Consider the following 222,168-nt stretch of genomic DNA (forward strand, 5'->3'; position numbering starts at 1 on the left):
CGGCAAAACGCTCCGGCCACCCGTCCCATAATCGCCCTCAGCGAAGGCAACGACCCCCGCATCACCAAAGGAGCCCTCAACGCGCAGAGGGCCAATCTGGCCGATATCATTCTGGTTGGCCCGTACGCCGAGGTCGAAGCAGCCCTGAAAGATCAGGGGGCTGCTGCCTCTCACGGAGTTGAGATCCATGACCCTGTGACTTCGGACCTGACCGAAGAATTTGCCCAGACCTTTTTCGAACTGCGCCAGCATAAAGGCGTCGACCGGGCCAAAGCCCGTGCTGCCGTTGAAACACCCCCCGTCTATGCCGCCATGCTGGTGCGCAGCGGACGCGCCACCGGCACCGTAGGAGGGGCCGTTCACACGACCGGCGAAATCGTCCGTGCAGCCATCCAAGTGATTGGCATGGCCCCCGATGCAGGAATGGTGTCATCCTTTTTCCTGATGTACCCGCCGGAAAACGCTCAGCCCGGGGCGCGGGCGATGCTCTATTCCGATTGCGGGCTGGTCATCAATCCGACCGCGGGCGAGCTGAGCAAGATTGCCATGGCATCCGCCACATCGGCCCGGACGCTGCTGCAGGTCGATCCAAAGATCGCGATGCTCAGCTTTTCCACGAAGGGCAGCGCCAAGCATCCGGACGCGGAAAAGGTGATCGAGGCTACAGAAATGCTGCGCCAGGCCGCGCCAGACCTGAACGTCGACGGTGAACTGCAATTCGACGCCGCCTTTGTACCTTCGGTTGGTGAGCGTAAATCACCGGGTTCGTCTGTCGCCGGGCAGGCCAACGTGATGATCTTTCCCAATCTTGATGCTGGCAATATCGGCTACAAAATCACCCAAAGACTGGGGGGCTACACCGCCATCGGACCGGTCTTACAGGGGCTGGCCAAACCCGCCAACGACCTGTCCCGCGGATGCAGCGCCGAGGATGTGACCCAGATGATCGCCGTGACCGCATTACAGGCAAATAGACTGTAACACTTAATTTTCGCACCGCTCCCGGAACGATGTTCTAAAATACCGAGGAAACTGACAAAATCCTCCTGACATAACCAACTGGACCCGCAAATGACCCATCAGCAGCCGATCCTTGATACGTCACCGAAAGTCTCGGACGAAATCCGCATGACCACCTGCTACATGTGCGCCTGCCGATGCGGCATCAACGTTCACATGAAAGACGGCAAGGTTGCTTATATCGAAGGCAATCGCGACCACCCGGTGAACAAGGGCGTCTTGTGTGCCAAGGGGTCCGCCGGGATCATGCAGGTCAACGCCCCTTCGCGCCTGCGCAAGCCACTGAAACGGGTCGGCCCGCGTGGCTCGGGTGAATTTGAGGAGATCAGCTGGGACGAAGCGCTGGAACTGGCTGTCAGCTGGCTGGAGCCAATCCGTAAAGACAACCCGGAAAAGCTGGCCTTTTTCACCGGCCGGGACCAAAGTCAGAGTTTTACCAGCTTCTGGGCGCAAAATTTCGGAACCTGCAACTATGCGGCGCATGGCGGCTTCTGTTCGGTCAACATGGCCGCGGGCGGCATCTATACGATGGGCGGCGCGTTCTGGGAATTCGGCCAGCCTGATTGGGACCATACCAAGCTGTTCATGTTGTTTGGCGTGGCCGAAGACCACGACTCCAACCCGATCAAAATGGGTATTGGCAAGATCAAAGCGCGCGGCGCACGTGTAATCGGCGTCAACCCCATCCGCAGCGGATACAATGCCGTCGCCGATGATTGGGTCGGCATCACACCGGGAACTGACGGGCTGTTCATCCTGTCATTGATCCATGTACTGATGAAAGCCGGAAAGATCGATCTCGACTATCTGAGCCGCTACACCAATGCCCCGGTTTTGGTGGACGCGTCCGAAGGCGCCGGAAACGGCCTGTTCCTGCGCGACGATGACGGAAAGCCCCTGGTCATCGACCGGAATACAGGCAAGCTGACGGCCTTCGACACGCCTGGCGTTCGCCCGGATTTGTCAGCGATCTACGAAAACGACGGTGTCGTTCATCGCCCTGTGTTTCACTTGATGGCGGAAAAATACCTGTCTGAGGAACACGCGCCCGAAGCTGTTGCCGAAAAATGCGGTATTCCCGCCAAGCGCATTCGCGCGATTGCTGCGGAACTGGCGCGCGTCGCCTTTGACGAGGCGTTCGAGCTGGATCACGAATGGACCGATTTCCGGGGCGAGAAACACACCAAGATGATTGGCCGCCCTGTTGCGATGCACTCGATGCGCGGCGTTTCGGCTCATGCCAATGGTTTCCAGACCTGCCGCGCGCTGCATGTGCTGCAGATCATCCTTGGCACGGTCGAGGTTCCCGGCGGCTTCCGCTTCAAGCCCCCCTACCCCAAACCGATCGAGGCGCACCCGACACCGCATTGCAAGGTGACGCCCAACTCGCCCCTGGATGGCCCGCATCTGGGTTTCGTCCGCGGCCCGGAACACCTTGCGCTGAAGAAAGATGGCAGCCCCGCACGGATCGACAAGGCTTTCACCTGGGAAAACCCGATGTCCAGCCACGGGCTGATGCATATGGTGATCTCGAACGCACATGCGGGCGACCCGTACAAGATCGATACGCTGTTCATGTACATGGCAAACATGTCGTGGAACTCGACCATGAACACCAAGGGTGTCATCGAGATGCTGACGGACAAGGGTGAAAACGGCGATTACGTGATCCCGCGCATCATCTATTCGGACGCCTATTCTTCCGAGATGGTGGCCTACGCGGACCTCGTCCTTCCGGATACAACCTACCTCGAACGCCACGACTGTATCTCGCTGCTGGATCGCCCGATTTGCGAGGCGGATGCGGCCGCTGACGCAATCCGCTGGCCTGTGATCGAACCGGACCGTGACGTGCGCGGGTTTCAGTCAGTATTGATCGATCTCGCAAACCGTATGAAACTTCCGGGCTTCACCCATGAAGACGGCAGCGCAAAATGGGTCGATTACGCCGACTATATCGTCAATCACGAACGCAAGCCGGGTATTGGCCCACTAGCCGGGTTCCGTGGCGAAAATGCCGACAAGGAAGGGCGCGGAGAAGTCAACCCGGATCAGTTGAACCGCTATATAGAGAACGGCGGCTTCTACGTGGCGCATATCCCGCAAGGCGCGGATTACTACAAACCATGGAATGCGGCCTATCAGGAATGGGCCGTGGGCATGGGGCTCTATGACAGCCCGCAGCCATACCTATTCCAACTCTACTCCGAGCCGATGCGCAAGTTTCAGCTGGCAGCCGAAGGCCATGGCGACCGACAGCCGCCTGATCATCTGCGCCAGCGGATCAAAGACACGATGGACCCACTTCCAATCTGGTACGAAACAGACCAGCAGGGCAACGACGGCTTCACTGTCAACGCGCTGACCCAGCGCCCGATGGCGATGTATCACAGCTGGGGCACGCAAAACGCCTGGCTGCGGCAGTTGCACGGGCGAAACCCGCTCTATGTTCCGACCAAGCTGATGCACAAGCACGGCCTGAGCGACGGAGATTGGGCCAAAATCACATCCCCTCATGGTGAGATTACCGTCCCTGTGATGGAAATGGCCGCCCTGAACGAAAACACCGTCTGGACATGGAACGCCATCGGCAAACGCAAAGGCGCCTGGGCCCTGCAGCATGACGCGCCCGAGGCCACTAAGGGCTTTTTGCTCAACCACCTGATCCACGAATTATTGCCGCCAAAAGGCGACGGGCTACGCTGGGCCAACTCCGACCCCATTACTGGTCAGGCCGCATGGTTTGACCTGAAAGTCAAAATCGAAAAGGCCGATGCGCCCGCCGATGCTCAGAGCCAGCCTCATTTTGACCCGATCAAATCACCGGTAGGAACTGGCCCTGCGAATTTGGCGTGGAAGGTGGGCGAATGACCTGGACCCGCTCTTCATCTGGCCACAAATATCCCGGGGGTGAATTGAGCCGCAGGCTCAAGAGGGGGCTGGCCCCCTCACCCGTCCTCAACAGCACAGGTATCCTGACATGACCCAGCTACCGAACTCCACCGAGCGCAAGATGGGTCTGGTGATCGACCTGGACACCTGCGTTGGGTGCCATGCCTGCGTGATTTCCTGCAAGGGCTGGAACACGGAGAATTATGGCGCGCCGCTGTCCGATCAGGATGCCTATGGCGCCAACCCGTCGGGCACTTTCCTGAACCGCGTGCATTCCTACGAGGTGCAACCGGCGGAAGGGCACGCGCAACTGATCCATTTCCCGAAATCCTGCCTGCACTGCGAAGACGCGCCCTGTGTTACCGTCTGCCCAACCGGGGCCAGTTACAAGCGGGTCGAGGATGGCATCGTGCTGGTCAATGAAAGCGACTGCATCGGGTGTGGCCTGTGTGCCTGGTCCTGCCCCTATGGCGCGCGTGAACTGGATAAGGCCGAGGGGGTGATGAAGAAATGCACCCTCTGCGTCGACCGGATCTACAACGAGAACCTGCCCGAGGTGGACCGGATTCCGTCCTGTGTTCGAACCTGTCCGGCGGGCGCGCGGCACTTTGGCGATCTGGGCAATCCGGACAGCGACGTCAGCAAGCTTGTTGCGGATCGCGGCGGAATGGACCTGATGCCCGAAATGGGCACCAAACCCGTCAATAAATATCTGCCGCCGCGCCCGAAAGACACGGTGGAAGATCAGATCGACATCCTGGCCCCCCTGTTGGCACCTGTCGCTGAAGAGCCCAAGGGCTTCCTCGGCTGGCTCGACAAGACGTTGGAGAAACTCTGATGCATCCTGCACCCTCCGTCATCCTCTTCACCACCCTGTCCGGTCTGGGCTTCGGTTTGCTCATCTTCCTTGGTCTTGGCTTTCCGGCCGTCTCGGGCTGGGTGGCCTTTGTGTTCTTCGCCATTGCTTACGGTCTGGCCGTCGGAGGGCTGATGGCCTCGACCTTCCACCTCGGCCACCCGGAACGGGCCTTGAAGGCTTTTACCCAATGGAAAACCAGCTGGCTCAGCCGTGAAGGCTGGTGTGCCGTGCTCGCCCTGGTCGTCATGGGACTTTATGCGATTGGCGTAGTGTTTCTGGATCGGCATTGGAGCCTGCTGGGTTGGGTCGGAGCCTTGATGTCACTGGCGACCGTGTTCACGACATCGATGATCTACACGCAACTCAAGACCATCCCGCGCTGGAATATGAACCTGACCCCCGCCATGTTCCTGAGCTTCAGTCTGGCGGGTGGTGCGTTGCTGGCGGGCCAGACACGTGTTGCTATTCCGCTTCTGCTGATCGCCGCTTTGGTTCAATTCTTGTATTGGAAGAAAGGCGACAAAGCGCTGGAGGCATCCGGAACGGATCTGGGCACGGCGACAGGTTTGGGTAACCGGGGCACAGTCAGAGCGTTCGAGCCACCGCATACCGGTACCAACTATCTGCTGCGTGAGTTTGTTCATGTGGTCGGGCGCAAACATGCACAGAAATTGCGGGTGATCTCGTTTGTATTGGCCTTTGTCCTGCCGGTTCTGTTGCTGGTCCTGCCATTCAACCATTTCCTGGCCCTGCTGGCGGTGGCATCGCATCTGGCGGGTGTCGCGACCTCGCGCTGGTTGTTCTTTGCGCAGGCTGAACATGTCGTTGGGCTTTATTACGGCAAACGTTGAGGGGGCTCTGCCCCCGCCGCGGCACACCGCGACTCCCCCGGGATATTTTTGGCCAGATGAAGTCTGGATCCTGAAAAAGAAAAAGGCGGCGCTCGGTAGTCGAGGCCGCCTTTTCCGGCTTCTGAAGACCGGGTCAGATGAGGCCCGCGTGTGCCATTGCTGCTTCAATCGCGGCCTTTGTGCTGTCTTCCAGCTCGGTCAGAGGCGAGCGGACTTCAGTGCTGCAGAGACCCAGTTTGCTGAGCGCGTATTTGGCGCCGACCAACCCGGGTTCGATAAAGATCGCTTCGTGCAGCGGCATCAGCTTGTCCTGGTATTCCAGTGCCTTTGCATAATCGCCCGACAATGTGGCCTGCTGGAATTCGGCGCAGAGTCTGGGAGCCACGTTTGCTGTGACTGAAATGCATCCGACACCGCCATGGGCATTGAAACCCAGTGCCGTGGCGTCTTCACCGGACAGTTGGCAGAAGTCCTTGCCACAGATCGCACGCTGCTGGCTGACGCGCGCCAGATCGCCCGTCGCATCCTTGACCCCGACAATACGCGGCAACCGGGCCAATTCGCCCATGGTGGCGGGGGTCATGTCGATGACCGATCGCCCGGGAATGTTGTAGATGATGATCGGAATATCCGCAGCCTCGTGCAGGGCTTGGAAATGCGCGATCAAGCCGCGTTGAGTCGGCTTGTTGTAGTAAGGTGTGACAACCAGCGCCGCATCTGCCCCAACTTTTTCGGCGAACTGAACGAACCGGACGGCTTCGACCGTATTGTTCGACCCGGCACCGGCAATAACCGGAACACGGCCAGCAGCCGTTTTGACCACTTCTTCGATGACCGTTTCGTGTTCGTCATGGCTGAGCGTCGGGCTTTCGCCGGTGGTTCCAACGGGCACCAGCCCGGTCGAGCCTTCGGAGATCTGCCATTCGACCAGATGTTTAAGCGTCTTCAGGTCCAACTCGCCGTTGTTGAACGGAGTGACGAGGGCTGGCATCGAGCCTTTGAACATGACACGCTCCTTAAGGTGCACATTGCGGTTTTTGCGCCTCGGCCTCTCACGTTTCCAGCTTTGTGAGTTGATCCCGCCGGCGCAGGGTTTATCCTCACAGGCTCTATCCTCGGTTGGTTGGGAAATGCAAGGGATGACACGCTTTCTGGCACTGTTGACTGGTGTGATTCTATACGCAGTGACGACACCGCAAGCCGCACGCGCGGATGCGGCCGGTGATTTGCGCGCCGGGCTCTATGAAATGCGCAAGGGCGACTGGAACGCGGCACTGCGCGTATCGGGCCAGCGCGGCTCGGTCTCGCGCGATGTCATTGTCTGGCACTGGCTGCGTGAGGGGTTTGGCAGCTCGGGCGATGTGCTGGTGTTTCTCGAACGCCGCCCGGATTGGCCCGGGCTGGATTGGCTGCGCCGCAAGAGTGAGCCGGTCTTTACCGGGGCCGATCCCGACAGGGTTCTGAAGTTTTACGCTGGCTTACCCCCTCAGACTGCTGAAGGCGCGCTGAACTATGCGGTGGCCCTTAAGGCCAAAGGGCGCATTGGCGAGGCGGAAGCCGACATCGTGACAGCCTGGCGTACCATGCCAATGGGATCGGGGTTGCAAAAAGACTATCTGGAAAATTTTGCCAAACTGCTGAAGCCGCACCATGCCGCGCGGCTGGACCGGATGCTGTGGGATGGCCATTTGGTCAGCGCAGAACAGATGCTGCCCCTGGTCAGCACGGATGAGCGCAAGCTGGCCGAAGCACGGATCGCGTTGCAGAAACGCCAGCCAGGCGTAGACGGCAAGGTGGCGGCGGTACCGAAGTCGCTGGCAGATGCGCCGGGGCTGGCATTCGACCGTTTTGTCTGGCGAGACAAGAAAGAACTGGATGACAGCGCCGTCGACCTGATGCTGGCACGGTCAACCGGACCGGAGGCTCTGGGCGAGCCTGACAAATGGGCCGAGGGTCGCCGCCGTCTGGCCCGGCTCGAGATGCGATCGGGGCGGGCAGCGCGTGCTTATGACGTAGCGGCCAAGCACCATATGACCCCCGAAATGGGATATTCCTATGCGGATCTCGAGTGGCTGGCCGGGTTTCTGGCCCTGCGCAAACTGAATGACCCTGCCACAGCCGTGCGGCACTTCCAGAATTTTTCGAATGCCGTGCAATCGCCGATCTCGAAAGGGCGCGGCGGCTATTGGCTGGGGCGAGCTTACGCCGAGCTTGGGGAAGCAGACAAAGCCTATGAGGCCTATGCGATGGGCGCGGATTATCAGACCTCTTTTTATGGTCTGCTGGCGGCGGAACGGATCGGACGGCCATTTGACAAGGAACTGGCCAATCCGCGTCGCGCGCCGCACTGGCGTCAGGCTGAGTTCGCCGCTTCCAGCGTTCTGGAAGCCGGGCTGCTGTTGCTGAAGGCCGGGGAAGACAACTTGTCCGAGAGGTTCCTGACGCATCTTGTCGAAGGTCTTGACCCTGTGCAGGCCAACCAGTTGGGCGACCTTGCAATTGAACTTAAGCAGCCGCATCTGGCCGTGATGATCGCCAAGCGGGCTGCGACCACGGGCACCATTTTGCCTGCGGCCTACTACCCGGTTCATCCGGTGGCCGACATGCGTCTGCCTATGGCCAAGGAAATGACGCTGGCCATCGCACGGCGCGAAAGCGAATTTGATCCGGTTGTCGTCAGCGGCGCGGGTGCGCGCGGCCTGATGCAGGTGATGCCCGCAACGGCCAAGCTGGTGGCCGGAGAGCTGGGGATACTCAGCGGCCATCAGACCGGTCGGTTGACGTCGGACTGGCAATACAACGCCAAGCTTGGCGCCAACTATCTTTCGGGCCTTGCGACCGAGTTCAACGGGAATGTCGTCATGATGGCGGCGGGTTACAATGCTGGTCCAAAGCGCCCGATCTCGTGGATGGAACGCTATGGTGATCCACGCACCGGCGAGGTGGATATCGTAGACTGGATCGAGACCATTCCGTTCGATGAGACGCGCAACTATGTGATGCGCGTGACCGAAAGCTTGCCGGTCTACCGCGCCCGACTGGGGCAGCCCGCCCTGCCGGTTCCGTTTTCGCAGGAACTGATCGGATCATCGCTGGCGGCGTTCGCGCCATAAGGTAAAAAGCCCTGCGGCTACAACAATCGCTGCGCCCGCGACAACTTCAGGGCGCAGTGTTTCACCAAAGATCGAAATCCCCAGAATCGCGCTCCAGACCAGGTGAAAATAGGCAAAGGGTTGGACGGCGCTGGCTTCGGCCATCTCATAACATTTGATCAGCAGCCAGTGCCCCGTTGCCCCGCTGACGCACAGCAACGCCATCCAGAGCCAGTCGCTGCGGGCCATTGGCTCCCAGAACCACATTCCAAACAGAGTCATGGCGACGGCGCCAACGACGCCGGTCCAGAAAAAGCTGGTGGCCGTGCTATCCTGACGTGCGACATAGCGCGTCAGCAGGCCATAGATCGCAAACAAAAACGCCGAGATCAGCGGTATGACGGCCCAAGGATCAAAGACACCAACGCCCGGCTGCAGAATGATCAGAACACCAATGCAACCAACGCCGATCGCGGCCCAGCGCCGCCATCCGACCTTTTCGTCCAGAACCGGACCGCTCAGCGCCGCGACAAGCAGGGGATAGCTTATGAAAACGGCCATACTGTCGATCAGACCGAGCACTGTGAAACCAAATACGGCGACGCAGATCTCGGTGGCCAGCAGCAGGCCCCGCAGGATCTGAAGACCCATCTGGTTCGTCTGCATGGCCGCCTTTAACCCGCCTGAGGATCGCGCCGCCAACGCAATGACAAAGGCCGCGAAGAACCAATAGCGGATCATCACCACCATGTAGGTGTTATAGGTTCCGGCCAAATGGCGTGAGATACCGTCCTGCAAGGCAAAGACAATCGTCGCGCCCACCATCAGGGCGATACCCGCACCTGCATTGTTTTTCTGCGTCATGCCTTGAGCGCCCGCGTCATGTGCCTCTTTCGGCCATAACCGGATGTACGGGTGACGGTGAAACCGGCATCCTGAAGCCCGCGTCGAACAAACCCGGCGGCCGTATATGTGGCTGCGGTACCATCGGTGGCTGTATGCGCCGCCACTTGCTGCATCAGATCTGCCCCCCACAATTCTGGGTTCTTGGCAGGAGAGAACCCGTCGAGGAACCAGGCGTTGGCCAGGCCAGTCCATTGCGGCAGGCTGTTGCGCGCATCGCCGATGATCACTTCGCATTGAAGGGTTTCAAGACTGCACGCGCGACCTGTCCAATGGGCCAGAAACCGGCTGCACCACGGGTGCAACTCGGGGAAGGCCTCAAGCGCGTGACGCATATCATCCGTGGCCATGGGAAAGGCTTCGAAACTGGTGAACCGAAGCGGCCCTGTTTGGCCGGATTTCTCCCATTCAGACCAGACCGTCAGCAGGTTCAGACCGGTGCCAAAGCCCAGCTCGGCAATATGAAACCCCGGCGCAAAACGTTCTGGCAGATCATTACCTGCAAGAAACACATGGCGCGTCTCTTCCAGCCCGTTCTGCAACGAGTAATAGGGATCGTCGAAACGGTCCGAGACCGGTATCTGATCCTCGGTCCACGTCAATTCGGCATGCTGGTCTGCCATTGGGGAATCCTGTAGCTAAGCGGCGCGACACTGAACAAGGAAAAGGGAATTGGCAATGATCGATGTGACGGTTCGCGGGGCAGGAATTTTCGGCCTGTCCATCGCCTGGACCTGCGCCCGTCGGGGCGCGAAGGTGCAGGTCGTCGATCCTTTTGGGCCGGGCTCCGGGTCCAGCGGCGGTCTGGTGGGGGCCTTGGCCCCGCACGTGCCTGAAAACTGGAATGCTAAGAAAGCTTTCCAATTCGACAGCCTGATCATGGCCGAACCCTTTTGGCATCAGGTCGAGGGTACCGGCGGCGTTTCTCCCGGCTACGGGCGGCTGGGCCGTCTTCAACCCATTCCTGACGCCCGCAGTCTGGATCTGGCCCGGCAACGCGAAGGTTCAGCCGATCAGCTTTGGCAGGGGCGGGCAGAATGGCGGGTGATCAGCACATCGCAGGCCGGATCGTGGTGCCCGCCCAGCCCCACCGGCTTTGTCATCCGCGATACGCTGACGGCGCGCATGCATCCCCGGCGGGCCTGCGCCGCTCTGGTTGCAGCCCTTGAGGTCATGGGTGTCCACGTTGTCAGTAGCGCTGATGATAAAGGGCAGGTTGTCCACGCCACGGGCCTAGCCGGATTACTTGAACTGAACGACGCCTACGGAAAGACCGTCGGAAACGGTGTCAAAGGTCAGGCCGCCCTGTTGCGCTTTGACGCGGGAGAGGTGCCACAGCTTTTCGCGGATGCGGTCCATATCGTGCCACATGCGGACGGAACACTTGCAATCGGATCAACGTCTGAACGGGACTATGACGACCCAACCAGCACAGACAGTGCATTGGACGATATCATAGACCGGGCCACGCGCGCGCTGCCGCTTTTGCACGGGGCCGAGGTGATCGAACGTTGGGCCGGGGTGCGTCCCCGCAGCAAAAGCCGCGCCCCGATGTTGGGCCTGCATCCGTTGCATCAGGGTCAGTTCATCGCCAATGGCGGTTTCAAGATCGGCTTTGGCATGGCTCCGAAAGTGGCCGATGTTATGGCCGATCTGATGCTGGAGGACAGGGATTCGATCCCCGATGACTTCCGCCCCGGAGCCTCACTGTGATAGGGCCACAGCTTTCATGCATTGCCGCCCATCCGGGCCGCGCACCCACATGTCCTGACCGTTCCGGCACAGCTGGGCAGTCTCGAAATGCATCAACGGCGAGGTCGCACGGAAAGAAAACGACTTGAGTGGTCCGCCAAGATCAACTGCAAACAGCATCAGAAGCTGCGCCAGAAGTGGCCCGTGCACAACCAGCCCTGCATATCCTTCCACATCGCGCGCATAGTCCAGATCGTAGTGAATGCGATGGCCGTTGAAGGTCAGCGCTGAGTAGCGAAACAGCAGGGTGGTATCGAACGCAACCGCGTGGATATCCGTTTCATCCGTGCGTGAACGAGGCGGCGTTTGAGTTATTGCATCCGGCGTGGGGTCTTCACGATAAACAAGGTCCTGCCATTCTGTCAGACAAAGTTGGCCACCTTGCCGTATCTCATGCCGCAACGTGACAAAACCCAACGGTCCGGAGCGCCCTGTTTTTGCGCTTTGGTTTTCAAGAACCGATGTCCTGTCAGCAGGGATACCCGCGATCAGCGGTGCATGAAATTCCAATTGCCCACCGGCCCACATTCTGCGGGGCAATCCCATATCCGGGATCAGGCCACCCACCTTGGGATGCCCATCCCGCCCCAGCGCAGCAGGCGGTTGCGGCGCCCAGAAATAGAGCTGATGGAAGAATGGCGGCAGAGCTGAGCCTTTGGCAATTGTTGGCTCAGAGCCCAACGCAACCTGAAACGAAGCGGCACGGGCCGGGTCAAGGATATCGCTTTGACTTTGTTCCAACATATGCGCAGTCCAAGCTCAGAAACCGGCCTCGACCCTGAGTTTCTGCATCAGCATGTGCAGTGACTTTTCATACCGTTCGGACAGCAACTTTCCCTGTTCGTCGAATTCATTCGAACTGTCAGCGAGGTGGATTTCCGGACCCTGCAAGATGCGGGGCTGAAAGGGCACCATGCAAGCGCGCAGGATCATCTGCGCCCTTTCCCCACCAGCGCGGCCACCCGCCGCCGACATCACGGCAACCGGCTTGCCCGCCCATGGATTGCCTTTCGTCCGGCTGACCCAGTCCAGCGCGTTTTTCAGAACGCCCGAAGGCCCTTTGTTGTACTCGGGCGTCGAGATGATCACCGCATCCGCCTGCCCGATCTGGTCGGCCAGCATCTGAACAGATGCCGGTATCCCTTCGGCATCCTCCAGATCGCCATCATAAAGCGGCAAGTTCAGGTCTGCTTCGGCATAGCTGACAGGGTCGAACAACCGGGCCGCTTCGCGCAGCAGCTTGCGGTTCGTCGCGTCCTTGCGCAGGGAGCCGGACAGGCCAAGCAGGGTCAGTTGAGACATCAGGGACAACTCCGTTTCAGTGTTTCCCATTAGTTAGACCGAGATTGACCCCGACCAAACCCCCATTGACGCACAGTCATTGCGCAACAGGGGATGTGCCAGACCGGTCCTGCGTTTCAGGATCACGCGTTTCCGCTGGGGACCACAACAATCTCAACCCGCCGGTTTTGCGCTTTTCCTTGCGGCGTTAGGTTGGACGCGACCGGGTTGTTTTCACCCTGACCGTAGGTTCTGATACGGCTGTAGCTGACACCATTGGCTTGCAGGATATCCGCGACCGCGTTTGCGCGACGCTCGGACAATCCCTGATTATAAGACGCGTCGCCGTCGCTGTCGGTATGACCAATGATCTGCACGTTCGAGTTGGGATAGTTGACAAGGTTCTGGCCCACTTTCACCAGATCCGCCCGCAGCGCCGGGCGCACGGTCGAGCTGTCCGTGTCAAACGTAATGTCATTCGGGACGGTCACGATCAGCCGGTCACCCGCATTGACGATGGTAATCCCGTCATTTGCCAGTTGCTGACGCAATTCCGCAGCCTGCTTGTCCAACTGGTTGCCGATCAGACCGCCACCCGTGGCACCAATGGCGGCACCGGCCAGCGCCCCAAGACCCGGGTTCGAATTATTGGCAATCGCGCCGACACCCGCGCCGATAAGGCCACCCAGAACCGCACCCTGCTTCGTATTTTTGTTGGGGTCGTTCTGAACGGTCAGGGTGCCAGGATCGGTACAGGCCGTCACGGCCATGATTGAACACAGGCCTGTCGCCAGAAAAAACTTTGAAATCGTCATGATATCACCTTCTGCTCCGGTACCCGTTCTTCGGGCTTGATCCATTTCACCCAGTATATCACTGCGCTTGCTCACAGGCTCAAGCAACAATGCGGTGAAATAGGCGAATACCCGCCAAAGGCCATTCATACCGGTTCCGCAAAGGTGCCCGCGTGCTGTTGTTCCTGCCAGAGATCACGCAAAGATTTACCTTGCCCCAGAAATCTTTCGTCAGTGTGTTCACTGGACCAGATGCGATCGGTTCTGAAATGGCGAAAGCCGCTTCGCATTTCACACCACCCTGCCAGCAACGTGCATTCGATATGATAGATCAGCGCTAGCGGGCGCACCACGCGGATGGTTTGTTCGCCTTCACCATCTACGTAAGTGATGCGAATTTTCCGTTCTGCCCGAATAGCTTCGCGATAATGCGAAACAGAAACACATCCCTTCTCGGGATCATCCGCCGGAGCCCCCCAGGGTGAAACCTGCAACCAATCGGTCGGGCTATGCAGTGCATCGATCTTCCGACAGATTCGACTTGCAGCGCGCTGCAAGTGGCTGTCGCCGGTGCGCGCCAGAAGAGACAGGCCAACCCACAGAGCCTCAACCTCTTCGGCGTCGAAATTCAGCGGCGGCAAATCGTAACCACGCCGCATCATGTAGCCGACACCGGCCTCACCTTCGATGGGTGTTCGCTGGGCCTGCAATTCGGCAATGTCACGATAGACGGTGCGCATGGACACCTCCAGCCGGGTGGCCAGTGCTTCCGCCGTGACCGGCGCACTTGCGGCCCGCAAGATCTGGATGATTTCAAACAAACGGGTCGAACGGCGCATCGCATTCTCCTGACACTCTGCTGACACCCTAGCACACCCCACTGACAACATGCTGTCAGCAGTGACGCGCGATAATGGGTGGATATCACACAAGGAGCCAAGAAATGCCGCACCTCGACAACCACGTCATGATGACACTGAAGCTTGGTCAATGGTCACAGGATCACACACTGCGTGCCTTCGAGATTGAACGTGAGCTCGCGCAGGAGCGCCATTGCCGCCAGCCGGTTTCGACGAAACGAACAAGACGCATTTCGCTGGGCAACCTGAAGATGCTGTGGGCCGGAATTGTCTGAGATCAGAAATCGGGCTGGGCGCGAAATTTCATCGAGTGCCCGCCCTCGGGATGCTTCAGGCGCAGTTCTTCGGAATGCAGCATCAATCTGGGAAATTCCCTTGCCGCACCTGTTGCATAGAACGGATCGCCCAGAATCGGGTGACCCAATGCCTGCATATGAACGCGCAACTGATGAGACCGCCCGGTTTTGGGAAACAAACGTAGGCGAGAGGTCTCGCCCTCATGTTTCACGACGCGCCAATCGGTGACAGCAGGTTTACCCGTATCATGACACACAATTTGTCTGGGTCGGTTAGGCCAGTCCACGATCAACGGCAGGTCAACGGTGCCGGTCTTTGGCTCCATCCGCCCCCAGACACGGGCAATATAGGTTTTCCGGGTCTGCCGCTTTTCGAACTGCATACTCAGATGCCGCTGCGCATGGGGTGTTTGGGCAAAAACCATGACACCTGATGTGTCCCGGTCCAGTCGATGCACAAGCAACGCCTGAGGGAAAGCTGCCTGCACGCGTGTCAGAAGACAATCAGCCAGATGCTCGCCCCGCCCCGGCACAGAAAGCAGACCTGACGGTTTGTTCACCACAATCAGCTGCGCATCTTCGTGCAGCACGTCCAGCGCGGTTTGCGGGGGGGCATAGGTTTCGGTCATGCGGGCCTGCCTATCTCAGCACGCACCTTCCCGCAACGTCGTCCTTGCGCGCACGGTCATGATCAGTGAACTTCTGCGCAGGAGGACAGGACATGCACCCCACAATTGAACGACTGCAAGAGGTTGTCGCCAAGGGCGATGAGGCGCTGATCCACGATCTGCTGGCCGAAGATGTGCAGTTCCTGCCACCAACCTATTACAGCACCTGGACCGGGCGCTCACCTGTGGCTGCCGTTCTTGGTCATGTCGGGCAGGTCTTTTCCGACTTCCGGTATCGCAGGATCATGGGCGCTGGCAACGATTGGGCACTGGAGTTTCAATGCAAGATTGGAGATCTGGACGGCATTGGCGTTGACCTCATTACGCTGAACGAGGATGGTCTGATCCAAATCTTCGAAGTGGCCATGCGCCCCTACAAAACAGTCGGCGCATTACGCGAGGCGATGATGGCGCGCGTGATGACTGACGCTCGTTTTCTGGAATTCAAAAACGCCCTGACGTGACTTGATGATGCGCACTCTGATAGCACCCGACCAGGTTTTACGTGTGCCCTTGTTGCCCATTCTGGCCGCGCAAGCCCTTTTGGTGCGCCGCAATGCCCGGCTTTTGCCGGAGCCGACTGGCCCGCGAGCGGGCCGAACAGGGCGTGGCCCCCGCCTGCGTCTGCTGATCACCGGCGACAGCTCGGCGGCCGGAGTGGGCGCGGGAACTCAGGCGCAGGCCTTGTCGGGGCAGCTTGTGGACCGGCTGACCAGACACCACACGGTTGAATGGCAACTTGAGGCCACCACAGGGCACACGACGCTGGATACGATTGACCGCCTGAGCCGCATAAAGGGCGAATTCGATGCGGTGGTCACTGCTTTGGGGGTGAACGATGTCACCCGCGCCGTCTCTTGCCGCACATTTGCGGATCGTCAGGCGCAGCTTATCAACATCCTGACAAAAGACCTGGGGGCGCGGCGCATAATCATCACCGGCGTTCCGCAAATGAACAGGTTTCCCGCCCTGCCACACCCATTGGCCTGGGTGCTTGGCCGTCAGGCTGCGCGGCTGGATAATGCGTTGCAACAGGTTGTTTCCGTCCATTCACACGTGCAACATCTAAGGCTTGATCTGCCCGACGACCCGGCCCTGGCGGCACCGGACGGCTATCACCCAAGCCCCCGGGCCTATGCGCTGTGGGCAGATGCTGCAGCACGCCTGTTGCTTCAGGCCTGAGCCCGCGCCTGCCGGATCATCGGGATCGAGTAAATGACCAATGCCACCCAGATCAGGGGGAATGCGATCATGCGTCCGGTGTCGATTTTCTCACCAAACAGAGTGATGGCTGTAATGAAAATCATAGTCGGCGCAATGTACTGCAGGATGCCCATGGTCGACAGGCGCACCAGCTTGGCCCCGTTCGCATAGACCAGCAATGGAACCGCCGTGACGATACCGGCGCAGGACAACAGTAGGGTATCAGACATCGCGACCCCAAAATGGCCTGTGCCTTGCACGCCCAGCCAGGTGACATAAGCCAAGGCCGGGATCAAAAGGATCAGGACCTCAAGCAGAAAGCCCTGGTTGGGACCAATTGGAAGGGATCTCTTGAAGAACGCATAGAAACCCCAGCTGACCATCAAACTCAGCGCCGCCCAGGGAAGCCGCCCTGCCTCGAGAACAAGTACAAGAACGCCCAACGCGGCAAGCCCCACCGCAAACAATTGAGTCCGCGTCAGGGGCTCACGCAGCAGAATTGCGCCCAACGCAATACTGAAAAGCGGGTTGATGTAATACCCAAGCGCCGCGTCCAGCGCGTGCCCCGTCGAGATCGCCCAAACATAAATCGCCCAGTTCACGGAAATCAGCGCCGCCGTCAAAGCTGCCATGGCCAGCATCCGGGGATTGCCCAGTGCAGCTTTCAAGTCCCGGGTACGCCCCAGCGCGACCAGAAGCAAACCTGCAACCGGAACAGACCAGATAACCCGATGCGCCACCACCTCAACCGGTCCAATGTGATCCATCGCCTTCATATAAAGCGGCAGAAATCCCCACAGGACATACGCCGTGAAAGCTAAAGCCAGACCTTTGGGCGTGTCCGCATTCTGAGGTGGTAAAGGCGTGTCTGTCACGAAGGTTCTCCGGTTGATACCGGTTTCGTTTACGGCAGAACTGAACGGATTGAAAACTCTGAAAACAGTGAACTGTCACATAACGATTTGTGATAAGTTAGCTGACCGCAGCTGTTGCCGCCAAAATGCGAGGCTCTGCCTCGCGCTCCAGGATATTTAGAGCCAGGTGAAGCAAGGGATCCGCACTTCATCTGGCCCAAAATATCCCGGGGGAGTCGCCCGGCACGGGCGGCGGGGGCAGAGCCCCCAGCCCTGTCTGTCAGACCTTCACCCGTTCGGATTTCGGGTCATACATCGGTTTAAGCGATGCTTCGGCTTTGACCTTCACGCCGCAAACATCGATCTCATAGGTTGAACCCAGAACGTCTGCGGCCTTTTCACCTTCGCACGGTACATAGCCCATTCCGATGGCACCGCCGAGGCTGTGACCGTAGTTGCCGGAACTCAGGTAGCCGACATATTCGCCATCACGCACGATCGGCTCGTTGTGGAACAACAACGGTTCAGGGTCGGTCAGACGGAACTGTACCAGACGGCTTTTGGGGCCGCTTTCTTTTCGTGCAATCACCGCCTCACGCCCGATAAAATCACAACCTTTGTCCACCTTGACGGCAAAGCCAAGACCAGCATCAACCACGTGATCCTCACAGGTGATATCATGGCCGAAATGGCGGAAACCCTTTTCGATCCGGCAGCTGTCCATCATGTGCATACCACACAGCTTCAGCCCCATGTCCTGACCGGCCTCATGCAGTGTCTCGAAGACGTGGCCCGCCATGTCCGAGGAAACATAGATTTCCCACCCAAGCTCACCCACATAGGTCACACGATGAGCGCGGGCGAGGCCCATTCCGATCTCGATTTCCTGCGCGGTGCCAAAGGGGTTGTTCGCGTTTGTGAAATCATTGGGCGAGACTTTTTCCAGCAAAGCCCGAGCGTTTGGCCCCATGACAGCGAGAACGCCTTCACCCGCTGTGACATCTGTAATGACCACGTTGAAATCCCCGACATGGCGCATCATCCATGTCTGATCCGCCAAGCGTGTGGCTGCGGGGGTCACGACCAGATAGGTAGTTTCGGTCAGGCGGGTCACGGTGACATCCGCTTCGATCCCGCCCGTGCGGTTCAAAAACTGTGTATAGACGATCTTGCCGACAGGGACCGAGTAGTCTCCCCCGCCGATGTAGTTCATGAACTTTTCAGCGTCAGGGCCTTCCACGCGAATCTTGCCGAAGGAAGACATGTCATACATGCCCACATTCTCGCGCACGGCTCTGTGCTCGGCAGCGGAATTCTCGAACCAGTTCTGGCGCCTCCAGCTGTACCGGTATTCGCGCTCCTGCCCTTCATTCGCGTACCAATTGGCACGTTCCCAACCTGCGAGTTCGCCAAAAACGGCGCCTTGTTCTTTCAGGTGATGGTGGAACGGGGTTCGGCGCACACCGCGCGCGGTGACTTTCTGACGATAGGGATAGTGATCGGCGTAGAGCAGTCCCAACGTTTCTTTTGAGCGTTCATAAAGGTACTTCTTATTGCCCTGAAACGGCTGCATCCGACCGATATCAACATCGCCCAGATCAAAGGGCTTTTCACCAGTATCCATCCACTCGGCCAGCGACATGCCCGCGCCACCGGCGGACTGGATACCGATCGAGTTGAACCCGGCCGCGATCCAGATGTTGTCCATCTCGGGCGCCAAACCCAGGTGATAGGCGTCGTCGGGAGTAAAGGATTCGGGGCCGTTGAAGAAGGTGTGAATACCCGCCTCGGACAGCATAGGCATCCGGTTGCAGGCCGCTTCGAGGATTGGTTCGAAGTGGTCGAAATCCTCGGGCAGTTGGTCGAACTCGAAGCTGTCAGGAATACCGTTCATGGCCCAGGGTTTGGCATTGGGCTCGAATGCGCCCAACATCATTTTGCCCGCGTCTTCCTTGTAGTAGGCGCATTCATCCGGCACCCGCAGAACCGGCATTTGGCTCAACCCTTCAATGGGTTCAGAGACGATGTAGAAATGTTCGCAGGCGTGCAGCGGCACATTCACGCCGGCCATCTTGCCTACCTCGCGCCCCCACATTCCCGCGCAATTGACAACCATATCACAGGCGATATGCCCTTGGGTTTGCCCGTCATCACTGACCCAGTCGACACCGGTTGCACGCCGTCCGTGCCGGGAAATCCCGGTCACCTTCACCCGTTCCTTGATCACCCCACCGCGTTGACGCGCACCCTTGGCCAACGCCAAGGCAATATTAGCAGGATCCGCCTGGCCATCGGTTGGCAACCAAACGCCACCTGCCACGCCGTCGAGGTTGATGTGCTCATATCGCTCTTTGACTTCGGTCGGTGACAGCTCTTCGACCGGCACGCCAAAGGCACGGGCCATTGCCGCATTTCGGTGAAGCTCTTCCAACCGCTCACTGGTCAGGGCGACCGAAACGGACCCGACCTGACGCAGGCCGGTGGCGACACCGGTCTCTTCCTCAAGGCCCAGATAAAGCTCGGCGGAATAGCGCGCCAGTTTGGTCATGTTGGAAGAGGCGCGCAGTTGCCCGATCAGGCCCGCCGCGTGCCAGGTGGTGCCGCTTGTCAGTTGCTTGCGCTCTAGAAGAACAACATCAGTCCAGCCCTTCTTGGTCAGATGATACGCGACCGAACATCCGATGACGCCGCCACCGATGATGACCACTCGGGCCTTGTTGGGAAGATCAACCATCCTGAAATCTCCGCTGTGTCAGGTTTGGCGTAAACTGCCATGGAAGATCGACAACAAATGCACCAAAAACGTCACAAGATCAGCAGTTTTCACCGATGTGTCGCGGCCCGCTTTTCACGTCGAATGACAAAAGGCGTGACCCCGAAGAAGCTTTTGTAAACAGACGAAAACCCGTTCGGAAAACCACAGGCTAACCCGATTTCGCGAACGCTCATAGTGGTGTTCAGAAGCAGGTTATTGGCCTTGGCCAGCCGCATTTCACGATAGAATCCGTTGGGCGTGGTGCCAAAGAAGGTTTTGAACTTACGCTCAAGCGAGCGGTTCGACAGTTGCAGCGAATCGACGATCTGATTGATCGGCAGAGGGTCTTCGATATTGGCCTGCATGAGTTTGATGCATTGATCCAGCTTCACATCTCCGGTCGCCGTCAACTTTACCCCAGAGAATGGCTGCATCGAGGCGAAATCCCGGATATTTTCATGCAACATGATGTCCGCCACGGTCATTTTTGCGGGCCCCGAGATATGACGGCCGATCACTGCCAGCGCGATATCTGTTGTCGCCTCCATTCCGGCACAGGTCACAACGGCGCCCTGTTCGGTTGCAATCGACAGTTTGGCTTCAAACCGGGCCCCGCGTTCCCGCAGGAACGAGGCATTCTCCCAGTGGGTTGCCAAGTCGTCTGTACCCTGTTCGTCGATATACCGGCTGGCGGCTTCCGCCAGCAGAAACACCTTGGCATCCCGGAAGGTGTAATCCGACACCACCCGCCCCAAAGACAAGTCAGGGTGATCCGGGTCAGAATTGCCGATCACAAAAAGATAATTCGCCTTGGGCTGCGCCTGCACGCGTTCCGTTTGCACCACCGCGTCGCTGCTGCTGGAGATCGGGCCACCTTTGAGCGACCGATAGGCAAAAGTGAACGGCGGCTTCGGACACACACGATTTGCCAGCCTGAGAACCTCGACCAATGAGGCCAGTTCAAGCAGCACAAATCCGGGTGCGACCAAAATATCGAAATGTTGCTGTATCGCCTGCGGTGATTCAGAAGCAAATTTCCTCATCGCTGTCACCTTAGACGATCTCATGCCCGGCAGTACGCAACCGCTTGGCCAGCGCTTCGATGTGGTCCGGGCCGATCTCGCAGCATCCACCGACAATCGTGGCCCCCTGATCGACCCAACGCATGACGTGATCCGCATAGGCATCGGGACCAAGATCATGGCGTTGATCCAACGCATCCACTGTCGGCGCGTCCTTTAGAAACTCATCCGAAATATGTGTAAAGCCGTTGGCATAGGCACCATAAGGCTTGTTCATGCCGGACAGAATGTCCAGAGCAGCTGGGATCGCTTCGGGGCGCGAACAATTGATCAGCAGCGCATCAGGTGAAAACTCTGCAACCAAGGGCGTGACATACCTGAGCGGTTCGCCGGACCTGAGGCGGCTGCCATCTTCGTCATTGACCGTGAATGACAGCCAGACTGGTTTGCCACATCCGGTCGTTCCACGCAGCGCACCCTCGGCCTCCTGCACCGAAGATACTGTCTCGATCAGAAACAGATCGACGCGCGCAGCCATCAAAGCCACAAGTTCAGCAAACTTTCCCGCCGCATCTGCCGGGTCGGGATTCAGGTCGGGTCGGTAAGATGCAAGAAGCGGCCCCAGAGACCCCGCAATCCGCCCCCCGGTCGAAGTACGAGCACGTTCGGCCTGTGTCAGGGCAGTGTCGATAAGGGCGGGCATCTGGTCCTCCATCCCCACTCGCACTAGGCGTGAACGGTGGACGGCATAGGTATTGGTGGTGGCAACCGTGGCACCACGACGGAAGTAGTCGCCATGCACCGCGCCGACCAGATCAGGGTGGTCGATCATCACACGTGTGGACCATAGTGGCGTCGCCCGGTCTCCGCTGCGTTTGACCAATTCCTGTCCGATTGAACCGTCCAACAGAGTGATCTTTGTCATGTCGTTGCTCCTTAAGGCAGCAGCACGAGTTTACCCGGAAGGGTCTTTGCCTGAAAATCAGCCTGTGCGCGGACGATATCCTTCAACGGGTAGGTTCGGGAAACCAGTGGCTTGATCCGTCCGGTATTCATCAACTCCACTAGGCGGCCAAAGACTTCGGGTGCCTGATACGTGCAGCCGTGAATGGTGATGTCGCGCAAATAGATGTCCCGCAGATCAGCCTCGACAATCGGGCCGGCGATTGCCCCAGAAACGGCGTAGTGCCCGCCGGGCTTCAGGGCAAGGATCAGCGATGCCCATGCGGGCCCGCCAACAACATCTATAACCGCGTCGAACATATCCTGCGGCGGCAGCTCATCCCGGGCACATGTGCCCAACGCCCCTTGGGATCTGACGACCTCTGCCTTCTCTGCAGCCGTCACACCCCAAACCGATGCTCCGCGCAGCGCCGCAAGCTGCACCGCCGCCAGACCGACGCCGCCTGACGCGCCAGTGATCAGAACTTTTTGCCCAGACGTCACGCCCGCGCGCGTCAGCAGGTTTTCGGCAGTACCAAAGGCGCAGGGAATGGCCGCAATTTCAACATCAGACAGGGGCGATGCACTTACGTCGTAAAGATCATTTGCTTCAACCAGACAGTATTGGGCAAAAGCCCCATCAATCTCTGACCCGAGCGCAATAAAGCCCTGAGGGTTGCCGGGGCGCGGACGTGGAAGGTTGATCGGGCACGTCACACGCTGGCCCTTTTTGAACCCCGTGTTTGGCCCGACTTCTTCAACGATCCCGCACAGATCGCCGCCCTGAATGCGGGGAAAGTTCAGTGCGCCGCCCCACCCTCCGGCATCAATATCCAGATCGACGGCATCCGTCGCACCGGTGACATCCGATGAATACCAGCCGACCCGCGTGTTGATGTCCGTGTTATTCACGCCTGCTGCAGCGACCCGAACAAGCACCTGCCCCGGCCCAGGGGCCGGGACAGGGATATCGTCGCGCCATTCCAGTGCCTCTGGCCCGCCATGGCCGGTCAGATAGACGCCAGACATGGTCGCCGGAAGCGTCACGCGCGCAACCGCTCGTTCTCGGGATCCCAGAGCGGCTGGTCCAGCTCTACCACGGCGCGGCATTTCTGGCCGTAGATTTCGACCTCAAGCTCAGTTCCCGGATTGGCAAGCTCGGCCCGGATCATGCCCAGCGCGATGGATTTACCAACACGGTAGCCCCATGCGCCGGATGTGGTTTCGCCCACGATCTCATCGCCATGCCAGATGCAGGACATATACGGCGCGTCGCAATCGCCCGCATCAACAGTCAGGGTGACGAAGGACTTTTTCACGCCTTGCTGCTTTTCGTTCAGGATTGCGGCCTTGCCCGGGAAGTCCTGCGGTTTGTCCAGCTTGACGAAACGCTCCAACCCGCCTTCAAGCAGGGAATAGTCGGTCGACAGATCGCCCTTCCAGGCGCGGTACCCCTTTTCGATCCGCAGCGAGTTCAGCGCATACATCCCGAACGGCTTGGCACCGGCATCGATGATCGCGTCGTAGATCGCAGGCATATCCGCATTTTCCGCGTGAACTTCCCAGCCCAGCTCACCAGCGAATGAGACACGCAGCAGAGCGACCCATCCGCCTTTGATTTCGCTTTCCTGAAAGCTGAGCCACGGCAAGGTCAGATCGGCCTCGGTAACTTTGCTGAGAATGTCCCGAGATCGAGGCCCGGTAACGATCAGCGTGCTCATCCGCGTTGTCCAGTCTTCCAGCGTGAACTCGGCATCGGCAGGTATGTGACGCTCAAGCCATTCACGGTCATGCCATTGCGCGGTCGCTGCAGTGACCAGAACGAACAGGTCTTCGGCCTCGCGCGTGACCGACATTTCGGTCAGGATACGCCCGCGGTCATCTGCGAAGTAAACCAGCCCAACCCGACCAATCTTGGGCAATGCCCCTGCAACCAGACCGCGCAGCCATTCATCAGCACCCGGCCCCTGTATTTTGAACCGCGAGAAGCCCGGCAGGTCCAACACGCCACAATGATCGCGCACGGCCTCACATTCTTCCTTGATCCGCTGTTCCCACGGACCGGACCGTCCCCAGGTGTGGGTCGCGTCGAGCGAGGTGTCATCACCGGGCTGGGCAAACCAGTTGGCGCGTTCCCAGCCGTTATAGGCCCCCATGACACCGCCGTGCGCGATCACCTTGTCATGCACGGGCGACAGCTTCTTGTCTCGTGCGGCAGGCCATTCATGGTGCGGGAAGTGCATGGCATATTCGTTGCCATAAACTTCCATGCCTTTCTGGTTGCAATAATCCTGATCGGTGTAATCGGTATAGCGGCGCGGATCGACGGCCCACATATCCCATTCGGTCGCGCCATCAACGACCCACTCGGCCAGAACCTTGCCTGCGCCACCGCCCTGCGCGATGCCGAAGGTGAAAGTATGCGCCTCGAACGCGTTTTTCACACCGGGCATCGGGCCGATCAAAGGCAGCCCGTCAGGCGCGTAGGGGATCGGCCCGTTGATGACGCGTCCAACGCCCGAGGTTGCCATCAGCGGCACCCGCTCCATCGCATCGGTGACGATATCTTCGATGCGGTCCAGATCGTCATTCCACAGCTGAAAGCTGAAATCATCCGGCATCGGATCGTCTTCGGTCATCCAGTGGCCCTTGCAGTTGGGCTCGTAAGGACCAAGGTTGAAGCCGTTCTTTTCCTGCCGCAGGTAGTACGAGACATCCACATCACGCAGCAGCGGCAGCTTGGCACCGCTTTGCTTGGTCCATGCTTCGATCTCGGGGATTTCATCGGTCAGCAGGTACTGGTGGCTCATGACCATTGCCGGAACGGTGCGGCCACCGAAGGGCTTGAACCATTCGCCCACGCGCTGCGCATAGTACCCGGCTGCGTTCACAACATAGTCACAGGCTATATCGCCTTTGTCCGTGTGCACGGTCCAGGTGCCGTCATCATGCTGCGTCACGCCAGTCGCCGGGCAGAAACGGATGATCTTCTGCCCCATATCGCGCGCGCCCTTGGCCAGCGCCTGGGTTAGCTGCGCCGGATCGATGTCGCCATCCGTCGGATCGTAGAGAACACCTTCAAGGTCATGCGTTTCCAGGAAGGGATAACGCTCTTTCGCTTCTTCCGGGGTCCACATTTCCATCGGAATCCCCTGATAGCGGCCCATCGCCATGGCGCGCTCGAATTCCTGCACACGTTCTTTCGAATGCGCCAGTCGGATCGAACCGGTCTGGTGGTAGTTCATCGGATAATCGACTTCCTCACCCAGACGCGCATACAGCTCGGTCGAATAGCGCTGCATGTTCATGATCGCCCATGAGGTCGAAAAGGTCGGAACGTTCCCTGCCGCATGCCAGGTCGACCCGGCAGTCAGTTCGTTCTTTTCCAGCAGAACACAATCGGTCCAGCCTTTCTTGGCAAGGTGATACAGCGAGGAAGCCCCCACCACACCGCCACCGATTATGACCACGCGGGCTTTTGTTGGAAAATCACTCATGCGTTTTTGATCCTTGTTACTGTGCCTCTTGAGGCAGATCGTCCGTGATGTCGTAGTAGTCGCCCTTGTCAGCCACAAAGATGTGCTTCGAGAGCGAAAGACCTGTGGGTGCGTCCAGCGCGCCCATGGAAATCGAAATCGTGTCTTCCTGGTTGTGATGCCAGAAGAGGAACGAGCCACATTTGCTGCAAAATCCGCGCCGGGCGATGTCAGACGCGCAATACCAGCTGAGTGTGTCACTGGCCGAGAAACTCAGGTTGTCCTTATGGGTCGAAGTCGAAGCCCAGACATGGCCCGACTGTCTGCGGCACTGTCCGCAATGGCAGACCGACGGCGGCGACAGGTCTCCGTCGATCGTGAACGCGACCGAGCCGCAAAGGCAGGATCCCTTATGCATCTGACTACCCCTTTGTTGCGGGTGTGGTGCTGGTTCCCAACAACACACCGTAGATGACAAAACAGGCCGCCGTGATCCGGCGCACCCAGATATTGAACACCGCGCCCAACGCTGCCTTGCCCATCAAGGCACCCAGCGCCGTAAAGCCGGTGTAGCTGAGTGTGGTGATGACCAGCGCGGTCGGCATGATAACCCCCATCTGCTGCCAGATCGGAACCTCGGGCTGAACGAACTGCGAAAACGCGGCCAGGTATCCGGCGACGCTTTTGGGATTGATCGTGGCCACCGCAAGCGCGTGCAGATAGACATGTCGCGCCGGACGCTCGGAGGCTGGTGCGGGTCTTGTCGCATTCATCCAGCCGCGAATCCCCAACCAGATTAAAAATCCCGCGCCAATCAACTTGGCGACAAAGAACCCGGTCGGCGATGCAGCGATCAGGGCGGTCACACCCAGCGCAGACAGGATCAGAAAGGCGCTGGCCTGCGTGAGAATAGCCAATACGCCTAGCATTGCCCTTGGAAACGGAAGGCTCATCCCGTTCGAGATGCAATTGACCGCGTTCGGACCCGGGGTGGTCACGAAAACCACCCAGAACAACGCGAATATGGTCCAGGCCTCGAACGACATCAATAAACCGGCGGGGCGATAACCCAGATGGCTACAGCGGGCTCATCATAAGGGTTGGCCCATTGATAGGGTTCATGTCGGAATCGAAAGCTGTCACCCGGCCCAACCGTGAACGCGCGTCCCCCGATTGTCAGGTCCAGCTTGCCCGAGATCATGTATCCGACTTCCTGTGTCGGGCGATTGGCCGGTGTCTGCATCTGCGAGTTGGGTTTGAAGGTGGAATGCACCATTTCAAAATCATCGGTCAGATCCGGCGAGAGCAGCTCTTCGATCAACCCTTCCTCGCCCGACCCCATGGGCCGGCGCGAGCCGGCACGCACGACATATCCCTGCTCGTCCGCCGGTGCCGCCGAATGCGCAAACAACATCGACATGGGGACGCCAAGGCATTCGGCGATCTGCCTCAGGTCCGAGATCGACGGCTCAGACATGTCACGCTCAACCTGGCTGAGCCAGCCGACAGAGCGATCCAGCCGAGTTGCAATCTCGGTCAGGGTCAACCCCCGGGCCTTGCGCAAGGCCCGCAGGTCAGCACCTAGTGTCGCGCTTTGGGGGGCTTGGCTGTTCACAGGCCGCTCCGATTCTCGTGAAATTTTTTCCTCGTTTTTCACGATGGAGCAAGTTGGTGAAATTTCCAAGTGATTTTTCACGTCCGTTTTTATTTGGACGTTGACCACTACAGCTTGCCGACAACGGAGTTAATGGTCAGCTGGCGCGTAAGGCCCCGAAACCCAGACAGTCGCAGGGAAGCAGCAGCCGGATTTCAGCATTCTTCGTGCAGTGATATCATTTCGGAAAGATATCACATGCCGCTCCCCTGTCGCCCCGCGGCGACATCGGCGATCCTTCACGCCGGGGGCACGTCCTGAATCACCCTTGATCCTGGACAGCCCGTCTGGCTTTAGAATTGAAGGCCGGCAAAAACCTTCACTTCATCCAGCACATGTTGAGGCCAACGACGGGTGAAACTGTCAGCAATCGTTTCACGCTTTTCCAGCTCAAGCCCGGCAAGCAAGCTGGGAAAGCGGCGGCGGTTTCTGGGCAGCGTCCACATTTCGATGTCATTTTCAAAACAGTAGCGGGCAAAACGCACATCGACAAACTTCTCGCTGCCCTCCATGTAATCCAGCGTTGGGAACAGCGACCCGGGCAACATGACGGTTCCGGTTCCCAGCTGGTGTACTCTGGTCGAGTAGGTCAGCCGTTGATTCATGCGCAACAACGTGCGCTGCCGTATCGACTTGGGTGTGGGATTTGTGAATGTCGTGGCATGATAGCCGAAAACACGCTTTTCCAGTCCCACGCCCCGCGCCCGGCGTATGGTCTGACGGGCATAGTTGTCCGCATATTCGATATCGTCGTCGACAAGAAAAACGGTGTCTGCCGGATCAGGTTGGAAAATGAACTTGCCGACATCCTTGTAGTCCCGCCCGGGGATCACGGCCGTGACGTTATCGAACTCGCCCAGAAAATCAGGCACATCCTGATATTCGTTCAGGCAGATGAAAACCCTGTCGACCTGCGGCGCGATGCTTGCCACCGATTGGGGCAATACGCCGACGCGATCAGGGAATGTCGCCATATGGGCGCGTCTGATCCCTTTTTTGGGCGCTTCATCCGCGACCGTCAGATTGATGTCAGACTCTTGCATCCCTGAGAAACACCCCAAAACGAAACTTAGCTATGGATTTTGGTAGGAGATCGCTTCGAAGCTTGCAAGACGAAGTCCGCCGGGCCGTCCAATCGCCCGGAAATCCCCTGTCTTGATGCAAGACCGCAACGACGCCAGAGGTTAGCAGGCCGCAAACACCGCGGTCAGAATGCCTTCCAGATTTTGCGCATCCTGTTGCGTGAAAGCATCCGGCTGGTCGCTGTCAATGTCAAAAACGGCAATGACTGTGCCCGCTGCGTTCCGCACCGGCAGAACAAGTTCGGACCGGGTTGAACTGGCGCAAGCGATGTGACCCGGAAACGCGTCGACATCCGGCACCAGCTGCACTTCGCCAGTGCGCGCTGCCGCCCCGCAGACGCCGCGCGCGAACGGGATGACCAGACAGCCATGCCCACCCTGGTACGGGCCGATTTTCAGCAAACCCGGTTCTGTCACCCGGTAAAACCCGGTCCAGTCGAAACGGTTGTCAGAATAATGGACCTCGCAAGCAACGGTGGCCATCAGGGCAACCTGATCGGTTTCGCCTTCGGTCAATGCTGCAATTGTACTGGCCAGTGAACTGTAATCGACGGTCATAGGTCCCGAACCCCTTGGATAACCCCCGGGGGCGCTGCCCCCGAACCTCCGGAGTATTTCGAAAAAGATGAAGGGTCAAATGCGTTCGATCGCGATAGCTGTTCCTTCACCGCCGCCGATGCAGATTGCAGCAACCCCCCGCTTGAGATTTCGTTTCTCGAGCGCGTTCAACAAGGTGACCATGATACGGGCGCCAGATGCTCCTATAGGATGGCCCAAGGCACAGGCACCGCCATTTACGTTTACCTTGTCGCGCGGCAATCCCATCTCGTGCATGAAAGCCATCGGCACAACTGCGAAGGCTTCATTGACCTCCCACAGGTCGACATCATCCTTGTTCCAACCGATGCGGGACAGGAGCTTTTGCGCCGCCGGAACCGGCGCAGTCGTGAAAAGTCCGGGCGCCTGCGCATGGCTGGCATGTCCCAGAATCCGAGCCCGAACTGTCAGCCCTCGCGCTTCTGCCGTCTCAGCCGATGCCAGAACAAGCGCCGCCGCGCCGTCGGATATTGACGAGGAATTGGCGGCGGTCACTGTCCCGTCCTTGCGGAAAGCGGGATTCAGCGTCGGAATTTTCTCGGGACGGGCAGATTTGGGTTGCTCGTCAGCCACCTGTACAACCTCACCCTTTCGCGTGCGCACTGTGACGGGGACGATCTCGCCCGCGAAAGCACCGCTTTCTTGCGCGGAAAGTGCGTTGGACAAGGATTTCAAGGCATATTCATCCTGCGCTTCGCGGGTGAACTGATACGCCTCAGCGCAGTCTTCGGCAAAGGTTCCCATCAGGCGGCCCTTGTCATAGGCGTCTTCCAGCCCGTCAAGGAACATGTGGTCGATCACCTGACCATGACCGATGCGCGCACCGCCCCGCATTTTCGGCAGCAGGTAGGGCGCGTTGGTCATGCTCTCCATACCTCCGGCGACCATTGTATCCGCATAACCCAATGCGATCTGGTCGAAGGCCATCATCGCCGCCTTCATCCCAGAACCACACATCTTGTTCAGCGTGGTGGCGGGAACCTCCTCGCCCAAGCCCGCCGCGAAACCCGCCTGGCGCGCCGGAGCCTGCCCCTGACCTGCGGGCAGGACACATCCCATCAACACCTCGTCAACCGTCTGTGCCCCTGCCTGCTTTAACGCGGCACGAATCGCTGCGCCGCCAAGCTCGGATGCTGCGACACCGTCGAACATGCCCTGAAAACCACCCATTGGCGTTCTGGCAGCACCTGCAATAACAACATCTCTCATCCGGATAATCCTCCTGTCGTCCGGTCCTTGAATACAGAATGGTAAGAATTCGCGTCTAGCGTATTTCTACGACTCATTTTCAGATTGGAGGGCGGCCGGACCATGAGGCTGACCAGCACATCAGACGGTACGACACAGATTATCACCGTTCACTCTGACCGGATCGACGCTGCGATGGCCATTCAGTTCAAAGAAGACATGCGCGCAGAGACCGAGGCCTGCGCTGATCGGGTTGTCCTTGACCTTTCAGGTGTCGAGTTCATCGATTCAAGCGGGCTGGGCGCAATCGTGGCCTCCATGAAACAACTGGGGCTGAACCGAAGGCTTGATCTGGCAGGCCCGCAGCCCGTGGTGGAAAAGGTCTTTCGCCTGACGCGCATGGATACCGTGTTCAGGTTGTTTGCGACACTGGATGACGCCCTGTCGAAACCGGACAGGTGACAAGAGCAGGAGTGCGACAACATGGAGCCCATTTGTAACGCTACCTGCCTGGAAGTGAGCTTTCCCGCAACGGAAACAGAAGCCAGCGCGGGGATTGCGAAACTCAGTGCCGGACTGGCGAAACGAGGGTTGCCGCCGCACAAGGCGGACGACGTCAAGATCGCACTGGCAGAAGCAATCAACAACGTTGTGGAACATGCCTATATGGACGTGGCCCCGGCCGGGGTTCAGGTCACATGCCGGTTGGACAGAAACCGCCTGGACATTCTGATCTCGGACACGGGCCATCCATTGCCCGGCTACGAACCACCAGACGGAACACCAGCACCACTGGGAACCCGCATTCAGGATCTGCCCGAAGGCGGGTTCGGCTGGTTCCTGATTCATCAACTTACCAGCGATATCTGTTATGAGCGTCGCGACGGGTGCAATCGGCTATCCTTGCGATTTAACTTTGACAAGAACGGGTGATCAGCCGCAATTGGCCACAATAACGCCATTTTCGAAACATTGTCGCGCCGCAAATCGCCGCCATACAGTGACTCGTAGCTCAGATAGCTTCCCTCGGCGCCAATTATCACAGCCCCCACCCAGTGAACGGCGCCGAGGATCTCCCCCCCAACTTGAATTGACTGGACAACCGGCAATCAGAGAATAGCTTTCCCCTGTTTTAAGGAGAAAGAACCCACCATGCGTGATCTGCACAAACCTGGCCGGTCGGAAGTTTTTGCAACGCGGGGGATGTGCGCAACGTCGCACCCGCTGGCCGCCAAGGTGGCAATCGATATTCTTGAGCGCGGCGGCAACGCCATGGACGCAGCGATTGCAGGTGCAGTTCTGCTTGGGATTTGCGAACCGCAGATGACCGGGTTGGGGGGCGATTGTTTCGTTTTGTTCAGCCGTGCGGGCGAAAACCGGATACGCGCATTGAACGGATCGGGTCGCGCGCCGGCCGCCGCGCGGGCGCAGCCCTTGCGAGACAAGGGTCTGTCATCTGTACTGTTGAACGGCCCGGACGCGGTGACTGTTCCCGGTGCCGTGGACGCCTTCTGTCACCTTGCAGAAACCGAAGGACGTTTGGGGCTGGGCGCGATTCTGGAACCCGCAATCCACTATGCCGATGCTGGCGTTCCGGTGGCCCCTCGGGTTGCATTTGACTGGAAAACAGGGGCGGCTACATTACAGGGCGCTGCGCGTGATCATTATCTGATCAATGGGCAAATACCCGCAATCGGGCAGATCTTTCGCGCCCCCGGTCAGGCTGAGGTCTTGCGCAGGATCGCCAGTCAGGGACGCGACGCTTTTTATTCAGGAGACATTGCCGAGGATATGATCCGGGCTCTGTCCGCACTCGGAGGTGTCCACACCGCCGAGGACTTCCACCGCACCAAGTGCACTGAAACGCAGCCCATGCGCGGGGCCTACAAGGGTGTTGATCTGGTCGAACACCCGCCGAACGGCCAAGGTGCAACCGCGATCCTGCTGCTGAACATTCTAAAACAGTTGGATCTGGCCAGTATGGATCCATTTGGAGCAGAACGGGTTCATATCGAGGCTGAAGCCACCAAGCTGGCTTATGACGCGCGCAACCGGTTTATTGCTGATCCCGATCATGTCGCGCGGGCCGAGCGGTTTCTTGATATGGATGTAGCAGTCAGGCTGGCGGCATTGATTGACCCAAAACGCGCAATGCCCGCAGCAGCACCTTTGACGGAAGCCATACACAAAGACACGGTCTATATCACAGTGGTCGACCGCGACCTTATGGCTGTGTCGCTGATCTACTCGATCTTTCATGGCTTTGGGTCAGGGATCGCGTCCGAGAGATACGGCATCTTGCTTCAGAACAGGGGCGCGGGGTTCACGCTTCAGCCGGGTCACCCCAATGAACTGGCTGGTGGCAAGCGCCCGATGCACACGATCATACCGGGGATGTTGACCGAGAATGACCGTGTCACGATGCCATTCGGCGTCATGGGCGGTGCTTATCAACCGACCGGGCACGCGCGTTTCGTTTCGAACCTTAGGGACTTTGGGCTGGAGCTACAGGAAAGCATGAACGCGCCGCGTGCCTTTTTTGATGGAAATGTCCTGAAACTGGAGCGGGGCTATTCTGAAGAAGTGGCGAAACAATTGTCTGAAATCGGCCACAATATTGAAGTTCCGGAAACTCCGCTTGGTGGAGCGCAAGCGATCCGAATCCGAAAAGACGGTGTTTTGGAAGGTGCCAGCGACCCGCGCAAGGATGGGTGTGCCCTTGGATACTGATCAGCGGCAGTACAATGCCGACCGGTTCGCCAGACCTAGTTCAGGTGGAAATGCAGAGGGTAGGCACCGTCTTCGAATGGGCCGAACATGTTGGAGATATCCGGGTGTTCAACCGGCTCGCCGGAATAGTCTGCAACCAGATTTTGTTCTGAAACATAAGCAACATAGAAGGATTGGTCGTTCTCTGCCAACAGGTGGTAGAACGGCTGTTCTTTCCTTGGACGGCTGTCTTCCGGAATGGCCTGATACCATTCTTCTGTGTTCGAAAACTCTGGGTCCACGTCAAAAATCACCCCTCGAAAAGGGTGTTTCTTGTGACGGACCACCTGGCCCAATCCGTATTTCGCGCGTGTCTTTAACATTGTTTCAGCCCCCACCGCATTTACTAACGGTTTTTGGCCCGAAATGCCAATCATTGATGTGAAATTCAGGGAAACAGTCTGTGAACCTAATACTGACAGTGTTCGAAATCGTGGCCCCGGTTTTTCTCTTGGCAGCCATTGGCTTTACCTGGGTCAAACTGGGGTTCGAATACCGGCTGCAATTTGTGACACGCTTTGCAACGACGCTGGCAATGCCCAGTCTGATCTTTGTTGCGCTCATGCAAACCGACATCCCGGGCGGAGATTTGTCGCGTTTCACATCCGCGACCCTGGTCGCAAATCTTCTGCTGGCAGGGGTGTTCTGGTTGCTGGTTCGCGTCTTGAAACTGGATCAGCGCACGTACCTGTCACCGCTGATTTTCGGCAATACCGGCAATCTTGGCTTGCCGCTATGTATCTTTGCGTTCGGACAGATTGGCTTGGGTTACGCAGTCATCTTTCTGTCTGTAACTGCGCTGTTTTCTTTCACTTATGGAATATACCTAGTCGCCGGAAAAGGCGCATGGGGACAAGTCTTGCGCCAGCCGATGGCGTGGGCGACCATTCTGGGTGCAGTGTTTTTGTGGCAAGGGTGGCAAACTCCGACATTTCTAACCAACACGTTAGAGCTTTTGGGGCAAATGGCTGTTCCGCTGATGTTGGTCACGGTCGGTGTGGCAATCGCCCGCCTGACCTCGCGCAGTCTGGGGCAAGCACTCTGGTTGTCAGTCCTGAAACTTATCGTCTGCTTTGCGTTGGGCTGGGGGATTGGAGTGTTGTTTGATCTGGACACTGTCGCCTTTGGCGTTCTGGTCCTGCAAATTTGTACGCCGGTCGCTGTGACCTCATATTTGCTGGCAGAACGATTTGAGGCCGATTCCGATGCCGTTGCCGGCATGGTCATGGTGTCCACTGTGCTTTCCGTGGCGGCGTTACCCGTAATTCTTGCCATTGTTTTGTAGCGATTGTGATTTCCTCAGAGCTCAATCTACGCTAGAATAAACAAAAAAAGGCATGAGGCACATGAGCAGAATTCTTATCGTACTCTTCGGGGTGCTGCTTTTGGCATCCTGTGGCGGCGGGTCAAAACAACCGCCCAGCAAACTGAACGACGCATGCAGTATTGCGCACGAGCGACCGGATTTTATCAAGGCTTTCAAAAGCACCGAGCAGAAATGGGGTGTTCCGGTTCACGTTCAGATGGCCACGATTTATCAGGAAAGCCGATATCGCCACGATGCACGTACCCCACACCGTTACGTGCTGGGCGTGATCCCGATGGGGCGGCAAAGCAGCGCCTATGGGTTCAGCCAAGCACTGGACGGCACCTGGGATCAATATCAGCGCGAAACCGGCAAGCGTCGGGCCAAGCGGGATCGCATCCGCGACGCGTCGGACTTCATCGGCTGGTATATGAACAAAAGCTATGAGCGCAACGGCATCCACCCCGGCGACACACGCAATCAATACCTGGCCTATCACGAAGGCCACACGGGGTACGCACGCGGCACCCACAACAGCAAATCATGGTTGTTGAGCGTGGCCAATGACGTGGACGCACGCGCGCAACTGTATCAGGCGCAATTAGCGAACTGCCGGTACTGAGTCATACTCAACGGGTCAGCGATTGACTGACCCGCGTCTTTCCTTGTTCGAAAAAAGGCCCTGATCCAGGTCATCGCTTTCCGTCAGCGCGCCCAGAAGAACTGTGGTCTGACTGCCCGCGTTGTCATGGATCACCCATTTGCGAAGTTCGACCGGGTTATCGGTGAACATCAATTCAATCCGGCCTGCTTCAGGGTTCTTGGGGTCTTGTGCAGTGACCACTGTGGCCGTGCCGTCAAAGCTGTGGCCGACAACCATATTGGCCTGATCAAGATTCACATTGCGCGCCAGCACAATGGATAGCGGCGTGCGCTTCAGCGGGTATTGCTCGGGCGGCTGGTTCGATTTGGGATCAAAGATCTGTACACTGCCCGAGCGCGCCAGCACCACAGCGCTGTTGGGCGGGTCATATTCGAACCGCATCTTGCCCGGGCGCTGCATCCACAGCTGCCCGGTGCTCAACGAGCCATCATCATTCACCTGCGTGAACGTTGTCTGAACCGTTTTCAATCCGTTCAGGTAACTTGAGATTTGCGAAAGCGGCAGTTTTTCCGCCGCCCAGGCGGCTGGTGCAGCCAGTGTCAAAGCAAGGGCAAAAGCAATCTGTTTCATGCCGTACAGATAGGCTGTCTGCCCTTGTTATTAAATATCCTATTGCTCGGGGACGAGGATTTCGCGTTTCCCGACATGATTTGCTGACGAAACAACACCTTCCTCTTCCATCTGCTCAACAAGCCGCGCCGCCTTGTTGTACCCGATGGCGAGTTTCCGCTGAATGTAAGAGGTCGAGCATTTGCGATCCTTGATCACAATTGCCACCGCCTGATCGTACAGCGCGTCTTCTCCGTTCGTGTTGCCACCTGTATTCAGCCCCAGAACGGCGTCAATGTTGTCGACCTTGTCCTCGGCCGGTCCATCCAGAACGCTGCCCACGTAATCGGGCGGGCCGAATTGTTTGAGGTGGTTGACGATTTCCTCGACCTCTTCATCCGACACAAACGGCCCGTGGCATCGGGTGATCTTGGCGCCACCGGCCATGTAAAGCATGTCGCCCTGCCCCAGCAGCTGCTCGGCGCCCATCTCGCCCAAAATGGTACGGCTGTCGATTTTTGAGGTCACCTGGAACGAAATCCGCGTCGGGAAGTTGGCTTTGATCGTGCCGGTGATCACGTCAACAGACGGGCGCTGTGTTGCCATGATCAGGTGAATGCCCGAGGCCCGCGCCATTTGCGCCAGACGCTGGATACACGCTTCGATCTCCTTGCCCGCGACCATCATCAGATCGGCCATCTCATCAACAATGACGACGATATAGGGCATCGCTTCGGGCGCGAATTGTTCCGTCTCGAATGTTGGTTCACCGGTTTCATCGTCAAACCCGGTCTGCACCGTGCGGCTGAACAACTCGCCCTTGGCCAGCGCATCCTTCACACGGCCATTGTAGCCAGCGATGTTGCGCACGCCCATCTTGGACATCTTGCGATAGCGGTCTTCCATTTCGCCCACGACCCATTTCAGGGCCACGACCGCTTTTTTCGGATCGGTCACAACGGGCGACAGCAGATGCGGGATGCCATCGTAAACCGACAGTTCCAGCATCTTGGGGTCGATCATGATAAGGCGGCATTCATCCGGCGTCAGCTTGTAAAGCAGCGACAGGATCATCGTGTTGATCGCCACCGACTTGCCCGAACCCGTGGTCCCGGCGATTAGCAGGTGAGGCATCTTGGCCAGGTTCGCCACCACGGACGCGCCGCCGATATCCTTGCCCAGCGCCAACGGCAGCGCCTGATTGCCATCGCCGAAATCGCGGCTGGCGAGGATTTCGCGTAGAACCACCATTTCCCGGTTTTCATTGGGCAACTCGATCCCGATCACCGAACGGCCGGGCAGTGTCGAAACACGTGCCGAAAGGGCCGACATCGAGCGCGCAATATCGTCTGCCAAACCGATCACACGGCTCGCCTTAAGGCCCGGAGCGGGCTCCAGCTCGTACATGGTCACGACCGGGCCGGGGCGTACGCTGACGATCTCACCCTTGACGCCGTAATCGTCCAGAACGTTTTCCAGCATCCGCGCGTTTTCTTCCAAGGCCTCATCGCTCAGGTGATGGCGCTGGATATTTGCGGGGTTGGACAATAAGCCCAGAGGCGGCAGTTCAAAATCAGAGTGTCGTTCCTCGAAGGACAATGCCGGTTGCGCTTCGGCCTGCGCACGACGGGACGGCAACGGTGTCCGGCGCACGGGCTGCGCCACCACAGGCTTCCGCGGTTCAGCCACTGGGATCTTCATCGCCTGACGCGGTTGCGGCATGGCATCGGCGACATCCTCGAAAACCGATTCATCATCGATATCCAACTCGGACGCGTAGTCGTATTGTTCCGTCCCGGCCTCATAACCCATCAAAGCAAGCTCTGGTGCCTCTGGCGTGTCACCAGTGGACACCTGCGGCTCGGGGCGCAGACCATACGCCGTCACCGGCGGTTCCGGGGGCAATTCGGACAAGGTATGCTGGTTCAGGATCAGCGGATCGGGACGGCGTCCACGACCTTTGGTCAACGGCAGGCTGGGATCTGGCTCGGGTGTCATTTCGCCCACAGCAACCTTGCGATTTCGCACGGCGGCCGAGATTTTGGAGCGGATGCGATCTTCGCCGGGCATGTCGTCAAAGCCCGCGATCGGTTCCGGGTCCACCAGCTCGGGTTCGGGCATTGGATCGGGGCGACGGATAAGCGACGGCATTCGCGCCAACAGGCCCGATTTGACCGGAGGTTCAGGGCGTCCCAATTCAGGTTCTTCAAAAACAGGGTCGGCATAGACCAGTTCGTCGTCAAACATCGCCTCGACCGCTTCAGCCCGAGCAAGCTTGCGTTCTTCCCACTGCGCCCGGCGATCCCGTGCCGCTTGCGCGGCCGAAGCCGCACCGCGCCCCATCAGCGTCATCAGCATGTCATAAGACATCACAAGGCCCAGGATGAAGGCCCGGAAGCCACGTTTCACGTCGGCCTTGGTGAAGCCCAGCACAAAAACACCCAGCGCGGTCATACCGACGGCCATGGCCAGAGACATCAGTTTGACCAGAAAATGCGAGGAGATCGGCAACAGCGTCAGCAACGCGCCCATGACCGTGTCGCCAAACAAACCGCCCAAACCGTAGCTATGCGTTGCACGCCACTCGGCACCGGGAACAAGGGTTGCGGCATAGACCGAGGCTACAGCGATCCAGATCGGGGCAAAGATCAGGCGGGCAATGGCCCGGTCTTCACCGAAATGGCCCGCAAAACGCAGACCCCATCCAGCCAGAACAAGCGCGATGCCCCAGCTTCCCCAGCCCACGATCATGAACAAGGGGGCTGCAATAGACGCGCCCACCCGTCCCATCCAGTTCTGCACCGGTGCATCGGTCGAAACCATCCAGTTGGGATCATCGGGCGTATAGGACCAGATCATCGCAGCCGCGGCCAAGCCCAACAGGATCAGCGCGATACCGATCAGTTCCTTACTGCGTCGCTCCAGGGCTGCCTGTGTTGTGCTGTCCAGCAATGGGTCGCGGTTTCGCGCATTATATGATGCCATTTTGCCCTCGTACCTCACGTATAGATGCAGTCGCGGAGTGTGATCAGACCACGCTGCAACTCTGTTTTTGGGGCTACCAATGCAACCCGGATAAAGCCTTCGCCCGGGTTATTTCCCGGATCGCCTTGTGAAAGATATGCGCCAGGAAGAACCCGAACCCCGGTTTCCTTCCAAACCTTCAATGCCGCGTCCTCGCCATTCTCGACCGGCAACCACAGAAAAAACCCGGCCTCTGGCGACATGTAACCTTGCACGCCCGCAAACACCTCATCAGCAATGGCGTATTTCTCCTGATAGAGCGCGCGGTTTTGCTCGACATGTATCTCATCCGCCCAGACGCGCGCGGCGGCGGCTTGCAAGGGCAAAGGCAGTGGGGACCCGGCATAGGTGCGCAGCTTTTTCACCTGACTGATGGACTTTGGTCCACCTGCAATCAGGCCCGAGCGCAAACCGGCAAGGTTCGAGCGTTTGGACAGGGAATTAAACAGCGTGATCCGTTCGGGATCAGTCCCCAGTTCCTGCGCGACGGTCAGAACCCCCGTCGGGGCTTGGTCACGGTAAATCTCAGAATAGCACTCGTCGGCAAAGATCCGGAAATCATAAGCCTCGGCCAGACGGATCAGGTCAGCCCAATAGTCGCGCGACGCAACTGCACCCTGCGGGTTGGCCGGGGAACAGACATAAGCCACCGCAGTTCGGTTCAGCACATCTTCGGACAGGCTGGAATAATCGGGCAGATGACCTGTCGCAGCGGTTGCAGGGACAAAATAAGGTTGCGCACCCACCGAAATCGACGCGACCATGTAGACCTGATAAAATGGGTTCGGGCACAGGATGATCGGTTGTTTGCCATTCTTCTGTTCCGGGCACAGCGCCATGGCCGCATTATACAGCCCCTCACGTGTGCCGTTCAGCGCCATGACGTTGGTGTCAGGGTCCATTTCGACCCCATAGCGCCGCTTGATCCAGCCCGTGATTGCACCGCGCAGGTCTTCCGAGCCTTCGTTCGGCGGATAGCCCTGAAACCCGGCCGCGTTTTCCATGATGACATCCGTCACCCAGGCCGGAAAGTCATGCGTGGGTGCGCCAATCGTCATATGAACGACGTCACCGCCCGGTTGATGGTGATCCAACAGGGCGCGCAAACGCGGGAATGCATATTCCGGTAGGTTCGAAAACCGCTCGGGGAAATCCATATTACTGCCTCAATATCGGGGTCATTTGCGCCCCGTTTTTTTGGCAGATTACAGCCCGCATACCTCTTCGTCCAGACAAAGAGGTTCCGAATCAGTGGATTGTGGCATTCAAGCCAATGCCGATTCTGCCGCTGACCCCAACCGCAACAGGGCCTCTTCCGAGTTCGGATACCCCATCATCATCAGCCCGCAACCGGGCGTTCCGGTGGGCAGGGTCAGCGCCGCAAGCCCCATCAGGTTGCCGATCCGCGTGTTGCGAAGGGCCAGCAGGTTTTCAGTCACGTAATAGTCGTGATCGGTCATCAACCGGTCCAGATTGGGTGGCAGATTGGGAACGGTTGGCGCAAGAACGGCATCGAACCCGGCGGTGGCGGTATCCCATGCCGCGCGACAGGCTTCCAGCTTCGACCACGCAGCGACGTAGTCCGGACCGGATACGTCTTTTCCAGCCCGGAACCGTTCCAGTATCGGAGGATACATTACATCAGGATTCGCTTCGATCACATCTCGCCACAGTCCGTACGATTCGGTGGGATCGACAACACTAGACAGGGACATTGCGTTGTGAAGTTCGGGAACCTCAAGAGGTATAACCTTTGCGCCTGCGTCTCGAAGTCGTTCCAAACCAATCTCATAAGCGACTCGCGGTACATCGCGCAAATCGTCTTTAACCACGTTTTGCAAATCTGCAAAACGGCGGCCTTTCAAGTTTGCACCTCGCAGATCGGCAGGCGTTCCGCCCTCAAGCAAAGCCAGCATATGTGCTGCGTCTTCAACTGAGCGCGCCAAAGGGCCCACCGTGTCAAACCGAAGGCGCAGAGGTACAACCCCTTCCAAACTTATCCGCCCGGCGGTGGTTTTTAGTCCAACCAAATTGTTCCAAGCCGATGGGATGCGTACTGACCCAGCAGTATCGGACCCGATACCCCCAGCTGCCAAACCCCACGCAACCGAAGCCGCCGCGCCTGAAGATGAACCGCCAGGCACGGCGTCCTCATCGTCAATGCAAGGCGGCGTACCAGTGATCGGGTTCAATCCAAGGCCGGAAAAGGCCAGCTCGCTCATATGCGTCTTACCCAGACAGACCGTTCCCATCTGGGTTGCGTTGCGTACCACAAGTGCATCCGCGTCCGGCACCCGGTCTTTCAAAAGCGCCGACCCGGCCTCGGTCGCAGTACCAGCGGTGTCGAACAGGTCTTTCCAGCTAATGGGAACCCCATCCAGCAACGACCGCCGCAATCCCATCTTCGCGCGTTGCTGCGCGGCTTCGGCCTCGGCGCGGGCGCGGTCATGGGTGACGCGGGCATAGATGCGGTCGCGGTGCGGATGGGCGTCTATTGCGGACAGGTAGGTTTCCGTCAATTCAACCGGATCGATCTGGCCCATCCCAATTCCACGGCCCAAATCACACGCCGTCATGGTCAACCAATCCTGCATCCCGCCCCCTCCTGCTTTTTGGCTTGAAAGAACGGTAGCGACAGGACTGCACATGGACAATCCCGAAAGGGCGCGCATATTGCAGGGCATGACACAGGCATCTGACATTCTGATCGTGGGCAGCGGGCTGAACGGCCCGGCTTTGGCATTGGCTCTGGCACAAACCGGACATTCGGTCACAGTGATTGATGCGCTGGAAGAGAAGGTCCGCAAGAATGCGGCATTCGACGGGCGAGCCTATGCGCTGGCCTTGGCGTCACAGCGCTTGCTGGCTGCCATCGGTGTCTGGGACCGCGTTGCGGAACACGCCCAACCGATGCTGGAGATCAAGGTCACAGACGGCCACGCCGGTACAGGCCCGTCACCGTTTTTCATGCATTTCGACCACGCCGAAATAGAAGAAGGCCCGATGGGGTATATGGTCGAAGACCGTCACCTGCGCCGCGCCTTTCTGGACGCTATGGCTGATGAGCCCCGCATCACTCAGCTGAGTGGCAAGACTGTTGTGTCGCAACAAGCCGACACCACTGGAGTGACCGTGACGCTGGACGATGGTTCGACTGTGAACAGCAGCCTGCTGGTTGGGTGTGACGGCCGCCACAGCGGCACCGCGCGCCGCGCAGGTATCAAGCGCACAGGTTGGGAGTATGGCCAGACCGCACTTGTCTGCGCCATTGAACACGAGCTGCCGCATCACGGCATTGCCCATCAGTTCTTCATGCCGCCAGGCCCCTTGGCGATTCTGCCGCTGACCGGCAATCGCAGTTCCATTGTATGGAGCGAACGCACCAAGGCCGCGCAACAGATCAACGCCCTGCCCGAGGGCGACTATCTGCAAGTCCTACGCCCACGGTTCGGCGATTTCCTAGGTGAAATCCGCCTGGCAGGAGATCGTTTCACCTATCCTTTGAACCTGACCATCGCCAATTCCTTTGTCGCTGATCGTCTGGCACTGGTCGGGGATGCCGCCCACGGGATGCACCCGATTGCCGGTCAGGGCCTTAACGCCGGTCTGCGTGATGTCGGCGCGCTGGCAGAGGTTCTGACCTTGGCAGGGCGGCGCGGCGAAGACATCGGGTCGCTTATGGTGCTGGAACGCTATCAGGAATGGCGCAGGTTCGACACCGCTGCTCTTGCGATGGCAACGGATGTTTTCAACAAACTGTTCTCGAACGACAACCCGTTGCTGCGCATTGGGCGAGACGTTGGTATGGGAATTGTCGGCGCACTGCCGGGGTTGCAGCGCGGTTTCGTCCGCGAAGCCGCCGGTTTGACCGGAGATTTGCCCAAGCTGCTGCAAGGGCAGCCAATTTAGTCCAGCTGCCGTGCCTCGTCGACCAGCATGACCGGAATGCCGTTGCGGATGGGAAAAGCCAGACCTGCGGCCTGTGACACAAGTTCCTGCCTTTCGGCGTCATAGCGCAGGGTCGTTTGCGTCTGCGGGCAGACCAGAGCTTCGAGCATGCGGCGATCAAAGGCGTGTTCAGGGTCAGTCATTGCAGTTTTTCCTCATTCGATCCGCCTCGCATTGCGAATTCTATCAATGTCATCAGCGTCTCGCGCCGTGTGCGCAGGCAAGGGGCCTCTAACAAGGCCTGTTTGTCTTCCGGGTCAAAGTCCAGCAACATGGACAGCGAGTTCACCAGCAATTCATCCTCGGCATCTTTCAGAGAAGCCCAATCGGTGGACAATTGCCGGGACGAAAAGAAGCGTTCCAGCAAAGCTAGGAACTTGGTGCGATTGAACCTGTCGTCGTTTTCGGCCTTGCCCAGATCCCTGTCAAAGCCGTCCCACGAAACTTCGCACCGCCGGTATGGCGTGAAAGCGTCCAACTCTGAAACCACGCGGAACCGGGACACACCGGTCAGCGTGATCAGATAACGGCCATCTTCCGTTTCGGAAAACTGGGTCACACGCCCGACGCATCCGATGCGGTGCAGTTTGTTCTCATCATGGGCCGAAGGATTTGGCTGGACCATCGCAATCAGCCGTTCCTTGGTCTTGAGCGCATCGTCCAGCATTTGCAAATAGCGCGGCTCGAAGATGTGAAGCGGCAAGCGCGAGCGGGGCAACAACAGCGCCCCGGGCAAGGGGAACACGGATACGGTGTCCGGCAGATCGGCGGGATGCATCATGTCCCAATTCTAGCTCTGATCAGAAATTAGGCAAATATCATCGAGCTGAGTTTGCGGCGACCGTTCAGAACGATCGGGTCATTGGGCTTGAGCGCATCAAAGATCGTGAAAAGCTGGGTCTTGGCGGCCCCGTCATCCCACTCACGATCCCGGCGGAACAATTCCAGCAATTGCGCCACGGCTTCTTCCACTTCGCCGTTCGCATGCAATGCCTGTGCCAGGTCAAACCGGGCCTGAAGATTTTCGGGGTCTGCTTCAACGGCCGCTGTCAGATCAGCCACCGGACCCGCATCAGCCGCTTGCTTGGCCAGTTGCAATTGCGCATGCGCAGCCTCGACCTCGGCCGAGTTGGATATTTCAGCCGGTGCACCGTTCAGGATGGCCTCGGCATGCTCCAGATCGCCAGTGGCGATATGTGCCCGCACCAGCCCGCCATATGCTGCCGCGTGGTTCGGGTCTTCGCCAAGAACGGCGGCAAAAGTCTGCGCGGCATCTGCCGCTGCGCCTTCGCTCAGCATTTCTTCGGCGGCAACTACCGCGTCATCCAATTGACCACCGGGGCTTTCCCCACCTGACGCCTCGATCACGCGGTCTACGAAAGCCTTGATCTCGGACCCCGGCAGCGCGCCCTGAAAACCGTCCACGGGTTGCCCTTTAAAAAACGCGTAGACCGTTGGAATCGACTGGATGCGCATTTGCGAGGCGATCATCTGTGCCTCGTCCACGTTGATCTTGACCATCTTCACCGCGCCTTTGGCGGCGGTAACAGCGTCTTCCAGCATCGGGCCCAGCGTCTTGCACGGGCCGCACCAAGGTGCCCAGAAGTCAACGATAACAGGCGTTTCCTGCGAAGCTTCGACCACATCGACCATGAAAGTGGCCTCGGTCCCGTCCTTGATCAGATCGGTGGCTGGGGCGGCTGCGCCGTTCAGGATGTCCATGGCAATCACTCTTTCGTTCGAACTTGCGCTCTATATGCAATCGCTTGTCGCAGAAACCAAGGGCAGAGTTTCAGTTCAGATGTCGAAAGTCGCAAAGACCGGCGCATGATCGCTGGGCTTCTCCCACCCACGCGCATCCCGCAGAATGCGACTGGAATGACCCGCATTCGAAATATCGGGCGTGGCCCAGACATGATCCAGCCGCCGCCCCTTGTCTGCCGCATCCCAGTCGCGGGCCCGGTAGGACCACCAGCTGAAAAGCTGCCCTTCGGGAATATCCTGCCGGGTGATATCGACCCAACCACCCGCGTCCTGGGTCTCGGCCAGATGTTCCACTTCAATCGGAGTGTGCGAGACGATCTTGAGCAATTGTTTGTGCGACCAGACGTCATCTTCTCGCGGAGCAATGTTCAGATCGCCGACGAGGATGGATTTTTCCGGCTTTTCCGCGTGGAACCAATCGCGCATGCCCGTGAGATAGTCGAGCTTTTGGCCAAATTTCTCATTCACTTCACGATCTGGCACATCACCGCCAGCGGGAACATAAAAGTTGTGGATCGTGACACCATTCTCCAACCGCCCGGCTATGTGGCGTGCGTGGCCGAGATCTGCGAAATCCATGTCGCCCACCTCCTCTATCGGCAGGCGGGACAGGATGGCGACGCCATTATATCCTTTCTGGCCACGGGCAATCATGTGGGTATAGCCCAGCTCCGCGAACCCTTCGGTCGGGATCTTTTCAACCGGAGACTTGCATTCCTGCAAACACAGAACATCCGGTGCCTCTTCTTCCAACAGTTTCAGCACGATAGGTTCGCGCAGTCGGACCGAGTTGATGTTCCAGGTGGCAAGTGTGAAGGGCATGGCGAGGATTCCTCTGTCGCGATTTGGCGAAGGTTAACGCGGTGGGGGATGGGGTACCATCAGAAAAGAAAAGCTAGGACGGGTGGCTTTCATTTTGGGGGGCATCGTCGCAAATCTCGTACCAGTCCGGCTTTTCCGAAACAAATTCGTGAAACTGAACTTTCTGCTTTAACCCAGTATCCAATGCGTTTGCAGCGATTGGAAAACTGTCTGCTTCTGAAGTGATTTCGCCCAAAGATGTCCCGCATTTCGTGCAGAAACACCTGCCGTATTTGTAAGGCGGATCAGGCTGGTGCAGCGTTACGTTTTCCCTTCCCCTAACCCACACCAAGTCTTCTTTGTTGACAAATACGACTGTGCTGGCCCCGGCTTTTCTGCATCTTGAGCAATGGCAGGTTCCCATCACGGATGGTTGAGACTTCAGGTTAAACTTCACCGCCCCGCACAAACAGCTTCCTTCGATCATCACGCGCTCCTCCAACCTTTCGCAAGAATTAGAACATTACAGGAACAAAATGGATTTCGCAACGCCTGTGACGGTATAGGCGGCGCATGATCTCGCCCTTCAGAAAAGAAAAAAGCCGGGCCATTCGGCCCGGCAGTCCAACAGGGAGGTGCATGTCATAACCCGGACATGCGCGGGTTGGGAGTAACCTAATTATGAGTACAGGGTATCACTTTGATCCAAGTCAATCCACACCCAGTTAAGACACCAGCCTATATCCACCGGATTCTGTGACCAAAAGGCGCGCATTTGACGGATCGGGCTCAATCTTCTGACGCAGGCGGTAGATGTGGGTTTCCAGCGTATGCGTTGTAACACCAGCATTATACCCCCAAACTTCGTGAAGCAGCACATCCCGTGCCACCACGCCGTCGGTCGAGCGGTACAGAAATTTGAGGATGTTGGTTTCCTTCTCGGTCAGGCGGATTTTTCTGTCCTCTTCCGTAATCAGCATCTTCATCGCCGGTTTGAACGTATAGGGGCCAAGTACAAATACTGCGTCCTCGGATTGTTCGTGCTGGCGAAGCTGCGCACGGATGCGTGCCAGAAGCACCGGGAATTTGAATGGTTTCGAAACATAGTCATTCGCGCCGGCATCCAGGCCCAGGATCGTATCGGCATCGCTGTCATGACCGGTCAGCATCAGGATCGGGCTTTTGACACCCTGTTTGCGCATGAGGCGGCACAGTTCGCGCCCGTCGGTATCCGGCAGACCCACATCAAGAATGACCAGATCATAGATCGCTTCGCGCGCGCGCTCCATGGCAGAGTGACCGTCCGACGCCTCGAACACGTCAAAGTCTTCGGTCATGACAAGTTGCTCGCTGAGCGCCTCGCGCAGATCCTCGTCATCGTCCACCAGCAGGATTTTCTTGAGTTGAGCCATTTCCCGGTCCTCCAAACGCTTTTCCATCACTTGCGCGTGGAATATGCAATCAACAAGATTTGCTGCAACCGTTTCACGCCTTCGTGTCAGAGTTCGCGGAAATGTTTCACATTTCCTTTCGAAAGAGCTAGGAGAAAGATTGAGCGTTATAGGGTAACATTGATGAGTCTCATCCCCGATATCACGGAACTTCTCGCCCGGGCCCGGGCTGATTTGCGCATGGGCGTTCCCGTTGCACTGACTGATGACAGCGGCTTCAGCGTGCTTGCGGTTTCTGCCGAAACGCTCAGCCCGCAGCGTCTGGCCGACCTGAAAAAACTAGGGAGTCCGGTGGTGGCCATAACTGGGCGACGTGCTGAAACCCTGAAAGCGCGGGCTTACGACGGGGATCTGGCACGTGTATCGATCCCGGCGGATGCGGATATCGCATGGGTACAGGCGGTTGCCGATCCTTCCGACGATCTGAACGCGCCCATGAAGGGCCCGTTGATGACCGAGCGGCACGGTAATGCCAATCTGCACCGTATCGCAATTGAATTGGCGAAATCCGCGCGTATCCTTCCCGCTGTGGTCGTGGTACCTGTCGAGGACGGCAGGGCATTTGCCGCGTCGCACGGTCTTACATGCATTGATCACACGCGCGCCACACCTCATCTGGCGGATCGCAGCACTTTGCACGAAGTCGTCGCGGCCCGCCTTCCGATGGAGGTGTCCGAAGCCGGTCGGTTGCACGTCTTCCGACCTGAAGACGGTGGTGAAGAGCACTACGCCGTCGAGATCGGACGCCCAGACCGCGACAAGCCTGTGCTGGCCCGATTGCATTCTGCCTGTTTCACCGGCGATCTGATGGGAAGCCTGAAATGTGATTGCGGCCCGCAACTGCGCGGTGCCCTGGAACAAATGGGGGCAGAAGGTGCAGGCGTTCTTTTGTACCTGAATCAGGAAGGGCGCGGTATCGGTCTGGCCAACAAAATGCGCGCCTATTTCCTTCAGGATCAGGGTTTTGATACCGTTGAGGCGAACCACAGGTTGGGTTTTGAGGACGATGAGCGTGATTTTCGGCTTGGGTCGGACATATTGAAGTCGCTGGGCTTCAATTCTGTCCGCTTGCTGACCAACAACCCGGCCAAGATCGCCATGATGGAGCGAACAGGTATCGCAGTAACCGAGCGTGTCCCTCTGAGGGTTGGCGAAACCTCTCACAACCGGGGATACCTGGCAACCAAGGCCAAGAAGTCGGGCCATCTGCTTTGACCCCAAACGATCTTGTTCTGACCCCGCGCGGCATCCGGTTTCTTGGCAGGGAGTTCCCCTGTTCCGTGGGCAAAGGCGGGTTGAGCAACGCAAAACGCGAAGGCGATGGCGCGACCCCAACCGGACATCATCGAATCGTCGGTATGCTGTACCGGGCCGACCGAATGGCCGCCCCCAGCAAATGGGCCCGTGCCATTGGCCCACGGGACTTGTGGTCTGACGACGTGTCTGAAAGCAGATACAACCACATGGTCAGCGCACCCTATGCATTCAGCCACGAAAAGCTGCGCCGCGCCGACCCGTTATATGATCTGATTCTGTTGACCGACTGGAACTGGCCAAACGCCGTTCCGGGCAGAGGGTCAGCGATTTTTCTGCACCAATGGCGCAGACCCGGTTATCCAACCGAAGGCTGCATTGCCTTTCGCCGGGACCATCTGCACTGGATCGCAGGGCACATTGCCCCCGGATCACGGCTGATCATTCCTGAGGTTTAACCCGTTCGCCAAAGATGGCCGAGCCAACGCGCACATGTGTCGCGCCAAGGGCGATGGCCTGTTCGAAATCTTGACTCATTCCCATAGACAATCCATCAAGCCCGTTGCGTGCGGCGATTTTGGCCAATAGCGCAAAGTGCAAAGTCGGCTCTTCATCGACCGGGGGAATGCACATCAATCCACACACAGGCAGATCCAATGACCTGCACTCGGCAATGAAACCATCCGCGTCCGCAGGAAGGATACCGGCCTTTTGGTCTTCCTCACCGGTGTTGACCTGAATGAACAGGTCCGGACAGGTTCCCATTTCCTGTGCCAAACGCGCCAGTGTCTTGGCCAGTTTGGGTCGATCTACCGAATGGATCGCATCAAACAGTTCCATTGCGTGACGGGCCTTGTTGGTCTGCAACGGGCCAATGAGGTGCAGATCAATACCCTCGAACCGTTCTTTGAACGCGGGCCACTTGCTTGCTGCTTCCTGCACGCGATTCTCGCCAAAACATCTGTGCCCCTGCTCAAGAACGGCCTGCACCCTTTCATTCGGCTGCACTTTGGACACGGCAATCAGTTTGACAGAACCAGCCGGTCTGTCCGACCTGGCTTCGGCTTTGGCGATACGTGCGGTGATGTCTTGCAGCGACATGGGACCCTCATCCTGTTTTGCGCAGAAAAACACCAAGTCGGCGCAAAAGAAAAGGGCGAGTCCGAAGACCCGCCCTTAAACCTTGCGGTTCAGATCAGCTTAGAAGTTGAACTGAGCACCGAAGTCAGCAACCATGGTCGAGTCTGTGCAGATGTCACAGTCGTTGACACCGATACCACCGCGCAGCGATGCACCGCCGCCCAGGTCGTAGATCGCGCCAACAGCAACCTGCTGAGTATCAGCAGACGCGTTACCGTCGCCGTAAGCGAAGATCAGGGTTGTTGCGGCGCCAACGTTGTAGGTTGCCGACAGACCCCATGCGGTGCCGTCAGTTGCTGCAACCTGAGTTGCGTCGTCTGCAACAAACAGAGTACCGCCGAAGTCACCCCATTCACCACCCAGGGTCAGAACGGTCAGGCTCGGATCGCTTACACCAGCAACACCAGCGTCGGTCTGGCCGTAGGCCAAAGCAGCTGTGATGTTGTTGAAGGTGTAGGTTGCGCTGATGTCCCAACGGTCTGCACTAATAGGTGCACCGTTCAGAGCTACAGTCGCTTGGTCGTACGATGCGCCAAACGAGAAGTCGCCAACCGAGTACTGGAAGAACACGGCGTTCGAACCCGAACCGGTCGACGAGTAACCCAGGAAGCTGTAGTCAACACCCGAGTACTGACCTGCGAACAGCTCAAGACCAACTTCGTTGCCGTAGTAGTTTGCCAGGTTGTCGAAGGCACCTGCAACGTTACCGGCGTCAACACGCAGGCCACCGTAGATGACCGAGAAGCGTGCACCGTTCAGACCGGCGGAGTTTGCTTCACCGTTGCCGCTGTTTTCGTCAGCTTGCAGACGAACGCGGCCTTCGAAACGAACGCCACCGTCGGTTTCTGCAATACCGTCGATGTTCAGACGGAAGCGCGAGACCAGGATCGCGTCGCTTGTTTGAACAACCGCAGTACCAGTTGTCGTTGTGGTACCGGTTGTTACGAAGTTTACAACGGTACCGCTACGATCTTCAACGTAGCCAATACCAAAGCGGCCATAACCGCTGAAGTTAACTTCAGCTGCTGCAACGCCTGCGGTCGCGATCAGCGCCGTCGATGCGAAGAGAACTTTTTTCATCTTGTTTCCCTCGGTTTCAAAAGAGTTATCTACTCGACATATGCCTCGGCACATGTCTCAGCACGGACACCGTTTCGCTCTTTTTGCCCCCTTTGCGCAAGCTTGGCATAAAGACGTCAGCGTCATTGAGGTCAAATTGGTGCAAGGATGCCACAGTCAGTTTTCGCCCCGATGCAGCTGATACACTTACATTTCAGAAGAATGGGCTTGTTGCAGCGGGGGTCCTTGGCTAGGAGTATCCCCTGAATACTGTAGAACATGTGAAACAGGACCTGTTTGCAATGCGCCTGCCGACGATTTTGGGAATGATCCTGCTGACCGCCGCTCTTTCGGCATGTGGGCAGAATCGAAACGCTTCAACAACATACTCCCCCAACATCGCTGGCGGCAATTCGGACGAACAGGAGCTGAATGACCCCGAGCGGGCAACTATCTGGGACATCTTTGACCGCAGCACCGCCGAACAGACAACAAACGTGAACCGGTATCTTTGGGCGGCTTCGCTGGATGTGCTGAGCTTTCTGCCAGTGCAAGAGGTTGATCCGTTTACCGGTGTAATCGTAACGGGTTATGGCACGCCTCCGGGCGGCGGCCGATCCTACCGGGCAACTGTTCATATCAGCGATCCGGCGCTTGCCGCGCGCTCTTTGTCGGTTGCGCTGCAATCAAGCGGGGGGGCTCCGGTGAGTGCGGCAACATCCCGCGCAGTCGAGGATGCGATTCTGTCGCGCGCCCGGCAACTACGCATAGCAGACAACAAGTTCTAGCAACCCGCCGAAAATCACAATATTACCACGCCGGGTTCCTACCCGGCGTTTTCATTCACGAAGGACCGCACAATGTCGCGCTACTCGGCCACTGAAATCGAAGCAAAATGGCAGGAGGCCTGGGACAAGGCCGGGATCTTCACCGCTAACCACAAGGCGGACAAGCCGAAATACTATGTGCTTGAGATGTTTCCCTACCCGTCTGGCCGAATCCATATGGGGCATGTGCGCAACTATACGATGGGTGACGTGATCGCCCGGCACAAGCTGGCGACAGGCCATAACGTGCTGCACCCGATGGGCTGGGACGCATTCGGGATGCCTGCGGAAAATGCCGCGATGGCCATCGGGGGTCATCCGAAGGACTGGACCTACAGCAACATCGCCGACATGCGCGACCAGATGAAACCACTTGGCCTGTCCATCGACTGGTCTCGTGAATTCGCGACCTGCGACCCCGAGTATTACGGCCAGCAACAGGCGCTGTTCCTCGATATGCTCGATGCCGGGCTGGTCTATCGCAAAAACGCTGTGGTGAACTGGGACCCGGTCGACATGACCGTTCTGGCCAACGAGCAGGTTGAAAATGGTCGTGGCTGGCGTTCGGGTGCATTGGTAGAGCGACGCGAGCTGACCCAGTGGTTCTTCAAGATCTCGGACTATTCCGAAGAATTGCTGGATGCGCTGGACACTCTGGACAACTGGCCCGCCAAAGTGCGCCTGATGCAGGAGAACTGGATCGGCAAATCCCGTGGTCTGCAATTCGGCTTTGAACGCACAGACGGCGGCGATCCGATCACCGTCTATACAACCCGCCCCGACACGCTGCTGGGCGCATCTTTCGTTGGCATCTCGCCCGATCACCCGATCGCAAAACAGCTTGAAGACGAAAATCCAGAAGTGGCTGAATTCGTGGCCGAATGTCGCAAAGGTGGCACCACTGAGGAAGCCATAGAAACCGCCGAAAAGCTGGGCTTTGACACAGGCATCAAGGTCAAGCACCCGCTGGACCCGAGCTGGGAACTGCCGGTCTGGATCGCCAATTTCATCCTGATGGATTACGGCACGGGCGCAATCTTTGCCTGCCCTGCGCATGATCAGCGTGACCTCGACTTTTGCCGCAAATACGGCCTTCCTGTGGTCGACACATTCTTTGCACTGGATGACGACACGCCGGTCGACAAAATTGCATTCGTCCCGCCGAAAACCGAGAAAGTCCGCTGGGTGAACCACTTCGCCGGTTTGACCGAAGCGACAGGCGAAGAAGCCATCAACGCCACCGTCGATTTTGCTGAACAAGCCGGTTGGGGCGAGGGTGTCACCAAATACCGTCTGCGGGACTGGGGCCTCAGCCGTCAGCGCTATTGGGGGTGTCCGATTCCCGTCGTGCATTGCGAAAGCTGCGGTGTGGTTCCCGAGAAAAAAGAAAACCTGCCAATCCGCCTGCCCGACGATGTCACATTCGACAAACCGGGTAACCCGCTGGACCGCCACCCGACCTGGCGCGATTGTTCCTGCCCGTCTTGTGGCGCACCGGCCAAGCGCGAAACCGACACGATGGATACTTTCGTCGATTCGTCGTGGTATTTCGCGCGCTTTACCGCTCCGCGTGCGGAAACACCCACCGATCTGGCCGAGGCCGAATATTGGATGAATATCGACCAGTATATCGGCGGCATTGAGCACGCGATTCTGCACCTGCTTTATTCCCGGTTCTTTGCGCGGGCGATGCACCTCACCGGGCACTTGCCGAAGAAGGCCATCGAGCCGTTCGACGCGCTGTTCACGCAAGGCATGGTGACGCATGAGATTTACCAGACGCGCGACGCCAACGGCCGCCCGGTCTATCACCTGCCCGAGGATGTAACCAACGGCAAACTGGCCGATGGCACAGAGGTCGAAATCATCCCCTCAGCCAAGATGTCGAAATCCAAGAAAAACGTGGTCGACCCGGTCAGCATCATTTCGGCCTTTGGGGCCGACACGGCCCGCTGGTTCGTGTTGTCCGATTCGCCACCCGAGCGGGACGTGGAATGGACGGCGGCAGGGGCCGAAGCCGCCTATAAGCATTTGAATCGCGTTTGGAATCTGTGTGACAGGATCGGCGCCATGGACGCCGATGCAGCGGGCGAAGGCGATGAGGATCTGTTGCGCGAGATGCACAAAACCATCCGCGACGTGACATTAGGTGTCGAAAGCTTTGGCTTCAACGCAGCCATCGCCAAACTGTACGCCTTCACCAATACACTGGCAAAATCCAAGGCCGGTGCGGCGGCTCAGAAACAGGCAATCAAAACACTGGCCCAGTTGATGTCGCCGATGACGCCACATCTGGCGGAAGATATCTGGGCGCATCAGGGCGGTGAGGGCCTTGTGGCTGTCGCCCCGTGGCCCGTCGCAGATGAAGCGATGCTGGTTGATGACACCGTCACCCTGCCGATCCAGATCAACGGCAAGCGTCGCGCGGAAATCAGCGTTCCAAAAGATATGGACAAAGCCGAGGTTGAAAATATCGCGCTCAGCACCGAAGCTGTCCAAAAGGCGCTGGATGGCAACGCGCCGAAGAAAGTTATCGTTGTTCCGGGCCGGATCGTGAATGTCGTTGTTTGATCGCAGAACATTGCTTGTGATGCCGCTGGCGCTGGCTGCCTGCGGCTTTCAACCGGTTTATGCTCCGAGTGGGTCGGGCTCTGCCTTGTTCGGTCGGGTGGCGGTATCTGCGCCAAATACCGTTGAAAGCTATCTTCTGGTTCAGAACCTTGAACAACAACTGGGCCGCAGCGCGGGCTCTATCAGCGATTACGCTCTGGATGTTCAGGTCTCGACCGAAACCCGCGGCGCGGCCATCACCACGACGAACGAGACAACGCGGTACACGATTGATGGACGGGCCCAATACGCGTTGAAATCTAATGAAACTGGACAAGTCGCAGCGTCCGGCACCGTAACCGATTTTGTGGGCTATTCTGCTTCGGGCTCTACCGTGTCTACGCTGGCTGACGAACGCGATGCGAAAGAACGCCTGATGGTGATCCTGTCCGGGCATATAGTGAACCGCCTGTATTCAACACCGGGCTTGTCCAAATGAAGTTGAGCCCGCGCGAGGCTGACGGGTATTTCGCCAAGCCGGATGCGGACAAGACCGGGCTGCTGATCTATGGTGCGGATGCCATGCGGGTGGCGCTTAAGCGGCAGCAGGTTCTGGCCGCCCTGCTTGGTCCTGGTGCGGAAGAGGAAATGCGCCTGACCCGCCTGCCGGGTGGCGACTTGCGCGGCGATCCGGCGTCTCTGCTGGACGCGGTCAAGGCGGTTGGGTTTTTCCCCGGCCCGCGCGCGGTGTTTGTGGAAGACGCCACCGAAACCGCCTCGCCTGCGATTCTGGCCGCACTTGAAGATTGGACCCCCGGCGACGCTCAGATCATCGTGACGGCTGGTCAGCTGAAACCAAACTCAAAAATCCGCAAAGCGTTCGAAGGGCATCCCGCGGCCTATGCGATAGGCATTTATGACGACCCGCCATCGCGTGCAGAGGTCGAGCGGGTTCTGACCGAGGCGCATCTGAATAACATCCCCCGCGATGTCACGTCTGCCATCAACGAACTGGCCAACAGTCTCAGCCCTGGTGACTTTACCCAAACCATTGAGAAACTGTCGCTCTACAAGCGCGGTGACAACTCTGAGTTGACCATGGAAGACATCGAAGCCTGCGCCCCGCGTTCGACCGAGGCGGCGCTTGACGACGTGCTGAACGTGGTTGCAGAAGGCCGCGCCGGTGAGATCGGACCACTGATCCGGCGTTTGCAGGCACAGGGTACCAACGGGGTAACTCTGTGTATTGGGGCAACCCGGCATTTCCGCACCCTTTATGCCTGCGCCTCGGATCCCGGTGGTGCGGCGCAGGGTATCGGCAAGTTGCGTCCGCCGGTTTACGGCAAACGGCGTGACCGTATTCTGCGTCAGGCACAGGGCTGGGGCGCGCCCAAGCTGCAAACTGCTCTGACCGTTCTGACGGATACCGACCTCTCCCTGCGCTCCGCCGGACAGACCGCCCCCTCAATGGCACTGGTCGAGCGCGCAATGATTCGTCTGGCGATGCTTGCGCGGTCGCGCTGAGTTATCAGCCCTGATCCAGCCAATCGGCAGCGGCCCGACCGGCCCAGCGGCCAGTGGCAAGACAGGCTGTCAAAAGATACCCCCCGGTCGGCGCTTCCCAATCCAGCATCTCACCGGCGCAGAACACGCCCGGCATGGTCTTCAGCATCAGCCCGTCACCCAACGCGGATCGTGTCACGCCACCTGCCGTCGAAATGGCCTCATCCATCGGTCGCAGCCCCGCGTGCAGGATTGGCAGTTTCTTGAGGACCGCCACTTCGCCGGGCAGCGGCAAGTGACTGCGTATTGCCATCTCGTGAAACACGGCGATCTTCTGCGGTGACAGGTTCAACGACTTTCTCAACCATTGCGAAAGTGTGGTTTTCGACTTTCTGGAAGACCAACGCGCCTGCAAGGACTGCTGTTCCAGGTCGGGCACCAGATCGACAAAAAGTAGCTGCCCTTTGCGCAAAGCAGGGGTGAGAGTGTAAAGCCCCCCTCCCTCCAGCCCGGTTGCCGAGATCGCAGCCTCGCCGCGGCTATCCAGGTCACCGGCCTTCCACCGAACCGACTTCAGCGCCGCCCCGAAATGTGGCTGCATATGAGTGCTCCAGTCCACCGACAGGGCTGAATTCGCAGGTTCAAACGGTGCCAGTTCGACGCCCCTGTCAGACAGGATTTGCGCCCAATGACCATCCGACCCAAGGCGGGCCCAGCTGGCCCCGCCCAGCGCAAGCACGGTTACAGCAGCAGTCAGGTTTTGCGGCCCGGCCGGTGTGTCGAATACCAGCGCATCAGCTTCCCAACCTTTCCATCGCCAACGGGTTTTGATCTCAACCCCGGCTGTGCCCAGTCGCGCAAGCCATGCGCGCAACAAAGGCGACGCCTTCATGGCCTCGGGAAAAACCCGCCCGGTAGAACCTGTGAATAATATCTGTCCCAGTCCACGCGCCCAGTGCTGCACGGCTTGCGCATCACAGGCGGTGATCATCGGGCGCAACCAGTCCGCCGCATCGGCATAAGACCGCATCAGTGTCTCAGGCGGTTCGTCCTTTGTCAGGTTCAGCCCCGATTTACCAGCCATCAGAAATTTGCGTGCAACCGAGGGCTTGGCTTCGGCAACCAGCACGGAATGCCCGGCCTCGGCCAGTTGCTCGGCCGCCATCAACCCTGCGGGGCCTGCTCCGATCACGACTGCCTGCGCCATTCGCACCCTCTTGCCTTCGCCATCTATCGGCGCAAGTTTCAAACCATTATGGCGAACAACGATCCGATCTGCCCGCTCTGCGACCGCCCGATCCCCAGCGGGGGTGGCAGCCTGCATCATCTGATCCCAAAACTCAAAGGAGGCAAGGGCGGACCCACCGTTCTTCTGCACCAGATTTGCCACAAAGAAGTCCATGCCACCCTGACCGAGGCCGAACTGGCGCGCTGTTACAACACGATCGCAGCCTTGCGCGCGCATCCCAGGCTTGAGAAATTCCTGATATGGGTGCGTAAACGCCCACCCGGATTTCGGTCGAAAGTTCCGGGCAAGCGACGCAACAGGTGATCAGCCCGGCAAGACCGTATCGTCAAAGGCGTCTTTCAAAGGTGCGGCCAACCCTTCGACTTCTATTCCCCGGTAATCCGGTACAGGCGCAAACTCTGCACCCGCAAGATGCTGGAATTCCAGTGTCGTATACGGTCGTTTCCACAACCACTCGCGATTCTCGACGGCCCACAAATCGGCGTTTGGAGGGGTTTCGTCGGTAAAGGCATAGAAATGCAGATCAAAGCCATGGGGGGCCACCTCCTGCATTGACAGCAAGGACATACCTTGCGCGCGCCAAAACGCGTCCTCACCCGCGATATCACCGGTCCGAAGGGTTATCTGACCGATCCGGGCCTGCGCAAACGGAGCATCCGGATCTGCCACCTGCGCCGGTTTGTTGCCTTCGAAATCATGCTGCAGCAATTCGATGACAAACCCTTCGGGATCAGCCAGATGGCACATGTACCCGATATCCAAAAACTGGCTCGGCGCGCTTACCGCAGTACCCAGCGCGCGCAAATGCGCTGCCGCAAGATCGACATCAGGGACGGTAATTCCGATCTTCCAATATCTTTGGCCCCGGTCATGGGTGTATCCGCCGCCACCCGGCAGCAGCAGCAGGTCCGCATCTTCCGAGTTGTAGCCGACGCGGCAACCTGACCTCTGCGGGTAAACCCGCATACCCAGAACGTCGCGATAGAATACGGCCAGTCTTTTCGGGTCAGTGACCCGCAACCGAATGGCCGAAATCCTCATGAACACATCCTTGCGATGTCCCTGGCAATAACGGGGTCAGCGTTCACGCTGTCTGTCACAAGCTCACGCGCGGTTTTCATCAGGTGATCGGATTCGACAATCCGATCAACCAGACCAAAGTCATACGCCTCTTGCGCGGTGATCTTCTGACCTGACATCAGGATCAACTTAGTTCTGGCCGGACCCACCAATGCCGCCAACCGTTTCGGATCGGACGGTTGCGGCAGAAACCCCAGCTTCATCACCGGATAGAAAAACTTGGCCGTTGGCACCGCAATGCGAAGGTCACAGGCCAAAGCCATGCCATTGGCCCCGCCAGCCAGAGTGCCGTTCAATGCCGCAATGGTCAGACAGGGCAATGCGGCGATGGCACCGGACAGTCTTTCCCAGACGTCAGAGGTGGCCAGACCGGCGCGCGCCTCGTCCAGATCGGCCCCCGCGCTGAACACTTTGCCCGCGCCCGTCAGGATCAGCGCCCGCGCGCTGGTTGCGGCCTCGGCAATCCCGGCCAGTTCATTCAGCATCGCTCCAGTCAGGGCGTTTGCCTTTTCGGGATTGTTGATCGTAACGACCCACAGGCCATCCTGTTTCGTCAGGTCGATCATATCAGCCCGACCCTTTTTCGGATGTCTTCCAGGCGCAGCGAGATTTCCTTTCCCAAGTATTCATCCGCGTCCTTGGAACACATCCACAACAGGGCACGCGCTGGCCAGTCTGCGGGAATATGCGCGTCCCAATCCAGTTGACTGACCGGATTGATGCCGCTTGCCTTGATGGACCGCTGCATATCCGTGGCAACCGTCCCCGGCGACAGCCCCATTGCGCGAATGCCGTGTTGGGCTTCTTCCAGATGCAGGCATTCCGTCAGCATTTTTGCCCCGGCCTTTGACGCGCAATAATGGCTCCACGCCTCAACCGGGTTGGACGCCGCGCCGGACGAGACGGTCAGAATGCTTCCGCCCCCGGCGGCCCGCATCACCGGCAATGCCGCACGCATCCCGTAGAAAACGCCTTTGAGGTTGATGTCGATGGCTTTGCTCCAGGCCTCAGGATCGGCGTTGGAAAGATGAAAGATCGGATCGATCACACCGGCATTGCCAATCAGAACATCCAGCCCGCCGAACCGATCCACACATGTGGCCACAGCCTGCTCGACCTGCGCGAAATCGCTGACATCGCAGGCCAGCGCGATGGCCTGATCACCCAGATCAGCGGCCAAGGCATCAATCTGATCGCGGCTGCGGGCCACCAATGCGACATTGGCCCCGGCTGCGGCAAAAACGCGCCCCGCTTCGGCCCCGATGCCACGGCTGGCCCCGGTTATCAGAACTGTTTTCCCCTGCATTCGCCTCTCCTCACGCATTGTTATTGATCCCGGCAACAGGCGTAACGCGGAAACGGGGAAATGGTCCAGCCCTTGCCCCCTTGACGATAGGTGCCACAACCCCGACCATGCGCCGCAAATTGATCAAGAAGGGTTACCTTATGTCCGTTTTCCTCCACCGCAGCTGCGGTGCTGTTCTGGCTTATGCCGTCGCGACCCAGGGCGCGTTCGCCGACCTTACTGCAAATGATGTCTGGTCCGACTGGCAAAGCTATTTCACATCAATGGGCTACACCGTTACAGGCGACGAAAGCATCGCCGGTGACGTCACCACAATTTCGAACATGACACTTTCTTTGACCTTTCCGGAAGAAGACGGGCAGTTCCAGATGGTCATGCCGGAAATGACGCTGACCGAAAATGGTGACGGAACCGTTACCATCGGATTGCCCGAGAGCTTTCCCATGGACGTCACGGGAACAGCCGACGATGAAGAGTTTGCAGCCAAAGTGATTTATTCGCACAGCCAGCTGAACATGGTCGTTTCGGGTACACCCGAAGACATGACTTATGACTACACCGCTGACAAACTGGGCATTGCGCTGGATTCGATTGAAGTTGATGGCGAACCGCTGCCGAACGAGGTTTTCAGCATCGCGGTCGAAGCAGGTGATCTGGCCGGTCGGTCGCGGATGCAAATCGGCGAACACCGAAACATCACTCAGACATTCAACAGCGATACGCTGACCTATAACCTGAACTTTCAGGATCCGGAAAGTGGTGAAAGCGGGCTGATCAATGGCCAACTGGGCCAACTGGCCTTTGAAGGCGAAAACGTGATCCCACTGGATTTTGACATGTCTGATCCGCAGGCGTTTTACCAAGCGGGTTTCGCCTTTGATGGCACGTTTACCTATGCATCCGGCAGCACCGATCTGAGCGGGACCAGCGAAGGACAGGCGTTCTCGATGAACAGCACCTCGGAGGGTGGGCACTTTGCCGCCAGCATCGACGCCGAGCGCATCACCTATGACATCGCGCAGAACAGCACCAAACTGGCGGTGACAACAGCGGATCTGCCGTTCCCGATCGAGTTGTCCATGGCCAGTGCAGGGTTGAACTTCGAATTCCCGATCCAGCAATCGGACGAAATTCAGCCCTTCGCCTTTGGCCTCAACATGACCGATTTCACCATGTCTGATGTCCTGTGGGGCATTTTTGACCCGGCAGGCGCGCTGCCCCGCGATCCGGCGACAATCGCACTGGAAACGACCGGCACGGCAAAAGTTCTGATGAACATCTTCGATCCAGAAATCGACGTTGAGTCGGATGAGGCTCCGGGTGAGTTACATTCGCTGAAAATCAGCCAGCTTCTGGTTTCGTTGGTTGGAGCCAAACTGACCGGTGATGGCGATTTCGCCTTCGACAATTCGAACACAGAAGAGTTTGGCGGAATGCCTAGCCCAAGCGGCGTGGCGAACCTGAAACTTGTTGGCGCCAATCAGCTGATCGATACGCTGATCGGCATGGGCCTCATTTCGGACGACGATGCACTGGGCGCGCGGATGATGATGGGTCTGATGGCTGTCCCCGGCGATGAGCCTGACACCCTGAACTCGACCATCGAATTCACGGAAGACGGTCAGATTTTGGCGAATGGCCAGCGTATCAAGTGATACCTATCTGAAAGGGCCGCGCAGTGCGGCCCTTTCCATTCCTGTGAACCTTGTGCCAAACCCGGTAGCGGCATGGATTTATCCCGATCCACACAGCACAATCCGGTCACAGGTCTTGCGGGGCGGGCGGTGCAAGGCTAGGTCCTTGGCAATCAACCCGGAGACCTCATGACCCGCTCACCAGAAGAAATCAGCCAACAATTGCTCGATGTTGCTCGCCGGGCAGGCGCAGAAGCGGCAGATGCCATCGTTCTCGAAGGGTCCTCGGTCTCGGTCGATGTGCGGGGCGGAGCACTGGAACATGCGGAACGCTCGGAAGGCGCTGATCTGGGCTTGCGTGTGTTTCTGGGCAAGCGGTCAGCCATTGTGTCCAGCTCTGACAGGCGCCCGGAAACCCTTGCGGCGATGGCCGAACGCGCCGTGGCCATGGCAAAAGAAGCGCCCGAAGATCCCTATTCCGGGCTGGCGGACAAAAGCCAACTGGCCTGTGACTGGGATATTCAGTCACTGGAATTGCTGGACTCCGCCCCGGCCCCGTCCGCAGAAAGCCTGATGCAGGATGCGCTGGCCGCCGAGGCCGCAGCACTGACAGTAAAAGGCGTCACGCAGGTGTCGGATGCGGCTGCAAGCTACGGAACGCACCGGGTGCATCTGGCGGCTACAAACGGGTTTTCCGGTGGGTATGAGCGCAGCAGCCGATCCATCTCATGCGTTGCGATCTCTGGTGAAGGCACCGGGATGGAGCGCGACTATGACGGTGACAGCCGGACGTTTCAATCCGACTTGCGCGACGCGGCTGAGATTGGGCGCAAAGCAGGGGAACGCGCTGTGCAACAGGTTGGCGCGCGCAAACCGGCGACCGGCAGTTTCCCGGTGTTGTTTGATGAACGTATCTCGTCTTCGCTGATCGGGCATCTTCTGGCCGCCAGCAATGGGGCCGCGATTGCGCGCGGCGCGTCTTGGCTGAAGGATTGCCTGGGGCAAGACGTGCTGCCCGCGCATCTGTCACTGATCGAAGATCCGTACCGCCCGCGTATCTCTGGCTCGCGCCCATTTGATGCCGAAGGTCTGCCCACGCAGCGCCGGGTGATCGTGGAAAACGGTGTCCTGACGGGCTGGACACTGGATCTGTCGAGTGGCCGCAAGCTGGGAATGGACTCAACAGGCAACGCTACGCGCGGTGTGTCCGGCCCACCCTCACCCAGCAACTGGAACCTGAGCCTTACGCAGGGAACCCGCAGTCGCAACGATCTGTTGCGCGATATGGGCACCGGTTTGCTGGTCACGTCCATGATCGGATCGACGATCAACCCCAATACGGGCGACTATTCCCGTGGTGCATCAGGTTTTTGGGTCGAAAACGGTGTGATCACGCATCCTGTCAACGAATGCACAATCGCAGGCAATCTGCGTGATATGCTGCGGCGGATCATTCCCGCCAATGACGCCCGCCCATATTTGTCGCGCGTGGTCCCGTCGCTGTTGATCGAAGGAATGACACTTGCCGGCAACTGATCTGCCCCTTCTGATTGAGGCCGCGATTGAGGCCGGCAAGATCGCTACACGCTATTCCGGGACGCAGGCACAGCGTTGGGACAAACCCGGTGGCGCCGGTCCGGTGACCGAGGCCGATCTGGCCGTCAACGCGATGCTGGAAGAAAAGCTGTGCGCTGCGCGACCGGGCTATGGCTGGCTCAGCGAGGAATCCGAGGATTCGCCCGAGCGGCTGGACCGCAGCAATGCCTTTATCGTCGATCCGATTGACGGCACCCGCAGCTTTACCGAAGGCGCGCGCACCTGGGCGCATTCGCTGGCTGTTGCAGTGGATGGCATTGTGACTTCCGCCGTAATCTATCTGCCGATGCGCGACTTGCTTTATGCTGCCGCGCAAGGTCAGGGCGCAACTCTCAACGGGCAAAAGATCACGACGTCGAAAACGTCTGAGTTATTGCAGTCGCAGGTTCTGGCCGCCAAACCAAATCTGGACGCACAGCACTGGCGCAATCAGAATGTTCCAGCCTTCCACCGCGCGTACCGTCCCTCGCTTGCCTATCGCATGGCGCTGGTCGCGCAGGGGCGGTTCGATGCCATGCTGACCCTTCGCCCAAGCTGGGAATGGGATATTGCCGCTGGCGATCTGATCATCCGAGAGGCAGGCGGCGTCAGTTCAGACCGTTTGGGTCATCCTCTGATCTTCAACAATGCCCACCCCAGGCTGAATGGCGTAATCGCCGCCAGCACCGCAATCCATGCGCAACTGTCTGCTCAGCTGGACCCGATCGGGCCCGGAATCAGCGCATGAGCAAACCGCGCTCATTAAGCCTTGCCGCTTATCGGGTGCTGTCCTGGAGAATGCGGAACGGCGTTGGTGTAAAAACCGACCTGCCACGCCCCGAAGGCGAGGTCGTGTGGATGCACGTCGCCACGCCAGACCGCCTGCGGGCGGTGAGTGATTTTTGTCGCCGGTTGCTTCAGTCCCGATCCAAGCTGCATTTTCTACTGACCGCTCCGCCGGACGCGGATCTGTCTGCCTGGCCGGAATGCAGCTTTCCCCTGATCAACCTGCCTCAGGAACAGAGCGGGGCCGCGCGTGACTTTATCGAATACTGGCGCCCAGGTATCGGGATTTGGGTCGGCGGTGATTTGATGCCCAACATCATAACCCGAGCCGATGAACAGGCTGTACCCCTTGTGTTGTTTGACGCCCAGTTTACCGTTGCACTGTCCCGGAACGCGCGCTGGCTGCCAGACATAACCAGAGTGACCTTTAGCTGCTTTCGCAAGATACTGACTGCAAATTCTGAAACCGCCCGTCACATCCGGAGACTTGGCATCCCGTTTTCAACAGTCGAAGAATCGCCGCCTTTGCGCATCAGCCCAAATCCAAGACCTTGGCCAGAAGACGAGCTGATCGAAACCAACCACACGCTTGCAGGGCGACCTGTTTGGTTGGCTGCCTGGGTGCAGGACAAAGAGTTCATTTCGGTTCTGACAGCACATCGTCAGGCATTGCGCCTTTTGCACCGGCTGGTTCTTGTACTTCACGTCGCCGACGTTCACGAAGCTGCCCCCCTAAAACGGAGGCTGGAGGCGATGGATCTACGCTGTGTCAACTGGGACGATGGCGACTTGATCGAAGACAGCACGCAGGTCGTTCTGACTGCGGACCCAGAAAATCTGGGGTTGTGGCACCGTGTGTCGGCAGTGACGTTCATGGCCAGTTCACTGGAACGCGGTGCAGGCGGTCAGGACCCGTCCGACGCAATCGCGCTGGGGTCTGCCATAATTTCTGGACCATTCGTGCATCGCCATCACGAGCTTTACGCCCACCTGCAACAGGCAGGCGCAGCCAAGGAGGTCAAGTCAGCAACCGAGTTGGGCGATGCCGTCGTACAGCTTCTGGCACCGGACCGCGCCGCTGACATGGCTTTGGCAGGATGGCAGATAATCACCGAAGGCGCGCCGCAGGCAGACACTCTCATCGAATTGGTGCAGGATATTCTGGACGAGAGGAGCGCAGATCATGCGGGCACCTGAGTTCTGGAACACTCCTCCGGACCAGCCGGATCTGAGGGCACGGCTGCTGGCCCCGCTGGGCCGCTTATATGCCGCAGCGACAGCCCGCAGGATTGCCTCGAAATCGGGGGAAAATCCCGGTGTGCCCGTGATCTGCATCGGCAATCTGAATGCAGGTGGAACCGGGAAAACGCCCACCGTCATCTGGACCCTCGAACAACTGGGCAATGCCTGGCACAAGCCCCATGTCGTGACACGAGGACATGGCGGGTCACTGGAAGGCCCGGTGCAGGTCGATCCGGGCAGGCACACCGCCGCCGAGGTGGGGGACGAGCCGCTGTTGCTGGCGATGTTTGCCGAGGTCTGGGTTGCCAAGGATCGGGCGGCGGGTGCGCGTGCAGCGGCCGCGGCGGGGGCAACGGTGATCGTTCTGGATGATGGTTTTCAGAACCCTTCGGTCGCCAAGGATTTCTCGATTATCGTTGTGGACGCCCAGCGCGGATTTGGAAACGGATTATGCCTGCCAGCCGGTCCACTGCGAGAGCCGGTCGATACCGGCCTGCAACGGGCCGACCTTGTGCTGTCCCTGGGGGAAGAGGCGGCACAAAAGGTGTTTGCCAACAACTGGAAAGACCGGTTGACCGTTCCTCATGTCACCGGGGCAGTCGAACCCCTGCAAACCGGTATGGATTGGTCAGAAACGCGTGCGTTGGCGTTTGCAGGAATCGGCTATCCCGAAAAGTTCTTCCAAACCCTGCGTCGGTTGGGTGTGGATCTGGTCCGGGCCGAGGCGTTGGACGATCACCAACCGTTGACACAGGCCCTGATGACCCGGCTGGAAAACGAGGCGCGTTTGCTGAGCGCTCAGATGGTCACCACCGAAAAAGACGCCGTTCGCCTGCCGCCCGCTTTCCGAAGCAAGGTGATCACTTTGCCGGTTCGGCTTCAGATTTCAGACGCCGACGTGGTCAGGGACATGCTTTTGAAAACCGTCCCTTCACCAAAGTAACTCAGGCTGGCCCCCGGTGGCGCCAGCCGGGTTCGGGTCAGCTGCCGAGCTCTGCTTCGATCAGCTTTTTGAAGTCCGCGTAGGACTGATTGTCAACTTTCTTGCCGTTCACGATGAAGGACGGGGTTGCCTGAATTCCATCGCGTTCAGCGTTTTCCTGATACCACGCGGCCAATGTCCGCGCCTTGGTGCCATCCTGCAAACAGGCCTCAAGCTGGTCGCCATCAATACCTGCCAGACGACCAATCTTGCGCAGTTCATCGACGATCTCGGCCGGGCCACCTGCGCGCGTCCATTCTGCCTGACCTTCGTAAATCAGATCAGTGATGCCAAAGAATTTCTCGGGGCCGGCACAGCGGGCCACCATCGACGCCCACAGACCGTAGCGATCAAAATAGACCTCACGATAGGTGAACTTGACCTTGCCGGTGTCAATGAAATCCTTCTTGAGCTGTTTATACGCGCTCTTGTGGAAATTCGCGCAATGCGGGCAGGTGTAGGATGCGTATTCGATGATTTCGACAGGCGCCCCTTCGGCCCCCTGAACCATGTCAATGATTGTGGATGTATCCAGGTCCGCCTCTTGCGCCTCGGCGGCACTGACCAGCGGAAAACTTGTGTTGGAATTTGACAGCGACACCCAATAGCCGCCAGCGGCCACGGCGACGGCCGCGCAGATTACGGTTGCAATACGGCTCATTCTCAGCCCTTTCTCAGCGTTTCTGTTTGGATAAAACGTTGCGCCCAAGACGTTCAAGGGCCGCGCGCAAATCTTCATCATTTACACTGCGTGACACTTTGTCTGCCTCGGCAGCAATCTCAGGTGCAATCTCGGGTATTGCCTGTTTCGGTTTATGGTCGAAACTGGCCTGCCCCTCGGCAAATCCGGTCGGAGCGGTCTGGGTGATCCGGACACGGCTGATGGCATTATAGCCGTAGACCGCGTTCACTTTACCACGCAGCTGTTCCTTCTGCATTTCCAGCATCGGGGCCTGCGGGCCTGTGGTCAGAACGGTCAGGGTCGCGCCGAAACCGCCTTTGCCATAGCCGACACTGACTGGGCGCGCGATGGCGGCGGTATCCTGACCCACGATCTCGGCCCAATGGGTCAACAGACGTGAGACAGCAAAGCCCCGGCTTTCCCCGGCGCGCCTGATCTGGTCATTCAGCAAAGACGCGGTGCGCTTGAACCCGCGGGTTGACGAACGTCTGCGTTGCATCTGGTTTCCAACTCCTGCGCCGCTATTGTAATAGGCAGAACACCGGGTGCCAGCGAAACCTGACAGGGAGACGAATAAAACTTGCGTGATTCCTTTGAATTCACCGCCAGCGCTGCGCTTCTGGAGTGGTATGACCACAACGCTCGCGCCATGCCATGGCGCACAGGACCGGCAGAGCGCGCCGCCGGGGTGCGTCCCGACCCCTATCGGATCTGGTTGTCCGAAGTGATGTTGCAACAGACGACTGTAGCAGCAGTGCGGGATTACTTTCTGCGCTTCGTGACACGTTGGCCTACGGTTCAGGCGCTGGCCGCCGCGCCGGATGATCAGGTCATGGGGGAATGGGCCGGTCTTGGCTATTACGCGCGTGCGCGCAACCTCTTGAAATGCGCCCGCGCTGTGACACGGGATCACAATAGTCAGTTCCCCGATACATATGCTGCGCTGCTGACGCTACCCGGCATCGGCCCTTATACGGCTGCGGCAATCTCGGCCATCGCCTTCGATCAGCCTGAAACGGTTCTGGATGGCAATGTCGAACGCGTCATGGCCCGATTTTACGACATCCACGCGCCGCTGCCCGGCTCGAAACCCCTGCTGAAGGAAAAAGCCTCAGCGCTGACACCTTCTACTCGGCCCGGTGATTACGCGCAGGCGGTCATGGATTTGGGGGCCACGATATGCACGCCGAAATCCCCGGCATGTGGCATTTGCCCGCTGCGCGAACCATGTAAAGCGCGGATCGCGGGAACACAGGCTGATCTTCCCCGAAAAACACCGAAAAAGCCCAAACCCACCCGTCGCGGTCACGTTTATATTGTGCGTATGTCAGATGGGGCCATGCTGCTGGAGCGCCGACCGGACAAAGGTCTGCTGGGCGGAATGCTGGGCTGGCCCGGATCGGAGTGGGCTGACGATCCGGTCGAGCGCCCCCCGCTTGCGGCAGAATGGAAGATGATGCCGGGCGAGGTGCGCCACACCTTTACGCATTTTCATCTGGTTTTAAGAATCTGGGCCGCAGAACTCACCGGTCAGGATGTTCCCGATCATTTGATCGCAGTGGGAAAGCACAATTTCAAACCCAGCGATCTGCCCACGGTGATGCGCAAAGCCTATGATCTGTGGAAAAGACAATAAGACCGCTGTGCATTCTTTGGCCTCGCGGCTAGGCTGCCCCCAATCTAGCAGGAGCACCAGAGATGACCGCAACAGTCTCGTTGGCACGCTGGCAATCAGCATCACCCTTCTGGGTGTCTCTGCTGTTGATCCCGCTGATCTGGTTCACTGCTTTCGCGGGCGGATGGTGGGTTTTGCTGATCCCGATCTCGACCTGGTGGGTCTTTGCCGTGCTGGACCGGATCACCGGGCTCAACGTGGAAAATGCGGACCCCGAGACGCCGGACGGCGATCTGCAACGGTACATCCTGCTGACCAAGCTTTGGGCACCCCTTCAGTTCCTTACCTTGTTTGGCCTGATCTGGTACGCGAGCCGCGGCAGCCAGCTTTCGACGCCTGAGAAAATCGGCCTTTTCTTTGGCATGGGTGTTATCTCGGGTACGGTCGGTATCAATTACAGCCACGAGCTGATGCATCAGAAAAGCCGTTGGGAACGCTGGCTGGGCGATATCCTTCTTGCCATGGTGCTTTATTCTCATTTTCGGTCCGAGCATCTGCTGGTCCATCACCGTTATGTAGGAACGCCACGCGATCCGGTGACGGCGCGATACAACGAAGGGTTTCACCGCTTTTACCATAGGGTGTTGCGGCAAAGTCTGGTCTCGGCCTTCAACGCCGAACGCGGAAAACTGGCCCGCAAGGACCGACCCTGGACCGACCGCTCCAACCCGTTCTGGCGGTACTGGGCGTTGCAATTGGGGATGCTGGCACTGGCGTCGCTGATCGGAGGATGGTCAGGTCTGGCCCTGTTTCTGTTGCAGGCCGGTGTCGCGATCTGGCAGCTGGAATTGGTCAACTACGTGGAACATTATGGCCTGACCCGGAAACATCTGGGGGACGGGCGGTATGAGCACGTCCTGCCCAGGCATTCCTGGAACGCCTCACAGAAGGCTTCAAACTGGTTGCTGATCAATCTGCAACGCCATTCGGATCACCACTACAAACCAAACCGCCGGTTTCCGCTGCTTCAACACCACACGCCCGAAACGGCACCGCAACTGCCCTATGGCTATCCCGTCATGACTGTGGCTGCGATGATCCCACCGCTGTGGCGGAGGGTCATGAACCCGCGGGTCCGGGAATGGCGACGCCAGTACTACCCCGAGATCACCGATTGGCACGCCTATAACAAGGCCCTGAACCCGGTACCTGATGCGTAACCGATGCGCAGCCCTGCCCATCAGGCTCAGCGCTTAGGGTGCTGTTCTGGTGGGGTATACGGTCCTCAGCCTTTCATCACCCAGATATCCATCGGTGTTTCCACGCCTCGCACGGATTGATCGGTAAGCTCTGCAAAACCAGTCATGGCGACCGACGCAGACTGGTTTTCCTCTGCAATCCGCACGCGCACGGCATCACTGACCACGATACGCGCCTGTAAATCACGCGTCAGCGCCTCGAGCTTGGCTGCGACGTTGACGGCATTCCCGATGACTGCAAATTCAAGCCGGTTCGCACCAATGTCGCCCAATACGACCGAGCCATAATGCACCCCAATCCCGACGCGGATTTCAGGCTCTCCCGCCCGGCGGCGGTCCAGATTCCATCGATCAATCACGCTGACCATCGCGCGTGCGCATCCCAGCGCGTTGCTTGCATCCAGCGGCGTGGGCACCGGGGTGCCAAAGGTCGCCATCAGACCATCCCCCAGATACTTGTCTAGGGTTCCGTGGTGGCGAAAAACCTCGGTCTCCATGCGGGCGTGAAAGCCTCGCAGCACTTCGATCACATCATAGGGGTCACGCCCGGCCGCGTATTTTGTAAACCCGACGATGTCGATGAACAGAACGGCCACATTCTCTTTTCGGACCCGTTTCAGCGGCTCGTCATTCTGACTCAGCTCCTCTACCACGTTGGGCGAGAAATAGCGTGACAAGTTGGCCCGTTCCCGTTCCAGCCCTGCGTTGCTCATCAATAGCCGGTTCAGCCGCTGCATCGAAAGGCCCAAAGTCACGGCCACCATCATGAACACGGTCACCTGCTGGATGCGCTGAGGCGCCATGAAACTGTTCGGATCCAGAAGCTCGGCAACATCCGGGTAGCCTTGCAGGGCGGCAGCAACTTTTTCGCTGATCCCCGGAATAGGCGTTGCGACCCACGACGCAACGATCCAACCGATCGTCCACATAATCGCCGTCCAGGTTCCGATGGCGATCACGGTCCGCCAGGAATAAGCCAACGTGCCTGCGGCCAGAATGACGAAGAAGTACTGAAAGTTGTCGAACCGGTATTGCATGGCCAATGGCCTGACATCATCGCTGAAGGGATTGGGCACGATCATCCCGAGCGTCATGATCAGCAGGTCGACGAAAATCAAAAACAACTCGCCCCGCGATTGCCCGACACGACCTGCACGGCGGATCAACCATCCGTTGCCGCAGATCAGCAGCAGAATGAAGTGATACCAAAGCACCTCCCATTGCGGGTTCAGAAAAACCAGCAGCACCGCAGTCAGCGCCATCGCCACCCATCGCGCACGCACAGCCAATTCCAGACCCTCGCGCTTGTGCCGTTCCAACGCGGCCTCGGTATATTTGTTGTCCAGATCAAACGCATCGGGCTGGGTGAAAAACAGGCTTCGGCGGGGCTGTGCGGTCGTCTCGGTCATGGCCGTGGTCTTTCTTGCGGAGGCTAGGCAGCCTTATGCAATCACTGTTGAAGGCAAAACAAAAGACCCCGCCGGTTGATCGGCGGGGCAAGGCATAGTGCCATGTGTCAGGCCACAGGCACCGGCGGTGTTCGTGAATTCAGTTGTGCATCTCTGCGCGGATCTGTTGCCGCAAGATGTCAATCGGTACGGTCTTGCCGTCCCGTTTGAAGCACCAGTATGTCCAGCCGTTGCAGGACGGTGCGTTTTCCAGATGCGCGCCGACCTGATGGATTGACCCTTTGACATTGTCGCCCACCAGCGTTCCGTCCGCACGCACCTTCGCCTTGTGACGTTGGTTCATGGAATAGAGCTCTTCACCCGGGCGCAACATTCCGCGCTCGACCAGCTGACCGAATGGCACGCGTGGCTCGGCACGTTTGCTGGCGCTGACTTCCAGAGCTTCGCGATCAAACTTGCGGACCTTGGCGATGCGTTTTTCAGCCACCTTGCGATAGCTTTCCTCTCGCTCGATACCAATGAACTCGCGCCCCAACATCTTGGCGACGGCCCCGGTGGTTCCGGTACCAAAGAACGGGTCCAGCACCACATCGCCGGGGTTGGTCGAGCCGACCAGCACGCGGTGCAACAGCGATTCCGGTTTTTGCGTCGGATGCGCCTTGTCGCCGTTTTCGTCCTTCAGGCGCTCATGCCCGGTGCAAATCGGCAGTACCCAGTCGCTGCGCATCTGCACACCTTCGTTCAGAGCTTTCAGCGCCTCATAGTTGAAGGTGTATTTCGCGCCTTCGCGCTTGGACGCCCAGATCATCGTTTCATGCGCATTGGTGAACCGTTTGCCGCGGAAATTCGGCATCGGGTTCGACTTGCGCCACACGACATCGTTCAGGATCCAGTATCCGGCGTCCTGCAGCGCTGACCCCACGCGGAAAATGTTGTGATAAGACCCGATCACCCAGATCGCACCATTGGGTTTCAGCAGACGATGCGCCGCCTTCAGCCATTCGCGCGTAAACTGGTCATACGCTCCAAAACTTGCGAACTGATCCCAGTGATCATCCACCGCATCGACCTGCGAATTATCCGGACGATGCAACTGACCTTTCAATTGCAGGTTATACGGCGGGTCCGCAAAAATCAGATCCACAGATGCCTCGGGTAGACTGTTCATCACATCGATGCAGTCCCCGGAGAGAATCGTGTTTAAAGGGAGCGCTTTTGCGCCCTTTTTGGTGGTTGTTGTCATATCACTGCCTCAAGTGTCCACGGCGCTTTTGCGCTCATTTGGTTGAGACAAGGATGAGTCAAAGTCGATTCGCCGTCAAATTCTTTTTTGAATCAGCAACTTACGATTTACTCTTGATACAAGATATTGTGCACCGGTTTGAACGAACGCCTATGGTGTGGGGTCACGCCAAGATTTCGCAGCGCTTCCTTGTGTTGTTTTGACGGATAGCCCGCGTTGGTTTCCCACCCATAACCCGGATGCTGTTGCGCTAAATCCACCATCACCTGATCGCGCCAGTTTTTCGCCAGGATCGAAGCAGCCGCGATCGACACCGATCGTGCATCGCCCTTCACAACGGCCTGTGACGGAATTCTCAGACCCTGCGGTATCAGGTTGCCATCAATCAGCACAAAATCAGGTGCCGAGGTCAACGCCTCCACCGCGCGCATCATCGCCAAGTGCGACGCCCTCAGAATATTGACCTCATCAATTTCGGCGACAGAAGCTTCGGCTACCGCGAACTCAGCAGTGTTTCGAATCTCAGCGTCCAGCGCAGCCCGGCGTTTTGCGGTCAGCTTTTTTGAGTCATTCAGGCCATCAGGAAAGTGCTGCGGGTTCAGAATCACGGCGGTAGCCACAACCGGCCCGGCCAATGGGCCGCGCCCGACCTCATCCACACCTGCGATACGGATGTGGCCCATGTCCAGCAGCGCCTGCTCAAGTTCGAAAGTCGGCATTGTCATGCCCTTGGAAAACCGCGTTTCGCGCAGTACCGCAAGAAAAAAAGAGAGGGCGGCCCACACCACCCTCTCTCTCACGGCACTTCTGTGGCACCGTTCCTGCTCAACCCAAACTACTGATAAACGACGCGGTATCCCTTCTGGCGCAGGCATGCAGGTTCATAGGCCTGCCTGACCTTTTTGCCATTCCAGAAACCGACCTTGCACTCTTGCGGCAGGCTATTGGCATGTTTGTAGTGTTTTTCAAGGCATTTCGGCCCAAGCAGCGGATGATCCTGCGAATACCCATCATAGGTGCGCAGGCAGCGCTGGGGCAGGTCGTAACGCGCCACATGCGGCGGCAACGGGCGCACTGGCTGCGCCACATATGGTGTATGGGAATAGGTCTGTTGACGCGTTGCCCGGTCCTTTTTCTTTTCCTTGTTATAGTAATGAACACCGGCACCGATAATTGCGATGGCCGCCAGCCCCCCAAGAATGTCCTTTGCGTCGGCCGCCTTCGCCTGAGAAGCTGAAACACCGGTAATCGCAACTGCGGTTGCAATGATCAAAGCGATGAATTTCTTATGCATGATGCCTGTCCTTTCGGATGTTCGTGCGACCGTATGACGGACCGCGTGCTGATTGCCCTGAAAGTGGGGACACCTGCCCCAGACAAGCAATAACGGCCCGGTGTTATCGGATATCAGGGGCCGCAAACCCCTTGGGTTATTGAATATCGCGACAACTCATGCGCAGGATGCGGCCTATGAAACAGATCCTCTCTTCTCTGACCTTTGCGGCCCTGTTATCGCTTGGTTCTGCTGCGACAGCGGCAGATTGTTATGCGGACTACAAAGCCAAGAAGGACAACCCGCTGCGTTTGCATTACGGCGTCATGCAGGTCACAAACTGCGACAAGGGGCAGGCCCGGGCAGAAATCGCCCAGCGCCTGGGCGCATCAGGTTGGACCTTGCTTGAAGTGCAGTCCGTTTTCGGGCCGGAAGGGTTGGATCAGAGGAAAGGCAATGCCGGACAATTCTATCTCCGTTTCTGATGCACGCCGGTCGGGTGTCCGCCTGGTTGTGCTGGGCATCGCGGCCATTGTCGTCATTCTGATCACCGCTGCCGTTTTCCTGTTCTGGACCTTGCCGGACGCAAATGCGTTCAACGCTCGTGTCGAACGGCTGTTTGTCGAGGCCGATCTGACGTCACAGACCGAGATTCGCCTGCTTGAAATTCTGGCCCAATCGGGCACCGCGTTTGCTGACACCCTGTCCAGTTACCGGATGGTGATCTATGTGTTGCTGGTTTTTGCCAGCGCGATGATGATCTCGGCGTTGGTCTTTCTGGTGATGCTGGTCTTGTTGAACCGGCGCATGGCGCAGATCGAACGTACCGGCATTCAGGTGACGTCGCTGCTGATCAGTCGCGAAGAAAACACTGTTTACCTTAACAACATGGATTTCAAACTGACACCCGCCGCCATGGAAACCCTGTCGATTCTGGCGGAATCCCGGTTGGATGACGAGGTGTTGTCCGGCGCCCAGATCGAGGCCATGATTTCCGGTCGCGATGCTGCCGATTGTGACGAAGCCGCTGGCGCAACACGGATCAAACGGTTGCGCGATGCGCTTGGCAACCAGATGGTTAGCGAACTGCTGGTCAAGAATATTGCCAAGAAGGGGTACATGCTGTCGATCGAGAAGGACGTCATTCAAATGGTCTGATGTTTTGACGCGTCGCTCGCACCCGGTAAATTCCCGTTGCAGCCTCTTGGAATGTCAGATGGAAAACCCCATTCTAAACAAACCCCAGGCAGAGGAGGTCGCTTATGAACGTCCACGCCGCGCCACAGATGAATGGATATGGAATCTCGGTTGAGTCGCTGGATGGCAGGATTGCCATTTACCGGAACGACATTCTTTTGGCTGAAAGCACAAACGCAAAGGTGATGTATGAAACGCGTTTGCCGCCAACGATTTACGTTCCCCGCGCAGATGTTTGTGTGGATCTGAGCGAAGAAACAGACCTGCAAACATTCTGCCCGTTCAAAGGCACCGCTACTTACCACGACATCCAACTGGCCTCGGGGCTTCTGACCAATTCCGTCTGGGCTTATGAACAAGCCCTGCCGGAAAGCGCGGATATCCGGGGATGTATCGGGTTTGTGTCCGGCGCCTACACCCGGATTGACCTGGGCGACAATCGCCTGCGCGAGCCGGACGACGGCAATATCAGCGGACCTCTGATCGACTGGCTGATGCGCGGTGCTTCGGCCGCGACTACGCCCGAAAGCTTTACCAAGGCATTGGCCGAGAAGATGCTGGAGCACGGCATCGCCATCCAGCGGCTGAGCATTCTGGCATGGTCCTTGCACCCCCTGATCGCGGGCAAACACTATATCTGGGAGAAGGATCAGGACGAGATTCTGACCCGCGCCCCGACCTACGAAATCTATGATCACCCGGCTTTCATCAACAGCCCGTTGCGCCATGTCTCGAACGGGTTAGGCGGCGTACGGCAAAGGCTGAACGACGATAACCCGCATAACAGCTTCCCGATCATGGAGGAGTTGCGGGCCAAGGGTGCCACCGACTATGTCGCGATGCCGTTGCCCTTCTCTGACGGGCGGACCAACGTTCTGACGCTGACCTGTGACCACCCCAACGGCTTCACCACCGAGAATCTGGGCCTTGTGTTCGAATGCTCCTCGGTGATCGCACGCTTTTACGAAGTGTTCATGCAACGCGAGAATGCGCAGGTTTTGCTGGAAACATATGTTGGAAAACGCTCTGGCGCACGCGTTCTGGGGGGCGAGATCCGGCGCGGTGACGGGGATGAGATCGACGCGGCAATCATGTTCTGTGACCTCCGCAACTCGACAAGCCTCGAAGAGAAACTGGGGCGGGGCACGTATATCAGTGTTTTGAACGAGTTCTTTGAAACCGTCTCGGGTATCGTTCACGAAAACGAAGGCGAAGTTCTGAAATTCATTGGTGACGCTGTTCTGGCGGTATTCCCGGCAACCGATGAAAACGCCAGCGCGGCCCGTGCCAACGCACAGCGCTCGGCAATCAAGATCGTCGAAACATTCGGTGAGTTGCGCAAAGCAGGTACGGGCATACATTGCGACTGTTCGATTGGCGTGGCTTATGGGCGCGTCACCTATGGCAATGTGGGCTCTCGTGAACGTCTTGATTTTACGGTTATTGGACAAGCGGCCAACATAGCAGCGCGGTTGGGCGAATATGGGAAAACCGAAGGGCATCGCATAGTCGTTTCCGAAGATATCGAGCCTGCCTGTTCCAACGCCTTGCCATTGGGCGCGGTCAACCTGCACAACGTGTCTCGACCCGTTGTATGCTACGCTTTGCACACCACGGCCGACGAGATTTTGAACGGTTAACATGTGGTTTGTGCAGGTTAAACGAGAGACGTCGGATACTTGATTGCGGCCCGGGCTTTTGCCCCGCGTCTTCCGATCACACAGCCCCAAGCAAGATCAAAGCGGTCTGCGCTGGCGATATCGTTCTCTGAAGACCCGCGATTTGACTTCTGGCCAGATAGGTGTCGGTCAGTTTCTCAACTGCTTTCTGGTCCGAAAACTGTGCCAGATCATCCGATCCAGTCAGATGGAATAGCCGGCTTTTGAACTCGACCAATTGTTTGTCGATATCCAGTTGGGCGAATGACTGTGGCAGCCCAAGCGCCGTTTCCATCATTTTGCGCAGTGGTGGCAATCCCATAAGATCGAACCATTTCGTATCTGTACTGCTTCCGCTTTTCGCCAGATCAGACAGCTCGCGCTGGGCATAGAGCGAAATGCGCATCGTCTCATCCGACTGTCCGACCGCAACCTCAAACCGCGCAGACAGATTGGCCTGGGCTATCTTTTCCATATTGGTAACCAGCACCGTTTTTCGAACAGCCCCCGGGCCAAACCCGAAAGCATCCGAAAATTCCCGGTACCGTTTATCCGCCAAACGATTGGACAAAGCGTCCTCCGCCTGTGTTCCATCCTCCAGAATTTTCCGGATAAAGAACCGGTTGTCCACATCCGCCTCCAACCCAAAGGCACCCAAAGCGACCTGCAACAATCTGCGGTTCGAAACCAACTGTTCGGCGGTCTTCACTTTCCCAATGTTGTCCAGGAAATACTTCGTCTCCCTCTCATTCACTGCCGAAGACGAGAAACTTTGAAACTGACCTTGATAAGTACGTTGCAGAAACCGCCAGCCGACGATCCCGCCAGTGGGGATGACCGGTTGAAAGCTCATTGCTGATAGGCCATCAACCGTTCTTCGCGCGGAAGAAGCGAGCGAAGTGATTTGAGGCATTTATAGTATTGCTCGGCCACCAGCGCGTCTGTTGCTTCGGACAACACACGGCGGCTATCTGTATCCGTAAAAACCTGGCTCAGCTCTTCTACGCTGCGCAACAGGTGTTGACGCGCCCGAGCCGGATCCATGTCTCCGGACAGAACAAGTTGCGCGGCATAGCAGACACGGCGCACCGGAGTATTTACTTCATCCGGATGTATCGCATCGCGCAGCCGCAGGACATTGGCCTGCGGCGTCATGATCGAAAACCGGCCACGACGGTCGCCGTTTTCAATCACAACACCATTGATCAGCACCCTTTCCTTCGGGGCGAGTTTCAGAACCAGCCCGCTCATCACGTTGCCCTCATCTGGCGCAATCCGCGCAAAATCGCCGTGTTTATTTCAAGCAATGGTTCGATGGACGCGCCGTCCGCTAAAATGCGGCTGCTGTGCAGTTCCGTAAACTCGGCAAGGTAGAAGATCCTGGCGCGAACATCGTTTGGCAACGCGTTTGCCGAATCCGCGACACCTGTTGCCAACACGCCCCATAACCGGCGGTTCTCGTGAACGGCTTGAACAAACGCTGAGAAATCCGTTGCCTTGCGTGCAGTAGCCGCCTTGAGACGCCGCGTAATCCTGGAAATTGCCTCATATTCAGTGTCACGGGGCGTTCGCGTCGGCGCGGCGGCTTGCGCATAAGTGTATTGAGCGAGGGTTTGCGGGGTCACTTGAATTCCTTCCAAAAAGCCGTCGTCAGGTGGTCACGACCGGGGCGCGATAACCGCGCCCCGGACCGCGTCGCGTATTAGCGGAACAGCGACAGGATCGACTGCGGCGCCTGGTTGGCGATCGAGAGCGACTGTGTTGCCAGCTGCTGCTGTACCTGAAGGGCCTGCAAACGCGCCGAGGTTTCTTCCATGTCAGCGTCGACCAGCGCGCCGATACCGGATTTGAACGAGTCAGAGAGATTCGAAATGAACTCTTTCTGAGTCTCGATACGACCCTGCGCCGAGCCAAAGGCGGCCGAAGCATCAATCGACGTATCGATAAGCGATTCGACAGCCGCCAACGCAGCGGTTGCCCCCGCACCTGTCGACACATCAATACCTGCCAGCGCACCAAGCCCACCGGCACCCGCATTCACGAACTGAGCCGAGAACGAAATATCAGATCCTGTGCCGTTTGTTACCGACAACGTACCCGCAGTGCCGGAGTCGTAATCGACGGTCAGACCGGTAATTCCAAGCTCTTCGATCTTCGATTTCAATCCGACAGCAACAAGGTCACCGGTCGTCGTCGCGGCAGCATCTTCCGCAGAAACGGTATAGGACACAACCTGATCGTTAATGGCGACGACAACCTTATCTCCGGCAGCGAATGCGCCACTGGATTCATCGGTAACCAACGCCGTCGCAGCCGTTGCACCATTGTCAATCGTTGCCCCCACGCGGTCGTTGCCGGTCGATGCACCGGTAGAGCCGTCGAAAACCTGTTTGGTGACATACCCACCGGTCGACAGGTTCTGCCCCGAGACCGAGATTGACGACGCAGTCACCGCCCCGGTGTTGTCACGATCCAGCGATGCAAGGATCGAGGCAGAGCCGGTCGAGCCGTCAACAAGGTTCAGACCGTTGAACTGGGCAGCGCTGACAACCGATGCGATCTGATCCTTCAGTGCGGTCACATCGTCATTGATCTTACCGCGATCAACGTTGTCTTCCTGCGCCGCGACGATCTTGCTTTTCATCTGAGTCAACAGGTCGGTGACGGTTTCAGACGCATTTCGCGCAACAGCTACTGTCGATTCGCCCAGCGCGAGGCTGTCTTTGATCGCGTTGAAGCCCTTGACGTCGGATTCCATCACTTTCGAGATCGCCCAAACCGCCGAGTTGTCCTTGGCTGTCGCGACGTCCTTACCGGTCGAAATCGCGTTCTGGGTCATTGCCAGGTTCTTGTTGACCGACTTGAGAGTTTGCAGCGCAACCATCGCGCCATTGTTTGTCAGAATGCTGGACATAGCTTTTATCCTTTTGCCTTCGGGCCATTTTCGCCCATGTTCACCCCACAGTATCTGCGGGCATTGGTGTCTTTCTGACTTGTGCGACGCGCCGCGTGGCTGTTCGCGCCACCTGATGCTTCCAGGTGCAGCATCACTTTTGAGCCCGATCCCCTAACGGAGTGCTAAAACGCCCGAACCAGAAGTTTCAGATTTGAATCAAACCCAGGCCTATGCACGCTTTTCCAGCTTTGCCGTGTTACGAACGGGAAATTCACTTCGTTGCCCATCCGCGCCGTAAGCGCTGAATTCCTGCCGAACCCGCCGCAGTTCGGCCATGCGGCTGGCCACGGCCCGAATCCCGTCGGCGGCACTGTTCAGCAATGCCTGATTGCGTTCGACTTTCTGCTGCACCCGCATGAGTGCATCGCTGTTCAGCACCTGAAGGTCGTTGATCGCGCCAATCAGTTTTTCTTTTTCCAGCACCATATGCGTCAGACGATCCAGATCACCCTGGACAAGCGCCGCACGCTCCAGATCCAGAACTTCTTCCAGAGATTTGATCAGTGCCATGTCGACCTCAGACGTCATCGGTTTTCTCCATCAAAGATTTCAGCAGAATTTCTGATAAGCCCACTCCGCCAGCCCGGGCCAGTTGCCGGGCCTGATGCTGAACTAGAAACGAAGAGAACTGGTCTTCACCGGCCCCGCCACCAAAGGACTGGCGCGTTTTGCCCAATCCGGCGGACTTCATCATTTCGCTGAGGAATGCGGCCTCCAATTCGATGGCCGCTTCTTTTAGTCGGGTCTGGGTCAAGGGCGTTTGAACCGCCTGGGGAAATGTCGAAACCTGCATGGTATTCTCCGAAAATGCTTCGAACTTTCTCGATCAAAGGTGAAAGCGGTTAAAATAAACGTAACTTCCTGCGGGCAGAGTTCTGATCAGTCACACGGAGCCAGAGCAAAATGCCCAACCCACTAACGCTGGCGACCGCAGCGCCAACAGCAACTGCGAAACCCAATTCGCCCGCAAAAGAACCGGGTCGTGCTGCCGGGGCGAGCAGTTTCGAGGACATCCTTGAACAGGGAAACGAAACAAGTCCCGCCACTGACAATGCGGTTTTGGACGCTTCTATCGAAACCACCGACGAATCTGCCGAGATTGAGGTTGAGGCTATTCTGCCAAACACAGCTGAGGCATCTGTCATGGCGATTTCACCTCGGGCACCAGAGTTGGCAGATAACATTTCACCGCAGACCGAAATTGTCGGAACGTTTGAAACGCCCACGGCGAATACGGTGCATCCCGCGCCGTTTATACCTGCTAGGGCGGATATCCCCGCAACGGGCACGACAGAACCGGAACAAACCGTTGCGTCAACGGGTCTACCCCGTCAGACCGACATTCAACCCTCTGTGCACGGACAACCAACCGAAAGGCAGGTTCACGCCGCTTCGACCCAGGTCGTGCCTGCCCAAAAACCCACAGAGGCTTTGCCTGTTTTGGGCCAGCCACCCCAATCTAAGGACCAGACAACCGGGGTGAAAACCGAACCGCTCCTTGAAAGCACAAAGGCGGCGCCCGAGACAGCAGAAATCGCTGCCACGCCCAAGCCGACAAATCCAAACCGCGCGACACCCGTTGCGCAGCTTCAACTGATCCTCAACTCAATCGAAGCGGAACAGGCGGCACCGGCGCAGGAGGTTGACGCGGGGTCCATCGCCTTAGACGAACCCGTTCAGCAAGCCCCCCGCGAGGTGGCACAACACACGGCGATGCCCTCTCCGTCCGCCCGTGCTGAAATTGCTCGTGCTATAGCCGGGCAATTGGCGGCAACGATTCAGACCCGACCGGGAACCGGCATCATGGAAATCTCGCTAAGCCCCGAAGAACTGGGGCGTGTATCCATTGTGCTGAACGGTAGGGATGACGGGCTCCAGATGACAATCGCCACCGAACGCCCGGACACGATGGAACTTATACGCCGCCACCTGTCCGTTCTTACGGAGGAGTTTCAGAAACTGGGCTATGGAAACCTGAACATCGATCTGGGGACTCCGTCGGATTCAGGTGCACGGGATCAACCGGCAAATGAATTCGACGCTCAGGCCACACCGGAATCCGAACTGGTTCGGAACGTACACCTCGCGCAAGCCACGCCACATCCACAAACTCCTGCTCCGGTCAGGGGCATCGATATGAGATATTGAAAGATGATCACACCCGTCACTGCCACACAGGCTGCCACATCTCAGCAAACTGCCGGTCCGTCCCGAAGTTCTGCGATCACTTCGGATTTCGAAACGTTTCTGTTGATGCTGACCGCGCAAGCCCAGAATCAGGACCCGCTGGAGCCGATGGACTCAACCGAATACGCATCGCAACTTGCGCAGTTTTCGATGGTTGAACAACAGGTTCAAACCAATGACCTGCTTTCCGCTCTGACCAGCACGCTTGGCAGTGTCAATCTGAACGACCTTGCAAGCTGGGTCGGAATGGACGTCAGATCTGCCTCGGGTTTTCATTTCAACGGCCAGCCAGTGACCCTGTTTTCGCGCGCGGATTCTGACGCGGACGCAACCAAACTGGTGATCCGTGATCATGAAGGCACAGTCGTCGACACGGTTTCTGTTCCTACAACGGCGACGGAGTTTGCTTGGGCAGGTGTAAGTTCCTCAGGTGATCCGATGGCTGCTGGCAACTACACCGCGACGCTTGAAAGCTACAAGAATGACCGGCTGATTTCCGAGAAACCCGTCGCTGCCTATAACCGGGTCGTCGAGGCGCAGGTGGGAGAAGATGCTGTTCTGCTGACCCTGCAAAGCGGTCAGGTGATTCCCGCAGATCTGGTCACGGCTGTTCGAACGGGCGCTTGATCTGTTGGGCTGGACGGGCCAAAGGTTGGCAACTTGACTCGCCAGAAGAAGTGAAAAGACCTCTGCCCAACCTGCCTGCCCCCCCTCATGATCTGGTTGAACACCTCAGCTCTCTTGGGCTGGTCAACATGTATGCGCAGTTCGAAATCCTGTATGGCGGTCGGACCAACAGGGTTTGGAAAGTGCTGGGGGACGACGGCGACAAAGTGCTGAAGCTTTACAGCCCGACCCTGCGCAACCCCTTGTTTCGAAATGATGCAAAGCTGGAAACCCTCTGCCTTAAGGCGCTTGGTCCGACCGGTTTTGTGCCAAGGCTGCGCGCCGCAGGACAGCACAAGGACGCGCATTGGGTGTTTTACGACCACGCACCCGGAACACCCTGGCGGAATGGCTCGGACAAGGTTGGTGAACTGCTGCGCAGGCTGCATTCGCTGCCCAACACCATTCCAGCGCCTGCCGGGTGCAACGGCAGCGCGGATCTGATGGCCCATGGGTACAGAATTCTGCAAGGGTGCAGGTCAGAAACCAGAAACGAACTGGCAGTATTGCAACCCTCGATATCTGTCCCTTCCACGACCAAGACTTGCCTGATCCATGGCGACCCGGTCGCTGGGAATATTCTGGTTGCATCCCGCGGCCTGACCTTGATCGACTGGCAATGCCCTGCCTTTGGCGACCCGTGCGAAGACCTTGCGATGTTTCTGTCCCCGGCGATGCAAAGGCTTTACCGGGGCTCACCTTTGTCGGACGCGGAAGAAGTTCAGTTTCTGTCCGCCTATCGCAGACCTGAGATTGTTTCCCGTTATCAACGGCTCAAGCCATGGTATGCTTGGCGCATGGCCGCTTATTGCCTGTGGCGCGCGGAAAACGGTGCACCCGACTATTCCGAAGGCTTGAAACTGGAAATCGAAACCCTGAAACCGAACGAATTCACCTGAGGTCCGAAAGCGCAAACAAGGCGTATGCCGGTGGCATCAATGCGCGACGCCAGCGGCCCAACGGAAACCGTTCAGGAGTTTGCCTCATCGGGGCAGGCAAACGGGCATCCTTGCCCAAAGCCAGCCGTGCCAATGCGCGTCCGCTGTATGTGCCCATAGCGACGCCGTTGCCATGATACGCAAATCCGGCAAACATGCCTGGCTGCATGGGCACGGCACCAACAAAAGGCATCAGGCTTCGCGAGAGGCACACCATACCTGACCAGATATGAGTCGCCTCAACCGCCGCCCAGGCCGGGAACATGCGTTTGAAATCCTGTTGAACCTTTGCCCGGATCGCGGCCTCGGACCGGGGCGACGATAACAAGCCGCCTCTCATTCCGAACAAAAAGCGCCCATCCGGCATCAGGCGAAAATAGTGCAGAAGATTACGCGTGTCGTAACATATCTGGTCCGAGTTCCAGCCCTGCGCCGATAGTTCAGCCTGGCTAAGCGGGCGCGTTACCATCACGGTCGATTGCGCGGGCAAGTAGCGTCCGGACATCCAATCGGGGATGTCTTCGCTAGAATACCCGTTGGTACAAATCAGCACGACCTGAGCGTTAACCTGCCCTGCGCTTGTTTGCAGTCTGAAGCCGGACGTTGTTTTTTCAATGTTCAGAACGGGGCTGTTCTGAAAGAAATTCACACCCGAAGCCGCCGCAGCGCTTGCCAACCCGAACAGGTATTTCCGGGGATTGAGCCCAAAGCCGACCGGCAGAGTATACCCTCCGAAGAATGCACCACACATACCAAGCGCTGGCAAATCAGCAGCTTGGTGCAGAATGCCGGTCTCGTCCGCGTGTCGGCGCAGGACATCCATCGCATGTCGCGAATGGGCCAGTTGGGTCTCACCATTGGAATGCGTATCCGCATCTATCCGATGCCGCGCCAGCAGATCGGCAACCAGCTGGACCGCGTCCTGTTCAGCCGTCTCATAGGCCTGCGCCGCTTCGCGGCCATAGCGGCGCACCATGGACTTTTGCCCTAGCTTCGATCCGCCAAGACAGCAGAAACCGCCATTGCGACCTGATGCGCCCCACCCCGGTGGGCCTGCCTCGAGCACAGCAACCGAGGTCGCGTTTTCAGCCAGATGCAAAGCCGCTGAGACCCCTGTAAAGCCGCCACCGACGATGGCGACATCAACGTTCAGATCGCCCTGAAACTCTGGCCAGTTCGGGTTTGCAATGGTCTCGTCCCACCAGCAACCATCACGAGGACCCGCACCATAGGTGTATTCGGGAAATATCCGTTTCATTCGGTGCGCGCAGCGGCCTGCTCGTCCTGCCGTTGACGCATCATGGCGCGCTTGGTCACAAGTGAGGCCGTTATCACCCCAACCGTCACGACCGCAATCATGATCGTCGACAGCGCGTTTATCTCGGGGCTGACGCCCAGCCGCACGGCCGAAAAGATCTTGATCGGCAGGGTCGTCGCCGACGGGCCCGATGTGAACGACGCTATAACCAGATCATCCAGCGACAATGTGAAAGCCAGCAGCCAGCCCGAGATTACCGCGGGCGCGATAATCGGTAGGGTGACCAGACCAAAGGCCTGCGCGGGTGAACAACCCAGATCCAGAGCGGCTTCTTCCAGCGATTTGTCGAATGTCACAAGCCGTGACGAGACGACAACCGACACAAAACACATCGAGAATGTTGTGTGAGCCAGAACGATGGTCAGGATACCCCGGTCCAGCCCGATCCCGATAAAGAGCAACAGCAGCGACAGGCCGGTGATCACCTCGGGCATCACAAGCGGTGCGTAGATCATGCCGGAAAACAGTGTCCGACCAAAGAACCGCTTGCCCCTGACAAGCACATAAGCGGCCGCAGTCCCCAGAATGGTTGCCAATGTCGAAGAAAACACCGCAACCCGGACCGTGACCCATGCGGCATCCAGAAATGCCTCGTTCTGAACCAGTTCGCCATACCATTTGGTCGAAAACCCGGCCCAAACCGTGACCAGCTTGCTTTCGTTAAAGCTGAAGATGATCAGGATGATCATCGGAATATACAGGAACGCAAAACCCAGCGTCAGCGAAACCGTATTGAACCAGCTTAATCTGTTCATCCGTCAGCCTCCGCCTGTTTCTGCTGGTTGCGCTGGAACAGCACGATGGGAACGACCAGAATAAGCAACAGCACGATCGCGACAGCACTTGCCACGGGCCAGTCTCGGTTCGAGAAAAACTCTTCCCACAACACCTTGCCGATCATCAGCGTACCGGACCCTCCCAGTAGTGACGGGATCACAAACTCGCCGATCACGGGGATCATCACCAGAAAACAACCTGCGATGATGCCCGGTCTGGACAGTGGAACGGTGACCAGCCAGAAGGCTTGTGCCCTCGAGCAGCCCAAATCCTCGGCCGCCTCGATCAGCGAACCATCCATACGTTCCAATGACGAATAAATCGGTAGGATCATGAACGGGAGATAGGTGTAAACAATACCGATATAGACGGCAGTCGAGGTGTTCAGGATCGTCAAAGGCGTCGAAATGATACCCGTCCACAGAAGCAGTTGATTAAGGTACCCTTCATTCGACAGAATGCCCATCCAAGCATAAACCCGGATCAGGAATGACGTCCAGAAAGGCAGGATCACCAGCATCATCAGCGTTGGGCGCCATTCCTCGGGCGCACGGGCCATGCCATAGGCGATGGGGTAACCAACCAGCAAAGTCAGGAAGGTTGAGATCAAAGCGATCTTGACGCTGGACAGATACGCTTTCCAGTACAGGTCGTCCTCGGTCAGCCAGATGAAGTTTTCAAGATCAAGCTGGCTGAAGAACTCTTTGATCCCCGACCAACCAGCTGAAAAATCCAGTGTCGGTGTATAGGGCGGGATCGCAAGCGCGGTATCCGACAGCGAAATCTTCAGAACGATGAAGAATGGCACCATGAACAGCGCCAACAGCCAGACATAAGGTATGGCGATCAGAACAGCACGGCGCATCAGTCGACCAGCAGAACCGCAGCGGTGGCCGTCCAGGACAGCCAGACCGGGTCTTCCCAGGTGAATGAACGGCGCGAGATGCGGCGGGTATTGGCCGTCTGCGCCTTGATGATTGTGCCGTTTGCAAGTTCAACGTGATAAGTGGACAGATTGCCCAGATACGCGATGTCATGAACCTTGCCTTGCACCGCATTCACTGCATCCGCCGGACGCTCGGCCGAGATTGTCACTTTTTCCGGGCGGATCGCCAGATGGCACAACTGACTGTTTTCAAAGTTCTTCGCTGACGCTGCGGTCAGCGGCGCTTGCCCTTCAGCCCAGTCTACCTGATAGGTATCCTCTCCGACAGATGTCGCGCGCCCTTCTATGATGTTCACGTCCCCGATGAAATCAGCGACATAGACCGAGGCAGGATTTTCGTAAATCCGGTCCGGAGTGGCAACCTGCATAAGCTGACCCTGATCCATCACCGCCACACGGCTGGCGACTGTCATGGCCTCTTCCTGATCGTGCGTAACGATCACGAATGTGGTGCCGGTTTTTTCCTGAATATCCATCAGTTCGAATTGGGTATCCTGGCGCAATTTCTTGTCCAGTGCGCCCAGCGGTTCATCCAGCAGCAAAAGCTTGGGTGCCTTGGCAAGCGAGCGCGCCAGCGCCACACGCTGCCTCTGCCCACCCGAAATCTGATGCGGTTTACGGCGGGCGAACTGTTCAAGCCGGGTCAGGCGCAGCATTTCTTCGACCCGGTCTTCCAGATCATGTTTGGGCATTCTGTCCCGGCGCAGGCCAAAGGCGATGTTTTCCCAGACGCTAAGATGCGGAAAAAGGGCATAGGACTGGAACATCATGTTTACGGCACGCTTATTGGGCGGGATTGGGTCGATATCCTTCCCTCCAAGCAGGATTTGGCCTTCGGTCGGCGTTTCGAACCCGGCCAGCATCCGCATCATCGTCGTTTTGCCACATCCAGACGGACCAAGCAGAGCAAAGAACTCTCGCTCGAATATATCCAGAGACAGGTTGTCGATGGCGGTAAATTCACCAAAACGCTTGGTCACGTTTCGGAACTGGATCAAAGGTTTCGCCTGCGGGTCGTCCCATGGCGCAAAGACGTCAGAATTCACTACGGCCCTCGTTCGAATAGCTGAAAAGAGAGGCAAGGCGGCGGCGCCGCCCTGCCGGTGCAATTCGCATCAGGTGCCCGATTTGACCTTGGTCCACAGACGCGTCACGACCCGCTGCGTTTTCGCCGGATAAGGTGTCGTGATGTACAGGTTCTGCATCGTGGCATCATCCGGGTAGATGGCCGGATCGCCGATCACGTCCTCTTCCAGAAATTCCTGAGACGCTTTGTTGCCGTTGGCGTAATACACATAGTTCGATGCCGCCGCCATGTTGTTGGCGTCCAGAATGAAGTTAAGGAACGTGTGCGCGCCTTCGGGATTTGGAGCATCGACAGGAATTGCCATCTGGTCGAACCACATCAGTGACCCTTCGGCGAAGGGGTGGTATTCGATCTCTACCCCGTTATCTGCCTCTGCGGCACGGTCGCGTGCCTGAAGGATGTCACCCGACCAGCCAACAGCAACGCAGATGTCGCCATTTGCCAGCGCATTGATATATTCCGAGCTGTGGAATTTCTGGATATGCGGGCGAACCGCTGTCAGAACCGCTTCGGTCTTGCCGATCACGTCCGCGTCGTGGCTGTCAGGGTTTTCTCCAAGGTATTGCAGCACCATGGGAATAATTTCGGCCGGGGCATCCAGGAAATGCACACCGCAAGTGGCCAGCTTTTCCATGTTCTCGGGTTTCAGGACCAAGTCCATGCTGTTCAGGGCAATGTCGTCGCCCAGAACCTCTTTGACCTTACCGACATTCACGCCGATCCCGGTTGTTCCCCACATGTAGTTGATCGAATACGCGTTGTCCGGGTCATAGCCGGCGGTTCGTTCTTCGATTACATCCCAAAGGTTTCCGGCGTTCGAAAGCTTGCTTTGGTCCAGCTGCTGAAACGCGCCGGCCTGGATCTGGCGCTGAAGGAATGTACCTGACGGCACAACCACATCATAGCCCGAGCCACCGGCCAGCATCTTGGTTTCCAGAACCTCGTTGCTGTCGAACACGTCATAGATCAGGGTCAGACCTGTTTCTGCTTCGAACTTGCTCAGCAGTTCTTCGTCGATGTAGTCGGACCAGTTGTAAACACGCACCTCTTCGGCAAATGCCGCCGAAGTCCCCAATGCGATGACCGCTGTCATGGTCAGCGTTTTGATTGTCATATTCTTCTCCCTGCAAGTGTACGGGTATTTTCCCGTTTTTTTGGATTTGATCAAGTTTTGCGTTTTCCCTCGATCCAGCGTATGGTTTCACGTGGCCAGTCACCTGACAAGTCAGGCTTAGTCGAAATAGGAAGAACCAATTGGATTTGATCAAAAATAAGGCATATGCGCCGTCGACCGAAGGGGGCAAACAACCCGCGCATGAGCAGGTTTACCAAACACTCAGATCACAGATTCTGTTCGGTGAACTGGTCCCAGGTCAGCCCGTCACAATCCAGGGTCTGACTGATTCGCTGGGTGTTGGGATGACTCCGGTCCGCGAAGCGATTCGCCGGTTGATCTCGGATGGAGGGTTGGTTTTCCAGGGCAATCGGCGCGTCAGTGTACCGTTGCTGAACTCCAACGATATTGAAGAGATGATCTTCGCCAGAATTTCAATAGAATCAGAGCTTTCCAGACGTGCAACCGCCAACCTGAAAACGCAGGACATTGATCACTTGGAACGCCTGGACAGGCATTTGGATCGCATGATCGCCGATGGAGATGTCGGTGGCTATCTGCGTTTGAACCAGGCTTTTCACGAAACGCTGTATTCTTACGCAAACGCGCCAATCCTCAGTGACCTGGCTGAAAGACTTTGGTTGCGGTTTGGCCCCTCTTTGCGTGTTGTCTGCGGGCGCTTCGGCACGCAGAGCCTTCCGGATCGGCACAAGGACATTATTGCCGCTTTGCGCGTCGGTGACGCTGAAATGACCGCAAAGGCAACCGCCCAGGACATCGAACAAGGCATGGACCTGATGGCGGAAGCATTGACGTCCGTCTGATTCAGCCTGATTCGATTGACAGGAAAAAATTTGATCATATTGTGTTCGCCAACTGCGTTCTTGAAGGAGATTCTCCGATGTCTACCATCACCAACCATATGCCGACCGCCGAATTGCAGGCGCTGGATGCGGCGCATCACATTCACCCCTTCTCGGCCAATGGTGCGCTGGGGAAGGAAGGGGCGCGCGTGATCACACGTGCCACTGGCGTTTATCTGACTGACAGCGAAGGTGAAGAAATTCTGGACGCCATGGCGGGCCTGTGGTGCGTCAATATCGGGTACGGGCGTGATGAGCTGGCTGATGTTGCCGCGCGCCAGATGCGCGAGCTGCCCTATTACAACACCTTCTTCAAAACGACCCACGTCCCGGCGATTGCTTTGGCTGCCAAGATTGCCGAACTGGCTCCGGGCGACCTGAACCATGTCTTTTTCGCAGCAGGCGGGTCCGAGGCAAACGATACCAATATCCGTCTCGTGCGCACTTACTGGGCCCAGAAGGGCCAGCCTGACAAGAACATCATCATCAGCCGAAAGAACGCCTATCACGGCTCATCCGTGGGCTCGGCCTCGCTGGGTGGTATGGCCGGGATGCACGCACAGGGTGGCATTCCGATCCCGAACATCCACCACATCAACCAACCCAACTGGTGGGCCGAAGGCGGCGACATGTCGCCCGAAGAATTCGGTCTGGCCCGCGCGCGCGAGCTGGAAGAGGCGATTGAGGAGTTGGGCGAAGACCGGGTAGCCGCCTTTATCGCCGAGCCGGTTCAGGGTGCAGGCGGTGTGATTGTCGCGCCCGATACATACTGGCCGGAAATTCAGCGTATCTGCGACAAGTACGATATCTTGCTGATAGCTGACGAGGTCATCTGCGGATTTGGCCGGACAGGCAACTGGTTCGGCTCTGAAACCGTTGGCATCAAACCGCATATCATGACCATCGCCAAGGGCCTTAGCTCGGGCTATGCGCCCATCGGCGGGTCCATCGTGAACGACGAAATCGCCGAAGTAATCGGCGGTACCGAATTCAACCATGGCTACACCTATTCCGGCCACCCGGTCGCGGCTGCCGTGGCATTGGAGAACCTGCGCATCCTCGAAGAAGAGAAGATCGTTGAGCATGTGCGCGACGTTGCCGCCCCCTATCTGAAAGAGAAATGGGAAGCACTGGCAGATCATCCACTGGTGGGTGAGGCTAAGATCGTTGGCATGATGGCATCTATCGCGCTGACCCCGGACAAAGCAAACCGCGCCAAATTCGCATCCGAACCCGGCACGGTCGGCTATATCTGCCGTGATCGGTGCTTTGCCAATAACCTGATCATGCGCCATGTCGGCGACCGGATGATCATCTCACCCCCGCTGATCCTGACGCCTGCGGATATCGACGAGATGTTCGTGCGGATCTACAAGTCGCTGGACGAAGCACAGGCCGAGATCATTGCGCAGGGGCTGATGAAAGCCGCATCCTAACTCAGCGATTTATGCATCTTAAAAGGCGGTCCATATGGGCCGCCTTTTTTTGTCATCGCAACCGCTCCAGCAGGTTTGGCGTGGGGTATCCGTCCGGGACCAACCCTTGCGCCAGTTGATACGCTCGAACCGCGTTGATCGTATTTGGTCCAGTGCGCCCGTCGACACCCTTTGTGTCAAAGCCCGCATCCGTCAGACGTGTCTGAAGTTCTTTTTTCTCGGCAAAGCTCAGCATCCGATCGCCGCGCGGCCAGTCAGATTGAAACGGTGCGCCCCCCGCAAGCCGGTCGGACAGATACCCGATGCCAATCACATAGGCATCGGCCCCGTTGTACGCCTCGATCACGTCGAAATTGTCAAAAATCATCAGCGCGACGCCCTGACTTCCGGCCGGAAGCAGGATCGCGGCCTTCCCATGATCCGGCACGACGGTGCCATCCCGCGCCACGACACCCTGTGCAGCCCATTCGGACGGCATCAGCGTAAAATCACGACGGGCTGAGGCGTAATCGAAATCCGTGGGCAGACGCACCTCCACGCCCCACGGCTGACCCTTCGTCCAACCATGCCGCGCCAGATAAGACGCCGCCGAAGCCAGCGCATCCGTCGGGTCATCCGACCAGATGTCGCGTCTGCCATCACCGTCGAAGTCTACCGCGTGATCCAGATATGACGTGGGCATGAATTGCGTATGCCCCATTGCGCCCGCCCAACTGCCAAGCATGTTGCCGGCACTGATATCACCAGCCTGCACAATCCGCAGGGCAGCGACCAACTGCGTTTCAAAGAATTGTGCCCGCCGCGCATCAAAGGCAAGCGTTGCCAATGAACGAAGCGTTGGACTGCTGCCGCGATAAGACCCGAAAGAGGTTTCAAGTCCCCAGATGGCTGTGACCACCTCTTTTTCAACGCCGTATTCAGCCTCGATCCGGTTCAACACCTGCCGATGCCGCTGCAGGGCGGCGCGCCCATTCGACAGGCGCGTTTCCGAAACTGCGGTCTCAAGATACTCCCAGATGGGTTTCGAAAACTCCGCCTGATTGCGATCCCGTTCCAGGACATCTGTGTCATAGCTCATGCCCGAAAACACCTGAGTCAGTGTTCCCTGCGAAATGCCCTGCCGTCGCGCGCGACCCTGAAACGCGCCAAGCCAGGTCTGAAACCGTGCCGTTGTCGCAGAAGCCACGGGCAAGGCCTCAGTCAACGGGCGCGGGACCGGACGGATCGAAACGGTCACATCCGCCGAAACCAGTTGCAGCGCTTCGCGCGATATCCCGCTGTCTGCCCATCTGGTATTTTCTGTTGTTTCCGCCTGCACTATGGATGCCCACAATGCGACGGTCATGACGCCGCCTACGCATTTTCGCATTCCGTTTTTTTCCTGATTACTGCTCGGCCACAGGGTAGCGCAAAATCGGAAATTCACAAAGAGCTCAGACGTTCGCCTCACGCTCCTGCGCGGCACGCTCTGCCCGAATGCGTTCCAATGCTTCGCGCAGCAGGGGCACGCGGTTCGGCCTGAAACTTTGTTCCGTCACTGACATGTCCTGCAAGCGATCCAACCGGAAAACGCGAAAATCCTGTCGCAGGTGGCACCAGCCCAACAACACGTTCGAGTGATCCAGATAGACGATGCTCAACGGGTTGACGCGCCTGTGCGTAGCATCGCCTTTCGCGTCCGTATAGAAAAACTCAACCGCGCGCTCATCCCACGTCGCCTGCCGCAGAGTGGCCACGTCAATCGTGGGTTCAGGCGGGCGGTTGAACCGCGTAGCAGCCAGAACCGCATGGCTGAGCCGGTGGGACTGGCGTTGCGGCAAGCGTCCCTGAAGTTTCCGCAGGGCCGTGCCCGCTGCGCCCGACAAAGCCGGATCGCCAATCACCTGAACTTCGCGCAGGCCCAGAACCAACGCTTCAAGCTCATCATCAGTGAACCCCAATGGGGGCAGGGTTGCGTCCTCGATCAGCGTAAAGCCAAACCCCGCTTCGCCATCGATCACGGCACCCAGTCCGCGCAATGCATCAATATCCCGATGAATTGTTCGGGCCGAAACACCCAAATCCTGAGCCAACTGTTCGGATGTTCTGGGCGAAGGGCCAGAACGCAGGGCTTGCATCAGTTGGAACAAACGGGCGGTGCGGGACATGATGTATTATAGCTTATCCCTAATGACAGAAACTGTCATTAGGTCCCGATACTCAGTCAGCACCCCATAACACGGAGCCTTATAATGCTGACCCTTCTCACCTTCCCCTCTGCGTTCGGCCTGTTCAGTGCCAGCCCCTTCTGTGTCAAGACAGCATTGATGCTTCAGCAGTCCGGCCAGACCTGGCAGCGCTCGGACATGCTTGACCCCCGCAAGATGCCCCACCAGAAGCTGCCCGTTTTGCGGACGCCGGAACGCCTGGTCCCGGACAGCGACCTGATCCGCGATTGGTTGGAACAGCAGGGCGCGGATTTCGACAAAGGGTTGACGGATGTCGAAAAGGCGCAGTCCCGCGCCCTGGTGCGCATGGCCGAAGAGCATCTGTATTTTCACATCGTTCTGGATCGCTGGGGCAATGACCAAGTCTGGCCGATCTTGCGTGATACGTTCTTTACCGGAATTCCGGCGTTGATCCGAAAACCTGCATCCAATGCGATCCGGAAATCCGTTCTGAGGGGGATCACGTCACAGGGAATCGGGCGGTTTTCGCTGTCCGAACGGCTGGACCGGATCGAACGTGACCTCGAGGCGATCTCGGCCTATCTGTGGCAATCCTCTTTCCTGCTTGGGGACCGGCCGACATCGGCTGACATGAGCGTTGGTCCAATGCTTGCCGCGATGCGCGCCACACCTGCGGACACCCCCCTGACCCGCCGGATCAAACAGGATAACCTGCTAAACAGCTACGTGGATCGGTTGGAACAGGCGATACCAATTGCATGAAACCCTTTGAAAACCCTTTGGTCGCTTCGGCCTTTGAAGCCCTGCCCCCGCAAACCCGTGCGGGGGCTCTGGCCCTGCGGGCGCTTGTGTTTGACACGGCAGCCTCTCTGCCTGCCGCCCCCACGGTGCAAGAGGAGCTGCGGTGGGGTCAGCCCGCCTATCTTGCGCCCAAAGGGTCAACGATCCGGCTGGGCGCGCACAAGTCGGCAAGTTTCGCCTTGTTTGTGCACTGCCGAACCCGGTTGATAAGCGATTTCACATCCGCCTTTCCGGGCGAGGACCAGATAGATGGGAACCGTGCCGTTCTGTTTGATGACACTACACAAATCGATCCAACACGCCACGGATGGCTGATTGCCCGGGCGTTGACCTATCACCTCTGACGGCGTTTGCGTTCGACCTTGCGCTTGATCTTGTCTTTCTTGCGCTTGGTGCTGATCGCTTTGCGCCGGGATGATCGCCCTTTTGGCCTCTGTCCGCGCGGTAGGGCCTGGTCGTCAATGGACAGCAGCTCCAGCTCCAACCCGCCGGTCACTGGTGTCGCTTCGGTCAGTCGAACGGTGACACGTTGACCAATGGCGATAGTCAGCCCCGTGTCCGCCCCCATAAGTGTCCCGGCCTCGCGGTCGAAATGGAAAAACTCGCGCCCAAGTGATCGCACCGGAACCAAGCCATCCGCACCGGTTTCGTCCATTTTGACAAAAGCACCAAACCGGGCAATGCCGCTGATCCGGCCCGTGAATTCATTGCCAACCCGTTCGCTCAGATACGCGGCCAGATAGCGGTCAGTCGTGTCCCGTTCAGCCATCATCGAGCGGCGCTCGGTGTCCGAGATATGAGTGGCCGTTTCTTCGAGCCGGGTAATCTCGTCTTCTGTCAAACCGTCTGTGCCCCAATCGTGGGCCGAGATCAGCGCCCGATGCACGACCAGATCGGCATAGCGCCGGATAGGAGAGGTGAAATGCGCGTAGTTCCGCAGCGCCAGCCCGAAATGGCCGAAGTTCTCAGGGTTGTAATATGCCTGTGCCATTGACCGCAGGGTGGTCAGGTTGATCAGTTCCGCATCCTCGGTCCCGGCGGCGGCGTTCAGCAGCGCATTCAGGTGGCGGGTTTGCAGCACCTGCCCCTTGGCGAGGTTCAATCCGGCAGCCTGCGCCGTTTCCCGCAGGCTTTCCAGTTTCTCGGGCGCGGGTTCCTCGTGCACGCGGAACAGCAGCGGACGGCGCTTGGCGATCAGTGTCTCCGCAGCCGAGACATTGGCGAGGATCATGAACTCTTCGATCAACCGATGCGCATCCAACCGGTCACGGAACGCCACGCTTTCAACATGACCCGTTTCGCTGAGCACGATCTTACGCTCGGGCAGGTCCAGTTCCAGCGGCTGTCGCACAGCCCGCGCTTTCTTCAGCGCGGTATAGGCGGCATAAAGCGATTTCAAGACCGTCTCCACCAATGGCCCGGTGCGGTCGTTCGGGTTGCCGTCGATGGCCTCCTGCACTTCGGCATAGTTCAGCGACGCGACCGAACGCATCAACCCCCGCACGAAACGATGACCAATCTTGTTACCGTCCGCGTCAATCTGCATCCGCACAGCGATACAGGCACGCGGGACGCCTTCATGCAGGGAACACAGATCACCCGACAGCCGATCAGGCAGCATCGGGACCACTCGGTCAGGGAAATAACTTGAATTGCCCCGCTTGCGCGCCTCGCGGTCCAGGGCCGAGCCGGGCAGCACATAAGCAGCAACATCGGCGATAGCGACCCAGATCACATGTCCACCAGGGTTCTTGGGGTCTTCATCCGCGTGCGCGTAGCAGGCATCATCACGATCACGCGCATCCGAGGGGTCGATGGTCAGCAGCGGCATGTCCCGCAGGTCCTCGCGGCCCTTCAGGCCAACGGGTTTGGCATTGTCTGCTTCGGCTATGACCTTGTCGGGAAAGTCATCCGGGATACCGTGCTGATGGATCGCGATCAGCGAAACAGCCTTGGGCGCGGTCGGATCACCCAGCCGTTCAACGATGCGCGCGCGCGGCAGGCCCATGCGGTTTTTCGGCCCGGCCTGTTCGGCCTCGACCAATTCGCCGTCTTTGGCACCATGCACCGCGCCATCGGCAACCAGCCATTCGGTCTGGCCTGCCTTGTCGATAGGGACGATTCTGCCCCCTTCGGCCCCTTTACGGAATATGCCCACGATCTTGCGCGGGTTGGTTCCGATCCGGCGGATCAGACGCGCTTCGTAATTGTGATCTTCCTCGTGCACGACGGTCAGGCGGGCCAGAATACGGTCACCCTCGCCCAAGGCCGGGTCGCTGGCCCGCGCGATTATCAGAACGATGGGCTCGACCCCTTCGCCATGCCATTCCAGTGGTCGGGCGAACAGATCACCATCGGCATTCGGCTCTTTCACCTGCAAGACACTGACAGGTGGAAGACGGTCCGGATCGCGATAGCTGCGTTTGCGTTTTTCAAGATGCCCTTCGGCCTCAAGCTCTTTGAGGATGCGCTTGAGGTCAATACGATCCGCGCCCTTGATGCCAAAGGCTTTGGCGATATCGCGCTTCGAGGTCAGGGTGGGGTTCGCCGAGATCCAGTCAAGGACCTCCTGCTTGGTAGGGATGCGAGTCATGCTTCCGGCGTAGCACGCGTTTGCGACCGCGTCATGACCAAAAAACCTCAGGGTTTCAGATCAGCGACCGTATCCACATCGCGCAGCTGGTCCAGCAGGGTCACACGGCAGTTTGGGATTGAGGCAAGTGTGTCGGCCAATGCATGTTCTGTGGACCAGCGCACATCGTGGAACAGACCTGCGGGCAGCGCGCCATAGCGCTGCGCACCGACCAGCCAATAGCCGCCATCCGGCGCGGGGCCGAACACCATCTGGGTTCGCCTAAGCGCTCCAAAAGCGCGGGCAATATGTGCACGCGAAATACCCGGAATATCCGCTCCGATCAGGCAAACCGGCCCCTTGGGCATTCCGCGCAACATCCGTCTCATCCGGTCCCCCAGATCGCCGGACCCCTGCGGCGCGCGCGGCAGATCAACGGGCCAGATACGGCTTGCAAGACCTTCTGCATCGGGCGACACGGCCAGCACGATCTGCCAGCGAGGGTCACGCAGCTTTCGGATCAAAGCGCGGGTCTGGTGCCGAAACCACCACGCGGCACCAACCATGCCGATATCACGCCCCAGCCGCGTCTTGACACGGCCCGGTCGAGGTTCCTTGACCATGATCACCAATGTGCGCTGCATGGATCAGGCGAAATAATCCGTCAGGATACGGGTATAGATCGATTTGAGTTGCTCGATCTGCACAACCTCAACGCACTCGTCCACCTGATGCATCGTGCGTCCGACCAAGCCGAACTCCACCACCGGACAATGGTTTTTGACAAAGCGCGCATCCGAGGTGCCGCCGGTTGTCGACAGTTCAGGCGTAACGCCGGTTTCGGCTTCGACCGCTTTGGCCACCAGATCCGACAAAGGCCCTGGTGGGGTCAGAAAACTTTCACCCGATATGCTGATCGTGACACCGATGTCGACACCGTATTGGGCTGCCACCTGATCCGCCTCTGATTGCAACCAGTCACTCAGGCTGGCCCCGGAATGCAGATCGTTAAAGCGGATATTGACCGCGCCGCTGCATTGCGACGGGATCACGTTGGTTGCGGCGTTTCCGGTGTCGATGGTGACAACAGCCAGTGTTGAGGCGTCGAAATGGTCCGTGCCCTGATCCAGTTCATGGCTGGCAAGCCGATCCATCAGCCGCGCCATGGCGGGCAGAGGGTTTTTGGCCCGATGGGGATAAGCCGAATGTCCCTGCACACCTGTAATCTTAAACCACGCAGTCATTGAGCCCCGGCGACCGATCTTGATCATCTCACCCATTTTGTTCGGGCATGTTGGCTCACCCACCAGACAGACCGACATACGCTCACCCGCGCCTTCCATGTAATCGAGAAGCGCAGTGGTGCCGTCCAACGCATCGCCTTCCTCATCACCAGTAATCGCCAGAACAATTGCCCCATCCGGCGGGGTGTCACGCACGAAATCCATTGCGGCAGCCGCAAAAGCCGCAACACCGGATTTCATATCGGTAGTACCGCGCCCATACATCACACCATCCCGCACTTCGGCCCCGAAGGGCGGCGCAGTCCAGGCAGCTTCGTCGCCGACAGGGACGACGTCTGTGTGACCGTTAAATCCGAAACTACGCGCATGACCTTTCTGCCCCCAACGCGCGAACAGGTTACTGATGCCGCCGCGATCGACGCGCGTGCATTCGAAACCTGCCTCCGACAGCACTGTCTCAAGCAAAACAAGTGCTCCGCCCTCTGAAGGTGTGACCGAAGGGCAACGGATCAGTTCGGCTGTCAATTGGACGGGATCAGTCATGCGGGGACCTCTGAAACTGTGTCTGACGCGGGTTCGCGCACAGATTCAACGATTTGGCCGGTTTTCCAACCCCAATCCGTAAAAAAACGGTCATCCGAATATGTAGATGTCAAAGCGGCACCCCAATAAAACATGGAACTTTACCCTGCGACCACCTTGCCGCCCGCCACAAATTCGCGTTACAGGGCCGCGAAACAGGTGAATTGAATATGAAGCGCGCCCTCTTCGCACTGATCTGCCTGACTTTCGCCGTCATCGCACAGCAGAGCCTGGCACAGTCCCTTTCGGTCACAACAGTGACCCGCCCGCCGTTTTCCTATGTCGAGGGCGGCCATGAAACCGGTTTTTCTATGGATTTGCTGGCGGCCCTGGCCGAGGCTCTGAACTGGGACTACACGGTCAACCGCGTCGACGCGTTTTCTGACATGTTGGGTGCCGTGCAGAGCGGATCTGCAGACCTTGCCATCGCCAATATCTCGATCACCGCCCTGCGCGAAACGCAAATGGACTTTTCTCAGCCGATCTTTGAAGCGGGTCTTCAGATCATGGTGCCCTCGGACGCGGTACGAAAACCTTCGATTTTGCAAGCTCTGCTATCGAAAGAACTTTTCATCGCTATCGGGCTTGCCTTTGCCATTCTCCTCGGTGGCGGCATGCTGATGTGGAGCTTTGAACGCCGTGCCCAACCCTATTTCGACCGCAACCTTAACGAGGCGTGGTTCCCATCGTTCTGGTGGGCACTCAATTTGGTTGTGAATGGCGGGTTCGAAGAACGAATGCCGCGAACACCGTTCGGTCGTATGCTGGGGGTTACCCTGGTGGTGTCATCCTTGTTCATCGTGTCGGTGTTTACCGCCCGCATCACCTCGGTCATGACGGTGGACGCGATTACCGGCAGCGTGAATTCGGTGAACGACCTTTACGGCAAGAATGTCGGGACAATCTCGGGGTCTACAGCGGCGAGCTTTCTGAACCGGCGCGAGATCGAATTCACCGGCTACCCCGGACTGAACGAGATGCTGGACGCCTTCAAAGCCGAAGAACTGAATGCCGTCGTGTTCGACGCGCCGATCCTGTCCTACTTCGCAGCTCATGAAGGGCGGCGGATTGCATCGATGACAGGTGGCGTCTTCCTGCGCGAGAATTACGGCATCGCATTTCCGACCGGATCACCGCTGGTCGAGGATGTTAACCAGGCATTGCTCGGCCTGCGCGAAGACGGAACCTATGACGAAATCTATCGCAAGTGGTTCGGGTCGCGAAACTAAGCTTGTGCTTCGTCTTCGAAAAACGGTGTCATCTGCGCGACGATCACTGCGTTTTCATCCAATGCTCTTTGCATCAGCGCACGTTCGTCCGGCTCGATATCGTGGCCTTGCGCTTCACGCTCGGCCAATGTGCCATATCCGGTAACATCCAGCGGTGCGGTGTCTGCCTGCTTCAGGATCGCAACCGTCTCACGCACGGCCTCGGCCTCATCCACGCCGCTGGCATAACACATCAGTGCCGCGCCGGTCGCCCCATCAGGCAGGCCGTCGCCCTCCTTGCGGCCAATCTGGACCAGAAGGGTATAGACTTGCTGACGTGAGGGTTTCTTTTGCTTCTCCATGCACCGGGCCATAGCCCCGCGCCGGTTCGCGGTCAAGCAGCCAACAATTGCAGGAGCCCCGCCTTGCGCCCATAGTACCCAGAATACACCGATCCCGGATACCAAAGGACGCCTTCATGCCCTACCCAGATTTCATAACGAGATTTCCCAGCCTCGACGTACCGTTCCCTGGCGACGTGGTGCAAACGGCCGTGATCCGGTCGGATGCAGGGTTGGTGGCGTTCTTTACTTTTCTTCATGATTTCGAATTGCCCTTACATTCTCACAAAGCCCAATGGGGCACAGTGGTTGAGGGTGAGGTTGAATTGACCATCGACGGGCAGACCCTAACCTACCGCTCTGGCGACAGTTATTCGATCCCGTCAGGCGTGGAACATGGCGGCAAAATCAAGGCTGGCACACGGGTTATCGATGTTTTCGAGGAACCGGACCGGTATCCGATCAAGGGATTAGCTGGGCGAGAGACTCCGTGAACGCGAGTCTCGGCCTCCCTCATTGATTGAAGACCTCCGGCCCGAAAAGCTGTTGAGTTGAATCCGGCGGCGATGGTGAAACCGAAGGCAACGGTGAATCCGAAGGCGGCAGCGAAACCGAAAGTGCTGAAGTAAACACAGGAAGCACTGAAGTCGAAGCCATGCAGGGTGAGAACCGCTAAGCAGCACTTCAAAGCTGATCGCGGCCACGAACTTCGTATCTAGTTCAGTCGGCTTGACCCAAAAAACAAATAGGCCGGAGCAGTTATGCCCCGGCCTTGCGCGTTAATCAGAACGATCAGTCCCGCAGCAATTCGTTGATGCCCGTTTTCGAGCGGGTCTTTTCGTCAACCCGCTTCACGATCACAGCGCAATAGAGGCTGACGTTGTTCTTCGACGGCATGGAACCCGCGACCACAACCGAATAGGGCGGAACCTCGCCATACATGACTTCTCCGGTTTCGCGATCCACGATCTTGGTGGACTTACCAATGAACACGCCCATCCCCAGAACCGAGCCTTCGCGGACGATACATCCCTCCACCACTTCCGAGCGCGCGCCGATAAAGCAATTGTCTTCAATGATGGTCGGGCCAGCCTGCATCGGCTCAAGCACTCCGCCAATACCAACGCCGCCCGACAGGTGCACATTCTTGCCGATCTGTGCGCAGGATCCGACGGTGGCCCAGGTATCAACCATCGTGCCTTCGTCAACATAGGCCCCAAGGTTCACGAAAGACGGCATAAGCACCACGCCCGGTGCGATGTAAGCGGATTTGCGGACAACGCAGTTTGGAACCGCGCGGAACCCGGCAGACCGCCACTGGTTTTCACCCCAACCGGCGAACTTGCTGTCCACCTTGTCCCACCAGCCGCCGTCCTGCGGACCGCCCGGCTGGATTTCCATGTCCTTGATACGGAAGCCCAGCAGAACCGCCTTTTTGGCCCATTGGTTTACGTGCCAGTCACCGGATTCCAGCTTTTCCGCCACGCGCAACGAGCCACTGTCCAGCGCATTCAGCGTATCCTCGATCGCCTCGCGCTGCTCGCCTGTGGTGGCGGGCGTGATGGTCTCGCGTGCCTCCCAGGCGGTTTCGATGGCGGCTTCCAGTTGCGCGTTGGACATGGGGTGTCTCCCTACAGAATCTGTTCACGTTGATTTGGCCTATACGCAAGCCCGACCCATGGCGCAATGCGACGTAGACGGGCCCAATTGCGTCTGAGGCTCAGGGTCATCAGCTTGCGCGCCGGATATGGCGGGTCAGGATCGCCGTTGCTGTGGCCATTTCCTTGCGCTTCAACGCTCGCGCAATGGCCGCATGATCCGTGTCAGCCCGCTGCACCCATTTCAACCGCCATTGCGCGAACAGATGGCGTGCGCTTGCGATATGCAGATCGTCAATTGCGTGCAAAAGCCGAGGCAGCCCGCAAGGTGTCAGGATGGCTCGATGGAACGTTCTGTTGAGGGCCTCCCATTGCGGCATCGACTGCGCCTCGTCACAGGCGATGCGTGCGTTCTCGATCTTTTCCAACGCGACCGGAGACATGTTTTGTATCGATTGCTGCAACGCCAGCGTTTCTAAGGCCACACGCATTTCGATCACCTCCCGAACCTCTGCCGGGTCTAACGCTGTAACACGCATTCCCTTGCGCGGTTCATGCCGGGCCAACCCATGCGCCTCAAGCCGCAACAAGGCTTCGCGCACCGGAACATGGCTGGTATCGAAGGTTCGGGCAATATGGTCCTGCCGCAGCTTTTCACCGGCCGCCAGCTCTCCGGTGATGATCCGCTGGCTGAGGCTTTGGTAAATCGTGTCGGAGATCATTGCAGTCATGGATTATAGATAAAATCCACCATCCACATCCACAACCCGATAATTCACTCAGCGAACGGGTCCGGCGCGATATTTGCACCACAAACCAGAACGGCCACGCGCTCACCCGGTTCAGGTCGATACGCACCCGAGGTCAAGGCGGCCAATGCGGTCGCGCCCGCAGGCTCTACCAGAATGCGATGCGCGCGCCAAAGCGCTTGCTGTGCCGCCGCGATGGCATCGTCTGACACCAGAACCGAACTCATACCCTGTGCCAATTCAAAACAAATTTCGCCGATCCGCCGCGCGCCCAGCGCGTTTGCGGCGATGCCCGACACGGAAACATCAACCGGCTCACCAGCGCGCAACGCTGCATTCAACGCGCTGGACGTTTCCGGCTCGACCGCCACAACCTTGCGCGCGCCACCGAACCAGGCCAGCGCCCCGGCGATCAGCCCGCCGCCACCAACAGCGACCAGTACCGTATCCGCCTGCAAGCCCTGGGCGTCCCATTCCGCAAAACAGGTTCCTTGCCCAGCCACCGTGGCCGGGGCGTCGTAAGCATGGATCTGCATTGCCCCCCTTGTTGCCTCATGCTCCTGCGCTGCGGTCAGCGCGTTCGCGTATTCACCGGAAACAACGCTCAGGTCGGCGCCGGTTTGCCGGATCAGTGCGATCTTGGACGGGCCTGCCAGTTCCGGCACAAATATCTTTGCAGGATAACCCAGCGTCTGCGCTGCATAAGCCGCCGCCGCACCATGATTGCCACCGGATGCGGCGACCAAGCCTGCGGGCGGCACATCCGAGCTGAGCAGCGTATTGAACGCACCCCGCGCCTTGAAACTGCCAGTATGCTGCATGTGCTCGAGTTTCAGCTCAACCGGATAGCCGGGAATGTTGCTTTCCATAACCGGGGTCACTTGCGCATATCCCGCGATGCGGTCCCGTGCCGCCGATATTTCACTTTTCCAATTCATTCTCGTCTTTCCGTGACTGGCACTCTGCCCGCGAACCCTATAGCTGTTTGTCAAACACGCAAGCAGGGATCAATCACCGATGAGAGAAGACCGTCACAGTCCGTTTCGCGATGCGCAGACCGACCGCTCGACCGCGAAAGAGGTTCCGGACACACCGCAAACACGCTCTCCGGCCTACCGTCTGGCTTTCGCGGATGACGAGTTTCTGTGCCGGGACGAGCTGCGCCCTGTACGCTTGCAGCTTGAGTTGCTGAAACCCGAAATGATCATGACCGAGCGTGAGATCGCGTCGACCATCGTAATGTTCGGCGGCGCCCGCATTCCCGAACCCTCGCAAAAGCACACCGCGCGGACAGAGACTCTGGCCAGCCTGTCGAAATATTATGATGAGGCGCGCGAGTTTGCCCGGCTGATGACCGTAAAATCAAAAGAAACCGGCTGCCGCGAGAATGTGATCGTAACTGGCGGCGGCCCCGGTGTGATGGAAGCTGGCAATCGCGGTGCACACGAAGCGGGCGGGTGCTCGATCGGGCTGAACATCGTGCTTCCGCACGAACAGGCGCCAAACAGTTTCGTGACGCCAGAGCTCAGCTTTAATTTCCACTATTTTGCGATCCGCAAAATGCACTTCCTGATGCGCGCCCGCGCCATCACCATCTTTCCCGGTGGGTTTGGGACGCTGGATGAACTGTTCGAATCCCTGACCCTGATCCAGACCGGCAGAATGGATCGCGTGCCATTCCTGCTGTTTGGCCGCGCGTTCTGGGAGAAGGTTATCAACTGGGACGCACTGGCGGATGCCGGTACGATCTCGGAGGAGGATTTGGACCTGTTCCGCTTTGTCGATACCGCGCAGGAGGCGGCCGAGATCATCGAGAACTGGGAACCCGCCCCGCCCCGCGACGAAATTCCGGGGCGCTGAGCGATGAAAACCCCAAAGACAGGCGAAATGCTCCACCTACGTGGCAACGCGTTGTCAAAAGGCGAACCCGTCGCCCTTCCACTGACGCAAAGCAGCATGTTCCATCTGCCGGGCATGCCGGACGGTCACCCGACCTATGGCCGTGTCGATAACCCCACCTGGGTACATCTTGAGCATGTTTTGTCCCATCTGGAAGACGCGCCTTGCCTCAGTTTTCCTTCAGGGATGGCCGCAATTTCTGCGGCTCTTTTTGCAACGGTGCAAGCCGGGTCGCGCCTTCTGATTCCTTCGGACGGGTACTATGTCACCCGTCTGCTGGCCGACCGGTTCCTTTCGCGTCTTGGCGTGACAGTTGAAGAGCGCCCGACCACTGCGTTTGCCGCAGGTGGTTTTGACGGGTTTGACGTTGTGTTCGTCGAAAGCCCTTCGAACCCCGGTCTGGACATGATTGACCTGAAAGCCACAGCCGAACAGGTGCGGTCTGCTGGCGGGGTGACGATTGCCGACAATACGACGATGACGCCGTTGGGTCAGCGTCCGTTGGATTTGGACATCGACGTGGTCGTGTCGTCCGACACCAAAGCGATGGGCGGGCATTCCGACATGCTGATGGGCCATGTGGCCAGCCGCAACAGTGACATCATGGAACGGGTCGAGGAATGGCGGAAGGTCTCCGGCTCGATCCCCGGACCGCATGAGGCATGGTTGCTGCATCGCGGGTTGGAAACGCTGGATGTCCGGTTCGACCGGATGTGCAATTCGGCTCAGGTAATAGCAGAACGGTTGGCAGTTCACCCAGCGGTCAAACAGGTCCGCTATCCCGGGCTGGCCAATGATCCATCGCACGCACTGGCGCAGGCACAAACGGCACGGTTCGGATTTCTGCTATCCTTGACTTTGGAGAGCGAAGACAAGGCCGAAGCCTTCATCAACACCTGCCCGCTTTTGCGCCCCGCCACATCCTTCGGAGGTGTTCACAGCTCGGCCGAACGCCGCGCGCGATGGGGTGATATGGTCGACCCGGCCTTCATCCGCCTGTCCGTTGGATGCGAACCGGTGGACGAACTGTGGCAGGCGATCGAGGCCAGCCTGAACGCGCTGTGATTACTTCTTCGCAGCACGCAGGTCCTTGAAAACGTAGATCGGCAGCACCACGCTGGCGATCAGCGCCCCCAGCCAGACAAGCAGCGTCGCCGCCAGTAGGTTCGAGATACCACCAACGGTCAGCCCCGACGCGATGAGGTCGGTCACCAGCAGGCCCACAAATGTCACGACCAGGGCAATCCCGCCTTTCAACGCTGGCGCTTTCTTTTCGCCAAGCTTCAGTATCAAGGGCTCGGCGATCACCTGAACGACAGTGAAAACGATCACAACCACGATAAAAGAGATCGGTTTGATCGCGAAACCGGACAGTATCAGCGAAGCCAGCAACAGCCCGATGGCATTGCCGGCCAGCAGGGCCAAAGCGGATTTGATTCTGCGCGACATGGGATGGCCTCCGTCAATCTACAATCAGAAATATGAAGATATTAGCAGGCTTCTGAGTTTTTTCGAGACAATTCAATCGCCTCTTCCTTTTGACCCGTTGAAAACACGTGGTAGAACACATTCATCAAGATCAGACCTGCCCTGACCCGCGAGTGTGAGATGAGCGACGATCCCTATTCCGTCCTTGGCGTCCCGAAAGACGCCAGCGCCGACGAAATCAAGAAAGCCTACAGGCGTATTGCCAAGGAATGCCACCCGGACCTGAAACCCGGCGATGCCAAGGCCGAGGCTAAATTCAAGGCCGCCGCCGCCGCGTATGACGTGTTGAAAGATCCTGAAACCCGCGCCCGCTTCGACAATGGCGAAATCGACGCATCGGGTCAGGAACGCCCGCAACAACACTATTACCGGGACTATGCCGAGGCCGCTGGAAACCCCTATCGCGGGCGTCAGGCGGACCCGGACGACATGTCGGACATCTTTGCCGAATTCATGCGCGGCCGCGGTGGATTTGGCGGCCAGCAAAGACATGAATTTCATGCGCCAGGGCATAACCTGAACTATTCCCTTCAGATCAGCTTTCTGGATGCCGTGTTTGGCGCCAGCCAGAAACTGACCCTACCAGACGGTAACCGGATCGAGGTCAAGATCCCCGCCGGTATAACCGAGGGTCAAACCATCCGTCTGCGCGGCAAGGGTGCTCCGGGTTATGGCGAAGGCCCTCCGGGGGATGCGTTGGTGACCGTCACGGTCGCCAAACATCCGGTGTTTGACCGTCAGGGCGACGACATCCATATTACGCTGCCGATCAGCATAGATGAGGCCATTCTGGGCGGCAAAGTCGCCGCCCCCACAATCGATGGCGGTGTAAACGTCAATGTTCCGGCGGGCACCAGCAGCGGTAAAACCCTTCGCCTGCGCGGCAAGGGGGTGAAGAAACGCGGCTCATCCCAGCGCGGCGACCAACTGATCGAATTGACTGTCTCGATGCCCGACAAGATCGATGATGACCTCAGGCAGTTCATGGAGACCTGGCGCGAAACGCACCGCTACGATCCGCGGAAAGGAATGCCGTCATGACCCTGACCGAAAAGGAACTGATCGAAACCGTCTCGCGCCTGACCTCTGACCGCCTGACCGAATATCTTGCGGCCGAGATCGTGATCCCTGAACAATCGGAGCAGGGGCTGGTCTATCACAGTATCGACGTTGCCCGGCTGGAACTGGCTTGCGAGTTGCACGAGCAATACGACATGGAGGCCGATGCGCTGTCGATGATGATCTCGCTGATTGATCAGATGCATGGGCTGCGCGCCGAACTGCGTGAGGTTCTGAACGCAGTCGAGGCGCAACCCGAGCCGGTGCGCCAACAACTGATCGAAGTTTTCGGCACAGCGCGGTTCCGTCGCAGATAACAGGGTTTTGGGCGCAATGATTATGGCGTAGAAGGCCGCCTTGATCCTTTGTCAGGTAGCTTCCATGACCCAGCCCAGATCCGAGTTGCTGATGCCTGCGGGCAATCTGCGCAAACTTAAACTCGCCATCCTCTATGGGGCAGACGCCGTGTATCTGGGCACGCCGGATATGTCGCTGCGCACCAAGTCTGAGTTTTCGCTGGACGAGGTAATTGAAGGGGTCGAGTTCTGCCACAACCATGGCCGGCGCGCCTACCTGACACTGAACCTGTTCTCGCATAACAAAGACATCCCGAAACTGGACGAATACATCGACACGGTGCGCAAGGTGCAGCCCGACGGGTTGATCATCGCCGATCCGGGCGTATTCCAATACGTCCGCGAGCGCGCGCCCGAACTGCCGCTGCATATCTCGACCCAGGCCAATATCTGTTCGTGGCTGTCGGTGAAGTTCTGGCAGGATCAGGGGGCCGAGCTGGTGGTTCTGGCGCGTGAGGTTTCCTATCCCGAACTGGTCGAGATCCGTGAGAAATGCCCTGATATCAAGTTAGAAGCCTTCGTGCACGGCGCTATGTGCATGACCTATTCGGGCCGCTGCCTGCTGTCGAATTTCATGGCCGAACGCGGGGCCAACCAGGGCAACTGCGCCAATTCCTGCCGCTGGAACTACGGTCTGAAACTGCGCCTCAAGGATGGTACGCATCAGGAATTGCGTATCACCGAAGAAAACGCCGACCTGTTCGAATTCCTGCTGGAAGAAGGCTGTCGCCCCGGTGACCTGATGCCCGTCGAAGAGGATGATCGCGGCTCGTACATCCTAAACTCACGCGACCTCTGCATCATGCCGAAGCTGGACGAGTACCTGAAAATCGGTGTCGACAGCCTCAAGGTCGAAGGGCGCGGCAAATCGGAATACTACGCCGCGATCGTCGCGCGGGCCTATCGTATGGCCATCGATGACTATTTCGCGGATCCCGAAAACTGGGACCCCAAGCCTTACATGCGCGAGCTCGAAACCGTCGGAAATCGCGGCTATACGCTGGCCTTTCACGAGGGTCGGCTGACAAACTATGCACATGATTACGAACACACGGCCTCGATCTCGCAATGGGAATATGCCGGGATCGTCACCGAAGTGACCGAGGATGCCTTTCTGGTTGAGGTGAAGAACAAGCTGGAACCGGGTGATGTGCTGGATTTCGTCTCGCCAGTCGCACGCGACACGGTTCTGCTGCGGGTCTATGATTTCGAACGCGCCCATGATGGCGCACGGTTGGACGTGGTTCATGGCAGCACAAAAACCATCATCCGGTTGCCTTTCACCCTGTTTGATCACGAGGATATCGACGATCTGCGCGCCCGTTTTCCGGTCTATTCAGTGCTGCGCAAGGAACGCGCCCTGACCGACGAACACTGGAGCCGCATTCGCTTTGACAAGCTCGTGCAGGGATTGGAAACCTCCGGTCGCGACAATTCAACAGCTTATGCACGCCGTCGCGATGATCTGGTTGAAAAGATTGGCGAAGACGGTAACGAACGCCGGTTCAAGACAAACCGCATCGGCACGGAAGGATGCTGCGGCAAGGGCTGCAACGGATGCCTGATCTTCTGGCAGGATAACAAATACGCGTTGGCCCGCGAGGTACTGTCCAAACGAAAACAAGGCGAACAGCTCAGCCGCCGTGAGGCGACAGAACTCAAGCTGCCGGGTGAACCGGCTTAGTTTCCCACCCGATATTCTTCGGGAACAAAGAACGTATAGTCACGATCCGCCACTTGTTCGTGACAGACATGGCAATATGCAACTTCGCTGGCACGGGCGCCCATGGTATCGCCATACAAGGACCCGTCTGGCAGCACCATGATATAACGCCAGTCAGCGGTGTTCGGGCTGGTACCCTCTGGCAGTTTTTCCATTATGAACATGGCGCCGGGGTGTATGTGACCTTCATCGGTCACCGTCATGCTGTCCTTTGCAAGCACCGATCCCACGGGCAGTTCTTCGCCCTGTTGCAATGTCCCATAGTTGTGCGCCATTCGGTTGGCATACGTGTTGACGAAACGCTGTCCGTGTGTGGCCGAGATATATGGCGCGTCGTTGAAAAGCGGCCAGCTTTGGTAGTTTAGAACCAGATCCAGTTGCGCCGCAGCATACCCCCGTGCCATGCGGCGGCTGAGCGAATGGTAGTGGGCCGCGGCCTCATCCTTGCTTAGCTCTGCCGGGTTTTCGATCGCGATGTGGGCGTTGTGACCATCTGCCGTTGCCAGTCCTGAAGAAATCAGAAGTATCGCGCACGCAATGGCTTTGTGCTGGAGAATTATTCGTAGATAGGAGTCCATTATTACGACCCACCTGAAAATCAGTTCGCCTGAGCGCCACGTGACGACAGAGTTCTTATTCTAGCGGCTCTGGGATCTCTTACCAGCTCAGGTCCCAGAATCTCACCGCCTTGTGCTTCGATTTGAACCTGCATCCTGCGGCATTGAATCTTTAAAATATAGCAAATTATGCATATTGAATCAGTATCTGAAACATTAAGTTTACAGGCACACTTCATGCGTGCAGGCGGTCATTTTGGACAATCAAAGCGCGACCACCCAATCCATGATGAACCCGACAGAAAAACTACCGGGTTAAACCGGCTTCGGACTCAATCTGTTTGCGCGATTTGCGGGCACGTTCGGTTGCCGATTTCAACTGGCCGCACGCCGCCATGATATCCTCGCCCCGTGTCTTGCGAATGGGAGAGGCGTAGCCTGCCTGATAGATGATGTTGGCAAAAGCGCGGATGCGGTTGTTCGAGCTGCGCTTGTACGGTGCACCGGGCCATTCGTTGAACGGGATCAGGTTGATCTTGGCCGGAATCTTGTGGCGCTTGATATGGTCGATCAAACGATGGGCATCCTCGTCACTGTCATTCACACCGTCCAGCATCACGTATTCGAACGTGATCCGCTCGGAGTTCGAGGCATTGGGATAGCCGGCCAGCGCCTGCAACAACTCATTGATATTCCATCGTTTATTGATCGGAACCAGAACGTCGCGGGTTTCATCCGTGGTTGCATGGAACGAGATCGCCAGCAGACAACCGATTTCCTCGGCGGTGCGTGCAATTTCGGGCACCACTCCGCTGGTCGACAGCGTGATGCGGCGGCGCGACAGGGATATCCCCTCGGGGTCCATCGCGATCTTCATCGCGTCGCGGACGTTTTCGAAATTGTAAAGCGGCTCACCCATTCCCATCAGAACGATGTTCGACAGAAGGCGCGTTTCATCCTTTGGCGCACCGGGGGTCGGCCATTCGTCAAGATCGTCGCGCGCCATCATGATCTGCCCGACAATTTCTGCAGATGTTAAATTACGTACAAGTTTCTGGGTGCCGGTATGACAAAACGAACATGTCAGTGTACATCCGACCTGAGACGATATGCACAGCGTTCCGCGATCTTCCTCGGGGATGTAGACCACCTCGACCTCGTGCCCACCCGCGATACGGCACAGATATTTGCGGGTGCCGTCCTCGGACACCTGTCGGGTCACGACCTCAGGGATCTCGACCACAAAGTTTTCGGTCAGTTGCGCACGGTACGCTTTGGCGAGATTCGTCATCGCGGAAAAATCACGCACACCCCATTGATAGATCCACTGCCAGATCTGACCGGTGCGCATCTTGGCCTGCTTTTCCGGCGTGCCATGTTCGATCAGAACCTCGCGCAAACGGTCGCGGGTGAGACCGACAAGGTTCACCTTCCCCTCGGGCAATTTACGAGGGAGAGTCATGACGTCTTGCGTGATCGGCACTGTGGGCGACATTGTGGTACCTGCTGGGGCGTATCTTCAAGGATTCTGGCTTGGGATGCGCCTCTATATAGGAACCTGTGCAAAGATCAAAAGGAATCGTTTCAGTCAGTCTGCAAAACTCAACAGTTCTTCAACGCGTGCCCGCCCCAAATTCACCCGGCATGATGTGATTGCGATACCTGTACCCGATCCGCCACCAAACGACGCGCCGACGGCGGTGCAATGCGTATCGCGATAGGTTTCCCAGGCTTGTTGCGCCGCTATGAGGGCAGGTTCAGCCACTATCCGCCCGGTGACCTCATCCAGCTCCTTGGCAGATTGTACCGCCAAATCAAAACTCACCTGCAGCGCACGCGACACCCGTGTTTCCATCTCTCCGACGCAGGATCCGATTTCGACTTGTGATCCGGCGTCGGAACATTCCAACGCCGGGTCGGCGGTTGCAGTGGCTGGCAAAAGCAGTGCAATCAAGATCAGACGCATGGCCGCCTCATTCATCTATTCAGCAGGGGTCAGGCCAGAGTAACATGTTTTGCCAGAAAGGTTTAGATGCAGGTTGGCCCCCTGAATCAACGGAAATGCGGTTCCGCGTCAGACACCCGCGGGTGGGACATAGCAATCTTCGGCATCCAGGGTCTTGACAGGATCGTTCGGTCCGCATTGTTCGCCGGTTACGGGATAAGTCTGGCCCTTGTTTTCACAGGCGCTCAGCAGCATGGCTGATATCATCATCAGCGCAGCAAGAGATTTGTTCAGCATGGTGGCAACTCCTTGGTTTCTCTTGAACTGATTAGTTCAGAAACCGTCAAAGCTCACTTTGACACGGATCAAGTAAACGCGTTGATCCTGCGTAAAGTTACTGCACAGCGCAATGATAGAAGATGACCCGCCGAATGACGGGACCATTTGCTCAAACCGGGGTACTTACTTGGTGCAGCGCTTTTCGGCGTCTTCGATTGCTGCGGTAAAGCCCAGCAGCGAGAAGGTGTCCTTGGTTTGCGTGCCGCGTTCGGACCGGGCAGTCAGAACAGCCTCAGTTCCGCGTTTCAACGCGGTGACGATCTTGGCGTCATCTGCATCTGACGCGGGCCAGGCCCACTCACCTTCGGTGAACAGTTCAAACTCGGACCCGTCGACATTCAGGTTCACCGTCGATCCCGGAGCAAACGGGTAGCCGCCGGTAAAGGTCACTTGTCCTTTGACCTCGGCATTGGGGCGATAGAACACAAACAACAGGATGTCGCTGCGCCGCACGGATACGACGCGCCCGCCCCGGGTGTTCACCGTTTCCTTGGGGGCCGAAACGCTCCAGCATTCGGTGGGATCATCTTCGACAAAAACGCTCCAGTCCGTTTTTGCAGCAACCCGGTTTGTGCTTGTCGCCTGCTGGGCGATTGCAGAAGTCGCGGCGATGCCTGCCACACACAGGCCCGCAATCGTACGAACGAGCATTGATCCCATTTGTCCAGCCTCCTAGCTCGACCGATACCTCAAATCCATCGGACATGGCTGCGAACCCTTCCGGCCCGTCTATTCCGTTGCGCATTCCGATGATTGCCGACATACACACACTAACGCAGGTTTCGCCACAGGCGAAAGGGCGATTGGCAGAATTTTGCGCATTAATTTCGGAGGTCCAGATGACGCAGCCCGTAGCAATGACAGAACTGTGGCGTGGCAACTTGCTGGAAAGCCTGCATCTGGGCCACGCGGTCATCTGCGACGACACCGGCCAGATCGTGCGCAGCTGGGGCGACCCGCAGGCGGTTATCTATCCGCGCTCATCCGCCAAGATGATTCAGGCGCTTCCGCTGGTCACGTCGGGAGCCGCTGCAAAATACGGATTGAACAGCGAACATCTTGCATTGGCCTGCGCGTCACACAATGGGGCTGCGATCCATACCGACCGCGTAACAGCGTGGCTTGATCATCTGGGGCTGAGCGAGCACGACTTGCGCTGCGGGCCACAGGAGCCAGCGGACACTGCCGCGCGGGATCGGCTGATCCTGGCGGATGACACCCCGTGCCAGATCCACAACAACTGTTCCGGCAAGCATTGTGGTTTCCTGACACTGGGTCAGCATATGGGCGCAGGGCCGGAATATCTGGAAATCGATCACCCGGTGCAGCAGGCCTGCTTGTCTGCCATCGAAGAGACGTCAGGCGAAACCAGCCCCGGTTACGGTATTGACGGCTGTTCCGCCCCGAATTTCGCCGTGTCGCTGACCGGGCTGGCCCGGTCGATGGCATGGTTCGCCAGCGCCTCGGATCGGTCCGACCGTTCCAGCGAGGCGGCGGTGCAATTGGTGGCGGCAATGGTAAAACACCCGCAACTGGTAGCCGGTGAGACACGTGCCTGCACCGAACTGATGCGCGCCATGAACGGGCGTGTTGCCATCAAGACCGGAGCCGAGGCGGTGTTTGTGGCCATCATCCCGGAAAAACGCATGGGCGTTGCGCTGAAGATCACCGATGGCACCACGCGGGCCAGCGAATGCGCCATCGCCGCTATTCTGGTGAGCCTTGGTGTGCTGGAGGCCGATCACCCGGCCACCCGCAAGTTCATGAACGCCACGCAATACAGCCGCCGGGGGCTGGAATGCGGCGTGATCAAACCTGCGCCGGGTTTCCCCGGCTAAGGCCCCTACATCTCGATCTCGTGCACCTCGGCCACCTCGACCGAGCCCGAGCCATTGACGACCATCGGACAGCCCTTGGCCATCTCGGTCGCGGCTTCGATGCTGTCGGCCTTGATCACGGTAAAGCCCGAGGCCGGGTTTGCGCCGCCATTGTCGACAACCCCGCTGCTGCTGACCGTATAGGACTGTCCGACCGGGTTGCCGGGGATCTCTAACGCTTCGGCCATACCCTGAAACCATGCGCCCCAAGCGGCCATGGTCGCCTCAATCTCGGCGGGGTCGGTCGGGGTGTGTCCCCCGTGATAAACAAACAAATACTGGGGCATATCGCTCCTCCCTGATGAAACCTTATTTGCACTTCGCTTCGAGTTTGCGCAGCGAAGACGTCCAGCCCTGATTGTGGTTCGCGGCTGCTTCGGCATCGGCCAGTTCGCGGTGGTCCAAAACCAAGCGTGACCCTGTGCCCGTCGCTGTGACTGTGAAGGAAACGTGGCTTTCGGCCCCGCGCTGATCCTGATCGTCATGCCAGCCCCAGGTAAACCCCACCGAGTTTGGCGGGTCGACATGCGTGACGTGGCCCGAGACCTTGTATTGCTGGCCCTCGCTGTTTTCCATGACCGAATACCACGGGCCGGTGCGCGAGAAATCCAGATTATGCTCGGGGACATGCATCCCTTCGGGCCCCCACCATTGCAACAACCGGCTGCCGTCGCTGATCCATGCAAACAGATCCTCTGGGCTGACGGGGAAGTCCCGTTCCAGTTTCAGGTCGGCCATGAATTCTCCCTTTCGATGATATCACTGAGGCGATCGAGGCTGCTTTCCCAGAATTGCCGTTTGGAGATCGTCCAGTCGGCAATCATCCGCAGCCCGTCGGACCGGATGGAGTACATCCGTTGGGTGCCCCGCACGCGCTGCTGCACCAACCCTGCCTCGCGCAACACTTTCAGATGGCGCGAAATCGCAGCACCGGACATTCCGCGCCCTTCGATCAGGTCACCGGCGGGCAGTTCGCCCTGCTCCATCAGCTGCTCGACAATCGAGAACCGGGTGGCATCGGACAAAGCGGAAAAGGTGGTCAGAAGCGTGCTCATGACCTCTATTTAACACAAATGTTAAATAATGAAAAGCCCTGTCAGGATTCGACAAAATCCGCGCGACTGTACCCTTGCAGGTAAAGCAGTGCCGTCAGGTCGCCGTGATTCACCCGCACGTCGCATTTCGCAGCCACCGACGGTTTGGCATGAAGGGCAACGCCGGTTCCGGCCCGCCCCAGCATGCCCAGATCATTGGCCCCGTCGCCCACGGCGATCACGTCATTTTCGGACAACCCAAGACGCGTGGAAATCTGCTCAAGCGCCTCGATCTTGGCTTGCCGCCCCAATATGGGACGCGCCACATCGCCCGTCAGTTTGCCATCTGCGGCCAGCAGAGTGTTGGCGCGGTTTTCATCGAACCCCAGCAGCTCTGCCACCCGCGCGGTGAAGGCGGTAAAGCCACCTGACACCAGCGCAGCATAGGCTCCGTTGGCCCGCATCGTTGCCAGCAACGCCTGTCCGCCGGGCGTCAAGGTGATCCGTTCGCGCAGGACTTTGCCAATGACGCTTTCATCCAGATCCTTCAGCAGACCAACCCGTTCGATCAGAGCACCTTCGAAATCCAGCTCTCCGTTCATGGCGCGGGCGGTGATGTCCTTGACCCTTTCGCCGACGCCAGCCTCATCCGCCAGTTCGTCAATGCATTCCTGCTGGATCATGGTGCTGTCCATATCGGCCAACAGCATCTTTTTGCGCCTCCCCTGTGCGGGCTGCACAATCAGGTCCACGCCCATGCCTTGCAGATCAGCCCAAACATCCCAGCGATTGGCGGGCATGTCACTCAGCTCAAACTCGACCGCCTCGTCAGGGCTGAGCCACAGGACATCTCCACCGCCCCACGCGTTGCGCAGCGATTCAGGCAAGGCACGGTCCAGCGAGGGTGCAACCGGGTTGGTCAGCAAAGTGGCGACGTACATATTCCAATCTCCAGTGTCATACCCATGCGGGACGGTCAGGGCGTCAACAGTGTTCGACCTTGTTCGGTCAGTTCCCAGCAATTCTGTCCCTCGAATACAGCGACGCCCGTCGGGCGTCCGTATCCGGCCCCCGTGTCCAGATTGATCCGGTTGCCATAATGCGTCGCCTGATCCACAGGCGTGTGACCATGAACGATCAGTTTGGGATGCGGGCCGTGGTAGTCGTGGAAGTCCTGTCTGATCCAGATCAGATCACTTGCCTGCTGTTCATTCAGCGGCACACCCGGACGGATACCCGCATGAACAAAGACAATCTCGGGCGTCTGATGCATCACCACCAGATCGCGCAGGAAGGTCAGGTGCGACTTCGGCACGGCTGTCTGAGCCATACGGTGCAGGTTTTCAAGGCGGATCTGACCTTCGAATTCCACCCCATAGCTGCGCAGGGTGTCGACCCCGCCCAACCTGTCATGCAGCCAGTGGTATCCCACCAACAAATGCGGATCGTGGCGCGGAGTGTCCTCCATGAACCAGGCAAACATGCGGTCGTGATTGCCCAGAAGAGTAATCCAGTTCCGGCCAGCATCACGCCCGGCAATCAGGCAGTCGATCAGCCCGCGACTGTCAGGGCCGCGATCCACGTAATCACCAAGAAACACGATCTGCGCATCGGGGCCGCCATCGCTTTGGATCAGAGACAGCGCGCGGTCCAGTTCGGCCACCTGCCCGTGCAGATCACCAATGGCATAGACTGGCAATGTCATAGAATCCTCCGGCGGTATGAGTCAGCTCGCTTGTGACTCAGATTGCGAAATCAGAGAAGAAAGGACCCGGGTATTCGTATAACCGGGTCCTGAACTGTTTCTTAAACTCAACAGCCGCGATCAGGCGACGTCGAATTCCAGCGGTTTGATCTGCGTGAACAGGCCTGTTTCGGCAAGCTTTGCCCGTGCTTCGGCCGGGACCGGTTCGTCGACATAAAGCAACGCAATCGCTTCGCCGCCAGCCTCTGTACGGCCGAGGGTAAAATTGGCGATGTTAACGTTGTTTTCACCCATGGTCTGACCCAGCGTGCCGATGATGCCGGGCACGTCTTCGTTGGTGGTGTACAGCATATGAGCGCCGACCTCGGCATCGATGTTGATGCCTTTGATCTGGATAAAGCGCGGCTTGCCATCGCTGAACACCGTACCCGCGATCGACCGTTCACGCTTGTCCGTTACGACCGTGACCTTGATATAGCCATCAAAAACACCTGACTTATCCTGATTGGTGGTCGAGATTTTGATCCCGCGTTCTTTCGCGACCACAGGGGCCGAGACCATGTTCACCTCGGGGTTGAACTTTTTCATGATCCCCGCGACCACCGAACAGTTCAGCGCAGCCAGGTTCATTTCAGCGGCCACACCGTCATAGAGGATGTTGATCGCCTTGACCGGTTCATCCGTCATCTGGCCGATGAAGCTGCCCAGATGACCTGCCAGCTTGATCCACGGCCCCATCAGCTTGGCTTCTTCCGCTGTCACGCTGGGCATGTTCAGCGCGTTCTCGACCGCGCCCGTCAGCAGGTAGTTCGAAATCTGTTCAGCCACCTGCAAGGCCACGTTCTCCTGCGCCTCGGTGGTCGCCGCGCCCAGATGGGGCGTGCAGACCACGTTGGGCAGGTTGAACAGCGCGTTATCCTTGGCGGGTTCCTCGCTGAACACGTCAAAGGCCGCTCCGGCAACATGACCGGATTGCAGCATTTCGGCCAGAGCCACTTCATCGACCAGACCGCCACGGGCACAGTTGATGATCCGTACACCCTTTTTGGTTTTGGCCAGATTCTCGCGGCTCAGGATGTTGCGGGTTTGATCCGTCAGCGGCACATGCAGGGTGATGAAATCGGCGCGCGCCAGCAGTTCGTCCAGCTCGACCTTTTCGACGCCCATCTTGGACGCTTTCTCTTCGCCCAGATAAGGATCATAAGCGATGACTTTCATCTTCAGGCCCAACGCACGTTCGCACACGATGCCACCAATGTTACCGGCACCGATCACGCCCAGTGTCTTGTTGGTCAGCTCGATCCCCATGAACTTGGACTTTTCCCACTTGCCCGCATGGGTCGAGGTGCTGGCCTCGGGGATTTGCCGCGCCACGGCGAACATCATCGCGATGGCGTGTTCGGCGGTGGTGATCATGTTGCCGAAGGGTGTGTTCATCACGATCACCCCTTTTTTCGAGGCCGCCTCTTTGTCGACATTGTCGGTGCCGATCCCGGCGCGGCCGATGACCTTCAGCCTTTCGGCTTTTTCCAGAAGGGTCGGTGTAACCTTGGTTGCCGAACGGATGGCGAGGCCATCGTATTGACCGATCACCTCGGCCAGCTTGTCTTTGTCTTTGCCCAGCTCGGGCATGAAATCCACGTCAATGCCACGGTCGCGGAAAATCTGCACTGCGGTTTCGCTGAGATTGTCGGATACGAGTACTTTGGGAGCCATTTTGGTTGGTCCTTTGAATTCTTCAGGGGGTAGCGGGCTGACGCCCGCCTTACATCAGTGATGGGGTAGGCCGGGCTTCAGCCCGGCACATGAAACTCAGGCAGCCTGCGCCTGCGCTTTGATCTCGGTCGCAAAGGCCCATGCCAGCCAAGGCAGCATCGCCTGAATATCCGAGGTTTCAACCGTACCGCCGCACCAGATGCGCAGGCCCGCAGGCGCGTCGCGATAAGCGCCGATATCAAGTGCGATATTCTCGGCTTCAAGTCGCTTGGCGACTGCCTTGGCAAAGGCTGCACCGTCCTGAATACGCGCGTCGGTGAACTTCAGGCAGACCGAAGTGTTCGACCGTGTCGCCTCATCCTCTGCCAGGTTTGCGATCCAGCCGTTCTGGTCGCAGAACGCGTGTACCGCACCCGCATTGGCATCCGCACGCGCGATCAGCCCCTGCAATCCGCCCACCGATCGCGCCCAGTCCAGCGCAAAGAGATAATCTTCGACCGCCAGCATTGACGGCGTGTTGATCGTTGCCCCGGTAAAGATGCCTTCGATCAGTTTGCCGCCCTTGGTCAGGCGGAAAATCTTGGGCAGCGGCCATGCGGGGGTATAGCTTTCCAGCCGTTCAACGGCGCGCGGGCTGAGGATCAGCATCCCGTGGGCCGCTTCGCCGCCCAGCACTTTCTGCCAGCTGAAGGTTGTTACATCCAGCTTGTCCCAGGGCAGATCCATCGCAAAGGCCGCCGAGGTTGCATCGCAGATCGTCAGGCCCTGGCGGTCATCGGCAATCCAGTCGCCATTGGGTACCCGTACACCCGAGGTTGTGCCGTTCCACGTGAACACCACGTCATTTGCGAAATCGACCGAGGCCAGATCAACGATCTGCCCGTAATCCGCGGTCTTCACCTCGGCGTCGATCTTCAGCTGCTTGACCACATCGGTCACCCAGCCGGACCCAAAGCTTTCCCAGGCCAGCATCTCGACCTTGCGCGCACCCAGCAAAGACCACAGCGCCATTTCAACCGCGCCGGTGTCCGAGGCGGGAACGATGCCAATGCGGTAATCCGCCGGAATGCCCAGAATCTCGCGCGTGCCTTCGATGGCCGCCTTCAGCTTATCCTTGCCGACAGCGGCGCGGTGCGACCGGCCCAATGCGGCATCAGCCAGTTTTGTCAGGTCAAATGTGGGGGGTTTGGCACAGGGGCCCGAAGAAAAACGCGGATTTGCCGGCCGCGTCGCCGGTTGTTCGATCGTCATGTGTATTACCCTTCCAGATACACGCCCCTCGTTGGGGAGGGGTGTCCCACGGACAGACCTAGGGGGCCTTCGCACCTGCAGCAAGCAGAAAAGACGCTTTACCGGGTAAAAACGACATCTGAAACGGGCACAAATCAGAACACGCGTTTCCGATTGGCGAAAAACCCCGCCGATGTTTCGGCGGGGTAGGGTTGTGTTACTCTGCGGCGTCTTCGTATGCGTCCATGGGTGGGCATGTGCAGACGAGGTTTCGGTCGCCGTATGCGTTGTCGACGCGGTTGACGGGGGACCAGTATTTGTCGACGCCCATGGAGCCCGGAGGGAAGCAGGCCTGTTCGCGGGTGTAGGGGCGGTCCCAGTCGCCGACCAGATCACGCACCGTGTGAGGGGCGTTTTTCAGCGGGTTGTTTTCCGCGTCGATCTTGCCGTCGATGATGTCCTGCGCTTCCGAGCGGATCGAGAGCATGGCGTCGCAGAAACGGTCCAGCTCGTCCTTGGGTTCGGATTCGGTGGGCTCGACCATCAGGGTTCCGGCCACCGGCCAGCTCATCGTGGGGGCGTGGAAGCCTGAATCGACCAGACGCTTGGCCACATCGTCGACGGTGACATGCGCCGCCTCGTCCAGCGGCCTTGTGTCGAGGATGCATTCATGCGCCACCCGGCCCGTTTCCGATGTGTAGAGGATCGGATAGGCGTCCTTGAGCCGCGCCGCGATGTAGTTGGCGTTCAGGATCGCCACCTTGGTGGCCTGCGTCAGCCCCGCACCGCCCATCAGCAGCACATAGGCCCATGAGACGGGAAGGATCGAGGGCGAGCCGAAGGGGGCCGCCGAGACCGGGCCCACGGCGGTGCCATATTCCGGGTGGCCCGGCAGATGCTCGGCCAGATGCGCCTTGACGCCGATCGGACCCATGCCGGGGCCGCCACCGCCATGCGGGATGCAGAAGGTCTTGTGCAGGTTCAGGTGGCTGACATCGCCGCCAATGTCACCGGGGCGCGACAGGCCGACCATGGCGTTCATGTTGGCGCCGTCGATATAGACCTGACCGCCGTGATCATGGGTGATCTGGCAGACCTCCTGCACGGTGGTCTCGAACACGCCATGGGTCGAGGGGTAGGTGATCATGCAGGCGGCCAGATGGTCCGAATGCTTTTCCGCCTTTTCGCGGAAGTCATTCAGATCGATGTTGCCCTTGTCATCCGATTTCACCGGCACAACCTGCCAGCCCACCATCTGCGCCGAAGCCGGGTTGGTGCCATGGGCCGAGGTCGGGATCAGGCAGACATTGCGCTGCCCTTCGCCACGGGCGAAGTGATAGTTGCGGATGGTCAGAAGGCCCGCATATTCGCCCTGCGCGCCCGAGTTGGGCTGCTGGCTGATTGCGTCATAGCCGGTGATCTGGCACAGCTTGTCGTTCAGGTCCGCAATCATCTCGTGATAGCCCCGCGCCTGATCTTCGGGCACGAAGGGATGCAGGTTGCCGAACTCGGGCCAGGTGACCGGGATCATCTCGATCGTGGCGTTCAGCTTCATGGTGCACGAGCCCAGCGGGATCATCGCCCGGTCCAGCGCCAGATCGCGGTCGGCCAGACGGCGCATATAGCGGGTGATCTCGGCCTCGGCCCGGTTCTTGTGGAAGATCGGATGGGTCAGGTACTCGCTTTCGCGCAGCGCGTAATCCGGCAGGCGGTATTGCTTGTTCGAGCTGTCATCCTTGCGGTCGATGCCGAAGGCACCCCAGACCGCCTCGATGGTTTCGGGGCGGGTCTGTTCGTCCAGGCTGATGCCCACGCGGGTCTCGCCGACCTTGCGCAGGTTGACGCCACGGGCCACGGCGGCCTCCATCACCACGTTCTGCAGGTGGCCGACCTCGACCGTGATGGTGTCGAAGAACACTTCGGGTTCCACCGCAAAGCCCGCCTCTTCCAGACCGGCGGCCAGGCGCGAGGTCTTGCGGTGCACCGATTGCGCGATCGCCTTGATGCCGTCGGGTCCGTGATAGACCGCATACATCGAGGCAATGACCGCCAGCAGCGCCTGCGCGGTGCAGACGTTCGAGTTCGCCTTTTCGCGGCGGATGTGCTGCTCGCGGGTCTGCAGCGCCAGGCGGTAGGCCTTGTTGCCGCGGCTGTCGATGCTGACCCCGATGATCCGGCCCGGCATCGAGCGCTTCAGCTTGTCGGTGGTCGCCATATACGCGGCGTGCGGGCCGCCATAACCCATCGGCACGCCAAAGCGCTGGGTCGAGCCGATGGCGATATCCGCGCCCATCTCGCCGGGGGATTTCAGCAGCGCCAGCGACAGGATGTCAGCGGCGACAACGGCGATGGCGTTATGTTCATGCAGCGCCGCGATCTCGTTCGTGAAGTCGCGCACATGGCCATGGGTGCCCGGATACTGGAAGATTGCACCAAAGACGGCACCTGTATCCAGCTGATCGGGATCGCCCACCTGCACGTCGATGCCCAGCGGCTCGGCGCGGGTTTTGATGACCGCGATGGTCTGCGGATGGCAGTTGCGGTCGACGAAGAAGGCCGCGTTATTGGCCTTGGACCGGCCGCCGCGCTTGGCCATCGCCATGGCTTCTGCCGCGGCAGTGGCTTCGTCCAGCAGCGAGGCGTTGGCCACATCGAGCCCGGTCAGGTCGCTGACCATGGTCTGGAAGTTCAGCAGCGCTTCGAGCCGGCCCTGGCTGATCTCGGGCTGATAGGGCGTGTAGGCCGTGTACCAGGCCGGGTTTTCCAGAATGTTGCGCAGGATCGGCGCCGGGGTGGTGGTGCCGTAATAGCCCTGACCGATCAGCGAGGTCAGAACCTTGTTCTTGCCCGCCACCTGCTTCATGTGAAAGAGCGCATCGCGTTCCGTCATCGCCGGGCCCCAGTCCAGCGGCTCCTTCTGCCGGATCGCGGGCGGGACGGTGGCGTCGATCAGCTGGTCCAGCGTCTTGAAGCCGATCACCTGCAGCATGTCGCGCATCTCGGTGGGCGACGGGCCGATGTGGCGGCGATTGGCGAAGTCATAGGCTTCGTAGTCGGTCAGTTTGAAGGCCATTGCAGCGCTCCTCAAAGAATGTCTCGCCCGGCCGCTCTGGCAGATGCCTCCGGCGGGAGTATTTGGAAAAAGATGAAGCGGGGAGCCCCGGTCTCTGGGGCTCCGGGCCGGATTTAGCCGATGAAGGCCTTGTAGCCGGCTTCGTCCATCAGATCTTCCAGCTGCGCGGCATCGGCGATCTTGATCTTGTAGATCCAGGCCTCGCCTTCGGGGTCGTCGTTCAGCGCGCCGGGATTGTCGGCCAGCGCCTCGTTCACCTCGATAATCTCACCATCAACCGGCGCGTAAAGCTCGGAGGCGGCCTTGACGGATTCGATCACGCCGATCTCGCTGTCCTTGTCGAACTCGTCGCCCACTTCCTGCTGCTCGACAAAGACCACCTCACCCAGCTGCTCGGCCGCGTGTTTGGTGATGCCCAGCGTGGCCGTGTCGCCTTCGACCGCCAGCCATTCATGCTCTTCGGAATAATAGGTTGCCATGGTGTCTCTCTCCTGACTTCAACGCTTGTAATTCTGTTTGACGAAGGGCAGCGCCACGATCTGCGCCGGTTGCGCCTTGCCCCGGATGATCAGGTTGACCTTCTCGCCCGGCTCGCCATGGCCCGCGGACACATAGCCCATTGCAACCGGGCCGCCGACCGTGGGGCCAAAGCTGCCCGAGGTGATCTGACCGATGGTGTTGCCCTCAAGGCATTGCACCTCGACCCCCTGACGCGCGGGCGCGCGGCCGTCGGGCTTGATGCCCACCAGCTTGCGCGCAGGCCCCTCGGCCAGTTCGCGCTGCACACGTTCCGCACCCGGAAAGCCGCCTTCTTCCTTGCGGCGTTTCTGCATCGCCCAGCCAAGGCCGGCCTCGACCGGCGAGGTGCTCTGGTCAATGTCATTGCCGTACAGGCACAGACCCGCCTCCAGCCGCAGGCTGTCGCGCGCGCCCAGACCCGCCGGTTCGCAATCCTCATGCGCCAGGAACGCCCGGGTAATCTCGATCGCCTTGTCTTCGGGGATCGAGATCTCGTACCCGTCCTCACCCGTGTAGCCCAGCCGCGAGATGCGGCATTCGACACCCAGGATGTCAGCAATCGTGGTTTCCATGAACTTGAGGTCGCGCGCCGCAGGGCAGAGCGCGCCCACCACGTCCTCGGCCTTGGGACCTTGCACGGCCACCAGCGCGCGGTCGAAGATCTCGGTCACTTCGACACCTTCGAGATTGTCGCGCATATGCGGAATGTCCTGATGGCGCAGCGCCGCGTTCACCACCACAAAGTAATGATCCCCCGCATTCGACACGATCAGGTCATCCATGATCCCGCCTTCGGCATTGGTGAAGAACCCGTACCGCGCCTTGCCTTCCTTCAGCGTCGCATAAGCCTGCGGACACAGAGCTTCCAGCTTCTCGCCCACATTCTCGCCCAGCAAAATCACCTGACCCATATGCGACACATCAAACAACGCCGCCTTCTCGCGGCACTGCTTATGCTCGCCCATGATCCCCAGCGGATACTGAACTGGCATCTCCCACCCGGCAAAATCAACCATCTTGCCGCCCAACTCAACATGCAAGGCATACAACGGCGTGCGTCTAATCTCGGTCATCTTGGATACCTTTTCGTATCTTTCGGTTTCGAACGCATTCCCGTCAGTCTGCCCCACGCTATCAATTTTGCAACGATTCCGGTCAACTTGCGAACCAGAGTACCGCCTGTGGGACAAGTCTGTATACGGGCGTATGCATCCTTGGCGTTCCTATAGGAAACTTTTTTCCGTTAGGCAACATTGGTCTTTTGGCTTTTGCAAGGGTTTGCCGATCACAGTTTCGAGCGCGACGATAACACCAGACAAACCAACCGCAATGGCCTGTAAAAACAGTATTTTGCCCGCACCTTATCGCACCCGCCCTTCAAGTGACTGCACTGCGAGATCCAGCACACTCAGCCCGGCCACAAGATCGCTTTCGGCGGTATCTTCGGCAAAATCGTGGCTTATACCGTTGATTGACGGCACGAACAGCATCGCAACAGGCATCAGGCGCGACACGTTTGTGGCATCGTGCAGCGCGCCCGACGGCATCCTGCGCCACCTGCCGGGGGCCACCTGTTCGGCACCGTGTTCCAGCGCCGCGCGCAGGGTCTGATCCATCGTGACAGGTTCCAACCCAAGCAAAGGGCCGTAGGTCAATACCATGTCCTGTTCGCTGGCTACTTCCTGCGCTGTGGTACGGATGATTTCCTCCATCCGCGACAGCCGATCCGGATCGCCATCGCGCCACTGCATCGAGAACCGCGCCCGACCCGGCACGATGGACGACGCATTGGGGTGAAGGTCGACCCGCCCGATGGTCCAGACGGTTTGCGGTGTCACCACGTTGCGAAACCGTTCGGTGAGGCGCGTGTTGAACAGTGACAACGCCTGAAACGCATCGCGGCGCAAATGCATTGGCGTGGTGCCCGCGTGATTCTGCTGCCCTTCGAAAGTGACCGACATGTCCCGGATGCCGACGATATCGGTAACGACGCCGATCTGCTCGTTCGCAGCGTCCAGAGAGGGGCCCTGTTCGATATGCATCTCGACAAAGCCACTGAACCGCGCGGGATCGACAAAACCCTGCGACAGGTTCGCCATGGAAGATCGGGCCTCGCCAAAGCTGACGCCGGCACCGTCGGTCAACACATCGGCCTTGTCCAGCGGCAGACCGCCGGACCAGACCGCCGAGCCCGTGGTCACACCGAACCGGCCTTCTTCGTCCTGAAAACTGACGACCGAGATCGGCTGGTCGCTGGACCGCGCGATCTCCAGCGCGGCAATCACGCCGAGCGCGCCGTCCAGCCAGCCGCCTTCGGGCTGGCTGTCGGAATGCGACCCCATGAGCAGAGAACGGCCAGGCGCCAGCCCGAACAGATTGCCGACCGGGTCGAAATGCGGTGTCAGACCTGCGTCGGCCATACGGTCCGCCAGCCATTGGCGCGCCGCAATATCCGCTTTTGAATAGGCCGGGCGGATGACTCCTTTGCCCACACCCGAGGCACCGAATTCACGCAGCTTGTGCAGATCATCCAGAAAACGCGTGTGATCGACGGCCATGAATCCCTCCGGGCGCAGTTGGTCAGGGCGACCATAGCCAGAAACCGGACAGCTGCGAATGTTTTTCCGGCGAGATCAAGAAACCCCTCTGGTCCCGGCAAGGAACCTGCCCTAAGACTTCGGCGCAAGAGGGAGCGACATGTCACATATCACATTGGTGCGCCACGGGCAGGCAAACACGACAGCGCGCGACGAAGCAAGCTATGACAAGCTGAGCGATCTGGGCCATCAACAGGCCCGCTGGCTGGGCGCGCATCTGCGTGACACCCGCAGCCACTATACACGCGTCTATTGTGGCACCCTGACCCGCCACACCGAGACGGTGGCCAGCATGGAATTGACCGATCCTGTCTGCGACGCACGGCTGAACGAGATCGAGTATTTCACCCTTGCACAGTTGTTCGAAGAACAGCACGGCGTCGAAATCCCGACCGACCGCGAGGGATTTGTCGAACACTTGCCCAAAACCTTCGCGGCCTGGGCCAGTGGAAAGATCGAGAACGCTCCGGAAACCTTCGAGGCGTTTGAAGCCCGCGTCCGCGATGCGCTGCACGAGATCGGGACCGAGGGCGGACCGGCCATCGTCGTGACCTCGGGCGGGTTGATCTCGATGGTGGTGCGGCAGGCGATGGGGTTGGACATCCCGTCGATGGCGCGGGTGGCCCTTGCCATCATGAACACGTCGATGCATCGTCTGCACCCGATTGGCGCGCAGCTGAGCCCGGTCCTGTTCAATGCGGTGCCGCATCTGGAAGCACCTGACCGGCAGTTTGCGCAGACCCACCTGTAGGAAGCAGATTGGAGATCCCCGATGCAGCTTTATTACGCACCCCGAACCATCTCGGTCGCTGTTGCGATTGCTCTGGAAGAGGCCGGACTGGACTATGAAGCAATCAAGCTGGACTTTGCCGATGGGGAACAGACAAAACCGGCCTACAAGCAGATCAATCCCAAGGGGCGCGTTCCGGCGCTGGTGGTCGATGGCGGCATCCTGACCGAGACCGGCGCGTTGCTGGAATATATTGCGGCCAAGGCACCCGAGGCCGGGTTGGTGCCAGCTGATCCGGTCATGGCCGCCCGCATGCGCGAGGTGATGTTCTATCTGGCCTCGACCATGCATGTGAACCACGCCCACAAGCTGCGCGGGCATCGCTGGGCCGACAAGAAATCCAGCTGGAAAGACATGACGGACAAGGTCGCGCAAACGATGACTGCATCTTGCGACTATATCTCGTCAAACGGGTTGCGCGGGTCGTATGTTCTGGGGGACGCGTTCTCTCTGGCCGATGCCTATCTTTATGTGGTTTGCAGCTGGCTGGAAGGCGACGGCGTCGATGTCTCGGCCTTTCCCAGGATCATCGCCTTCCGCGAGGCGATGGAGGCACGGCCTTCGGTTCAGGCGGTGCGCGCTGCCGGGATGCTCTGACAAAAGGAAATAAGATGACACATCTCTGGGTCAGGGCGGAACAGCGCCCGAACGAGGAACGGGTGGGGCTGACACCCGAAGGAGCCGCAGCACTGATCGCCGCAGGTATCCGCGTGACGGTTGAGGAAAGCCATGTCCGCGCCATTCCGATTGATGGCTACAAGGACGCTGGCTGTGCAATCGCGGCTGAGAATTCGTGGCCCGAGGCCCCGCTGGACGCGATCATCTTTGGCCTCAAGGAACTGCCCGAAGATGGCACCCCCCTGCCCCATCGCCACATCATGTTCGGCCATGCCTATAAGGGCCAGCATTCGGGTCGTGCGCTGCTAGAGCGGTTCAAGGCCGGGGGCGGCACGCTTTATGATCTGGAATATCTGGTGAGCGAAGATGGCCGCCGCGTTGCCGCCTTTGGTTACTGGGCCGGGTATGCCGGTGCTGCGGTAACGCTCAAGACGTGGGCGGCACAGCAACGGGGCGAGGCATGCCCGCCGGTTGGGGTGTATGCAGGCAAAGACGTTCTGAACTCTGAATTGCTGGCCGAGTTGGACGCCACCGGAGCCCCACGCCCCCGCGCCATCGTGATCGGTGCACTGGGTCGCGTGGGTACGGGGGCCGCAGACCTGTGCGACGCGATGGGCGTCGACGTCACCAAATGGGACATGGCGGAAACCGCCAGCGGCGGACCGTTTCCGGAAATTCTGGACCACGACCTGTTCCTGAACTGCATCTTCGCGCGCCCCGGAACCCCGGTCTTTGTTCCGCGTGAGGCGTTGACTGCCCCGCGCAACCTGACTGCTATCGGCGATGTCGCCTGCGACCCGGACAGTGATTACAACCCGGTGCCGGTCTATGACCGTGCAACCACATGGGACGCGCCAGCTTTGCGCGTGGCAACCGATCCGGTGATGGACGTGATGGCCATCGATAACCTGCCGTCGATGCTGCCGGTCGAAAGTTCGGAAGATTATGCGGCACAGCTTTTGCCGTCGCTTCTGACCCTGACCGATCTGGACAGCGGCGTCTGGGGTCGGGCAGAAGCAACTTACAAAACACATATCGAAGGGATCTGAGCGATGACGATTCACTGGTGTGGCACCGGCCTGTCGGCCATCCCCGGCCTGCGCCGTCTGATCGAGGGCGGTCACAAGGTCACTGTCTGGAACCGGACGGTCGAAAAAGCCAGGGCCGAGGTTGGGGACCTGACCAACGATATTCGCGCCTTCGACATCGACGCTCTGGGTGATGTGCTTGAGAAGGGCGACGTGATCGTGTCCATGCTGCCGGGCGACTGGCACGTACCACTGGCGGAACTGGCGATTGCGAAACAGGTCAATTTCGTTTCGTCGTCGTATATCGCGCCCGAAATGCGCGCACTGGACGACAAGGCGCGCGAGGCCGGTGTGGCGCTGGTTAACGAAGTTGGTCTGGATCCGGGCATCGACCACCTGATGGCCCATGCACTGGTCGATGACTATCGCGCCTCGGATGCGTTCGATCCGCAAAACCACCTGAGCTTTATTTCGTATTGCGGTGGCATTCCCAAGATCCCGAACCCGTTCCGCTACAAGTTCAGCTGGTCGCCCTTGGGTGTGCTCAAGGCGCTGCGGTCGCCGTCGAAGTCGATCCGCGACTATGCCCCGCTGGACGTTGCCCGTCCGTGGGACGCGATCAGCAGCTATATCGCGCCGCTGCCAACGCCGGAAAGTTTCGAGGTCTATCCCAACCGCGACTCGATCCCGTTCAAGGCGCAGTACCAGTTCGAGGATCACTGGCCAGTCAGAGAATTCGTCCGCGGCACCCTGCGCCTGAACGGTTGGGCGGATGCGTGGTCGGATGTGTTCCGTGAAATCGAAACCCTGTCGGGTCTGGAAGGGGATGCGCGTCTGAAAGAGATGTCTGACCAGTTCTGGAGCGAAAACGCCTATGACGAAGGTGAGCCCGACCGCGTTGTGCTGTGTGTTGGACTGAAAGCCGAGAAAGACGGCGTTCCTGTATGGCACAAGACCTATGTCATGGACGCCTGGGGCGATGAGCGCGGCACAGCAATGGCGCGTCTGGTATCGATCCCGGTTTCACTTGCCGTCGAGGCCGTTTTGAACCGCGCCATCCCGGCAGGCGTTCACGCAGCCCCGAGCGACCCAAAACTAGTACAGGGCTGGATGGCCGAGATCGACAGGTTGGCCCAGCACTTGCAGATCGTGGATCATACGGCCTGATCGCACGAAAAAAGCCATTCCAGAGTTTCTGGAATGGCTTTCATTGTTCTTCTTCAGGCATGGTAAACTCGTCTGGATTTCTCTGAAGGTATCTTCAGATATAGCGCTCGATGGTGTCTTCGACATCGCTGCGGTTGATGCCAAGCTCTGCCAGCTGATGGTCGGTCAGGCCGTTCAGATGCTGAGCGGCCCGAACGATATCCGGGCTGATGGCTCGAATGCGCATGGCGCGATCAAACAGCAACAAGGCGCTGGCGGCCGGGGTCGGTTGATTGGTCGAGGGGATAAAGTCAAACATACTGATTACCTCACGCAAGGGTTGCGAAACTTTCGGGTCACTGCTGGTAGGGTGCGTTGTGATACACGCTGTGATAAGCGCGCCGACGGATCTGGTCGCGGGGAATGCCGATATCGTTCAGCTGCTTGTCGCTGAGCTTTTCCAGCTTCCGAACGGTTTTTGAGAAAATCTGGCGTCGGAAATGTTCAACTTTTGCGTCGGCATATTTGGCAAAGAGGCCGTCCAAGAGGCCCTTATGAGTGTCAATCGTCTGTGCATGGGTCATTGCTGGTTCCTCCGAAATTTGAGTTGCTTGCTTGTGATAGCTTCAAATAAGGGAGGCCACCGTTAAGGCCGCCAGTCGGAATCATTAAAGTTTGTTGAGATGACGCGTGCAGCTATTCGCGGCCGGTCTGCCCTACCTGTTCCTCACTTACAGGAGTGCCCGCGCAGCGGAAGGCGCGTTGGCCTTGGTATCCGACGCCGGCGACCAACGCACAAGTCTGTTTTTGGGTGATGCCGCCGAAGGGCCTACATCAGATCGTTTTCCACGTCTTCCGCAGATATTCCCAGTGCGTCCAGACCATTCTCAAGGTGGTCAGACATGTGCGGCGTCCCGATCAGGTAATCTGCGCAGGGGGTCGATGCCTCGGACTTGGCGGTGGCGATGGCCTCGGCCAGATCTTCCGCGAAAAAGCTCTCGCGCCCGATCCACATGATGGCAACCAGTTCGGCCTGCTCGTCTTCGCTCATGCGGTCGATGAACGCCCGCAATTCGCCCTCGGCCCGGTTCAGTTCGCGGCCCATCATGGCGACCTGGGCGACTTTTCTTGCCGAGATTTCCAACATCTCTTCCACTCCTCGTGTTCGCGGTTGTTACGCCATCACAACCACCGACAGCGGCCTGCGTCTTTGATCTTGAACAAACAGGCGGATCAGCGCCGCGATCAAAATGTCCCGATAAAGTGATCCGGCTTGGGGCGTGCGCCGTAATGTGGTTATGTTTACCCAGACCAATACAGCGACCTTGGACGGACCAGCGGTTGAAACACCCGCCCCTCAACCTTGGCGCATCAACAAACACATCAAGGGTAGGCGGGTGAACGACATCAACGGCAAGCGCGAGACCAGGGCCGAATGGGTGGACCACGTCAGACGCATCCGGGATGCGCAGGATCAGGCGGCATTTGCCGATCTGTTCCAGCACTTCGCGCCGCGTATCAAGGCCTTTCTGATGAAGTCAGGGGCTGATGCCGCCATGGCAGAAGAGTGCGCGCAAGAGGTGATGGCGACCTTGTGGCACAAGGCCCACCTGTTCGATCCGACGCGGGCCACTGTGGCCACGTGGGTGTTCACCATCGCACGGAACAAGCGCATTGACGTGCTGCGCAAGCAACGCCGCCCTGAACCCGAGGATCTGGGTTGGGGTCCCGAGGCAGAGCCCGATCAGGATGACGTCATCGCGCTGCAACAGGAAACCGCGCAACTGCGCACCGCCTTGCAGGCGTTACCGGATGCGCAGCGGGACCTGATCGAGAAGGCGTATTTCGGCGACCTGAGTCACCGGGAAATAGCGTCACAAACCGGATTGCCACTGGGAACAATCAAGTCACGGATACGGCTGGCGCTGGATCGCTTGCGCCACGCGATGAATTGAGATGAGTAAGATGAACAAGTTGATCAAACATCACCTGACAGATGACCTGCTGATGGCCTATGCCGCAGGCAACCTGCCCGAAGCCTTCGATCTGATGGTCGCCACGCATCTGTCCCTGTGCGACCACTGCCGTGCGCGCGCAGAAAGCTATGACGCCGTTGGAGGGCAAGTTCTGGACAAGCAGAGTGAGGCAGTCAGCATGAGCGAAACCTCTCTGGCGGCCACGATGGCTTTGATCGCCAAGGGTGCTCCGGCGCCCAAGCCCGTTCGCCCGGGATGTGCAGTTCTGCCGACCCCGTTGCAGGATTACGTGGGTGGAACAGTCAAGGACATCCGCTGGAGGCCGATTGGCATGGGCGTCAAACAGGCGATCCTGCCGACCACTAAAGACGCCACCGCCCGATTGCTGTTCATCCCAGCCGGTGCCGCCGTACCGGATCATGGCCATAACGGCATGGAGCTGACAATGGTTCTGCAAGGGGCTTTCTCGGACGAGGTTGACCGCTTTGCCCGCGGCGATGTCGAGATCGCTGACGAGGATCTTGAACATACGCCTGTGGCGGATATCTCGGAAGACTGCATTTGTCTGGCGGTTACGGATGCGCCGCTGAAATTCAACAAGCTGATGCCGCGCCTGTTCCAGCCCTTTCTGCGTATCTGAACGCTTGCAGGCGCTGGCCCAACAGAACCGGCCCGGTGCCGGTTCAGTTTTTCAACAGGATCCTCAGCCTTCGTGACGCGCCAGAGGTACAACCTCTGTTTCAGTATCGGGCGCGATTTCTTCGAAGTCGAAATTATCCAACCGCTGCGCCCGGCGGCCGGCCTTTTCGGCACTGATCTTGATTTCCGAGATATCCTTGGCCGCCTGACCGAAGTGACGGTCGAGGTTTGAAACGCGGTCACCCAGACGGTCCACATCCTTGTGCAGCAATCCCAGTTCTTTGCGGATCGCACCGGCCTGTTCACGCATGCGCGCATCTTTAAGGATCGCCCGCATCGTGTTCAGCGTGGCCATGCAGGTGGTGGGAGAGACGATCCAGACCCGTGCGGAGAACCCTTCGCGCACCACATCGGGCAGGCGGGCGTGCAGCTCGGCATAGATCGCTTCGGACGGGACGAACATCAGGGCACCGTCAGCGGTTTCCCCTTCGAGGATGTATTTCTCGGAAATGGCCTTGATATGCACTTTCACGGCAGCGCCAAAAGCCCGCAGGCATCTTTCAACATCTGCCTTGGTCTGCGCGGCGGCAAGTGCTTCGAAATCCTCAAGCGGGAATTTCGCGTCAATCACGATCGGGCCGGGCGGGTTAGGCAGATGCACCAGGCAATCCGCGCGCCTGCCGTTCGACAAGGTGGCCTGCAATGAATAGCTGTCCGCGGGCAGTGCCTTGGACACGATATCGTTCAGCTGAATCTCACCAAACATCCCGCGCCGCTGCTTGTTCGACAGGATATCCTGAAGGCTGAGAACATCGCCTGAAAGTTTCGTGATATTGTCCTGCGCCTTGTCGATGGCGGCCAGACGTTCCTGCAGCTGCGTCAGTGATGTCGCCGTCTGTTTTGACGAACCGTGCAGGGTTTCCTTCATCCTCTCCTGCATTTCAGCCAGCGCGCGGGCCGATTTCATCGCGTTATCCGCCAGCCGGTCATTCATCTGCTGCTGGACCGAGGACAAGCGTGCCTCGACCGTCTGGATCACCTGTACCTGCGCGTTGGCCTGCGTGTCCGAAACATGCTGCAAGCCGCCGCGCAACTGTTCCTGCCCCTGCCCCAGCTGCTGCACATGCTGACCCAGAAGCGCCATCTGCCGCGCCAGCGGTTCCGCCATCCGGGCCGAGCGATTGGCGGCACGCAACGACAGGAACAGCAGCAGCAGGATCAGCGCGACTGTTCCGCCCACGATAAGAACAACCGGGTCATCCAGTGCATATTCTGTTCCTGCAATCTTGATCATGTCGCCTCGGATGTTCTTGTTTTGTTTCTGTCTTCTTAAGGCCTGTTTGAAACCAAATCAACTGCGCCCGAACAGGCGTTCGATATCGCTTAGCTTCAGTTCCACATATGTTGGTCGCCCGTGATTGCACTGGCCGGAATGCGGCGTCGTCTCCATCTCGCGCAGCAGGGCGTTCATTTCCTCGGCTCGCATACGGCGGCCGGACCGAACCGAGCCGTGGCAGGCAACCCGGCTGAGAATCGCCTCGATCCTTGCCTGCACCATCTGGCTTTCGCCCTGATCGGCCAGTTCGTCGAGGATATCCAGGATCATCGCGCGCGCATCGACCTCGCCCAGAATGGCCGGGGTTTCGCGCACGGCAATGGCGCCTCCGCCAAAGGGTTCGATGGTCAGCCCCAAACGGGACAGGTCATCACAGACAGCCATCAGACGGGCGCAGTCACCTTCGGACAACTCAACAATCTCAGGGATCAAAAGCGCCTGCGCCGCAGCGCCCGTCTCGGCCATCTGTGTTTTCAGCTTTTCATAGACCAGCCGTTCATGCGCGGCGTGCTGATCAACGATCACCATTCCATCGGCAGTCTGGGCGATGATGTAGTTTTCATGCACCTGTCCGCGCGCGGCGCCCAGTGGAAGATTCTGGGCATCAGGCTCCTGACCCTGCGAAGCGGGTGCAACCGGGATCGGATCGACAATGCTGCCGCTGTAATCATGCGCCAGTTCCGCAAAACCCGGAGCCTGTGCCCGGTACGCAGCCTGGCGCGCTGCAGGCGACGGGCGATCCATCTGATAGACCCGCGCTGGTGCAGACTGCGCGGGTTCCGGTCGCATTGCACCCAAGGTCGCATTGGCCACGGTCGAGGACGCGCGATGCCCGGCCTCTGCCAATGCGTGGCGCAGGCTGGATACGATAAGCCCGCGCGCAACGCCGGGATCGCGGAACCGGACCTCGGACTTGGCAGGGTGAACGTTCACGTCAACCAATGTCGGGTCGCAGTCGATGAACAATGCCGCAGCCGGGTGACGGTCCCGGCTTAGGAAATCGAAATAAGCCGCCCGTAAAGCGCCGGTCAGCATCTTGTCGCGCACGGGACGCCCGTTGACAAAAAGGTACTGCGCCACCGCAGCGCCACGGGAATAGGTCGGCAGGGCCGCATAGCCAAAAAGCCTGAGGCCGTCGCGCGAGGCATCGACCCGCAGCGCATTCTCGGCAAACTCGCGCCCGATCACACGGGCAAGACGGGCGTGCAAGGCGTCAAACAGGTCGCCATTCTCGCGATCCGCGCGGAAGATCACGCGGCCTACGCCACCGCCCGAGACATCGCGCAGGGTAAATGTGACGGATGGCTCAGCCATCGCCAGCCGCTTCACCATGTCCGTGATCGCCTGCGCCTCGGCCCGATCGGTGCGCATGAATTTCAGCCGGGCGGGGGTGGCGAAGAACAGATCGCTCAGCTCGACCACCGTGCCCGCGCGCAGGGCGGCAGGCTTGACCGAACCCATCTTGCCACCCGCGACATGGATCCGCGCCGCATCCAGACCCGGCGCACGGCTGGTTATGGTCAGGCGTCCGACAGCCCCCAACGAAGGCAAGGCTTCGCCTCGAAACCCGAAGGTGTGGATATTCAGCAGATCCGATCCGTCGATCTTTGATGTGGCATGGCGCGACAGGGCAAGCGGCAAATCTTCAGCCGGGATACCGCACCCATCGTCGGTCACGAGGATCAGCGTCTTTCCCCCGTCGGCGATTTCGACGGCTACACGCGTGGCCCCGGCATCCAGTGCATTCTCGACCAGTTCCTTGACGGCCGAGGCCGGGCGTTCCACCACTTCACCCGCCGCAATACGGTTGATCGCAGCATCGTCAAGCTGTCTGATCACGGGGTGATTTTCGCTGATATTGGGGTTTGTCTGCGCCATACCCCTAGACCTAGCACAACCGCGCACGATTCTACCACCGGTTTGAGCATGTCTTCTGTTCGGAAAGGGGCGCCCGGATAGCTGTGAATGAATCCCATTCCGTACCATCCGGGCGTACCAAAGTGAGTGGTGTGTTCAGCTAGTCAATGGGCAGCCCTCTAGCATGAGACTTCCCAAAAATCTGCTTAAGATTAACCTTAACGGCATCTGGGCAGAGTTTGGCCGATGACGCTCGGGCATCTGCGGCAGGAAAATGCCGTCTCAGGCTGATGTCTGAACACCAACACGTGTGCGGCATGGGCCAAACATGGCCGCCAGCGCCAGGATCAGCCCGGACATCGTTGCGATCATCCCTGCCGCACTGACCGCATCCGCTGCGCCCAGCCACAGGGGCCCGTATCCTGCCAGCACATACCCTGTCACGGCAGAGGTTATAGCGATCACGACGCTCCAGCCAATCTGCGCCTCAAGCCGGTTGGTCAGCATCCGCGCGGCTGCCGGAGGGCAGATAAACATCGCGATCACGATGATCGAGCCTACCGCGTCAAAAGCGGCAACCGCCGCGATAGCCGCAGTGATGACGAGCGCCATGCCCAGAAGTCCCGTGCGAATACCAATCGTGCGGGCGAAACCTTCGTCAAAGGTGGATATTTTCAGCGGTCGCCAGAACAGCCATGTAAACAGCATCACACCCACCAGTGTCAGCGCAATACGGGGCAGTTCCGGGGGCAATCCGGCAAGGGCCTGAGCGTCCAGCAGCGAGGACCACCCGGTCGCGTCCAGCCAGATCAGGCTTTCGAGATTGCCGTAAAGCGCATGTTCCACATCCAGATGCACGGTTGACGTATCCGTCTGCTCAAGCAGCAGGACGCCTGCCGCGAACATGGTGGTAAAAACCACGCCCATGGCGGCCCCGGGTTCGATCTGCCCCAGTCGGCGAATCGCCTCGATCAGGACCACGGCCAGAACCGCGGCCCCGGCCGCGCCCAACATCATCGGCCAGGTGGATATGGCCCCTGTCAGCAGGAACGCGACAACGATACCCGGCAGCACTACATGGCTGATCGCATCGCCGATCAGCGCCTGTTTTCGCAACACAAGAAAGTTGCCGGGCAAGGCACAGGCGATGGCCGCAAATGTTCCGATCAGCAGCGGCGTCAGAGACAGCGGGACGAATTCTTCACCACTCATGCCGGTATCCCTTGCGGTCCGCCAATCTGGCGGTCGATCTCATCAATCTGGTCCCGTGTCAGAACGGTTTCGATATCGCGCAACCCGTCATAGAGCGCAGCTGTCGCCTCGTGCGCCTGATCGGCACGCACGATTTCCCATCGCTTTTCATCCCGCAGGGCTTTGGCCGCGCGGGCCTTGCCGGTGTCCGTCGCCACGCCATCCGCCCGGACCAGCCCGGCACGCCGCAGCAAACGCAGGGTCAGGGGCTCATAGATCTTCTGCCCTTGCGCCATCGCCAGAAGCCCCTGACGAATATGCACTCGGCGCTGAAACCGCAGATGCCGCAGCACTGCCGCCAGAACGCCGCGCATCGGGGCGAAGAAGAGGGAGGCGAGGAAAAAGGCAAAGCTGACCAGCACGATAATCGGGCCGGTTGGAAGATTGGGCGCAGATGCGGATATGGCAGCGCCGATATATCCGGCCAGACCACCGGCCAGCCCGGCCAACAGAACAACGCGTTCCGAGCGGTCAGACCAGAACCGGGCGGTCACTGCCGGAATGATCAGCAAAGCCACGATCAGGATCAGGCCGACGATTTTCAGGCCGACCACGGTCACGGCCATGACCAGCCCCATCATGGCCAGATCGATACGATGCACCGGCAACCCGCGCGCCGCTGCATATTCGGGGTCGAATGCGACAAGGGTCATCGGACGGCGGATGATCAGCACCAGAGCCAAGGTCAAGGCGCCACCAAGTGCGATGATCACCGCATCGGCCCACAGCATTCCGGCGGTCGAACCCAACAGGAAACCTTCCAGCCCGGCCTGACGGCCAACCCCCATGGTTTGGATGACCGTCAGCAGCACGATCCCAAAGCCGAAGAACACAGACAGGATCGCACCGATCGCGGCGTCCTCAGCCAGGCGGGTACGCCGTGTCAGCCAGTTCATGCACAACAGACCAACCCAGGCTGAAATTGCGGACCCAACCAGCAGGCCCGGCAGGTTGCGCCCGTCCCCGCCCAGAGCGACCAGCACCATGAATGCGATACAGACGCCCGGCAGGGTTGCATGGCTGATTGCGTCGCTGACAAGGGCGCGCTTGCGCAGAAACAGGAATGTCCCCGTTACGCCCGCCGACACGCCCAGCAATGTCGCACCGATGGCTACCAGCGTGGCGTTATAGCCAAGCTGAAGGGTCAGAGCATCCCAAAGCATGAGTTATCCCAGCGCGCGTGAAATCTGATCGATCTGTGCCGTTGCCAACCTGCCACCATAGGCCGATTGCAGCGTTTCGGCAGTGAACGCCTCGGCCACCGGCCCTTCGGCCACCTTGCGGGTGTTGATCAGGAAAACGTGGTCGAAATAGTCGGTCACGGTGGCCAGATCGTGATGCACGACAACGACTGTCTTACTGGACTCTTTCAGTGATTTCAGCACCGCGATGATGGCTTTTTCAGTAGCAGCGTCGACACCGGCAAACGGCTCGTCCAGCAGATACAGATCAGCATCCTGAGCCAGAGCACGCGCCAGAAACACACGCTGTTGCTGGCCACCGGACAGCTGGCCAATCTGGCGATCCGCGAAATCGCGCATTCCGACACGGTTCAGGCAATCCATCGCACGGGCCTTGTGGCGCGCGCGCAAGCGGCCCAACAGGCCCAGTTCACGCGACAGACCCATCAGAACCACGTCGATCACCCGTGTCGGGAAATCCCAGTCCACACTGGCACGTTGGGGAACATAGGCGACACGTGCGCGTTGCGAATTCAGCGGCTGACCAAATACTGTCACCTGCCCCGACAATGGCGTAACGATGCCCAGCGCCGCCTTGAGCAGCGTTGATTTTCCAGCGCCGTTTGGCCCGATAATGGCGGTCATCGCGCCGGGCGTAACCGTCATATCAACCGAAAAGACCGCAGGTTTCTGTCCGTAGGAAACCGTCAGCCCCCGCACAGCCAGAGGGCTGTTATCCAGGTTTTGTTCCTGGACCGTCACACCTTCGTTGCTGATCAGCCCCAGCATCTCTCAGAACCCCGCTGACAGTTTGCCGTTCATGCCGCGATCGGGAACTTCTCCGCCCAATGCGCCTGCGATAACGGTGATATTGTGGTCCAGCATCCCGATATAAGTGCCTTCATAGGTGCCATCCTCGCCCATGGCATCCGAGAACAACTCGCCCCCGACCTTCACCTCGTGCCCTTTGGCTGCGGCCCCTTCGATCAGCGCGCGGATCGACCGGTCAGAAACCGAGCTTTCGACGAAGACCGCCGTGATCCTGCGATCAACCAACAGGTCAACCAGCTCTCCGATCCGGTTCAGGCCCGCCTCGGATTGGGTCGAGATGCCCTGAATGCCCAGAACCTCGAACCCGAAACTTTCACCGAAATAACCAAAGGCGTCGTGGGCGGTGACCAGAACCTTGTTGTGATCCGGTACGGTGGACAGGATTTTCTCGGCATAGGCCGTCAGACGGTCTATGTCGGCCAGATGGGCTTGTGCATTCGCAGCAAAAACCTCGGCTGCTTCGGGGCGTGCCTCGGTCAGGGCGCGCTGCACCTCTACAACAACCTCGCGCCACAGCACGGGCGTCATCCATAGATGCGGATCATACTTGTCGGCATAATTGTCGTGCGCGCGCAGCCTGGACTTGTCTACGCCTTCTGCAACCGCAATAACGGTCCGTTTCCGCTCAAGATCATGAAAGAAGTCTTCCATTTGCGCTTCGAGATACAGGCCGTGCCACAGAACCAGGTCTGCTCGTGTCATCGCCACAATATCGCTGCGCGTCTGGCGATAGGCATGGGGATCAACGCCGGGGCCCATAAGCCCTCTGACCTCAACCAGATCACCACCGACCTGAAGCGCCGCATCTGCAATCATGCCCGTTGTGGCCACCACTTTCAGCGGTGCCCCGGCAAACGCCATGGCTGGCACCGAAAGGGCCAGAGCCAATAGTGCAAGGTAATGCCGACGAATCATTTCCAACCTCGATTTGGATGCGCGTTGGATCAAATATGAGAACCATTCGCAACTAAGTCAACGCTAATGAGAATTATTCGCAAGAAAACCTCTGTTATTTGTCCAAATGGTCAAAAATATTCGATCATTGCGCCGGAACGCCTTCCATTCCCGAGCCACCCGTGCGATTTTGTCGCAAACCTCCCAAAGGACGTAACCATGGATACGCAGAGCTCAGAAAGCCCCGTGCGCACCGCGCATCTGCCGCAAGTAACCGAACCCCGGAACCCCGGAATGGAACTGGATCTGGACTGGGTGCGCGCCGTTCAGGCCAATACTTCCGCGATTGAACGCCGTGCGGCCACATTGCCGGGCCGCCGTTCGGTCAAGAAGGAATATCAGGCTGCGTGGCTGCTGAAAGCCATCACGATGATCGACCTGACCACGCTGTCGGGCGATGATACGGTGGGCCGTGTGCGCCGCTTGTGTGCGAAGGCCCGTCAGCCGGTTGCGCCTTCGGTTCTTCAGGCTCTGGACATGCCGCCGATCACGACAGGGGCGGTTTGCGTCTATCACGATATGATCGAAACCGCTGTGGACGCCTTGAAAGGCACTGGCATTCCGGTCGCTGCTGTGTCCACCGGCTTTCCCGCCGGCCTGTCCCCGTTCCATCTGCGCGTGGCCGAGATCGAGGAAAGCGTGAAAGCCGGGGCCGAGGAAATCGACATCGTGATCTCGCGCCGTCATGTGCTGTCAGGTGACTGGCAGGCCCTGTATGATGAGATGAAGGCGTTCCGCGTGGCTTGTGGCGATGCCCATGTCAAAGCCATTCTTGCGACCGGAGAATTGGGCAGCTTGCGCAATGTCGCGCGCGCCTCGCTGGTCTGCATGATGGCCGGGGCGGATTTCATCAAGACCTCGACAGGCAAGGAAAGCGTCAACGCCACCCTGCCCGTGTCGCTGGTAATGATCCGCGCGATCCGCGATTACTATGACCGCACCGGATACCGGGTCGGGTATAAACCTGCGGGTGGTATTTCGAAAGCCAAGGACGCGCTGGTTTATCTGTCGCTGATCAAGGACGAACTGGGCGACCGCTGGCTGGAACCGGATCTGTTCCGCTTTGGCGCCTCGTCGTTGCTGGGCGATATCGAGCGGCAGTTGGAACACTATGTGACCGGAGCCTATTCGGCTGGTTACAGGCATTCGATGGGCTGAGCCCGTGGATATGTCTGGACAGTGAGTATTTGGGAAAAGATGAAGTCATGACAGTCAATGAGATTTTTGAGACCATGGAATACGGCCCCGCCCCCGAAAGCGCCGCCGAGGCGCTGGCCTGGCTGGTCGATCAAGGCGACAAGTTCGGACACTATATCGATGGTGCGTTCACCAAGCCTGGCAAAGGGTTTGACAGCCGCAACCCTGCGACCGGGGAGGTTCTGGCGAAACTGACGCAGGCCAAGCAGGCCGACGTGGACGCCGCTGTAGCCGCCGCGCGCAAGGCTCAGCTGAATTGGGAGAAACTGGGCGGCGCGGGCCGTGCGCGGTATCTCTATGCAATTGCGCGCCTGCTGCAAAAGCATTCGCGTTTGTTTGCGGTACTGGAAAGCCTCGACAACGGCAAACCGATCCGGGAATCGCGTGACATCGATATTCCGCTCGCGCAGCGGCATTTCTATTATCACGCCGGCATGGCGCAGCTGATGGAAAGCGAGCTGCCCGACGCCGAAGCGCTGGGTGTGTGCGGTCAGATCATTCCGTGGAACTTCCCCTTGCTGATGTTGGCGTGGAAGATCGCGCCTGCGCTGGCGATGGGGAATACGGTGGTTCTGAAACCGGCTGAATATACCTCGCTGACGGCGCTGTTGTTTGCCGATATCTGCACACAGGCCGGTCTGCCGAAAGGTGTCGTCAACATCGTCACCGGAGACGGTGCCGTGGGTGAGATGATCGTGGCCTCGGACGTGGACAAGATTGCCTTTACCGGCTCGACCGTTGTGGGCCGTCGCATCCGTGAGGCCACCGCCGGGTCAGGCAAGGAACTGACATTGGAACTGGGTGGCAAATCCGCTTACATCGTCTTTGATGACGCCGATATCGACTCTGCCATCGAAGGGCTGGTGGATGCGATCTGGTTCAATCAGGGTCAGGTCTGTTGTGCGGGCTCGCGCCTGCTGGTGCAGGAAGGCATCGCCGACCGTTTCCACGACAAGCTGCGCGCCCGGATGGACACGCTGCGCGTCGGCAATCCGCTGGATAAATGCATCGACGTGGGCGCGGTTGTAGACCCGGTTCAGTTGCAGACCATCAAAGGAATGGTCGAAAGCAACACTGCGGGCCGTGTGCACCAAGCCGCCTGCGATCTTCCCGCAAACGGCTGCTACTACCCGCCAACACTGATCTCGGGGCTCGAGACCTCGGACCCGTTGATGCAGGAAGAGATCTTTGGTCCGGTTCTGGTGTCTTCGACCTTCCGCACACCGGAAGAGGCGGTCGAGCTGGCCAACAACACCCGGTATGGTCTGGCGGCGACCGTCTGGACCGAGAATGTGAACCTTGCGCTGGATATTGCGCCCAAGCTGGTTGCGGGCGTGGTTTGGGTGAACGCCACCAATCTGTTTGACGCTGCTGCCGGGTTCGGTGGGGTCCGCGAAAGCGGCTTTGGCCGCGAAGGCGGTTGGGAAGGGCTGAGCGCCTATACCAGACCCAAGGGCAAGGCCAAGCCGCTGGCAAAGGTCGAGGCAGCCATGGGCGAAGGGGCCCCGGTCGATCCGATCGACCGCACCGCCAAGATGTATGTCGGCGGCAAGCAGGCGCGGCCCGATGGTGGTTATTCGAAACCGATTTGGGGCAAGTTCGGCCTGCTGGGCCATGTGGGTCTTGCCAACCGCAAGGACGTCCGCAACGCGGTCGAGGCTGCGGCAGGTGCCAAAGGGTGGTCCAGGACCACCGGCCATCTGCGGGCCCAGATCCTGTATTACATCGGCGAAAACCTTTCGGCCCGCGCCGATGAATTCGCGGCGCGGATCGACGCCATGACCAGCAGGAAAGACGGCGCGAAAGAAGTTGAGGCCTCGATCCAGCGCCTGTTCACTGCCGCGGCATGGGCCGACAAATATGACGGTCAGGTGCATGGCGTTCCGATCCGGGGCGTGGCCATCGCCATGAAGGAACCCGTTGGCGTGATCGGTGCGCTTTGCGCGGATGAGGCACCGTTGCTGGGTCTGGTCTCGGCTATGGCGCCTGCGATTGCGATGGGCAACCGGACGGTTTTGGTGGCTTCTGAGCCCTACCCGCTTGCAGCGACCGATTTCTACCAGATCCTTGAGACTTCGGACGTGCCCGCTGGTGTGGTCAACATCCTGACCGGTAGTCATGCCGAGCTGGCGAAACCGCTGGCCTCGCATCTGAATGTCGACGCGGTCTGGTCGTTCTCGTCCACCGACCTGTCGAAAGAGATCGAGGTCGTTTCAGCCGGGAACCTGAAACGGACCTGGGTCAATAACGCGACGGCATTTGATTGGAGCATGGACCATTCGCGCCGCTTCCTTCAGGCTGCAACCGAAGTGAAAAACATCTGGGTGCCCTACGGCGAGTAGGGCTCCCTGCCAAGGGAGGCCTAAATGGATTTCTCAGGAAAACCCGTCATCGTGATTGGCGGAACCAGCGGTATCAATCGCGGCATTGCCGAGGCTTTTGCGGCCTCGGGCGCCAAACTGGCCGTGGCCAGCCGGTCGCAGGAAAAGGTCGATGACACCATCGCCGCGCTGAAGGCCGCGGGCGCACAGGATGCGATTGGGGCTGCGTTTGATGTGCGCGATGCCGACGCTGTGGCGGCGGGACTGAAGCAGTTCCATGACGCCTTCGGGGATTTCGATGTGCTGATCTCGGGCGCGGCGGGCAATTTCCCGGCGCTGGCATCCGAAATGTCAGTCAACGCGTTCAAGACCGTGATCGATATCGACTTGATGGGCACGATCCACGTGATGAAGGGGGCCTATCCGTTCCTCAAACGCCCCGGTGCCAGCATCATCAATATCTCGGCCCCGCAATCCTATCTGCCGTATGAGGGCCAGTCCCATGTCTGCGCCGCCAAGGCGGGAGTCGACCAGATCACCCGCACCTTGTCGATGGAATGGGGTGTCGAGGGGATCAGGGTGAATTCGGTTGTGCCGGGGTTCATCGAAGGCACCGAAGGTGCGAGACGCCTTGCGCCCACCCAAAACGCCCACGAAGAACTTCGCCGGGACGTGCCGTTGGGCCGCTGGGGTCAGCCGCAGGACGTGGCCAATGCCTGCCTGTTCCTCAGCTCGGATCTGGCCAGTTATATCAGCGGCACGGTTCTGGCCGTGGACGGGGCACTCTATCAGCGCGGATCGGGCAAGTTCGGGCAGATGATGGGCGATATGCTGCGGAGTATGAAAAAGAGGTAAGCCGCAACTCACCCCTTGCAGTTCAGTTGGTTGTTTCCAGACCAACCGGCTTTCCAACAACAGTGAAATGCAGGCCGTCCGGGTCCAACAGTTCGGATGCAACGCGGTTCACGTCTTCCAGTGTGACCGCGTTCACCTTGTCATTGCGGGTGGCGATATAGTCGATGGGCAACCCTTCCATCTGCATCCCCACCATGATCCCGGCAATCTGCCCGTTGCCGTCAAATCGCAACGGATAAGCGCCGGTCAGATAGGTTTTGGCATCGTCCAGTTCCTTCTGCGTCACCCCTTCGGTGGCGGCGCGCGCCCATTCGTTTCGAATAACCTCTATCGCCTCGGCAATGCGGTCATTGGCCGATGACACCGACCCCAGGTAAACCGAGGCCAGATCCTTGGGCACAAGATAGGTTCCAACCCCATAGGTCAGGCCACGCTTTTCGCGCACCTCCTGCATCAGACGGCTTTCGAACCCGCCACCGCCAAGGATGTGGTTCAGGATATAGGCGGCAAAGAAATCAGGATCGTCCCGATCTATTCCGGCATGGCCAAACAGCGCCACGGATTGCGGGGTGTCAAACTCGACAACACTGATCCCGCCGGGGATGGTCACGTTGGCCTTGCCCGGGATGGGCTTGCCCGTTTCCGGCAGGTCGGCGAGCAACGTGTCAAGCAATGCGCCCAGTTCTTCGGCCGTTATATCGCCGACGGCCCCCACATAAAGGCGATCCTTGGCAAAAACGCTTTCATACGCCGTAACCACATCATCCCGTGTCAGCGCCGAGACACTTTCGATCGTGCCCTTGCCTTCGGAACCGTAAGGGTGATCGCCATAGGCCATCTGGGCAAAGTTGCGGCCTGCAATCTCGTTCGGGTCGGTCTGATCTGATCGCAGCCCGGACAGGATTTGCGCGCGCACACGGTCAACCGCGTCCTGATCAAAGCGCGGTTCGTGAATCGTCTCACGCAGCAGGTCGGAAACCTCATCCCGGTTTTCGGTCAGAAAACGTGCGGAAATCGAAACCGTGTCGTCACCGGCGTTATAGCGGAACGATGCGGCCAGCGCCTCAAGCTCGCGCGCATAGGTCCGCGCGTCCATTTCGCCGGACCCTTCCTCGATCAGCCCGCTCATCAGATAGACCGCGCCGCGCTTGTCCGGGTCGTCCAGCGACGTACCGCCACGGAAGCGCAGCTCAAGCGCGGTAAACGGGATCGAGTGATCCTCGACAAGCCATGCGGTGATCCCGCCGGGCGAGGTTACTTCCTCGATCTCGATCTCGGCCAAAGCGGGCAGAGCAACCAGACAGGTAATCAGCGTTGCGAGAAACCGTTTCATTGCGTCACCTCATCATCGCGCATCAGCCAGCCGGTGACCGACGCCTTGGGTTGCAGAACGTCGCGGGCGGCGGCGATGATTTCGTCTCCGGTCACGGCCTGAAGGATATCAGGCCATGCCTGCACATCCTGTATTGTCAGGCCGCTGGTCAGGGCGCGCCCATAGCGGTTGCCGATGCCGTCCACATTGTCCCGTGCATAGGTCTGCGCGGCCCGCAACTGCATCTTGATGCGGTTCAGATCGTCCTCGTCGACACCTTCGGCAATGAAATCGGCCACGGCCTGGTCCATGGCATCTTCGGCCTCTTGCAGGGAAACCCCTTCGGCGGGAACGATCAGCAGATCGAATGTCGTGTCATCCAGTGACACGTCACGATAGAACGCCCCGGTATAAACAGCCATTTTCTGATCGAATTGCAGCTTTTCGTTCAGGTAAGAGGTCGTGCTGCCCCCTAGAAGTTCCGCCAACAGAAACAGTGCTGCCGCCTTTTCCTGATCGCCCGGATCGCGTTCCGGCGCCAGGTAACTGCGCTGGACATAGGGTTGCGCCACGCGAGGGTCCTTGAATGTCAGACGACGTTCGGCGGTTTGCGGGGGTTCCTGCGACCGGACCCGTTCCGGCAAATCCGCATTGGCGGGAATCACACCGTAATACTGATCGGCCAGAGTGCGGACCTCGGCGGGATCAACGTCTCCGGTGACAACCAGAATGGCGTTATTGGGCGCGTAGTGGGTCTGGTAGAAAGACAGCGCGTCTTCCAGTTCCAGTTCTTCCATCTCGTGCTTCCAGCCGATGATCGGCACGCCATAACGGTGATTGAGGTATTGTGCTGCGCTCATCTGTTCGCCGAACAGGGCGCGCGGGTTGTTCTCGGTGCGCTGGTTGCGTTCTTCAAGGATCACATCGCGCTCGGTCACGATATCTTCTTCGCTCAGGCGAATGTTCCGCATCCGGTCCGATTCCATGCGCATCATCAGCTCAAGCCGGTCGGCGGCGACGCGCTGGAAATAGGCAGTGTAATCATACGAGGTGAACGCGTTGTCGTTGCCGCCATTGGCCGCGACGGTGGCCGAGAATTCGCCCGGTGCCAAAGTATCTGTGCCCTTGAACAGCAGGTGTTCAAGAAAATGCGCGACACCCGACGACCCGATCGGCTCATCCGCCGATCCGGCGCGGTACCAGACCATGTGCTGCACAACAGGCGCGCGGTGGTCTTCGACCACGACGACATCCATGCCGTTGTCCAAAGTGAATGTGGTGACCGCTTCTTTCCCACCCTCGGCAAAAGCCGGTGTGGTGGCGATCAGGGCAGCCGACAAGGCAAGGGCCCGAACCATGGGGCATCCTCCGTTTCGTTTCTGTCATTCAAACTACGGTGGTGCGGCCCGGGTTCAAGCCCGATGACGGAAAGTTAAGAATTATTCATTCGGCGGCGAGGTTGGAGTCTCGACCCCGGCCCGGCGGGCGGCTTCGGTTTCCGAATACGGATCGATCGACTGGCGTTCGTAGACCTGATTATAGCGATCGACAGGGAACAGGCGCAGACCGGTCCAGCGGCCCCGGCGTTTGCGGAATGCGGCGTCCTCGGCTTCGACCACCTGCCGCGTATCGGGTGACACGCCATAACGGCTGGACGCCGTCACAAGCGCCGCATCCGACGACGGCACACCAGCGTTGGGGTTCAGGGCGGCGGCATTACCACCCAGCGCGACCACCAAATCGGCTTTGGGGGTCGGGTCTGTCAGGTTTCCGCCACCCGGCGTGGGTGCCGGCAGAAACGCGTAATCCTGAGGCTGGGTCAGCGGCTTGACTGGCAATACCGAAAATTCATCCGGACCCTGTCCCGGAGGCGCCAGATCCCGCAGTCCGGGATTCGAACATGCCGCGACCGCAGCGGCAACTGTCAGAACAAATATGGCGCGCGGCATCCGCATTGGTGTCTCCAGCCTGTTTCAGGCGCTTTTATCGCAAATCATTCCGCGCGTCACGAGGGCTTTTTGCCGTCAAACAAAACCAGCCCCAGCGCTCCGGCGAATATGAAGACATCCGCCAAGTTGAACACAAACGGGTTGTTGATGCCACAGCAGGACATGTTCAGGAAATCCAGAACAAACCCATAGAGGAGCCGGTCGATCACGTTGGCAAGCGCTCCGCCGATCAGAAGGCCGCCACAGAGCAACATGAATTTCGAACGCGTCGAACGACCAAGCCAGACAAGAACACCGATACAGATCACCACGGACACACTGATCAGAAACCAGCGTGCGGCCTCAGAGTCGCCCTGAAACAGGCCGAAATTAATGCCTCGATTCTCGCCGTATTTGAACACCAGCAGCGGTGGCAGAACATCGATACCGTCGGGCCGTTCAGCCACGCGCAGGACGTGAACGACCAGATATTTGCTGATCTGGTCGATCGCAAAGGCGGCCAAGGCTGCCCAGAGAAGCAGGCGTGACCGCATCAGTGACGGAAATGACGCATACCGGTGAAGACCATCGCCAGTCCGGCCTCATCGGCTGCGGCGATCACTTCATCGTCGCGCATGGACCCGCCCGGCTGAATGACGCAGGTCGCGCCCGCTTCGGCGGCTTCCATCAACCCGTCGGGGAAGGGGAAAAACGCATCCGATGCCACGGCCGAACCGATGGTCAGCGGCTGCGGCAAGCCCAGCGTTTCAGCCATGCGTTCGGCTTTCTTGGCCGCGATCAGGGCCGAATCCACTCGGCTCATCTGCCCCGCGCCAACACCCACGGTCGCGCCATCCTTGACGTAGACGATGGCGTTGGATTTGACGTGTTTGGCCACTTTCCACGCGAACAACAGGTCACGCATCTGCGCGTCAGTCGGGGCTTTCTTGGTCACGACCTTGAGGTCGTCCATGCCGATAAAGCCGTTATCCTTATCCTGCACCAACAGCCCGCCAGCCACCTGACGGACGGTTTTGCCACCTTCGGTTACATCCGGCAGCGCCTCGGTCGTCAGCAGGCGCAGGTTTTTCTTGGCGGCAAAGATCGCCTTGGCCTCGTCCGAGGCACCGGGGGCAATCACAACCTCGGTGAAGATGCCCGTGATCTCTTGCGCTGTTTCTGCATCCAACGGCTGGTTCAGCGCAACAATGCCACCAAAAGCCGAGGTGCGGTCGCAGTCAAATGCCGCCTTGTACGCCTCGAGAAGGGTTGCACCTGTGGCTACACCGCAAGGGTTGGCGTGTTTGATGATGGCGCAAGCCGCGCCTGTCGCCGGATCAAACTCGGCCACCAGTTCAAAGGCCGCGTCCGTGTCGTTGATGTTGTTATAGCTCAGTTCCTTGCCCTGATGCTGTACGGCGGTGGCGACACCGGGGCGGTTGGTGCCGTCCGTGTAGAACGCTGCCTGCTGGTGGCTGTTTTCGCCATACCGCAGGGTCTGCTTCAACTCACCGGCAAACGCGCGGCGCTTGGGAGCGTCCAGTTGCAGCGAATCCGCCATCCAGCTCGAAACAGCGGCGTCATAGGCCGCTGTTCGGGCATAGGCCTTTTGCGCCAGCCACTGGCGGAAGCCATAGGATGTCTTGCCATAGTTTTCTTCCAGCTGATCCAGCAGGGACGAATAATCCTCGACATCCACCACCACGTTCACAAAGGAATGGTTTTTTGAGGCCGCGCGGATCATCGCCGGGCCGCCGATGTCGATATTCTCGATACACTCGTCATAGCCCGCGCCCTTGGTGACTGTTGCCTCGAACGGGTAGAGGTTTACGACCAGCAGGTCGATGGCGCCGATGCCATGTTCCTCCATCGCCGCAACATGGGTGTCATTGTCGCGCAGCGCCAGCAACCCGCCATGCACCATCGGGTGCAGCGTCTTGACCCGGCCATCCATCATCTCGGGGAACCCGGTGATTTCGCTGACATCGCGAACCTCAAGCCCTGCATCGCGCAGCGCCTTGGCGGTGCCGCCGGTCGACAACAGTTCGATCCCACGCTCGGACAGCGCCTTGCCCAGCTCGATCAGCCCGGTCTTGTCGGAAACGGAAAGCAACGCGCGGCGCACGGGATGAAGGTCGGTCATGGGTCCAAAGGTCCTTTTGGCGTCAGTCAAACTTGGGCTCGTCCCGGTGCGTATCGCGTACGGCATAGGCTGTATCCTGCGCCTTGCTCAGCGTCCACCGGATGCGCGTCGCATACTCCATTGCGCGGCCATATAGAACGATCTGTTTTGTCGCGCGTGGCTTTAAACGGCCTTTTTCAAGGTAAACACTTGGTTCGACAGATAATTTTCCCACGCCATCATGGCGGAAAACCCAGATCTCGCCGCTTTTGAGCGCCATCGACACTGCCGCCCCGCCCAGATCCAGCGCCGCATCAACGTCAGGATGCAGATGAAAACGGATGTCATAGCCAATGCCCTTGAGGCCCGAGGCGTCCAACGCCCTGTCGAACTGACGCTTGGCCTTGTCGGTTGCGGTCAGCAGAATATCCTCGACCGTCAGCTCACGCCCGTCAAAGCGCAATTCGAATGTGCGCGCGTGGGTCAGCCCGAAGACTTTGACATATCCGTCATGCCCGGCCATGAAACGGATGCCTTCGAACGCATCTTCAAAATCGACTGGAACGTCCTGTGGCGCGTCGACCAGCGCCTGACTTTCGCGGCCCGGCAACGGGTTGGCCAACCGCGCGCTCGAGAACCCGTCCAGACACAGGGTTGAGTGAGATGGGGTCGCACGCCCGGCACGGCGCCAATCCAGCCCGAAACTGGCCCCCGATCCACAATTCACGATCAAAGGGCGGCGCCCCGAGGTCAGCTCGAACGCCAGCGTTGAGGCGTGCGCGTTGAATGAGGCAGCTCCGGAGGGCGGCGCGCTGGCATCCACGATCACCGTGGTGCGTGCTGCGGCCAGGCGGGCATAGCCCATTGGCAGTTCGGTCGCCGCCTTGTGCTTGACGCCACTTTGCGCAAGCGCCTGTTCCAGCCGCCCTTCGACCCCGCGCCCGCCACCGTGAAACCGCGCCAGCGCGCCATCCGCATGGCGCAGACTGCGCAAGGTCGGTGCGATCCGCTTGATCGCCTTGGTCTGCGCGACAGGTGTGCCGCGTCCAAGATCGCTCAGCGCCGCCGACGTCCAGCTGAGCAGCATGAACACCTCAAGCAGCTCTTCCGGGTTGCGTGTTGGAATACCGCCCTTCGCATCCACCTGCCGGTCACACTCACCAGCCAAAGCCCGCAGGGCCGGATCGGCCATCTGCTCCAACCCCTCCAGCGCCAATCCGGCTTGCACAAGACCGGCCAGCGCCTCGAAACGCGGCAACCCGGGCGTCGCGGCCTGCCAGCGTTTGGACAGGAACCATGTTTGCTGCGCCAAAGACCGAAAGAACAGTTTGCTTTGCTTTTCATCTGCCCCGCGCAGCAGAAAAAGCGCATGGTTGATCCAGCGCATCACCCGCCGCCCGGTCAGGTCAGGCACCCAGCCCGGGCCCTGCCCGCGGCCATGCGTCTCGATCCAGCCCCAAACCCAGCGCTGCGCTTTTTCCCGTGCGCGCATATCACCGACAGCGGCCAGATCATCCAGCCATGCAAAACCATGGCGTTCCTCGTCAAAGCCGGCGCTGGGGGCAATGACATCCCACAACGCGGTATCGTCTGCCTCGACCAGATAGCCGGCGAACAAGAGATTCCCCGCAACCAGCTGCCGCCCGCGCGCAAACGAACCAACGGTACGCGGCTGGGGCTGCGCAACAAACCCCGTGGCGGCCTTTTGCCGTTGGCTGAGACGCGCGTAGAAACGGTTCTGCAACCGCATCCACCGACTGGCCATGGTGTCCGAATTTGACATGCGCGTGTTACTCTGCCCCTTGCGCTCTGCTGGCGCTTGAGACCCAACGATAGACCGCGCCGATCGTCAAGTCATCGAAAAGCGTGCACTCAGGCGGATTTGTTCAGGCAGGCGATATAGAACCCGTCCATACCCCCGCGCTCGGGCCAGTAATCGGGCCGCAGACGCAGGCCGCCTTCCTCAGTGATCCAGTTGTCTTCGATGCCGGGTAAGTTCAGAGCGGCGCGATCAACACGCATGTCCGGATACATGCCCAGCGCGTCTTCGATCTGAACCTCGCCCTCATCCGGCAAGAGCGAACAGGTGCAATAGACCAGCCGCCCGCCGGGTTTCAGCAGCGTCCACGCATGGGCCAGCATCTGCGCCTGCAAATCGATCAGTCCGCCAAATTCCGAGCCATCCTTGGCAAAAGGCAAGTCAGGATGCCTGCGGATCGTACCCGTAGCCGAGCAGGGTGCGTCCAGCAAAATTGCGTCGTACTGACCCTGATGGTCCAGAGCGTCACCCACGATGACCTCTGCCTGCAACCCGGTCCGGGCGAGGTTTTCGCGCACGCGTTCGGTGCGCGCCGCGGATACATCCAGCGCCTTCACATCCGCCCCCGCCGCAGCCAGTTGCATCGTTTTGCCGCCCGGAGCCGCGCAAAGGTCCAACACCTTCTCGCCCGCCTTCGGTGCCAGAACACGCACCGGCAGCGCGGCTGCCGCGTCCTGCACCCACCAATCCCCAGCCTTGTATCCCGGCAAGGCCGAGACCTGACCCGCATCCTGAATACGCACAGACCCGGTGGGCAGCTTTTCGCCCGGGGGGCCTTCTGCCCCCGGCTTCAGTGTAAGGTCCAGTGGTGCGCCCGCGAAATGCGCCTGTTCCATACCGGCAACCGCTTCGGCACCCCAGGCCGCGATCAGAGGTTCTCGCAACCACTCCGGCAGGCGCGGGACACGCATTTTCGGCCATGCCTCTGGACCCTCGGACGCGACCTTGCGCAAAACAGCATTCACCAGCCCTTTCAGACGCCCGTGCTTGCGCGAGCGGCTGATGATTTCAACCATGGAGTTCACCACCCCATGCGCGGCTTCCCCGTTGCACAGTTCGACCGCACCCAGCCTCAGCGCGTTGTGTACGGTCAGGGCGGGTGTTCGGTTCAGGTGGTTGTCCAGCAGACGGTCGGCGCGCTCCAGCCCGCGCAGGGTTTCCGACGCCAGCCGCTGGGCACGCGCGCGATCCTCTGGCCCCAACCGATCCAAAGCGCCCGCAGCGAGGCATTCAGACAACAGGCGGCCTTCGCCCAGAACCTGATCCAATAGATAGATTGCGCTGCGCCGTGCTGCTGTCGCGCTGTTTGTCATGGTACTGCCTTCATGTGACCTGTGCCCGCATTGCCATTGGCGGACGCGGGCGTATATCAAGGCTATGCACGGAAAGGAACCCGATGTCATGAGTGACGACCGCAAAGACCTGCCCCCCGCCGCCCAACGCGCGCTGGCTGAAGCGGAAGAACGCCGCCAAAAAGCCCGGGCCGAGGCCAGGGAAATGCCCAAGGAACTGGGCGGACGCGATGGGTTGGACCCCGCCCGTTACGGCGATTGGGAAAAGAAAGGCATCGCCATCGATTTCTAGGCCCTCAACCGCGCAGGGCCTTCAGAAAATCATCGATCAGGGCGCGCTGTTTCCTGGACTGCGCCCGATCTTCAGGCCATGACAGCCAATACCCGTCCTTGGTTTGCAGCTCTGGCAGCTCCAACCTGCGCAACCGGCCATCCTTTAGGTCACCGGACGCCAGCGGAACCGAGCCCAGAACGATCCCCATTCCGCGCCTTGCCGCCGAAACGGCGTGCTCCATCGAATCGAAACTGACATGTGATGGCGCGACTTCTCCATGCCCGAATTTCCGGACCCACTCGCGCCAGCCCGGACGTTCACCGCGCAGATCGATCAGGGGGGCACCCCATTCAACACCCGGCGCGGCCATCGGCACCAGCACCTCGCGCGCGATCAATACCGCGTCGCGCCCGGCCCACACCCCCCTGCCATAGCGGATTTGCAGCCAGGTGCGTTCCTCGTCCAGCGACGACCGGCGCGCAACCGAGTCGGTCATCACCCGCACCTCGGGGCGCAGATTTCGGAACACAGGCAGGGCTGGTACAACAAGGGCGTGAATGTTTGACGACAACCCGGCGACCCTGAGTTCGCGTGGCGATTTTCCAAACAGATCCTCGGTGTTGCGTTCCAACGCCAGCAGGCTGTCCTGCACGAGCGGCAGATAGCTTTCACCTTCGACCGTCAGCGACACGCCGCGCGCCTCGCGCACAAACAGGGACCGGCCCAGCCACGCCTCAAGATTGCCGATCCTTTGACTGACAGCGGCCTGCGTCAACCCGAACTCTTTCGCCGCGGCCGAGAACCCGCCAAGCCGCCCGGCGGCTTCGAACACGCGCAACCAATCCAGCGGCGGTAATCCGGTCTTATTCTTAGCCATTAGTTTTTCCAAGCCTCAGCCGAAATAAGGATTAATTGTCGTAATGCCACGAACGGCGTATCTGCTCAACCAAAGCCCGCGCCGAACAGGAGACCCCCAATGCTGCGCACCGCCACCCACGACACCTCGATTGTTACAGTCGCGTTTGACACCGGGACCAAGGCCCGTTTCCACGCCATCTGGCTGCGCGACAACGCGCTGGACGCTGATACCCGCGCACCGGGCAACGGTCAGCGCCTGATCACCATCGGCGATATTCCTGCCGACATTTCGGTCAGTTCAGTCGAGGTGGTCGCGGGTGACCTGCAAGTCACGTTCCAGCCTGAGGGCAAAACCGTTACCTTCCCGGCGGACTGGTTGGCCGAAAACAGCTATGACCGCGATCATGACATTGCGCTGGGTCGCATCGCCGCCGGCATCACGACCTGGGAGAGTGGCATCGCCGCGCCCAGCGGCGATTGGAACGAGGTCCATGCCAACCCGGCTGCCAAGCGCAATTGGCTGGCCGCTGTGGCCGAGTTCGGCTTTGCCAAGCTGACCGGCGGCCCGACCGAGCCTGAATCGCTGCTGAAGGTCGCTGGCCTGTTCGGCTATGTCCGCGAAACCAATTATGGCCCCTATTTCGAAGTGCGGACCGAGGTGAACCCGACCAACCTTGCCTATACCGGGCTTGGCCTTCAGGCGCATACCGACAACCCCTATCGCGACCCGGTGCCGACCTTGCAAATCCTCTATTGTCTGGAAAACTCGGCTGAAGGCGGGGATTCCATCGTTGTTGATGGCTTCCGCGCTATCGAAAAACTGCGTGACGCAAACCCCGAAGGCTTTGCCCTGCTGGCCGGATATCCGGCGCGGTTCGAATACAAGGGCTCGGACGGGGTCTGCCTGCGGTCACGCCGTCCGATGATCGAGTTGTCGCCGGATGGCGAGCTGATCGGCATCCGCTTCAACAACCGCTCTTCTGCCCGCTTCGTAGACGTGCCGTTCGACAAGATGGAGGCTTATTACGCCGCCTATCGCCAATTGGGGAATATCATCGACGATCCGGCGATGGGCGTTTCCTTCAAACTGGAACCGGGGGAAAGTTTTATCGTCGACAACACCCGCGTCCTGCACGCGCGGCTTGGCTATTCCGGAGCCGGATCGCGCTGGTTGCAGGGATGTTACGCCGACAAGGACGGGTTGCTGTCCACACTGGCGGCGATGGAGATGGCGCAGCCGGAGGCAGCGGAATGAAACCCGATTTCTCGACCCTGAACCGGGACAATATCGTTGCCTTCATCGGTGACATCTTTGCGCGCCGCGGCGGTGAAGAATATCTGGGCGAGCCTGTCACCATGGCCCAGCACATGCTGCAAGGCGCCACCATTGCCGAGCAGAACGGGATGCCCGAGGAAATCATCGTCGGCGCATTGCTGCATGACATCGGCCATTTCACATCCGAGTTCGGCACCTACCACCCGGATGACACCGAAGACCGCCACCATGAGGACGCAGGCGCCGAGGTACTGGAGCAGTTCTTCCCTTCGGTCATCACCGATTGCTGCCGCTATCACGTGGCGGCCAAGCGGTATCTGTGTGCCACCAAGCCCGAGTACTTCAATCGCTTGTCCGCCGCATCGGTTCACACGTTGGAACTGCAAGGTGGTCCGATGAGCGCCCAAGAAGTTGCCGCGTTCGAAGCCAACCCGAACCTGAAAGAGATCATTCAGGTCCGCTATCTGGATGAGGCCGGAAAACGCGCGGATATGGAAACCCCTGACTTTGCACATTTTGCGCCGATGGTGCAGCGTATGGTCGACAAGCACATGGAGGCCGCATGAACGCCCCGGAATATATCTTTGAAGCCAGCACCAAACCCTCGTTGCCCTGGCACGAGGTTCCCCTGATCCGCGCAACGGACGCCTCGGTCAAAGGTTATGGATGTCTGGTCGATGATCCCGAAGAGTTCGAGATCGAGATCACCCGCTGGCCACAGCAGGGGTGGCGGCCGATCGACGAAGGCACAGGCGATGAAGGCGGCTGGGTCGAAGGCACCTTTCGCGGTGAGTGGAAGGGAGACGTGCTTTACGGCGAGAACGAAGCGGTCAATGGCCACTATGTCCTGGGATGGTCAACCGATCCGCAGCAGGCGCAGACAAGCCGCCAAACAGCGCCCCGCGATCAGGTGCTGCTGTGGCACATGAACTATCACCCGGATGGCGGGCAGATGTTCTGGCCGCTCGACAACAAGCCCTTCATCATTCCTGCCGCGTTGCCCGGCGACAACCTGACGCCGGAAAAGGTGGTGGCGTTCTGGTGCGACGGTTCGCGCGGGCTGTATATCCATCCCGGTATCTGGCACGAGGGGATATTCCCGGTTGAAAACAACCAGCGGTTCCTCGACCGGCAGGGTGCAGTACACGCGCGGGTCAGCGCTGATATCGGTCAGGAATTTGGCGTCTACCTCGCCTGCCCGCTGCGCGCCGACAAGATCAGGGACTTGTAAGAAAAGCACCGCTTGTTGCTGCGGTGCTTTTTTGGAGCACCGCATTCATTCGATTTGTTGATTTGACCGCGTATGTTTAGCAGCGCCTACAACCCCAACACATCCACCATGTCATACTGACCCGGCGCCTTGCCCTGCCCCCACAGGGCCGCCTTCAGCGCGCCGCGGGCAAAGATGGCGCGGTCCGTGGCCAGATGGCGCAGGACGATGCGTTCTCCGGGGGCGGCGAACAGAACATCATGTTCCCCCACGATGTCGCCGCCGCGAATAGCGTGAAAGCCGATATCTCCGCGCTTGCGCGCGCCGGTGATGCCGTCCCGGCCCCGGTCGGACACATCCGACAACTCGACGCCGCGCCCTTCGGCTGCGGCCTCACCCAGCATCAGCGCCGTGCCCGAAGGTGCATCGACCTTGTGATGGTGGTGACCTTCGATGATCTCGATATCGAAATCCTCATCCAATGCGGCCGCGACCTTTTTGGTCAATTGCACCAGAAGATTGACGCCAAGGCTCATGTTTCCGGCCCGAACGATCACCGCATGGCGCGACGCGGGTTCCAAAGCTGCGATCTGTTCGTCGGACATGCCGGTGGTGCCGATCACATGCACACAGCGCGCCTGCGCGGCCAGCGCGGCAAATTCCAGAGTCGCTTCGGGCGCGGTAAAGTCGATTACGGCCTGCGCCTGTGCAAACGCCTCCAACGGGTCGTCGGTCACGGTCACGCCCAGCGCGGGGCCGCCCATCGCTTTGCCCACGTCCTGACCGATCCAGTCATGGCCTTTCCGCTCGACCACACCCACCAGGCGCGCCTGATCGCTGTCGGTGACGGTCTTGATCAGCATCTGCCCCATACGGCCCGAAGCCCCTGTGATGACGATCCCCGGAATATGGGTCATTGCGCTGGTCCTTTTCGTTAAGTCGGCTCGAAGCCTCCTACCCCGTTCGCGCCCGCTTGGCAAAGCCCCGCTTTGCGCTTAGATCGGGGATTATGGCAAAGAACAAATTCCATGATGGCCCCGGCCCGTCCCAACGGCAGCTGCGTGTCGGCGAACTGATCCGTCGCACTCTGTCCGAAGTTCTGGCGCGCGGAGATGTCCATGACCCCGACCTGAACCGCTTGTCGATCACAGTGGGTGAGGTGCGCACCTCGCCCGATCTGAAGATCGCCACCGCCTATGTGCTGCCCCTTGGCGGCCGAGGGCAGGAGGACGTAATCGAGCTGCTGGCCCGCAACAAGGGTGAGCTGCGGCGTATGGTCGGCAAGAAAGTCGGCCTGAAATTCGCGCCCGATCTGCGCTTTCGGCTGGATGACACGTTTGACCGTCTGGACGACACCCGCCGTATGTTCGAACAGGACGCGGTGCGCCGCGATCTGGACGAGTGATCCGCACGTTTGTCACATTGGCGACGCTTCTCTGGGCCGCGCAGGCAGGCGCGGTCACTTGTGAAAAGCTGACCCATGAGGACAAACGTTATACGGTTTGTAACGTCGATGCCGCCATTGAAGATCTGCGGCTGTTTCTGAACGGCAAAGACGGTCAGGTATTGGGGCATTTTTCGTCGGTCAACGAAGTGCTGGCCCCGGAAGGCAAACGGCTGGCTTTTGCAATGAACGCGGGCATGTATCACGACGACCGTTCACCGGTTGGCCACTATGTCGAGGACGGGCAGGAACAGATGCGTGTGATCGCCAACCCCGGCCCCGGCAATTTCGGGTTGCTGCCCAATGGCGTGTTCTGCATCCGCAAGGGCCGGGCGGATGTGTTTGAAACGCTTGATTACGTGGATCAGGCCCCCACCTGCCGCTTTGCTACCCAATCCGGTCCAATGCTGGTGATCGACGGAGAACTGCACCCGCGCTTCCTGCCCGATTCGACCTCGCTTTATGTTCGCAATGGGGTCGGCACCAGTTCCGACGGTACGCGAGCGGTGTTTGCGATCTCGGAAGATTATGTCACCTTCCACGAATTCGGGCGTCTGTTCCGCGATGTGCTTGGCACACCAAACGCGCTGTTTTTCGACGGCAATATCTCACGGATGTATGAGCGGGCCAGCAACCGCTCGGATCTCGGATTCTCGCTGGGGCCGATTGTCGGCGTGGTCGAAGAAATGCCCGCAAATTGACAGCGGCAGAGTGATCCGCTAACTCGCGCGCCTTAGCAAGATTCAAGGTGCATGATGGGACGTAAACGCAAGGGTCGCGACATTTCCGGCTGGCTGGTGGTGGACAAGCCCGCGGGCATGACCTCGACCGCCGTGGTCAACAAGGTGCGTTGGGCGATGGATGCCAAAAAGGCGGGCCATGCAGGCACGCTGGATCCCGAGGCGACCGGCGTTCTGGCAATTGCCTTGGGTGAGGCAACCAAGACCGTTCCCTATATCACCGATGCGTTGAAAGCCTATACCTTCACTGTGCGCCTGGGGCAGGCCACCAACACGGACGATGCCGAGGGCGAAGTGATCGCGCAAAGCGATACGCGCCCCTCGGATGACGATATCAAGCAGGCGCTGACCCGGTTTCTGGGCGATATCATGCAGGTGCCGCCCAAATTCTCGGCGGTGAGGATCGACGGCCAGCGCGCCTATAAACTGGCCCGCGATGGTGAGGACGTGGAGCTGACCGCCCGCCCCCTCTGGGTCGAGGAACTGATCCTTGTCGACCGCCCCGACGAAGACCATGTGGTGCTGGAGATGACCTGCGGCAAAGGCGGCTATGTGCGCTCGATTGCCCGCGATCTGGGCGAGGCGCTGGGTTGTCACGCCCACGTCAAGGAACTGCGCCGCATCTGGTCCGGCCCCTTCGAGGCCGAGGACGGGTTAAGCATCGAGCAGATTGACGAAATGGCGAAAACAACCGCGCTGGACGAATATCTGCACCCACTGGAAACCGGCCTGTCCGACCTGCCCGAGCTGAAATGCACCGCCGAGGGGGCAACCCGTCTGCGCAATGGCAATCCGGGCATGGTGCTGGCCTCAGACATTGAATACGGCGACGAGGCCTGGGCATCGTTCGACGGCAAGGCCGTGGCCGTGGGCATCTATAAATCCGGTGAATTGCACCCTAGCCGGGTGTTCGTCGACTGAGAGCCGTGTTAGGCGAAGGGCATGATCACCCGTTCCCACACCAAGGGCGACGCGCCCTCGACCGCCATCTATTCCGATTGCGAGAAATACCGCTATAGCCTGACCCGCATCTGGGACCCTGAAGGGCGCAAGGCGCTGTTTGTGATGCTGAACCCGTCAACCGCGACCGAGGTGCAGAACGACCCGACGGTGGAACGCTGTGAACGGCGCGCACGCGCGCTTGGGTTCGGCGCGTTTCAGGTCACGAACATCTTTGCCTGGCGCGATACCGACCCGCGCAAGATGCGGGCTGCCGCCGATCCGGTCGGGCCCGGGAACGACGCGGCCATTCTTGACGGTGTGCGATGGGCCGATCAGGTCATCGCGGCCTGGGGTACGCACGGCGCGCATCTGGGACGCGGCCCTGCGGTGGAAACCCTGTTGCGAGGCACCGGCCAATCGCTGTTCCATCTGGGCCTGACCAAAGACGGTCATCCCAAACATCCGCTTTATATCGCATACACGCGTCAGCCTGAGGTCTGGTGACAAAGGATTAACCATTTCAAAGGTTTACCTTTGACCTGGTGACGGGCGACATGGGATATTCCACCCTCGGAGCATCATGCTTTCGGAGGGGTTCAATGTTTCTGGCCGGATTGCTTGGACTGGCCGCCATCGGCGGCGCTGCTTACGCGATGAGCGATTTTCTGATCGAAGAGGACGACACGCCGGATGAAAACCCGGAAGGTGAGCCATCGGCTGAGGTTGATACCGGTGAGTTTCTGGTCATCGGTGAAGGTGTCGAAGACCCGGAAAACGCTAACACCGAACCTTCGCCGGACAGTGGCGAGGCACCCTCCACCGGGACTGTGATCTCGGAATGTGAAGGCGATCTCGTGATTGCCGGTGGCGATGGTTCGGACGTGATTACCGGGCAGGACGGTGTCGATCAGATCAACGGCTACGGCGGGGACGACACGATAAACGGTGCCAAGGGCAACGACGTTCTGCACGGGGGCGACGGCGCGGATGAAATATCGGGCGGGCAGGGAAATGACATCCTGCACGGTGAGGCGGATGGCGACCTTTTGTTCGGAGATGACGGGGATGACGCCCTTTACGGTCACTTTGGTGACGACACTCTGGATGGCGGTGCGGGTGAGGACGAACTGTTTGGCGGTCAGGGCGACGACAGGCTGGACGGCGGCGCAGGGGATGATGCGTTGCAGGGCGGGTTCGGGGATGATGTTCTGAACGGTGGCGAAGGTGAGGATACTGTCTTTGGCGGGGACGGAAACGACTTTGTTTTCGGGATCGAAGAAGGTGCCGCCGAAAGGGATTTCCTGAACGGCGGTGCGGGTGACGATACCATTCTGGCAGGCGGCAAAGACGTGGTGACGGGCGGAGCCGGGGCCGATGATATCGTGCTGAACCCCGGCGACGATCAGGTGACCGTGATGGGTTTTCAACCCGGCGAAGACAAGCTGCTGGTGACGTGGGAGGATGAGACCGACCCGGCAATCGAGGTTGAGGTCGACGCCGAAAACGCCAACCTGACAAGGGTTTTCATAGATGGCCAGGAAGTTGCGCAGGTATATGGTGCCGAAGGGATGACAGCGGCCGACATTCAGCTGATCACCGAAGCCCAGTTGGCGCAATACGGGCAGATGGCCTGAGCCCGTAGAAACCCTTTGCCATTTGGGTCAAATGCGCTTATACGCGCCCATCCGCATCGGAATCGGTGCGGTCTTCTCCATGGGCCTGTGCTGGACGACATCCCGGCCTGCGCCATCAACCCTAACCTTAAAAGGAGACCCCGATGTCGATCACTGCCGCTGAAAAAACACGCGTCATGCAAGAATTCGCAACCAAAGAAGGCGACACCGGTTCGCCTGAAGTTCAGGTTGCTATCCTGACCTCGCGCATCAACACCCTGACCGAGCACTTCAAGACCCACAAGAAAGACAACCACGGTCGTCGTGGTCTGCTGAAAATGGTTGCTCAGCGCCGTAAGCTGCTGGACTACCTGAAGGGCAAGGAAGAGGCGCGCTACCAGGACCTGATCAAAAAGCTGGGCATCCGCCGCTAAACGTAATTGTTACGTTTTGTACCGGTTCTGAACCCCGGTTTGTAAGATTTGTACGCCCGCCCATTTGGCGGGCGTCTTTGATTCCGGGTCAGATTGCCTGCCACTTTTTGTAGGTATCAACCGCCAAGGCGGTGTCGATCACGAACATCGCAACTGCGGTTACCATCGCCAGCATCGACAGCCAGAACGACCCGCTTGCCGAGGCGACGGCCAGGGTCATGCCGCCGACGCAGGTGGCAATCGCGGCGGCTTTTTCAAGGCCGCTCATGTCGGTCAGAACGATGCCCGCAAGTTTGGTGAACCCGACGGACGCCTTGGCGACGCCCAGCATTGCCTTCATCATGGCCAGATCGCTGCCCGCCGTTCCGGCCTTGGCGATTGCACCGGCGTGGCGGCTGATCGGGCCGCTGCATTTGACGGCAATCCCGGCCCCGGCCCGTGTCACCGTCTTGGTTCCGAGCGCCTGATAAACCCCCAGCGCGGCCATGGCCATCGTGATGATATCGGCAAACGCCTTGGCGGCGGCCCCGATAAAGGTGTTCAGCGCGGCCTTCTTGCGCTTTTTCCTGCTGGTGCCCAGCGGAGCCCCCAAAAGCGGCGTGTCCCCCTGCATCAGGATCAGGCTGTCCGCAGTTTCATGCACCGAGAACGGCGCGGCATCGACGGGAACCGTGGCGGCTTCGGCCTCGGGTATCGGGTCGGGAGACAGGAACCGCGCCTTGATCTGCGCCTGCTGGTCGGCCGGTAGCGCGCGGATATCGGCCCCTTCGTCTGAGGCATAAAGCTCTTCCCATGCGCTTTCCATGATCGCGGCCACGTCCGCCGCGCTTGGTTCGGCGGCGGGGGCTGTCATCAGCGGCATCTTGGGGCCTGCATCAAGGTCGATGTCCTCCACCGCGTCCTCGGGGAGCTTGTCGAGCATCTCGATGAATGACTCGTCGAACACATCAGGGTTGAATGAAATGCCAGAGGCGGAATGGAGCTTCATGGGTAAACCTACTTTCTTTAACTTTGACACAATAAGCCTGCACAATAGACGAGTTTTGAATTCTCTCTGTGGTGAACATCACACTTGAACAGCCAGTCGCCCCCCCCGGACGCCGCCAGCCGGGGCGCGCGCGGCGTTTCGTGGCAGCAGCAGGACGCGTGTCTGTAGATCAGCCGTTATTCGGGAAGACCGGCCTTTTTCCACCCTTCGCGCCAGCTTTCGGAACAGGCCGGAACGGTAAAGATCGGCAGCCTGGTCTGATCCGAGGAAGCGGTGATATCCGGGCGCAATGCTTTCAGGTAGCTTATCGCCGCCTGCGCCGCTGCGGCATCCGACATTTGACCCAAGGCGGCAATAAGCATCAGGTGGCTCATGACAAATCCGGACCGAACGGCCAGAGCGTCACGCGCTGCGGCGGCGGCCTCGTCATACCGGCACAGCTGAAACAGCGCACTTGACCGGGCGATATGCGCCGCATGACGCATCGGGTCTTTCGGGCTGAGTTCAATGGCATGTGTTGCGTGGTCCAAAGCCTCGTCCGATCGGTTCAACATGCACAGGTTGATGGAGGCGAGCATGTGGACGCTTGCAGCATTGGGGTTTTCGGCCAGCGCCTGTTTGAACGCCGCACGCGCACGCGGCAGGTCGCGGGCCAGCATCGAGATTGAATGCGCCGCATAAGCCATGGCAATGCCGTCGGAGCGGTCGCTCATGAGAACGCGTTCAGCCGCGCTGATGGCGGCCTTGGGCCCTTCGCCGATGGGATCAAGCCCCTGCACAAGCCGCTGAATATGCAGCCAGGCCAGCAGCCCTGCGGCAGCGGCGTATTCCGGGTCGCGGTCCAGCGCCAGCGTTGTCAGCCGGATGGCTTCGCGATTGGCGTCATCTGTCAGCAGATGAAAATGCGACAGCGCCTGAAGGTAGAGTTCATAGGCTTCGAGGTTTTCGGTCGGCTTGGCGCGGGACCGGTTCGTTTCGGCGTGGCGCAGCGATGGCTCGATCGCTGTGACGACCTCTTGCGTGACCTTGTCCTGAAGGTCGAAGATATCGTCCAGCACCCCGTCAAAGCGATCGGCCCACAGGTGGCTGCCATTTTCCGCATCAATCAACTGCCCGGTGATCCGGACACGCTGTCCGGCGCGTCGGACGGACCCTTCCAGCACATACCGAACCCCGAGCGTCAGGCCGACCTGTCGGATATCCGTCGTTTTTCCCTTGAAAATGAAGGACGAGTTGCGGGCCACGACCATCAGCCAGCGAAAGCGCGACAGTTCCGTGATGATGTCTTCGGTTATGCCGTCGGCAAAGAACTCTTGCTCGGGGTCGCCGGACATGTTGTCGAAGGGCAGAACGGCGATCCCCGGACGGGTGTCGGCGGGTGTAGCAAGATGGGCGGTTGAACCCTTTGGCCAGCACCAGACACCAACGCGGCGCGTGATGTTCTTCAGCTCGGCCTGCCCGCTGCCGTCGAACAGGGCCGCATCGCCCCGGTCAAGGCTGTGATGCGCCGTGTCCGAGATCAGGATCTGGTCGGGTTTGGCCAATGCTTCGAGCCGGGCAGCGACATTGATGCCATCACCGAAAATGTCTTCGCCTTCCGTGATGACCTCACCCGTGTGAATACCGATGCGCAGCCGCAGCCCTTCGGGCTTGTCGCAGGATTGCAGGGCAATCGCAAAATCCGACGCGTCGGACGTTGACCGGAATTCGGCGATCCAGCCATCCCCCATGCTTTTGATCAATGTGCCGTTGTGGGTTTCCAGCAGGGCGGTGAGCGTGTCGTCACGGAACGATTTCAGCGCTGCAAGTGTACCCTGCCGGTCCTGATCCATAAGCGCCGAGTACCCGACAACGTCAGCCGCCAGCACTGTCGTAAGCCGTCTTTTCATTCGCACCCCCAATGAAAGTGAGGTTAGCGCAGTGATCCGGTTCTGTCAGGCCATTTCCCGGACGGGGGGCAATGGCACGCATCGCACCATCATGCGGCCCCTGTGCCTTGTATCGCGCTGCGAGGGGTCAGGGCCTGCCTCAGCATGATCCGGCCAGCTTTTTCGGTTTCGCTTTCCTTCCAACGCATTCTCATGTATGCGCGCGGTATCTGAGACGTTGTGCCCTGACCCCGGCACTCGAACGGAAGATAAATGGGGTCGGCGGCAATGGGGCCGCCATGCAAAACCGGAGACCCGCAGGGGCGGGAGTGCTCCGTTCTAGGATACGCATATGTTTGATGTAACGAAGAAATCGATGCAGTGGGGCGAGGAGACGCTGACACTGGAAACCGGCAAGGTTGCCCGTCAGGCCGACGGCACCGTGATTGCCACGCTGGGCGAAACCAGCGTCATGGCCAACGTGACCTTTGCCAAGAGCCAAAAACCCGGTCAGGACTTTTTCCCGCTGACCGTACATTACCAAGAGAAATATTATGCCGCCGGTAAGGTTCCGGGTGGCTTCTTCAAGCGCGAGGCGCGCCCGACCGAGAAAGAGACGCTGACCGCGCGTCTGATCGACCGTCCGATCCGCCCGCTGTTCGTTGACGGTTTCAAAAACGAAGTTCTGGTGATGTGCACCGTGCTGAGCCACGATCTGGTCAATGATCCCGACATCGTTGCGATGATCGCCGCGTCGGCTGCGCTGACCATTTCCGGCGCGCCGTTCATGGGCCCGATCGCCGGTGCCCGCGTTGGTTTCGTGGATGGCGAATACGTCCTGAACCCGACCGTGGACGACATGCAGGACCTGCGCCTGAACCCTGAACAGCGTCTGGATCTGGTTGTTGCCGGTACCAAAGACGCCGTGATGATGGTTGAATCGGAAGCCTATGAGCTGTCCGAGGCCGAAATGCTGGGTGCGGTGAACTTTGCGCATGAGCAGATCCAGCCGGTCATCGACCTGATCATTTCGCTGGCCGAAGACGCCGCGAAAGAGCCGTTCGAATTCGTCGCACCCGATTACTCGGAGCTTTACGCCGCCGTGTCGGCTGCCGGTGAAGAGCAGATGCGCGCCGCGTTCGCGATCACCGACAAGCAGGAGCGCACCGCCGCTGTTGCCGCTGCCCGTGAAACGATCAAAGAAGCGCTGACCGAGGAACAGCTGGAAGACGCCAACCTTGGTTCGGCGATGAAAAAGCTGGAAGCCGGCATTCTGCGCGGTGACGTCGTCAAGGGCGGCAAGCGCATCGACGGTCGATCGACCACCGATGTTCGCGCCATCGAAGCCGAAACCTCATTGCTGCCGCGCACCCACGGCTCTGCCCTGTTCACCCGCGGTGAAACCCAGGCGCTGGCCGTGACCACGCTGGGCACCGGCGACGATGAGCAGTTCATCGACGCGCTGCACGGCAACTTCAAATCGAACTTCCTGCTGCATTACAACTTCCCCCCCTATTCGGTTGGTGAAGTGGGCCGCGTGGGTTCGCCCGGCCGTCGCGAAATCGGCCACGGCAAGCTGGCATGGCGCGCACTTCAGGCGGTTCTGCCTGCGCCGACCGACTTCCCCTATACCATCCGCGTGGTGTCCGAGATCACCGAATCCAACGGCTCCAGCTCGATGGCGTCAGTCTGCGGCGGTTCGCTGTCGATGATGGATGCGGGTGTTCCGCTGAAAGCCCCGGTTGCCGGTGTGGCCATGGGCCTGATCCTGGAAGATGACGGGTCTTACGCAGTTCTGACCGACATCCTGGGTGACGAAGACCACCTGGGCGATATGGACTTCAAGGTTGCGGGTACTGCAAACGGCATCACCTCGCTTCAGATGGACATCAAGGTCGCGGGCATCACACCTCAGATCATGGAAACCGCCCTGGCACAGGCCAAGGACGGTCGGATGCACATTCTGGGCGAGATGGGCAAAGCCCTGTCCGAGACCAACGAGTTCTCGGTCCACGCACCGCGTATCGAAACCATGAACATCCCGACCGACAAGATCCGTGAAGTGATCGGTTCGGGCGGCAAGGTCATCCGCGAGATCGTCGAGGTTTCGGGTGCCAAGGTCGACATCAACGACGATGGCGTCATCAAGATCGCATCGCCCGATGGGGAATCGATCAAGAAGGCTTATGACATGATCTGGTCGATCGTGGCCGAGCCGGAAGAAGGTCAGGTCTATACCGGCAAGGTGGTCAAGATTGTCGATTTCGGTGCCTTCGTGAACTTCTTTGGCAAGCGGGACGGTCTGGTCCACGTGTCCCAAATCGAAAACCGCCGCCTGAACCATCCGTCGGATGTTCTGAAGGAAGGTCAGGAAGTGAAGGTCAAGCTGCTGGGCTTTGACGATCGCGGCAAGGTCCGCCTGTCGATGAAAGTGGTCGATCAGGAAACCGGTGAAGAGATCGTTCCCGAGAAGAAAGAAAAGAAAGAGGAAAGCGCCGAGTAATCTGCCAACCCTTAGATTGAATGCGAAAGGCCCCGGTTTCGACCGGGGCTTTTTTTGTACGTGCGGTCAAGAACACCGGGTGTCCCGTGGCTTGGTAAATCAAATGTTAACACTTCATGCGTGTATTTACTCAACCATAAGGATGATCATGTTGCATTCAGGGATGCTTTTCGACCGTGGCCTCGATTACCGTTTTCGAAATCAGCGCAGACCCCTACAGCAATAAAAGCGTCGACATAACCGCCGCATATTCCGTTGATATCACCGACAATGACGCCCTGTTGCAGGATCCTGACCCTGACAGCGCGCAGCTTGACCTGTCGGCCCTGCCCGGTTTTTCCGGGACAAGCCAGAATTTCAGCACCTTCGAAAGCTATTCGGGAACGGTGAACGGGGCGCCTGTCACCTTCATTCTGGTTCAGTTCTCGAATCCGCGCTACATCATCGTCACCTCGGGTCAGGCACAGTTGAACGATACCATCTCGGGGACCAGCTTTGGCGGGACGGCAGCGCCAACCACCTATCAGACCTTGCCGTCTTTCGTGTGTTTCACCGCCGGGTCCCTGATCCGGACGCCCGTCGGGCTGCGCCGGGTCGAGACGCTGAACCCCGGCGACCCGGTTGTCACCGCCAAGGGCCATACCCGCCCGGTGCGCTGGATCGGCAGGCGTCGCTTGTCAGCGCAGGAGTTGCAGCAGGACCCTCATCTCTGCCCGGTACGGATCATGGCGGGGTGTTTCGGGACAAACAGCCCAAGCCGTGATCTGGTCGTCTCGCCACAACACCGGATCGCCGTCACCTCGGCGATGATGGAGCTGATGCATTGCGAGACCGCGATGCTGGCCCCGGCCAAGGGGCTGATCAATGGGCGGACAATTGTTCAGGAGCTGCCCGCGCAAGGGGTCGAATACGTCCATATCCTCTTTGACCGGCATGAGCTGGTGAACGTCGAAGGGGTCTGGTCCGAATCCTTCTATCCCGGTGACACGACATTGGGCGCGATGGCACCGGCCACAAGGCGCGAGCTGTTTACCCTGTTCCCGGATCTGGCCTGCGGTGCCGGTGGCTATGGATCAACCGCGTTGCCGGTGCTGAAACCCTTTGAGGTTCGGGTGCTGAAGGCGGATCTGACGCTGCCCTGCTGGTCATCGGTCCCGAACACATCTGCGCACGCCGCCTGACAGGGGTGCCGATCAGTGGGCAACCCCGCCGGGGCCGTGTTTCAGTAGATGCCACTGGCCATAGCTGTCCTTCAGGTCCAGCTTGATCGCGGCATCAGAGCGGGTCGAGGCGCTGCCGATCTCGGCAATGGAAAACTCGATTCCGCCGGGGATATCGATGCGCACCCGATGCGCGCCGCCGCCATGTGGGGCCTGGATCGGCTGTCCGGTGGATTTCAGGACATCACCAACGGTAACGCTGGCCGTGCGTTCTTCGAGGTCCATCTCGAATTCGATCGGCAGGTAGAGCGTGTCATGGACCGTCTCGCACATTGCCCTGAACACGTACCAATGCGTCGCCATTTCTTCGGTTTCTTCGCCGTGAAAGACCTTTTCCAGCGCGTCGCGCTGTGCCGGGGTTGCTGCGGGATCGACGATCACCTGCATCTCGCCGCCGCCTTCAAAGATCGGCCCCGGCCAGGCATAGATCAGCGCGGCCTTGGTCCCGCTGAGGTCGGTGTCGCCGAAATGCCCTTTGGTCACCTCAAGCACTTCGAACCCCCGGCAATCGCCATGGGTCGGCAACTCTTCGAACTGGCAGGGGCAGGCATAGCCGCAATTGCAGTTCCCGAAACTCTCTCCTTCAACATACCAATCTGTAAAAGCCATGGTCTTCTCCCGCTAAGTACAGTCCGACAGCCCGAGGTGATTGGTCTTATGCCTGAGTTTTGCCCCGGAACATCTTATCACAAATTGCCCCGAACCAGAACCTGAGGGCCGTGAGACGGCAGATGAACGGGCCTGCCCAGCCCCGGATCTATTCATTCACGCGCGTCCAAAACCCTGTGAAACGAAGTGATAACCCCGCGCCTTTCCTTTCCGCCAAGCCCGCCCACATCGAAGCCAAGCAGAGTTTGGAGCAACGGAGACAATCATGATCAAGCACGTTTTACTTACCTCAACGGCCCTCGCCGTCAGCGCGACGGCGCTTGCCGCGCAGAGCCTGGGCGACGGCACCTATGTTCAGGGCTTTGTCGGGTACAGCCAGCTGCAGGACAGCGATTTCGCGGGCACGATCGGCGGCGCGCCGCAATCGGTCGACACGGAGTTCGACGCGGGGTTCGGTCTGGGCGTGGCCATCGGCAAGGAGATCCCGCAATGGTCCAATGACAGGTTCGGCACGCGGATTGAGCTGGAGCTGTCTTACCGCGACAGCGACGTGGATGGTGTGAACTTCTCGGGCAACGGGCCGGGGGCCGAGGGCAATATCTCGGGCGATGTCACGCAGACCTCATTGTTTGCCAATGTGTTGTTTGATTTCAAACAGACGGGTGCGCTGACGCCCTATGCCGGGTTTGGCCTGGGGGCCACCTATTCGGATCTGGATTTTGCCTATGGGCCGGGTGTGGTGCTGGATGACAGCGACACCACCTTTGCCGCGCAGCTGATCGCCGGTGTGGCTTACGAGATCAACCCGTCAACCGCCTTTACCGTCGACGCCCGCTATGCCCGCGCCTTTGACGTCTCGTCGCGGCGACTGGCCCCGAACGGCGCGTTGACCGGCATTGTCGAAGACGATCTGGATACGTTCAGTGTCAATTTCGGGCTTCGGTACAAGTTCTGAGGTCTAGGGGCAGGTTTCTCTCAGGTTATCCTGCCCCCGCCTGCTTCATCTGGCCCCAAATATCCTCGGGGGGAATCGTGCCGGCAGGCGCGATGGGGGGGCAGACAGCCCCCCTGACCCGGGAACCGCCTCAGGACGGCGCTTTGGTCTTGCGCAGATAGGGGAAGATCGTCTCGAACGCGCCGAATTTGGCCTTGGCGTCTTCGTTCGACACAGAGGGTGGGATGATCACGTCTTCACCCGGCACCCAGTTGGCAGGCGTTGCGACACCTTTCGACGACATCTGCAACCCATCCAGCGCGCGCAGGATTTCCGCAAAGTTGCGACCCACGGTCATCGGATAGGTCATCGACAGTTTCAGCTGCTTGTCCGGGCCGATAATAAAGACCGACCGCACGGTGGCGCTGTCAGCCGGGGTGCGGCCATCGGGCAGGTAAGCTTCGGCAGGCAGCATGTCGAAGGCTTTCGACACGGCCAGACCGTCATCAGCGATGATCGGGAAACTGGGATTGGCCTTGCCGTATTCCTCGATGTCCTTCTTCCATTTCTTGTGGTCTTCAACACCGTCAACCGACACGCCGATCACCTTGGTGTTGCGCGCGGCCCATTCGTCGTTCAGCTGCGCGACGGCCGAGAATTCGGTGGTGCAGACAGGCGTGAAATCCTTGGGGTGCGAGAACAGAATGGCCCAGCTGTCGCCAATCCAGTCGTGAAACTGAATGGTGCCCTGATCTGTTTCTGCGGTGAAGTTCGGGACCGTATCGTTGATGCGCAAACCCATGGCTACTTCCTTTCCTGTTGAAAATCCGAGTCGATTGCCTGAAACCTAATCACTTTGTGCGAAGGTTAAACCTTTCATCGTGGTCGCGGCCAAGGAATTCGCCGGTTTCACTGGAAAAATAATTTGATCAAATTATCTATTGCCCCCTCTTCGCTTGGGTGACAGAGTGTCGGCGAACAGCCGGATTCTAGCTGAACCGACAGGAGGGCTCAGGATGATCGAAAAGCGGAATTTCTATATCAATGGTCAATGGGTCGCGCCGTCGCAACCCAATGATTTCGAGGTCATCAACCCCTCGACCGAGGAGCCGTGCGCGGTGATCTCGCTGGGTGGGCAGGCCGACACGGATGCGGCGGTTGCCGCCGCCAAGGCCGCCCTGCCGGGCTGGATGGCAACGCCGGTGGAGACCCGCATCGCACTGGTCGAGAAGCTGATCGACATCTACCAGACCCGCGCGGAAGATCTGGCGCAGGCCATGTCGCTGGAAATGGGTGCGCCGATTGACATGTCGCGCAGCCAGCAGGTTGGTGCAGGCACATGGCATTTGCAGAACTTCATCCGCGCGGCCAAGGCGTTTCAGTTTGAACGCCCTCTGGGGGATCACGCCCCGAATGACCGGATCATCTATGAGGCGGTTGGCGTGGCCGCATTGATCACGCCCTGGAACTGGCCGATGAACCAGGTCACGCTCAAGGTCGGTGCGGCGGCGATTGCGGGCTGCACGATGGTTCTGAAACCATCCGAGCAAAGCCCGCTGAATGCGATGATCTTTGCCGAGATGATGGACGAGGCAGGGTTCCCGCCCGGTGTCTTCAATCTGGTGAACGGCGATGGCCCGGGCGTTGGCTCGCAGCTGTCGGGTCATCCCGACGTGGATATGGTCAGCTTTACCGGCTCGACCCGTGCGGGTACGGCAATTTCGAAGAACGCGGCGGAAACGCTCAAGAAAGTGCATCTGGAGCTGGGCGGCAAAGGCGCCAATGTGGTCTTTGCCGATGCCGATGAAAAGGCTGTCAAACGCGGCGTGCTGCATATGATGAACAACACCGGCCAAAGCTGTAATGCCCCCAGCCGGATGCTGGTGCAGCGCCCGATCTATGATCAGGCCGTTGAGATCGCCGCCGAGGTCGCCAGCAAGGTCACGGTGGGCAATGCCGCGGACGAGGGCCGCCATATCGGACCCGTCGTGAATGAGGTTCAATGGACCAAGATTCAGGACCTGATCCAGAAAGGTATCGACGAAGGGGCGCGGCTGGTCGCGGGCGGCACCGGACGCCCTGAGGGGCTGAACAAGGGCTATTATGTCCGCCCCACGGTCTTTGCCGATGCCAACAACCAGATGACCATCGCGCGCGAGGAAATCTTTGGCCCCGTCCTGACCATGATCCCGTTCGACACCGAGGAAGAGGCTGTCGAGATCGCCAATGACACGCCTTATGGCCTGACCAATTATGTGCAGACGCAGGACAAGGCGCGCGCCAACCGCATGGCGCGGGTTCTGCGGTCGGGCATGGTCGAGATGAACGGCCAGTCGCGCAGCGCGGGCTCTCCGTTTGGTGGGATGAAGCAATCCGGCAACGGGCGCGAAGGTGGCGTTTGGGGGCTGGAAGACTTTCTGGAAGTCAAATCCGTCGGCGGCTGGGCGGCTGAATAATCCACCCAGCGCAATGCAAGATGAGAGGGCGGGGCAACGCGGTTGCCTCGCCCTTATTATGTCAGACAGGCCGCACCACTAGCTGGGGTTCCCCGTCGGACGTATGGCGACGGGAACGACCGTCCCAGCCAATCTCTCCAGTCACGCGCTGGCGATAGGCCGAGAAACTGTCGAACCGGACCACATCGACAGGCGTGTCGAACTGTAGGGTCACCCGGCGGTGTGCACCGTCCCCCAGCATTGTCAGACCACGAATTTCCGCCGTGAACGGCTGGCCCAGGTATCGACCTTCGACCCGGTCGCCCACGCGCAAGCGCATCCGGTTGCCCGCCATCGCGTGCAATGTGTTCCAGTCGCGCACCCCATGTTGATGAGCCACCAGTTCCAGCGCCTGACCGTGCGACAGCTGAACGCCGGTGTCGTGCAGTTTCCGTCGCAGGCGTTTGGCCTGTTCTTTCAGCTCCTCCAGCGGAGCGATGTCTTGTGACAGTGTCATGTTTTGCCTCGTTTCCTTGAACGGGCGCGAGTTTAGGACGGGGTTCGCATTACCATCCGCGCGCCGGGAAAGGGCAACAGATGTTTGTTCAACCGGGTTTCACCAAAGCCTATGGCCGCGAACGGCAGGGGACCCGAACCTGCGTTGCTTTTTGGCAGCGGTCGGGCCTTCTGTCAATCAGGCGTCGGCCTGCGCCGCCTCATAGGCCAGCATGGCCCTTTTGACCGGCAGACCCCAGTGATAGCCGCCCAACCCCCCTGATTTGCGCAGGGCGCGGTGACACGGGATCAGCCAACTGACCGGGTTTCGCCCGACCGCCGTGCCCACGGCGCGCACGGCCTGCGGCGAACCCACGCGCTGCGCGATCTCGGAATAGGTCGTCACCTGCCCCGACGGGATGTGCATCAGTGCTTCCCATACCTTGATCTGCAAGGGCGAGCCGATCAGGTAGAGCGGCGTCGGCTCTAACCGGTCGCGGGCCGTGCCGAAAGCGCTGAGAACCCAGGGGCGCAGACGCATGGTATCTTCGACATAATCCGCGTTGGGCCAGCGCGAGACCATATCCTCCATCGCCGCCTTCTCTCCGGTTTCGGCCCCGAAGGCGATGCCGCAGATCCCCTTGTCGGTGCCCATGACCAGCGCGGGACCAAAGGGGCATTCAAACCAGCCCCAGTAGATCGTCAGACCCGTGCCCTTGCGGGCGTATTCGCCGGGGCTCATGGATTCCCATTTCAGAAACAGATCATGCAGGCGGCCACTGCCGGACAGGCCGACATTATGGGCGGTTTCAAGCGTGGTGAACCGTTCGCGCAGCAGCGCCTTTGCATGGCCCAGCGTAAGGTATTGCTGATACCGTTTTGGCGACACACCAGTCCAACGCGAGAACAGGCGCTGGAAATGCGCCGGGCTCATATCCATCTGGCGGGCCAACTCATCGAGGCTGAGGGTTTCACCGCCCTGATCAATCAGGTCGATTGCCCGGCGCATGACGTTATAGTGGTATCCGCTTTCGGGGGTCTGGACGTTCATGGTTGCACCTCGTTGTCTGGCACAAACCATAGCGCGCGCGACACGCTGCCGCGACCCGGAACTTGCGCATTGGCTTTGGGCTTGTGTCGCGGCCCCTCGGGCGGCATTAAGGCCCGGATGGCAAAGCAACTCGACTATCATACGATCCGCGAGATCTTTACGCGCTTTCAGGAGGCCGACCCCGAACCCAAGGGTGAGCTTGAGCATGTGAATGTCTACACGCTGGTCGTGGCCGTGGCGCTGTCGGCGCAGGCAACCGATGCGGGGGTCAACAAGGCCACGCGCGAATTGTTCAAGATCGCCGATACGCCGCAAAAGATGCTGGATCTGGGCGAGGAGGGCCTGATCGAGCATATCAAGACCATCGGACTGTTCCGCCAGAAGGCCAAGAACGTCATCAAGCTGAGCCGTATTCTGGTCGAAGACTATGGCGGTGAAGTCCCAAATTCCCGTGCAGCGCTGCAATCGCTGCCGGGTGTCGGGCGCAAGACCGCCAACGTTGTGCTGAACATGTGGTGGCGGCAGCCGGCGCAGGCTGTGGACACGCATATCTTTCGCGTCGGCAACCGCACCGGCATCTGCCCTGGCAAGGACGTGGACGCGGTCGAGCGCGCCATCGAAGACAACATCCCCGCCGATTTTCAACTCCATGCGCATCACTGGCTGATCCTGCATGGCCGGTACCATTGCAAGGCGCGCAAGCCGCAATGCCCGACCTGCATCATCCGTGATCTCTGTCAATTCGAGGACAAGACATTATGAAAACCTACCAGCTGACCGGTATCGGAAATGCCGTTGTGGACGTGATCTCGCAGGCCGATGACAGTTTCCTGGAACTGATGGGCATTGAAAAGGGCATCATGCAGCTGATCGAGCAGGAGCGCGGCGAGCTGCTGTATGCCTCGATGGAGGGCCGGGTACAGACGCCGGGCGGGTCTGTTGCCAACACGATTGCGGGCGCGGGTGCGCTGGGGTTGGATGCCGCCTTTATCGGGCGGGTGCATGACGACGCGCTGGGCCGGTTCTATGCGGATGCGATGAACGAAGATGGCGTCGATTTCGTGAACCCGCCTGTTCCGGGCGGGGAATTGCCGACCTCGCGCTCGATGATCTTTGTCTCGCCCGATGGCGAGCGGTCGATGAACACCTATCTGGGCATCTCCTCGGAACTGTCGTCGCATGACGTGCCCGATGAGGTCGCCGGAAGCAGCCAGATCATGTTCCTTGAGGGCTATCTGTTCGACAAGGAAAAGGGAAAGGCCGCGTTTCTTGAGGCCGCGCGCGCCTGCCACAGGGGCGGCGGCAAGACCGGGATCGCCATTTCCGACCCGTTCTGCGTGGAACGGCACCGGGTCGATTTCCTGCTGCTGATCGAGAATGAGCTGGATTTCGTCATCGGCAACGAGGCCGAAATCAAATCGCTGTTTGAAACCGACGATCTGGAAGAGGCGCTGATCAAGACCGCCGAGATTTGCCCGCTGGTGGTTTGCACGCGATCGGGTGACGGGGTGACCGTCCTGAACGGAGGCTCACGCATCGACGTGCCGGTCAAGAAGATTGTCCCTGTAGATGCAACAGGTGCCGGTGACCAGTTCGCTGCGGGGTTCCTGTACGGAATGGCCACCGGACGCGACTACGAGACCTGTGCCAGGATCGGCAACGTCTGTGCCCGCGAGGTTATCAGCCATATCGGCCCGAGACCCGAGGCGGATATGCTGGAATTGTTGCGGGAAGAAGGGTTGCTTTGAGTCCAAGGTGGACTACGTCAACTCTCATCTCAGAAGGGAACTCGCAATCTTGTCGGCTGCAGCTTCATTCAGCCTTAGGTGGCTTGTTCCTTAAAAATTACCGCATAGCGAGGTGCGAAATATTTGACGAAGGCTCTAACTTCAGGTCGTCGGTAGGCATCTGGTGAAACCAACAACAAATGTGGCGCTGACAGCTCCTCGATCTCGTCGAAGCACCTGATGAGGGTTTTGTCCGGCTCAAGCAACTTCACGTTGCTTATTCCCAACCCTTGACCCGCCCTGATCGCCGAATGCACTAAGTCCAGTTCGCTATAGGTCGCCACAATCTGCTGGGGCTCAATGCGTTCAACTAACCAATGGTGAAAAACGTTGGGGACGTCCCCTCTTTGGAACGTGACGAACCTGTGGCCTTTCAAATCCTGAGATGAGGTGGGTAATCCAAATTCCTGCTCATAACTTTTCCCACCAAACAGCGACCACTTCGCGTCGCTAATCTTCCTTGAAATCAAATTTTGGTCAGGTTCAGTCCGCACCAATCGTAGCGCTATATCTGCTTCACCTGCCATCAGGTCCAGAGCTCTCACTGAAGGCAAGAACTCAAACGCTATGCCGGGGTTACTTGCTGAAAATTCATTGACAATATCGACCATTCGCGGCGAGAAGTTCGCTGAATATGCAGTGATACGAATGGGTTTTGTTGCCGCCAATTCACCTGCATGTCTGGCAAACATATTTGCTGCGGCTTCGAGTGTCTCGGCGCTCTTGACGAGATTGAGTCCGTTTTTCGTGAGTTTGAAGCCTCTGGTGTCACGCTCGAACAGAACTAGTCCGGCTGCATGTTCCAATGCATCAATACGCCTAGCCACAGTTGGTTGGGCCATGCCGAGTTTGCGAGAAGCGGCCAGCGTCGACCCCTCTCTGACGACCATCAGAAAAACGCGTACATCGGACCAGTTCCAATTCTCGCTCTGCATTTATGTAGAACAGCACAATTTCAAGCACGATACCAGAAGGTGATGCTGGCCAATAACCTGAATGGAGAACCCATGAACCAAGGTGGCTAACGATGACTTTGCACATCACCCCACAACTCGATACTTGGAAACCTTTCAGATTGTTGCACAAACTGTTTGAACGTATCCCTGATCCTTCACGGTACTGCGAGAATGACCATGAAGCGGCACGACAACGACGGGAGTTCATTCAAGAAATGATGCAAAGCCACCCGGAAGCATTTCAAAGTGAATTGGACGTTCAGTACCTGATGCAATGCTACCCATCTTGGTTTTGAACGTGGCTCCAATGGGAGTGCGAAGGTTTGTGTATTGTTGCGTGTCCGTTTCGTCCCGCTTAGCGGAACAACCTGAAAAGCATCCCTAGCGATCAGAGTTCGTTTAGATAGTCGGAAAAAGCCTCGACCACGCGCTCATACACATCGCGCTTGAAGGGCACGATTTCGGCGATCAGCCGGTCGGGCTCCTGCCATTTCCAGCGGGTGAATTCCGGGTGGTCGGTTTCGATGTTGATCTGATCGTCGGCGCCGGTGAAGCGCAGCAGGAACCATTTTTGTTCCTGCCCGCGATAGCGTCCTTTCCAGATGTGGGGCACGATGTCATAGGGCAGGTCATAGGGCAGCCAGCCCTCGGTTTCGGCGATGACTTCGACCAGATCAGCTGTGACCCCGGTTTCTTCCCACAGCTCGCGCAGGGCCGCGACGCGGGGGTCTTCGCCCTTGTCCACACCGCCCTGCGGCATTTGCCAGGCGTCCGCGTGGCGGTCGTTGCGCTGTCCCACGAAAATCTTGCCCTCGGCATTCATCAGCATCAGCCCGACGCAGGGGCGATAGGGCAGTTTGGCGATTTCTTCGGGGGTCATGCGCGGCCTCATCGGGTTGTTCCGCCCACCTCTAGCAATCACCGGCGCCACAGCAAAGAGGGTGACGTGGGGTTTCGCGTGACAAAGTTTACGCGAACGTCAATCTATCACGCAAATTCAGGAGGGAGAGTTCCGCCATGACTGCGTACCCGAATATGCTGGCCCCGCTGGATCTGGGCTTTACCACGTTGAAAAACCGCGTGCTTATGGGCTCGATGCATACGGGGCTTGAGGAGACCGGCGACTGGAACCGGGTGGCCGAGTTCTATGCCGACCGGGCGCGGGGCGGCGTGGCGCTGATGGTGACGGGCGGGATTGGTCCGAACCTTGAAGGCTCGGTCCTGCCGGGGGCTTCGATGATGGTGAGCGACAAGGACGTGGCGCACCATTCCATCGTGACGCAGCGCGTACATGAAGCGGGCGGCAAGATCGCAATGCAGATCCTGCATGCGGGGCGCTATGCTTACGGGCCGAAATGCGTGGCCCCCAGCCCGGTGAAATCGCCGATCTCTCCGTTCCCGCCCACTGAGCTGGATGAAGAGGGCATCGAGAAGCAGATCAGCGATATTGTCAACGCCGCCGTACTGGCGCAAAAGGCGGGTTATGACGGGGTCGAGATTATGGGGTCGGAGGGGTACTTCCTGAACCAGTTCCTTGTGACCCATACCAACAAGCGCACCGACCGCTGGGGCGGATCTTATGAGAACCGGATGCGTCTGCCGATCGAAGTTGTGCGCCGCACGCGCGAGGCGGTGGGCACCGATTTCATCATCATCTACCGGCTGTCGATGATCGATCTGGTCCCCAACGGCTCGACCCATGACGAGGTGGTGCAACTGGCGCAGGAGATCGAAAAGGCCGGGGCCACGATCATCAATACCGGCATTGGCTGGCACGAGGCGCGGATTCCCACGATTGCCACCAGCGTGCCGCGCGCGGCCTTTGCCTGGGTGACCAAGAAGCTGATGGGCAAGGTGGGGATACCGGTGATCACCTCGAACCGGATCAACACGCCCGAGGTGGCCGAAGAGGTTCTGTCGACCGGTTGCGCCGACATGGTCTCGCTGGCCCGTCCGATGCTGGCGGATGCGGATTTCGTGGCCAAGGCGATTGCGGGTGAGGCCGCAAAGATCGCACCTTGCATTGCCTGCAATCAGGCCTGTCTGGATCACACGTTCAGCGGCAAGCTGACCTCATGCCTCGTGAACCCGCGCGCCTGTCATGAGACGGAGCTGGTGATTGAACCGGCTAAAACGCGCAAATCCATTGCCATTGTGGGGGCAGGCCCTGCCGGTCTGTCGACCGCAATGATCGCGGCCCAGCGCGGCCACGACGTCACCCTGTTCGACCGCGCTGATGAGGTCGGCGGGCAGCTGAACATGGCCAAGCAGGTGCCGGGGAAAGAAGAATTCTGGGGACTGGTCGACTGGTACCGCACCATGATGGATGATCTGGGCGTGAAGGTGGAACTGAACCGCGAGGTTGGCGCAGATGACCTGACCGGCTTTGACGAGGTGGTCATCGCCACCGGCGTAAGACCGCGTGATCCGCAGATACCGGGGCAGGATCGGAACAACGTGCTGAGTTACATCGACGTGCTGCGCGGCAAGGCCGAGGTTGGCAAGTCTGCTGCCGTGATCGGGGCCGGTGGCATCGGCTTTGATGTGTCCGAGTATCTGCTGGAAGAGGGTCACAGCGCCACGACCGACCTGCCGCTATGGATGAAGGAATGGGGCGTGACGGACCCGGCTGAACACCGTGCGGGGTTGGCGCCCGAGGGGCCGCAACCCAGCGCCCCCGCGCGTCAGGTCACCTTGTTGCAGCGCAAGAAACAGGCGCACGGCAAAGGTCTTGGCAAAACCACAGGCTGGATTCACCGGGCAACACTGAAGATGAAGAACGTCAAATTCGTGGGTGGCGTGAATTATGAGCGCATCGACGATGACGGCTTGCATGTCAGCTTTGGCGAAGAGCGCGCGGACCCGACGGTGATCGCGGCCGACACCATCGTGCTGTGTGCCGGTCAGGTGTCCGAACGGTCACTGGCGGACGCGCTGATCGAGCGGGGCATCACCCCCCATGTGATCGGGGGTGCGGATGTCGCCGCCGAACTGGACGCCAAGCGCGCGATCAATCAGGGCACGCGGCTGGCAGCGGAATTCTGATCGCCCGGCTTAACGTTTCCCAGTCGGACAGCGCGAGTTTTGCACCCAGAGCGCCAAAGGCCGTTGCAAAACTCCGCCTGATCCACGTCATCACCGTCGGACGGGGGATCACGTAGTCGCGGGCCAGAACGGCACCCTTCGGCAGGCAAGGACGGCGATGGTGAAAACGGATTTCTTGACCCCGTCTGTGGTCACAAAAATGCCATTCTAAGATGAACAGAAACGCATAATTGCGCGGAAAACGCAGTATCGCAGGGTTCAGGACCGGTTTGGAAACTACTGTTTCCGCGTTTCTCATACGCAAACGATCCGATTCAAATCCCTGATATTATCCCATGTATGCCCCGATTCCGCCCAGATTCAGAGCGATAGTCGGGTTGGAAATCAATATCTGGGGAACGAGTATGGACCGACTGACCGAAATGGAAGCCTTCGCCAATGTGGTGGACCAGGGTGGCTTCACCGATGCGGCCAAGAAGATGGGCATCTCCAAATCGGCCGTGTCCAAACACGTCTCGAGCCTCGAAGCGCGTCTGGGGGCCCGGTTGCTGAACCGCACCACGCGCCGGGTGTCGCCGACGGAAATCGGCCTGGCCTATTATGATCGCGCACGTCGCGTTCTGAATGATGCGGGTGAAGCGGATTCGCTGGTCACATCGATGCAATCGGCCCCGTCTGGACTGCTGCGCATCAGCGTTGCCACGGATTTCGGCGTCAATCATCTGTCACCGGTCCTTTCCGATTTCCTGGCCGTCTACCCCGACATCACCGTGAACATGGTTCTGAACAACCGCTATGTCGAACTGATTTCCGAAGGATTTGACGTGGCCGTGCGCATCGGCGAGCTGGAAGACAGCACGTTGCGCGCCCGCAAGTTGACCGAAACGGTCAAACGCATGGTTGCCGCGCCCAGCTATATCGAACGGTTCGGGCGCCCGCAGAAGATCGACGATCTGAACGAACACAAGTTGCTGCACTATTCCAGCCAGTCGTCAGGCAATGTCTGGAAGCTGACCGCACCGTCCGGTGAAAAGCGTCAGGTGCGCACCGCGGGCTGGCTGAGCGTGAATGACGGACAGTCGCTGCTGAACGCGGCCATTTCGGGGCTGGGGATCGCGTATCTGCCCAGCTATCTTTATGCCGAGGCGTTGAAATCGGGGCAGGTTGTCGATGCCATGCCGTCCCTGCCGGACGAGGTACAAGGCATTTACGCCGTTTACCCGCCCGGCCGCTTCACACAACCCAAAGTCCGGGCCTTCATCGATTTCCTGGTCGATGCGTTCGAAGACAAAAGCCCGATGGATTGGTAGTTTCTCCCTGAAGACCAACCTTTGGCCCGCATGTCAAAGTGCGGGCCTTTTTTTATGAACCGATCACCGTCAGACCCATGGATCGCGCGGAAGAGCGCAGGCTTTCCATCAATACGTTCTGGCCCGGCGGCGGCGTTTCGGCATTGCGCGCCAGCAATGCGATATCGCGATTTGCATTGGGAATGGACAGCGGTCGCAGGCGCACCTCGTCGCGGTAGATCCCCTGTCTGCGAGCATAAAGATCAGGCAGTACCGCAACCCCAACCCCCGAAGCCGCCATCAGAACAATGGAATCAAGCGTCGTGCCTTCATATTCATCCGAAACCACGCCGCCGCATTCCGCTGCCAGCGCATAGACGATGCGCGACAGGCGGTGGCTTTGGTCAAGGGTCAGGAACAGCCGGTTCTGCAAGTCGGCGGCACTGACGCCCTGTGGGTCCTGCGCCAGAACGTCGTCAACAGCCACCGCGACCCAGAGGGGTTCGTTGAACAAGCGGTGTTGCACGGTATTGGGGTGATCCTCGGGCGTTGACAGGATCAGGTCAAATCGACCGGATTTCAGGCCCTGTTCCAGATCGCGGGTGTTTTCCTCGCGCACGACAATGCGTAATCCGGGGCGCAGGCGGTGCACCTCTTTGATGGCTTGCGGCAACAGGTATGGCCCGATCGAAGGCAAAACGCCTAACCGCAACCTTCCGCCAACGGGCATATCGTTGGTCATGGCGTGGCGCAGGTCCTTGACCTCGGCAAGGATCCTTTGCGCGCGCGAAATGAACTCTTCCCCCTTTGTGGTCACCTGAATTCCGCCGCGATTGCGGTCAAAGATCCGAACGCCAAGCTCTTGTTCTACGGTTGCAATTTGCGCCGACAGGCTGGGTTGGCTGACATTCAGCACTTCGGCGGCCAAACTGAACCGTCCGAGGCGGCTGACCGTGACGATGTATTCCAATTGGCGCAGGGTTGGACGCATTTCATAACCTGGAACTATATTAAACTTAACAAGATAGTATTTGGCGAAATCAATTTTGCAAGGCACCTAGCCCTGAAACGAGGGATCAGGAGTCAAGTATGCCCGGAGTGATCGAGACGCTGTCTAGCAACCTGCTGGTGCCCACCATTTTGTTTTTTGCCCTAGGGCTTTTGGCCGCTTTTGTGCGCAGCGATTTGTCTATCCCGGCGGGCGCGGCCAAGTTCATGTCGCTCTACCTGCTGTTGGCCATCGGGTTCAAAGGCGGTGCCAGCCTGGCCGCGCACGGCATCCATTTGCAACTGTTCCTGACCCTGCTGGGCGGAGTGGCCCTGTCCTTTACCATCCCCTTCGTGGCCTTTGCCCTGCTGAGGATGATGACACGGCTGGATGCGTTGAACGCTGCGGCGGTCGCAGGGCATTACGGGTCGATTTCGATTGTCACCTTTGTCACCGCCACCAGTCTGCTGGATCTGGTAGGTCTTGCCCATGACGGGTTCATGGTAGCGGTGGCGGCAGCGATGGAGGTACCGGCCATTCTGTCGGCGCTGTGGCTGGCGCACAAGACCGGCGGAAATGGCGTCAAGGATGACAAGCTGTGGCGTGATCTGCTGGCCAATGGATCAATTGTGCTGCTGACCGGGGCGTTCCTGATCGGGGCCATTACCGGGGGTGACGGCATGCAGATGATCGCGCCTTTCATCGTCACGCCTTTCACCGGCATCCTGTGCTTGTTCCTGCTGGATATGGGCCTTTCGGCGGGGCGTAGCCTGATCAGCAATCGCGACAAACTGTCGGTTGGCCTGTTCGCCTTTGGCGTATTGATGCCCCTGATCGGCGCGCTGATGGCCTGGGCCGTCGGTGCGGTAATCGGATTGCCGCAAGGCAGCCTGTTCCTATTCATGGTGCTGTCGGCCTCGGCGTCTTATATCGCGGTTCCGGCCGCCATGAAAATCGCACTGCCAAAGGCCGAGGCCGGGATTTATCTGACCCTGTCGCTGGGTGTGTCCTTTCCGTTCAACATCACGGTCGGATTGCCGCTGTACCTGTGGTGGGTCAGTTGACGAGCAAGACCGCCTCGACCCGGCGGTTCAGCTCTCGCCCTTCGGGGGTTGCGTTCGATGTGAGCGGGGACAGATAGCCGACGCCCTGTGCCTCAATCCGGTCGGCGGCCACGCCATGCGCATCAATCAGACGGGTGCGGACGGACTCGGCCCGACTTTTGCTGACCGCAATATTGGCCTGCAACGCGCCGGTGTCATCGGTGTGCCCCACCAGCGCCAGGCGCATCTTGGGATTTTCGGCCAGATATCCGGCCAGCAGGGTCAGAGAGGCATAAGTCCCCTCGTCCAGCGCAACCTCACCGGTTGGGAAATGCAGATCGTCCAGTATCACGTGACCCGATGTTGCCAGTGCTTCGAGCAGCCCGCCCGACCCCTCGACAGCCTGTTCGATCACGACCGGAACAGGGTCCGGTGCTTTCTGGGGCGTGACGCGGATCATCTGGACATACCCGTCCGGGGGGTTGCGGCTGACCAGCAGGCTGAGGGCAACAGACCCCTTGGTGGCCGACAGGAAACGGTAATCCTGAATGGCGACATACATATCCGGGGTCGGTACCACTTCGGTGCCAAAGCGGAAGTCGAACCCGCCACAGGCGCGGGCATCACATTCGAACAGAATCTTGTAGCCCTGCGCCTCGATCTGGTCGCGCAGCGGGGCCAGTAGCTGGAGGGTTGTGCTGGAGCCCGCCTGAAGCCGCCACGTGTAGCGTTCAACCCGGCCTTCGAGGGTGTCAGCAGGCACCGCGCCATTCGCAAAAGGCCCCGTTGGCAGGTCATAGCTGTCCAACGGCGAGGTGCGGTCGCTGATCTGGCGGGCGCTGGCTGGCAGGGTCAGGTCCTGCGCCAGAACCGGCCCCGCAAAAAGCGTGGCAATGAGGGCGGCTGACCGGATCATCGAAACTGCGCGTGATACTCGGGGTTGGGCACCATTGCCGTGGCGCTGGCCACCCGGTTGGACATGTTGAAGAACCCGGCAACATTGGCAATGTCCCAGATATCGCGGTCGGTAAAGCCTGCATCGCGCAGTTTCTGGCGGTCGGGTTCTTCGATCTCGGCGCTGGCGGTTGTCATTTTGGCGGCAAAGTCCAGCATCGCGCGCTGCCGGGGCTCGATCGGTGCAACACGGTAATTCATCACCAGCATCTCACCCAGTTGCGGGTTGCCCGAAAGCTGCCGGACCGCGGCACCATGCGCGACCAGACAGTAGAAGCACTTGTTGATCGACGAAACGACCACGGCAATCATCTCGCGCTCCAGCTTGGACAGGCCGCTGTCGGCCAGCATCAGATCGTTATACATAGCCGTGAACGTGTTCAGCTTGTCGATGTCGAAGGCGTTTGCCTTTAGCACATTCGGCACCATGCCCAGCTTTTCGACACAGATATCGAAATATTTCTGCGTTTCCGGCGGCAGTGGATCGACCATGGGCAGGTTCAGCGCGGTGGGCATGTCTTTCTGTGTCATGGCGACCCCTTTTGCTCAGACAAGGTGACGGTAATGGTATTCGCTGGCGATCTCCATCCCGAGGGCGCGATAGAGACCATTGGCACCTTCATTGGCCTTGGTGCAGATCACACTGAGGCTTTGAGCGCCGTTGTCACCTGCCCAAATCGCCGCGGCGCGCATGGTCCACTGACCCAGCCCCTGACGGCGGTGCGCGGGCAGGATTTCAAGCGCATGAAGCATCGCGACATCGTCGTGCATCGCTACGAAGGCTGCACCGCTGGGCTTGTCGTTGTGGCGCAGAAGCAAACCGGTTTTGGGACCCTTCGCGCGCTCCATCACCGCCAGACGTTCGGGCCCGATCCCACCGGCCGCCCAGATTTCACGCATGATTTCAAGCGGCTCCCAGACCGAAAACACCATGACCGGAGGGATCGGCTGATCGGTGAGGTGAGAGACGGGGCACGTATAGATGTTGACCGGATCAAGGATGTCATATCCCCGTTGCGCCAGCTTTGCATCCAGCGCCTCATCCCCCGGACGCAGGCAGAAGATGGATTTCTGCCCCATGGCCTGCATCGCGGCCTCGGCCGCGTCGATATCGGCATCGCTGGCCGGGGCCAGTGCATTGGCCGCAGAAACACGCGAGCCACCGCCCTGCCCTTCGCGCAGCTGAAACGGCCCCAGCCTGCGATACCGCGCGGCAGGCCATGTGCCGTCGACGATGTCAGCCCAGTCGCCGCTCAAAGCGCAAGCTCTTTCGCCAGACGGGTCATGGCCGCGTCAATCCGGCTGCCATCGGTGCCGCGCACCACCACGTTGGCCCCAAAGGCCCCGTTGATCTGAAACGGATAGCAACCGATGGACAGATCGCTGAAATCCTCGGCCAGCGCAGACAGGTTTGCAGCGATATCGCCTTCGCCCCGGTCCACGCGCAGGGTTTGCGACAACAAGGGGCTGCCACCGGTCAGCGTGGGCAGGACGCTGGCGACCATAGCCTGAAACACCAGCGGCACCCCGGCCATCACATGCACGTTCTTCAGGGTGAAACCCGGCGCCGTCGAGACCGGATTGTCGATCAATGTCGCGCCATCCGGGATACGCGCCATGCGCAGGCGGGCGGCGTTCAGTTCCAGCCCGGACTTGTCGTAATGCGCCTGCAACAGCGCGCGCGCGTCGTCGCGAACGTCAATCGGGGTGTCGAAGGCGCGCGCAATGCAATCGGCGGTGATATCGTCATGGGTCGGGCCAATGCCGCCGCTGGTAAAGACGGTGTCGTGGCTGTCAGACAGCGCTTTGACCGCCGCTTCGATGGCGGGGGCGTCATCGCTGACGATGCGAACCTCTTTCAGATCAATGCCGTGTTTTGCCAGCTCCTGCGCCAGATAATGCATATTTGCATCGCGGGTGCGGCCCGACAGGATTTCATCCCCGATCACCAGCATTGCTGCGGTTGGATTGGCCATGGCGCGGACTCCTCTTGATCGTCTTCAGGGGCAGGTATAGGCCGTGAGACATGCGTTTTGGAACCCCTCTTATCCCCGCCCGCCTGATCCGTCGCTACAAACGCTTTCTGGCCGATTGCAGGCTGGACGACGGGCGCGAAGTCACCGCCCATTGCGCCAATCCGGGATCCATGATGGGGTTGGCTGAACCGGGCCAGTTGATCTGGTTGGAGCCCAATGACGACCCAAAGAAAAAGCTGAAATTCGGGTGGCGGCTGGTGGATCACGAAAACGGGCATTTCACCGGGGTCGATACTTCCGTCCCGAACCGGGCCTTGCGGGCAGCACTTGAGGCGCGCGAGATCCCCGATCTGGCCGCTTATGAAACCGTCCGGCCCGAAGTGAAATACGGGCAAAACAGCCGTATCGACTTCCTGCTGAGCGGCCCCGGCCTGCCAGATGCCTATGTCGAGGTCAAAAGCGTGACCCTCTCCCGCCAACCCGGTCTGGCCGAGTTCCCCGACAGCGTCACCGCCCGCGGCACCAAACATCTGGGCGAGCTGGCACAGATGGCAACGCAGGGGCACCGGGCGATCATGCTGTACCTGGTGCAACGCACCGATTGCGACCGGTTCGCGCTGGCCGCGGATATCGACCCGTCCTATGCAGCAGCGTTCGAGGCGGCACAGGCTATGGGCGTAGAGCGGATGATTTGCGGGACGCGGATATCGCCGGATGGGGTTTGGGTTGACACGAGTGAAACCCGGTTTGGTGTCTGATGGCTCTGAACGGGTGCGAGGCGCCCAGAGTGGACATCGTCTTTAGCAAGTTGGTCTGAAGAGGCTTATCAACTATTGTCGAGTGCATGTCGAACAATGGACTACATTTGCAACGAAAGTTGGCGGCAATACTGGCCGCTGATGTCGTCGGGTATTCGGCACTCATGCATAACGATGAGCAAGCAACACTGCAAATGCTCGATCATCTGGAAACCGACATCGTCACTCCAACAATAGTGGGCCAATCAGGTCGGATCGTGAAAAGCGTGGGCGATGGTTGGTTGGTTCGATTTGACAGTGCGGCACAAGCTGTGACTGCAGCAATTCAGATACAGGAACAATTGGCTGAGCACCCGTTAATGAAAGTGCGGATCGGCGTTCATGTTGGGGATATTACAGAAAAAGCCGACGACATACTGGGTGACGGTGTAAACATTGCTGCGCGGCTTGAGAGCATTGCTCCATCCGGCGGCATCGCTATTTCTGAACCAGTACACTTGAACCTTGACCGCACTCTGGCGGCTGCTTTCGAATCTGTCGGGAAGAAGAAGCTTAAGAACATCGAGCGCAGCCTAGATGTCTGGATGCATCATGGACTGTACGTGGCACCCACGCATAGAGCAGTTTCTTTCGCTGAAACGAACTTGCCAAGGCTCTCCATTTATCCCGTCTCATGCCGCGACCAACGCGTTGAACTAAAGGAAATGGCCGCAGCTCTGACTTCGGATTTCGGTTCCTATTTTCGAACAATCAACTGGTTGAATGCAGCGGTATCCTCGACGGAACCATCAAAGGGATATGCACTTCGTAGCGTGCTACGTGGATACGGGGATCGATTGCGTCTGGAAGCCCGCTTACATGATCCTTCTGATTCTGAAATCTGGACCGAGAAGTTCGATGGGGTGGTCGAAGCCATCTTCGATTGGCAAGATGAGGTGGTAGAAAAGCTGTTGGACGCCGTAAGCGGAACCTTGATCGAGTTTGAGACCGCAAAGCTTTCGGTACTGCCTGAAAACGAACTAACTGCCGAGCAATGCGTCCTGAAGGGTATGATCGCTTGGTCTGGAGCAGGGATCGACAGCTACGAAGAAACGTTATCGTATCAAGCCAAGGCGATTGAAGCCAAACCAACTCTCACGGCCGCCTATGCCGAAGCTATTTGGACAATGAATGGCGCGAGGACTTACAATCTGCGTTGCGAACTGTCGACCTACTACGAGAAACTGCCATCTTGGATTGAGGCCGGGCGACGCATGGCAGGTCAAAACCCAACGCTTGATCTGAGTGTCGCCGTGGCTGACTATAATGTGGACGGGGATGCAGATAAGTTGTCCGTGGCGCTTGAACAAATCCAGAAAAGAGCACCGTTAGATGCCCGTCTTCATTTGTTTATGGGGTGGGGGTATAATTGGGCTGGGTTTCCTGAAATGGCATTAAGCTGCTTTCAAACGGCGCTTCGCTTGGGCCGGTATGGGGCTGTTTTCGTGGGCGCTTCCGGAGGTGCCGCCACTTCTTGCGTAATGCTCGGCCGAGACCGTGATGCCATCGCCTATGCAGAAGCAGGTATGCGATTCTCAAAGGATTATGCCGCTCTTCACAGCACGAGAGCTGCTGCACACGCAATGCTTGGGGAAACTGAAAAAGCGTCTGCAGCTTTGATGCAGATGCTGCAATTGGAACCTAGCGAAACGATCTCGAGGTGGCGTAGCAACGTGGATTATGGTGGTTCAGAAGGCGCTGAACGTTATTTTGAGGCGCTTCGACGGGCAGGGATGCCAGAATAGCGGCGCTGAAAACGGATTGTGCTGGCAAACACGTCCTCAAAGCCCGTAAAACCGTCAGTTCGCCCAGGTCCTGATTTTGCGCCCGTAGCGAATGCCGGCAATGTGGGTTGCACCCGCAGCACCCAGAACACCTTGTGAATCTCGGCCCTGGCCGCATTCACAAGAAAGTTCTACGGATTTCCCAAGTTAAGATGGCTTTGATGCCAAATATCGAGTGGCTGCGGAAAACAACTCTGCCTGTGAACTGACGCCCAGCTTGGAGTAGGCGTTGTGGCGATGCACTTTGACTGTACCTTCGGTGATCCCGAGAAATGCGGAAGCAGAGCCGGCTGAGTGGCCTTGCAAAACAAGGCGCACGACCTCGGCTTCTCTTGGGCTTAACCTGTCCGCACCAAAAGTGGCCAACCGTTCCTCAACCTGATTCAGGGCTTCCGGTTGTCTTTCGGCACCCCTCAGGTTCCAGTTTCGGATCAAGGCGGCCGACAGGGTCTTATGGATGGAATTGATCTTCGCGACATCCTCAGGGGTAAACCGGGGCTGACGGGCGCCTCGCGACAGGGATATCACGACCCAGTCCCCGCTGTTTAGCCTTATCAGCACCCCCAACTCATCGCTGATCCGAACCTTGCGATAAAAGGTCCGGTAGTACTCTGAACGAAAGAACGCCTCATTGACTAAATCGGCCAGACGGTAAGCGCCGGGTTCTTTTCCCGATCTACACGCTTGCGAAAACGGATCCAGCAGGTATGGGCCGGTTGCATAAAACTGAATTGATATGGCCGCCTGCACGTCGTCGAGATCGTGATAGAGCGAGACAGGTGGTGCTTGATCCTGATAGCGCGTGAGGATCATCGATTCAAAACTGACATGCAGTTCCAACATCTTCCTCAGAGCTGTTGGGAAGAAGTCTGTTTCCAACCGCTCCAACAAGATTGCGTAGATCTCATCCCACTTGGCCGCCGAGATGTCGCCGCTATCTGGTAACATAGCCAATTCCTATAACTAAAGATATATATCTTACCGCAAATTTACAGTGATGGCCATTCGATTCCATTGTTGATGTCAGAACGCTCGCCCGGGGTGCTGACTGTGCCTCGTCACCAAAGCCTCTCCGGACGTGAAAATTCAGGGCGGAATCCTGCAACAAGGAGGAGAAACAATGAAACCGCATTTTGGCCTTTCGGCTGTTGCCATTGCCTCAAACCTCGCGATCGCTTTTCCGGCTTCAGCCGAAGACCTCTCAATCTACAATTGGGCTGATTACTTTGGTGAAACGACAGTTTCGGACTACGAAAAGGAGACCGGCACACATGTCAGCCTGGACTATTACGATTCAAACGAAGTTCTTGAAACCAAGCTGCTGACAGGGGCGTCAGGTTACGATGTCGTTTTCCCCGCCGCGTCCAATGCGCAACGAGAGTTTCAGGCCGGGGCGTTGCATCCGATCGACCCCGCGCGTCTGAGCAACTACGGCAATCTCAATCCGAAAATTCTGGCGTCGCTCGACAGTATACCCGGTGCCCGGCAATTGGGCGTACCTTACACTTGGGGCACAGTAGGGCTTGCCTACAATCCAACCATGATCAAAGAGCGACTGGGCACGGATGTCATCACATCCTGGGACGTTCTTTTTGATCCTCAGATCGCCGCCAAGCTTGCCGACTGTGGGATTGCCGTGCTGGACTCACCGGTAGAAATGGTCTCAGTGGCGCTGAACTATCTCGGGGCTAACCCGTACTCCGATGACCCCGCCGATCTCGACAGGGTTCAGGACCTCTTCGAGGCCGTCACGCCGTCCATTCGTTATTTTCACAACCAGAAAGCATCTACAGACTTGCCCGGTGGAGATGCCTGTTTGGCAGTGATGTACAGTGGTGATGCCGGCATAGCTCAGGCCCGCGCCATGGAGTCCGGCAATGGTGTCGAAATTCTGTATACAATTCCGAGCGAAGGCACGTTGATGTGGATCGACCTCATGTCCATTCCGGTGGATTCAACACGGGCGGATGAGGCATATCGATTCATTGACTACATGCTGCGGCCTGATGTCATCGCAGGAGTGTCCAACTACGTCTATTTTGCGAATGCGAATTCCGCAGCAGATACGTTCGTAGATGAAGCCATTCTGACTGATCCGGGAATCTACCCGGATGAGGCGACATTGAGACGACTCTTCCCTGATCTGAGTGTCGGCGCGAAAACGCTGCGCAATCGCAACCGTCTTTGGACGAATGTAAAATCCGGCACCTGAATCCTACCAAGCCCGGCAAAGGCGGGAAAGAATTGCAACGCCCCGCCACTCGGGCAGCAATCATCAAAATGAACGGAGCCAATAATGGTGACTTCAACCGACCGCGCCTTTCTGGCGCAAAACGAAATGGGCATGGGGTATGAGCCGACCTTTAGCGGAGCGACAAGTCTGTTCCGGCGACAATATTCCCGCAATCTGGAGAGCGCGGATATGGTCACGTGGGGCGTTCCCTATGATCTCTCTGTGACCAATCGCCCGGGATGCAGGTTCGGGCCACGTGCCATTCGTGCTGTATCGACCAACCTCGCCTGGGATGGTGGGCCCTGGCCCTGGGGGTTTGATCCCTTCGAAATCCTGAACATGGTTGATTACGGCGATTGTGATATCGACCCAGGCTTTCCAGAGCAGATTGCGCTGCAAATTCAGGACCAAGCGCGGGAAATCCTGAAATCCGGTGCCTTTCTTCTGACGATGGGCGGAGATCACTCGGTCACCTATCCGATCCTGAAGGCGCAGGCAGAACGCCACGGCCCCATTTCGCTGATCCAGATTGATGCCCATTCGGATACATGGGAAGAACACCCAAAGCGGATCGACCATGGTTCAATGTTCTACCATGCCACTGTCGAAGGCATCATATCCCCTGAGACGTCAGTTCAGGCAGGCATGCGCACGCTGAATGAAAAGACTCACGGGTTCACGGTACTCGACGCAAATTGGGTTCACGAGAACGGGATTGATGCAACGGTTGCGCGCATCAAAGAGACAGTAGGAGACCGGCCTGCTTACCTGACCTTCGATATTGACGCGCTTGATCCGGCATTCGCGCCCGGAACCGGAACGCCGGTATGCGGAGGACTGTCTACCTATCAAGGGCAGTCTTTGGTACGCAAGCTCGACGGGGTCAACCTTGTCGGGGCCGATCTCGTCGAAGTCTCCCCTCCGTACGATCATGCAGAGATTACAGCTTTGGCCGGTGCATCGCTCTTGCTGGATATGGTTTGCTTAATAGCAAAGGCGCGAAAATAACGGATAAAGAGATGGCTTGAGAGTGATGCCGCAGCCCAAAACTCATTCGCACAGCGATCGGGGCCGCGCAACACGTCAGACGTCCAAGCGAAATGGTCGAAAAGTTGCATGTGGCGCGGTGAACCAGTTTCTTTTTGGGCGACGATAGAAATCGTGCAGATCAATGATCCATCCAGGACAAAGGGTGACAGTCAAATGTCGGTCAGACCTTGGTTTCCATTGAGTGAGTCGCGAGTTTTGCAGCTTTCTCAGCGGCCTCCAGAGCGCCTTCAAGATATCCGCCGAACCCGTGCGCGGTTTCGGTTGAGCAGAAATGGACACCTCGTGCTGCAAGGCTGTTAAGGATCGAAGGCAAGCCGTAGCTTGGGTGGAAGCGAGCCGGAACATGATCCTGCATGCGGGAGATTTCCGCGATTGTTGCCCAATCCTGCAGTTCCAGATCAAGGGGTTGCGCCATCTTGGGGCCAAACATGGCCGTGAGTTGCGCCAAGGCCTGGTCCATCATGGCTTCTTTGTGTGTCGCGCGCATATCGGCGGGGTATCCGACGAATCCGAACAGTGCATAAGGTCCTCCCTTCATGGGGGAGGCATCATGAATTTCGACCATGGGGCCGCGGTGGCTCATGGCGTCACCTGAAAGCCCAGCGTTGCGCCAATGGGGCTCATCGTAAACCGCGAGAATCTTGGCTTGCCCGGCCATCCAGGTCGGAATGTTTTTCAAGGCTTGGACCTGATCCGCATCCAGCGGTGGTTCAAAATTGACGGTATCCGCAATCACCCGCGGCGGGATGGCCAGCATGATCTGTCTGGCTTCGACAGAATAAGGTCCGCCGTCATGGTCGAGAAATGCGGTGATCTTGCCGGGAGAATGCCGGACCGATCTGAGTCTGGTATGTGTCAGGATACGCCCTGCACCCAGCGATCCGGCAAGCGCGCCGGTCAGGGCACCCATGCCTCCGGCCAGCCGGTAGGATCCTTGCATCGACGCATAGCCGCGGGCGCGTTGGACAGCGCCGGACTGGTCCTGAAACATCTGATCCCCGGTTGAATACTGTTCGAAGACCGGGATGTCGAAGCGCTGCGCCAGGGTGGCCATACGCGGCTGGCCAGGCCAGAACCATGCCGGACCAAGGTCGAATTTTCCACCCGACAGCTCTTTGGTCAGGATGCGACCGCCGAGGCGGTTCTGCGCCTCGATCAGAAGGAAATCTGCACCCCTCTGCGTCAGGTGGTCCGCGAGGGCGAGGCCAGACAGGCCGCCGCCAACGATGAGAATATCCGTTTGCATCAGAATGTCTCCCCCATGGGTCTGAGATCCAGTTCGTGAGTCCAGGTGGATCTTGGCTGGCTGGCGAGCGCGAGATAGGTGTCTGCGATATCTGCCGGTTGCATCATCCGCGACGGATCCATGCTGTGCAGATCCCGGCTGGCTTTTGTATCGACGATCCCGTCAAGGATCACATGCACGACGTGCACACCTTTGGGTCCATATTCCCGGGCCAGAGACTGGGTCAATGCCCGCAGACCTGCCTTGGCCGAAGCGAAAGCCGAGAAGTTCTTGCCACCGCGCAGGCTGGCCGTGGCGCCAGACACGATGAAGGTGCCGCCCCCGGTGTCGGCCATCGCGGGCAAAACACCTTGCGCCAGAATGACCGCTGACAGGACCATGGAACGCCAGGTCGCCTCGAAGTCATCCGTGCTTGTCTCCTCGAAGGGCGAGATGACAAGGTTCGCCGTGTTGTGGACCACAAGCTTGGGCGGGCCATGGGTGCAGATCATGTCCCGGAGCTTTGCCCTGCTCCAGCGCTGTTCGGTCAGATCGACAGCCAGCGTGGTACTGGCGCCTTGCGGCACGGTCCGGTTCAGGCCAAAGGCCGTATATCCGTTCTGAGCAAATGACGTGACCAGCGTCTGTCCAAGGCCGGGGCCGGCACCGGCGACGATCGCGAGAGGTTTGTCCATTGTCCTATCCTTGGGTCGGGATGATTGGCGGTTGCGCCAGGTGGTCGGATTTGATCCAAAGACGGGCACCTTCCGACCCGGCCGTGGCGTTGAGCGCCATACCCGGTGGCAGACGCAGCCATGAGTTCTTCTGGAAGACCTCTCCGCCTTCGGTGAAGCTGCCGTCGATCACCAGTGCCTCGAACCCCTTGTGCCCGGTCACGTTTACATGTGCCGATGCGTCCCAGACCTCGATCCGGACCCGTTCACGGGAATCCTCAAAGAGCGGGATTTCGGATATGCCATCTGCAACCGGGCGCGGGTCCTGCGCGTTTGTGTCGATTGTCAGCTGTGTGCGGTCCTCCGGGTCGAACTGCCAAAGCTTGACCAGGATCGTTGCCCCGTCCGCCGCGCTTGGCGTATGCGACGTGGTCGGCGGATTGCGCACATAGGTGCCAACGGGAAAATCCCCGTGTTCGTCCTGAAAGACCCCATCCAGCACCAGAAACTCTTCGCCCCCTGTATGTGTATGGGCCGAAAAGGCGCTGCCCGGTGCATAGCGAACAATCGTTGTTGCCCTTGCAACCTCATCGCCGATCCTATCCAGCATCCGACGGTCGACACCTTTCATAGGTGAGGCGATCCACGGTTCATTTTCCGAATGGACAACCGCACGTTCATCAAAGTTTGCGTTGAATTCCATCTTCTTGTCCTTTTCTCAAATGTTGAACTTCATGCCGACGCCGATTGGCACGACCCGCTTGCCGTACCGGCGTTCCAGTGCGTTCGTCGCACGCCACCCGGTACAGTGGCCGGGCATGATCAGGTCGACGTCGAATTGCGCAAAGTCGGCGACGGTCTGGTCGATGATCTTTTCATTGCCACCGGCAAGGTGAAAGCCGCCGGTCAGGCAATGGATCGGCACGCCGGGAAAATCGCGCTGAGCGGCATGAAGGACGTTGACGATACCCGCATGTGAACAGGCAGAAAACACCACCAGACCTTTGCCCGCAATATTCACCGCGACATAGCGTTCGTCCATGAGCAGCGGGTCGTCTTCCCAACCCGCGCCGTCTTCGGTGCGGCGGACATGGCCCGGAAACCCGACCTCGTAATCCGTGACACGGGGAATTTCGCCCGAAATATAGAGCATATCGTCCAACACGCTGACCGGTTGATCCGTGACAACGGGTGTTGCGCCCTGCGCAGCCAGTTCTTCGGGTGTGGCGATTTCTTGTATTTCGATCAGTTCTCCTGACGAAAGCGGAAAAGCACGTTTTCGGAACATTCCGGGATGCAGATAAACCGGTAACTCGCCGGTCCGGCCGTCCTTGCGGATCAGATCGATGGCCGCTGGAATACCGCCCGCATGATCCCAATGGCCATGCGACAGAGCGATCGCGTCGATGGTGCCAAAGGATGCTCCAAGCCGCGACGCGTTGTATTCGACGGCAAAATCGACCGGCCCGGCGTCAAAGAGCAATGTATGTTCCGTCTCGCCGCGCCGGGCTGTGATGATCAACGCCAGGCCGTGATTTGCACAACATTGACCGGCACCCGAGATCTGCTCCATCCCGGCGTTGTGGAGATTGTCCCACTCATGGGTGAACCCCACGGGCACGCTGGACAGGCTGTCCGTCCGGTTGTCGATGAGAACAAGAATCTCGACACTGTCGATGGGTTGAAGCTTGGTGGGCATGGTCTTCTCCGTTTCGGGTTGCCAGGGCGGACAATTGCCCGCCCCAGCGATTTGCGTCAGGCAGCAAGACGCTGCTTGAGCGCTTCCGCGAGTGGGGGTGCCGACGCCGGGCTCTGGCCAGTCATCAGGGCGCCATCTTCGACCACGTTGGCTTCCCAGTTGGCCTTGCTGACGTAGGTGGCGCCACGACGTTTCAACTCGTCTTCAAGCGAGAACAGAAGGTGATGCAGAAGCTCGATCTCGTTGTCTTCGTCGTTCTTGAAGCCGGTCAGGCTGAGGCCCTCAACCAGGTAGCTGCCGTCTGACTTCTTGACATCCCGCAGTATGGCCGGCGCGTGGCAGACCATCGCGACAGGCCGGTCGGATTCGTAGAACTCCCGGATCATCTTGATGGCATAGCTGTCAGAAGCCAGGTCCCAGATCAGGCCATAGCCGCCCGGAATGAAGAGCGCATCGAAGGTCGAATAGTCGATCTCACGCAGTTTGCGGGTATTCTGTACCGCGAACATGGCCACCGGATCGTTGAAGAAGCGGTCAGTGTTTTCGGTAGTGAACGGAGCCTTCATCGACAGCAGGTCAATGGGTGCGTTGCCGCCTTTGGGCGAGGCAAAAACAACCTCATAGCCCGCTTCCGTCAGGACGTAATACGGGGTTGCGACCTCTTCGAACCAGGTGCCGGTTTGCTTGCCCGAGATGCCCATCTCGTCAACGGACGACATGACCAGCAAGACGCGTTTTTGTTTGTTTCCAGTAGCCATCAGCGTGTTCCTTTCATGAATACCTATCTATCATTAGGTAGATAACAGTTAGAAGTTGATTCCTGGGCTGTCAACGTTTATCTATCAATCGGTAGATTGGAGGTAGTCATGCCACTGACTATGAAAGAAAAAATTCTTATCGCCGCCGAGAAACGCGTGCGCAGTGCGGGCTTTTCGGAGATGAGTTTCCGTGACCTGGCCAACGATGTGGGAATCAAAAGTGCCAGCGTACACTACCATTTCCCCACCAAACCGGATCTCGGGGAGGCTCTCGTCACCCGCTACGCCGAGCAATTCAAGGCAGAACTGGACAAGATTGACCTGAACGATCTGCATTCTGCATTGGAAGGTTTCGTGGCGCTCTATTCCGGTGCGCTGGTGCTGAACGAGTCCATATGCCTTTGCGCCGTCATGGGCGCCGAAGCCATTGGGCTGCCCGAAAACGTCAACAAACGCACAAAAGCCTTCTTCGAGATGAACAAGGCATGGTTAGAAAACCTATTCACCAAGCACGGGGTCAAGAATGCCGAAGATACCGCAGGCCTCATCGTCGCGGCCTTGGAGGGCGGCATGATTGTCGCCTCCGCTTCAAGCGACCGATCAATATTTGATCAGGTCGCCAAAGCGGCAATTCGCGGCATTGGCCAGGGATAGGAACCGAGTTTGGAGCTGCCCAGTTCGACTACGACATTCTTCATCAAAACGATGTTCTCGTAAGTGTCATCAAGGTAGAATGCGTAATCTCACCGTAGCCATCCTTTCCAACGCGTGTATTGCGAACCGAGGCTTACAGTACGCTCCTTACGCAGGAACCGCCCTTCTCTTCGGTAAAAAATCTGGCGCAGCTGTTGTTGGTTGTTCCTGAATGCAGCAAAGAATTATTCAGATTTTGTAGAAATCTGCACGGCTGAATGCCCGCAAGCGGGAACCTCGCGGCGCTACCGATGACCCATCGCTGTGAATGCGAGGGTTTTCTGCGTCACGAAACGCCATTCCCAACAATCAAAACACCCCTCGGTCAGCCGATGCTTGAACTTGCTGCTTTTTGCCCCATCTGACACCCGCAACCTGACGCCCTCTGGTACTTTCTGCACAAGCAGCGTAAAAGAAGTGCCGCGCGTAACATTTGGAGCTTTGCGTCGATGAAAGAGCATCGTGGCCGCCTGACCAAGGACGGTATTCGCATCTATGAACAGGGTGATTTTGCCGGGATGCACGCGGCGGGCGCTCTGGCGGCGCGGATACTGGACGATATTGCCGCGCACGTCTTTCCCGGTCAGACCACGGGTGCGCTTGACGGGCTGATCACGCAGATGGTCGAGGATGCGGGCGCGACCTCGGCCACGATCGGCTATAAGGGGTATGAGCACGCCAGCTGCATCAGTGTGAACCATGTGGTCTGCCACGGTATTCCCGGTGACAAGAAGTTGAAGGAAGGCGATATCCTGAACATCGATGTGACCGTCATCGTGGATGGCTGGTTCGGTGACACCTCGCGCATGTATGTGGCGGGCAAGCTGCCGCGCAAGGCCGAGCGTCTGATTCAGGTGACCCATGACGCACTGTTCAAGGGTATCGAAATGGTCAAGCCGGGCAACACGTTCGGCGATATCGGCCATGCCATTCAGGCCTATGTCGAAGCGCACCGGATGAGTGTTGTTCGCGACTTTTGCGGGCACGGTCTGGGCCGCGTGTTCCACGCGCCGCCGAATGTGCTGCATTATGGCCGTCCCGGCACCGGCGCGGTTCTTGAGGAAGGCATGTTCTTTACCATCGAGCCGATGGTCAATCTGGGCCGTCCCGAAACCAAGACGCTGGCCGACGACTGGACCGCCGTGACCCGCGACAAGTCGCTGTCGGCACAGTTCGAGCATTCGGTAGGCGTAACGGCGAATGGGGTCGATATCTTTACCCTATCACCGGGCGGCAAGTTTCACCCGACCTATTCGTCCTGATCGGCGGCCTGTTCGCGCAGGAGCTTCAGCAACATCGTCTCAGCCCCCCAAGGGGTAACCGCGTCGTGAATGAACACCGGCGCACGCAGGGGTTTGCGGTCAGGTTTCGTGGTGACCTCGGCGTCGCGGGAGATTTTCCAGGCAAAGGGTGTCAGAGCATGGTCCATGGCTGCACCATAGCACAGTTGGGGGTCAAAGTCGCAACAGCGGGTGTGCCTGAGACATATCCGTGATCACCTCGGCCCCCAGATCAGCCAGCCTGTCACCACCGCCATGCGGCGCGTAGGCCAGACAGCGCATATTGGCCCGGATTGCAGCTGTAACACCATTGTGGCTGTCTTCGATAACCACGGGGGCCTGTGCGCCAAAATGTTCCGCCGCCAGTTGGAACATCTTTGGATCAGGCTTGCCGGTGCCAAGCACATGGGCCGAGAACATCACATCTTTGAACCGGTCCCAGAGCCCGTTCTGGCCGAGCGTGATCTGCATCTTGTCCGGGCTGCCGTTTGAGGCCACGCAATAGGAGATGCCCCGCTGATCCAGCGCCGCAAGCAGGTCCGCGACACCCGGCACCAAAGGCACACCGGCGCGCAGGCGGTCGTAGGTTTCGGCATAGACCTGATCAATCCAATCTTCGGGCAGGTCTGCGCCCATCGCACGCGCCTTGTCGCACACCCCGACCATGGTTCCTCCCACAAACAGGGACATGCATTCGGGCAAGGTCAGGTGCAGGCCATAGCCCGCCAGATTATCCGCCAGCACCTGGTTCGAGATCACCTCGCTGTCGACCAGAACGCCATCGCAATCGAAAATGACCAGATCATGCACTCTGATCACCGTTCCGCATCAATGAGATATACGTGTCGCCATATTTGCGACTGTCGTGCAACGTGAACCCGGCCGGGGCCTGCATCCGTGAGTTTTCTTCCCAAACCAGCAGCGCATCATCCGCGATCCAGCCATTGGCCAGCGCGGCGATGGCTTTCTGTCCCATGGCCTTGCCATAGGGCGGGTCCAGAAAGATCAGATCGTAGGGCGCGTCCGGATTTTCGCCCAACCGGGTTGCATCGCGGCGGATCAGGTCGGTGCGCCCGGCACTGCGGGTCAGGTCGATATTCTTGCGGATCAAACCCTGCGCCACGCGCCCGTCATCCACGAAGGTGACATGCGCCGCACCGCGTGACAGTGCTTCGAGTCCGAGCGCGCCGGTGCCAGCAAACAGGTCCAGCACGCGCAGGCCGTCGAAATCGATCTGATGGGCCAGCACGTTGAACAGGCTTTCGCGCACCCGGTCGGTGGTCGGGCGCAGATGTGCGCCCGCATCGCCTTTGCCGACGGGGGTCAGGGCGCGACCGCGGAACTCTCCGGCGATGATCCTCATGCCTTGAGCAGCGATTTAAGGTCTGCATCAGGGTCGGCCACGACATCCGGGTCGGCCGTTTTTCCCATTTCGATTAGGCGTTTACCGACCATATAGGCGCGCGGATCGTTCATCGCGTCGACCGCAATCAGTTTATCCCCGTTGTAGTACCAGAAGGATACGGTCTGCCCGTCGCCCTGCCGGGTCACCACGCGGTCATATCCGGTGTTCAGACCCGCGATCTGAAGCTTGACCTCGTATTGATCCGACCAGAACCACGGGGTTGCCACATAGTCCTTGGCCGCACCCAACATGTTTTGGGCCACGATCTCGGCCTGATCAATGGCATTGGGGACGCTTTCCAGACGGATGCGGCCTTCGCCATGGGGAAAGGAGGCGCAATCGCCAGCCGCCCAGATCGACGGGTCGGACGTGCGGCCATGGGCGTCGGTTCTGATGCCGTTGTCCAGGTCCAGCCCCGCCATCTCGGCCAGTTGGGTTGCGGGTGCAATGCCGACGCCAACCACAACGAAATCAACGTCCAGCTTTGTTCCGTCAGTCAGAACCGCACCGGTGACCTTGCCGTTTTCGCCGATCAGATGATCCAGCCCGACGCCTTCGCGGATGTCAGCGCCGTATGCACTGTGCAACGCGCGGAAATAGTCGCTGGTCTCGGGCGCTGCGACACGTTGCAGGATACGGTCGGCCATCTCGACCAGAGTGACCTTGACGCCGCGCTTGGCGCATACGGCGGCAGCTTCGAGGCCGATATACCCGCCGCCCACGATCAGCGCGCGGGCGCCTTCGGTCACTTTGGGCTCCATCTCGTCGATATGGGCCAGATCGCGCACCACATGCACACCGTCCAGATCGCCACCAATCGCTGCGGGCAGGCGGCGCGGGTCAGACCCGGTGGTCAGCGCCAGTTCGTCGTATGAGATAACCTCATCCCCCAGGGTGACCGTTTTGGCCTTGGGGTCGATACCGGTGACGCGCTGACCCAAACGCAGGGTGATGTTGTTTTCCGTGTAAAAACTTTCGGGGCGCAGGAACAGACGCTCAAGCTCCATCTCGCCCAGCAGATAGGCTTTGGACAGGGGTGGGCGCTGATAGGGCAGATGCGGCTCGGCCCCGATCAGAGTGATCTCACCCGCAAACCCGTCCTTGCGCAGACGAGCCACCAAAGAGGCGCCTGCCTGCCCCGCGCCGATCACGACAATATGGCTCATGCTTTGTCTACCCCGTAGTTTTCAAGTGGTCACTGTGACCAGACCACCTATATTGCGGCTAAGCACATTTCTGCAAATCCAAACGACAGGAGCTGAATAATGATTTCAACAGGAGATACCCTGCCCGAAGCAACGCTGATTCAGATGGGCGCGAACGGGCCGGAAGAGGTGCGGATTTCAGACAAGACCAAAGGCCGCAAGGTGGTGATCTTTGCCGTGCCGGGGGCTTATACCGGCACCTGCACGACCGCCCATGTGCCCAGTTTCATCCGCACGAAGAAACAGTTTGACGCCAAGGGCGTGGACGAGATCCTGTGCCTTTCGGTCAATGATCCGTTTGTGATGCAGGCGTGGGGGCAATCCACGGGCGCGACCGAGGCGGGGCTGACCATGGTGTCGGACGCAGCGGCAGAGTTCACCAAGGCCATCGGCATGGATTTCGACGCGCCGCCCGTGGGGCTTTTCGCGCGGTCCAAGCGGTATGCAATGCTGGTCGAGGATGGCACGGTCACGGTGCTAAATATGGAAGAAAACCCCGGCGCCTGCGAGATTTCCGCCGGTGAAGGCCTGTTGGATGTGATCTGATTTTGATCGGCCCCGGTCCGACCGGGGCCTTTCGCCGCCAAATTAACTTGTAGCACCGCCCCAGAGCGCGAATACTTGGCGTATTCACACGGGGAGTTTTTTCATGAAACTTAACGCGTTCTACATAGTACTGTCCGGCGCGGCCCTTTTGGCGGCCTGTGGACCGGCCCCAACTCCGCAACAGCAAGCTGCACGCCAGCACGAAATCGCCTGTCTGGGCGGAACGTTGGGCGGGGCGCTGATCGGGGGCGCAATCGGCAACCAGTTTGGTGGCGGATCAGGCAAGACGATCCTGACCGCAGCGGGCGCTGCCGCTGGCGGCATCGAAGGTCAGAGATTCGCGTGCTGAGGAGGTCGATATGAAACAGCTAAGCCTAGTGATGTTCATGGTGGCTTTGGCCGGTTCGGGTCACGCCGAAAGCGTGGCTGAACTGCACGAAAACGAGTTGAAGGCCATCGACGCCAACAATGACGGGTTCCTGTCCAAAGACGAGTTCGATGCTTTCTCGGATTACGCCTTTCAGACGATGGACGAAGACAGGAACGGCACTTTGGGTCAGGCCGAGGCCAAACCGTTCATGGACATCAAACTGTTCCGCAGCGCTGACCGAAACGGCGACAACGTGATCTCAAGACCAGAATTTGACACCCAGATGGGCGAGGATTTCCTGTCCGCCGATCAGGATGGGAATGGTCAGCTTGATTAACAGCAGGAGTTTGGGATGAACAAATGGCTTGGGGTGACGGCGCTGGGGCTGGTTGCAGCCTGTGACGTGCCGCAGGCCCCGTTGGTGACAGGCCCGGACGGGCAGGCCCGCATACAGATCAACCTGTCTGGCCTGACCTGTTATGAAAACAAGTGTCTGGATATCAACCCGGCCGCGCGCAGCGTGCGGCAGATCGGAAACAAGACCACGGGTATTCCAAGGGCGATTGATGTCAGCGACGGCACTGTCACGCCTGTCGAGTTCCGGCAGATGGGCACTGCCGCATCGCTGGCTGGCGGTGAAGGGTCAGGCCGCAACGATCGCTAGCACAGACTGTCCATCTTGCGGGCCAGCTTAGCATCCAGCGACGACAGGCCGCCCACATCATGGGTGGACAAGACGACCTCGACCGTGCGGTAGACATTGAACCATTCGGGGTGATGGTTCCACTTCTCGGCCCAGATTGCCACCTGTGTCATCCAGCCGAAGGCGTGGACAAAATTGTCGAAAATGAAGGTCTTGGTGATCGCATCGCGGCCTTCAACCATGGTCCAACCGTTTTTGAACAGCGGATCCAGAAGCGGGCCACGGGTTTCGGTCGACAAGAGTTCGGTCATTGCTGTTCCTCCGGGTTCGATTTCCTGAACGGGCCGTAATCCGTCAGAATCTCGATCTCTTCTTCCACTGCGTGGCCTTCGGCGTCCAGATATTTCTTGACCGCATCGGCAAAACCCGGATCGCCTACCCAATGCAAGCTATGCGTGCGTGTTGGCAGGTACCCTCGCGCCAGCTTGTGTTCGCCCTGTGCACCTGCCTCGACCCGGGTCAGCCCGTGGGCAATGGCAAAGTCGATTGCCCTATAATAGCACAGTTCGAAATGCAGGCAGGCATGATGTTCGATGCAACCCCAATAACGCCCAAAAAGGGTTTCACGGCCGATATAGTTCAACGCACCCGCAATGGGAAATCCATTCCGTTCGGCCAGCACAAGGGCCATGTCATCTGCCATCGTATCCTGTGCAATATCAAAGAACCGCCGCGTCAGGTAGGGTGAGCCCCATTTGCGCGATCCGGTGTCCTGGTAGAACCGCCAGAACGCGTCCCAATGTTCGGGGCGCAGCTGGTCACCGGTCAGAGTGCGGATCTCACCACCAAAACCACAGGCCTGCGCACGTTCTTTCCGGATAGTCTTGCGCTTGCGCGACGACAGCGCGCTCAGAAAGCCGTCGAAATCCGAATAGTTATCGTTCAGCCAGTGAAACTGCTGCGATCGGCGCAGCATCAGACCCATCTGTTCGCCAGCCAATGCTTCATCCTCGGTACAGAAGGTCGCGTGAAGGGACGAAACCCGGTTGTCAGCCGCAAGCTGCACCGCCCCCTGAACCAGCGCCGACATACCGATCCGTTCATAGCCCGGACGCACCAGAAACCGCCGCCCGGTTGCCGGGGTGAACGGCACCGCGATTTGCAGTTTGGGGTAATACCGCCCGCCCGCATTTTCATAGGCATGGGCCCAGCTGTGATCGAAGATGTATTCGCCCTGGCTGTGCGACTTGGCATACATCGGGGCCGCCGCGATCAGCATCCCGTCAAGATAGGCGGTCAGGTATTGCGGCTGCCAGCCGGTGCCACGCCCGACCGAGCCGCTGTCTTCCAGCGCCAGCAAAAAGCGATGTGTGGTAAAGGGATCAAGCGGCCGCCCGCCATCGGCAGCTTCGGGGCAGGCGCAGGCATCCCACTCTGCCGCTGAAATCTGCGACAGAGCGCCCAGTACCTGAACCTCGATCTGTGCCTGATCCATATGTCCTCCGCGCCTGTCCTTTATCTGTGACCGCACGGAGGGGGTTCAAGTCGAATGCGCAGCCAAATAGCCTTCGAAGGTCACATTGTCGGCAACCTTGCGGGCTTCTGCCTCTTGTTCGGGCGACCGGATTGTCCAACACAGGATCGGCACGCCCCGCGCCTTGAGTTCCGCCACGCGGGGGCGCGACAGGTCCGCGGCTTCGTGGCTGATGAAACTGGCGCCGACACGGTCGAAATCCGGGATATCGCGCAAGTGATCGCAGACGCTTTGCGGCAAAAGCTCGACACTGGGCTCATACGCGCAGGTCGTGATCCCGCGCGGCAGATGCGGGGCCAGCCGCGCCAGTTCAGCGACCGCGTTGGGATTGAAGGACATCAGGGCCACCGGGCCTTTGTAGCCCTGCAACGCGCGCGCGGTGTCGCGTTCAAGCGCGCCCACCTTCGTGCCCATCGCCCCGTCCTGATCCTTTAATTCGATCAGCAACGGCACCCGGCCCGCGACAATTTCCAGCACATCATCCAGTGTCGGAATGCCGTCATCCCCATGCAGAAGCGGCGTGCCAGAGGCGGCCAGTGCCGTGACCTGCTGAATGGGCCCCGACTGCCCGGTCAGACGGGTCATGTCATAATCGTGAAAGACCATTGCCTGGTCGTCCGATGTCAGTTGAAGATCGATCTCGATCCCGTAGCCAGCTTCAATCGCGGCACGAATGGCCGCCCGGCTGTTTTCCGGGCGGTTCTTGGTAATGTCGTGCAGCGCCCGATGCGCAATCGGGGCCTGCAAAAACACATCTGGTAGGGGCGGCGTCATTCGATTTCGAAAATGCCTTCGATCTCGACCGCGACACCCAGCGGAAGCGACGCCGCGCTGACGGCGGAACGCGAATGGCGACCGGCATCGCCCAGCACCTCGACCAGAAAATCGGACGCGCCGTTGATCACCTGCGGCTGTGCCGTGAATTCAGCGGTCGAGTTCACGAATCCGGTCAGCTTGATCACGCGGACCAGCTTTTCGATATCGCCGCCGCAAGCCGCCTTGACCTGTGCCAGCAGGTTGATCGCGCAGACACGCGCCGCCGCAGCCCCGGCTTCGACATCCAAGTCATCGCCCAGTTTTCCAGTGATCAGCTTATCAGTCTTCGAGATCTGGCCAGATACATAAAGGATGTTGCCGACACGCACAAAAGGCACATAGTTGGCCGCAGGCGCGGGCGCGTCTTCCAGCGTTACACCGAGGCTTTCCAGTTTTGCAGCGATGCTCATTGCGAGGGTCCTTCCCTAATATCAACTCAGCGGGACGCTAACCGGGAAGCACGGATTGGGAAAGACGGAAACCGGCAAATTTCGGCCTTCCTGCGATCTGAGCGTATCTTTACTGAAAACTCACTGTTGATCGACGGTCACTTTACCCCACCGTGATGAACAGGTTACACGCAAGGTGTTTCATTTAAGACCTGAAACGACTATGTGACTGCAACTTGTGCCACCCCGGCACGTGGATTTTGGTGGATTATTGATTGAATGTCCGGCGGGCGCATGTGCCGGGCCATTTAGGAGAAACAAAGATCGTGTCGAGCAGATTTCGCCTGAAACACCTTGTTTTACTGTCGGTCATGGCCCTTGTGTCCGCTTGCGCAACAACGCCGCCAGAGGGTGCCTTGCGCAGCGACGTGTTTGATCCGTACGAAAATGCGAACCGGGGAATTCACAAGTTTAATCTGGGTGTTGACCGGTTCCTGTTCCGGCCGGCCTCGAAAGGGTATGTCAAAATCGTTCCTGACCCGATGGTCACCAGTTTCAGCACTTTTGCCGAAAACATCTCGCTGCCCGGTCAGGCAGTTGACTACCTGCTTCAGGGCAATCCAAAACAGATGGGCAATGCTCTGCTGCGCTTTGTGATCAACATGACCGTCGGCGGCTTTGGCTTGTCCTCGCCCGCTAATGAGCTGAACCTGCCACCCGTTGACACTGATTTCGGTGAGACCCTGCATGTCTGGGGGGTTGGCGAAGGCGCTTATGTCGAGCTACCGTTCTATGGCCCGTCGACCCAAAGGGATGCGATCGGGGTTGTGGTCAACCTGTTCTCGAATCCGATCAATTTCAGCCCGACCCGCCCCGCCGACAATCTTGGCGTCTACGCCGAAATTGTGCGGCGCATGGGGGATCGGGGTCGGTTCTCGGATACTGTCGATTCCATTCTTTACGAAAGTGCCGACAGCTATGCGCAGGCTCGCCTGATCTATCTGCAAAACCGCCGCTTCGAACTGGCAAGAGATGACGAAGACGCCTATCTGGACTTGTATTCTGACCCCTATGCCGAAACCGGGACGGACCCGGTCAGGGACCCCTATCTTGACCCCTATGAGGACCCCTATGCTGAATAACGCGTTGAACCGTCGCCATTTTATCGCAGCCGGGCTTGCGCTGGCAGTGCTGCCCGTACCTGCCTTTGCCCAGACCGAGGCCGCCGCCAAGGCGCTTGTGACCAACGTGGTTTCCGACATCAACCGGGTGATCGAGTCGGGTAAATCCGAAAAAGCGATGCTGCGCGATTTCGAAAAGATCTTTGTTCAATATGCTGATGTGCCGATCATGGCGCGCTATGCGTTGGGTGCGGACGCCCGCACAGCCAGCCCGACCCAGCTGAAACAGTTCACCGCTGCATTTCAGGGCTATATCTCGCGTAAATACGGTCGCCGTTTTCGTGAATTTATCGGCGGTGAGGTCGATGTTCGCAATGCCCGCAAGATCAAAGCCGGGTACGAGGTTCGCACGTTGGTCAAGCTGCGCGGATCAGCCCCGTTCGACGTAACGTTCCTTGTTTCCGACAAATCAGGTCGGGACAAGTTCTACAACATGTTCATCGAAGGCGTGAATCTGTTGCTGACCGAGCGAACCGAAATCGGCGCGATGCTGGACGCCCGCAAAGGCAATCTGAATCAACTGATCACGGACCTGAAAAAGACGGGTTAAGCCGTTTCCGGCACAAAAGTGTGCCGGACAGCTCGTGTTTTTGGAAGTTCAAGAGGGTCGGGTCTGCCTGACCCTTTCTCGTGATGCGCGTGCCTGACAGATTTACGGCATGTAGCTGCGAACCAACGCGCCTGCGATCAAAGCCCACCCGTCAGCGATTACGAAAAACGCCAGCTTGAACGGCAAAGACACGATGGCAGGTGGCACCATCATCATGCCCATCGACATCAATACCGCTGCAACCACAAGATCAATGATCAGAAAGGGCAGGAAGATCAGGAACCCGATCTGAAAGGCGCGCGCGATCTCGGACAGCATGAAAGAGGGCATCAATACCGATAGTGGGGCCTGGGCTGACAGCTCGATCGCGTCACCGCCGGGGCGCAGGGCCGCCATTGCATAAAACGTATCTGAATCCAGCCGGTTCGCCATGAAGGTACGAAACGGCTCTAACGCGCGTTCCAGCGCGGGCTCGACCGCCATGGTTTCTTCCATCATCGGGCGTATTCCCGCGGTCCAGGCCTCGGTGAACACCGGGTCCATGATGAAATAGGTCAGAAACAGCGCAAGACTGACCAAAAGCATATTCGGCGGTGATTGCTGAAGGCCAACACCCTGCCGCAGGATCGACAGCACGGTGATCAGAAACGGGAAGCAGGTGATCATGATCGCCAGACCCGGAGCAACGCTGAGCACCGTGATCAACAGGATCAGCTGGATGGTGCGGGCCGAGATCGAACCGCCTTCGCCCAGCGACAGGGTCACATCCTGAGCCGCCGCCATCGACGGCAGGGACACCACTACAGCCAGACCCAGCCAGATCACATAGCGCATCAGCCGATTCCGTTTTGCAGATCCGCAATCTCGGTCAGGCGCACGGCCAGCTGCCCCGCCTGATCGCCCTCCATCTCCTCAAGCACCCCGCGCGCCACCAGCTGATCCCCGACATACAGGTCGACCGGGTCTTCGATCCGCTTGTCCAGAGTCAGAACCGCGTTTTCACCCATGTTCAGCAAATCCCGGATCAACGGGCGGGCGCGACCTACCGAAACGGTCACTTCAATCGGAACAGTTTCGAAAGGATTGGGTTTTTCGGTTTTCGGGAACTGGGTGTCATTCATTGGACAAAGCCTTTCTTGCCTCAAAGACGTATGCGTCAAATGCCTGTGCAATGGTGGACAGCAGGGTCGCGCAATCAATCTCGCGCCGGCTTGTGCCGACCTGCAATCGCGCCTGTCCGGGGGCCAGGCCAGGGTCTTCGATGACGCGCGGTGCGGAGTGCAGGGTCTGCGGCAGCAGGGATTGCACCGCTTGCGCGCACCCTTCCGGCACCATGATCTGCATCGGTTGTTCGATTTCCGTGCGCGCCATTTCGCAAAGCTGTTCGACGATCCGGGCGGCCAACCCGCGTTCGACCATGTCAGGCAATACGGTCTGAACCAGGCTTTCGAACATCGGTTCCAGAGACAATGTCATCCGGGTAAGCGCCTCGTGATAGGTGAAGGACATATCCTCGAGCGATCCCGCCAGTTCGGCCGAAACGCGGTCGCGGTTCTGTTCCTGCGCCTGCGCGGCGTCTTCCCAACCGGCGCCGTACCCGTTTTCGAACGCGGCAAGGCGTTGTTCCTCCAGCGTTTCCTCGTCCAGGTAAAGAACGGCTTCGGCGCTGGTCCGAGTGGTGAAATCCTCAAGCAGATGAGCGATGGACATCACACGCGCTCCTCACCTTCTTCAAGCCAGCTGCGCAGGATCTCGACCGTTTCTTCCTGCTTGTCGCCGATCATTGCGCGCAACCGATCAACCGGATCCCCGATGGCACTGACCCCAAGCACGGGAACGGCCCCTTGTTGGGGCAGCGGCGTGAACTCTGCCGTTCCGTCCGCCGCGATTTCACCGGTCAGGACCGACGGGGCCGGTGCCCCTCCCTCCGCGGCCGGCAACAGCGCCGGGACCATCGCGGGTTTCATCAGGATTGGACGGATCACGAACAACGCCAGCACCAGTGACACCAGCGCCAGCGCTGCCATCTGAATCAGTGACATGGCGTCCAGATGGAAGTTTTGCCAAAGCGAAGAGGAAACCAGCGTGCCTTGCGGCGTGACCACTGGTAAATCCAATGATTTCAGCGTGATGAGGTCCCCGCGCGCGGCGTCAAATCCCACAGCCGAGGCCACCAGTTCCTCAAGTGCGTCGAGTTCTGTTTGCGGCAGCGGCGTGAAGGATTCAGCGCCCGAAGCATCCAGCGCCCGCGTTCCGTTGACCAGAACGGCAACCGTCAGGCGTTTGATCGCACCGGGGGCGGTGTGCACTTCCAGCTCGGTTTCGGAAACCTCGTAATTCACCCGCTCACGTGTCTGGGTCGCGGTCGAATTCGATTCGTCCCCCCCCGCACCATCGCCGTCGGGCAGGTTTGAGGCCACCGTGACATCGGCTGACTGGTTGCGCGCGCTGTCGGAGCGTTCCTCGACATCCGTGCTGATAGCCACCCTGCCCTTGGGGTCAAAGCGCCGCTCACGCAGGGATTCTGTCCTGGTTTCAGTATCGACGCTGACCTCGACCACGGCATTCCCCGTGCCAACTCGCGCTTCGACCAGACGCAGAACCCGTTCCCGCAGCTGCCGCGCCTTGTCATCTGCCGTGTCGGCGGCCACGGCGGTGTCCTGCCCACCAATCACGGACCCGTTCGAATCGATCACAGTCACACTCTCGGGTGTCAGCCCGCTGACGGCAGAGGCGACAAGAAACCGGATGGCCTTGGCCTGATCGCCTGTGATATCGCCCCCCGAGGGCACCAGATAGACCGAAGCCGTCGGTGCGACGCTGCGCTGAAACGGATTGGCAGAGCCGTTGGCGATATGAACGCGGGCCTGGCTGACATGCGGGCTGCCCACGATCGTGCGCGCCAGTTCCCCCTCTTTCGCGCGCCAGTAGGCAGCATCGAACATTTGGGATGTGGTGCCGAAGCCGTTCAGCGAATCCAGCAGTTCATAGCCCTTGTTGCCGTTGGCCGGCAGTCCTTCGCTGGCCAAAGTCATCCGCAGCTCGTCCCGTTGTGCGCCAGAGACGTAAATTGATCCGCCCCGAATCTCGTAGGTCACGCCACGCTGATCCAGCGCACGCACGATGTCCCCGGCGGCACTGCTTTCCAGACCCGCGTAAAGCAGGGTCATCGACGGTGCCGTCGCAAGGCGCGACATCCCGAGGATCCCCAGAAACACCAGCACAACAGCACCGGCAACGACGATTTGTTTACGCCTGTCCAAACTTGCCCAGACAGTTCCGATCTGCTGCACGCTCACCTCCGACTCGCCGACATTCTGCCCGGCGCGTCCTCTGTTTGGACGATTGCCCTTAACAATCGGTTAGTCCCTGCAAGGTTATGACTGGGCGGATCACAGGAATGAGGATGTCATGACCGACGCAACGGCTGAACAGGCGGAAACCCCGGAAAAGAAGGGAAAAAAAGGGATCATCGTCGGGGTGATTCTGGCCATCTCCGGTGCCGTCGGTGGGTATTTCCTGACCTCGTCCGGGCTGCTGCCGCTGGGGAACAAGGCCGAGAAGGCGGAAAGCCATGACGTGGACAAGGATGAACCGGCCAAGGCATTGGCGGATGTTGCCTTTCTCGATTTGCTGCCGGTGATCGTTTCGGTGAGTTCCGGCGGCGCGCGGCATCTGAAGTTTCACGCACAGCTTGAAGTTAACGCCCCGTACATGACTGACGTGGAAAAAATGCGACCGCGAATCATGGATGTCCTGAACGGGTATCTGCGGGCCGTCGAATTGAAGGATCTTGAGGATTCACTGGCGTTGACGCGTATCCGGGGCCACCTGCTGCGCCGCATCGAGATTGTCGTTGGCGAAGGTCGCGTGCGCGACGTGCTGGTGATGGAATTTGTTCTGAACTAGGAGGCGAAATTGGAGCTGATTGCGGATATTTTGCTGGTCGCCGGCGCCATGGGTGCGGGTCTGTATTGTCTTGTTCTGTCGCGCCGTCTCAAGCGTTTTGCCGATCTTGAAAAGGGCGTCGGCGGCGCGGTGGCGGTGCTGTCGACCCAGGCGGAAGAGTTGCGGAAATCACTGGATGATGCGCGCAACGCCTCTGATCAGTCGGGCGATCAGCTTAGGGCACTGACGGGGCGCGCCGAAGCGGTGGCACAGCGGTTGGAACTCATGATGGCGTCAATGCATGACGTCGTGCCCGAGAAAGACACTGACCCCCAGCCCGAGGCAGAGGTTTCCGCGACAAACACCGCCACCGAAGTTCCGGAGAGCGTGAAGCACGAAGACAAGCCCAAGCCGCAGGCCAGCGAAGCCGCTGCGCCCGAAGAACAGGCACGACCACCTGAGGGGCTGATGTTCTTCCGGCATGACCGCAAGCAAGGCGAGGCGCAGGCATGAGCCGCGCGCGGACCAACAATCCCAACGCGCGGCCCCGCGGAGGGGTGCTTGCCGTGATCTCATTGCTGATGATCGGCTCGGCCGCGATTCGCATTGGGCTGGAAGCCGGACCCGCCTTTGCCAAACCCGCCAAACCTGAGGCGGAACACGATGAACCCGCCCCGTCGGACACCCGTGACATGCAGGTTCTGCTGACCGAGCTTCTGCGCCGCGAAGAGCGTGTCAAACAAAAGGAAGACATGCTGCGCGAGCGGGAAAACGCTCTGGAAATCGCGGGTCAGGCTATCGAGATGCGCATGGTCGCGCTTGAGGAGGCCGAGGAGGCGTTGCGAACCACTCTGGCGCTGACGGACAGGGCGGCGGAAAACGACCTGACGCGCCTGACCGATGTCTATCAGAACATGAAGCCGAAAGACGCGGCTGCCCTGTTCGAAACCATGGACCCGACCTTTGCCGCCGGGTTTCTGTCACGCATGCCACCGGATGCGGCAGCCGGGGTTCTGGCGGGGCTCAGCCCCGAAGCGGCCTATACGATCAGCGTTGTCATGGCGGGCCGAAACGCCTCGGCCCCGCAGGAATAGCCGCCCGTGTTCCCCGCGGTTGCAACACACATAGCCGGAGATCTCAGATGATTGGAATTGTTGGAATTGTCGTCATTTTCGTTATGGTCTTCGGCGGTTATCTGGCCGCTGGCGGTAAGATGGCCATCATTCTGAAATCGCTTCCGTTTGAAATGATGATGATCGGTGGTGCCGCGGTTGGTGCCTTTTTGATCAGCAACGACATCGGCGGCGTGAAACACACGATCAAGGACATGGGGAAAGTCTTTAAAGGCCCGAAGTGGAAGCCCGAAGATTACCGCGACCTGTTGTGTCTGCTGTTTTCCCTCATTCGCATTGCCCGCGCCAATCCGGTAGAGGTGGAACAGCATATCGAAGACCCCGGCAGCTCTGACCTGTTTTCGTCCTACCCCAGAATTCTAGCCGACAAAGAAGCGGTTGATCTGATTTGCGACACGATGCGGTCCGCGGCGATGAATTACGACGATCCGCATCAGGTCGAAGAGGTTCTGGAGAAGCGGATGGAGGCGAATTTCCACCATGCCCTGCATTCGAGCCACGCCTTGCAAACCGTGGCCGATGGCCTGCCCGCGCTTGGAATTGTCGCCGCCGTTCTGGGGGTAATCAAGACAATGGGGTCCATTGATCAGCCACCGGAAGTTCTGGGAAAACTGATCGGCGGCGCCCTTGTGGGTACGTTTCTGGGCGTCTTTCTGGCCTACGGACTGGTCGGTCCCTTTGCGGCCAAGCTGAAATCCGTGGTCGAGGAAGACAACCACTTCTATCAGCTGATCAAGGAAGTTCTGGTTGCAAACCTGCACAACCACAATGCCGCAATGTGCATTGAGGTGGGACGCCAGAACACACCAACGCATAACCGCCCCGGTTTCTCTGAGCTTGAGGATGCCTTGAAAGAGCTCAAACGGGCAGCGGCATGAGGCAAACCGCGATACTGGTTGCAGCGTTGATCACTCTTGCAACGGCCGCAACCTCTGAAGAGGTGATTGTGCGGTCCGGTGAACATGACGGCTACACCCGGCTGGTTTTCAACGTTCCACCGGATACGGGCTGGGTTCTGAGCCTGCGTAAGAACGGTGCCAAGCTGGCAATTGACCTGAAGGGTGTCACATTTCGGACGGGTTCGGTGTTTGCGCGGTTGACATCAGATCGGCTGGCCGCGCTGTCGCAGGCGCAACCCGGTGGCGCGCTTGAGCTGGAATTCGGGTGCGATTGCACGGCGTCGGCGTTCCTGTTTCGAAACTCGATGATCGTTCTGGACATTGCACCAGCAATAGCCCTGCCGCCCCTACTTGCAGATATCCCTCCGCCGACCCGAATAAATCGGGATGCTCTGAAACCTCAGCCTCCGGAACAAAAGCTTCCTTCCCAGCTCGACCTGCCGCTTCTGACCGGGCGGACGCAAGGGATCAGGGATCAATTGTCGACCCGTCTGGTGCAAGGGGCGGATCGTGAGCTGCTTGACCTGAATCTGGCACCTGTCGGACCGCGCCGTTCTGCCTCGTCCGAGGCCGTGACGCTGTTACCCGGATTGACATCGAACATCCGCGTGACCTCGGTTCTGGATGATCTGCAGGACATTCTGAACTCTGGTTTGCAGCAGATCGACGACAACCCGGTTTGTATCTCAACGGCTGAACTGGGGTTCACGACATGGTCCGGGACGCGCCCGTTTCCAGAGCAGGTGTCCGCCTTGCGCACCGCCCTATACAAAGAGTTCGACCGTCTTGACGCGGAAAGCGCGCTGAGCCTGGCAAAGCTCTATGCCTATCACGGCTTTGGGGCCGAGGCGCAAAAGGTTTTGCAGTTATTGAACACCCCATCGGAAGAGGCTGGATATGTTGAAGGGATTGCACGGCTGGTGGATGAGCGGCCAGCACAGGTGCCAAATCCATTCAGGGGCCAGCAACGGTGTAACGGCGACGTGGCACTTTGGGCCGTGCTGTCCGAAGGTCAGCTGGCATCCGACGCACATCTTGAAGCCATCGAACACAGCTTTGCAAAGCTGCCAGAGCATCTTCGCCGCCATCTTGGCGCGCGGCTTTCGGATATCCTGACAAACGCGCAAGAGCTTGAGGCCGCGCGCAGGATAATGCGTTCGGTCGACCGGGTTGAACAGAACCCGTCCCCGAACGCCACGCTGGCCCGGGCTGGCGTCGCCGAAGCCGAAGGCAACGGCGCCCTTGAAGAGGCCCTGCTGACCGAGGTCGCGACCTCGGCCGGGACAAAGACCGAAGCGCCTTTGGCTTTGGCCCGGCTGGTGGAAAATCGGTGGTCAGACCGCAAGACCGTGTCTTCAAGGGAACTTGAACTGGCCGCGTCTTACGCGATCGAATTCCGGCGATCCGAACTGGGCCCGATGATGAACCGCGCCCATGCGATTGCCCTGGGTCTGAGTCAGGATTTCGACAGCGCATTCGATGTGATCCAGTCTTTGCCAGACGGCCCGGACAGCAACAGCGCTTTCAACCGTCACCTGCAATTGCTGGCAGAGCGATCAGACGACCTTACCTTTTTGCGTCAGGTTACGCTGGTGCAGCAGTCGGATCGCATGGCGGCGCTGTCCACGGATACCGCGATTGCACTGGCCGAACGCTTGGCCGTGCTTGGCTTTGCCGATCAGGCCGTTGCGCTGACAAACAGGCCTGAAGATCAGGCCCGGCGATCAGAGCGCGCCCGTTTGCGCGCCCGTGCGGCGTTGTTGTCGGACCGCCCGCAACAGGCCATGCTTGAGCTGGCCAATGATACCTCGGATGAGGCGCTCGTCCTGCGGGCGCAGGCGTTGGACAAGGTGCAGGACTACGCCGCAGTGGCCGAACTCATGCAGAGCCGCGGGCAACAGGACGAGGCGAACCGATACCTATGGCTGGCCGGGTTGCCGGGGAAAAGATCGGGGCCATCTGACGGAAAATACGCAAGCCTCAACCAAACTGCGGAGGCCCTTTTGGCCCCGCCGGTTCGCGTGTCAGGCAAGCCGCTGGCTGATGCGGGAAGCCTACTGGAGGACAGTCAGGCAACGCGGCAGAGGATCGTCGAAATGCTGAACACGGTCAGGGTGGAGTGAGGTTTCCCAACCGACCGGACCAATTGCCCGGATCGATGCAGGCAGGACGGGGCGCGGTTCACGGTTCTGGCGGATCAAAAATCAGCGGTGTCAGGTCTGCATACCGCACGCTTTTGTCCGGCCAGCCAAGTATTACACGACGGATGCGGTCGGCACGTACTTCCCCAAGCACAGGGGCTGCAAACTGCATGTATTTGGCGATGACGTCGTCCCGTGTCATGGGGGCCTCGGGGCCGCCGCGGGCATGAATATCCCCGGATTTCAGAACACGGCCATCCGTTGTTGTGATCGTGACATCTGCCCAGCGCCCTTCAGGAAACCGGACGCTGTGGTGTTCGCTTTCCGCGACCGTGATGCGGGACATCAGATTGGCGACCGCGGGATCAGACAGGCCAGACCCTGAGATATGTTCAACGCCGATGCGCCCGTAAACGGCCTGAACTGCCACAGCAAATGGCAGGGAATACTGCGCTTGCGAAGTTGTTTCGGGCAGCCCCGCAAAAAGACAGGCCGCCTGATGAAAGCTGTTGATATGCACTGTTTCGATCTGCGCGCTGGTCAGGTCATGCGCGATCATGACAGCGCGCACGCCATCAATCGCGGCATGGGCCCAGCGACAGATCGGATAGGGTTTTACATATTGATGTTCGACCTGCCAGAAGGTGCCCAGATCATCCCAGTAGGGTTTGACCTCTTCCGCCTCGATGGTGATGGCGGGCGCGCCAGTAAAGCCGCGTTCAGCCAGAACAGCGGCGGAAAGCCCCACCATCGCGCCCCAGCCCGACCCGTCATGCAGCATTGTCGGGTTGGCAATCTCGCGCATCATCTGGCTGCGTGGCCCGTGATATTCGGCGATCCCCATCGCCTGCCGCATCTGGTCGGCAGACAATCCGCGCAGGCGCGCCGCCATCGCGACCACGCCCAGCGCGTTCCAGGCACCGGATGTGTGGTAGTCGCTGACACTGGCGTGCAGTGACAGGCCCGCGCGCCCGGCCACCTCGTACCCGGTGACGACCGCTGCCAAAGCCTCGGGTCCTGTCAGGTTCGGGCAATGTTCGGCCAGTGCGGACAGCGCTGGCAACACGACCACCCCGATATGGCCCTTGGTGGGGTTATATCCGTCGTGACCATCCAGATTGTCGGTTTGCGTAGCGGCGGCATAGGCAGCACCTGCCATGCTGACGGTACGACCATCGAACAGCATCCGTGCGCCATAAGCAGGATCGGAGCTGGCATAAAGCAACGCTGCCGTGTCCCGAGCGATCACACCTGCCTGCATCGGGCCGGATGCGATCAGGATCCCCATCGTGTCGAGCATCATCAGCGCCGCGGCCTCTAGTGCGCTTTCGGGCATGTCCGAGGCCGCGCGGGTCAGCGTGAAATCGGCAACCCTGGAAAATGTATTTGTCTGCGGGTTATGCGTCATGAGAGCTCTCCTGTCGGGCGGGGCCGGTACAGGAAAGTCAGCCACAGGTAAGGGCGGGCTTGTACTCTGTTCCCGACGCCAAATGTCGGGAACAGAGGAAAACGTATGAAGAAGAGACCCTAGTAAGGGGCTTCGACGCCGTTCATGGACACGTAGACTGTTTTCATTTCCGAAAAATGGTTGATCGCCAGCTTCGAATTCTCGCGTCCGACACCGGACATTTTCGATCCCCCGAACGGGGCCTCGACCGGGGCAAGGTTATAGGTGTTGATATAACAGGTCCCCGCCTCGAACCCGGCCACAACACGGTGCGCGCGGGTCAGGTCATTGGTGAAGACGCCTGCGGCCAGACCAAATTCGGTGTCATTGGCACGGGCCATGACCTCGGATTCCGTGTCGAAATCCAGCACCGACATGACGGGGCCAAAGATTTCCTCGCGCGCGATGGTCATGTCATCGTTCACATCCGCAAAAACGGTTGGTTGCATGTAGAAACCGTCGCCTTCGATCCGGTTGCCGCCGAACACCAGCCTTGCGCCCTCGGCCCTGGCTTTGTCGACATAGCTCAGCGCGATGTTCAACTGGTTTTCGCTGACCATCGGACCAAAGCTGACGTCCTCGTCCATCGGATCGCCGATTTTGGCGTTGGCCAGACGTTCGGACAGGCGTTTCAGGAAGGCATCCTTGATCCCTTTTTGCACAAAGACGCGGGTACCGTTGGAGCAGACCTGGCCCGATGAATAGAAGTTGCCAAGGATCGCGCCGGACACCGCGTTTTCGATGTCGGCATCGTCAAAGACGATCATCGGAGATTTGCCGCCTAGCTCCATGGTGACGTGCTTCATGCCGTCAGCTGCCGCGGCATAGACCTTGCGGCCTGTCGGCACCGATCCGGTCAGCGAGACCTTGGCTACACGCGGATCGGTGACCAGTGCGGCCCCCACGTCGCCATAGCCCTGAATCACGTTGTAGACACCCTTGGGTGCACCTGCCTCGACCAGAATTTCGGCCACTTTCAATGCCGAAAGGGGCGTGGTTTCCGAAGGCTTGAAGACCATTGTGTTGCCGCAGGCCAGCGCCGGGGCACCTTTCCAGCAGGCAATCTGCGTGGGATAGTTCCACGCCCCGATGCCCACGCAAACGCCCAGCGCCTGACGGATGGTGTAGACGAAATCGCCACCGCCCAGCGGAATATGCTCGCCGGTCAGAGAGGCGGCCAACCCGCCGAAATATTCCAGCGCATCTGCACCCGATGTGGCATCTGCCACCGTGGTTTCCTGAATCGGTTTGCCGGTGTCATGGGTTTCCAGAACCGACAGGTCGTAGTTGCGGTCGCGCATAATGTCGGCCGCGCGGCGCAGAATGCGGCCGCGTTCTGTTCCGGTCAGTGCGGCCCAAGCTGCCTGAGCGGTTTTCGCGCTGTTCAGAGCCTTTTCTACAATCGCCGGTGTCGCCGAATGCAGACGGGCAATCACCTCGCCGGTAGCGGGGTAGATCACGACAATGGCCGCGCCATCGGTATCCTCGACATAGGTGCCGTCGATGAAATGGCTGGCCTTGGGCTGAAACTTCATACCGTGTCCTTTTCGCTCGACCCCGTCCGGGCGGGGCATTTGGTCATTTTGAATCGGCCCTAATGGTTATTGACTGGCCAGTCAATAAAATCATCCAAGCGGCAAGGTCACGCCTGCCACCGCGCACAAATCTTGAAATTCTTTGGTTAATGTTCTATATATGTTCCACACAGTCAGAGGACAAACCGATGACCCAGCACATGCGCCACGCGGCCCTGAACGGGCCAAACAATGACTACCACCTGCTTCCGGTAACAGACCGGCAGATGCGATATGCGCGCGCCATTGCCGAGAAATCAGCGCTTGAGATCCCGGTCGAAGTTCAACGTGACAGGCGATTGTTGTCCGACTGGATTTCGGCCCACAAATCATGTGGCACCTCGCAATTCGACAATTACCCGACGGGCAAGCAGGTGGCGTTCGCTGAACGGATTTCACGCAGCAAGCGTCGCCCGATCCCGTCCGAGTGTTTTCGAGACAAGAAAATGATGTCCCGCTGGATTGACCACAACAGATAACCCTTATTTAGGGTCTTCTGGCGCATGATTGCGGGTATATAGCGCAACCGCAGCCGCAACAAACATTCCCAGCAGAATGTAACCGGTCACAGCCTCGGACACGGCAAGCCCGCGGCACAGGCCGGTCGGGGACATGTCGCCATACCCGACCGTGGTGAAGGTGACATATGAGAAATACAGGACATCCCCCGGACCCTGCGCCCCGACCACACAATTATCGTTGTACCCAAAAGCTCCGTAGACGGCGGCGAACAGGAACGGGACGACCTGGATGAATGACACACCCATCAGGAACAAAAGCCGTCGCGGCGATGTAACCTGGGTCATGTAATACCAGGATTGCGACACCAGCCAGATCAGCAGGCCAACCGACGCGATTGTTCCGATCATGTCACCCGCAGCGGTTTCGTTAAGACGCGATAGCCCGAACCAGGCAAGAAAACTTGTCAGAACCAGCCCCAATGCAGCAATCAGGGTCGATTTCCATTCTTCCAGAGTTGTGGGTTTGCGGTGCATGAACGCCCTCTCAGCCTAGTCTGACGGTGATCATCCGACCTAAAGCAAGGGCCTGCAACCCGCTTTCAGTCCTGCCGCAAATGCGGCTCGCCCCGCTTGCGCGCAAGCACTATCTGCTTTTGCCGTTCACGAAAGCGCATCTTGTCAGCCTCGGAGGTCTGGTCGATGCATTGGTGACAGGACACGCCATGTTCATATTCGGGGCGTTTCATATCCTCGGGCAGGATCGGGCGACGGCAGCCATGGCACAGCTTGTGCGGCCCTTCAACAAGGCCGTGGCCAACCGAGACGCGGTTGTCGAACACAAAGCAGTCACCCTGCCACGAGCTGTCTTCGAATGGCATCTCTTCAAGATAGCGCAGGATACCACCTTTGAGGTGATAGACATCCTCGACCCCCTGCCCCAGCAGGTAATTGGTGGACTTCTCGCACCGGATACCGCCGGTGCAGAACATGGCAACGCGCTTGTTGTGAAAGCGATCTTTGTTCGCCTCCCACCAGGCCGGAAATTCGCGGAAACTGGCTGTTTCAGGGTCTATTGCGCCTTCAAACGTGCCGATCGCCACTTCGTAGTCATTGCGGGTGTCGATCACCACGACATCGTCCGAACGGATCAGATCGTTCCAGTCCTGCGGATCGACATAGTTGCCGACACGGGCGCGCGGATCGACATCCGGCTGACCCATGGTCACAATCTCTTTCTTCAGCCGCACTTTCATCTTGCCGAAAGGCGGATGGTCCGAGGACGCCTCTTTCCACTCCAGATCCGAGCAACCGGGCAGAGCCCGGATATGCGCAAGAACCGCATCGATCCCGGCGCGTGGGCCTGCGATGGTGCCATTGATGCCTTCTTGCGCCAGCAACAGCGTTCCCGTGACGGACTGCGCGCGGCACAGATCAAGCAACGGTTCGCGCAGCGCGACAGGGTCCGGGAATCGGGTAAAGTGATAGAGGGCAGCGATCGTGTACATATGCGCGATCTACCCTCGCAAACCCGGAGTCGCAAGGGATTGCATTGACGCCCCGCGCCCAGCCCCCTACCGATAAGGCAGTTATACGGAGGCCGCCATGACCCATGCCCTGCTTGTCATTGATGTCCAGAACGACTTTTGCCCCGGCGGTGCCTTGGCAGTGGCCGGAGGAGATGAAATCGTCGCGCCGATCAACGCCATGATGGAGGAGTTTGACGCCGTGATCCTGACGCAGGACTGGCATCCGGCGGGGCATTCTTCGTTCGCCAGCTCGCACAATGGCAAAAGCCCGTTGGAGTTGATCGACATGCCCTATGGCCCGCAGGTGCTGTGGCCGGACCATTGCGTTCAGGGCTCAAAAGGTGCCGCGTTTCACCCCGAGTTGCGCACCGATGGCGATTTGATCCTGCGCAAGGGGTTTCGCAGTGGCATCGACAGCTACTCGGCGTTTTTCGAAAACGACCATCAGACGCCAACAGGCCTGAAAGGCTATCTTGAAACCCGAGGCATCACCCGTTTGACACTGGTTGGATTGGCGACCGATTTCTGCGTTCACTATTCGGCTGTAGACGCTGCCCGGTTGGGATTTGATGTCACAGTCCGTATGGATGCCTGCCGCGCGATTGACATGGACGGATCGCTGGCTGCCGCACAACAGGCCATGCGCGATGCCGGTGTTACGCTGGCCTAAGGTGTCGCCCCGGCAGCGGCCAGCAGCTTGATCGTCACAAACAGAATAACGGCCAGCCCGAACGCCAGCCCGATACGCCCCGAAATAGAACGCCGACGTGCCGAAACGGGCTGCTGTGGCGGTGGCGGCGGTTTGCGCACCTGACGCGTACGCACGATCCCGGCCATGGGCTGTGCCATCCGTATGTAATGCAGAAAGTCCCACAGGTTGAACTCGCCGCAATACTCCCCCTGAACGCCGCGCGATTTTATGTTCTCAAACAGAGAACGCAGAATCCTGACCCGGTCCACCTGATCTTCGGCCGGAAACACACCGGGCACGATGCCGCTGTTCCGCGACTCGAGGCTGAACCCCGCATCCAGGAAAATCTTGCGGATTTTCGGCGATGTTCCCCGTAGCGCATCGGCTGTTCTGATGTCGCGAAACACCGCACACACCTGGCGTTCCACATCAGAGGCTGACCCCAGCTTTTCGGGGTCGAAATCGTTCAGTGCTACATTAACAATGTCAAAATCGTACTCGAGACCCATTCACAAACTCAGTTTCGTCTTACCATCCCCTTTTCTCACTAACCGGCGAAGACACTGCACAATAAGCCCGTAATGTGACGTCATGCTGGCATTGTCACCAAATCAGCGACTCTTGCCATTCCCGAAATCGATTGATCTAACTACGGAAATCGCAGGAGTTCCCCATGGTCGACATCGCGACCCGTGTCTACAATCATAAATGGAAGATTGACCCGATTGTCCGGTCTTTAATCGACACAGACTTCTACAAACTGCTGATGTGCCAGTCAGTGTTTCGAAACAAGCCCCAAACAAACGTGGTGTTTTCCCTGATCAACCGGTCGAATCACGTGCCTTTGGCCCGTTTGATTGATGAAGGCGAGTTGCGGGAACAGCTGGATCATATCCGCTCGCTTAGTCTCAGCCGGGGGGAAAGCACCTGGCTGCGGGGCAACATGTTCTATGGAAAGCGCCAGATGTTCCGTTCCGATTTCATGGAATGGTTCGAGAATATGCGCCTGCCGCCTTACCACCTTGAATGCAAAGGCGATCAGTACGAACTGACCTTCGAAGGCAAATGGCACGAGGTCATGTTGTGGGAAATTCCGGCGCTGGCGGTATTGATGGAATTGCGGTCGCGCGCGGTGCTAAACGACATGCGCCGGTTTGCGCTACAGGTGCTTTATGCCCGCGCGATGACCCGTGTGTGGGAAAAGATCGAGAAGCTGAGTACGATCAACGGTTTGGGCATCGCGGATTTTGGCACGCGGCGACGGCATTCCTTCCTGTGGCAGGACTGGTGTGTGCAGGCGATGATAGAAGGGCTCGGCCCCGCGTTTACCGGGACGTCGAACTGCCTGATCGCGATGCGGCGTGAGGTTGAGGCCATCGGCACCAACGCGCATGAGCTGCCGATGGTCTATTCCGCGTTGGCCGACACCGATGCCGAACTGGCGCAGGCCCCTTATGACGTTCTCAGCGATTGGCACGACGAACATGACGGCAATCTGCGCATCATCCTGCCCGATACCTACGGCACCAAGGGCTTTCTGGACAACGCGCCCGACTGGCTGGCGGGCTGGACCGGTATTCGCATCGACAGCGGCGACCCGGCTACCGCCGCCGAGGTGGCCATCGACTGGTGGAAAGCGCGCGGAGAGGACCCGACCCAAAAACGGATCATTTTCTCGGACGGGTTGGACGTAGGCAGTATTCAGGAATTGCATGCACAGTTTGCGGACCGCACCAAAGTATCTTTCGGTTGGGGTACCTTGCTGACCAACGATTTCCGCGGACTGGTCCCTCATGACGCGCTGGCACCGTTCTCACTGGTCTGCAAAGCCGTATCCGCCAACGGACGCCCGACGGTAAAGCTGTCGGACAATCCGGAAAAGGCAATGGGCCCCGCGGATCAGATCGAGCGATACAAACGGGTGTTCGGCGTGGGCGCACAGGAAGCGATCAAAGTGATTGTCTGAGCTAAGGCATAATACCAAACACTTACCCTCAATTCATATGATGTCAGGACTGAACGACCACCGACTGGCGTCGGTAGGATCGGCGATATGGTCTTCGAGGTATTGCAGCACGATATCTTCGGCGATGGCGCCGTTGGTGGTTGAGAAATACCTCCTGCCCCAGAACCGGCGACCCCAGTAAGGGCTGCGCAGCGCGGGAAGTTCTCGTTGCACCTTGTGAGACGAACGGCCCTTCATCTTGCGCACCGGACCCGAGATGGCAATCTTCGGCGGCACCGACACGAACAAATGCACGGGATTGCTCGACAACACCCCGCGCAAGATGTCGACCTCGTTCTCGTGGCAGACCCAACGGATGATGGCGCGCACCCGCAAGCGCACCGCACCGGTCAGCACCTAGTAGCGATACTTGGTCGACCAGACGATATGGTAGCGGTGATAGAAAACACAGTGCTTGCCAGTGTCATACTACATGACCTTACCCTCTGGAAAATGAGCCTTCGAACCGGCTGCGGCTCATTTTCCAGAGGGTGAAGCCATAACACGATTCTCCGCGCTGAAGCAGGTCCGACTGGAGGTCGGAGGGTTTACTCCAATGCGTGGATACCAAACAGTTGGTTCATAATTCGCAGCTGCGCAATCTCACATTGATGATTATCACTCAGCGGATACCATCAACAAGCTTTCGAGAAGTGTAACACGTGAACCGCCCATCAAAGTCTTCAATGCCTGGTTTTGAGCGCAAAATTGCCGCTTGCGGTTACCTGCTTTGAGGCCGCACTTCAGACCAAGGAGCGTTTCCTCGAACTGAACCGAGTATCTATCTGTACATGGGATTTTAATCTTCGGAAAACTGGTGCCGCTGAAGGGCATCTAATACCTGTTCCATGACGTTTCACGGCATACCATAATTTCCTCGGTCGTCTTATTTTCAGTGACTTACCTGTATCAACGTGTTCCACTATGCCCCACAGTATACTATATATGGAGGGTGGATAGAGAGGTGGATGATTGTCACGTACGTTGAACAAACTCAGCGCAGCATCCCTGAAGGCTTTCGCACCCGGAAAGTACTCTGACGGAGGCGGGCTGTGGTTCCTCCGACGTGAAGACGGTGGGGCACAATGGTTTCTGCGCTTGACAGTCCATGGACGTCGGCGAGAGATGGGTCTTGGGTCGTTTCCAGAAGTGTCACTCAAGGAAGTTCGACAAGAAGCGGAGAACTGGCGCGCCGTGGCTCGTATGGGCGCGGACCCTATCAAAGAACGCGCGCGACAGAAGCGTGATGAAGCCAGCAAACTCCACCTCCTGAAAGACGTTGCCCTTGATGCCTTCGAGAGCCGCAAAGCGGAACTCAAGGGCGATGGCAAGGCGGGCCGGTGGTATTCGCCTCTTGAGCTACACGTGCTGCCCAAGCTCGGAAAGGTGCCAGTTGTCGAGCTGGATCAGAAGGATATCCGCGACACGCTGGCCCCGATTTGGCACGACAAAGCCGACACGGCGCGAAAAGCGATGAACCGTCTGTCCATTGTGATGCGTCATGCAGCGGCTCTTGGGTTGGACGTGGATCTGCAAGCTACCGACAAAGCCAAGGCGTTACTTGGAAAGCAGCGGCACAAGGCTAAGAATATTCCGGCGATTCCATGGCAGGATGTCCCGGCCTTTTATCAAAGCCTGAACGGCGGCACTGTCACTGAGTTGGCGTTGCGCTTGCTGATACTGACTGCCGTTCGTTCTTACCCGCTGAGGCACCTGCACCTTGATCAGATTGAGGATGACGTCTGGACGATACCCGGTGATGCTATGAAGGGTCGGAGGGACGCAACGGCAGACTTCCGTGTACCGCTGTCACCGGAGGCCCTGTCGGTTATTGAACAAGCCAAGCCTTTAACCCGAGACGGCTTCCTATTCCCAAGCGTGCGTAGTGGTGTGATTTCCGACATGACAATGAGTGCTTTTATGAAGCGCCGTGGTTTGATTGAGCGACCGCACGGCTTCCGGTCATCGTTTCGGGATTGGGTTGCAGAAACGCAGAACGTTCCGTTCGAAGTCGCGGAGACATGCTTGGGTCATATTGTCGGTGGGTCGGTTGAGCGGGCCTACAAGCGCACGGATTTTCTAGTGCAGAGACGAAAGTTATTAGAGCTCTGGGGAGGGTTTCTAAGGGGCGCAACTTGAATTAATGAGTGAGGGCTTAATGATGCACGAACCTTTCGAAGAAGCAGTCAATTGGCTTGAAGTGCTCACAAAGGAGTATGTTAAAGAAGGCCAACTTATTTTGCCGCGCACGGAACCGAATAGAAACATTCACATGTTACGGCTTGGCATATACTGGGTGCCGGATGACATTGAAGTTAGAGGTTCAACTGAAGGCACGTTTGTGTGCGACAATGAATCAGCGGAAAAATTACTAAATATTTCTGATAGGGACGCCTCGGCATTCGATTTATGCAAAGAGATTGCATCGCATCAGTTAGCGACAGGGCGGGAGCTTTTGCCAGCGCTCAAAACTTTTACCGCCTTGTTTATGACAGGACTGCTGGAGCGCCCCAAAACTACCCGTCGCAGCGTAACTTGGTTAAAAAACATGTTTCTATTGACGATGGCAAAAGTCACGGCGGCGAATTTTGAACTTAATTTGACGAGGGGCGATGCGCAACGCACCCATGAATCTGCTTGTGACGCAGTAGTCGTGGCACTGGAGAGAAATGGCCACT

At 58.9% G+C, this 222,168-nt stretch carries 231 protein-coding genes and 1 pseudogene (1 of these 232 only partly in view); 97 read left to right on the forward strand and 135 right to left on the reverse strand.

Annotated elements, in window-relative coordinates; genetic code table 11:
• The 4 genes from pta to ACR0NZ_RS06765 all read left to right on the forward strand — a co-directional run.
• A partial coding sequence (gene pta / locus ACR0NZ_RS06750; protein WP_480517788.1) for a phosphate acetyltransferase occupies positions 1-981 on the forward strand: 981 nt, incomplete at its 5' end.
• 90 nt (positions 982-1,071) lie between these two features.
• Positions 1,072-3,891: a molybdopterin oxidoreductase family protein gene (locus ACR0NZ_RS06755; RefSeq protein ID WP_480517790.1), complete on the forward strand. Its 2,820-nt coding sequence runs from the start codon at positions 1,072-1,074 to the stop codon at positions 3,889-3,891.
• A 109-nt stretch (positions 3,892-4,000) separates the two neighbouring features.
• Entirely contained in the window at positions 4,001-4,750 is a 750-nt protein-coding gene (locus ACR0NZ_RS06760; protein ID WP_480517792.1) for a 4Fe-4S dicluster domain-containing protein, read from the forward strand.
• Entirely contained in the window at positions 4,750-5,622 is an 873-nt protein-coding gene (locus ACR0NZ_RS06765; RefSeq protein WP_480517794.1) for a dimethyl sulfoxide reductase anchor subunit family protein, read from the forward strand. The genes ACR0NZ_RS06760 and ACR0NZ_RS06765 overlap by 1 nt, the downstream gene beginning before the upstream one ends.
• A 133-nt stretch (positions 5,623-5,755) precedes the next feature.
• On the opposite strand, the gene dapA is transcribed toward ACR0NZ_RS06765, so the two are convergent.
• Positions 5,756-6,628, reverse strand: a complete 873-nt coding sequence (dapA, locus tag ACR0NZ_RS06770; protein ID WP_480474109.1) for a 4-hydroxy-tetrahydrodipicolinate synthase — start codon at positions 6,626-6,628, stop codon at positions 5,756-5,758.
• A 133-nt stretch (positions 6,629-6,761) separates the two neighbouring features.
• Here dapA and ACR0NZ_RS06775 point away from each other — a divergent pair, with 133 nt between their 5' ends.
• Positions 6,762-8,735: a lytic transglycosylase domain-containing protein gene (locus ACR0NZ_RS06775; protein WP_480517796.1), complete on the forward strand. Its 1,974-nt coding sequence runs from the start codon at positions 6,762-6,764 to the stop codon at positions 8,733-8,735.
• On the opposite strand, the gene ACR0NZ_RS06780 is transcribed toward ACR0NZ_RS06775, so the two are convergent.
• The gene (locus ACR0NZ_RS06780) at positions 8,709-9,578 is read right to left on the reverse strand and encodes a DMT family transporter (RefSeq protein ID WP_480517798.1); all 870 of its coding nucleotides are present in this window, start codon (positions 9,576-9,578) and stop codon (positions 8,709-8,711) included. The genes ACR0NZ_RS06775 and ACR0NZ_RS06780 overlap by 27 nt on opposite strands.
• Positions 9,575-10,240: a tRNA (5-methylaminomethyl-2-thiouridine)(34)-methyltransferase MnmC2 gene (mnmC2, locus tag ACR0NZ_RS06785; protein WP_480517800.1), complete on the reverse strand. Its 666-nt coding sequence runs from the start codon at positions 10,238-10,240 to the stop codon at positions 9,575-9,577. The genes ACR0NZ_RS06780 and mnmC2 overlap by 4 nt, the downstream gene beginning before the upstream one ends.
• A gap of 55 nt (positions 10,241-10,295) precedes the next feature.
• Here mnmC2 and ACR0NZ_RS06790 point away from each other — a divergent pair, with 55 nt between their 5' ends.
• Positions 10,296-11,330, forward strand: a complete 1,035-nt coding sequence (locus ACR0NZ_RS06790; RefSeq protein WP_480517802.1) for an NAD(P)/FAD-dependent oxidoreductase — start codon at positions 10,296-10,298, stop codon at positions 11,328-11,330.
• Here ACR0NZ_RS06790 and ACR0NZ_RS06795 read toward each other — a convergent pair.
• From ACR0NZ_RS06795 to ACR0NZ_RS06810, 4 genes are all read right to left on the reverse strand, one after another.
• Positions 11,322-12,113 (reverse strand): HTD2 family dehydratase, encoded by a 792-nt coding sequence (locus ACR0NZ_RS06795; RefSeq protein WP_480474114.1) that lies wholly within the window; start codon positions 12,111-12,113, stop codon positions 11,322-11,324. The two genes, ACR0NZ_RS06790 and ACR0NZ_RS06795, sit on opposite strands and share 9 nt — an antisense overlap.
• Before the next feature lie 15 nt (positions 12,114-12,128).
• Positions 12,129-12,671, reverse strand: a complete 543-nt coding sequence (locus tag ACR0NZ_RS06800) for an NADPH-dependent FMN reductase (RefSeq protein ID WP_480517804.1) — start codon at positions 12,669-12,671, stop codon at positions 12,129-12,131.
• Between the two features lie 122 nt (positions 12,672-12,793).
• Positions 12,794-13,465 carry a YiaD family glycine zipper/OmpA-like lipoprotein gene (locus ACR0NZ_RS06805; RefSeq protein WP_209505259.1) on the reverse strand — a complete coding sequence of 224 codons (672 nt, stop codon included), beginning with the start codon at positions 13,463-13,465 and terminating at the stop codon, positions 12,794-12,796.
• A 125-nt stretch (positions 13,466-13,590) separates the two neighbouring features.
• Positions 13,591-14,283, reverse strand: a complete 693-nt coding sequence (locus tag ACR0NZ_RS06810) for a helix-turn-helix transcriptional regulator (protein WP_480517806.1) — start codon at positions 14,281-14,283, stop codon at positions 13,591-13,593.
• A gap of 104 nt (positions 14,284-14,387) precedes the next feature.
• Here ACR0NZ_RS06810 and ACR0NZ_RS06815 point away from each other — a divergent pair, with 104 nt between their 5' ends.
• The gene (locus ACR0NZ_RS06815; protein ID WP_480484088.1) at positions 14,388-14,579 is read left to right on the forward strand and encodes a hypothetical protein; all 192 of its coding nucleotides are present in this window, start codon (positions 14,388-14,390) and stop codon (positions 14,577-14,579) included.
• 2 nt (positions 14,580-14,581) lie between these two features.
• On the opposite strand, the gene ACR0NZ_RS06820 is transcribed toward ACR0NZ_RS06815, so the two are convergent.
• On the reverse strand, positions 14,582-15,229 hold the full coding sequence (locus ACR0NZ_RS06820) for an RluA family pseudouridine synthase (protein ID WP_480517808.1): 648 nt from the start codon (positions 15,227-15,229) through the stop codon (positions 14,582-14,584).
• A gap of 92 nt (positions 15,230-15,321) precedes the next feature.
• Here ACR0NZ_RS06820 and ACR0NZ_RS06825 point away from each other — a divergent pair, with 92 nt between their 5' ends.
• The gene (locus ACR0NZ_RS06825; protein WP_480474118.1) at positions 15,322-15,732 is read left to right on the forward strand and encodes a nuclear transport factor 2 family protein; all 411 of its coding nucleotides are present in this window, start codon (positions 15,322-15,324) and stop codon (positions 15,730-15,732) included.
• A gap of 4 nt (positions 15,733-15,736) precedes the next feature.
• On the forward strand, positions 15,737-16,450 hold the full coding sequence (locus ACR0NZ_RS06830; protein ID WP_480517810.1) for an SGNH/GDSL hydrolase family protein: 714 nt from the start codon (positions 15,737-15,739) through the stop codon (positions 16,448-16,450).
• Here ACR0NZ_RS06830 and rarD read toward each other — a convergent pair.
• The 12 genes from rarD to ACR0NZ_RS06890 form a co-directional block, all read right to left on the reverse strand.
• Positions 16,441-17,346 carry an EamA family transporter RarD gene (gene rarD, locus ACR0NZ_RS06835; RefSeq protein WP_480517812.1) on the reverse strand — a complete coding sequence of 302 codons (906 nt, stop codon included), beginning with the start codon at positions 17,344-17,346 and terminating at the stop codon, positions 16,441-16,443. The two genes, ACR0NZ_RS06830 and rarD, sit on opposite strands and share 10 nt — an antisense overlap.
• Positions 17,347-17,605: 259 nt before the next feature.
• Positions 17,606-20,059, reverse strand: a complete 2,454-nt coding sequence (locus ACR0NZ_RS06840; RefSeq protein ID WP_480517814.1) for a GcvT family protein — start codon at positions 20,057-20,059, stop codon at positions 17,606-17,608.
• A gap of 89 nt (positions 20,060-20,148) precedes the next feature.
• The gene (locus ACR0NZ_RS06845; protein WP_480517816.1) at positions 20,149-21,123 is read right to left on the reverse strand and encodes a GlxA family transcriptional regulator; all 975 of its coding nucleotides are present in this window, start codon (positions 21,121-21,123) and stop codon (positions 20,149-20,151) included.
• Between the two features lie 10 nt (positions 21,124-21,133).
• A complete protein-coding gene (locus ACR0NZ_RS06850; RefSeq protein ID WP_480484093.1) occupies positions 21,134-22,027 on the reverse strand; it encodes a homocysteine S-methyltransferase family protein in 894 nt (297 codons plus the stop codon).
• An 11-nt stretch (positions 22,028-22,038) separates the two neighbouring features.
• On the reverse strand, positions 22,039-23,073 hold the full coding sequence (locus tag ACR0NZ_RS06855; RefSeq protein ID WP_480518257.1) for an alcohol dehydrogenase catalytic domain-containing protein: 1,035 nt from the start codon (positions 23,071-23,073) through the stop codon (positions 22,039-22,041).
• A 14-nt stretch (positions 23,074-23,087) separates the two neighbouring features.
• Entirely contained in the window at positions 23,088-25,541 is a 2,454-nt protein-coding gene (locus ACR0NZ_RS06860; protein ID WP_480517818.1) for a GcvT family protein, read from the reverse strand.
• Between the two features lie 16 nt (positions 25,542-25,557).
• Positions 25,558-25,938, reverse strand: coding sequence for a GFA family protein (locus tag ACR0NZ_RS06865; protein ID WP_480484095.1), 381 nt, complete (start codon positions 25,936-25,938; stop codon positions 25,558-25,560).
• 4 nt (positions 25,939-25,942) lie between these two features.
• Positions 25,943-26,566: a LysE family translocator gene (locus ACR0NZ_RS06870; RefSeq protein WP_480484096.1), complete on the reverse strand. Its 624-nt coding sequence runs from the start codon at positions 26,564-26,566 to the stop codon at positions 25,943-25,945.
• Positions 26,566-27,135 (reverse strand): helix-turn-helix domain-containing protein, encoded by a 570-nt coding sequence (locus ACR0NZ_RS06875; protein WP_480517820.1) that lies wholly within the window; start codon positions 27,133-27,135, stop codon positions 26,566-26,568. The genes ACR0NZ_RS06870 and ACR0NZ_RS06875 overlap by 1 nt, the downstream gene beginning before the upstream one ends.
• 332 nt (positions 27,136-27,467) lie before the next feature.
• Positions 27,468-28,217 carry a hypothetical protein gene (locus ACR0NZ_RS06880; protein WP_480517822.1) on the reverse strand — a complete coding sequence of 250 codons (750 nt, stop codon included), beginning with the start codon at positions 28,215-28,217 and terminating at the stop codon, positions 27,468-27,470.
• Positions 28,218-28,358: 141 nt separating this feature from the next.
• Complete coding sequence (locus ACR0NZ_RS06885) at positions 28,359-28,814, reverse strand: GAF domain-containing protein (protein WP_480517824.1); 456 nt, start codon at positions 28,812-28,814, stop codon at positions 28,359-28,361.
• A gap of 75 nt (positions 28,815-28,889) precedes the next feature.
• A complete protein-coding gene (locus ACR0NZ_RS06890) occupies positions 28,890-30,062 on the reverse strand; it encodes an acetyl-CoA C-acyltransferase (RefSeq protein WP_480517826.1) in 1,173 nt (390 codons plus the stop codon).
• 102 nt (positions 30,063-30,164) lie between these two features.
• Here ACR0NZ_RS06890 and ACR0NZ_RS06895 point away from each other — a divergent pair, with 102 nt between their 5' ends.
• The 3 genes from ACR0NZ_RS06895 (at position 30,165) to ACR0NZ_RS06905 (ending at position 32,771) form a co-directional block, all read left to right on the forward strand.
• Positions 30,165-30,503: an STAS domain-containing protein gene (locus ACR0NZ_RS06895; RefSeq protein ID WP_480517828.1), complete on the forward strand. Its 339-nt coding sequence runs from the start codon at positions 30,165-30,167 to the stop codon at positions 30,501-30,503.
• A 21-nt stretch (positions 30,504-30,524) separates the two neighbouring features.
• Positions 30,525-30,974 (forward strand): ATP-binding protein, encoded by a 450-nt coding sequence (locus ACR0NZ_RS06900; RefSeq protein WP_480474132.1) that lies wholly within the window; start codon positions 30,525-30,527, stop codon positions 30,972-30,974.
• Positions 30,975-31,193: 219 nt separating this feature from the next.
• Complete coding sequence (locus ACR0NZ_RS06905) at positions 31,194-32,771, forward strand: gamma-glutamyltransferase family protein (protein ID WP_480517830.1); 1,578 nt, start codon at positions 31,194-31,196, stop codon at positions 32,769-32,771.
• Positions 32,772-32,806: 35 nt separating this feature from the next.
• On the opposite strand, the gene hspQ is transcribed toward ACR0NZ_RS06905, so the two are convergent.
• Positions 32,807-33,133, reverse strand: coding sequence for a heat shock protein HspQ (hspQ, locus tag ACR0NZ_RS06910; protein ID WP_209504966.1), 327 nt, complete (start codon positions 33,131-33,133; stop codon positions 32,807-32,809).
• 80 nt (positions 33,134-33,213) lie between these two features.
• On the opposite strand from hspQ, the gene ACR0NZ_RS06915 reads away from it, so the two are divergent.
• Together ACR0NZ_RS06915 and ACR0NZ_RS06920 are read left to right on the forward strand one after the other, a co-directional pair.
• Positions 33,214-34,095, forward strand: a complete 882-nt coding sequence (locus ACR0NZ_RS06915; protein WP_480493874.1) for an AEC family transporter — start codon at positions 33,214-33,216, stop codon at positions 34,093-34,095.
• 61 nt (positions 34,096-34,156) lie between these two features.
• The gene (locus tag ACR0NZ_RS06920) at positions 34,157-34,738 is read left to right on the forward strand and encodes a transglycosylase SLT domain-containing protein (RefSeq protein WP_209504968.1); all 582 of its coding nucleotides are present in this window, start codon (positions 34,157-34,159) and stop codon (positions 34,736-34,738) included.
• A gap of 15 nt (positions 34,739-34,753) precedes the next feature.
• On the opposite strand, the gene ACR0NZ_RS06925 is transcribed toward ACR0NZ_RS06920, so the two are convergent.
• From ACR0NZ_RS06925 to ACR0NZ_RS06940, 4 genes are all read right to left on the reverse strand, one after another.
• Positions 34,754-35,350 carry a LolA family protein gene (locus tag ACR0NZ_RS06925; protein WP_480474135.1) on the reverse strand — a complete coding sequence of 199 codons (597 nt, stop codon included), beginning with the start codon at positions 35,348-35,350 and terminating at the stop codon, positions 34,754-34,756.
• Between the two features lie 39 nt (positions 35,351-35,389).
• On the reverse strand, positions 35,390-38,314 hold the full coding sequence (locus ACR0NZ_RS06930) for a DNA translocase FtsK (RefSeq protein WP_480517832.1): 2,925 nt from the start codon (positions 38,312-38,314) through the stop codon (positions 35,390-35,392).
• Between the two features lie 14 nt (positions 38,315-38,328).
• On the reverse strand, positions 38,329-39,510 hold the full coding sequence (locus ACR0NZ_RS06935; RefSeq protein WP_480517834.1) for an aminotransferase class I/II-fold pyridoxal phosphate-dependent enzyme: 1,182 nt from the start codon (positions 39,508-39,510) through the stop codon (positions 38,329-38,331).
• 108 nt (positions 39,511-39,618) lie between these two features.
• Positions 39,619-40,947 (reverse strand): amidase, encoded by a 1,329-nt coding sequence (locus tag ACR0NZ_RS06940; RefSeq protein ID WP_480517836.1) that lies wholly within the window; start codon positions 40,945-40,947, stop codon positions 39,619-39,621.
• Between the two features lie 52 nt (positions 40,948-40,999).
• Between ACR0NZ_RS06940 and ACR0NZ_RS06945 the strand changes: the two genes are divergently transcribed.
• The gene (locus ACR0NZ_RS06945) at positions 41,000-42,262 is read left to right on the forward strand and encodes an FAD-dependent monooxygenase (protein ID WP_480517838.1); all 1,263 of its coding nucleotides are present in this window, start codon (positions 41,000-41,002) and stop codon (positions 42,260-42,262) included.
• Here ACR0NZ_RS06945 and ACR0NZ_RS06950 read toward each other — a convergent pair.
• The 6 genes from ACR0NZ_RS06950 to ACR0NZ_RS06975 all read right to left on the reverse strand — a co-directional run bounded on the left by ACR0NZ_RS06950 (position 42,259) and on the right by ACR0NZ_RS06975 (position 46,278).
• Positions 42,259-42,444, reverse strand: coding sequence for a Trm112 family protein (locus ACR0NZ_RS06950; protein ID WP_209504973.1), 186 nt, complete (start codon positions 42,442-42,444; stop codon positions 42,259-42,261). The genes ACR0NZ_RS06945 and ACR0NZ_RS06950 overlap by 4 nt on opposite strands.
• On the reverse strand, positions 42,441-43,082 hold the full coding sequence (locus ACR0NZ_RS06955) for an LON peptidase substrate-binding domain-containing protein (RefSeq protein WP_209504974.1): 642 nt from the start codon (positions 43,080-43,082) through the stop codon (positions 42,441-42,443). The genes ACR0NZ_RS06950 and ACR0NZ_RS06955 overlap by 4 nt, the downstream gene beginning before the upstream one ends.
• 26 nt (positions 43,083-43,108) lie before the next feature.
• Positions 43,109-44,023, reverse strand: a complete 915-nt coding sequence (trxA, locus tag ACR0NZ_RS06960) for a thioredoxin (protein WP_480474140.1) — start codon at positions 44,021-44,023, stop codon at positions 43,109-43,111.
• A gap of 75 nt (positions 44,024-44,098) precedes the next feature.
• On the reverse strand, positions 44,099-44,887 hold the full coding sequence (locus ACR0NZ_RS06965) for an exodeoxyribonuclease III (RefSeq protein WP_480474141.1): 789 nt from the start codon (positions 44,885-44,887) through the stop codon (positions 44,099-44,101).
• 73 nt (positions 44,888-44,960) lie between these two features.
• A complete protein-coding gene (locus tag ACR0NZ_RS06970; RefSeq protein WP_480517840.1) occupies positions 44,961-45,353 on the reverse strand; it encodes a GFA family protein in 393 nt (130 codons plus the stop codon).
• A 238-nt stretch (positions 45,354-45,591) separates the two neighbouring features.
• A complete protein-coding gene (locus ACR0NZ_RS06975; protein WP_171724917.1) occupies positions 45,592-46,278 on the reverse strand; it encodes a response regulator transcription factor in 687 nt (228 codons plus the stop codon).
• 162 nt (positions 46,279-46,440) lie between these two features.
• Here ACR0NZ_RS06975 and ribA point away from each other — a divergent pair, with 162 nt between their 5' ends.
• The gene (gene ribA, locus ACR0NZ_RS06980) at positions 46,441-47,532 is read left to right on the forward strand and encodes a GTP cyclohydrolase II (protein ID WP_480517842.1); all 1,092 of its coding nucleotides are present in this window, start codon (positions 46,441-46,443) and stop codon (positions 47,530-47,532) included.
• Complete coding sequence (locus tag ACR0NZ_RS06985) at positions 47,529-48,029, forward strand: L,D-transpeptidase family protein (RefSeq protein WP_480517844.1); 501 nt, start codon at positions 47,529-47,531, stop codon at positions 48,027-48,029. The genes ribA and ACR0NZ_RS06985 overlap by 4 nt, the downstream gene beginning before the upstream one ends.
• On the opposite strand, the gene ACR0NZ_RS06990 is transcribed toward ACR0NZ_RS06985, so the two are convergent.
• Positions 48,013-48,672: a YggS family pyridoxal phosphate-dependent enzyme gene (locus ACR0NZ_RS06990; RefSeq protein ID WP_480517846.1), complete on the reverse strand. Its 660-nt coding sequence runs from the start codon at positions 48,670-48,672 to the stop codon at positions 48,013-48,015. The two genes, ACR0NZ_RS06985 and ACR0NZ_RS06990, sit on opposite strands and share 17 nt — an antisense overlap.
• Before the next feature lie 99 nt (positions 48,673-48,771).
• The gene (locus tag ACR0NZ_RS06995; protein WP_480517848.1) at positions 48,772-49,791 is read right to left on the reverse strand and encodes a porin; all 1,020 of its coding nucleotides are present in this window, start codon (positions 49,789-49,791) and stop codon (positions 48,772-48,774) included.
• A 281-nt stretch (positions 49,792-50,072) separates the two neighbouring features.
• Here ACR0NZ_RS06995 and ACR0NZ_RS07000 point away from each other — a divergent pair, with 281 nt between their 5' ends.
• The 4 genes from ACR0NZ_RS07000 to holA all read left to right on the forward strand — a co-directional run bounded on the left by ACR0NZ_RS07000 (position 50,073) and on the right by holA (position 54,671).
• Positions 50,073-50,558: a DUF3576 domain-containing protein gene (locus ACR0NZ_RS07000; RefSeq protein ID WP_480476837.1), complete on the forward strand. Its 486-nt coding sequence runs from the start codon at positions 50,073-50,075 to the stop codon at positions 50,556-50,558.
• Between the two features lie 72 nt (positions 50,559-50,630).
• Positions 50,631-53,168, forward strand: coding sequence for a leucine--tRNA ligase (gene leuS / locus ACR0NZ_RS07005; RefSeq protein WP_480517850.1), 2,538 nt, complete (start codon positions 50,631-50,633; stop codon positions 53,166-53,168).
• Positions 53,155-53,646, forward strand: a complete 492-nt coding sequence (gene lptE / locus ACR0NZ_RS07010; protein WP_480517852.1) for an LPS assembly lipoprotein LptE — start codon at positions 53,155-53,157, stop codon at positions 53,644-53,646. The genes leuS and lptE overlap by 14 nt, the downstream gene beginning before the upstream one ends.
• A complete protein-coding gene (holA, locus tag ACR0NZ_RS07015; protein WP_480474149.1) occupies positions 53,643-54,671 on the forward strand; it encodes a DNA polymerase III subunit delta in 1,029 nt (342 codons plus the stop codon). Before lptE ends, holA begins: the two co-directional genes overlap by 4 nt.
• 4 nt (positions 54,672-54,675) lie before the next feature.
• Here holA and ACR0NZ_RS07020 read toward each other — a convergent pair whose 3' ends face one another.
• Positions 54,676-55,857: a TIGR03862 family flavoprotein gene (locus ACR0NZ_RS07020; RefSeq protein ID WP_480517854.1), complete on the reverse strand. Its 1,182-nt coding sequence runs from the start codon at positions 55,855-55,857 to the stop codon at positions 54,676-54,678.
• 48 nt (positions 55,858-55,905) lie between these two features.
• On the opposite strand from ACR0NZ_RS07020, the gene ACR0NZ_RS07025 reads away from it, so the two are divergent.
• Positions 55,906-56,202, forward strand: a complete 297-nt coding sequence (locus ACR0NZ_RS07025) for an HNH endonuclease (RefSeq protein ID WP_480474152.1) — start codon at positions 55,906-55,908, stop codon at positions 56,200-56,202.
• Here ACR0NZ_RS07025 and ACR0NZ_RS07030 read toward each other — a convergent pair whose 3' ends face one another.
• Genes ACR0NZ_RS07030 through ACR0NZ_RS07040 form a run of 3 tightly spaced genes read right to left on the reverse strand, consistent with a single transcriptional unit; the run spans position 56,203 to position 58,285 of the window.
• Positions 56,203-56,940, reverse strand: coding sequence for a VOC family protein (locus ACR0NZ_RS07030; RefSeq protein ID WP_480517856.1), 738 nt, complete (start codon positions 56,938-56,940; stop codon positions 56,203-56,205).
• Complete coding sequence (locus ACR0NZ_RS07035) at positions 56,937-57,545, reverse strand: enoyl-CoA hydratase/isomerase family protein (protein WP_480517858.1); 609 nt, start codon at positions 57,543-57,545, stop codon at positions 56,937-56,939. The genes ACR0NZ_RS07030 and ACR0NZ_RS07035 overlap by 4 nt, the downstream gene beginning before the upstream one ends.
• Complete coding sequence (locus ACR0NZ_RS07040) at positions 57,542-58,285, reverse strand: SDR family oxidoreductase (protein WP_480517860.1); 744 nt, start codon at positions 58,283-58,285, stop codon at positions 57,542-57,544. The genes ACR0NZ_RS07035 and ACR0NZ_RS07040 overlap by 4 nt, the downstream gene beginning before the upstream one ends.
• 140 nt (positions 58,286-58,425) lie before the next feature.
• Between ACR0NZ_RS07040 and ACR0NZ_RS07045 the strand changes: the two genes are divergently transcribed.
• From ACR0NZ_RS07045 to lpxK, 5 genes are all read left to right on the forward strand, one after another.
• The gene (locus tag ACR0NZ_RS07045) at positions 58,426-59,940 is read left to right on the forward strand and encodes a DUF2125 domain-containing protein (RefSeq protein ID WP_480517862.1); all 1,515 of its coding nucleotides are present in this window, start codon (positions 58,426-58,428) and stop codon (positions 59,938-59,940) included.
• 168 nt (positions 59,941-60,108) lie between these two features.
• A complete protein-coding gene (locus ACR0NZ_RS07050) occupies positions 60,109-61,455 on the forward strand; it encodes a TldD/PmbA family protein (RefSeq protein ID WP_480517864.1) in 1,347 nt (448 codons plus the stop codon).
• A complete protein-coding gene (locus ACR0NZ_RS07055; protein ID WP_480517865.1) occupies positions 61,442-62,242 on the forward strand; it encodes an inositol monophosphatase family protein in 801 nt (266 codons plus the stop codon). The genes ACR0NZ_RS07050 and ACR0NZ_RS07055 overlap by 14 nt, the downstream gene beginning before the upstream one ends.
• Positions 62,239-63,477 (forward strand): 3-deoxy-D-manno-octulosonic acid transferase, encoded by a 1,239-nt coding sequence (locus ACR0NZ_RS07060; protein ID WP_480517867.1) that lies wholly within the window; start codon positions 62,239-62,241, stop codon positions 63,475-63,477. Before ACR0NZ_RS07055 ends, ACR0NZ_RS07060 begins: the two co-directional genes overlap by 4 nt.
• A complete protein-coding gene (lpxK, locus tag ACR0NZ_RS07065; protein ID WP_480517869.1) occupies positions 63,464-64,465 on the forward strand; it encodes a tetraacyldisaccharide 4'-kinase in 1,002 nt (333 codons plus the stop codon). Before ACR0NZ_RS07060 ends, lpxK begins: the two co-directional genes overlap by 14 nt.
• Before the next feature lie 37 nt (positions 64,466-64,502).
• On the opposite strand, the gene ACR0NZ_RS07070 is transcribed toward lpxK, so the two are convergent.
• Together ACR0NZ_RS07070 and ACR0NZ_RS07075 are read right to left on the reverse strand one after the other, a co-directional pair.
• Positions 64,503-65,165, reverse strand: a complete 663-nt coding sequence (locus tag ACR0NZ_RS07070) for a DsbA family protein (RefSeq protein WP_267365070.1) — start codon at positions 65,163-65,165, stop codon at positions 64,503-64,505.
• A 13-nt stretch (positions 65,166-65,178) separates the two neighbouring features.
• On the reverse strand, positions 65,179-65,685 hold the full coding sequence (locus tag ACR0NZ_RS07075; RefSeq protein ID WP_480474162.1) for a DUF721 domain-containing protein: 507 nt from the start codon (positions 65,683-65,685) through the stop codon (positions 65,179-65,181).
• Positions 65,686-65,766: 81 nt separating this feature from the next.
• Here ACR0NZ_RS07075 and mutY point away from each other — a divergent pair, with 81 nt between their 5' ends.
• On the forward strand, positions 65,767-66,822 hold the full coding sequence (gene mutY / locus ACR0NZ_RS07080) for an A/G-specific adenine glycosylase (protein ID WP_480517871.1): 1,056 nt from the start codon (positions 65,767-65,769) through the stop codon (positions 66,820-66,822).
• Positions 66,823-66,884: 62 nt separating this feature from the next.
• Positions 66,885-68,021, forward strand: a complete 1,137-nt coding sequence (locus ACR0NZ_RS07085) for an alkane 1-monooxygenase (protein WP_480517873.1) — start codon at positions 66,885-66,887, stop codon at positions 68,019-68,021.
• A 65-nt stretch (positions 68,022-68,086) separates the two neighbouring features.
• On the opposite strand, the gene ACR0NZ_RS07090 is transcribed toward ACR0NZ_RS07085, so the two are convergent.
• The 4 genes from ACR0NZ_RS07090 to ACR0NZ_RS07105 all read right to left on the reverse strand — a co-directional run bounded on the left by ACR0NZ_RS07090 (position 68,087) and on the right by ACR0NZ_RS07105 (position 72,006).
• Positions 68,087-69,469, reverse strand: coding sequence for an adenylate/guanylate cyclase domain-containing protein (locus tag ACR0NZ_RS07090; RefSeq protein WP_480517875.1), 1,383 nt, complete (start codon positions 69,467-69,469; stop codon positions 68,087-68,089).
• Between the two features lie 139 nt (positions 69,470-69,608).
• On the reverse strand, positions 69,609-70,712 hold the full coding sequence (locus tag ACR0NZ_RS07095; protein WP_209505001.1) for a site-specific DNA-methyltransferase: 1,104 nt from the start codon (positions 70,710-70,712) through the stop codon (positions 69,609-69,611).
• Between the two features lie 107 nt (positions 70,713-70,819).
• On the reverse strand, positions 70,820-71,437 hold the full coding sequence (locus ACR0NZ_RS07100; RefSeq protein ID WP_480517877.1) for a ribonuclease HII: 618 nt from the start codon (positions 71,435-71,437) through the stop codon (positions 70,820-70,822).
• A 110-nt stretch (positions 71,438-71,547) separates the two neighbouring features.
• The gene (locus ACR0NZ_RS07105; RefSeq protein WP_480517879.1) at positions 71,548-72,006 is read right to left on the reverse strand and encodes a hypothetical protein; all 459 of its coding nucleotides are present in this window, start codon (positions 72,004-72,006) and stop codon (positions 71,548-71,550) included.
• A gap of 176 nt (positions 72,007-72,182) precedes the next feature.
• Between ACR0NZ_RS07105 and ACR0NZ_RS07110 the strand changes: the two genes are divergently transcribed.
• The 3 genes from ACR0NZ_RS07110 to ACR0NZ_RS07120 all read left to right on the forward strand — a co-directional run bounded on the left by ACR0NZ_RS07110 (position 72,183) and on the right by ACR0NZ_RS07120 (position 74,822).
• A complete protein-coding gene (locus tag ACR0NZ_RS07110) occupies positions 72,183-72,470 on the forward strand; it encodes a hypothetical protein (protein WP_480517881.1) in 288 nt (95 codons plus the stop codon).
• Positions 72,442-73,143 carry a winged helix-turn-helix domain-containing protein gene (locus ACR0NZ_RS07115; RefSeq protein ID WP_267365085.1) on the forward strand — a complete coding sequence of 234 codons (702 nt, stop codon included), beginning with the start codon at positions 72,442-72,444 and terminating at the stop codon, positions 73,141-73,143. The genes ACR0NZ_RS07110 and ACR0NZ_RS07115 overlap by 29 nt, the downstream gene beginning before the upstream one ends.
• 104 nt (positions 73,144-73,247) lie before the next feature.
• The gene (locus ACR0NZ_RS07120; protein ID WP_480517883.1) at positions 73,248-74,822 is read left to right on the forward strand and encodes a DUF427 domain-containing protein; all 1,575 of its coding nucleotides are present in this window, start codon (positions 73,248-73,250) and stop codon (positions 74,820-74,822) included.
• A gap of 76 nt (positions 74,823-74,898) precedes the next feature.
• Here ACR0NZ_RS07120 and ACR0NZ_RS07125 read toward each other — a convergent pair whose 3' ends face one another.
• From ACR0NZ_RS07125 to ACR0NZ_RS07150, 6 genes are all read right to left on the reverse strand, one after another.
• A complete protein-coding gene (locus tag ACR0NZ_RS07125) occupies positions 74,899-75,693 on the reverse strand; it encodes a DUF1217 domain-containing protein (protein ID WP_480517885.1) in 795 nt (264 codons plus the stop codon).
• The gene (gene flbT / locus ACR0NZ_RS07130) at positions 75,690-76,091 is read right to left on the reverse strand and encodes a flagellar biosynthesis repressor FlbT (protein WP_267366588.1); all 402 of its coding nucleotides are present in this window, start codon (positions 76,089-76,091) and stop codon (positions 75,690-75,692) included. Before flbT ends, ACR0NZ_RS07125 begins: the two co-directional genes overlap by 4 nt.
• On the reverse strand, positions 76,091-76,465 hold the full coding sequence (gene flaF, locus ACR0NZ_RS07135) for a flagellar biosynthesis regulator FlaF (protein ID WP_480517887.1): 375 nt from the start codon (positions 76,463-76,465) through the stop codon (positions 76,091-76,093). Before flaF ends, flbT begins: the two co-directional genes overlap by 1 nt.
• A 77-nt stretch (positions 76,466-76,542) precedes the next feature.
• Entirely contained in the window at positions 76,543-77,754 is a 1,212-nt protein-coding gene (locus tag ACR0NZ_RS07140; RefSeq protein ID WP_209505009.1) for a flagellin N-terminal helical domain-containing protein, read from the reverse strand.
• Positions 77,755-77,964: 210 nt separating this feature from the next.
• Entirely contained in the window at positions 77,965-78,324 is a 360-nt protein-coding gene (locus ACR0NZ_RS07145) for a flagellar biosynthesis protein FlgN (protein WP_480517889.1), read from the reverse strand.
• Positions 78,314-78,589: a rod-binding protein gene (locus ACR0NZ_RS07150; protein ID WP_480517891.1), complete on the reverse strand. Its 276-nt coding sequence runs from the start codon at positions 78,587-78,589 to the stop codon at positions 78,314-78,316. Before ACR0NZ_RS07150 ends, ACR0NZ_RS07145 begins: the two co-directional genes overlap by 11 nt.
• Positions 78,590-78,699: 110 nt before the next feature.
• Here ACR0NZ_RS07150 and ACR0NZ_RS07155 point away from each other — a divergent pair, with 110 nt between their 5' ends.
• From ACR0NZ_RS07155 to ACR0NZ_RS07165, 3 genes are read left to right on the forward strand one after another with little or no spacing between them, the layout of a single operon-like run.
• Positions 78,700-79,944, forward strand: coding sequence for a flagellar hook-length control protein FliK (locus tag ACR0NZ_RS07155; protein ID WP_480517893.1), 1,245 nt, complete (start codon positions 78,700-78,702; stop codon positions 79,942-79,944).
• A gap of 3 nt (positions 79,945-79,947) precedes the next feature.
• Entirely contained in the window at positions 79,948-80,610 is a 663-nt protein-coding gene (locus ACR0NZ_RS07160) for a flagellar hook capping FlgD N-terminal domain-containing protein (protein WP_480517895.1), read from the forward strand.
• A gap of 50 nt (positions 80,611-80,660) precedes the next feature.
• Positions 80,661-81,548: a phosphotransferase gene (locus ACR0NZ_RS07165; protein ID WP_480474176.1), complete on the forward strand. Its 888-nt coding sequence runs from the start codon at positions 80,661-80,663 to the stop codon at positions 81,546-81,548.
• Here the strand turns inward: ACR0NZ_RS07165 and ACR0NZ_RS07170 are convergent.
• The 5 genes from ACR0NZ_RS07170 to ACR0NZ_RS07190 form a co-directional block, all read right to left on the reverse strand.
• Positions 81,541-82,845 (reverse strand): NAD(P)/FAD-dependent oxidoreductase, encoded by a 1,305-nt coding sequence (locus tag ACR0NZ_RS07170; protein WP_480517897.1) that lies wholly within the window; start codon positions 82,843-82,845, stop codon positions 81,541-81,543. The genes ACR0NZ_RS07165 and ACR0NZ_RS07170 overlap by 8 nt on opposite strands.
• Positions 82,842-83,660 carry an ABC transporter permease gene (locus ACR0NZ_RS07175; RefSeq protein WP_480474178.1) on the reverse strand — a complete coding sequence of 273 codons (819 nt, stop codon included), beginning with the start codon at positions 83,658-83,660 and terminating at the stop codon, positions 82,842-82,844. Before ACR0NZ_RS07175 ends, ACR0NZ_RS07170 begins: the two co-directional genes overlap by 4 nt.
• Positions 83,657-84,547 carry an ABC transporter permease subunit gene (locus ACR0NZ_RS07180; protein WP_480517899.1) on the reverse strand — a complete coding sequence of 297 codons (891 nt, stop codon included), beginning with the start codon at positions 84,545-84,547 and terminating at the stop codon, positions 83,657-83,659. The genes ACR0NZ_RS07175 and ACR0NZ_RS07180 overlap by 4 nt, the downstream gene beginning before the upstream one ends.
• Positions 84,547-85,674, reverse strand: coding sequence for an ABC transporter ATP-binding protein (locus ACR0NZ_RS07185; protein WP_480474180.1), 1,128 nt, complete (start codon positions 85,672-85,674; stop codon positions 84,547-84,549). The genes ACR0NZ_RS07180 and ACR0NZ_RS07185 overlap by 1 nt, the downstream gene beginning before the upstream one ends.
• A 69-nt stretch (positions 85,675-85,743) precedes the next feature.
• A complete protein-coding gene (locus ACR0NZ_RS07190) occupies positions 85,744-86,829 on the reverse strand; it encodes a polyamine ABC transporter substrate-binding protein (RefSeq protein ID WP_480474181.1) in 1,086 nt (361 codons plus the stop codon).
• 140 nt (positions 86,830-86,969) lie between these two features.
• On the opposite strand from ACR0NZ_RS07190, the gene ACR0NZ_RS07195 reads away from it, so the two are divergent.
• On the forward strand, positions 86,970-87,653 hold the full coding sequence (locus ACR0NZ_RS07195; RefSeq protein WP_480474182.1) for a GntR family transcriptional regulator: 684 nt from the start codon (positions 86,970-86,972) through the stop codon (positions 87,651-87,653).
• 77 nt (positions 87,654-87,730) lie between these two features.
• The gene (locus ACR0NZ_RS07200) at positions 87,731-89,128 is read left to right on the forward strand and encodes an aspartate aminotransferase family protein (RefSeq protein ID WP_480517901.1); all 1,398 of its coding nucleotides are present in this window, start codon (positions 87,731-87,733) and stop codon (positions 89,126-89,128) included.
• Between the two features lie 52 nt (positions 89,129-89,180).
• On the opposite strand, the gene ACR0NZ_RS07205 is transcribed toward ACR0NZ_RS07200, so the two are convergent.
• Positions 89,181-90,473, reverse strand: a complete 1,293-nt coding sequence (locus ACR0NZ_RS07205; RefSeq protein WP_480517903.1) for a lytic murein transglycosylase — start codon at positions 90,471-90,473, stop codon at positions 89,181-89,183.
• 88 nt (positions 90,474-90,561) lie between these two features.
• On the reverse strand, positions 90,562-91,275 hold the full coding sequence (locus ACR0NZ_RS07210; protein ID WP_480484146.1) for a helix-turn-helix transcriptional regulator: 714 nt from the start codon (positions 91,273-91,275) through the stop codon (positions 90,562-90,564).
• A gap of 84 nt (positions 91,276-91,359) precedes the next feature.
• On the opposite strand from ACR0NZ_RS07210, the gene ACR0NZ_RS07215 reads away from it, so the two are divergent.
• Positions 91,360-92,058 (forward strand): glutathione S-transferase family protein, encoded by a 699-nt coding sequence (locus ACR0NZ_RS07215; RefSeq protein WP_480517905.1) that lies wholly within the window; start codon positions 91,360-91,362, stop codon positions 92,056-92,058.
• Positions 92,055-92,441, forward strand: a complete 387-nt coding sequence (locus tag ACR0NZ_RS07220; protein WP_480517907.1) for a DUF1801 domain-containing protein — start codon at positions 92,055-92,057, stop codon at positions 92,439-92,441. Before ACR0NZ_RS07215 ends, ACR0NZ_RS07220 begins: the two co-directional genes overlap by 4 nt.
• Here the strand turns inward: ACR0NZ_RS07220 and rnr are convergent.
• From rnr to dapE, 3 genes are read right to left on the reverse strand one after another with little or no spacing between them, the layout of a single operon-like run.
• Positions 92,432-94,690, reverse strand: coding sequence for a ribonuclease R (gene rnr, locus ACR0NZ_RS07225; protein ID WP_480517909.1), 2,259 nt, complete (start codon positions 94,688-94,690; stop codon positions 92,432-92,434). The two genes, ACR0NZ_RS07220 and rnr, sit on opposite strands and share 10 nt — an antisense overlap.
• A 47-nt stretch (positions 94,691-94,737) precedes the next feature.
• Positions 94,738-95,313: a TIGR04282 family arsenosugar biosynthesis glycosyltransferase gene (locus ACR0NZ_RS07230; protein WP_480517911.1), complete on the reverse strand. Its 576-nt coding sequence runs from the start codon at positions 95,311-95,313 to the stop codon at positions 94,738-94,740.
• A 3-nt stretch (positions 95,314-95,316) separates the two neighbouring features.
• Entirely contained in the window at positions 95,317-96,456 is a 1,140-nt protein-coding gene (gene dapE / locus ACR0NZ_RS07235; RefSeq protein ID WP_480474190.1) for a succinyl-diaminopimelate desuccinylase, read from the reverse strand.
• A 209-nt stretch (positions 96,457-96,665) separates the two neighbouring features.
• Between dapE and ACR0NZ_RS07240 the strand changes: the two genes are divergently transcribed.
• Complete coding sequence (locus ACR0NZ_RS07240) at positions 96,666-97,724, forward strand: transporter substrate-binding domain-containing protein (RefSeq protein ID WP_480474191.1); 1,059 nt, start codon at positions 96,666-96,668, stop codon at positions 97,722-97,724.
• Here ACR0NZ_RS07240 and ACR0NZ_RS07245 read toward each other — a convergent pair.
• Positions 97,721-98,065 (reverse strand): hypothetical protein, encoded by a 345-nt coding sequence (locus ACR0NZ_RS07245; protein WP_480474192.1) that lies wholly within the window; start codon positions 98,063-98,065, stop codon positions 97,721-97,723. The two genes, ACR0NZ_RS07240 and ACR0NZ_RS07245, sit on opposite strands and share 4 nt — an antisense overlap.
• Positions 98,066-98,181: 116 nt before the next feature.
• Here ACR0NZ_RS07245 and ACR0NZ_RS07250 point away from each other — a divergent pair, with 116 nt between their 5' ends.
• Positions 98,182-98,538 carry a cupin domain-containing protein gene (locus ACR0NZ_RS07250; protein ID WP_480517913.1) on the forward strand — a complete coding sequence of 119 codons (357 nt, stop codon included), beginning with the start codon at positions 98,182-98,184 and terminating at the stop codon, positions 98,536-98,538.
• 298 nt (positions 98,539-98,836) lie between these two features.
• On the opposite strand, the gene dapD is transcribed toward ACR0NZ_RS07250, so the two are convergent.
• From dapD to ACR0NZ_RS07265, 3 genes are all read right to left on the reverse strand, one after another.
• Complete coding sequence (gene dapD / locus ACR0NZ_RS07255; protein WP_480474194.1) at positions 98,837-99,664, reverse strand: 2,3,4,5-tetrahydropyridine-2,6-dicarboxylate N-succinyltransferase; 828 nt, start codon at positions 99,662-99,664, stop codon at positions 98,837-98,839.
• Between the two features lie 109 nt (positions 99,665-99,773).
• Positions 99,774-100,373, reverse strand: coding sequence for a GntR family transcriptional regulator (locus ACR0NZ_RS07260; protein ID WP_480517915.1), 600 nt, complete (start codon positions 100,371-100,373; stop codon positions 99,774-99,776).
• 44 nt (positions 100,374-100,417) lie between these two features.
• On the reverse strand, positions 100,418-101,329 hold the full coding sequence (locus tag ACR0NZ_RS07265; protein WP_480484156.1) for a threonine/serine dehydratase: 912 nt from the start codon (positions 101,327-101,329) through the stop codon (positions 100,418-100,420).
• Positions 101,330-101,408: 79 nt separating this feature from the next.
• On the opposite strand from ACR0NZ_RS07265, the gene ACR0NZ_RS07270 reads away from it, so the two are divergent.
• Positions 101,409-102,251, forward strand: a complete 843-nt coding sequence (locus tag ACR0NZ_RS07270) for an LOG family protein (protein ID WP_480484157.1) — start codon at positions 101,409-101,411, stop codon at positions 102,249-102,251.
• Between the two features lie 3 nt (positions 102,252-102,254).
• The gene (locus ACR0NZ_RS07275; RefSeq protein WP_480517917.1) at positions 102,255-103,355 is read left to right on the forward strand and encodes a cystathionine gamma-lyase; all 1,101 of its coding nucleotides are present in this window, start codon (positions 102,255-102,257) and stop codon (positions 103,353-103,355) included.
• Here ACR0NZ_RS07275 and ACR0NZ_RS07280 read toward each other — a convergent pair whose 3' ends face one another.
• Positions 103,356-103,739, reverse strand: a complete 384-nt coding sequence (locus tag ACR0NZ_RS07280; protein ID WP_267363718.1) for a hypothetical protein — start codon at positions 103,737-103,739, stop codon at positions 103,356-103,358.
• Between the two features lie 159 nt (positions 103,740-103,898).
• Between ACR0NZ_RS07280 and ACR0NZ_RS07285 the strand changes: the two genes are divergently transcribed.
• The 3 genes from ACR0NZ_RS07285 to ACR0NZ_RS07295 all read left to right on the forward strand — a co-directional run bounded on the left by ACR0NZ_RS07285 (position 103,899) and on the right by ACR0NZ_RS07295 (position 106,877).
• Positions 103,899-104,819, forward strand: coding sequence for a DnaJ C-terminal domain-containing protein (locus ACR0NZ_RS07285; RefSeq protein ID WP_480517919.1), 921 nt, complete (start codon positions 103,899-103,901; stop codon positions 104,817-104,819).
• Entirely contained in the window at positions 104,816-105,154 is a 339-nt protein-coding gene (locus ACR0NZ_RS07290; RefSeq protein WP_480474199.1) for a hypothetical protein, read from the forward strand. The genes ACR0NZ_RS07285 and ACR0NZ_RS07290 overlap by 4 nt, the downstream gene beginning before the upstream one ends.
• Before the next feature lie 64 nt (positions 105,155-105,218).
• Entirely contained in the window at positions 105,219-106,877 is a 1,659-nt protein-coding gene (locus tag ACR0NZ_RS07295; RefSeq protein WP_480517921.1) for a U32 family peptidase, read from the forward strand.
• Here ACR0NZ_RS07295 and ACR0NZ_RS07300 read toward each other — a convergent pair.
• The 5 genes from ACR0NZ_RS07300 to ACR0NZ_RS07320 all read right to left on the reverse strand — a co-directional run bounded on the left by ACR0NZ_RS07300 (position 106,874) and on the right by ACR0NZ_RS07320 (position 110,417).
• The gene (locus tag ACR0NZ_RS07300) at positions 106,874-107,494 is read right to left on the reverse strand and encodes a cytochrome P460 family protein (protein ID WP_480517923.1); all 621 of its coding nucleotides are present in this window, start codon (positions 107,492-107,494) and stop codon (positions 106,874-106,876) included. The two genes, ACR0NZ_RS07295 and ACR0NZ_RS07300, sit on opposite strands and share 4 nt — an antisense overlap.
• Before the next feature lie 286 nt (positions 107,495-107,780).
• A complete protein-coding gene (gene rlmN / locus ACR0NZ_RS07305) occupies positions 107,781-108,968 on the reverse strand; it encodes a dual-specificity RNA methyltransferase RlmN (RefSeq protein ID WP_480517925.1) in 1,188 nt (395 codons plus the stop codon).
• A 93-nt stretch (positions 108,969-109,061) separates the two neighbouring features.
• Complete coding sequence (locus tag ACR0NZ_RS07310; protein WP_480474203.1) at positions 109,062-109,439, reverse strand: lysozyme inhibitor LprI family protein; 378 nt, start codon at positions 109,437-109,439, stop codon at positions 109,062-109,064.
• A gap of 108 nt (positions 109,440-109,547) precedes the next feature.
• Positions 109,548-109,715, reverse strand: a complete 168-nt coding sequence (locus ACR0NZ_RS07315; RefSeq protein WP_480517927.1) for a hypothetical protein — start codon at positions 109,713-109,715, stop codon at positions 109,548-109,550.
• A 165-nt stretch (positions 109,716-109,880) separates the two neighbouring features.
• Entirely contained in the window at positions 109,881-110,417 is a 537-nt protein-coding gene (locus tag ACR0NZ_RS07320) for an invasion associated locus B family protein (RefSeq protein WP_480474205.1), read from the reverse strand.
• Positions 110,418-110,596: 179 nt separating this feature from the next.
• Between ACR0NZ_RS07320 and ACR0NZ_RS07325 the strand changes: the two genes are divergently transcribed.
• On the forward strand, positions 110,597-111,595 hold the full coding sequence (locus tag ACR0NZ_RS07325) for an asparaginase (protein ID WP_480474206.1): 999 nt from the start codon (positions 110,597-110,599) through the stop codon (positions 111,593-111,595).
• A 5-nt stretch (positions 111,596-111,600) separates the two neighbouring features.
• Here ACR0NZ_RS07325 and ACR0NZ_RS07330 read toward each other — a convergent pair whose 3' ends face one another.
• The 11 genes from ACR0NZ_RS07330 to ACR0NZ_RS07380 form a co-directional block, all read right to left on the reverse strand.
• Positions 111,601-111,921, reverse strand: coding sequence for a YciI family protein (locus ACR0NZ_RS07330; protein WP_267364302.1), 321 nt, complete (start codon positions 111,919-111,921; stop codon positions 111,601-111,603).
• Positions 111,922-111,943: 22 nt separating this feature from the next.
• A complete protein-coding gene (locus ACR0NZ_RS07335) occupies positions 111,944-112,372 on the reverse strand; it encodes an SRPBCC family protein (RefSeq protein WP_480474207.1) in 429 nt (142 codons plus the stop codon).
• Positions 112,360-112,689: an ArsR/SmtB family transcription factor gene (locus ACR0NZ_RS07340; RefSeq protein ID WP_171638620.1), complete on the reverse strand. Its 330-nt coding sequence runs from the start codon at positions 112,687-112,689 to the stop codon at positions 112,360-112,362. Before ACR0NZ_RS07340 ends, ACR0NZ_RS07335 begins: the two co-directional genes overlap by 13 nt.
• Before the next feature lie 41 nt (positions 112,690-112,730).
• On the reverse strand, positions 112,731-113,609 hold the full coding sequence (gene serB, locus ACR0NZ_RS07345; RefSeq protein WP_480517929.1) for a phosphoserine phosphatase SerB: 879 nt from the start codon (positions 113,607-113,609) through the stop codon (positions 112,731-112,733).
• Between the two features lie 35 nt (positions 113,610-113,644).
• Positions 113,645-114,373, reverse strand: coding sequence for a metallophosphoesterase family protein (locus ACR0NZ_RS07350; RefSeq protein WP_480517931.1), 729 nt, complete (start codon positions 114,371-114,373; stop codon positions 113,645-113,647).
• 120 nt (positions 114,374-114,493) lie between these two features.
• Positions 114,494-116,089: a phosphoglycerate dehydrogenase gene (serA, locus tag ACR0NZ_RS07355; protein WP_480517933.1), complete on the reverse strand. Its 1,596-nt coding sequence runs from the start codon at positions 116,087-116,089 to the stop codon at positions 114,494-114,496.
• A gap of 96 nt (positions 116,090-116,185) precedes the next feature.
• Positions 116,186-117,340 carry a phosphoserine transaminase gene (locus tag ACR0NZ_RS07360; RefSeq protein WP_480474210.1) on the reverse strand — a complete coding sequence of 385 codons (1,155 nt, stop codon included), beginning with the start codon at positions 117,338-117,340 and terminating at the stop codon, positions 116,186-116,188.
• Positions 117,341-117,536: 196 nt separating this feature from the next.
• Complete coding sequence (gene gcvP, locus ACR0NZ_RS07365) at positions 117,537-120,392, reverse strand: aminomethyl-transferring glycine dehydrogenase (protein WP_480517935.1); 2,856 nt, start codon at positions 120,390-120,392, stop codon at positions 117,537-117,539.
• A 113-nt stretch (positions 120,393-120,505) separates the two neighbouring features.
• A complete protein-coding gene (gene gcvH / locus ACR0NZ_RS07370; RefSeq protein WP_480474211.1) occupies positions 120,506-120,871 on the reverse strand; it encodes a glycine cleavage system protein GcvH in 366 nt (121 codons plus the stop codon).
• An 18-nt stretch (positions 120,872-120,889) separates the two neighbouring features.
• A complete protein-coding gene (gcvT, locus tag ACR0NZ_RS07375; RefSeq protein WP_480517937.1) occupies positions 120,890-121,984 on the reverse strand; it encodes a glycine cleavage system aminomethyltransferase GcvT in 1,095 nt (364 codons plus the stop codon).
• Between the two features lie 288 nt (positions 121,985-122,272).
• A complete protein-coding gene (locus tag ACR0NZ_RS07380) occupies positions 122,273-123,469 on the reverse strand; it encodes a Zn-dependent hydrolase (RefSeq protein ID WP_480517939.1) in 1,197 nt (398 codons plus the stop codon).
• Between the two features lie 139 nt (positions 123,470-123,608).
• Between ACR0NZ_RS07380 and ACR0NZ_RS07385 the strand changes: the two genes are divergently transcribed.
• Genes ACR0NZ_RS07385 through ACR0NZ_RS07400 form a run of 4 tightly spaced genes read left to right on the forward strand, consistent with a single transcriptional unit; the run spans position 123,609 to position 127,111 of the window.
• Positions 123,609-124,259: a histidine phosphatase family protein gene (locus ACR0NZ_RS07385; RefSeq protein ID WP_480517941.1), complete on the forward strand. Its 651-nt coding sequence runs from the start codon at positions 123,609-123,611 to the stop codon at positions 124,257-124,259.
• A 21-nt stretch (positions 124,260-124,280) separates the two neighbouring features.
• Complete coding sequence (locus ACR0NZ_RS07390) at positions 124,281-124,895, forward strand: glutathione S-transferase family protein (RefSeq protein WP_480517943.1); 615 nt, start codon at positions 124,281-124,283, stop codon at positions 124,893-124,895.
• A 14-nt stretch (positions 124,896-124,909) separates the two neighbouring features.
• Complete coding sequence (locus ACR0NZ_RS07395; RefSeq protein WP_480493926.1) at positions 124,910-125,965, forward strand: saccharopine dehydrogenase; 1,056 nt, start codon at positions 124,910-124,912, stop codon at positions 125,963-125,965.
• Between the two features lie 3 nt (positions 125,966-125,968).
• Positions 125,969-127,111, forward strand: a complete 1,143-nt coding sequence (locus tag ACR0NZ_RS07400; RefSeq protein WP_480517945.1) for a saccharopine dehydrogenase family protein — start codon at positions 125,969-125,971, stop codon at positions 127,109-127,111.
• 94 nt (positions 127,112-127,205) lie between these two features.
• On the opposite strand, the gene ACR0NZ_RS07405 is transcribed toward ACR0NZ_RS07400, so the two are convergent.
• From ACR0NZ_RS07405 to ACR0NZ_RS07415, 3 genes are all read right to left on the reverse strand, one after another.
• Positions 127,206-127,409 carry a DUF1127 domain-containing protein gene (locus ACR0NZ_RS07405; protein ID WP_480474216.1) on the reverse strand — a complete coding sequence of 68 codons (204 nt, stop codon included), beginning with the start codon at positions 127,407-127,409 and terminating at the stop codon, positions 127,206-127,208.
• A 37-nt stretch (positions 127,410-127,446) separates the two neighbouring features.
• Positions 127,447-127,674, reverse strand: coding sequence for a DUF1127 domain-containing protein (locus ACR0NZ_RS07410; protein WP_480474217.1), 228 nt, complete (start codon positions 127,672-127,674; stop codon positions 127,447-127,449).
• A gap of 245 nt (positions 127,675-127,919) precedes the next feature.
• Positions 127,920-128,237 carry a DUF3775 domain-containing protein gene (locus ACR0NZ_RS07415; protein WP_209505065.1) on the reverse strand — a complete coding sequence of 106 codons (318 nt, stop codon included), beginning with the start codon at positions 128,235-128,237 and terminating at the stop codon, positions 127,920-127,922.
• Positions 128,238-128,388: 151 nt separating this feature from the next.
• On the opposite strand from ACR0NZ_RS07415, the gene ACR0NZ_RS07420 reads away from it, so the two are divergent.
• Positions 128,389-129,045, forward strand: a complete 657-nt coding sequence (locus ACR0NZ_RS07420; RefSeq protein ID WP_480517947.1) for a sigma-70 family RNA polymerase sigma factor — start codon at positions 128,389-128,391, stop codon at positions 129,043-129,045.
• Positions 129,046-129,055: 10 nt separating this feature from the next.
• Complete coding sequence (locus tag ACR0NZ_RS07425) at positions 129,056-129,706, forward strand: ChrR family anti-sigma-E factor (RefSeq protein ID WP_480517949.1); 651 nt, start codon at positions 129,056-129,058, stop codon at positions 129,704-129,706.
• Positions 129,707-129,769: 63 nt separating this feature from the next.
• Here ACR0NZ_RS07425 and ACR0NZ_RS07430 read toward each other — a convergent pair whose 3' ends face one another.
• The 6 genes from ACR0NZ_RS07430 to ACR0NZ_RS07455 all read right to left on the reverse strand — a co-directional run bounded on the left by ACR0NZ_RS07430 (position 129,770) and on the right by ACR0NZ_RS07455 (position 137,076).
• Positions 129,770-130,999 (reverse strand): DNA recombination protein RmuC, encoded by a 1,230-nt coding sequence (locus ACR0NZ_RS07430; protein ID WP_480517951.1) that lies wholly within the window; start codon positions 130,997-130,999, stop codon positions 129,770-129,772.
• A gap of 57 nt (positions 131,000-131,056) precedes the next feature.
• Positions 131,057-132,919 carry a DNA mismatch repair endonuclease MutL gene (gene mutL / locus ACR0NZ_RS07435; protein WP_480517953.1) on the reverse strand — a complete coding sequence of 621 codons (1,863 nt, stop codon included), beginning with the start codon at positions 132,917-132,919 and terminating at the stop codon, positions 131,057-131,059.
• 261 nt (positions 132,920-133,180) lie between these two features.
• Entirely contained in the window at positions 133,181-134,110 is a 930-nt protein-coding gene (locus ACR0NZ_RS07440; protein ID WP_480474222.1) for a metal ABC transporter permease, read from the reverse strand.
• Complete coding sequence (locus tag ACR0NZ_RS07445) at positions 134,107-135,312, reverse strand: metal ABC transporter permease (RefSeq protein ID WP_480493931.1); 1,206 nt, start codon at positions 135,310-135,312, stop codon at positions 134,107-134,109. The genes ACR0NZ_RS07440 and ACR0NZ_RS07445 overlap by 4 nt, the downstream gene beginning before the upstream one ends.
• Before the next feature lie 3 nt (positions 135,313-135,315).
• Positions 135,316-136,119, reverse strand: a complete 804-nt coding sequence (locus ACR0NZ_RS07450) for a metal ABC transporter ATP-binding protein (RefSeq protein WP_480517955.1) — start codon at positions 136,117-136,119, stop codon at positions 135,316-135,318.
• A gap of 3 nt (positions 136,120-136,122) precedes the next feature.
• Positions 136,123-137,076, reverse strand: coding sequence for a metal ABC transporter solute-binding protein, Zn/Mn family (locus ACR0NZ_RS07455; RefSeq protein WP_480517957.1), 954 nt, complete (start codon positions 137,074-137,076; stop codon positions 136,123-136,125).
• A gap of 198 nt (positions 137,077-137,274) precedes the next feature.
• On the opposite strand from ACR0NZ_RS07455, the gene deoC reads away from it, so the two are divergent.
• The 3 genes from deoC to ACR0NZ_RS07470 are packed head-to-tail and all read left to right on the forward strand — an operon-like array spanning position 137,275 to position 141,488.
• Positions 137,275-138,273 (forward strand): deoxyribose-phosphate aldolase, encoded by a 999-nt coding sequence (deoC, locus tag ACR0NZ_RS07460; RefSeq protein WP_480474226.1) that lies wholly within the window; start codon positions 137,275-137,277, stop codon positions 138,271-138,273.
• Between the two features lie 47 nt (positions 138,274-138,320).
• Entirely contained in the window at positions 138,321-140,654 is a 2,334-nt protein-coding gene (locus tag ACR0NZ_RS07465) for an aldehyde dehydrogenase family protein (protein WP_480517959.1), read from the forward strand.
• 24 nt (positions 140,655-140,678) lie between these two features.
• Entirely contained in the window at positions 140,679-141,488 is an 810-nt protein-coding gene (locus tag ACR0NZ_RS07470) for an SDR family oxidoreductase (protein WP_480517961.1), read from the forward strand.
• A gap of 22 nt (positions 141,489-141,510) precedes the next feature.
• Here the strand turns inward: ACR0NZ_RS07470 and ACR0NZ_RS07475 are convergent, their stop codons facing one another.
• The 7 genes from ACR0NZ_RS07475 to ACR0NZ_RS07505 all read right to left on the reverse strand — a co-directional run bounded on the left by ACR0NZ_RS07475 (position 141,511) and on the right by ACR0NZ_RS07505 (position 149,982).
• The gene (locus ACR0NZ_RS07475; RefSeq protein WP_480517963.1) at positions 141,511-142,821 is read right to left on the reverse strand and encodes a M16 family metallopeptidase; all 1,311 of its coding nucleotides are present in this window, start codon (positions 142,819-142,821) and stop codon (positions 141,511-141,513) included.
• On the reverse strand, positions 142,818-144,158 hold the full coding sequence (locus ACR0NZ_RS07480; protein ID WP_480517965.1) for a M16 family metallopeptidase: 1,341 nt from the start codon (positions 144,156-144,158) through the stop codon (positions 142,818-142,820). Before ACR0NZ_RS07480 ends, ACR0NZ_RS07475 begins: the two co-directional genes overlap by 4 nt.
• An 81-nt stretch (positions 144,159-144,239) precedes the next feature.
• Positions 144,240-144,755: a DUF3035 domain-containing protein gene (locus ACR0NZ_RS07485; RefSeq protein ID WP_480474232.1), complete on the reverse strand. Its 516-nt coding sequence runs from the start codon at positions 144,753-144,755 to the stop codon at positions 144,240-144,242.
• A gap of 50 nt (positions 144,756-144,805) precedes the next feature.
• On the reverse strand, positions 144,806-145,282 hold the full coding sequence (lspA, locus tag ACR0NZ_RS07490) for a signal peptidase II (RefSeq protein ID WP_480474233.1): 477 nt from the start codon (positions 145,280-145,282) through the stop codon (positions 144,806-144,808).
• A complete protein-coding gene (purH, locus tag ACR0NZ_RS07495; protein WP_480517967.1) occupies positions 145,282-146,871 on the reverse strand; it encodes a bifunctional phosphoribosylaminoimidazolecarboxamide formyltransferase/IMP cyclohydrolase in 1,590 nt (529 codons plus the stop codon). The genes lspA and purH overlap by 1 nt, the downstream gene beginning before the upstream one ends.
• A gap of 22 nt (positions 146,872-146,893) precedes the next feature.
• Positions 146,894-148,633 (reverse strand): heparinase II/III family protein, encoded by a 1,740-nt coding sequence (locus ACR0NZ_RS07500; protein ID WP_480517969.1) that lies wholly within the window; start codon positions 148,631-148,633, stop codon positions 146,894-146,896.
• 89 nt (positions 148,634-148,722) lie between these two features.
• Positions 148,723-149,982: an RsmB/NOP family class I SAM-dependent RNA methyltransferase gene (locus ACR0NZ_RS07505; RefSeq protein ID WP_480517971.1), complete on the reverse strand. Its 1,260-nt coding sequence runs from the start codon at positions 149,980-149,982 to the stop codon at positions 148,723-148,725.
• Positions 149,983-150,070: 88 nt separating this feature from the next.
• Here ACR0NZ_RS07505 and ACR0NZ_RS07510 point away from each other — a divergent pair, with 88 nt between their 5' ends.
• On the forward strand, positions 150,071-150,253 hold the full coding sequence (locus tag ACR0NZ_RS07510; RefSeq protein WP_480474237.1) for a DUF1674 domain-containing protein: 183 nt from the start codon (positions 150,071-150,073) through the stop codon (positions 150,251-150,253).
• Between the two features lie 4 nt (positions 150,254-150,257).
• Here the strand turns inward: ACR0NZ_RS07510 and ACR0NZ_RS07515 are convergent, their stop codons facing one another.
• On the reverse strand, positions 150,258-151,112 hold the full coding sequence (locus ACR0NZ_RS07515; protein ID WP_480517973.1) for a LysR family transcriptional regulator: 855 nt from the start codon (positions 151,110-151,112) through the stop codon (positions 150,258-150,260).
• A gap of 99 nt (positions 151,113-151,211) precedes the next feature.
• On the opposite strand from ACR0NZ_RS07515, the gene tmpA reads away from it, so the two are divergent.
• From tmpA to ACR0NZ_RS07530, 3 genes are read left to right on the forward strand one after another with little or no spacing between them, the layout of a single operon-like run.
• On the forward strand, positions 151,212-152,348 hold the full coding sequence (gene tmpA / locus ACR0NZ_RS07520) for a 2-trimethylaminoethylphosphonate dioxygenase (protein WP_480517974.1): 1,137 nt from the start codon (positions 151,212-151,214) through the stop codon (positions 152,346-152,348).
• Entirely contained in the window at positions 152,345-152,935 is a 591-nt protein-coding gene (tmpB, locus tag ACR0NZ_RS07525; protein WP_480493940.1) for a (R)-1-hydroxy-2-trimethylaminoethylphosphonate oxygenase, read from the forward strand. The genes tmpA and tmpB overlap by 4 nt, the downstream gene beginning before the upstream one ends.
• Positions 152,932-153,600 carry an ureidoglycolate lyase gene (locus ACR0NZ_RS07530; RefSeq protein ID WP_480474243.1) on the forward strand — a complete coding sequence of 223 codons (669 nt, stop codon included), beginning with the start codon at positions 152,932-152,934 and terminating at the stop codon, positions 153,598-153,600. Before tmpB ends, ACR0NZ_RS07530 begins: the two co-directional genes overlap by 4 nt.
• An 86-nt stretch (positions 153,601-153,686) precedes the next feature.
• Here the strand turns inward: ACR0NZ_RS07530 and dapB are convergent, their stop codons facing one another.
• Positions 153,687-154,496 (reverse strand): 4-hydroxy-tetrahydrodipicolinate reductase, encoded by an 810-nt coding sequence (gene dapB / locus ACR0NZ_RS07535; protein ID WP_480517976.1) that lies wholly within the window; start codon positions 154,494-154,496, stop codon positions 153,687-153,689.
• 92 nt (positions 154,497-154,588) lie between these two features.
• Between dapB and rbfA the strand changes: the two genes are divergently transcribed.
• The 6 genes from rbfA (at position 154,589) to rpsO (ending at position 158,752) form a co-directional block, all read left to right on the forward strand.
• Complete coding sequence (gene rbfA / locus ACR0NZ_RS07540) at positions 154,589-154,984, forward strand: 30S ribosome-binding factor RbfA (protein WP_480474247.1); 396 nt, start codon at positions 154,589-154,591, stop codon at positions 154,982-154,984.
• A complete protein-coding gene (locus ACR0NZ_RS07545; protein WP_480517979.1) occupies positions 154,981-155,724 on the forward strand; it encodes a phosphodiester glycosidase family protein in 744 nt (247 codons plus the stop codon). The genes rbfA and ACR0NZ_RS07545 overlap by 4 nt, the downstream gene beginning before the upstream one ends.
• A 54-nt stretch (positions 155,725-155,778) precedes the next feature.
• On the forward strand, positions 155,779-156,684 hold the full coding sequence (gene truB, locus ACR0NZ_RS07550; protein ID WP_480518259.1) for a tRNA pseudouridine(55) synthase TruB: 906 nt from the start codon (positions 155,779-155,781) through the stop codon (positions 156,682-156,684).
• Between the two features lie 21 nt (positions 156,685-156,705).
• On the forward strand, positions 156,706-157,209 hold the full coding sequence (locus tag ACR0NZ_RS07555) for a DUF1643 domain-containing protein (RefSeq protein WP_480517980.1): 504 nt from the start codon (positions 156,706-156,708) through the stop codon (positions 157,207-157,209).
• A 95-nt stretch (positions 157,210-157,304) separates the two neighbouring features.
• A complete protein-coding gene (locus tag ACR0NZ_RS07560) occupies positions 157,305-158,339 on the forward strand; it encodes a calcium-binding protein (RefSeq protein WP_480474253.1) in 1,035 nt (344 codons plus the stop codon).
• Between the two features lie 143 nt (positions 158,340-158,482).
• Positions 158,483-158,752 carry a 30S ribosomal protein S15 gene (gene rpsO, locus ACR0NZ_RS07565; protein WP_480474255.1) on the forward strand — a complete coding sequence of 90 codons (270 nt, stop codon included), beginning with the start codon at positions 158,483-158,485 and terminating at the stop codon, positions 158,750-158,752.
• Positions 158,753-158,840: 88 nt separating this feature from the next.
• On the opposite strand, the gene ACR0NZ_RS07570 is transcribed toward rpsO, so the two are convergent.
• Together ACR0NZ_RS07570 and ACR0NZ_RS07575 are read right to left on the reverse strand one after the other, a co-directional pair.
• Complete coding sequence (locus tag ACR0NZ_RS07570; protein WP_480493945.1) at positions 158,841-159,740, reverse strand: hypothetical protein; 900 nt, start codon at positions 159,738-159,740, stop codon at positions 158,841-158,843.
• Positions 159,741-159,916: 176 nt separating this feature from the next.
• Positions 159,917-161,629, reverse strand: a complete 1,713-nt coding sequence (locus tag ACR0NZ_RS07575; protein WP_480517982.1) for an adenylate/guanylate cyclase domain-containing protein — start codon at positions 161,627-161,629, stop codon at positions 159,917-159,919.
• Positions 161,630-161,960: 331 nt separating this feature from the next.
• Here ACR0NZ_RS07575 and pnp point away from each other — a divergent pair, with 331 nt between their 5' ends.
• Together pnp and ACR0NZ_RS07585 are read left to right on the forward strand one after the other, a co-directional pair.
• A complete protein-coding gene (gene pnp, locus ACR0NZ_RS07580) occupies positions 161,961-164,111 on the forward strand; it encodes a polyribonucleotide nucleotidyltransferase (protein ID WP_480493947.1) in 2,151 nt (716 codons plus the stop codon).
• Between the two features lie 176 nt (positions 164,112-164,287).
• A complete protein-coding gene (locus ACR0NZ_RS07585) occupies positions 164,288-165,292 on the forward strand; it encodes a Hint domain-containing protein (protein ID WP_480517984.1) in 1,005 nt (334 codons plus the stop codon).
• Between the two features lie 12 nt (positions 165,293-165,304).
• Here ACR0NZ_RS07585 and ACR0NZ_RS07590 read toward each other — a convergent pair whose 3' ends face one another.
• Entirely contained in the window at positions 165,305-165,940 is a 636-nt protein-coding gene (locus ACR0NZ_RS07590; RefSeq protein WP_480482813.1) for a DUF1326 domain-containing protein, read from the reverse strand.
• Positions 165,941-166,205: 265 nt separating this feature from the next.
• Between ACR0NZ_RS07590 and ACR0NZ_RS07595 the strand changes: the two genes are divergently transcribed.
• The gene (locus ACR0NZ_RS07595) at positions 166,206-166,895 is read left to right on the forward strand and encodes an outer membrane protein (RefSeq protein WP_480517986.1); all 690 of its coding nucleotides are present in this window, start codon (positions 166,206-166,208) and stop codon (positions 166,893-166,895) included.
• A 130-nt stretch (positions 166,896-167,025) separates the two neighbouring features.
• Here ACR0NZ_RS07595 and ACR0NZ_RS07600 read toward each other — a convergent pair whose 3' ends face one another.
• Entirely contained in the window at positions 167,026-167,676 is a 651-nt protein-coding gene (locus tag ACR0NZ_RS07600) for a peroxiredoxin (RefSeq protein WP_480517988.1), read from the reverse strand.
• 214 nt (positions 167,677-167,890) lie between these two features.
• Between ACR0NZ_RS07600 and ACR0NZ_RS07605 the strand changes: the two genes are divergently transcribed.
• Positions 167,891-169,330: an aldehyde dehydrogenase family protein gene (locus tag ACR0NZ_RS07605; RefSeq protein WP_480474264.1), complete on the forward strand. Its 1,440-nt coding sequence runs from the start codon at positions 167,891-167,893 to the stop codon at positions 169,328-169,330.
• Positions 169,331-169,391: 61 nt separating this feature from the next.
• On the opposite strand, the gene ACR0NZ_RS07610 is transcribed toward ACR0NZ_RS07605, so the two are convergent.
• Positions 169,392-169,826, reverse strand: a complete 435-nt coding sequence (locus ACR0NZ_RS07610; RefSeq protein ID WP_480474265.1) for a glyoxalase superfamily protein — start codon at positions 169,824-169,826, stop codon at positions 169,392-169,394.
• Between the two features lie 177 nt (positions 169,827-170,003).
• Positions 170,004-170,855, reverse strand: coding sequence for a bifunctional helix-turn-helix domain-containing protein/methylated-DNA--[protein]-cysteine S-methyltransferase (locus ACR0NZ_RS07615; protein WP_480474266.1), 852 nt, complete (start codon positions 170,853-170,855; stop codon positions 170,004-170,006).
• 117 nt (positions 170,856-170,972) lie between these two features.
• On the opposite strand from ACR0NZ_RS07615, the gene nth reads away from it, so the two are divergent.
• Both nth and ACR0NZ_RS07625 read left to right on the forward strand, forming a co-directional pair.
• Entirely contained in the window at positions 170,973-171,617 is a 645-nt protein-coding gene (gene nth, locus ACR0NZ_RS07620) for an endonuclease III (RefSeq protein ID WP_209505105.1), read from the forward strand.
• Positions 171,614-172,603, forward strand: a complete 990-nt coding sequence (locus tag ACR0NZ_RS07625) for an adenosine kinase (RefSeq protein ID WP_480517990.1) — start codon at positions 171,614-171,616, stop codon at positions 172,601-172,603. Before nth ends, ACR0NZ_RS07625 begins: the two co-directional genes overlap by 4 nt.
• A gap of 74 nt (positions 172,604-172,677) precedes the next feature.
• Here ACR0NZ_RS07625 and ACR0NZ_RS07630 read toward each other — a convergent pair whose 3' ends face one another.
• Both ACR0NZ_RS07630 and ACR0NZ_RS07635 read right to left on the reverse strand, forming a co-directional pair.
• Positions 172,678-173,577: a LysR family transcriptional regulator gene (locus ACR0NZ_RS07630; RefSeq protein WP_480517992.1), complete on the reverse strand. Its 900-nt coding sequence runs from the start codon at positions 173,575-173,577 to the stop codon at positions 172,678-172,680.
• Positions 173,578-173,986: 409 nt separating this feature from the next.
• Entirely contained in the window at positions 173,987-174,478 is a 492-nt protein-coding gene (locus ACR0NZ_RS07635) for an RNA pyrophosphohydrolase (RefSeq protein ID WP_480517994.1), read from the reverse strand.
• 137 nt (positions 174,479-174,615) lie between these two features.
• On the opposite strand from ACR0NZ_RS07635, the gene ACR0NZ_RS07640 reads away from it, so the two are divergent.
• Both ACR0NZ_RS07640 and ACR0NZ_RS07645 read left to right on the forward strand, forming a co-directional pair.
• Positions 174,616-176,643, forward strand: coding sequence for an FAD-dependent oxidoreductase (locus tag ACR0NZ_RS07640; RefSeq protein ID WP_480517996.1), 2,028 nt, complete (start codon positions 174,616-174,618; stop codon positions 176,641-176,643).
• A 404-nt stretch (positions 176,644-177,047) separates the two neighbouring features.
• The gene (locus ACR0NZ_RS07645; RefSeq protein WP_480474271.1) at positions 177,048-177,953 is read left to right on the forward strand and encodes a LysR family transcriptional regulator; all 906 of its coding nucleotides are present in this window, start codon (positions 177,048-177,050) and stop codon (positions 177,951-177,953) included.
• A gap of 52 nt (positions 177,954-178,005) precedes the next feature.
• On the opposite strand, the gene ACR0NZ_RS07650 is transcribed toward ACR0NZ_RS07645, so the two are convergent.
• A complete protein-coding gene (locus ACR0NZ_RS07650) occupies positions 178,006-178,923 on the reverse strand; it encodes a hydrogen peroxide-inducible genes activator (RefSeq protein ID WP_480517998.1) in 918 nt (305 codons plus the stop codon).
• 98 nt (positions 178,924-179,021) lie between these two features.
• On the opposite strand from ACR0NZ_RS07650, the gene ACR0NZ_RS07655 reads away from it, so the two are divergent.
• A complete protein-coding gene (locus ACR0NZ_RS07655; protein ID WP_480474273.1) occupies positions 179,022-179,984 on the forward strand; it encodes a sodium-dependent bicarbonate transport family permease in 963 nt (320 codons plus the stop codon).
• Here ACR0NZ_RS07655 and ACR0NZ_RS07660 read toward each other — a convergent pair.
• From ACR0NZ_RS07660 to ACR0NZ_RS07675, 4 genes are read right to left on the reverse strand one after another with little or no spacing between them, the layout of a single operon-like run.
• On the reverse strand, positions 179,977-180,879 hold the full coding sequence (locus tag ACR0NZ_RS07660) for an OmpA family protein (RefSeq protein WP_480518000.1): 903 nt from the start codon (positions 180,877-180,879) through the stop codon (positions 179,977-179,979). The genes ACR0NZ_RS07655 and ACR0NZ_RS07660 overlap by 8 nt on opposite strands.
• The gene (locus ACR0NZ_RS07665; protein WP_480474275.1) at positions 180,876-181,448 is read right to left on the reverse strand and encodes a peroxidase-related enzyme; all 573 of its coding nucleotides are present in this window, start codon (positions 181,446-181,448) and stop codon (positions 180,876-180,878) included. Before ACR0NZ_RS07665 ends, ACR0NZ_RS07660 begins: the two co-directional genes overlap by 4 nt.
• 15 nt (positions 181,449-181,463) lie before the next feature.
• Positions 181,464-182,174 (reverse strand): GNAT family N-acetyltransferase, encoded by a 711-nt coding sequence (locus ACR0NZ_RS07670; protein ID WP_480518002.1) that lies wholly within the window; start codon positions 182,172-182,174, stop codon positions 181,464-181,466.
• The gene (locus ACR0NZ_RS07675) at positions 182,171-182,893 is read right to left on the reverse strand and encodes a competence/damage-inducible protein A (RefSeq protein WP_480474277.1); all 723 of its coding nucleotides are present in this window, start codon (positions 182,891-182,893) and stop codon (positions 182,171-182,173) included. The genes ACR0NZ_RS07670 and ACR0NZ_RS07675 overlap by 4 nt, the downstream gene beginning before the upstream one ends.
• Before the next feature lie 50 nt (positions 182,894-182,943).
• Between ACR0NZ_RS07675 and sfsA the strand changes: the two genes are divergently transcribed.
• Together sfsA and ACR0NZ_RS07685 are read left to right on the forward strand one after the other, a co-directional pair.
• The gene (sfsA, locus tag ACR0NZ_RS07680; RefSeq protein WP_480518004.1) at positions 182,944-183,651 is read left to right on the forward strand and encodes a DNA/RNA nuclease SfsA; all 708 of its coding nucleotides are present in this window, start codon (positions 182,944-182,946) and stop codon (positions 183,649-183,651) included.
• Positions 183,652-183,737: 86 nt separating this feature from the next.
• A complete protein-coding gene (locus ACR0NZ_RS07685; protein ID WP_480493959.1) occupies positions 183,738-185,435 on the forward strand; it encodes an adenylate/guanylate cyclase domain-containing protein in 1,698 nt (565 codons plus the stop codon).
• Positions 185,436-185,621: 186 nt separating this feature from the next.
• Here ACR0NZ_RS07685 and ACR0NZ_RS07690 read toward each other — a convergent pair whose 3' ends face one another.
• Positions 185,622-186,422 carry a helix-turn-helix transcriptional regulator gene (locus tag ACR0NZ_RS07690; RefSeq protein ID WP_480518006.1) on the reverse strand — a complete coding sequence of 267 codons (801 nt, stop codon included), beginning with the start codon at positions 186,420-186,422 and terminating at the stop codon, positions 185,622-185,624.
• A 172-nt stretch (positions 186,423-186,594) separates the two neighbouring features.
• Here ACR0NZ_RS07690 and ACR0NZ_RS07695 point away from each other — a divergent pair, with 172 nt between their 5' ends.
• Both ACR0NZ_RS07695 and speB read left to right on the forward strand, forming a co-directional pair.
• Positions 186,595-187,686, forward strand: coding sequence for an extracellular solute-binding protein (locus ACR0NZ_RS07695; RefSeq protein WP_480518008.1), 1,092 nt, complete (start codon positions 186,595-186,597; stop codon positions 187,684-187,686).
• Between the two features lie 84 nt (positions 187,687-187,770).
• On the forward strand, positions 187,771-188,715 hold the full coding sequence (gene speB / locus ACR0NZ_RS07700) for an agmatinase (protein ID WP_480518010.1): 945 nt from the start codon (positions 187,771-187,773) through the stop codon (positions 188,713-188,715).
• Between the two features lie 202 nt (positions 188,716-188,917).
• Here speB and ACR0NZ_RS07705 read toward each other — a convergent pair whose 3' ends face one another.
• From ACR0NZ_RS07705 to ACR0NZ_RS07725, 5 genes are read right to left on the reverse strand one after another with little or no spacing between them, the layout of a single operon-like run.
• The gene (locus tag ACR0NZ_RS07705; RefSeq protein WP_480518011.1) at positions 188,918-190,003 is read right to left on the reverse strand and encodes a flavin monoamine oxidase family protein; all 1,086 of its coding nucleotides are present in this window, start codon (positions 190,001-190,003) and stop codon (positions 188,918-188,920) included.
• Positions 190,003-190,677, reverse strand: coding sequence for an SDR family NAD(P)-dependent oxidoreductase (locus ACR0NZ_RS07710; protein WP_480493961.1), 675 nt, complete (start codon positions 190,675-190,677; stop codon positions 190,003-190,005). Before ACR0NZ_RS07710 ends, ACR0NZ_RS07705 begins: the two co-directional genes overlap by 1 nt.
• A gap of 4 nt (positions 190,678-190,681) precedes the next feature.
• Positions 190,682-191,359, reverse strand: coding sequence for a cupin domain-containing protein (locus ACR0NZ_RS07715; RefSeq protein ID WP_480518013.1), 678 nt, complete (start codon positions 191,357-191,359; stop codon positions 190,682-190,684).
• A gap of 15 nt (positions 191,360-191,374) precedes the next feature.
• Entirely contained in the window at positions 191,375-192,355 is a 981-nt protein-coding gene (locus ACR0NZ_RS07720) for an MBL fold metallo-hydrolase (RefSeq protein ID WP_480518015.1), read from the reverse strand.
• A 56-nt stretch (positions 192,356-192,411) separates the two neighbouring features.
• A complete protein-coding gene (locus tag ACR0NZ_RS07725; RefSeq protein ID WP_480493964.1) occupies positions 192,412-193,113 on the reverse strand; it encodes a type 1 glutamine amidotransferase domain-containing protein in 702 nt (233 codons plus the stop codon).
• 108 nt (positions 193,114-193,221) lie between these two features.
• Here ACR0NZ_RS07725 and ACR0NZ_RS07730 point away from each other — a divergent pair, with 108 nt between their 5' ends.
• Complete coding sequence (locus ACR0NZ_RS07730) at positions 193,222-193,767, forward strand: TetR/AcrR family transcriptional regulator (RefSeq protein ID WP_480518017.1); 546 nt, start codon at positions 193,222-193,224, stop codon at positions 193,765-193,767.
• A 488-nt stretch (positions 193,768-194,255) separates the two neighbouring features.
• The gene (gene map / locus ACR0NZ_RS07735) at positions 194,256-195,068 is read left to right on the forward strand and encodes a type I methionyl aminopeptidase (RefSeq protein ID WP_480518019.1); all 813 of its coding nucleotides are present in this window, start codon (positions 194,256-194,258) and stop codon (positions 195,066-195,068) included.
• Here the strand turns inward: map and ACR0NZ_RS07740 are convergent.
• The 4 genes from ACR0NZ_RS07740 to ACR0NZ_RS07755 are packed head-to-tail and all read right to left on the reverse strand — an operon-like array spanning position 195,056 to position 197,657.
• Positions 195,056-195,235 (reverse strand): hypothetical protein, encoded by a 180-nt coding sequence (locus ACR0NZ_RS07740; protein ID WP_480493966.1) that lies wholly within the window; start codon positions 195,233-195,235, stop codon positions 195,056-195,058. The two genes, map and ACR0NZ_RS07740, sit on opposite strands and share 13 nt — an antisense overlap.
• A 25-nt stretch (positions 195,236-195,260) precedes the next feature.
• On the reverse strand, positions 195,261-195,896 hold the full coding sequence (locus ACR0NZ_RS07745) for an HAD family hydrolase (protein WP_480493967.1): 636 nt from the start codon (positions 195,894-195,896) through the stop codon (positions 195,261-195,263).
• Positions 195,889-196,449 carry a 16S rRNA (guanine(966)-N(2))-methyltransferase RsmD gene (rsmD, locus tag ACR0NZ_RS07750; RefSeq protein WP_480474291.1) on the reverse strand — a complete coding sequence of 187 codons (561 nt, stop codon included), beginning with the start codon at positions 196,447-196,449 and terminating at the stop codon, positions 195,889-195,891. The genes ACR0NZ_RS07745 and rsmD overlap by 8 nt, the downstream gene beginning before the upstream one ends.
• Positions 196,446-197,657: an NAD(P)/FAD-dependent oxidoreductase gene (locus tag ACR0NZ_RS07755; RefSeq protein WP_480518021.1), complete on the reverse strand. Its 1,212-nt coding sequence runs from the start codon at positions 197,655-197,657 to the stop codon at positions 196,446-196,448. Before ACR0NZ_RS07755 ends, rsmD begins: the two co-directional genes overlap by 4 nt.
• 99 nt (positions 197,658-197,756) lie before the next feature.
• On the opposite strand from ACR0NZ_RS07755, the gene ACR0NZ_RS07760 reads away from it, so the two are divergent.
• From ACR0NZ_RS07760 to ACR0NZ_RS07775, 4 genes are all read left to right on the forward strand, one after another.
• Entirely contained in the window at positions 197,757-198,242 is a 486-nt protein-coding gene (locus ACR0NZ_RS07760) for a redoxin family protein (protein ID WP_480474293.1), read from the forward strand.
• 103 nt (positions 198,243-198,345) lie between these two features.
• Positions 198,346-198,591 carry a glycine zipper 2TM domain-containing protein gene (locus tag ACR0NZ_RS07765; RefSeq protein WP_480518023.1) on the forward strand — a complete coding sequence of 82 codons (246 nt, stop codon included), beginning with the start codon at positions 198,346-198,348 and terminating at the stop codon, positions 198,589-198,591.
• A gap of 10 nt (positions 198,592-198,601) precedes the next feature.
• Complete coding sequence (locus ACR0NZ_RS07770) at positions 198,602-198,949, forward strand: EF-hand domain-containing protein (RefSeq protein WP_480518025.1); 348 nt, start codon at positions 198,602-198,604, stop codon at positions 198,947-198,949.
• A gap of 15 nt (positions 198,950-198,964) precedes the next feature.
• Entirely contained in the window at positions 198,965-199,276 is a 312-nt protein-coding gene (locus ACR0NZ_RS07775; protein ID WP_480518027.1) for a hypothetical protein, read from the forward strand.
• Here ACR0NZ_RS07775 and ACR0NZ_RS07780 read toward each other — a convergent pair.
• The 4 genes from ACR0NZ_RS07780 to ACR0NZ_RS07795 are packed head-to-tail and all read right to left on the reverse strand — an operon-like array spanning position 199,273 to position 202,015.
• The gene (locus ACR0NZ_RS07780; protein WP_209505128.1) at positions 199,273-199,566 is read right to left on the reverse strand and encodes a 4a-hydroxytetrahydrobiopterin dehydratase; all 294 of its coding nucleotides are present in this window, start codon (positions 199,564-199,566) and stop codon (positions 199,273-199,275) included. The genes ACR0NZ_RS07775 and ACR0NZ_RS07780 overlap by 4 nt on opposite strands.
• Complete coding sequence (locus ACR0NZ_RS07785) at positions 199,563-200,750, reverse strand: GNAT family N-acetyltransferase (protein ID WP_480518029.1); 1,188 nt, start codon at positions 200,748-200,750, stop codon at positions 199,563-199,565. The genes ACR0NZ_RS07780 and ACR0NZ_RS07785 overlap by 4 nt, the downstream gene beginning before the upstream one ends.
• Before the next feature lie 45 nt (positions 200,751-200,795).
• Positions 200,796-201,563 carry a glycerophosphodiester phosphodiesterase family protein gene (locus tag ACR0NZ_RS07790; RefSeq protein ID WP_480518031.1) on the reverse strand — a complete coding sequence of 256 codons (768 nt, stop codon included), beginning with the start codon at positions 201,561-201,563 and terminating at the stop codon, positions 200,796-200,798.
• The gene (locus ACR0NZ_RS07795; protein ID WP_480474299.1) at positions 201,560-202,015 is read right to left on the reverse strand and encodes a RidA family protein; all 456 of its coding nucleotides are present in this window, start codon (positions 202,013-202,015) and stop codon (positions 201,560-201,562) included. The genes ACR0NZ_RS07790 and ACR0NZ_RS07795 overlap by 4 nt, the downstream gene beginning before the upstream one ends.
• Before the next feature lie 350 nt (positions 202,016-202,365).
• Between ACR0NZ_RS07795 and ACR0NZ_RS07800 the strand changes: the two genes are divergently transcribed.
• Positions 202,366-203,136 (forward strand): MlaA family lipoprotein, encoded by a 771-nt coding sequence (locus ACR0NZ_RS07800; protein ID WP_480518261.1) that lies wholly within the window; start codon positions 202,366-202,368, stop codon positions 203,134-203,136.
• A complete protein-coding gene (locus ACR0NZ_RS07805) occupies positions 203,126-203,725 on the forward strand; it encodes an MlaC/ttg2D family ABC transporter substrate-binding protein (protein WP_480474300.1) in 600 nt (199 codons plus the stop codon). Before ACR0NZ_RS07800 ends, ACR0NZ_RS07805 begins: the two co-directional genes overlap by 11 nt.
• Before the next feature lie 102 nt (positions 203,726-203,827).
• Here the strand turns inward: ACR0NZ_RS07805 and fliP are convergent, their stop codons facing one another.
• The 4 genes from fliP to fliF are packed head-to-tail and all read right to left on the reverse strand — an operon-like array spanning position 203,828 to position 207,018.
• Positions 203,828-204,559, reverse strand: a complete 732-nt coding sequence (gene fliP, locus ACR0NZ_RS07810; protein ID WP_480474301.1) for a flagellar type III secretion system pore protein FliP — start codon at positions 204,557-204,559, stop codon at positions 203,828-203,830.
• Positions 204,559-204,846 (reverse strand): FliM/FliN family flagellar motor C-terminal domain-containing protein, encoded by a 288-nt coding sequence (locus tag ACR0NZ_RS07815; RefSeq protein ID WP_267364617.1) that lies wholly within the window; start codon positions 204,844-204,846, stop codon positions 204,559-204,561. Before ACR0NZ_RS07815 ends, fliP begins: the two co-directional genes overlap by 1 nt.
• A complete protein-coding gene (locus tag ACR0NZ_RS07820) occupies positions 204,839-205,435 on the reverse strand; it encodes a FliH/SctL family protein (protein ID WP_480518033.1) in 597 nt (198 codons plus the stop codon). Before ACR0NZ_RS07820 ends, ACR0NZ_RS07815 begins: the two co-directional genes overlap by 8 nt.
• Complete coding sequence (gene fliF / locus ACR0NZ_RS07825) at positions 205,435-207,018, reverse strand: flagellar basal-body MS-ring/collar protein FliF (protein ID WP_480518035.1); 1,584 nt, start codon at positions 207,016-207,018, stop codon at positions 205,435-205,437. Before fliF ends, ACR0NZ_RS07820 begins: the two co-directional genes overlap by 1 nt.
• A 118-nt stretch (positions 207,019-207,136) precedes the next feature.
• Here fliF and ACR0NZ_RS07830 point away from each other — a divergent pair, with 118 nt between their 5' ends.
• From ACR0NZ_RS07830 to ACR0NZ_RS07850, 5 genes are read left to right on the forward strand one after another with little or no spacing between them, the layout of a single operon-like run.
• Positions 207,137-207,634, forward strand: coding sequence for a flagellar basal body-associated FliL family protein (locus ACR0NZ_RS07830; RefSeq protein WP_480518037.1), 498 nt, complete (start codon positions 207,137-207,139; stop codon positions 207,632-207,634).
• 9 nt (positions 207,635-207,643) lie between these two features.
• Positions 207,644-208,126, forward strand: coding sequence for a hypothetical protein (locus ACR0NZ_RS07835; protein ID WP_480518039.1), 483 nt, complete (start codon positions 207,644-207,646; stop codon positions 208,124-208,126).
• On the forward strand, positions 208,123-208,707 hold the full coding sequence (locus ACR0NZ_RS07840) for a MotE family protein (protein ID WP_480518041.1): 585 nt from the start codon (positions 208,123-208,125) through the stop codon (positions 208,705-208,707). The genes ACR0NZ_RS07835 and ACR0NZ_RS07840 overlap by 4 nt, the downstream gene beginning before the upstream one ends.
• A 47-nt stretch (positions 208,708-208,754) precedes the next feature.
• Positions 208,755-209,624: a flagellar motor stator protein MotA gene (gene motA / locus ACR0NZ_RS07845; protein ID WP_480518043.1), complete on the forward strand. Its 870-nt coding sequence runs from the start codon at positions 208,755-208,757 to the stop codon at positions 209,622-209,624.
• Entirely contained in the window at positions 209,621-211,768 is a 2,148-nt protein-coding gene (locus ACR0NZ_RS07850) for a hypothetical protein (protein WP_480518045.1), read from the forward strand. The genes motA and ACR0NZ_RS07850 overlap by 4 nt, the downstream gene beginning before the upstream one ends.
• 58 nt (positions 211,769-211,826) lie before the next feature.
• On the opposite strand, the gene ACR0NZ_RS07855 is transcribed toward ACR0NZ_RS07850, so the two are convergent.
• Together ACR0NZ_RS07855 and betB are read right to left on the reverse strand one after the other, a co-directional pair.
• Positions 211,827-213,194 carry an MmgE/PrpD family protein gene (locus ACR0NZ_RS07855; RefSeq protein ID WP_480518047.1) on the reverse strand — a complete coding sequence of 456 codons (1,368 nt, stop codon included), beginning with the start codon at positions 213,192-213,194 and terminating at the stop codon, positions 211,827-211,829.
• A 119-nt stretch (positions 213,195-213,313) separates the two neighbouring features.
• Positions 213,314-214,768, reverse strand: a complete 1,455-nt coding sequence (gene betB, locus ACR0NZ_RS07860; protein ID WP_480518049.1) for a betaine-aldehyde dehydrogenase — start codon at positions 214,766-214,768, stop codon at positions 213,314-213,316.
• A gap of 188 nt (positions 214,769-214,956) precedes the next feature.
• Between betB and ACR0NZ_RS07865 the strand changes: the two genes are divergently transcribed.
• Positions 214,957-215,286, forward strand: coding sequence for a hypothetical protein (locus ACR0NZ_RS07865; protein WP_480518051.1), 330 nt, complete (start codon positions 214,957-214,959; stop codon positions 215,284-215,286).
• Between the two features lie 3 nt (positions 215,287-215,289).
• Here the strand turns inward: ACR0NZ_RS07865 and ACR0NZ_RS07870 are convergent, their stop codons facing one another.
• Together ACR0NZ_RS07870 and trhO are read right to left on the reverse strand one after the other, a co-directional pair.
• Entirely contained in the window at positions 215,290-215,802 is a 513-nt protein-coding gene (locus tag ACR0NZ_RS07870; RefSeq protein ID WP_209505145.1) for a potassium channel family protein, read from the reverse strand.
• A gap of 65 nt (positions 215,803-215,867) precedes the next feature.
• Positions 215,868-216,773 carry an oxygen-dependent tRNA uridine(34) hydroxylase TrhO gene (gene trhO / locus ACR0NZ_RS07875; RefSeq protein ID WP_480518053.1) on the reverse strand — a complete coding sequence of 302 codons (906 nt, stop codon included), beginning with the start codon at positions 216,771-216,773 and terminating at the stop codon, positions 215,868-215,870.
• 97 nt (positions 216,774-216,870) lie between these two features.
• Between trhO and pncA the strand changes: the two genes are divergently transcribed.
• Positions 216,871-217,464 (forward strand): bifunctional nicotinamidase/pyrazinamidase, encoded by a 594-nt coding sequence (gene pncA, locus ACR0NZ_RS07880; RefSeq protein WP_480518055.1) that lies wholly within the window; start codon positions 216,871-216,873, stop codon positions 217,462-217,464.
• Here pncA and ACR0NZ_RS07885 read toward each other — a convergent pair.
• On the reverse strand, positions 217,461-217,994 hold the full coding sequence (locus ACR0NZ_RS07885) for a hypothetical protein (RefSeq protein WP_480518057.1): 534 nt from the start codon (positions 217,992-217,994) through the stop codon (positions 217,461-217,463). The two genes, pncA and ACR0NZ_RS07885, sit on opposite strands and share 4 nt — an antisense overlap.
• Before the next feature lie 164 nt (positions 217,995-218,158).
• Here ACR0NZ_RS07885 and pncB point away from each other — a divergent pair, with 164 nt between their 5' ends.
• The gene (pncB, locus tag ACR0NZ_RS07890) at positions 218,159-219,451 is read left to right on the forward strand and encodes a nicotinate phosphoribosyltransferase (protein ID WP_480518059.1); all 1,293 of its coding nucleotides are present in this window, start codon (positions 218,159-218,161) and stop codon (positions 219,449-219,451) included.
• A gap of 33 nt (positions 219,452-219,484) precedes the next feature.
• Here pncB and tnpA read toward each other — a convergent pair.
• Positions 219,485-219,877, reverse strand: a pseudogene (gene tnpA / locus ACR0NZ_RS07895) (IS200/IS605 family transposase).
• A gap of 585 nt (positions 219,878-220,462) precedes the next feature.
• Between tnpA and ACR0NZ_RS07900 the strand changes: the two are divergent.
• Positions 220,463-221,629, forward strand: a complete 1,167-nt coding sequence (locus ACR0NZ_RS07900) for a tyrosine-type recombinase/integrase (protein WP_480518061.1) — start codon at positions 220,463-220,465, stop codon at positions 221,627-221,629.
• A 19-nt stretch (positions 221,630-221,648) separates the two neighbouring features.
• Positions 221,649-222,168 carry the 5' portion of a hypothetical protein gene (locus ACR0NZ_RS07905; RefSeq protein ID WP_480518063.1) on the forward strand. 185 nt of this gene lie beyond the right edge of the window, so the window shows 520 of its 705 coding nt (coding positions 1-520); the start codon lies at positions 221,649-221,651; its stop codon lies off the right edge, out of view.

This window comes from Ruegeria sp. AE3 (assembly GCF_056542225.1).

Coding starts and splice junctions, on each gene's coding strand:
- ACR0NZ_RS07000 (WP_480476837.1), top strand. CDS start 50,073: ATGCGCCTGCCGACGATTTTGGGAATGATCCTGCTGACCGCCGCTCTT.
- ACR0NZ_RS07740 (WP_480493966.1), bottom strand. CDS start 195,235: ATGGACCATGCTCTGACACCCTTTGCCTGGAAAATCTCCCGCGACGCC.
- ACR0NZ_RS07415 (WP_209505065.1), bottom strand. CDS start 128,237: ATGTTGGAAATCTCGGCAAGAAAAGTCGCCCAGGTCGCCATGATGGGC.
- ACR0NZ_RS07060 (WP_480517867.1), top strand. CDS start 62,239: ATGAGCAAACCGCGCTCATTAAGCCTTGCCGCTTATCGGGTGCTGTCC.
- ACR0NZ_RS06925 (WP_480474135.1), bottom strand. CDS start 35,350: ATGAAACAGATTGCTTTTGCCCTTGCTTTGACACTGGCTGCACCAGCC.
- ACR0NZ_RS07350 (WP_480517931.1), bottom strand. CDS start 114,373: ATGACATTGCCAGTCTATGCCATTGGTGATCTGCACGGGCAGGTGGCC.
- ACR0NZ_RS07555 (WP_480517980.1), top strand. CDS start 156,706: ATGATCACCCGTTCCCACACCAAGGGCGACGCGCCCTCGACCGCCATC.
- rbfA (WP_480474247.1), top strand. CDS start 154,589: ATGGCAAAGAACAAATTCCATGATGGCCCCGGCCCGTCCCAACGGCAG.
- ACR0NZ_RS07605 (WP_480474264.1), top strand. CDS start 167,891: ATGATCGAAAAGCGGAATTTCTATATCAATGGTCAATGGGTCGCGCCG.
- tmpA (WP_480517974.1), top strand. CDS start 151,212: ATGCTGCGCACCGCCACCCACGACACCTCGATTGTTACAGTCGCGTTT.
- ACR0NZ_RS07155 (WP_480517893.1), top strand. CDS start 78,700: ATGCCCAACCCACTAACGCTGGCGACCGCAGCGCCAACAGCAACTGCG.
- ACR0NZ_RS07160 (WP_480517895.1), top strand. CDS start 79,948: ATGATCACACCCGTCACTGCCACACAGGCTGCCACATCTCAGCAAACT.
- ACR0NZ_RS07830 (WP_480518037.1), top strand. CDS start 207,137: ATGACCGACGCAACGGCTGAACAGGCGGAAACCCCGGAAAAGAAGGGA.
- dapE (WP_480474190.1), bottom strand. CDS start 96,456: ATGACTGATCCCGTCCAATTGACAGCCGAACTGATCCGTTGCCCTTCG.
- ACR0NZ_RS06975 (WP_171724917.1), bottom strand. CDS start 46,278: ATGGCTCAACTCAAGAAAATCCTGCTGGTGGACGATGACGAGGATCTG.
- ACR0NZ_RS07115 (WP_267365085.1), top strand. CDS start 72,442: ATGCCGGACAATTCTATCTCCGTTTCTGATGCACGCCGGTCGGGTGTC.
- flbT (WP_267366588.1), bottom strand. CDS start 76,091: ATGAGCGGGCTGGTTCTGAAACTCGCCCCGAAGGAAAGGGTGCTGATC.
- serA (WP_480517933.1), bottom strand. CDS start 116,089: ATGGCTCCCAAAGTACTCGTATCCGACAATCTCAGCGAAACCGCAGTG.
- ACR0NZ_RS07210 (WP_480484146.1), bottom strand. CDS start 91,275: ATGTCCCGCACCGCCCGTTTGTTCCAACTGATGCAAGCCCTGCGTTCT.
- ACR0NZ_RS07175 (WP_480474178.1), bottom strand. CDS start 83,660: ATGAACAGATTAAGCTGGTTCAATACGGTTTCGCTGACGCTGGGTTTT.
- ACR0NZ_RS07640 (WP_480517996.1), top strand. CDS start 174,616: ATGACTGCGTACCCGAATATGCTGGCCCCGCTGGATCTGGGCTTTACC.
- ACR0NZ_RS07790 (WP_480518031.1), bottom strand. CDS start 201,563: ATGACGCCGCCCCTACCAGATGTGTTTTTGCAGGCCCCGATTGCGCAT.
- ACR0NZ_RS07025 (WP_480474152.1), top strand. CDS start 55,906: ATGGCGAACAACGATCCGATCTGCCCGCTCTGCGACCGCCCGATCCCC.
- holA (WP_480474149.1), top strand. CDS start 53,643: ATGAAGTTGAGCCCGCGCGAGGCTGACGGGTATTTCGCCAAGCCGGAT.
- ACR0NZ_RS07635 (WP_480517994.1), bottom strand. CDS start 174,478: ATGACCCCCGAAGAAATCGCCAAACTGCCCTATCGCCCCTGCGTCGGG.
- ACR0NZ_RS07725 (WP_480493964.1), bottom strand. CDS start 193,113: ATGGCTACTGGAAACAAACAAAAACGCGTCTTGCTGGTCATGTCGTCC.
- ACR0NZ_RS07075 (WP_480474162.1), bottom strand. CDS start 65,685: ATGCAACGCAGACGTTCGTCAACCCGCGGGTTCAAGCGCACCGCGTCT.
- ACR0NZ_RS07335 (WP_480474207.1), bottom strand. CDS start 112,372: ATGGCCGACCTGAAACTGGAACGGGACTTCCCCGTCAGCCCAGAGGAT.
- ACR0NZ_RS07450 (WP_480517955.1), bottom strand. CDS start 136,119: ATGCTGGGGCTGATCAGCAACGAAGGTGTGACGGTCCAGGAACAAAAC.
- ACR0NZ_RS06850 (WP_480484093.1), bottom strand. CDS start 22,027: ATGACAAAGATCACTCTGTTGGACGGTTCAATCGGACAGGAATTGGTC.
- ACR0NZ_RS06815 (WP_480484088.1), top strand. CDS start 14,388: ATGCCGCACCTCGACAACCACGTCATGATGACACTGAAGCTTGGTCAA.
- ACR0NZ_RS07320 (WP_480474205.1), bottom strand. CDS start 110,417: ATGGGATCAATGCTCGTTCGTACGATTGCGGGCCTGTGTGTGGCAGGC.
- ACR0NZ_RS07280 (WP_267363718.1), bottom strand. CDS start 103,739: ATGTCGCGCAGAATCAAATCCGCTTTGGCCCTGCTGGCCGGCAATGCC.
- ACR0NZ_RS07250 (WP_480517913.1), top strand. CDS start 98,182: ATGCCCTACCCAGATTTCATAACGAGATTTCCCAGCCTCGACGTACCG.
- ACR0NZ_RS07570 (WP_480493945.1), bottom strand. CDS start 159,740: ATGAAGCTCCATTCCGCCTCTGGCATTTCATTCAACCCTGATGTGTTC.
- ACR0NZ_RS07285 (WP_480517919.1), top strand. CDS start 103,899: ATGAGCGACGATCCCTATTCCGTCCTTGGCGTCCCGAAAGACGCCAGC.
- purH (WP_480517967.1), bottom strand. CDS start 146,871: ATGACCGACCTTCATCCCGTGCGCCGCGCGTTGCTTTCCGTTTCCGAC.
- deoC (WP_480474226.1), top strand. CDS start 137,275: ATGGATACGCAGAGCTCAGAAAGCCCCGTGCGCACCGCGCATCTGCCG.
- ACR0NZ_RS06795 (WP_480474114.1), bottom strand. CDS start 12,113: ATGTTGGAACAAAGTCAAAGCGATATCCTTGACCCGGCCCGTGCCGCT.
- ACR0NZ_RS07785 (WP_480518029.1), bottom strand. CDS start 200,750: ATGGATCAGGCACAGATCGAGGTTCAGGTACTGGGCGCTCTGTCGCAG.
- mutL (WP_480517953.1), bottom strand. CDS start 132,919: ATGGCGCAGACAAACCCCAATATCAGCGAAAATCACCCCGTGATCAGA.
- ACR0NZ_RS07705 (WP_480518011.1), bottom strand. CDS start 190,003: ATGCAAACGGATATTCTCATCGTTGGCGGCGGCCTGTCTGGCCTCGCC.
- ACR0NZ_RS07070 (WP_267365070.1), bottom strand. CDS start 65,165: ATGAGCCGTATTGCAACCGTAATCTGCGCGGCCGTCGCCGTGGCCGCT.
- ACR0NZ_RS07505 (WP_480517971.1), bottom strand. CDS start 149,982: ATGACAAACAGCGCGACAGCAGCACGGCGCAGCGCAATCTATCTATTG.
- gcvT (WP_480517937.1), bottom strand. CDS start 121,984: ATGACCGAGATTAGACGCACGCCGTTGTATGCCTTGCATGTTGAGTTG.
- ACR0NZ_RS07615 (WP_480474266.1), bottom strand. CDS start 170,855: ATGAACGTCCAGACCCCCGAAAGCGGATACCACTATAACGTCATGCGC.
- trhO (WP_480518053.1), bottom strand. CDS start 216,773: ATGTACACGATCGCTGCCCTCTATCACTTTACCCGATTCCCGGACCCT.
- ACR0NZ_RS07295 (WP_480517921.1), top strand. CDS start 105,219: ATGACCCAGCCCAGATCCGAGTTGCTGATGCCTGCGGGCAATCTGCGC.
- gcvP (WP_480517935.1), bottom strand. CDS start 120,392: ATGGCCTTCAAACTGACCGACTACGAAGCCTATGACTTCGCCAATCGC.
- ACR0NZ_RS06845 (WP_480517816.1), bottom strand. CDS start 21,123: ATGAGGAAATTTGCTTCTGAATCACCGCAGGCGATACAGCAACATTTC.
- serB (WP_480517929.1), bottom strand. CDS start 113,609: ATGTACGTCGCCACTTTGCTGACCAACCCGGTTGCACCCTCGCTGGAC.
- ACR0NZ_RS07125 (WP_480517885.1), bottom strand. CDS start 75,693: ATGAGCTTTCAACCGGTCATCCCCACTGGCGGGATCGTCGGCTGGCGG.
- ACR0NZ_RS07820 (WP_480518033.1), bottom strand. CDS start 205,435: ATGTCCATCGCTCATCTGCTTGAGGATTTCACCACTCGGACCAGCGCC.
- dapB (WP_480517976.1), bottom strand. CDS start 154,496: ATGACCCATATTCCGGGGATCGTCATCACAGGGGCTTCGGGCCGTATG.
- ACR0NZ_RS07600 (WP_480517988.1), bottom strand. CDS start 167,676: ATGGGTTTGCGCATCAACGATACGGTCCCGAACTTCACCGCAGAAACA.
- ACR0NZ_RS07380 (WP_480517939.1), bottom strand. CDS start 123,469: ATGGCCGTCGATCACACGCGTTTTCTGGATGATCTGCACAAGCTGCGT.
- ACR0NZ_RS07300 (WP_480517923.1), bottom strand. CDS start 107,494: ATGGACTCCTATCTACGAATAATTCTCCAGCACAAAGCCATTGCGTGC.
- ACR0NZ_RS07270 (WP_480484157.1), top strand. CDS start 101,409: ATGAGAGAAGACCGTCACAGTCCGTTTCGCGATGCGCAGACCGACCGC.
- ACR0NZ_RS07240 (WP_480474191.1), top strand. CDS start 96,666: ATGAAGCGCGCCCTCTTCGCACTGATCTGCCTGACTTTCGCCGTCATC.
- ACR0NZ_RS06920 (WP_209504968.1), top strand. CDS start 34,157: ATGAGCAGAATTCTTATCGTACTCTTCGGGGTGCTGCTTTTGGCATCC.
- truB (WP_480518259.1), top strand. CDS start 155,779: ATGGGACGTAAACGCAAGGGTCGCGACATTTCCGGCTGGCTGGTGGTG.
- ACR0NZ_RS06780 (WP_480517798.1), bottom strand. CDS start 9,578: ATGACGCAGAAAAACAATGCAGGTGCGGGTATCGCCCTGATGGTGGGC.
- ACR0NZ_RS07595 (WP_480517986.1), top strand. CDS start 166,206: ATGATCAAGCACGTTTTACTTACCTCAACGGCCCTCGCCGTCAGCGCG.
- ACR0NZ_RS07275 (WP_480517917.1), top strand. CDS start 102,255: ATGAAAACCCCAAAGACAGGCGAAATGCTCCACCTACGTGGCAACGCG.
- pnp (WP_480493947.1), top strand. CDS start 161,961: ATGTTTGATGTAACGAAGAAATCGATGCAGTGGGGCGAGGAGACGCTG.
- ACR0NZ_RS07645 (WP_480474271.1), top strand. CDS start 177,048: ATGGACCGACTGACCGAAATGGAAGCCTTCGCCAATGTGGTGGACCAG.
- sfsA (WP_480518004.1), top strand. CDS start 182,944: ATGCGTTTTGGAACCCCTCTTATCCCCGCCCGCCTGATCCGTCGCTAC.
- ACR0NZ_RS07805 (WP_480474300.1), top strand. CDS start 203,126: ATGCTGAATAACGCGTTGAACCGTCGCCATTTTATCGCAGCCGGGCTT.
- ACR0NZ_RS06830 (WP_480517810.1), top strand. CDS start 15,737: ATGATGCGCACTCTGATAGCACCCGACCAGGTTTTACGTGTGCCCTTG.
- ACR0NZ_RS07410 (WP_480474217.1), bottom strand. CDS start 127,674: ATGACCCATGCACAGACGATTGACACTCATAAGGGCCTCTTGGACGGC.
- ACR0NZ_RS07180 (WP_480517899.1), bottom strand. CDS start 84,547: ATGCGCCGTGCTGTTCTGATCGCCATACCTTATGTCTGGCTGTTGGCG.
- ACR0NZ_RS06855 (WP_480518257.1), bottom strand. CDS start 23,073: ATGTCTGGCGTCTATCTGACCGGCCATGGCGGGCCAGAGGCACTGGAA.
- ACR0NZ_RS07220 (WP_480517907.1), top strand. CDS start 92,055: ATGAAACCCTTTGAAAACCCTTTGGTCGCTTCGGCCTTTGAAGCCCTG.
- ACR0NZ_RS06820 (WP_480517808.1), bottom strand. CDS start 15,229: ATGACCGAAACCTATGCCCCCCCGCAAACCGCGCTGGACGTGCTGCAC.
- ACR0NZ_RS07020 (WP_480517854.1), bottom strand. CDS start 55,857: ATGGCGCAGGCAGTCGTGATCGGAGCAGGCCCCGCAGGGTTGATGGCG.
- ACR0NZ_RS07870 (WP_209505145.1), bottom strand. CDS start 215,802: ATGCACCGCAAACCCACAACTCTGGAAGAATGGAAATCGACCCTGATT.
- ACR0NZ_RS06950 (WP_209504973.1), bottom strand. CDS start 42,444: ATGACTGACCCTGAACACGCCTTTGATCGCCGCATGCTCGAAGCTCTG.
- ACR0NZ_RS07315 (WP_480517927.1), bottom strand. CDS start 109,715: ATGCTGAACAAATCTCTTGCTGCGCTGATGATGATATCAGCCATGCTG.
- ACR0NZ_RS06810 (WP_480517806.1), bottom strand. CDS start 14,283: ATGCGCCGTTCGACCCGTTTGTTTGAAATCATCCAGATCTTGCGGGCC.
- ACR0NZ_RS07755 (WP_480518021.1), bottom strand. CDS start 197,657: ATGAGCCATATTGTCGTGATCGGCGCGGGGCAGGCAGGCGCCTCTTTG.
- ACR0NZ_RS07840 (WP_480518041.1), top strand. CDS start 208,123: ATGAGCCGCGCGCGGACCAACAATCCCAACGCGCGGCCCCGCGGAGGG.
- ACR0NZ_RS07650 (WP_480517998.1), bottom strand. CDS start 178,923: ATGCGTCCAACCCTGCGCCAATTGGAATACATCGTCACGGTCAGCCGC.
- lspA (WP_480474233.1), bottom strand. CDS start 145,282: ATGCGGTCACGCCTGCTTCTCTGGGCAGCCTTGGCCGCCTTTGCGATC.
- ACR0NZ_RS07170 (WP_480517897.1), bottom strand. CDS start 82,845: ATGAAACGGATATTTCCCGAATACACCTATGGTGCGGGTCCTCGTGAT.
- ACR0NZ_RS07040 (WP_480517860.1), bottom strand. CDS start 58,285: ATGCAGGGGAAAACAGTTCTGATAACCGGGGCCAGCCGTGGCATCGGG.
- lpxK (WP_480517869.1), top strand. CDS start 63,464: ATGCGGGCACCTGAGTTCTGGAACACTCCTCCGGACCAGCCGGATCTG.
- fliP (WP_480474301.1), bottom strand. CDS start 204,559: ATGCGCTATGTGATCTGGCTGGGTCTGGCTGTAGTGGTGTCCCTGCCG.
- ACR0NZ_RS07795 (WP_480474299.1), bottom strand. CDS start 202,015: ATGAGCATCGCTGCAAAACTGGAAAGCCTCGGTGTAACGCTGGAAGAC.
- ACR0NZ_RS07395 (WP_480493926.1), top strand. CDS start 124,910: ATGACACATCTCTGGGTCAGGGCGGAACAGCGCCCGAACGAGGAACGG.
- ACR0NZ_RS06805 (WP_209505259.1), bottom strand. CDS start 13,465: ATGACGATTTCAAAGTTTTTTCTGGCGACAGGCCTGTGTTCAATCATG.
- ACR0NZ_RS07100 (WP_480517877.1), bottom strand. CDS start 71,437: ATGACAATGCCGACTTTCGAACTTGAGCAGGCGCTGCTGGACATGGGC.
- ACR0NZ_RS07360 (WP_480474210.1), bottom strand. CDS start 117,340: ATGACGATCGAACAACCGGCGACGCGGCCGGCAAATCCGCGTTTTTCT.
- ACR0NZ_RS07885 (WP_480518057.1), bottom strand. CDS start 217,994: ATGGGTCTCGAGTACGATTTTGACATTGTTAATGTAGCACTGAACGAT.
- map (WP_480518019.1), top strand. CDS start 194,256: ATGAAAGAGCATCGTGGCCGCCTGACCAAGGACGGTATTCGCATCTAT.
- ACR0NZ_RS07200 (WP_480517901.1), top strand. CDS start 87,731: ATGTCTACCATCACCAACCATATGCCGACCGCCGAATTGCAGGCGCTG.
- ACR0NZ_RS06880 (WP_480517822.1), bottom strand. CDS start 28,217: ATGCAAGAGTCTGACATCAATCTGACGGTCGCGGATGAAGCGCCCAAA.
- ACR0NZ_RS07730 (WP_480518017.1), top strand. CDS start 193,222: ATGCCACTGACTATGAAAGAAAAAATTCTTATCGCCGCCGAGAAACGC.
- ACR0NZ_RS07290 (WP_480474199.1), top strand. CDS start 104,816: ATGACCCTGACCGAAAAGGAACTGATCGAAACCGTCTCGCGCCTGACC.
- ACR0NZ_RS07310 (WP_480474203.1), bottom strand. CDS start 109,439: ATGCGTCTGATCTTGATTGCACTGCTTTTGCCAGCCACTGCAACCGCC.
- motA (WP_480518043.1), top strand. CDS start 208,755: ATGATTGGAATTGTTGGAATTGTCGTCATTTTCGTTATGGTCTTCGGC.
- ACR0NZ_RS06885 (WP_480517824.1), bottom strand. CDS start 28,814: ATGACCGTCGATTACAGTTCACTGGCCAGTACAATTGCAGCATTGACC.
- ACR0NZ_RS06905 (WP_480517830.1), top strand. CDS start 31,194: ATGCGTGATCTGCACAAACCTGGCCGGTCGGAAGTTTTTGCAACGCGG.
- ACR0NZ_RS07090 (WP_480517875.1), bottom strand. CDS start 69,469: ATGACCGAGACGACCGCACAGCCCCGCCGAAGCCTGTTTTTCACCCAG.
- ACR0NZ_RS07865 (WP_480518051.1), top strand. CDS start 214,957: ATGACCCAGCACATGCGCCACGCGGCCCTGAACGGGCCAAACAATGAC.
- rnr (WP_480517909.1), bottom strand. CDS start 94,690: ATGACTCGCATCCCTACCAAGCAGGAGGTCCTTGACTGGATCTCGGCG.
- ACR0NZ_RS07085 (WP_480517873.1), top strand. CDS start 66,885: ATGACCGCAACAGTCTCGTTGGCACGCTGGCAATCAGCATCACCCTTC.
- ACR0NZ_RS07230 (WP_480517911.1), bottom strand. CDS start 95,313: ATGCAGCGCACATTGGTGATCATGGTCAAGGAACCTCGACCGGGCCGT.
- pncB (WP_480518059.1), top strand. CDS start 218,159: ATGGTCGACATCGCGACCCGTGTCTACAATCATAAATGGAAGATTGAC.
- betB (WP_480518049.1), bottom strand. CDS start 214,768: ATGAAGTTTCAGCCCAAGGCCAGCCATTTCATCGACGGCACCTATGTC.
- speB (WP_480518010.1), top strand. CDS start 187,771: ATGGTGACTTCAACCGACCGCGCCTTTCTGGCGCAAAACGAAATGGGC.
- ACR0NZ_RS06995 (WP_480517848.1), bottom strand. CDS start 49,791: ATGAAAAAAGTTCTCTTCGCATCGACGGCGCTGATCGCGACCGCAGGC.
- gcvH (WP_480474211.1), bottom strand. CDS start 120,871: ATGGCAACCTATTATTCCGAAGAGCATGAATGGCTGGCGGTCGAAGGC.
- ribA (WP_480517842.1), top strand. CDS start 46,441: ATGAGTCTCATCCCCGATATCACGGAACTTCTCGCCCGGGCCCGGGCT.
- ACR0NZ_RS07440 (WP_480474222.1), bottom strand. CDS start 134,110: ATGAGTGGTGAAGAATTCGTCCCGCTGTCTCTGACGCCGCTGCTGATC.
- ACR0NZ_RS07205 (WP_480517903.1), bottom strand. CDS start 90,473: ATGACCGTCGCATTGTGGGCATCCATAGTGCAGGCGGAAACAACAGAA.
- ACR0NZ_RS07445 (WP_480493931.1), bottom strand. CDS start 135,312: ATGCTTTGGGATGCTCTGACCCTTCAGCTTGGCTATAACGCCACGCTG.
- ACR0NZ_RS07330 (WP_267364302.1), bottom strand. CDS start 111,921: ATGCCCCAGTATTTGTTTGTTTATCACGGGGGACACACCCCGACCGAC.
- ACR0NZ_RS07770 (WP_480518025.1), top strand. CDS start 198,602: ATGAAACAGCTAAGCCTAGTGATGTTCATGGTGGCTTTGGCCGGTTCG.
- ACR0NZ_RS07485 (WP_480474232.1), bottom strand. CDS start 144,755: ATGCGGATGCCGCGCGCCATATTTGTTCTGACAGTTGCCGCTGCGGTC.
- ACR0NZ_RS07465 (WP_480517959.1), top strand. CDS start 138,321: ATGACAGTCAATGAGATTTTTGAGACCATGGAATACGGCCCCGCCCCC.
- ACR0NZ_RS07625 (WP_480517990.1), top strand. CDS start 171,614: ATGAAAACCTACCAGCTGACCGGTATCGGAAATGCCGTTGTGGACGTG.
- ACR0NZ_RS07855 (WP_480518047.1), bottom strand. CDS start 213,194: ATGACGCATAACCCGCAGACAAATACATTTTCCAGGGTTGCCGATTTC.
- ACR0NZ_RS07265 (WP_480484156.1), bottom strand. CDS start 101,329: ATGAATTGGAAAAGTGAAATATCGGCGGCACGGGACCGCATCGCGGGA.
- ACR0NZ_RS07150 (WP_480517891.1), bottom strand. CDS start 78,589: ATGCAGGTTTCGACATTTCCCCAGGCGGTTCAAACGCCCTTGACCCAG.
- rlmN (WP_480517925.1), bottom strand. CDS start 108,968: ATGTCGCCCACAGTGCCGATCACGCAAGACGTCATGACTCTCCCTCGT.
- ACR0NZ_RS07560 (WP_480474253.1), top strand. CDS start 157,305: ATGTTTCTGGCCGGATTGCTTGGACTGGCCGCCATCGGCGGCGCTGCT.
- nth (WP_209505105.1), top strand. CDS start 170,973: ATGGCAAAGCAACTCGACTATCATACGATCCGCGAGATCTTTACGCGC.
- ACR0NZ_RS06790 (WP_480517802.1), top strand. CDS start 10,296: ATGATCGATGTGACGGTTCGCGGGGCAGGAATTTTCGGCCTGTCCATC.
- ACR0NZ_RS07800 (WP_480518261.1), top strand. CDS start 202,366: ATGGCCCTTGTGTCCGCTTGCGCAACAACGCCGCCAGAGGGTGCCTTG.
- rsmD (WP_480474291.1), bottom strand. CDS start 196,449: ATGAGGATCATCGCCGGAGAGTTCCGCGGTCGCGCCCTGACCCCCGTC.
- ACR0NZ_RS07095 (WP_209505001.1), bottom strand. CDS start 70,712: ATGACAACAACCACCAAAAAGGGCGCAAAAGCGCTCCCTTTAAACACG.
- ACR0NZ_RS07475 (WP_480517963.1), bottom strand. CDS start 142,821: ATGAAACGGTTTCTCGCAACGCTGATTACCTGTCTGGTTGCTCTGCCC.
- ACR0NZ_RS07430 (WP_480517951.1), bottom strand. CDS start 130,999: ATGATCAAGATTGCAGGAACAGAATATGCACTGGATGACCCGGTTGTT.
- ACR0NZ_RS06930 (WP_480517832.1), bottom strand. CDS start 38,314: ATGGCATCATATAATGCGCGAAACCGCGACCCATTGCTGGACAGCACA.
- ACR0NZ_RS07685 (WP_480493959.1), top strand. CDS start 183,738: ATGTCGAACAATGGACTACATTTGCAACGAAAGTTGGCGGCAATACTG.
- ACR0NZ_RS07500 (WP_480517969.1), bottom strand. CDS start 148,633: ATGTCAAATTCGGACACCATGGCCAGTCGGTGGATGCGGTTGCAGAAC.
- ACR0NZ_RS06870 (WP_480484096.1), bottom strand. CDS start 26,566: ATGTCGTTCGAGGCCTGGACCATATTCGCGTTGTTCTGGGTGGTTTTC.
- ACR0NZ_RS07780 (WP_209505128.1), bottom strand. CDS start 199,566: ATGACCGAACTCTTGTCGACCGAAACCCGTGGCCCGCTTCTGGATCCG.
- ACR0NZ_RS07105 (WP_480517879.1), bottom strand. CDS start 72,006: ATGCATAAGAAATTCATCGCTTTGATCATTGCAACCGCAGTTGCGATT.
- ACR0NZ_RS07470 (WP_480517961.1), top strand. CDS start 140,679: ATGGATTTCTCAGGAAAACCCGTCATCGTGATTGGCGGAACCAGCGGT.
- ACR0NZ_RS07775 (WP_480518027.1), top strand. CDS start 198,965: ATGAACAAATGGCTTGGGGTGACGGCGCTGGGGCTGGTTGCAGCCTGT.
- ACR0NZ_RS07035 (WP_480517858.1), bottom strand. CDS start 57,545: ATGATCGACCTGACGAAACAGGATGGCCTGTGGGTCGTTACGATCAAC.
- ACR0NZ_RS06940 (WP_480517836.1), bottom strand. CDS start 40,947: ATGCAGGATTGGTTGACCATGACGGCGTGTGATTTGGGCCGTGGAATT.
- ACR0NZ_RS07660 (WP_480518000.1), bottom strand. CDS start 180,879: ATGATCCGGTCAGCCGCCCTCATTGCCACGCTTTTTGCGGGGCCGGTT.
- ACR0NZ_RS07400 (WP_480517945.1), top strand. CDS start 125,969: ATGACGATTCACTGGTGTGGCACCGGCCTGTCGGCCATCCCCGGCCTG.
- ACR0NZ_RS07765 (WP_480518023.1), top strand. CDS start 198,346: ATGAAACTTAACGCGTTCTACATAGTACTGTCCGGCGCGGCCCTTTTG.
- ACR0NZ_RS07715 (WP_480518013.1), bottom strand. CDS start 191,359: ATGGAATTCAACGCAAACTTTGATGAACGTGCGGTTGTCCATTCGGAA.
- ACR0NZ_RS07045 (WP_480517862.1), top strand. CDS start 58,426: ATGTCCGTTTTCCTCCACCGCAGCTGCGGTGCTGTTCTGGCTTATGCC.
- ACR0NZ_RS06965 (WP_480474141.1), bottom strand. CDS start 44,887: ATGCCCTTCACACTTGCCACCTGGAACATCAACTCGGTCCGACTGCGC.
- ACR0NZ_RS06890 (WP_480517826.1), bottom strand. CDS start 30,062: ATGAGAGATGTTGTTATTGCAGGTGCTGCCAGAACGCCAATGGGTGGT.
- hspQ (WP_209504966.1), bottom strand. CDS start 33,133: ATGTTAAAGACACGCGCGAAATACGGATTGGGCCAGGTGGTCCGTCAC.
- ACR0NZ_RS07510 (WP_480474237.1), top strand. CDS start 150,071: ATGAGTGACGACCGCAAAGACCTGCCCCCCGCCGCCCAACGCGCGCTG.
- ACR0NZ_RS06865 (WP_480484095.1), bottom strand. CDS start 25,938: ATGCATAAGGGATCCTGCCTTTGCGGCTCGGTCGCGTTCACGATCGAC.
- ACR0NZ_RS07480 (WP_480517965.1), bottom strand. CDS start 144,158: ATGGTTCGGGCCCTTGCCTTGTCGGCTGCCCTGATCGCCACCACACCG.
- ACR0NZ_RS07140 (WP_209505009.1), bottom strand. CDS start 77,754: ATGTCCAGCATTCTGACAAACAATGGCGCGATGGTTGCGCTGCAAACT.
- ACR0NZ_RS07260 (WP_480517915.1), bottom strand. CDS start 100,373: ATGACTGCAATGATCTCCGACACGATTTACCAAAGCCTCAGCCAGCGG.
- ACR0NZ_RS06775 (WP_480517796.1), top strand. CDS start 6,762: ATGACACGCTTTCTGGCACTGTTGACTGGTGTGATTCTATACGCAGTG.
- ACR0NZ_RS07760 (WP_480474293.1), top strand. CDS start 197,757: ATGATTTCAACAGGAGATACCCTGCCCGAAGCAACGCTGATTCAGATG.
- ACR0NZ_RS07720 (WP_480518015.1), bottom strand. CDS start 192,355: ATGCCCACCAAGCTTCAACCCATCGACAGTGTCGAGATTCTTGTTCTC.
- ACR0NZ_RS06935 (WP_480517834.1), bottom strand. CDS start 39,510: ATGGATTTCCCCGAGCGGTTTTCGAACCTACCGGAATATGCATTCCCG.
- ACR0NZ_RS07610 (WP_480474265.1), bottom strand. CDS start 169,826: ATGACACTGTCACAAGACATCGCTCCGCTGGAGGAGCTGAAAGAACAG.
- ACR0NZ_RS06760 (WP_480517792.1), top strand. CDS start 4,001: ATGACCCAGCTACCGAACTCCACCGAGCGCAAGATGGGTCTGGTGATC.
- mnmC2 (WP_480517800.1), bottom strand. CDS start 10,240: ATGGCAGACCAGCATGCCGAATTGACGTGGACCGAGGATCAGATACCG.
- ACR0NZ_RS06840 (WP_480517814.1), bottom strand. CDS start 20,059: ATGGTTGATCTTCCCAACAAGGCCCGAGTGGTCATCATCGGTGGCGGC.
- ACR0NZ_RS07405 (WP_480474216.1), bottom strand. CDS start 127,409: ATGTTTGACTTTATCCCCTCGACCAATCAACCGACCCCGGCCGCCAGC.
- ACR0NZ_RS07710 (WP_480493961.1), bottom strand. CDS start 190,677: ATGGACAAACCTCTCGCGATCGTCGCCGGTGCCGGCCCCGGCCTTGGA.
- ACR0NZ_RS07655 (WP_480474273.1), top strand. CDS start 179,022: ATGCCCGGAGTGATCGAGACGCTGTCTAGCAACCTGCTGGTGCCCACC.
- ACR0NZ_RS07390 (WP_480517943.1), top strand. CDS start 124,281: ATGCAGCTTTATTACGCACCCCGAACCATCTCGGTCGCTGTTGCGATT.
- dapD (WP_480474194.1), bottom strand. CDS start 99,664: ATGTCCAACGCGCAACTGGAAGCCGCCATCGAAACCGCCTGGGAGGCA.
- ACR0NZ_RS07590 (WP_480482813.1), bottom strand. CDS start 165,940: ATGGCTTTTACAGATTGGTATGTTGAAGGAGAGAGTTTCGGGAACTGC.
- ACR0NZ_RS07850 (WP_480518045.1), top strand. CDS start 209,621: ATGAGGCAAACCGCGATACTGGTTGCAGCGTTGATCACTCTTGCAACG.
- ACR0NZ_RS07110 (WP_480517881.1), top strand. CDS start 72,183: ATGAAACAGATCCTCTCTTCTCTGACCTTTGCGGCCCTGTTATCGCTT.
- ACR0NZ_RS07690 (WP_480518006.1), bottom strand. CDS start 186,422: ATGTTACCAGATAGCGGCGACATCTCGGCGGCCAAGTGGGATGAGATC.
- ACR0NZ_RS06895 (WP_480517828.1), top strand. CDS start 30,165: ATGAGGCTGACCAGCACATCAGACGGTACGACACAGATTATCACCGTT.
- ACR0NZ_RS07030 (WP_480517856.1), bottom strand. CDS start 56,940: ATGAGGATTTCGGCCATTCGGTTGCGGGTCACTGACCCGAAAAGACTG.
- ACR0NZ_RS07385 (WP_480517941.1), top strand. CDS start 123,609: ATGTCACATATCACATTGGTGCGCCACGGGCAGGCAAACACGACAGCG.
- ACR0NZ_RS07455 (WP_480517957.1), bottom strand. CDS start 137,076: ATGATTCGTCGGCATTACCTTGCACTATTGGCTCTGGCCCTTTCGGTG.
- ACR0NZ_RS07215 (WP_480517905.1), top strand. CDS start 91,360: ATGCTGACCCTTCTCACCTTCCCCTCTGCGTTCGGCCTGTTCAGTGCC.
- pncA (WP_480518055.1), top strand. CDS start 216,871: ATGACCCATGCCCTGCTTGTCATTGATGTCCAGAACGACTTTTGCCCC.
- ACR0NZ_RS06945 (WP_480517838.1), top strand. CDS start 41,000: ATGGACAATCCCGAAAGGGCGCGCATATTGCAGGGCATGACACAGGCA.
- tmpB (WP_480493940.1), top strand. CDS start 152,345: ATGAAACCCGATTTCTCGACCCTGAACCGGGACAATATCGTTGCCTTC.
- ACR0NZ_RS07675 (WP_480474277.1), bottom strand. CDS start 182,893: ATGGCCAATCCAACCGCAGCAATGCTGGTGATCGGGGATGAAATCCTG.
- ACR0NZ_RS06825 (WP_480474118.1), top strand. CDS start 15,322: ATGCACCCCACAATTGAACGACTGCAAGAGGTTGTCGCCAAGGGCGAT.
- lptE (WP_480517852.1), top strand. CDS start 53,155: ATGTCGTTGTTTGATCGCAGAACATTGCTTGTGATGCCGCTGGCGCTG.
- ACR0NZ_RS07245 (WP_480474192.1), bottom strand. CDS start 98,065: ATGGAGAAGCAAAAGAAACCCTCACGTCAGCAAGTCTATACCCTTCTG.
- ACR0NZ_RS07145 (WP_480517889.1), bottom strand. CDS start 78,324: ATGACGTCTGAGGTCGACATGGCACTGATCAAATCTCTGGAAGAAGTT.
- ACR0NZ_RS07425 (WP_480517949.1), top strand. CDS start 129,056: ATGAACAAGTTGATCAAACATCACCTGACAGATGACCTGCTGATGGCC.
- rpsO (WP_480474255.1), top strand. CDS start 158,483: ATGTCGATCACTGCCGCTGAAAAAACACGCGTCATGCAAGAATTCGCA.
- trxA (WP_480474140.1), bottom strand. CDS start 44,023: ATGGACATCCTGAACGGCGCAGCCGCCCCAGCCACCGATCTGATCAAG.
- ACR0NZ_RS06765 (WP_480517794.1), top strand. CDS start 4,750: ATGCATCCTGCACCCTCCGTCATCCTCTTCACCACCCTGTCCGGTCTG.
- ACR0NZ_RS06900 (WP_480474132.1), top strand. CDS start 30,525: ATGGAGCCCATTTGTAACGCTACCTGCCTGGAAGTGAGCTTTCCCGCA.
- ACR0NZ_RS07695 (WP_480518008.1), top strand. CDS start 186,595: ATGAAACCGCATTTTGGCCTTTCGGCTGTTGCCATTGCCTCAAACCTC.
- ACR0NZ_RS07325 (WP_480474206.1), top strand. CDS start 110,597: ATGACGCAGCCCGTAGCAATGACAGAACTGTGGCGTGGCAACTTGCTG.
- ACR0NZ_RS07050 (WP_480517864.1), top strand. CDS start 60,109: ATGACCCGCTCACCAGAAGAAATCAGCCAACAATTGCTCGATGTTGCT.
- leuS (WP_480517850.1), top strand. CDS start 50,631: ATGTCGCGCTACTCGGCCACTGAAATCGAAGCAAAATGGCAGGAGGCC.
- ACR0NZ_RS07815 (WP_267364617.1), bottom strand. CDS start 204,846: ATGAATGACACCCAGTTCCCGAAAACCGAAAAACCCAATCCTTTCGAA.
- ACR0NZ_RS07340 (WP_171638620.1), bottom strand. CDS start 112,689: ATGAGCACGCTTCTGACCACCTTTTCCGCTTTGTCCGATGCCACCCGG.
- ACR0NZ_RS06990 (WP_480517846.1), bottom strand. CDS start 48,672: ATGTCGCTGCAAGACATCACCGCACGTATCGCCAAAGCCGAAGCCAGG.
- ACR0NZ_RS07420 (WP_480517947.1), top strand. CDS start 128,389: ATGTTTACCCAGACCAATACAGCGACCTTGGACGGACCAGCGGTTGAA.
- ACR0NZ_RS07120 (WP_480517883.1), top strand. CDS start 73,248: ATGAACGTCCACGCCGCGCCACAGATGAATGGATATGGAATCTCGGTT.
- ACR0NZ_RS06970 (WP_480517840.1), bottom strand. CDS start 45,353: ATGATCGAAGGAAGCTGTTTGTGCGGGGCGGTGAAGTTTAACCTGAAG.
- ACR0NZ_RS06800 (WP_480517804.1), bottom strand. CDS start 12,671: ATGTCTCAACTGACCCTGCTTGGCCTGTCCGGCTCCCTGCGCAAGGAC.
- ACR0NZ_RS07665 (WP_480474275.1), bottom strand. CDS start 181,448: ATGACACAGAAAGACATGCCCACCGCGCTGAACCTGCCCATGGTCGAT.
- ACR0NZ_RS07515 (WP_480517973.1), bottom strand. CDS start 151,112: ATGGCTAAGAATAAGACCGGATTACCGCCGCTGGATTGGTTGCGCGTG.
- dapA (WP_480474109.1), bottom strand. CDS start 6,628: ATGTTCAAAGGCTCGATGCCAGCCCTCGTCACTCCGTTCAACAACGGC.
- ACR0NZ_RS07575 (WP_480517982.1), bottom strand. CDS start 161,629: ATGAAAAGACGGCTTACGACAGTGCTGGCGGCTGACGTTGTCGGGTAC.
- ACR0NZ_RS07530 (WP_480474243.1), top strand. CDS start 152,932: ATGAACGCCCCGGAATATATCTTTGAAGCCAGCACCAAACCCTCGTTG.
- ACR0NZ_RS07190 (WP_480474181.1), bottom strand. CDS start 86,829: ATGACAATCAAAACGCTGACCATGACAGCGGTCATCGCATTGGGGACT.
- ACR0NZ_RS06860 (WP_480517818.1), bottom strand. CDS start 25,541: ATGAGTGATTTTCCAACAAAAGCCCGCGTGGTCATAATCGGTGGCGGT.
- ACR0NZ_RS07630 (WP_480517992.1), bottom strand. CDS start 173,577: ATGCAGAGCGAGAATTGGAACTGGTCCGATGTACGCGTTTTTCTGATG.
- ACR0NZ_RS06955 (WP_209504974.1), bottom strand. CDS start 43,082: ATGATGCATCCCGCCGATCTGCCGGACACCGTATCCGTGTTCCCCTTG.
- ACR0NZ_RS06755 (WP_480517790.1), top strand. CDS start 1,072: ATGACCCATCAGCAGCCGATCCTTGATACGTCACCGAAAGTCTCGGAC.